Annotated in this window: 186 protein-coding genes, 4 tRNA genes and 1 pseudogene (2 of these 191 cut by a window edge); 122 read left to right on the top strand and 69 right to left on the bottom strand. The window is 34.6% G+C overall.

Going from position 1 to position 230,686, the window contains the following annotated elements; genetic code table 11:
- The 6 genes from E0H99_RS04235 to E0H99_RS04215 form a co-directional block, all read right to left on the bottom strand.
- Positions 1-1,180 carry the start of a sodium-translocating pyrophosphatase gene (locus tag E0H99_RS04235; RefSeq protein WP_131991469.1) on the bottom strand. Its footprint begins 1,280 nt before the window's first position, so only the first 1,180 of its 2,460 coding nucleotides appear in the window; it begins with the start codon at positions 1,178-1,180; its stop codon lies beyond the left edge, outside the window.
- Positions 1,181-1,292: 112 nt separating this feature from the next.
- Positions 1,293-1,823, bottom strand: coding sequence for an inorganic diphosphatase (locus E0H99_RS04230; RefSeq protein ID WP_131991467.1), 531 nt, complete (start codon positions 1,821-1,823; stop codon positions 1,293-1,295).
- 107 nt (positions 1,824-1,930) lie between these two features.
- Positions 1,931-2,254: a DNA-3-methyladenine glycosylase family protein gene (locus E0H99_RS17375; protein ID WP_240723436.1), complete on the bottom strand. Its 324-nt coding sequence runs from the start codon at positions 2,252-2,254 to the stop codon at positions 1,931-1,933.
- The gene (locus tag E0H99_RS17370; RefSeq protein WP_240723435.1) at positions 2,232-2,534 is read right to left on the bottom strand and encodes a hypothetical protein; all 303 of its coding nucleotides are present in this window, start codon (positions 2,532-2,534) and stop codon (positions 2,232-2,234) included. The genes E0H99_RS17375 and E0H99_RS17370 overlap by 23 nt, the downstream gene beginning before the upstream one ends.
- A 143-nt stretch (positions 2,535-2,677) precedes the next feature.
- Complete coding sequence (locus E0H99_RS04220) at positions 2,678-5,164, bottom strand: DUF5686 and carboxypeptidase-like regulatory domain-containing protein (RefSeq protein ID WP_131991465.1); 2,487 nt, start codon at positions 5,162-5,164, stop codon at positions 2,678-2,680.
- A 130-nt stretch (positions 5,165-5,294) separates the two neighbouring features.
- Positions 5,295-6,275, bottom strand: a complete 981-nt coding sequence (locus E0H99_RS04215; RefSeq protein ID WP_091204253.1) for a pyruvate dehydrogenase complex E1 component subunit beta — start codon at positions 6,273-6,275, stop codon at positions 5,295-5,297.
- 290 nt (positions 6,276-6,565) lie between these two features.
- Between E0H99_RS04215 and E0H99_RS04210 the strand changes: the two genes are divergently transcribed.
- The 5 genes from E0H99_RS04210 (at position 6,566) to E0H99_RS04190 (ending at position 11,400) form a co-directional block, all read left to right on the top strand.
- Positions 6,566-7,312, top strand: coding sequence for an electron transfer flavoprotein subunit beta/FixA family protein (locus tag E0H99_RS04210; RefSeq protein ID WP_131991463.1), 747 nt, complete (start codon positions 6,566-6,568; stop codon positions 7,310-7,312).
- 81 nt (positions 7,313-7,393) lie between these two features.
- Entirely contained in the window at positions 7,394-8,362 is a 969-nt protein-coding gene (locus E0H99_RS04205) for an electron transfer flavoprotein subunit alpha/FixB family protein (RefSeq protein ID WP_131991461.1), read from the top strand.
- Between the two features lie 147 nt (positions 8,363-8,509).
- Positions 8,510-9,133: a bifunctional nuclease family protein gene (locus E0H99_RS04200; protein ID WP_131991459.1), complete on the top strand. Its 624-nt coding sequence runs from the start codon at positions 8,510-8,512 to the stop codon at positions 9,131-9,133.
- Positions 9,134-9,260: 127 nt separating this feature from the next.
- Positions 9,261-10,544: a metal-dependent hydrolase family protein gene (locus tag E0H99_RS04195; RefSeq protein ID WP_131991457.1), complete on the top strand. Its 1,284-nt coding sequence runs from the start codon at positions 9,261-9,263 to the stop codon at positions 10,542-10,544.
- Between the two features lie 31 nt (positions 10,545-10,575).
- The gene (locus tag E0H99_RS04190; protein WP_131991455.1) at positions 10,576-11,400 is read left to right on the top strand and encodes a thymidylate synthase; all 825 of its coding nucleotides are present in this window, start codon (positions 10,576-10,578) and stop codon (positions 11,398-11,400) included.
- 23 nt (positions 11,401-11,423) lie between these two features.
- Here E0H99_RS04190 and E0H99_RS04185 read toward each other — a convergent pair whose 3' ends face one another.
- Positions 11,424-11,720: an isoamylase early set domain-containing protein gene (locus tag E0H99_RS04185; RefSeq protein ID WP_131991453.1), complete on the bottom strand. Its 297-nt coding sequence runs from the start codon at positions 11,718-11,720 to the stop codon at positions 11,424-11,426.
- A gap of 239 nt (positions 11,721-11,959) precedes the next feature.
- Between E0H99_RS04185 and E0H99_RS04180 the strand changes: the two genes are divergently transcribed.
- The 4 genes from E0H99_RS04180 to E0H99_RS04160 all read left to right on the top strand — a co-directional run bounded on the left by E0H99_RS04180 (position 11,960) and on the right by E0H99_RS04160 (position 14,809).
- Complete coding sequence (locus E0H99_RS04180; RefSeq protein ID WP_131915484.1) at positions 11,960-12,292, top strand: 2TM domain-containing protein; 333 nt, start codon at positions 11,960-11,962, stop codon at positions 12,290-12,292.
- 13 nt (positions 12,293-12,305) lie between these two features.
- Entirely contained in the window at positions 12,306-12,788 is a 483-nt protein-coding gene (locus tag E0H99_RS04175) for a dihydrofolate reductase (protein ID WP_131991451.1), read from the top strand.
- A gap of 583 nt (positions 12,789-13,371) precedes the next feature.
- On the top strand, positions 13,372-14,103 hold the full coding sequence (gene ubiE / locus E0H99_RS04165; RefSeq protein ID WP_131991449.1) for a bifunctional demethylmenaquinone methyltransferase/2-methoxy-6-polyprenyl-1,4-benzoquinol methylase UbiE: 732 nt from the start codon (positions 13,372-13,374) through the stop codon (positions 14,101-14,103).
- 1 nt (position 14,104) lies between these two features.
- The gene (locus tag E0H99_RS04160; RefSeq protein WP_131991447.1) at positions 14,105-14,809 is read left to right on the top strand and encodes a porin family protein; all 705 of its coding nucleotides are present in this window, start codon (positions 14,105-14,107) and stop codon (positions 14,807-14,809) included.
- A gap of 69 nt (positions 14,810-14,878) precedes the next feature.
- Here E0H99_RS04160 and E0H99_RS04155 read toward each other — a convergent pair whose 3' ends face one another.
- Complete coding sequence (locus E0H99_RS04155; protein ID WP_131991445.1) at positions 14,879-15,604, bottom strand: RNA methyltransferase; 726 nt, start codon at positions 15,602-15,604, stop codon at positions 14,879-14,881.
- A 37-nt stretch (positions 15,605-15,641) separates the two neighbouring features.
- On the opposite strand from E0H99_RS04155, the gene E0H99_RS04150 reads away from it, so the two are divergent.
- From E0H99_RS04150 to accD, 3 genes are all read left to right on the top strand, one after another.
- Positions 15,642-18,209 carry a BamA/TamA family outer membrane protein gene (locus tag E0H99_RS04150; RefSeq protein WP_131991443.1) on the top strand — a complete coding sequence of 856 codons (2,568 nt, stop codon included), beginning with the start codon at positions 15,642-15,644 and terminating at the stop codon, positions 18,207-18,209.
- A gap of 60 nt (positions 18,210-18,269) precedes the next feature.
- Complete coding sequence (gene fbaA / locus E0H99_RS04145; protein ID WP_131991441.1) at positions 18,270-19,337, top strand: class II fructose-bisphosphate aldolase; 1,068 nt, start codon at positions 18,270-18,272, stop codon at positions 19,335-19,337.
- A gap of 71 nt (positions 19,338-19,408) precedes the next feature.
- Positions 19,409-20,263 (top strand): acetyl-CoA carboxylase, carboxyltransferase subunit beta, encoded by an 855-nt coding sequence (gene accD / locus E0H99_RS04140; RefSeq protein WP_131991439.1) that lies wholly within the window; start codon positions 19,409-19,411, stop codon positions 20,261-20,263.
- 53 nt (positions 20,264-20,316) lie between these two features.
- Here accD and E0H99_RS04135 read toward each other — a convergent pair whose 3' ends face one another.
- Together E0H99_RS04135 and E0H99_RS04130 are read right to left on the bottom strand one after the other, a co-directional pair.
- On the bottom strand, positions 20,317-21,363 hold the full coding sequence (locus tag E0H99_RS04135) for an NAD(P)-dependent alcohol dehydrogenase (RefSeq protein ID WP_131991437.1): 1,047 nt from the start codon (positions 21,361-21,363) through the stop codon (positions 20,317-20,319).
- Between the two features lie 118 nt (positions 21,364-21,481).
- On the bottom strand, positions 21,482-22,738 hold the full coding sequence (locus tag E0H99_RS04130; RefSeq protein ID WP_131991435.1) for an ABC transporter permease: 1,257 nt from the start codon (positions 22,736-22,738) through the stop codon (positions 21,482-21,484).
- A 200-nt stretch (positions 22,739-22,938) separates the two neighbouring features.
- Here E0H99_RS04130 and purH point away from each other — a divergent pair, with 200 nt between their 5' ends.
- The 6 genes from purH to rodA all read left to right on the top strand — a co-directional run bounded on the left by purH (position 22,939) and on the right by rodA (position 30,161).
- The gene (gene purH, locus E0H99_RS04125; protein ID WP_131991433.1) at positions 22,939-24,465 is read left to right on the top strand and encodes a bifunctional phosphoribosylaminoimidazolecarboxamide formyltransferase/IMP cyclohydrolase; all 1,527 of its coding nucleotides are present in this window, start codon (positions 22,939-22,941) and stop codon (positions 24,463-24,465) included.
- A gap of 53 nt (positions 24,466-24,518) precedes the next feature.
- Complete coding sequence (locus tag E0H99_RS04120; protein WP_073205523.1) at positions 24,519-25,547, top strand: rod shape-determining protein; 1,029 nt, start codon at positions 24,519-24,521, stop codon at positions 25,545-25,547.
- A gap of 100 nt (positions 25,548-25,647) precedes the next feature.
- Positions 25,648-26,472: a rod shape-determining protein MreC gene (gene mreC / locus E0H99_RS04115; protein WP_131991431.1), complete on the top strand. Its 825-nt coding sequence runs from the start codon at positions 25,648-25,650 to the stop codon at positions 26,470-26,472.
- The gene (locus tag E0H99_RS17365; RefSeq protein ID WP_131991429.1) at positions 26,465-26,971 is read left to right on the top strand and encodes a rod shape-determining protein MreD; all 507 of its coding nucleotides are present in this window, start codon (positions 26,465-26,467) and stop codon (positions 26,969-26,971) included. The genes mreC and E0H99_RS17365 overlap by 8 nt, the downstream gene beginning before the upstream one ends.
- Positions 26,968-28,920, top strand: a complete 1,953-nt coding sequence (mrdA, locus tag E0H99_RS04105; protein ID WP_131991427.1) for a penicillin-binding protein 2 — start codon at positions 26,968-26,970, stop codon at positions 28,918-28,920. The genes E0H99_RS17365 and mrdA overlap by 4 nt, the downstream gene beginning before the upstream one ends.
- Positions 28,921-28,925: 5 nt before the next feature.
- Complete coding sequence (rodA, locus tag E0H99_RS04100) at positions 28,926-30,161, top strand: rod shape-determining protein RodA (protein WP_131991425.1); 1,236 nt, start codon at positions 28,926-28,928, stop codon at positions 30,159-30,161.
- A gap of 120 nt (positions 30,162-30,281) precedes the next feature.
- Here rodA and E0H99_RS04095 read toward each other — a convergent pair.
- Together E0H99_RS04095 and E0H99_RS04090 are read right to left on the bottom strand one after the other, a co-directional pair.
- A pseudogene (locus tag E0H99_RS04095) lies at positions 30,282-31,141 on the bottom strand (DNA/RNA non-specific endonuclease).
- Positions 31,142-31,380: 239 nt separating this feature from the next.
- A complete protein-coding gene (locus tag E0H99_RS04090; protein ID WP_131991423.1) occupies positions 31,381-33,558 on the bottom strand; it encodes a carboxy terminal-processing peptidase in 2,178 nt (725 codons plus the stop codon).
- Positions 33,559-33,769: 211 nt separating this feature from the next.
- Here E0H99_RS04090 and surE point away from each other — a divergent pair, with 211 nt between their 5' ends.
- The 5 genes from surE (at position 33,770) to E0H99_RS04065 (ending at position 38,714) form a co-directional block, all read left to right on the top strand.
- Complete coding sequence (gene surE / locus E0H99_RS04085) at positions 33,770-34,549, top strand: 5'/3'-nucleotidase SurE (protein ID WP_131991421.1); 780 nt, start codon at positions 33,770-33,772, stop codon at positions 34,547-34,549.
- The gene (locus E0H99_RS04080) at positions 34,542-34,814 is read left to right on the top strand and encodes a hypothetical protein (RefSeq protein ID WP_131991419.1); all 273 of its coding nucleotides are present in this window, start codon (positions 34,542-34,544) and stop codon (positions 34,812-34,814) included. The genes surE and E0H99_RS04080 overlap by 8 nt, the downstream gene beginning before the upstream one ends.
- 105 nt (positions 34,815-34,919) lie before the next feature.
- Entirely contained in the window at positions 34,920-36,032 is a 1,113-nt protein-coding gene (gene lpxB, locus E0H99_RS04075; RefSeq protein WP_131991417.1) for a lipid-A-disaccharide synthase, read from the top strand.
- Between the two features lie 47 nt (positions 36,033-36,079).
- A complete protein-coding gene (locus tag E0H99_RS04070; RefSeq protein ID WP_131991415.1) occupies positions 36,080-36,601 on the top strand; it encodes a C40 family peptidase in 522 nt (173 codons plus the stop codon).
- A 73-nt stretch (positions 36,602-36,674) separates the two neighbouring features.
- A complete protein-coding gene (locus E0H99_RS04065; protein WP_131991413.1) occupies positions 36,675-38,714 on the top strand; it encodes a ComEC/Rec2 family competence protein in 2,040 nt (679 codons plus the stop codon).
- Here the strand turns inward: E0H99_RS04065 and E0H99_RS04060 are convergent, their stop codons facing one another.
- From E0H99_RS04060 to E0H99_RS04045, 4 genes are read right to left on the bottom strand one after another with little or no spacing between them, the layout of a single operon-like run.
- Entirely contained in the window at positions 38,715-39,176 is a 462-nt protein-coding gene (locus E0H99_RS04060; RefSeq protein ID WP_131991411.1) for a thioredoxin family protein, read from the bottom strand.
- A 46-nt stretch (positions 39,177-39,222) separates the two neighbouring features.
- A complete protein-coding gene (locus E0H99_RS04055) occupies positions 39,223-41,028 on the bottom strand; it encodes a peptide MFS transporter (RefSeq protein ID WP_131991409.1) in 1,806 nt (601 codons plus the stop codon).
- A gap of 4 nt (positions 41,029-41,032) precedes the next feature.
- Complete coding sequence (locus E0H99_RS04050) at positions 41,033-42,577, bottom strand: peptide MFS transporter (RefSeq protein WP_131991407.1); 1,545 nt, start codon at positions 42,575-42,577, stop codon at positions 41,033-41,035.
- 9 nt (positions 42,578-42,586) lie between these two features.
- Positions 42,587-44,758: a S9 family peptidase gene (locus E0H99_RS04045; RefSeq protein ID WP_131991405.1), complete on the bottom strand. Its 2,172-nt coding sequence runs from the start codon at positions 44,756-44,758 to the stop codon at positions 42,587-42,589.
- A 179-nt stretch (positions 44,759-44,937) separates the two neighbouring features.
- On the opposite strand from E0H99_RS04045, the gene E0H99_RS04040 reads away from it, so the two are divergent.
- Together E0H99_RS04040 and E0H99_RS04035 are read left to right on the top strand one after the other, a co-directional pair.
- Positions 44,938-46,254, top strand: a complete 1,317-nt coding sequence (locus E0H99_RS04040) for a hydroxymethylglutaryl-CoA reductase, degradative (RefSeq protein WP_131991403.1) — start codon at positions 44,938-44,940, stop codon at positions 46,252-46,254.
- Positions 46,255-46,305: 51 nt separating this feature from the next.
- Positions 46,306-47,223 (top strand): GYDIA family GHMP kinase, encoded by a 918-nt coding sequence (locus E0H99_RS04035; protein WP_131991401.1) that lies wholly within the window; start codon positions 46,306-46,308, stop codon positions 47,221-47,223.
- 106 nt (positions 47,224-47,329) lie between these two features.
- Here the strand turns inward: E0H99_RS04035 and E0H99_RS04030 are convergent, their stop codons facing one another.
- The 6 genes from E0H99_RS04030 to E0H99_RS04005 all read right to left on the bottom strand — a co-directional run bounded on the left by E0H99_RS04030 (position 47,330) and on the right by E0H99_RS04005 (position 53,584).
- A complete protein-coding gene (locus tag E0H99_RS04030) occupies positions 47,330-49,426 on the bottom strand; it encodes a peptidylprolyl isomerase (protein WP_131991399.1) in 2,097 nt (698 codons plus the stop codon).
- A 108-nt stretch (positions 49,427-49,534) separates the two neighbouring features.
- Positions 49,535-50,794, bottom strand: coding sequence for a hemolysin family protein (locus tag E0H99_RS04025; protein WP_131991397.1), 1,260 nt, complete (start codon positions 50,792-50,794; stop codon positions 49,535-49,537).
- Positions 50,795-50,797: 3 nt separating this feature from the next.
- A complete protein-coding gene (locus tag E0H99_RS04020; protein WP_131991395.1) occupies positions 50,798-50,992 on the bottom strand; it encodes a hypothetical protein in 195 nt (64 codons plus the stop codon).
- Positions 50,993-51,004: 12 nt separating this feature from the next.
- Complete coding sequence (gene lptC / locus E0H99_RS04015) at positions 51,005-51,559, bottom strand: LPS export ABC transporter periplasmic protein LptC (RefSeq protein ID WP_131991393.1); 555 nt, start codon at positions 51,557-51,559, stop codon at positions 51,005-51,007.
- Positions 51,560-51,606: 47 nt separating this feature from the next.
- Positions 51,607-52,857: a hypothetical protein gene (locus E0H99_RS04010; RefSeq protein ID WP_131991391.1), complete on the bottom strand. Its 1,251-nt coding sequence runs from the start codon at positions 52,855-52,857 to the stop codon at positions 51,607-51,609.
- Complete coding sequence (locus tag E0H99_RS04005; protein WP_131991389.1) at positions 52,850-53,584, bottom strand: type III pantothenate kinase; 735 nt, start codon at positions 53,582-53,584, stop codon at positions 52,850-52,852. The genes E0H99_RS04010 and E0H99_RS04005 overlap by 8 nt, the downstream gene beginning before the upstream one ends.
- A gap of 98 nt (positions 53,585-53,682) precedes the next feature.
- Between E0H99_RS04005 and E0H99_RS04000 the strand changes: the two genes are divergently transcribed.
- The 11 genes from E0H99_RS04000 to acs all read left to right on the top strand — a co-directional run bounded on the left by E0H99_RS04000 (position 53,683) and on the right by acs (position 68,555).
- Positions 53,683-53,755: transfer RNA gene (locus E0H99_RS04000), tRNA-Phe, on the top strand.
- Positions 53,756-54,186: 431 nt separating this feature from the next.
- On the top strand, positions 54,187-56,349 hold the full coding sequence (locus E0H99_RS03995) for a S9 family peptidase (protein ID WP_131991387.1): 2,163 nt from the start codon (positions 54,187-54,189) through the stop codon (positions 56,347-56,349).
- A 267-nt stretch (positions 56,350-56,616) separates the two neighbouring features.
- The gene (locus E0H99_RS03990) at positions 56,617-57,204 is read left to right on the top strand and encodes a DUF4202 domain-containing protein (protein WP_131991385.1); all 588 of its coding nucleotides are present in this window, start codon (positions 56,617-56,619) and stop codon (positions 57,202-57,204) included.
- A 556-nt stretch (positions 57,205-57,760) separates the two neighbouring features.
- Positions 57,761-58,102, top strand: a complete 342-nt coding sequence (locus tag E0H99_RS03985) for a helix-turn-helix domain-containing protein (RefSeq protein ID WP_165930248.1) — start codon at positions 57,761-57,763, stop codon at positions 58,100-58,102.
- Positions 58,103-58,203: 101 nt separating this feature from the next.
- Complete coding sequence (locus tag E0H99_RS03980) at positions 58,204-59,583, top strand: porin (RefSeq protein WP_131991381.1); 1,380 nt, start codon at positions 58,204-58,206, stop codon at positions 59,581-59,583.
- Positions 59,584-59,606: 23 nt separating this feature from the next.
- Positions 59,607-61,142 (top strand): MFS transporter, encoded by a 1,536-nt coding sequence (locus tag E0H99_RS03975; protein WP_131991379.1) that lies wholly within the window; start codon positions 59,607-59,609, stop codon positions 61,140-61,142.
- A 10-nt stretch (positions 61,143-61,152) separates the two neighbouring features.
- Positions 61,153-61,380 (top strand): DUF6814 family protein, encoded by a 228-nt coding sequence (locus tag E0H99_RS03970; RefSeq protein ID WP_131991377.1) that lies wholly within the window; start codon positions 61,153-61,155, stop codon positions 61,378-61,380.
- A gap of 250 nt (positions 61,381-61,630) precedes the next feature.
- Complete coding sequence (locus E0H99_RS03960; protein WP_131991373.1) at positions 61,631-64,336, top strand: ATP-binding protein; 2,706 nt, start codon at positions 61,631-61,633, stop codon at positions 64,334-64,336.
- 3 nt (positions 64,337-64,339) lie between these two features.
- Positions 64,340-64,723, top strand: a complete 384-nt coding sequence (locus E0H99_RS03955; RefSeq protein ID WP_131991371.1) for a response regulator transcription factor — start codon at positions 64,340-64,342, stop codon at positions 64,721-64,723.
- Complete coding sequence (locus tag E0H99_RS03950; protein ID WP_131991369.1) at positions 64,720-66,627, top strand: AMP-binding protein; 1,908 nt, start codon at positions 64,720-64,722, stop codon at positions 66,625-66,627. The genes E0H99_RS03955 and E0H99_RS03950 overlap by 4 nt, the downstream gene beginning before the upstream one ends.
- Before the next feature lie 8 nt (positions 66,628-66,635).
- Positions 66,636-68,555 carry an acetate--CoA ligase gene (gene acs, locus E0H99_RS03945; protein ID WP_317126161.1) on the top strand — a complete coding sequence of 640 codons (1,920 nt, stop codon included), beginning with the start codon at positions 66,636-66,638 and terminating at the stop codon, positions 68,553-68,555.
- A 114-nt stretch (positions 68,556-68,669) separates the two neighbouring features.
- Here the strand turns inward: acs and E0H99_RS03940 are convergent, their stop codons facing one another.
- The 4 genes from E0H99_RS03940 to E0H99_RS03925 form a co-directional block, all read right to left on the bottom strand.
- Positions 68,670-71,558, bottom strand: coding sequence for an alpha-amylase family glycosyl hydrolase (locus E0H99_RS03940; RefSeq protein WP_131991365.1), 2,889 nt, complete (start codon positions 71,556-71,558; stop codon positions 68,670-68,672).
- A gap of 64 nt (positions 71,559-71,622) precedes the next feature.
- Positions 71,623-72,690, bottom strand: a complete 1,068-nt coding sequence (locus tag E0H99_RS03935) for a SusE domain-containing protein (RefSeq protein WP_131991363.1) — start codon at positions 72,688-72,690, stop codon at positions 71,623-71,625.
- Between the two features lie 23 nt (positions 72,691-72,713).
- Positions 72,714-74,306 (bottom strand): RagB/SusD family nutrient uptake outer membrane protein, encoded by a 1,593-nt coding sequence (locus E0H99_RS03930; protein ID WP_131991361.1) that lies wholly within the window; start codon positions 74,304-74,306, stop codon positions 72,714-72,716.
- Between the two features lie 17 nt (positions 74,307-74,323).
- Positions 74,324-77,275 carry a SusC/RagA family TonB-linked outer membrane protein gene (locus E0H99_RS03925; protein ID WP_131991359.1) on the bottom strand — a complete coding sequence of 984 codons (2,952 nt, stop codon included), beginning with the start codon at positions 77,273-77,275 and terminating at the stop codon, positions 74,324-74,326.
- Between the two features lie 234 nt (positions 77,276-77,509).
- Between E0H99_RS03925 and E0H99_RS03920 the strand changes: the two genes are divergently transcribed.
- The 8 genes from E0H99_RS03920 to E0H99_RS03885 all read left to right on the top strand — a co-directional run bounded on the left by E0H99_RS03920 (position 77,510) and on the right by E0H99_RS03885 (position 88,920).
- Positions 77,510-78,532 carry a LacI family DNA-binding transcriptional regulator gene (locus tag E0H99_RS03920; protein ID WP_131991357.1) on the top strand — a complete coding sequence of 341 codons (1,023 nt, stop codon included), beginning with the start codon at positions 77,510-77,512 and terminating at the stop codon, positions 78,530-78,532.
- 189 nt (positions 78,533-78,721) lie between these two features.
- On the top strand, positions 78,722-80,083 hold the full coding sequence (locus E0H99_RS03915) for an MFS transporter (RefSeq protein ID WP_131991355.1): 1,362 nt from the start codon (positions 78,722-78,724) through the stop codon (positions 80,081-80,083).
- A 3-nt stretch (positions 80,084-80,086) separates the two neighbouring features.
- A complete protein-coding gene (gene pgmB / locus E0H99_RS03910) occupies positions 80,087-80,743 on the top strand; it encodes a beta-phosphoglucomutase (RefSeq protein WP_131991353.1) in 657 nt (218 codons plus the stop codon).
- 100 nt (positions 80,744-80,843) lie between these two features.
- Positions 80,844-83,147, top strand: a complete 2,304-nt coding sequence (locus E0H99_RS03905; protein WP_131991351.1) for a glycoside hydrolase family 65 protein — start codon at positions 80,844-80,846, stop codon at positions 83,145-83,147.
- 211 nt (positions 83,148-83,358) lie between these two features.
- Entirely contained in the window at positions 83,359-85,248 is a 1,890-nt protein-coding gene (locus E0H99_RS03900; protein WP_410503706.1) for a glycoside hydrolase family 13 protein, read from the top strand.
- Between the two features lie 50 nt (positions 85,249-85,298).
- A complete protein-coding gene (locus tag E0H99_RS03895; RefSeq protein WP_131991348.1) occupies positions 85,299-86,957 on the top strand; it encodes an alpha-amylase family glycosyl hydrolase in 1,659 nt (552 codons plus the stop codon).
- Between the two features lie 80 nt (positions 86,958-87,037).
- Positions 87,038-87,715, top strand: a complete 678-nt coding sequence (locus E0H99_RS03890) for a glycerophosphodiester phosphodiesterase (RefSeq protein ID WP_131991346.1) — start codon at positions 87,038-87,040, stop codon at positions 87,713-87,715.
- Positions 87,712-88,920 carry an NAD(P)/FAD-dependent oxidoreductase gene (locus E0H99_RS03885; protein ID WP_131991344.1) on the top strand — a complete coding sequence of 403 codons (1,209 nt, stop codon included), beginning with the start codon at positions 87,712-87,714 and terminating at the stop codon, positions 88,918-88,920. Before E0H99_RS03890 ends, E0H99_RS03885 begins: the two co-directional genes overlap by 4 nt.
- Positions 88,921-88,951: 31 nt before the next feature.
- Here E0H99_RS03885 and E0H99_RS03880 read toward each other — a convergent pair whose 3' ends face one another.
- The gene (locus tag E0H99_RS03880) at positions 88,952-89,491 is read right to left on the bottom strand and encodes a hypothetical protein (RefSeq protein ID WP_131991342.1); all 540 of its coding nucleotides are present in this window, start codon (positions 89,489-89,491) and stop codon (positions 88,952-88,954) included.
- 454 nt (positions 89,492-89,945) lie between these two features.
- On the opposite strand from E0H99_RS03880, the gene E0H99_RS03875 reads away from it, so the two are divergent.
- Entirely contained in the window at positions 89,946-90,683 is a 738-nt protein-coding gene (locus E0H99_RS03875; RefSeq protein ID WP_131991340.1) for a hypothetical protein, read from the top strand.
- Between the two features lie 8 nt (positions 90,684-90,691).
- On the opposite strand, the gene E0H99_RS03870 is transcribed toward E0H99_RS03875, so the two are convergent.
- Positions 90,692-91,168 carry a TspO/MBR family protein gene (locus E0H99_RS03870; protein WP_131991338.1) on the bottom strand — a complete coding sequence of 159 codons (477 nt, stop codon included), beginning with the start codon at positions 91,166-91,168 and terminating at the stop codon, positions 90,692-90,694.
- A gap of 112 nt (positions 91,169-91,280) precedes the next feature.
- Here E0H99_RS03870 and E0H99_RS03865 point away from each other — a divergent pair, with 112 nt between their 5' ends.
- The 10 genes from E0H99_RS03865 (at position 91,281) to E0H99_RS03820 (ending at position 101,110) form a co-directional block, all read left to right on the top strand.
- The gene (locus tag E0H99_RS03865) at positions 91,281-92,363 is read left to right on the top strand and encodes a diphosphomevalonate/mevalonate 3,5-bisphosphate decarboxylase family protein (protein ID WP_131991336.1); all 1,083 of its coding nucleotides are present in this window, start codon (positions 91,281-91,283) and stop codon (positions 92,361-92,363) included.
- Positions 92,364-92,404: 41 nt separating this feature from the next.
- Positions 92,405-92,599: a hypothetical protein gene (locus E0H99_RS03860; RefSeq protein ID WP_131991334.1), complete on the top strand. Its 195-nt coding sequence runs from the start codon at positions 92,405-92,407 to the stop codon at positions 92,597-92,599.
- A 60-nt stretch (positions 92,600-92,659) separates the two neighbouring features.
- The gene (locus tag E0H99_RS03855) at positions 92,660-93,598 is read left to right on the top strand and encodes a mevalonate kinase (protein WP_131915547.1); all 939 of its coding nucleotides are present in this window, start codon (positions 92,660-92,662) and stop codon (positions 93,596-93,598) included.
- A gap of 375 nt (positions 93,599-93,973) precedes the next feature.
- Positions 93,974-95,407 carry a sensor histidine kinase gene (locus E0H99_RS03850; protein WP_131991332.1) on the top strand — a complete coding sequence of 478 codons (1,434 nt, stop codon included), beginning with the start codon at positions 93,974-93,976 and terminating at the stop codon, positions 95,405-95,407.
- Entirely contained in the window at positions 95,391-95,798 is a 408-nt protein-coding gene (locus E0H99_RS03845; protein WP_131991330.1) for a response regulator, read from the top strand. The genes E0H99_RS03850 and E0H99_RS03845 overlap by 17 nt, the downstream gene beginning before the upstream one ends.
- A 219-nt stretch (positions 95,799-96,017) precedes the next feature.
- A complete protein-coding gene (locus tag E0H99_RS03840; protein ID WP_131991328.1) occupies positions 96,018-96,974 on the top strand; it encodes a geranylgeranylglycerol-phosphate geranylgeranyltransferase in 957 nt (318 codons plus the stop codon).
- Between the two features lie 270 nt (positions 96,975-97,244).
- Entirely contained in the window at positions 97,245-98,153 is a 909-nt protein-coding gene (locus tag E0H99_RS03835) for a pseudouridine synthase (RefSeq protein WP_131991326.1), read from the top strand.
- Positions 98,154-98,236: 83 nt separating this feature from the next.
- Positions 98,237-98,599 carry a nuclear transport factor 2 family protein gene (locus E0H99_RS03830; protein ID WP_131991324.1) on the top strand — a complete coding sequence of 121 codons (363 nt, stop codon included), beginning with the start codon at positions 98,237-98,239 and terminating at the stop codon, positions 98,597-98,599.
- A gap of 59 nt (positions 98,600-98,658) precedes the next feature.
- Entirely contained in the window at positions 98,659-100,419 is a 1,761-nt protein-coding gene (locus E0H99_RS03825) for a DUF885 domain-containing protein (protein WP_131991322.1), read from the top strand.
- A 1-nt stretch (position 100,420) separates the two neighbouring features.
- Positions 100,421-101,110, top strand: a complete 690-nt coding sequence (locus E0H99_RS03820) for a hypothetical protein (RefSeq protein ID WP_131991320.1) — start codon at positions 100,421-100,423, stop codon at positions 101,108-101,110.
- Between the two features lie 41 nt (positions 101,111-101,151).
- On the opposite strand, the gene E0H99_RS03815 is transcribed toward E0H99_RS03820, so the two are convergent.
- Positions 101,152-101,233, bottom strand: a tRNA-Leu gene (locus E0H99_RS03815).
- A 108-nt stretch (positions 101,234-101,341) separates the two neighbouring features.
- Here E0H99_RS03815 and E0H99_RS03810 point away from each other — a divergent pair.
- From E0H99_RS03810 to E0H99_RS03795, 4 genes are all read left to right on the top strand, one after another.
- The gene (locus tag E0H99_RS03810; protein WP_131991318.1) at positions 101,342-102,730 is read left to right on the top strand and encodes a dipeptidase; all 1,389 of its coding nucleotides are present in this window, start codon (positions 101,342-101,344) and stop codon (positions 102,728-102,730) included.
- Between the two features lie 379 nt (positions 102,731-103,109).
- Complete coding sequence (locus tag E0H99_RS03805; protein WP_240723433.1) at positions 103,110-103,460, top strand: hypothetical protein; 351 nt, start codon at positions 103,110-103,112, stop codon at positions 103,458-103,460.
- Between the two features lie 2 nt (positions 103,461-103,462).
- The gene (locus tag E0H99_RS03800; protein ID WP_131991314.1) at positions 103,463-103,837 is read left to right on the top strand and encodes a BlaI/MecI/CopY family transcriptional regulator; all 375 of its coding nucleotides are present in this window, start codon (positions 103,463-103,465) and stop codon (positions 103,835-103,837) included.
- Positions 103,834-105,297 carry a M56 family metallopeptidase gene (locus tag E0H99_RS03795; RefSeq protein ID WP_131991312.1) on the top strand — a complete coding sequence of 488 codons (1,464 nt, stop codon included), beginning with the start codon at positions 103,834-103,836 and terminating at the stop codon, positions 105,295-105,297. The genes E0H99_RS03800 and E0H99_RS03795 overlap by 4 nt, the downstream gene beginning before the upstream one ends.
- A 65-nt stretch (positions 105,298-105,362) precedes the next feature.
- Here E0H99_RS03795 and E0H99_RS03790 read toward each other — a convergent pair whose 3' ends face one another.
- Positions 105,363-106,733, bottom strand: coding sequence for a saccharopine dehydrogenase family protein (locus E0H99_RS03790; RefSeq protein WP_131991310.1), 1,371 nt, complete (start codon positions 106,731-106,733; stop codon positions 105,363-105,365).
- Positions 106,734-106,914: 181 nt separating this feature from the next.
- Here E0H99_RS03790 and E0H99_RS03785 point away from each other — a divergent pair, with 181 nt between their 5' ends.
- From E0H99_RS03785 to E0H99_RS03775, 3 genes are all read left to right on the top strand, one after another.
- Positions 106,915-107,307 carry a DUF423 domain-containing protein gene (locus E0H99_RS03785; RefSeq protein WP_131991308.1) on the top strand — a complete coding sequence of 131 codons (393 nt, stop codon included), beginning with the start codon at positions 106,915-106,917 and terminating at the stop codon, positions 107,305-107,307.
- A gap of 75 nt (positions 107,308-107,382) precedes the next feature.
- Positions 107,383-108,984, top strand: a complete 1,602-nt coding sequence (gene pckA / locus E0H99_RS03780) for a phosphoenolpyruvate carboxykinase (ATP) (RefSeq protein ID WP_131991306.1) — start codon at positions 107,383-107,385, stop codon at positions 108,982-108,984.
- 183 nt (positions 108,985-109,167) lie between these two features.
- On the top strand, positions 109,168-110,268 hold the full coding sequence (locus E0H99_RS03775) for a DUF4407 domain-containing protein (RefSeq protein WP_131991304.1): 1,101 nt from the start codon (positions 109,168-109,170) through the stop codon (positions 110,266-110,268).
- A gap of 84 nt (positions 110,269-110,352) precedes the next feature.
- Here E0H99_RS03775 and E0H99_RS03770 read toward each other — a convergent pair whose 3' ends face one another.
- The 5 genes from E0H99_RS03770 to ruvC all read right to left on the bottom strand — a co-directional run bounded on the left by E0H99_RS03770 (position 110,353) and on the right by ruvC (position 114,190).
- Positions 110,353-111,063, bottom strand: coding sequence for a PH domain-containing protein (locus E0H99_RS03770; RefSeq protein WP_131991302.1), 711 nt, complete (start codon positions 111,061-111,063; stop codon positions 110,353-110,355).
- Positions 111,064-111,147: 84 nt separating this feature from the next.
- Positions 111,148-111,504, bottom strand: coding sequence for an MmcQ/YjbR family DNA-binding protein (locus tag E0H99_RS03765; protein ID WP_131991300.1), 357 nt, complete (start codon positions 111,502-111,504; stop codon positions 111,148-111,150).
- A gap of 42 nt (positions 111,505-111,546) precedes the next feature.
- A complete protein-coding gene (locus E0H99_RS03760; RefSeq protein ID WP_131991298.1) occupies positions 111,547-112,317 on the bottom strand; it encodes a cyclase family protein in 771 nt (256 codons plus the stop codon).
- 92 nt (positions 112,318-112,409) lie between these two features.
- Positions 112,410-113,570, bottom strand: a complete 1,161-nt coding sequence (hemW, locus tag E0H99_RS03755) for a radical SAM family heme chaperone HemW (RefSeq protein WP_131991296.1) — start codon at positions 113,568-113,570, stop codon at positions 112,410-112,412.
- 65 nt (positions 113,571-113,635) lie between these two features.
- The gene (ruvC, locus tag E0H99_RS03750) at positions 113,636-114,190 is read right to left on the bottom strand and encodes a crossover junction endodeoxyribonuclease RuvC (RefSeq protein ID WP_131991294.1); all 555 of its coding nucleotides are present in this window, start codon (positions 114,188-114,190) and stop codon (positions 113,636-113,638) included.
- 23 nt (positions 114,191-114,213) lie between these two features.
- On the opposite strand from ruvC, the gene E0H99_RS03745 reads away from it, so the two are divergent.
- Complete coding sequence (locus tag E0H99_RS03745) at positions 114,214-115,158, top strand: lysylphosphatidylglycerol synthase domain-containing protein (protein ID WP_131991292.1); 945 nt, start codon at positions 114,214-114,216, stop codon at positions 115,156-115,158.
- Positions 115,155-116,252 carry a glycosyltransferase family 2 protein gene (locus E0H99_RS03740; protein WP_131991290.1) on the top strand — a complete coding sequence of 366 codons (1,098 nt, stop codon included), beginning with the start codon at positions 115,155-115,157 and terminating at the stop codon, positions 116,250-116,252. The genes E0H99_RS03745 and E0H99_RS03740 overlap by 4 nt, the downstream gene beginning before the upstream one ends.
- 133 nt (positions 116,253-116,385) lie before the next feature.
- On the opposite strand, the gene E0H99_RS03735 is transcribed toward E0H99_RS03740, so the two are convergent.
- Both E0H99_RS03735 and E0H99_RS03730 read right to left on the bottom strand, forming a co-directional pair.
- Positions 116,386-116,733: a toxin-antitoxin system YwqK family antitoxin gene (locus E0H99_RS03735; protein WP_131991288.1), complete on the bottom strand. Its 348-nt coding sequence runs from the start codon at positions 116,731-116,733 to the stop codon at positions 116,386-116,388.
- 174 nt (positions 116,734-116,907) lie between these two features.
- Positions 116,908-117,906, bottom strand: a complete 999-nt coding sequence (locus E0H99_RS03730) for a TlpA family protein disulfide reductase (RefSeq protein ID WP_131991286.1) — start codon at positions 117,904-117,906, stop codon at positions 116,908-116,910.
- A gap of 150 nt (positions 117,907-118,056) precedes the next feature.
- Between E0H99_RS03730 and aspS the strand changes: the two genes are divergently transcribed.
- The 18 genes from aspS (at position 118,057) to E0H99_RS03640 (ending at position 135,863) form a co-directional block, all read left to right on the top strand.
- On the top strand, positions 118,057-119,808 hold the full coding sequence (aspS, locus tag E0H99_RS03725) for an aspartate--tRNA ligase (RefSeq protein WP_131991284.1): 1,752 nt from the start codon (positions 118,057-118,059) through the stop codon (positions 119,806-119,808).
- Between the two features lie 126 nt (positions 119,809-119,934).
- On the top strand, positions 119,935-120,129 hold the full coding sequence (locus E0H99_RS03720) for a cold-shock protein (protein WP_007137066.1): 195 nt from the start codon (positions 119,935-119,937) through the stop codon (positions 120,127-120,129).
- A 297-nt stretch (positions 120,130-120,426) separates the two neighbouring features.
- Positions 120,427-120,792, top strand: a complete 366-nt coding sequence (locus tag E0H99_RS03715; protein ID WP_131991282.1) for an NADH-quinone oxidoreductase subunit A — start codon at positions 120,427-120,429, stop codon at positions 120,790-120,792.
- 126 nt (positions 120,793-120,918) lie between these two features.
- Positions 120,919-121,467 (top strand): NADH-quinone oxidoreductase subunit B, encoded by a 549-nt coding sequence (locus E0H99_RS03710; protein WP_131991280.1) that lies wholly within the window; start codon positions 120,919-120,921, stop codon positions 121,465-121,467.
- Positions 121,468-121,470: 3 nt separating this feature from the next.
- The gene (locus E0H99_RS03705; protein WP_131991278.1) at positions 121,471-121,992 is read left to right on the top strand and encodes an NADH-quinone oxidoreductase subunit C; all 522 of its coding nucleotides are present in this window, start codon (positions 121,471-121,473) and stop codon (positions 121,990-121,992) included.
- Positions 121,993-122,027: 35 nt separating this feature from the next.
- Positions 122,028-123,266: an NADH-quinone oxidoreductase subunit D gene (locus E0H99_RS03700; protein ID WP_131991276.1), complete on the top strand. Its 1,239-nt coding sequence runs from the start codon at positions 122,028-122,030 to the stop codon at positions 123,264-123,266.
- Between the two features lie 52 nt (positions 123,267-123,318).
- Positions 123,319-123,849: a complex I 24 kDa subunit family protein gene (locus tag E0H99_RS03695; RefSeq protein ID WP_131991274.1), complete on the top strand. Its 531-nt coding sequence runs from the start codon at positions 123,319-123,321 to the stop codon at positions 123,847-123,849.
- A 1-nt stretch (position 123,850) separates the two neighbouring features.
- Positions 123,851-125,218, top strand: coding sequence for an NADH-quinone oxidoreductase subunit NuoF (nuoF, locus tag E0H99_RS03690; RefSeq protein WP_131991272.1), 1,368 nt, complete (start codon positions 123,851-123,853; stop codon positions 125,216-125,218).
- A gap of 67 nt (positions 125,219-125,285) precedes the next feature.
- A complete protein-coding gene (locus tag E0H99_RS03685; RefSeq protein WP_131991270.1) occupies positions 125,286-126,335 on the top strand; it encodes a 2Fe-2S iron-sulfur cluster-binding protein in 1,050 nt (349 codons plus the stop codon).
- Positions 126,328-127,380 (top strand): NADH-quinone oxidoreductase subunit NuoH, encoded by a 1,053-nt coding sequence (gene nuoH / locus E0H99_RS03680; RefSeq protein WP_131991268.1) that lies wholly within the window; start codon positions 126,328-126,330, stop codon positions 127,378-127,380. Before E0H99_RS03685 ends, nuoH begins: the two co-directional genes overlap by 8 nt.
- A gap of 115 nt (positions 127,381-127,495) precedes the next feature.
- Positions 127,496-128,041: a NuoI/complex I 23 kDa subunit family protein gene (locus E0H99_RS03675; RefSeq protein WP_131991266.1), complete on the top strand. Its 546-nt coding sequence runs from the start codon at positions 127,496-127,498 to the stop codon at positions 128,039-128,041.
- Positions 128,041-128,553, top strand: coding sequence for an NADH-quinone oxidoreductase subunit J (locus E0H99_RS03670; protein ID WP_131991264.1), 513 nt, complete (start codon positions 128,041-128,043; stop codon positions 128,551-128,553). Before E0H99_RS03675 ends, E0H99_RS03670 begins: the two co-directional genes overlap by 1 nt.
- A 1-nt stretch (position 128,554) precedes the next feature.
- Positions 128,555-128,875 carry an NADH-quinone oxidoreductase subunit NuoK gene (gene nuoK / locus E0H99_RS03665; protein ID WP_066079401.1) on the top strand — a complete coding sequence of 107 codons (321 nt, stop codon included), beginning with the start codon at positions 128,555-128,557 and terminating at the stop codon, positions 128,873-128,875.
- 6 nt (positions 128,876-128,881) lie between these two features.
- The gene (nuoL, locus tag E0H99_RS03660; protein WP_131991262.1) at positions 128,882-130,768 is read left to right on the top strand and encodes an NADH-quinone oxidoreductase subunit L; all 1,887 of its coding nucleotides are present in this window, start codon (positions 128,882-128,884) and stop codon (positions 130,766-130,768) included.
- Between the two features lie 9 nt (positions 130,769-130,777).
- The gene (locus E0H99_RS03655) at positions 130,778-132,220 is read left to right on the top strand and encodes a NuoM family protein (protein WP_131991260.1); all 1,443 of its coding nucleotides are present in this window, start codon (positions 130,778-130,780) and stop codon (positions 132,218-132,220) included.
- Between the two features lie 13 nt (positions 132,221-132,233).
- Positions 132,234-133,604 (top strand): NADH-quinone oxidoreductase subunit N, encoded by a 1,371-nt coding sequence (locus E0H99_RS03650; RefSeq protein ID WP_131991259.1) that lies wholly within the window; start codon positions 132,234-132,236, stop codon positions 133,602-133,604.
- 242 nt (positions 133,605-133,846) lie between these two features.
- Positions 133,847-134,839, top strand: a complete 993-nt coding sequence (locus E0H99_RS03645) for a Gfo/Idh/MocA family protein (protein ID WP_131991257.1) — start codon at positions 133,847-133,849, stop codon at positions 134,837-134,839.
- A gap of 307 nt (positions 134,840-135,146) precedes the next feature.
- A complete protein-coding gene (locus E0H99_RS03640) occupies positions 135,147-135,863 on the top strand; it encodes a DsbA family protein (protein ID WP_131991255.1) in 717 nt (238 codons plus the stop codon).
- 82 nt (positions 135,864-135,945) lie between these two features.
- Here the strand turns inward: E0H99_RS03640 and E0H99_RS03635 are convergent, their stop codons facing one another.
- On the bottom strand, positions 135,946-136,614 hold the full coding sequence (locus tag E0H99_RS03635) for a hypothetical protein (RefSeq protein ID WP_131991253.1): 669 nt from the start codon (positions 136,612-136,614) through the stop codon (positions 135,946-135,948).
- Between the two features lie 404 nt (positions 136,615-137,018).
- Here E0H99_RS03635 and E0H99_RS03630 point away from each other — a divergent pair, with 404 nt between their 5' ends.
- Both E0H99_RS03630 and E0H99_RS03625 read left to right on the top strand, forming a co-directional pair.
- On the top strand, positions 137,019-138,293 hold the full coding sequence (locus tag E0H99_RS03630) for a Y-family DNA polymerase (protein WP_131991251.1): 1,275 nt from the start codon (positions 137,019-137,021) through the stop codon (positions 138,291-138,293).
- On the top strand, positions 138,284-138,730 hold the full coding sequence (locus E0H99_RS03625; RefSeq protein WP_131991249.1) for a LexA family protein: 447 nt from the start codon (positions 138,284-138,286) through the stop codon (positions 138,728-138,730). Before E0H99_RS03630 ends, E0H99_RS03625 begins: the two co-directional genes overlap by 10 nt.
- Before the next feature lie 182 nt (positions 138,731-138,912).
- Here E0H99_RS03625 and E0H99_RS03620 read toward each other — a convergent pair whose 3' ends face one another.
- The 3 genes from E0H99_RS03620 to E0H99_RS03610 all read right to left on the bottom strand — a co-directional run bounded on the left by E0H99_RS03620 (position 138,913) and on the right by E0H99_RS03610 (position 145,567).
- Positions 138,913-140,103, bottom strand: coding sequence for an AGE family epimerase/isomerase (locus E0H99_RS03620; protein ID WP_131991247.1), 1,191 nt, complete (start codon positions 140,101-140,103; stop codon positions 138,913-138,915).
- Between the two features lie 544 nt (positions 140,104-140,647).
- The gene (locus tag E0H99_RS03615) at positions 140,648-142,099 is read right to left on the bottom strand and encodes a RagB/SusD family nutrient uptake outer membrane protein (RefSeq protein WP_131991245.1); all 1,452 of its coding nucleotides are present in this window, start codon (positions 142,097-142,099) and stop codon (positions 140,648-140,650) included.
- A gap of 18 nt (positions 142,100-142,117) precedes the next feature.
- Positions 142,118-145,567, bottom strand: coding sequence for a SusC/RagA family TonB-linked outer membrane protein (locus E0H99_RS03610; RefSeq protein WP_131991243.1), 3,450 nt, complete (start codon positions 145,565-145,567; stop codon positions 142,118-142,120).
- A gap of 903 nt (positions 145,568-146,470) precedes the next feature.
- Between E0H99_RS03610 and E0H99_RS03605 the strand changes: the two genes are divergently transcribed.
- The 6 genes from E0H99_RS03605 to E0H99_RS17625 all read left to right on the top strand — a co-directional run bounded on the left by E0H99_RS03605 (position 146,471) and on the right by E0H99_RS17625 (position 155,713).
- Positions 146,471-147,070 (top strand): RNA polymerase sigma factor, encoded by a 600-nt coding sequence (locus tag E0H99_RS03605; protein ID WP_131991241.1) that lies wholly within the window; start codon positions 146,471-146,473, stop codon positions 147,068-147,070.
- An 87-nt stretch (positions 147,071-147,157) separates the two neighbouring features.
- Positions 147,158-148,330, top strand: coding sequence for a FecR family protein (locus tag E0H99_RS03600; RefSeq protein WP_131991239.1), 1,173 nt, complete (start codon positions 147,158-147,160; stop codon positions 148,328-148,330).
- A gap of 181 nt (positions 148,331-148,511) precedes the next feature.
- A complete protein-coding gene (locus E0H99_RS03595) occupies positions 148,512-151,985 on the top strand; it encodes a TonB-dependent receptor (protein WP_205728667.1) in 3,474 nt (1,157 codons plus the stop codon).
- A gap of 108 nt (positions 151,986-152,093) precedes the next feature.
- Complete coding sequence (locus E0H99_RS03590; RefSeq protein WP_131991237.1) at positions 152,094-153,971, top strand: RagB/SusD family nutrient uptake outer membrane protein; 1,878 nt, start codon at positions 152,094-152,096, stop codon at positions 153,969-153,971.
- A gap of 344 nt (positions 153,972-154,315) precedes the next feature.
- Positions 154,316-155,404 carry a glycoside hydrolase family 16 protein gene (locus E0H99_RS03585; RefSeq protein WP_131991235.1) on the top strand — a complete coding sequence of 363 codons (1,089 nt, stop codon included), beginning with the start codon at positions 154,316-154,318 and terminating at the stop codon, positions 155,402-155,404.
- A gap of 153 nt (positions 155,405-155,557) precedes the next feature.
- Positions 155,558-155,713 carry a RagB/SusD family nutrient uptake outer membrane protein gene (locus tag E0H99_RS17625; protein WP_131991641.1) on the top strand — a complete coding sequence of 52 codons (156 nt, stop codon included), beginning with the start codon at positions 155,558-155,560 and terminating at the stop codon, positions 155,711-155,713.
- 447 nt (positions 155,714-156,160) lie between these two features.
- Here E0H99_RS17625 and E0H99_RS03575 read toward each other — a convergent pair whose 3' ends face one another.
- The 5 genes from E0H99_RS03575 to E0H99_RS03555 all read right to left on the bottom strand — a co-directional run bounded on the left by E0H99_RS03575 (position 156,161) and on the right by E0H99_RS03555 (position 163,099).
- Positions 156,161-159,337, bottom strand: coding sequence for an efflux RND transporter permease subunit (locus E0H99_RS03575; RefSeq protein ID WP_131991233.1), 3,177 nt, complete (start codon positions 159,335-159,337; stop codon positions 156,161-156,163).
- Between the two features lie 69 nt (positions 159,338-159,406).
- The gene (locus E0H99_RS03570) at positions 159,407-160,474 is read right to left on the bottom strand and encodes an efflux RND transporter periplasmic adaptor subunit (protein ID WP_131991231.1); all 1,068 of its coding nucleotides are present in this window, start codon (positions 160,472-160,474) and stop codon (positions 159,407-159,409) included.
- A gap of 5 nt (positions 160,475-160,479) precedes the next feature.
- Entirely contained in the window at positions 160,480-161,844 is a 1,365-nt protein-coding gene (locus E0H99_RS03565) for a TolC family protein (protein WP_131991229.1), read from the bottom strand.
- Positions 161,844-162,440: a TetR/AcrR family transcriptional regulator gene (locus E0H99_RS03560; RefSeq protein ID WP_131991227.1), complete on the bottom strand. Its 597-nt coding sequence runs from the start codon at positions 162,438-162,440 to the stop codon at positions 161,844-161,846. The genes E0H99_RS03565 and E0H99_RS03560 overlap by 1 nt, the downstream gene beginning before the upstream one ends.
- A gap of 137 nt (positions 162,441-162,577) precedes the next feature.
- A complete protein-coding gene (locus tag E0H99_RS03555) occupies positions 162,578-163,099 on the bottom strand; it encodes a YceI family protein (protein ID WP_131991225.1) in 522 nt (173 codons plus the stop codon).
- 196 nt (positions 163,100-163,295) lie between these two features.
- Here E0H99_RS03555 and E0H99_RS03550 point away from each other — a divergent pair, with 196 nt between their 5' ends.
- Together E0H99_RS03550 and E0H99_RS03545 are read left to right on the top strand one after the other, a co-directional pair.
- A complete protein-coding gene (locus E0H99_RS03550; RefSeq protein ID WP_131991223.1) occupies positions 163,296-164,270 on the top strand; it encodes a polyprenyl synthetase family protein in 975 nt (324 codons plus the stop codon).
- A gap of 173 nt (positions 164,271-164,443) precedes the next feature.
- Positions 164,444-164,794, top strand: a complete 351-nt coding sequence (locus tag E0H99_RS03545; RefSeq protein ID WP_113664520.1) for a hypothetical protein — start codon at positions 164,444-164,446, stop codon at positions 164,792-164,794.
- A gap of 33 nt (positions 164,795-164,827) precedes the next feature.
- Here E0H99_RS03545 and E0H99_RS03540 read toward each other — a convergent pair whose 3' ends face one another.
- Positions 164,828-165,370, bottom strand: a complete 543-nt coding sequence (locus E0H99_RS03540) for a hypothetical protein (protein WP_131991221.1) — start codon at positions 165,368-165,370, stop codon at positions 164,828-164,830.
- A gap of 119 nt (positions 165,371-165,489) precedes the next feature.
- On the opposite strand from E0H99_RS03540, the gene E0H99_RS03535 reads away from it, so the two are divergent.
- Both E0H99_RS03535 and odhB read left to right on the top strand, forming a co-directional pair.
- Entirely contained in the window at positions 165,490-168,261 is a 2,772-nt protein-coding gene (locus tag E0H99_RS03535; RefSeq protein ID WP_131991219.1) for a 2-oxoglutarate dehydrogenase E1 component, read from the top strand.
- A 173-nt stretch (positions 168,262-168,434) separates the two neighbouring features.
- Complete coding sequence (gene odhB / locus E0H99_RS03530) at positions 168,435-169,652, top strand: 2-oxoglutarate dehydrogenase complex dihydrolipoyllysine-residue succinyltransferase (RefSeq protein ID WP_131991217.1); 1,218 nt, start codon at positions 168,435-168,437, stop codon at positions 169,650-169,652.
- 55 nt (positions 169,653-169,707) lie between these two features.
- Here the strand turns inward: odhB and E0H99_RS03525 are convergent, their stop codons facing one another.
- From E0H99_RS03525 to E0H99_RS03510, 4 genes are all read right to left on the bottom strand, one after another.
- The gene (locus E0H99_RS03525; RefSeq protein ID WP_131991215.1) at positions 169,708-170,148 is read right to left on the bottom strand and encodes a retropepsin-like aspartic protease; all 441 of its coding nucleotides are present in this window, start codon (positions 170,146-170,148) and stop codon (positions 169,708-169,710) included.
- Positions 170,145-172,772 (bottom strand): CHAT domain-containing protein, encoded by a 2,628-nt coding sequence (locus tag E0H99_RS03520; RefSeq protein ID WP_131991213.1) that lies wholly within the window; start codon positions 172,770-172,772, stop codon positions 170,145-170,147. The genes E0H99_RS03525 and E0H99_RS03520 overlap by 4 nt, the downstream gene beginning before the upstream one ends.
- Positions 172,773-172,858: 86 nt before the next feature.
- Entirely contained in the window at positions 172,859-174,811 is a 1,953-nt protein-coding gene (locus E0H99_RS03515) for a PKD domain-containing protein (protein WP_131991211.1), read from the bottom strand.
- Between the two features lie 183 nt (positions 174,812-174,994).
- The gene (locus E0H99_RS03510) at positions 174,995-175,975 is read right to left on the bottom strand and encodes a hypothetical protein (RefSeq protein WP_131991209.1); all 981 of its coding nucleotides are present in this window, start codon (positions 175,973-175,975) and stop codon (positions 174,995-174,997) included.
- A gap of 283 nt (positions 175,976-176,258) precedes the next feature.
- Between E0H99_RS03510 and E0H99_RS03505 the strand changes: the two genes are divergently transcribed.
- The 11 genes from E0H99_RS03505 (at position 176,259) to E0H99_RS03455 (ending at position 188,344) form a co-directional block, all read left to right on the top strand.
- A complete protein-coding gene (locus tag E0H99_RS03505) occupies positions 176,259-176,843 on the top strand; it encodes an RNA polymerase sigma factor (RefSeq protein WP_131991207.1) in 585 nt (194 codons plus the stop codon).
- Positions 176,844-176,845: 2 nt separating this feature from the next.
- On the top strand, positions 176,846-177,571 hold the full coding sequence (locus tag E0H99_RS03500) for a tetratricopeptide repeat protein (protein WP_131991205.1): 726 nt from the start codon (positions 176,846-176,848) through the stop codon (positions 177,569-177,571).
- A 138-nt stretch (positions 177,572-177,709) separates the two neighbouring features.
- Positions 177,710-178,489 (top strand): TatD family hydrolase, encoded by a 780-nt coding sequence (locus tag E0H99_RS03495; protein WP_131991203.1) that lies wholly within the window; start codon positions 177,710-177,712, stop codon positions 178,487-178,489.
- A gap of 65 nt (positions 178,490-178,554) precedes the next feature.
- Positions 178,555-179,691, top strand: coding sequence for a 1-acyl-sn-glycerol-3-phosphate acyltransferase (locus E0H99_RS03490; RefSeq protein ID WP_131991201.1), 1,137 nt, complete (start codon positions 178,555-178,557; stop codon positions 179,689-179,691).
- On the top strand, positions 179,681-180,709 hold the full coding sequence (locus E0H99_RS03485) for an asparaginase (protein WP_131991638.1): 1,029 nt from the start codon (positions 179,681-179,683) through the stop codon (positions 180,707-180,709). Before E0H99_RS03490 ends, E0H99_RS03485 begins: the two co-directional genes overlap by 11 nt.
- A 62-nt stretch (positions 180,710-180,771) precedes the next feature.
- Positions 180,772-180,856, top strand: a tRNA-Ser gene (locus E0H99_RS03480).
- A 187-nt stretch (positions 180,857-181,043) separates the two neighbouring features.
- Complete coding sequence (locus tag E0H99_RS03475; protein ID WP_131991199.1) at positions 181,044-184,031, top strand: type I restriction endonuclease subunit R; 2,988 nt, start codon at positions 181,044-181,046, stop codon at positions 184,029-184,031.
- A complete protein-coding gene (locus E0H99_RS03470; RefSeq protein ID WP_131991197.1) occupies positions 184,024-185,268 on the top strand; it encodes a restriction endonuclease subunit S in 1,245 nt (414 codons plus the stop codon). The genes E0H99_RS03475 and E0H99_RS03470 overlap by 8 nt, the downstream gene beginning before the upstream one ends.
- A 3-nt stretch (positions 185,269-185,271) precedes the next feature.
- A complete protein-coding gene (locus E0H99_RS03465) occupies positions 185,272-186,345 on the top strand; it encodes an AAA family ATPase (protein WP_131991195.1) in 1,074 nt (357 codons plus the stop codon).
- Between the two features lie 8 nt (positions 186,346-186,353).
- Positions 186,354-187,964 (top strand): type I restriction-modification system subunit M, encoded by a 1,611-nt coding sequence (locus E0H99_RS03460; protein ID WP_131991193.1) that lies wholly within the window; start codon positions 186,354-186,356, stop codon positions 187,962-187,964.
- A 20-nt stretch (positions 187,965-187,984) separates the two neighbouring features.
- A complete protein-coding gene (locus E0H99_RS03455) occupies positions 187,985-188,344 on the top strand; it encodes a hypothetical protein (RefSeq protein WP_131991191.1) in 360 nt (119 codons plus the stop codon).
- Between the two features lie 128 nt (positions 188,345-188,472).
- Here the strand turns inward: E0H99_RS03455 and E0H99_RS03450 are convergent, their stop codons facing one another.
- From E0H99_RS03450 to E0H99_RS03420, 7 genes are all read right to left on the bottom strand, one after another.
- Entirely contained in the window at positions 188,473-188,973 is a 501-nt protein-coding gene (locus E0H99_RS03450) for a hypothetical protein (RefSeq protein WP_131991189.1), read from the bottom strand.
- A 4-nt stretch (positions 188,974-188,977) separates the two neighbouring features.
- The gene (locus E0H99_RS03445) at positions 188,978-189,865 is read right to left on the bottom strand and encodes a relaxase/mobilization nuclease domain-containing protein (RefSeq protein WP_131991187.1); all 888 of its coding nucleotides are present in this window, start codon (positions 189,863-189,865) and stop codon (positions 188,978-188,980) included.
- A 1-nt stretch (position 189,866) separates the two neighbouring features.
- On the bottom strand, positions 189,867-190,166 hold the full coding sequence (locus E0H99_RS03440) for a plasmid mobilization protein (RefSeq protein WP_131991185.1): 300 nt from the start codon (positions 190,164-190,166) through the stop codon (positions 189,867-189,869).
- A 523-nt stretch (positions 190,167-190,689) separates the two neighbouring features.
- A complete protein-coding gene (locus E0H99_RS03435) occupies positions 190,690-191,880 on the bottom strand; it encodes a VapE domain-containing protein (protein ID WP_131991183.1) in 1,191 nt (396 codons plus the stop codon).
- A gap of 131 nt (positions 191,881-192,011) precedes the next feature.
- Positions 192,012-192,314: a DUF3853 family protein gene (locus tag E0H99_RS03430; protein ID WP_131991181.1), complete on the bottom strand. Its 303-nt coding sequence runs from the start codon at positions 192,312-192,314 to the stop codon at positions 192,012-192,014.
- Between the two features lie 183 nt (positions 192,315-192,497).
- A complete protein-coding gene (locus E0H99_RS03425; RefSeq protein ID WP_131991179.1) occupies positions 192,498-193,517 on the bottom strand; it encodes a hypothetical protein in 1,020 nt (339 codons plus the stop codon).
- Positions 193,514-194,806: a site-specific integrase gene (locus tag E0H99_RS03420; protein WP_131991177.1), complete on the bottom strand. Its 1,293-nt coding sequence runs from the start codon at positions 194,804-194,806 to the stop codon at positions 193,514-193,516. The genes E0H99_RS03425 and E0H99_RS03420 overlap by 4 nt, the downstream gene beginning before the upstream one ends.
- A 1,053-nt stretch (positions 194,807-195,859) precedes the next feature.
- Here E0H99_RS03420 and E0H99_RS03415 point away from each other — a divergent pair.
- Positions 195,860-196,561, top strand: coding sequence for a porin family protein (locus E0H99_RS03415; protein ID WP_131991175.1), 702 nt, complete (start codon positions 195,860-195,862; stop codon positions 196,559-196,561).
- On the opposite strand, the gene E0H99_RS03410 is transcribed toward E0H99_RS03415, so the two are convergent.
- Positions 196,556-197,161 (bottom strand): hypothetical protein, encoded by a 606-nt coding sequence (locus E0H99_RS03410; protein WP_131991173.1) that lies wholly within the window; start codon positions 197,159-197,161, stop codon positions 196,556-196,558. The genes E0H99_RS03415 and E0H99_RS03410 overlap by 6 nt on opposite strands.
- A 223-nt stretch (positions 197,162-197,384) precedes the next feature.
- Here E0H99_RS03410 and E0H99_RS03405 point away from each other — a divergent pair, with 223 nt between their 5' ends.
- From E0H99_RS03405 to E0H99_RS03380, 6 genes are all read left to right on the top strand, one after another.
- Positions 197,385-199,832, top strand: a complete 2,448-nt coding sequence (locus tag E0H99_RS03405; protein WP_131991171.1) for a bifunctional UDP-N-acetylmuramoyl-tripeptide:D-alanyl-D-alanine ligase/alanine racemase — start codon at positions 197,385-197,387, stop codon at positions 199,830-199,832.
- Between the two features lie 89 nt (positions 199,833-199,921).
- Positions 199,922-200,338, top strand: coding sequence for a large conductance mechanosensitive channel protein MscL (mscL, locus tag E0H99_RS03400; protein WP_131991169.1), 417 nt, complete (start codon positions 199,922-199,924; stop codon positions 200,336-200,338).
- A gap of 264 nt (positions 200,339-200,602) precedes the next feature.
- Positions 200,603-201,592 (top strand): aspartate-semialdehyde dehydrogenase, encoded by a 990-nt coding sequence (locus E0H99_RS03395; RefSeq protein WP_131991167.1) that lies wholly within the window; start codon positions 200,603-200,605, stop codon positions 201,590-201,592.
- A gap of 99 nt (positions 201,593-201,691) precedes the next feature.
- Positions 201,692-202,045, top strand: coding sequence for a hypothetical protein (locus E0H99_RS03390; RefSeq protein WP_131991165.1), 354 nt, complete (start codon positions 201,692-201,694; stop codon positions 202,043-202,045).
- A gap of 147 nt (positions 202,046-202,192) precedes the next feature.
- Positions 202,193-204,412 (top strand): TonB-dependent receptor, encoded by a 2,220-nt coding sequence (locus E0H99_RS03385; RefSeq protein ID WP_131991163.1) that lies wholly within the window; start codon positions 202,193-202,195, stop codon positions 204,410-204,412.
- A 498-nt stretch (positions 204,413-204,910) separates the two neighbouring features.
- Positions 204,911-207,001, top strand: coding sequence for a prolyl oligopeptidase family serine peptidase (locus tag E0H99_RS03380; RefSeq protein ID WP_410503707.1), 2,091 nt, complete (start codon positions 204,911-204,913; stop codon positions 206,999-207,001).
- 104 nt (positions 207,002-207,105) lie between these two features.
- Here the strand turns inward: E0H99_RS03380 and E0H99_RS17140 are convergent, their stop codons facing one another.
- Positions 207,106-207,261, bottom strand: coding sequence for a hypothetical protein (locus E0H99_RS17140; protein ID WP_165930247.1), 156 nt, complete (start codon positions 207,259-207,261; stop codon positions 207,106-207,108).
- 207 nt (positions 207,262-207,468) lie between these two features.
- Here E0H99_RS17140 and E0H99_RS03375 point away from each other — a divergent pair, with 207 nt between their 5' ends.
- The 5 genes from E0H99_RS03375 to E0H99_RS03355 are packed head-to-tail and all read left to right on the top strand — an operon-like array spanning position 207,469 to position 213,189.
- The gene (locus E0H99_RS03375) at positions 207,469-208,689 is read left to right on the top strand and encodes a DNA cytosine methyltransferase (protein WP_131991159.1); all 1,221 of its coding nucleotides are present in this window, start codon (positions 207,469-207,471) and stop codon (positions 208,687-208,689) included.
- Entirely contained in the window at positions 208,689-211,067 is a 2,379-nt protein-coding gene (locus tag E0H99_RS03370) for a sensor histidine kinase (protein WP_131991157.1), read from the top strand. Before E0H99_RS03375 ends, E0H99_RS03370 begins: the two co-directional genes overlap by 1 nt.
- Positions 211,064-211,969, top strand: a complete 906-nt coding sequence (locus E0H99_RS03365; protein ID WP_131991155.1) for a hypothetical protein — start codon at positions 211,064-211,066, stop codon at positions 211,967-211,969. The genes E0H99_RS03370 and E0H99_RS03365 overlap by 4 nt, the downstream gene beginning before the upstream one ends.
- Positions 211,970-212,743, top strand: coding sequence for an HNH endonuclease (locus tag E0H99_RS03360; RefSeq protein WP_131991153.1), 774 nt, complete (start codon positions 211,970-211,972; stop codon positions 212,741-212,743). It abuts the gene before it with no gap.
- A gap of 11 nt (positions 212,744-212,754) precedes the next feature.
- The gene (locus E0H99_RS03355; RefSeq protein WP_131991151.1) at positions 212,755-213,189 is read left to right on the top strand and encodes a very short patch repair endonuclease; all 435 of its coding nucleotides are present in this window, start codon (positions 212,755-212,757) and stop codon (positions 213,187-213,189) included.
- Positions 213,190-213,224: 35 nt separating this feature from the next.
- Here E0H99_RS03355 and E0H99_RS03350 read toward each other — a convergent pair whose 3' ends face one another.
- Both E0H99_RS03350 and E0H99_RS03345 read right to left on the bottom strand, forming a co-directional pair.
- Positions 213,225-213,701 (bottom strand): hypothetical protein, encoded by a 477-nt coding sequence (locus E0H99_RS03350; RefSeq protein ID WP_131991635.1) that lies wholly within the window; start codon positions 213,699-213,701, stop codon positions 213,225-213,227.
- A gap of 42 nt (positions 213,702-213,743) precedes the next feature.
- Complete coding sequence (locus E0H99_RS03345) at positions 213,744-214,133, bottom strand: hypothetical protein (protein WP_131991149.1); 390 nt, start codon at positions 214,131-214,133, stop codon at positions 213,744-213,746.
- A gap of 50 nt (positions 214,134-214,183) precedes the next feature.
- Here E0H99_RS03345 and E0H99_RS03340 point away from each other — a divergent pair, with 50 nt between their 5' ends.
- Positions 214,184-214,684, top strand: a complete 501-nt coding sequence (locus E0H99_RS03340) for a DUF456 domain-containing protein (RefSeq protein WP_131991147.1) — start codon at positions 214,184-214,186, stop codon at positions 214,682-214,684.
- Between the two features lie 192 nt (positions 214,685-214,876).
- Here the strand turns inward: E0H99_RS03340 and E0H99_RS03335 are convergent.
- From E0H99_RS03335 to E0H99_RS03305, 7 genes are all read right to left on the bottom strand, one after another.
- A tRNA-Asp gene (locus E0H99_RS03335) sits at positions 214,877-214,950 on the bottom strand.
- A gap of 86 nt (positions 214,951-215,036) precedes the next feature.
- On the bottom strand, positions 215,037-215,963 hold the full coding sequence (locus E0H99_RS03330) for a DUF58 domain-containing protein (RefSeq protein WP_131991145.1): 927 nt from the start codon (positions 215,961-215,963) through the stop codon (positions 215,037-215,039).
- Positions 215,964-216,065: 102 nt separating this feature from the next.
- A complete protein-coding gene (locus E0H99_RS03325) occupies positions 216,066-218,627 on the bottom strand; it encodes a M1 family metallopeptidase (RefSeq protein WP_131991143.1) in 2,562 nt (853 codons plus the stop codon).
- A gap of 104 nt (positions 218,628-218,731) precedes the next feature.
- Positions 218,732-219,049 carry a thioredoxin gene (gene trxA / locus E0H99_RS03320; RefSeq protein WP_131991141.1) on the bottom strand — a complete coding sequence of 106 codons (318 nt, stop codon included), beginning with the start codon at positions 219,047-219,049 and terminating at the stop codon, positions 218,732-218,734.
- A 355-nt stretch (positions 219,050-219,404) separates the two neighbouring features.
- On the bottom strand, positions 219,405-220,316 hold the full coding sequence (locus E0H99_RS03315) for an outer membrane beta-barrel protein (protein ID WP_131991139.1): 912 nt from the start codon (positions 220,314-220,316) through the stop codon (positions 219,405-219,407).
- Positions 220,317-220,496: 180 nt separating this feature from the next.
- On the bottom strand, positions 220,497-225,032 hold the full coding sequence (gene dnaE / locus E0H99_RS03310; RefSeq protein ID WP_131991137.1) for a DNA polymerase III subunit alpha: 4,536 nt from the start codon (positions 225,030-225,032) through the stop codon (positions 220,497-220,499).
- A 175-nt stretch (positions 225,033-225,207) separates the two neighbouring features.
- Complete coding sequence (locus E0H99_RS03305; protein ID WP_131991135.1) at positions 225,208-225,627, bottom strand: DUF417 family protein; 420 nt, start codon at positions 225,625-225,627, stop codon at positions 225,208-225,210.
- Between the two features lie 586 nt (positions 225,628-226,213).
- On the opposite strand from E0H99_RS03305, the gene leuC reads away from it, so the two are divergent.
- The 4 genes from leuC to leuB form a co-directional block, all read left to right on the top strand.
- On the top strand, positions 226,214-227,608 hold the full coding sequence (gene leuC / locus E0H99_RS03300; RefSeq protein WP_131991133.1) for a 3-isopropylmalate dehydratase large subunit: 1,395 nt from the start codon (positions 226,214-226,216) through the stop codon (positions 227,606-227,608).
- 170 nt (positions 227,609-227,778) lie between these two features.
- Positions 227,779-228,375: a 3-isopropylmalate dehydratase small subunit gene (gene leuD / locus E0H99_RS03295; protein WP_131991131.1), complete on the top strand. Its 597-nt coding sequence runs from the start codon at positions 227,779-227,781 to the stop codon at positions 228,373-228,375.
- Between the two features lie 137 nt (positions 228,376-228,512).
- Entirely contained in the window at positions 228,513-230,099 is a 1,587-nt protein-coding gene (locus E0H99_RS03290) for an alpha-isopropylmalate synthase regulatory domain-containing protein (RefSeq protein ID WP_240723432.1), read from the top strand.
- A gap of 94 nt (positions 230,100-230,193) precedes the next feature.
- On the top strand, positions 230,194-230,686 hold the start of the coding sequence (leuB, locus tag E0H99_RS03285; RefSeq protein WP_131991129.1) for a 3-isopropylmalate dehydrogenase. 569 nt of this gene lie beyond the right edge of the window; 493 of the gene's 1,062 nt are visible here — the first part of the coding sequence; its start codon is at positions 230,194-230,196; the stop codon falls past the right edge of the window.

Raw genomic sequence — 230,686 nt, 5'->3', positions numbered from 1 at the left:
CGATTGCCATAACTGGTTTTGTTCCCAAACCAGTATAATATTCTGTAACAGATGAGATAACAGCTCCAACCACTAATCCTACGATTGTAGCATAGAAAACGCGCATTGACGAAATTTCTTTGGTTCCTTCTCCGAAGAAATCCATTTTCATGGTTTCTGGTAACATATATTGTACTAAAAAGAAACAAGCGATAGCTGTTAAAATAATAGAAACCCAGTTTCCTATATTCAATGCTTTTTGAACTTGCGCTTCTTTCGCATTATCATCTGTAATTCTTACTAACATCGTTCCTATAATAGAAAATAAAATACCAAAACCAGCGATTGCCATTGGTAATAAAATAGGTCCTATCCCGCCAAAAGCATCTTGAATATTTCCGCCCATGTCTTTGATCACATAATTTCCCAGAACCATCGCCGCCAAAACTGTGGCTACATAAGAACCAAATAAATCGGCACCCATTCCAGCAACATCGCCTACATTATCTCCTACGTTATCCGCAATTGTAGCAGGATTACGAGGGTCATCTTCTGGAATTCCAGCTTCTATTTTCCCAACTAAATCAGCGCCTACATCGGCAGCTTTTGTATAAATTCCGCCACCAACTCTCGCAAACAAAGCGATAGATTCTGCTCCAAGAGAAAATCCTGCTAATGTTTCTAACACAATGGTCATGTCTTCAGTTGAAGTCCAAACGCCGTTCATGAAGAAATGAAAAAAGAAAATAAAGAAGGTTGTCAAACCTAAAACGGCTAAACCCGCAACTCCTAATCCCATTACCGTTCCCCCGCCAAAAGAAACTTTTAGTGCTTGCGGCAAACTGGTACGTGCTGCCTGCGTGGTTCTGACATTTGTTTTTGTTGCGATTTTCATTCCCATATTTCCCGCTAAAGCCGAGAAAAAAGCACCGAAAATAAAAGCAACAACTATTAATATATGTGTGGTAGGAACGATAAATGAAATTCCGGCTAAAACAGCACTTGCTCCTATTACAAAGAAAGTTAACAACCTATATTCTGCTTTTAGGAAAGCCAAAGCCCCTTCGTAGATGTAATCTGAGATCTCTTTCATTTTGCCGTCACCCGGATCTTGTTTTAAAACCCATTTTCTCTTGGCAAACATAAATGCCAGTCCAATAAATGCCATGGCAATAGGCAAATAAATCATTATTGTATTCATAATTTTGGTTTGGTTTTTTGGTTAAAATTAATACTGTAACAAAACGAATTTAAACAAAAAAGCAACACTCTTAACAGAATGTTGCTTTTTTTATAAAAATTATGGAAGTTATTTATTTAATACTAAATAATCCTTCTGGTTTGTTTTCAATTTGATCAAAACGCTCCGTACACTCTTTAATAATGGCATACGCTTCATTTACATCTCCCCAACCTTCAACATCAACCTGTTTGTTTTCAAGATCTTTGTACACCTGAAAGAAATGTTCAATCTCTTTTAATAGGTGTGGATTAATATCTGACAGGTTTTCCAATGAATTCCAGATTGGATCTGAAACGGGTACACAGATTACTTTTTCATCAGGTCCTTTATCATCCGCCATGTGGAAAACACCGATAGGTTTTACTTCCATTACACATCCAGGAAAAGTTGGTTCAGTTACCAAGACCAAAACATCTAATGGATCTCCGTCTAAGGCTAATGTTTCCGGGATAAATCCGTAATCAGCCGGATACATCATCGATGAGAATAACATTCTGTCAAAACGCATTCTTTTTATTTCGAAATCATATTCGTATTTATTTCTACTTCCTCTTGGTATTTCGATTAAGACATCGAAAGTTGTTAATTTGTCTGCAGTCATTTTAGTTTTTTCTTATCTATAATTATGGGTGCAAAAATAAGGAAACTATACGGTTGCACAATAAAAAATTGATGTTATCTCTTGATTAAATTTTAACTGTGAGTACTTTAGTAAACCACCGTCCTATTTCGTTTGTTTAAATAATGGTGCCACAAAAGATAGGTTGCAAAAGAACGATACGGACTCCATTTTATAGCATGGACTTCCATGGCGTCTTTATCGTGAATATCCAGTAATTCTTTTATGGTATTTACTACCGCAATATCTCCTAACGGTAATAAATCTGGGGCTTGCAGACAAAACATCAAGTAGATATCGATAGTCCAGTTTCCTATTCCTTTGATCTTGATGAGTTCCTCCCGTACTTGCTGTGCCGTTTTGGTTGGCAAACTTTCTAAATCAAGGTCTTTATTTAAAATAGCTGTCGCCAAAGCTTTGATATAAGACTTTTTTTTGGCGGCTTACGCCAAGATTTCTAAATTCGGCATCGGATAACTGAAGAAGAATTTCGGGCGCTACCGTTTTTTGAGTCGCTTTTATTTTTAAAAAAGTGGCTTTAGCCGAATCTATAGACACTTGTTGTTCCAAAATCAACAATACCAAAGTCTCAAAACCTTGAGGTCTTTTGGGAATCGTTGGCATTCCATATTGTTCAATAATTGCTTTGAAAATGGTATCTTTTTCTAAAAGATAGTTGATGGCTTCTTGCATAGTCTCATGTTTTTTTAGCCCAGATGGAAACGGCATCCTTTTTATAAGGCGATTTTTCTTCGCCTTATAAAAAGATAAAGTGTACAGCTGGAAATAGCTCCTGATTCCTCCTAATGTCGGAATGACAATTTGTTGTTTCTTTCTTAGAAATGAAATCCAAACGATCCTTTTACGGAAAAGCGTTGTGTATCCGGTGTATTCAAATAACTACCGCGCCAAGCGAAATCGATACGGAATACTTTGAAGATATTCCCGATTCCTGCGCTGTATTCCCAATATCCTTTTTCGGGCGCACTATAAATTAAACCCGATGCATTAATCGCTCTATTTTCATCAGAAATGGTTCCATAAACCCCTTTTATGGATACAATTTCTCTCCAATTAAGCTTACGCATAAACGGGATTCTGGAAAAAATTTTGCCATTGAAATTGTGATTCCATTGCAAAGTAGCATATTGGTCTGACACAAATTCATAAAAATTAAGATTGCTGAAAGTGTTTTCTATCGTAAAATAGGTTTGGTTTCCAGGAATAACACTCAATAATCCCAAAGGAACTGTCCCAAAGGTTTTACCCACCTCCATAATAATATTGGTTCTTCCTAAAGCCCCGATAATAATAGGTTGTTTGTAATACAATTGCAATTTATCATATTTGAAATCACTGTTCAACAACCCCTTAAAACCGTGGCTGTAGTTGACAAAAAATCGACTGAAATGGCTATCCACAATGTCTCTTTCCACACCGACCCCAATAGTTCTCCTCTTTGGCGAATATTCAACCTGAAAATTAACTTCTGATTGTTTTACCTCACTTTCTATAACGGAATTTGCTATATCCGTATAATAATCCAAACTAAACGTAGTAGAAGCAGACTCCAGCGTACGATAGGAAAATCCAGTTTGAAAAATTAAATTTTTAATGGGTTCTATCTCTACCGCAACAGTACTCAAATTGATATTGGTCAGTTTCCCGTTGCTACCGGACGAAAACACTGAGGACGAAGCAAAACTTCTGCCCAAAATGTCGTTTGTGGTGGTTAAGCTGGCACCTATTTGTTCAATATCGCGCCTATTCCCTCCGGACAAAATGATTCGGTTTTTCTTGTCAACCATCCATTTCCCTGAAAGTCCATATTTGAATTTATCATCATCAAATCCATACGCCGTGTAGGCTTGAATACGCCATGGATCGTTAGGTCCAAAATACGTCCTTCCTCCTACTCGCAATCGTATTCCCTCCACTTCATTATACCCAAATGTGGAAAAAACGGGTCCATAATCGAAATTTTTAAATTCCACATAACCGCTCCCAAGTATCGAAACCAGATTATACAATCGTTTAAATTTATTAACCGTTTGCAAGGTATCCAGCATTTTATAAACACCCAATTCATCCTTGCTTAGGTTTTCGAAACGGTTTTCGTTCCAGTATTCATCGGATTTATTGTAGACTTCGTTATCCATATAATTGACCTCATCTTTATAAAAAGCTACTGGTTGCTCCTTATTAAATTGATGATTTCTATAAAATGTGGTTCGCTTTCCATAAACTCCTTTGGAATTTTCTTTTTTGTTTAAAGCAAAATCAGACATTAAATAATCCTTCGTCAGCAAGAAAACAGAATCATTGACTACCTCAAATTCTTGCTCTAAATAAATATCTTTTACCCAGTTAATATTGGCACTTTTGGTAACCGCCATATTTATTTTCTTGATGGCAAACGTCGAATCATTCACCCAGAAATCCCCTTTGAAAGTCAATTCGTTTTTACGTCTTGGATAAAACACAATATTATAACACCATTTTTTATCAATGTATGCACTGTCTTTCAACACATAATTGTAGACATCAATCCCTGTTTTAGATAACGGACTGGTAAAGCTTTTGTCAAAAAAAGTTAAGTAATTATTGTAGACATTATAATCGGAATACAAGTCTTTTACAAAAGACAAAATCTGTTGATTTCCATTAAACCCTGACGTTTTATTGGCTTTTATTTTTTCTTTTACTCTTTTTAATTTGTTATCTCCATAGACATCATGGAGTGATTCATTTATAAAAATAGGCAAATAGGTTTTCCCGGTTACTCTGGAAGTATCCATTTGATCAAATATAAACTCCATGCCTTTGAAAAGCTTGCTTTTCATAAAAGCACTATCGATAGAATTCATGTCAAATTCTATTTTTTCATACTTTTCCATCTGGTATTGGTCAAACAAATGCAATCCATTTTTACGTTTTCTCTCCCAAATTTTTCTAAGAATGTCTAGCGCAGGATTGTTCTTTTTCGACGTTTTACCGGCAAAAACAACTACTTCGTTTAAGCTCTCGGCTTCGTTCAGTTGAATTTTGAAATTGTAGTTTACAGGCTTGTCTAAAATAATTTCCTTCTCAGAGAAACCTACTGAAGATATAACTAAAGTAGTATATGTTTTTGGGGATTCGAGGTAAAACCGACCATCTTCATTGGTAACAATTCCTTCGCTGGAATCTTTGAAAACCACATTTGCAAAAGGAATTGGCTGATTTGATTTATCTACCACAATACCACTCACTTTTGTTTGCGCAAAAACTGCGTTTGTTGAAACAAACAAAAAAAACAGGAGAAACAAGAGATTCTTTTTCATAATCATTCAAAAAAAAACTTCATCAAATAAATAAATAATTGATGAAGTTATTAAACCTAGGCTTCTTAGATTATCAGACTTTTTAGATTAAAATCTTACAATTTAAGAAGTCTAATAATAGCTAAAAGATCTATTTTTTATACATTACTTTTTTAACTGCTTTTACAACATCACCTGCATTTGGCAACCATTCTTTCAACAATACTGGAGAGTACGGCGCTGGAGTATCCGCAGTTGTGATACGTTGAATAGGCGCATCCAAGAAATCAAAAGCGCGTTCTTGAACGATATACGTAATTTCAGAAGCTACACTTGCAAAAGGCCAAGCTTCCTCAAGAACCACCAATCTATTTGTTTTTTTAACCGATGTTAAAATCGTCTCATAATCCATAGGACGTACGGTTCTCAAATCGATAATTTCACAAGAAATTCCTTCTTTGGCCAATTCGTCAGCAGCAATATGAGCTTCTTTGATAATTTTTCCAAAAGAAACGATAGTTACATCAGTACCTTCCCGTTTGATATCAGCAACTCCAAGTGGAATGGTATATTCCCCATCTGGCACTTCTCCTTTATCACCATACATTTGTTCCGATTCCATGAAAATCACAGGATCATTATCACGAATAGCCGCTTTCAACAATCCTTTTGCATCATAAACCGTAGATGGAACTACCACTTTAAGACCCGGAGTGTTCGCAAACCAGTTTTCTAATGCTTGTGAGTGAGTCGCCCCTAATTGTCCTGCCGAAGCAGTTGGACCACGAAAAACGATAGGCACATTAAATTGTCCACCAGTCATCTGACGCATTTTGGCAGCGTTATTTATAATTTGGTCAATCCCTACTAAACAGAAATTGAACGTCATATATTCTACAATCGGTCTGCATCCGTTCATTGCCGATCCTACTGCAATACCAGTAAAACCAAGCTCAGCAATAGGAGTATCAATGACTCTTTTCTCGCCAAATTCAGCAAGCATTCCTTTAGATGCTTTATACGCACCATTATATTCTGCAACTTCTTCACCCATTAAGTAGATGGACTCATCGTGACGCATTTCCTCACTCATCGCTTCGCAAATGGCCTCTCTAAATTGTATCGTTCTCATATTATATGTTGTATGTGTCTAATTTTCGAAAAGCAAAAATAAATATTTTATATCACTTAAAAGCATAAATTACTTTAAATTAATCAGGTTTTATAATGATATTTTCCAGGAGCTATTTCCGGCTATACGCTGTATCTTCCTGTGGCTAAAGGAACCACAGGAAGGATGCCGCTGCTATCCGGGCTACGAAATCGAAATAGTATTGAAAAATATTATGCATGCATACTATATTATTCAAATTATTATTTTAAATTTGTCAAAGCTTTTTAGAAAAATCAAAATATATACTTATGAAAATATTAGTTTGCATCAGTCACGTTCCTGATACTACTTCAAAAATTAACTTCGTTAACGGTGATTCTGAATTTGACACCAATGGGGTACAATATGTAATCAATCCAAATGACGAATTTGGTTTGACACGTGCCATTTGGTTTCAAGAACAACAAGGCGCAACGGTTACTGTTGTGAATGTTGGAGGACCTGAAACCGAACCCACTTTAAGAAAAGCATTAGCAATAGGTGCTAACGAAGCTATTCGTGTAAACGCAAATCCTACTGACGGATTTTTCGTTGCCAAACAACTTGCCGAAGTAATCAAAAACGGAAGTTACGATGTAATTATCGCCGGAAAAGAATCTTTAGACTATAATGGCGGAATGGTTCCCGGAATGATTGCCGGAATTTTAGGATACAACTTCCTTAATTCTTGCACAAACCTTACTGTTGAAGGAACTAGCGTAAAAGCAGTTCGTGAGATTGATGGTGGAAAAGAAACCGTTGCTACTGCTTTACCGATAATCATTGGTGGACAAAAAGGATTGGTGGAAGAAAAAGACCTGCGTATTCCAAACATGAGAGGAATTATGACTGCAAGAACTAAAGCCTTGACAATTCTGGAGCCAGTTGATGCCACTGTAAATACAAAAGCAGTAAAATTTGAAAAACCAGCTCCTAAATCAGCAGTGAAATTAATCTCTCCTGACAATTTAGACGAATTAATCAATTTATTACACAACGAAGCGAAAGTAATATAATTAGGAATTAAAAATTACGAATTACGAATTTTTGAAATCTTTAAATTTTTCAATTATTTAATCTTTTAATCTAAAATCATTATGTCAATATTAATATATGCGGAATACGCAGAAGGAAAATTTAAAAAAGTAGCATTCGAATTGGCTTCTTACGCAAAAAAAGTAGCGGAATCTTTAGGAACTACCGTTACAGCAGTAACCGTAAATGCAGGAGATGTTTCGGAATTATCAAAATACGGAGTAGATAAAGTGTTAAAAGTAAACAACGATAAATTATCAGGATTTACTGCAAAAGCGTACGCTGATGTCATCAAACAAGCTGCTCAAAAAGAAAACGTGAAATTAGTTTTACTTTCATCAACTACGGATAGTATTTACCTTTCCTCACTTGTTGCAGTAGCACTAGAAGCAGGTTACGCTTCGAATGTTGTTGGATTACCCGTTTCAACTTCGCCTTTTCAAGTAAAAAGAAATGCTTTTTCAAACAAAGCTTTCAATATCACTGAAATTGCAACTGATGTAAAAGTTCTTGGTCTGGCTAAAAACTCTTATGGTGTTTTTGAAAATGCATCCACATTAACTCAAGAAGATTTTAATCCAACAATTGGAGACAATGATTTTGGCGTAAAAGTAGAATCAGTAGAAAAAGGTTCTGGAAAAGTTTCTATTGCTGATGCTGACATTGTAGTTTCGGCTGGTCGTGGATTAAAAGGTCCTGAAAACTGGGGAATGGTAGAAGAATTAGCCACAGTTCTTGGAGCTGCAACTGCTTGTTCAAAACCAGTTTCTGATTTAGGATGGAGACCTCACGGAGAACACGTAGGACAAACTGGAAAACCGGTTGCTACAAACCTTTATATTGCGATTGGAATTTCGGGAGCGATACAACATATTGCTGGAATCAACTCTTCTAAAGTTAAAGTTGTAATCAACAGCGATCCGGAAGCGCCATTTTTCAAAGTAGCTGACTACGGAGTTGTTGGAGATGCTTTTGAAATTGTACCAAAATTAATTGAGAAATTAAAAGCTTTCAAAGCACATAATTCCTAATCAACAGGAAATCATTAAATCGATTTAAATGCTACTTAAAAATAAGATATTTGTATCTTTGCTTTTAAGTAGCATTTTTTTTAACAAAAAATGAAACTTGGTTTTATCAAAAAAATAAGTACGCTGTACTTACCCATTTTAATAATTATGAGCTTAGTTAAATTATCCATAAAAGGAATTTCATACAGTCAAACTCAAAACGGAGCGTATGCTTTGATCTTGAATGAGGTTGATGGCGAAAGAAAATTACCCATTGTCATTGGTGCTTTTGAAGCCCAATCGATTGCTATTGCATTAGAAAAAGAAATAAAACCACCACGTCCTTTGACGCATGATTTATTTAAAAATTTTGCAGAGCGTTTTGATATTGTAGTGAAACAAGTCATTATTCACAAGCTAGTTGATGGTGTTTTTTATTCCAGTATTATTTGCGAAAGAGATAAAATAGAGGAAATTATTGATGCCAGAACCTCTGATGCAATTGCTTTAGCATTGCGTTTTAATGCCCCTATTTTTACCTACAAAAACATTCTGGACAAAGCTGGAATATACCTAAAAGCAAATCCGCTGGAAGCCAATAAAGATTCTCAGGAAATCGACGATGTGCTGTCTAATCCAGAAACTTTTGGTCGTGAAGAAGAAAGCAATCAATCCGGAGAAACCTATTCTAAGCATAGTTTACAAGAATTGAATGAATTGTTAGATCAAGCAGTTTCGCATGAAGATTACGAAAAAGCAGCAAAAATAAGAGACGAAATCTCGAAGAGATAACTTTAATTTTGATTTTCATTGATGTGTTATTTCATGAAAAAAACGACCAATTACATAAAAATTGTAGTTACATTTAGTGCCACACTTTGTTATAAATTTTTATTGACATTTGTTATAAAACTAATCTATGAAAACAAAATTTGTCCTAATTATCGCAACCATATTTATTTCTACAATTGCATTTTCTCAAGATTATTATTTACACTGCGGAAAAATTCTAAATACCCAATCTGGCAAAGAGTTATCCAACCAAACTATTATTGTTTCTAAAAACAAAATCACAAAAATACAAGATGGATTTATATCTAAATCCAAGCCCGAAGATATTGAAATCGACCTGAAAAACAAATATGTGTTACCTGGTCTCATCGATTTACACGTGCATATTGAAGGGGAACACGACACGAAAAGTTACATGTCAAAATATTTAGACAACGAGGCTGACATTGCATTTCAAGCGGTTCGTTGTGCAGAAACAACACTTTTAGCCGGATTCACTACCGTACGTGATTTAGGAGGAACCGGAGTTAATATCTCTATAAGAAATGCAATTAATAAAGGAATCGTAAAAGGCCCAAGAATATATACCGCAGGAAAATCGATTGCCACAACAGGCGGTCATGCTGATCCAACGAACGGAAGCAATCGTAAACTTGTAGGCGATCCGGGGCCACACGAAGGCGTAATCAATTCTCCTGAAGAAGCTGTAAAAGCAGTAAGAGAGCGCTACAAAGAAGGAGCCGATGTTATTAAAATCACAGCTACTGGCGGCGTTTTAAGCGTGGCAAAAAGCGGGAAAAATCCTCAGTTTACTTTAGACGAAATCAAAGCTATTACAACAACTGCCAAAGATTACAATATGCTTACCGCAGCTCATGCCCACGGAGACGAAGGAATGCAGCGAGCTATACTAGGCGGTATAAAAACTATTGAACACGGCACCTTTATGAGTGAAGAGACAATGGAATTAATGAAAAAATACGATGCTTATTTAGTTCCTACTCTAACCGCAGGAAAAGAAGTAGAAAAAAATGCAGAAATTAATGGTTTTTATCCTGAAATTGTAGTTCCAAAGGCCCGAGAAGTTGGTCCACAAATTAAAGCTACTTTTGCAAAAGCATACAAAAAAGGAGTCAAAATTGCTTTTGGAACCGATGCCGGAGTCTTTGCTCATGGTACAAATGCAAAAGAATTTGGCTATATGGTTGAAGCCGGAATGCCTGCATTAGCCGCTATACAATCAGCAACAACAACTAATGCCATGTTATTGGGTATCGGAAATGAAGTAGGACAAATCAAAGAAAACTTCTTTGCAGACATTATTGCAGTTGATGAAAATCCTTTGAATACTATCAAAACGCTGGAAAAAGTCGTATTTGTAATGAAAGACGGAAAAATATATAAAAACTAAGCTCGCTTACCGCAAATAGAATAAAGATACAATGAAGCAATATTTAGATTTAGTACAACATGTGATGGAAAACGGTTGTCAAAAAGGAGATCGTACGGGAACAGGAACAAAGAGTGTATTTGGTTACCAAATGCGTTTTGACTTGAATGAAGGTTTCCCGATGGTTACTACTAAAAAATTACACCTGAAATCTATTATCTACGAACTGCTTTGGTTTTTAAAAGGCGACACAAACATTAAATACCTTCAAGAAAACGGAGTTAAAATTTGGGATGCCTGGGCTGATGCCAATGGAGATTTAGGACCTGTTTATGGTCATCAATGGCGCAACTGGAATAGTGAAGAGATTGATCAAATAACTGAATTGATTAAAGAATTAAAAACCAATCCTAACAGTCGCAGGATGTTAGTTTCGGCATGGAATCCTTCGGTTCTTCCAGACACTACAAAATCATTTGACGAAAATGTAGCCAATAATAAAGCGGCTTTACCTCCTTGTCATGCTTTCTTTCAGTTTTATGTTTCTAACGGCAAATTATCGTGTCAATTGTACCAGCGAAGTGCTGATATTTTTTTAGGCGTTCCTTTTAATATCGCTTCCTACGCTTTACTCACCATGATGATTGCTCAGGTTTGCGACTTGGAGCCAGGGGAATTCATTCACACTTTTGGTGACGCACACATTTACAACAATCATTTTGAACAACTCGAATTACAATTGTCCCGTGAGCCAAAACCATTACCTAAAATGATTTTGAATCCCAATATAAAAGACATCTTCGCATTCGATTTTGAAGATTTCACGCTCGAAGGCTATGAACCACATGCCTTGATAAAAGGCAGTGTTGCGGTCTAATGCAATAAAAAACGGTGTTTTAGCTAAACTACTAAAACACCGTTTTCATTTCCTGCAAACTCATTCCACTTAAAAGAATCTGCTTCCGGCTCATTGACAAATGTGCCGTCAATTACGTATTTGAATTCGTAGGCAGCATCTTTGTTTACATCGAAAATGCCTTTGAAAGTGCCATTTTTTAATTTGCTCAAAGCACCTTCAGCTACATTCCAATTGTTGAAATCGCCAACAACAGAAGCTTGACTTGCTTCTTTTGCTTCTATTGAAAAGGTAACTTTACAAACTGGTTTTGTTTTAACGAATTGTTTCTTGATTGCCATAACTATTTCATTTATAGATTTATAAAACAAAGAAAACAAAAGAATTTGAACACACAATGAGCGTAACGAAGATTTAATACAATGTGGCAAACCATGTTAATTTATGAGCAATTTCTTAATTTTAAGTCTGTTAAATTTAACATTCCAGAAAGAGAAAAAGTTTTCTTGTTAAATTAATGTAGAAGCAAAACAGTGACTTTCCAAAATAAATTTTACCTTTATAAACAAAATTTTGATCAATGGAAAAAGAACTACACGAACAGTATGAATATGCAAGAAGAAGAATTAAACAAAAAAAAAGATTGTATTTTCATTTTGTCCTTTTCGTTTTAGGAAGTTTGCTTTTATTTATCGCTAATAAGTTTTTCGAAATTGCCGTAGATTCCCACTGGTCCATTTGGATTATCACCATATGGTTGTTCCTCTTTATTTTACATTTTATAAAAATTTTCATCACGGATCGTTTTATGAATAAAAATTGGGAAAGGGAACAAATAGACCGGCTTGTAGCTTTACAACAAAAAAAACTGGATCAATTACAAACACAGGTTAACAACGACGACCTTAAATAACAGTACATCAATTATGATAATAATGATTGCGGCCGTTGCCGAAAATAATACTTTAGGTAAAAACAACGAACTGGTTTGGCATTTACCAAATGATTTCAAAAGATTTAAATCCCTTACATCCGGACATCATATTATAATGGGAAGAAAGACATTTGAAAGTTTTCCAAAACCATTACCAAACAGAACCCACATCATAATTACAAGACAGAAAGAGTATCAAGCCGACGGTTGCATCATCGTAGATAGTATGGACAAAGCATTAGCCATTTGTTCCAAAAACGAAGACACATTTATAATTGGTGGTGGCGAAATTTATACCTTAGGACTCCCTTTTACTGACAAAATAGAAATAACACGTGTTCATCACAACTTTGAAGGCGATGCTCACTTCCCTGAAATTAATGACGATGAATGGGAAATAATAGTTTCAGAATTTAATACGAAGGATGAAAAACATCTCTACGATTATTCCTATCAGACATTCATTAAAAAATAAAACAAAAAAACATCCTTTTTACGGGATGTTTTTTTTTTAACCATTGATCAAAGAGACGACCTACTCTTGAAAGAGTATTTGATAACATAAAATAAAAATTACAAATAGTAGTAATACTCCAGAAATGAAGATTATAATATTTGATGTTTTTTGAGAATACATCTCAAAAAAGCCTTTAATACCAAATACCACGAAGGTACTAAAGACGAAAAAAATTAAAATTTCCAAAAACAAATTTAATCCTAAGAACGTATTTTGCGCTTTAACTACAATACTGCTTTGTAAAACAGTATTCTCAAAACAGCTAACAAGAACAAATGAGATAAAAAACGCTAAAATTACCCACTTGATTTGGTTGATCGATTCTCTTTTAATCATTTGGTATGGTTATTTACTGAATAACAAATTTGTACAATAAAATCATTAGTTACAATACCCACTTTTAGTGATATTTCAAATAAAATAAATTTTAGTTTTCAGCCTGTCTGAACGTATTTTAAAAACTAAAATAAAACTTGTTTCTAATTTTTGAAACTCATTTTAAGTTCATCAAGTTTGTATTATATTTGTACAAACTAAAAAAATGTCAGAAAAAATAACACCCTATAAAGATTCAGCGCTAGGTAAAAAAGAACAAGTTGCTAAAATGTTTGACACCATTTCTGGAAATTATGACAATCTGAATCGTGTCATTTCTTTTGGTATTGATATAAAATGGCGTAAAAAAGTACTGCAAATAGTTGCGAAATCAAATCCGAAGATCATTCTGGACATCGCAACCGGAACTGGTGATTTGGCCATTTTGATGGCACAAACAAATGCTAAAAAAATCATTGGGTTAGATATATCAGCAGGAATGCTGGAAGTAGGCGTAAAAAAAATTGCTTCAAAAAATCTTTCTAATACTATCGAAATGATTTTGGGTGACTCCGAAAACATGCCTTTTGAAGACAACTATTTTGATGCAATAACCGTTGCATTTGGAGTTCGTAATTTTGACGATTTAGAAAAAGGTTTGGCTGAAATTCTAAGAGTTTTAAAACCTAACGGTATATTTGTAATTTTAGAAACTTCGGTGCCGGACAAGACTCCTTACAAACAAGGATATAATTTTTACACAAAAAACATTCTCCCATTAATAGGCAAAGTTTTCTCTAAAGACGATGTTGCTTATGGTTATTTATCTGAATCGGCAGCTGCATTCCCTTACGGCGAAGTATTAAACAATATTTTGAGAAAAATTGGGTTTATAGATGTTGTAGCTTTACCACAAACTTTTGGTGTAGCTACCATTTACTCAGCTTCTAAAAAATAACATGAGAAAAATAATTGTCTTACTGTTTTTTGCTTTTATTCTAAACGGATACGCTCAAAAGTCTAAAAATATATTTAGCAGAGACCCTATTATTAATTTGGAAAATTTTCAAAAAAAGAGAATGTATTATGGGTTTTATTTAGGATTTAACTCGTATGATTTCAAAATAGACTATAAAACTGTAGGACCCGATATTCTTATAAAAAAAACCACTGGATTTAATGTGGGTATCGTTGCTGATTTGAAACTTCAGGAATACATTGACCTGCGATTTGAGCCGGGTCTTTATTATACAAGAAGAGATTTACACTATCCTAATTTCACAAATAGTGGAGATGCGCTGAGAGAAGTGAACAGCACCTATATTCATTTTCCATTATTAGTGAAATTTTCCTCCCTTAGAACAGGAAATATTCGCCCCTATTTAGTGGGAGGCGTATCAGCAACCTTAAATTTATCCAGTAATTCTAAATTAATTGATGACAACTTAGAACAACGTTTTAGAGTAAAAGCATGGACAACTAATTATGAATTGGGTTTTGGAATTGATCTTTTTTCGGAATATTTTATATTTTCTCCTTCCATAAGAGGCGTTTTTGGAATGAATGACGAATTAATCAGAGACAAAGACCCAAATAGTCCTTGGACAAGCAATATAGAATCTTTGAAAACCAGAGCGGTTTTTATCAATTTTACTTTCCATTAAAGAATAGTTCCCAGTGTGTTCAGTCGCAGTATTCGGTTCTCACCGTAAACTGCGACCGAACACTGAATACTAGCCCCGACAAAACTCGCTTAATACTATAGCGGTAGCTGTCGCAACATTGAGGCTTTCTGTTTTTTGAAGATCCCCAAAACGAGGAATTGCGAGTCTGTTTTTGGCTAAACTTTCAAGTGCTGGCGAAACTCCATTAGCCTCATTACCCATTATAATAATGCCTTCTTTAGGTAAAACTGATTTATAAATATTCTCTCCGTCCATAAAAGTGCCGAAAACGGGTAATTTTGTTTGTGCTATAAAAGCATTAAGATCTATATAATTCACGTTGACTCTGGCTATAGAACCCATAGTTGCCTGAACCACTTTTGGGTTATAAATATCAACTGTTTCCTTTGAACACAACAACTGCTTAACACCAAACCAATCACACAAACGCAATATGGTTCCTAAATTTCCCGGATCACGAATTGAATCAAGCGCTACAATCAAACCGGTCTCAATAATTGGTTTTTCCAATGGCATTTTGAAAATTCCCAAACAGGTATTTGGGGTTGCTAATGCGCTTATTTTTTTTAAATCATTTTCTTGAATAATCGTTTTTTTAGCTACAGGGACTTCCTCAAAATCATTTTGGGTAGTATACAAATGTTCCAGCTCAAAATTAGACTCCAGTAATTCATGAATCCCTTTTACGCCTTCGGCAAAAAATAATTTATTGGCAATTCTATATTTTTTTTGCTGCAAACTCGTTATAAGTTTTATTTGGTTTTTACTAACCATAAAATAATGTACTTTTGAATTAAATATTTTAGAACACTTGAAAAAAACTTCCACAAAAATAACTGCATTTATTCTAATTGCAATACTAATTTGCGCTTGTAACGCTGTAAAAAGAGTTCCGGACGGAAAACTACTGCTTACAAAAAACGAAATTACTGTAAATGACAAAACCATTAAGGATGAAAATGTTTTTAATCAACTGTATCAAAAACCAAACAGCACCTTACTTGGATACCGTTTAAGATTGAATCTTTACAATCTTGCCAATCTAAATCCAGATTCAACGTATCAAGCCAAGTTTACAAATAACCCGGGAAAATTTGAACGAAAATCCAAATGGCTGTCTGAAAAACAAGTTAATCGACTCGGAAAATCTTTCTGGTATCACGGAATCCATGATTTCTTGAAAAGAACCGGAGAACCACCCATAATTATTGACAAAGAAAGAGCAGATAAATCATTGTTGCGATTGAAATACTATTATTTCAACGATGGATTTTTTAATGTGAATGCTACATACAAAATAGACACTTTGAGCATTAAAAAAGCTAAAATAAAATACGCCATTACTCCGGGAAATGCTTACTTTTTGGATTCCTTAAGAACTACTATTTTAACTCCGGCTTTAGATTCTTTATATGAGACTAACAAGTCAAGCACATTTATCAAATCAGGAAATCAATATAAAACCGAAGATTTTGAGAATGAAAAAAACCGAATCACTACTCATTTTAGAAATAATGGAGTGTATTATTTCCAACCGAATTATGTAACTTTTGACATTGACACCATTAAAAAAGTCAATCAGGCAAATATAAACTTGATGATTAATAATTATTCTTATCAAGAACAAGATTCGAGCAGAACCGAGCCTTTTAAAATTTATAAAATAAGTGATGTAAACATTTATACTGATTATTCTCCAAGTACAAATACTATAAAAATTACGGATAGTACCACCTATAAAAACTTCAACTTATACAGTCAGGAAAAATTAAAATACAAGCCACGAGCCATTACTAATGCTATCTTTATTACAAAAGGAGGGTTATTTGCGGATTACAAAACTGTTTTGACAACACGGTATTTAAACAATCTTAAAATTTTCAATTATCCGTCAATACAATATGAAGTTGATCCTAGAGACTCAACCGCACAATCATTGATTGCAAAAGTATATTTAACCCCAAGGAAAAAATATAGTTTTGGAACTACATTAGATGTCACCCATTCTAATATACAAGATTTTGGTGTGGGTTTAAGTGTTTCTGAAACGATACGAAACGTTTTTAATGGAGCCGAAACACTGGAATTAGCTGCGCGTGGGAATATTGGATCTTCAAAGGATTTAGCAAACCCAAAGAATAATTTTTTCAATGTTTCAGAGTATGGTTTGGATTTAAAACTTAACATTCCAAGGATTTTCATGCCTTTCAGCACTGAAAAAATCATTCCAAAAAGCATGATTCCATCTACTTTGATCACAGTAGGTTTTGCAAAACAACAAAATATTGGTTTAGACAAAGAGAATTTCACAGGAGCATTATCATACAATTGGACTCCAAAAAGAAACTATACTGCCAGATTTGATTTGTTCAACACTCAGTTTGTACGCAATCTAAATCCGCAGAATTACTTTAATGTTTACGGATCTTCATACAATGCTTTGAACGAAATCAGTAAAGAATATAATACAAATTCTTCCTATTATAACAATGACATTGACAAAGATTTACTTATTGAAGAAGGAACCGTTGGCTTTACTAATGATGTTCTCACCGGTAACGCAAACTTTTTGAAACCATTAGAACCCGCAGATTTTCAGTCTGTAAAAAGTATTGAAGAGCGAAGACTAAGACTTACGGAGAATGACTTTATTTTGGCAACCAGCTTCACTTTTTCAAAAACAACCAAAAAGGATTTAACTGACAATACTTTTTATCTTTTTAAAACAAAAATAGAATCGGCAGGAACCGTTTTATCAGCTTTTGCAGCAACAACAAATCAGAATAAGAATTCAAATGGTAATTATAAAATATTCAATTTAGAATATTCAGAATACATAAAAACAGAATTTGATTATATTAAACATTGGGATTTATCCAAAGAAAAAATATTTGCATTTAGATCATTTTTTGGGATAGCCATTCCATTTGGAAACTCAGACTACATTCCCTTTTCAAGAAGTTATTTTTCAGGTGGATCAAATGATAACAGAGCATGGCAACCCTATGGTTTAGGCCCCGGTAGCAGTGGCGCATTAGATGATTTCAATGAGGCAAATATGAAAATTGCGATTAGTGGGGAGTATCGATTTAAGATATTAGGCAGTTTAAAAGGAGCTCTTTTTGCCGATGCCGGGAATATCTGGAACGTATTAGACAATGTAGAGGATGAGAAATCGACATTTACACAATTTAAGGACTTAAAAGATATCGCTTTAGGCACTGGATTTGGACTTAGATACGACCTAAGTTTTTTTGTAATTCGTTTTGATTTAGGATTTAAAACCTACAATCCAGCCAATGAAACCAACAAAAGATGGTTTAGAGAATACAACTTTGCTAACTCTGTTTTAAATTTTGGAATAAATTATCCGTTCTAATGCTAATTAATTCTTATTTTTGCAAACTAAAAACTAAAAAAAATAACTAAAAAAAGTACAATGGCACACAACATAAAACCAGGCGTAGCTACAGGAGATCAGGTTCAAGAAATTTTTAATTATGCTAAAGAAAAAGGATTTGCACTTCCAGCAGTAAACGTTACGGGATCAAATACTATCAATTGTGTACTTGAAACTGCAGCAAAACTAAATGCTCCGGTTATCATTCAATTTTCTAATGGAGGAGCGCAATTTAATGCAGGAAAAGGGCTTTCTAATACAGGTGAAAAAGCAGCTATCGCTGGTGGAATTGCTGGTGCATTACACATTCATACTTTGGCGGAAGCTTACGGAGCAACCGTAATTTTACATACTGACCACTGTGCAAAAAAATTATTGCCTTGGATTGACGGTCTATTAGATGCTTCAGAAAAACATTTTGCTGAAACAGGAAAACCATTATACTCTTCTCACATGATTGACTTATCTGAGGAGCCTATCGAAGAAAATATCGAAATTTGCAAAGGATATTTGGAAAGAATGAGCAAAATGGGAATGACACTTGAAATTGAACTTGGAATTACAGGTGGTGAAGAAGATGGTGTTGATAACTCTGATGTTGACAGTTCTAAATTATACACACAACCTGAAGAAGTTGCTTACGCATACGAAGAACTTTCTAAAGTAAGTCCAAGATTTACAATTGCAGCTGCTTTTGGAAACGTGCACGGAGTTTACAAACCAGGAAATGTAAAATTGACTCCAAAAATCTTAAAAAATTCTCAAGATTTTGTTCAAAATAAATTCAACACAGGACACAACCCAGTAGATTTCGTTTTCCACGGTGGTTCAGGTTCTACATTAGAAGAAATTAGAGAAGGTATTAGCTACGGCGTAATAAAAATGAATATCGATACTGATTTACAATTTGCTTTTACGGAAGGCATCCGTGATTACATGGTAAAAAACATCGACTATTTGAAAACTCAAATTGGAAACCCAGAAGGTTCTGATGCTCCAAACAAAAAATATTACGATCCCAGAAAATGGTTACGTGAAAGCGAAGTTACTTTCAACACAAGACTTGAGCAAGCATTTGCTGACTTGAACAATGTGAATACATTATAAATTCAAATTACGAATTATGAATTACGAGGGCAACTCATAATTCATAATTCATAATTCATAATTAAAGAAATATGGCTTGGTTTAAAAGAAAAGAAAAAGGGATTACTACTGCTACCGAAGACAAAATGGATATTCCAAAAGGGCTTTGGTACAAATCTCCAACTGGAAAAATTATTGATGCCGATGAACTAGCTCGTAACTTATTTGTAAGTCCCGAAGATGGTTTTCACGTTAGAATTGGAAGTACAGAATATTTTCAAATTTTATTTGACAACAATGAATTTGTTGAATTAGATAAGAACATGACTTCTAAAGATCCTTTGCATTTTGTTGACACAAAAAAATATGCAGATCGTTTGAAAGATGTTATGGAAAAAACCAAACTTAAGGATGCAGTGCGTACCGGAGTTGGTAAATCAAAAGGAAAAGATCTTGTTATCTGCTGTATGGATTTTGCCTTTATCGGTGGTTCTATGGGAGCAGTAGTAGGAGAAAAAATCGCAAGAGGAATCGATCACGCTATCAAAAACAAGCTACCCTTTGTAATGATTTCAAAATCAGGTGGAGCAAGGATGATGGAAGCCGCTTATTCTTTGATGCAGCTGGCTAAAACATCTGTTAAACTGGCTCAACTTGCCGAAGCAAAATTGCCATACATTTCGTTATGTACGGATCCAACAACTGGAGGAACAACTGCTTCTTATGCCATGCTGGGAGATATTAATATTTCTGAACCAGGCGCATTAATCGGATTTGCCGGGCCAAGAGTAGTTCGAGACACCACTGGTAAAGATTTGCCGGAAGGTTTCCAGACTGCTGAGTTCTTACTTGAACATGGTTTCTTAGACTTTATAACACCCCGAAAAGAATTGAAAGACAAGATTAACTTGTATATCGATTTGATTCAAAACAACGATATTAGATAAATGAAAAATCCCGAACAATCGGGATTTTTTTATGTTTAAAAAGTAATCTATTGCTATTTCAAACTCGCCATATCTATTACGAAACGATATTTAACATCGCTTTTATTCATGCGCTCATAAGCCTCATTAATATACCCCATATCAATCACTTCAACATCTGAAGTGATGTTATTAGCTGCACAATAATCTAACATTTCCTGAGTTTCTGCAATTCCGCCTATTAGACTTCCCATTATTTTTCTGCGCTTCATGATTAATGTAATGGCAGGGATTTCGGCTGGCGCAGTGGGAACTCCTACAATAATCATTGTTCCATTTGTATTTAACAAGTTCAAATACGCATTGTAATCATGCTTTGCAGAAACCGTATTTAAAATAAAATCAAACTTATTTGTCAAAGAATCCATCATTCCGGAATCAGACGTTAGCGCAAAATGATGCGCCCCTAATTTTTTCGCATCCGCTTCTTTCGAAGGAGAATGACTTAACATGGTGACTTCGGCACCAAAAGAAACGGCAAACTTCACTGCCATGTGACCTAATCCGCCCAAACCTAAAACACCCACTTTATGCCCTTTACCTACCTTCAAATAGCGCAATGGAGAATATGTTGTAATACCCGCACACAACAAAGGAGCCACACCCGAAAGTTCTAATTTGTCAGAAATATGCAAAGTATAGCTTTCATCAACGGTAATGCTGGTCGAGTAACCGCCATAAGTAGGCGTTTTTGTCCCTCTTTCGTAACTGTTGTAAGTCCCCGTCATGCCTTCTTCACAATATTGCTCTTCTCCAGATTTACAGCTAGGGCAAGTTCTACAAGAATCTACAAAACAGCCCACGCCCGCTAATTCTCCTACCTTAAATTTAGAAACTTCACTTCCTACAGCAGTAATTCTACCTACAATTTCATGGCCAGGCACCAACGGATAAATGGCAGGTCCCCAATCTCCTTTTGCTGTGTGAATATCAGAATGACAAACACCACTATAAAGTATCTCTATCTGAACTTGTTTTTTGCCAAGTTCTTTTCTATCAAACGAATACGGTTTTAATGGAGTTTCCGCATCATAAGCTGCATAAGCTTTAATTGCTGTCATATTACAAATTTTAGTTGAGTGTTAAAAGTACGAAAAAGAGAAACTGGAAATGTTAAGAATATAATAAATCCGATTGAAAAAATCATTCAAAAACACACAGACTCTTTAGGCTAAAAAACTACATTCCCGTTCTAATCGCCTCCACAGGATCTAACTTTGAGGCAGAAATCGCTGGGAGTATTCCGGAGATCAATCCAATTATGACTGCTAATCCAGTTCCTAGAGTAATATTTCCCGCACTTAAGACAAATTCAAAATCTAAAACATTTGTTAGAATAAGTGCAATAATCCAAACCATAAGCAATCCAATTATTCCACCAATTAGACACAAGATAATAGCTTCAAATAAAAACTGGAACAATATAAACCTGTTTTTGGCTCCTAATGACTTCTGAATTCCTATTAAATGGGTACGCTCTTTAACGGAAACAAACATGATATTAGCTATACCAAAACCACCCACAAGAAGTGAAAATCCTGCAATTATCCACCCAACCATATTCATAAAACCAATAGTTTCATCAATCATATCAGTTGCACCTTTAAGAAAATTGATAAAAAAATTATCTATATCCCCTGATTTAACCCCTCTAAAATTCCTGATTTTATATGAAATTTGAGCTTTAAGGTTTTCTACATCAATCCCTTTACTAGGCTTAATAATGACTATTGGAGTAAATGATTGATTGTTGTCTCCAAACAATCCTCGTATTCTATTTACCGTAGGATAAATGGTATGATCAGGATTAGAACCAAAACTCACCATTCTATCCCCTACTTTTTTTAGAGTCCCAACCACTTTAAAACGCTGTCCGTATAACCTAACTTCCTTACCTAATGGAGAAACCCCTTCAAAAAGCGACTCAACAATTTCATGACCTATTACAACATTATTACTTCCCGAGTTTGATTCTTGCTCACTAAAAAAACGTCCTTCTTTAAAATCTAATTTTTCAATATCAGAGAATTCATAAGTACAGGGAATTACGGCTATTGAACTTACTGTTTTTGATTCATACTTTATAGTTTCTCGTCCAGCATAAAGTTGAAAGCAAACACTTTCAACATCCGTTAAATTATTTTTTAAAAATTTATACTCCTCATAAGTTACATCCGGAAATTGTTCAACCTTCCAGTCTGGAACATCTGTGGGTCCAAAACAATATTTAAAAAAGAAAACAGTACTATTGTCTAAACTTCCAATATCTTTTTTTATTTTCCTGTCCAAAGAATCAACGGCCGCAAGTACAGCTATAATCGAAAAAATTCCAATAGTAACTCCTAACAAAGAAAGCAACGTTCTTAACTTGTTGTTTCGCAATGCATTCATTGCAAAGCCAAAACTCTCTTTTAATAATCGAAGGTATACCAGCATAAAAATTTTTTTGTATTAAAGTAAAATTCCATAAATATTATTCAAAAACCTAATGAAAAATGTATTCGTTGCTGCGAGAATCAATTATTTTATCTTTACCAATGAAAATTAGGAGTAAAAATTACACATTATCTCATTTTCAAATGGCTTAATTTTCACATTAAAAAACTATTTTTGCATTTTATAATTATAACTACACAATGAACACAACAAAAACAATTCAATCTGCATTAATCTCTGTCTTTTCAAAAGAAGGATTAGAACCTATAGTAAGACAACTAAACAGTCAAAATGTTACACTTTATTCTACTGGAGGGACTGAGGATTTTATAAAAAATTTAGGGATTCCTGTAATTCCTGTTGAAGATGTTACTTCCTACCCTTCTATTCTGGGTGGTAGAGTAAAAACATTACACCCAAAAGTTTTTGGAGGAATCTTAAATCGCCAAGACAACGAGAGCGATGTTCAGCAAATGATAGAGTTCAACATCCCGCAAATAGATTTAGTAATTGTTGATTTATATCCTTTTGAAAAAACAGTAGCTTCTGGAGCTAGTGAATCAGATATTATTGAAAAAATAGATATTGGTGGTATTTCTTTGATACGTGCCGCCGCAAAAAATTTCAAGGACACTGTAATTGTAGCCTCGGTTGACCAATATGGTTTGCTTTTGGATTTGATTACAGATCAAAACGGAGCTACAACATTGGAAGACAGAAAATTATTGGCTACAAAAGCATTTCATGTTTCATCACATTATGACACTGCAATTTTCAATTATTTCAACACTGACGAAACAATATACAAACAAAGTATTGCTAACGGTCAAGTTTTAAGATATGGGGAGAATCCACATCAAAAAGGTTTTTTCTTTGGTGATTTTGATGCTATGTTCAAAAAAGTTCACGGAAAAGAATTGTCTTACAATAATTTATTAGATGTAGATGCTGCAGTAAATTTGGTTAATGAATTCAAAAATGACGGCCCTACATTTGCTATACTAAAACACAATAATGCTTGTGGTTTAGCGACAAGAACTACAATTAGCGAAGCTTATCTTGCGGCTTTGGCTTGCGATCCAACATCTGCATTTGGTGGAGTTTTAATTTCGAATACAAAAATTGATGTTACTACGGCTTCAGAAATAAACAAATTATTTTGTGAAGTGGTGATTGCTCCTGAATACGATACTGAAGCCATTACTATTTTACAAGAAAAGAAAAATCGAATTATATTAGTTCAAAACGAAGTAGCTTTACCTCAAAAACAAGTACGTACTTGCTTAAACGGAATTTTAGTTCAGGAAAGAAACAACATAACCGACAATAAAGAAGACTTAAGAACCGTTACTATAACTGAGCCTACTGAACAAGAAGTTCAGGATTTAATTTTTGCTTCCAAAATTTGTAAAAACACAAAATCAAATACGATTGTTTTTGCAAAAAATGGTACACTTATTGCGTCAGGTACAGGACAGACATCAAGAGTTGATGCCTTGCTTCAAGCAATAGAAAAAGCGAATAATTTTCACTTTGATTTGCATGGAGCAGTGATGGCAAGCGATGCGTTTTTCCCTTTTCCAGATTGTGTAGAAATAGCTAAAGAAGCTGGAATAACTGCTGTAATTCAGCCCGGAGGATCAATAAAAGACGAATTGAGTATTAATTATTGTAATGAAAATAAAGTTGCAATGGTATTTACAGGAACTCGTCATTTTAAACATTAATTTGTTTAACTTTGTCCGTCACAAATTTATAACTTCTAACCCTTAAAAAACTTATGGGATTTTTTGATTTCATGACCGAGGATATTGCGATAGACCTTGGTACCGCCAACACTTTAATCATACATAATGATAAAGTTGTAATAGACAGCCCATCGATAGTTGCTCGTGATAGAGTATCGGGCAAAATCATTGCTGTAGGAAAAGAAGCAAGTATGATGCAGGGTAAAACACATGAAAACATTAAGACAATAAGGCCTTTGAAAGATGGCGTAATTGCTGATTTTGATGCTTCTGAAAAAATGATAAGCTTGTTTATAAAAAGCATCCCCGCATTGAAGAAAAGAATGTTTACTCCCGCTTTAAGAATGGTTGTATGTATTCCTTCTGGAATAACTGAAGTTGAAATGAGAGCCGTTAAAGAATCTTGCGAAAGAGTTAATGGTAAAGAGGTCTATTTGATACATGAACCTATGGCAGCAGCAATAGGTATTGGAATAGACATCATGCAACCAAAAGGAAACATGATTGTGGATATTGGTGGCGGGACAACTGAAATTGCAGTAATTGCATTGGGCGGAATTGTATGTGACAAATCAGTAAAAATCGCTGGTGATGTATTTACAAATGACATCGTTTATTATATGCGCACACAACACAACCTTTTTGTTGGAGAAACTACTGCCGAGAAAATAAAAATTCAAATTGGTGCCGCAATAGAAGACTTAGAAACTCCTCCAGAAGACATGTCTGTTCAAGGTAGAGATTTATTGACCGGTAAACCAAAACAAGTAGAAGTTTCTTATAGAGAAATTGCTAAAGCATTAGACAAATCAATACAAAGAATTGAAGATGCTGTAATGGAAACTTTATCACAAACACCTCCTGAATTAGCAGCCGACATTTACAACACAGGGATTTACCTTGCAGGTGGAGGATCTATGTTAAGAGGTCTTGATAAAAGGATTTCACAAAAAACAGATTTACCTGTTTACATTGCTGAAGACCCATTAAGAGCAGTTGTTAGAGGAACTGGTATGGCACTTAAAAACATTACAAAATTTAAAAGCATTTTGATTAAGTAATCGGTTTTTGTTACACTTGCCAGCCTTCAAGCTCAAATCAATTTACAGCAATTAGATTACAAAACAAGACATACAGTTATTTACATTATACCGTTAAGAAATGCAGCAAATATTTAATTTTATTTTTAAAAACAGTAATAGATTACTGTTTTTGCTGCTTTTGGGTGTCTCGTTATCACTCACCATTCAATCCCATTCTTTCCACAGGAGCAAAATAATCAGTTCTGCAAATTTTTTAAGCGGTGGAGTGTATGAAAAGGTGAATAACCTTAATGAATATTTGAATTTAAAAACTCAAAATGATGCGCTTGCTCTTGAAAATGCAAAGCTGAAAAGTCTTTTATTTAATCGTAAAGACACTACTGCAATAAAAAAACTGGACAGTATTAAAGGTGTAAAACCAAACGATATTGTCGTTTCAAAAGTGATACATAATTCCTATAATGTCCATGAAAATTACTTAACCTTAAATTCAGGAGAATTACAAGGTGTAAAACCAGATATGGGCGTAATTAACAGTTTAGGAATTGTTGGAATCATAGAAAACACATCTCCAAACTATTCGACTGTAATCAGTATTCTGAATAAAAAATCTCAAATCAATGCCAAAATTAAAAAGTCAAATCACTTTGGTTCTTTGATATGGGACGGAAAAAATACAGGCTTCGTTCAATTAATCGATGTTCCGAGATTAGCGGCGATAAGAAAAGGCGACACAATCGTAACTGGAGGTCAATCTGTAATTTTCCCAGAGAACATAGGAATAGGTACTATTGAAAATATATTTACAGAAGAAAAAAACAATTATTACACCATAAATATAAGATTATTCAACGACATGACTAACTTAGGTCATGTCTATATAATAAAAAGGAAAGACCGTGAAGAAATCACTAATTTAGAAAAAAGAGAAAAGGATGAATAGCGCATTGTTAGTCAATATTTTTCGATTTATTCTGTTATTGGCAGTTCAAATTATCATATTCAACAATATGACTTTTTTGGGTTACATTAGCCCTTTTACCTACATATTATTCATAATACTTTACCCTGTAAATGGAAACAAGTCTGGTCTTGTAGTTGCGAGTTTTTTACTTGGGCTTATTATGGATATGTTTAGTAATTCAGGCGGAATACATGCAACTGCATGTTTGGTTTTAGCCTATGTTAGACCATCTATTTTTAAATTTGCTTTTGGCCTAAGTTATGAATATCAAACTGTAAAATTAAATGACGTATTAACACCTGAGAGATTCTCGTTTATATTACTCTCTGTTGTAATACACCATTTTACGTTATTTTTACTGGAAGCATTCCAATTTAGCTTTATTTTTGATATACTAATACGAACTTTATTAAGTACTGTATTCACCATTATTATTTGCATTATCATAATATATCTTATTAAGCCAAACAAAAGATGAGAAAAGTCTTGTTGCCTTCCTTAATCATTCTAGCTACATCTTTGCTTGTAATTCGAATCTTTTATTTGCAGATTGTTGACGACACTTTAAAGTTAAAATCTGAAAATAATGCCATTAAAAAAAAGTACGAATTTCCAGAAAGAGGATACATGTATGATAGAAAAGGAAAGTTATTAGTTGCCAACCAAGCATCTTATGACATCATGGTTATTCCTAGAGAAGTAAAAAATACGGATACTTTAGAATTTTGTCAATTATTGAATATTACAAAAGAAGATTTCATAAAAAAAATCGAAAAAGCTAAAATATACAGTCCGCGTTTACCATCTGTCTTTTTATCTCAGTTGAACAAAAGTGAATTCGCCGCTTTTCAAGAAAAAATAAGAAAATATGAAGGTTTTTATTTTCAAAAACGTTCCCTTCGTGATTATGAAGTAGATTTTGGGGCCAATATTTTTGGGTCCATCACCCAAGTCAACGAAAAACTAGTCGCCAAAAATCCATATTACAATAGCGGTGATTTAATTGGACGACAAGGAGTTGAAGAAAGTTATGAAGATCTTTTGCGTGGAATAAAAGGTGTAAAATACATTCAAAAAGATAAATACAACAGGGAAATCGGTTCTTATAAAGAAGGAAAATACGATACTATTGCTATTCAAGGAGAAGACATAAATCTTACCATAGATGCTGAAATTCAAAAATATGGTGAAGAGTTAATGATTAATAAGCGAGGCGGAATTGTTGCTATTGAACCAAAGACTGGAGAGATTTTAGCACTTGTAACTGCTCCATCCTATGACCCTGGGATATTAGTAGGAAGACAACGATCTAAGAATTATACCGAATTGTATCGAGATTCTATTGCAAAACCACTTTATGACAGAGGTTTGCTGGCTGAGTATGCTCCAGGATCTCCATTCAAAATTTTAACTGGACTTATTGCGTTACAAGAAGGAGTTATTGATGCTAATACTACTGTTTTTTGCAATCGAGGTTTTAGTTATGCAAGAGGGCGTTTTATGGGATGCCACTGCCATGGAGGTGCTCTTCAATTGCATAGAGGTATATTTGAATCCTGCAACTCTTATTTTGCAACGGCTTACATGAAAACAATTAATAAATATTCAAAGCCAGCACAAGCAGTTGATATTTGGAATAATCACGCAAAAAGTTTTGGTCTTGGGCAATTCATGGGATATGATTTACCAACTGGCAAGAGAGGAAAAATACCCTCTTCAAAAACATACAAACGCATGTATCCTAATGGTGGCTGGAGAAGCACCGCTATCGTATCTAATTCTATTGGTCAAGGTGAAGTTGTAATGACTCCAATTCAACTGGCTAATATGATGGCAACAGTTGCGAATGAAGGGTATTATTACACGCCACATATCATTAAAAAAATTGAAGGCCATAAAATTGACGAAAAATTCACCACGAAACATGTAACCACAATTGATAAAAAACATTTCAAACCAATTATCAGCGGTTTATTTGATGTTTACAACTTAGGAACAGCCAGGTCTCTACGAGTGGAAGGAATTGATATTTGTGGTAAGACTGGAACAGCGGAAAATTTTACAAGAATTGGTGGTGTAAAAGTAAAATTAGAAGATCACTCTATATTTGTAGCTTTTGCACCAAAAGATAATCCAAAAATTGCAATTGCAGTTATGGTTGAAAACGGTGGATATGGAGCGACTATTGCAGGACCTATCGCCAGTTTGATGATAGAGAAATACCTCAGACAAAAAATTACCAGAATTGACCTGGAAAAAAGAATTCTAGCAACAAGTTTACAAAGTCGATATGCTAAATTAGGAGGACTCTCTGAAGCAGTTAAATTACAAATAAGAATTAGCGATTCTCTTCTAAAAAAGAAAACAATAATTCCAGCTGTAAAAGTAAAAACAGACACCACTAAATCGAATAAACAAGCTATTTAATTCAGATGAAAAACCAAAGCATAACAAATAACATCGACTGGATAAGCATAATAATCTATGTTTTATTAGTTATTTTGGGTTGGCTAAATATCTATTCGTCTTCTCTTTCATCAATGGAAGACACTTATGAAAAACAGCTTATATTCATTGTATTAACTATTCCTTTAATATTCATCATACTCTCTGTTGACGGTAAGTTTTATGAAAAATACGCAAGTATCATTTTTGGAATTTCACTACTCACATTAGCAGGATTATTTTTATTTGGAAAAACCATAGCAGGTCAACGTTGTTGGTATGCAATAGGGAGTTTTACAATTCAACCTTCTGAATTTGCAAAAGCGGCTACAGCTTTGGCGTTAGCAAAATATTTAAGTGATACCCAAATCAATTTAAAAGAAGTTAATAGGCAAATACAAGCTCTTGCAATAATACTTTTGCCTGTCATCCTAATACTTCCTCAACCTGACCCAGGAAGTGCTTTAATATACAGTATATTCATCATTGTTTTATACCGCGAAGGCTTACCGTCTTGGTATGTTTGGACAGGATTTATTACCATACTGTTATTTGTATTAACGCTGATATTAGAGCCCCAATATGTAATTCTTATAGGATTGGCTACCCTAGTGTTAGTTCATTTCAAATCAAGATTAGCCGATAGAAACATTATTTTAAGCAGTATTCTTTTTGTAATTATTTCTGGGTTTGTTTTATCTGTAAATTATGTTTTCGAAAATGTATTTAAGCAACATCACAGGGATCGCTTTAATATACTTTTGGGCAAAACAGTAGATCTAAAAGGAATCGGTTATAATACAAATCAATCCGAAATAGCCATTGGTTCTGGAGGTTGGATTGGAAAAGGGTTTCTCGAAGGGACACAAACCAAAGGAGGATTTGTTCCTGAGCAACATACTGACTATATATTTACAACAGTAGGTGAAGAATGGGGATTTGCAGGCTCATTAGTAGTTATCGCTCTTTTTGCAGGTTTATTTCTTAGAATAATATATCTGGCAGAAAGACAAAAAACAAAATTCAGCAGAGTTTATGGATATTGTGTAGCCGGAATTTTATTTACTCATTTCTTTGTAAATATCGCCATGGTTGTTGGTATATTCCCAACAATTGGTGTGCCACTTCCTTTCTTCTCCTATGGAGGGTCTGGTCTTTGGGGCTTCACTATATTATTGTTTATATTTATAAAAATGGACGCCAATAAAGTAAACGAGTGGTAATTAAATAGGTTTTAAGTGCAGAGAACTTATTCTTGTTTCTAATTTTTCGTCTCTTTAAATTTTAATTATTTCATCAAGTTACCGTTTTGATAAAATAACGTAACTTTAAAAAATCCTATTCTAATTAAAACTCCAATTTTTATAATCGATGTTTTTTTCTAATTGATTTTCAATGTTGTCATTCAATTTAGGAAAGAAGTCAATTCCAGTCAATTTTTCGATATGATCAACTGACACTATAAAACTATATAAGGGTTTATCACTTTCAGAATTGGGAACCAAAAAACCAATCATCTTCAAGTTCTCTGTGGAATCATCCAATAAAATTTTATAAAAAAACTTAGGAACAGAAACCTTCTCTTTCCCTATTGTCATTAATGAAGGCTCTAAAACTCCGCCTGTAATTACATAAATTCCATCGTGTTTCACGGCCCAATACCGTACATTTTGTTCTAATCTATTCCAAACTCCATTATTAAAATTACGCACTTGAGGAGAAACATTTGAAGTAAAAAAGTTTCGTTATACGCATCTAAAGCAAACTTCATATCACCTGCCGGACAAAGATGCCCTTTATCATACATGGTCTTTTTATAATTTCGCCAATCAGCCGAACCCGTTTTTACTTTAGTATCCTCAATAAAAAAAGGGCGCTTAAAATTATTATTTTTAATATACTTTTTCTTCAATTCATAAGCCACCCAATCAGACTGTTCGTGAACTTCATTATACGACAAAGTGTAATACTGGTGTTTCACAACTTGATTGGCTGTTGTAGATGGTAAAAAATCAAAAATTTTCGCTATCGTTGCTCCTTTCTTCTCGATGCTATCAATATGACTTTTACTCTCTTTTAAGTTATATCTATTTTTCCCAGTGTAAGCAGCTGAATTAATCACTTCCAGATCCTTCTTACAGGAAGAAAAAAGGATTCCATTAAAAAGAATAAAGATTAAAGCGAATAGTTTTCTATTTTTCATTTATAACTATCTATAAAGATTGTTACTATTCTTCTAGTTTTTAAAGTTAAAATTAAGCAGTTTATATTAATTAAAAGTTACAGCAACTGCTATTTTCAAAATTATCTGATTCTAAAATTTAAAAAAAATGCAATAAAGATATGTTACTCAAACTAAAAACGCTCCAAAAATTCTTCTTGAATTTCTGGAGCGTAATAGACATTAATGATTGTATGTTTTATGAATTAACAAATTCCTTATTAAGATTTCGCCAATTTATCTTTTTTTATTTTAACTGGAATATCTTTTTTTGAAATTGATTTAGGTTGTAAATCGTCCAAAACATTAATTGCCTCTTCCACATAAATATCTTTTGATAAAGCTTCATGCCACATCTCTCTTTTTTCTTTTAACGAAACATCCTTACTCATTGTTTCTGTTTCATAAGGTAAAGAAGTAAATGTCAATGTGTTTTTATAGTTTACGATTGGCTTATATTTTTTAGCTTTCTCTTCAATTTCAACTTGAGCAATTTTAAATTTATCAATGTTCAAACTATAAACGTTTTCTTCACTTCTACTATCAATCCATTTTGCATTCTCTTCAATTAATTGAAACTGTGGATTTTTACTAATTCTGTTTTTACTATTGGCAATTGCTAGATTAAAGTTGGCATTATTATTCCAAACACTATAATCAGCCTGATCAATTTTATCCCAAGGCATTGCATTATCAATATCGCGTTCGCCCATTTTTAAATAAGCATATCTATCTGGCATAACAATATCGCTACGAACACCTTCTAATTGGGTAGATCCACCGTTAATTCTATAAAATTTTTGTGTAGTAGTTTTAATCGCTCCTAAATCCCCAACAGAACTACTTCTAACGAACTGATTTAAATCAATTACATTTTGAACCGTTCCTTTACCGTAGGTTTGCTTACTTCCAATGATGATTCCTCTTTTATAATCCTGAATTGCAGCAGCAAGAATCTCTGAAGCCGAGGCTGAGAAACTATTTACCATAATTACTAAAGGACCATCCCATTCAATTTTTTTATCTCTGTCATAAAGAACCTCTTTTTTAATACCGGCTGATTTAATCTGAACGATTGGACCTTGTTCAATAAACAATCCTGCAATATCAACAACAGTCGACAAAGATCCACCTCCGTCATCACGAACATCAAGGATAATACCGTTTACACCTGCTTTTTTTAATCGGTCAACTTCTAAAGCAATATCTTTTCCAGCATCTCTACCGTCTTTATTTTCAAAATCAATGTAGAATTTTGGCAAATAAATCACTCCGTATTTCAATCCATTTTTATTTACAATACTGGACTTCGCATACGTTTCTTCTATTTCAACGATATCTCTGATAATAGAAATAATCTTAATTGTTCCATCCACTTTTTTAACAGTAAGACGAACTTCTGAACCTTTAGGTCCCTTAATTTTCTTCACAACATCATCCAAACGCATTCCAACAACATCTACCGCTTCTCCATTACCTTGAGCCACTTTCATTATCAAATCTCCAGCTTCTAGCTGTTTTCCTCTCCAAGCGGGACCACCAGAAATAAGTTCAGAAATTTCAGTAAGATCGTTTTTCTTTTGTAGACGAGCTCCAATTCCTTCTAACTTACCGCTGATACTTACATCAAAGCGTTCTTTTTCTTCCGCTGCAAAATAATTTGTATGCGGGTCAAAACGTGCTGTTATAGAATTTACATATACTGAAAACCAGTCGTTTCTGTCTAAATCCTTGATAAAACCAAAATATTCGTCTAATGATTTTATAGAACTTTCTCTAGTTTCTTTTTCTAAAGTCTCAAAAGATTTAATTTCATAAGTAGCATCATTTTTCTTTTTGTCTTCTTCTAATTTTTGTTTGTCTACAAGAGATGAAAGAGTAGATAATTTGATTTGCTTACGCCATTTATCACTAAGTTCAGACACATTTTTTGTATAAGGCGCTTTTTCATAATCAATATTGAAACTTTCATCAACTGAATAGTCAAAAGGGGTACTCAAAACATCTTTGTAAATCTTTTTGCTTTCTTCCATACGCTTAACTAAACGGTCATAGGTCAGATTGAAAAAAGTCAAATCCTTATTCAATAACTGATTGTCCAATTGCAATTCAAATTTTGAAAATTCATCAATATCAGATTGTAAAAAGAATCGCTTAGAGGGGTCTAAAGCCTCAATATAATCTTTATAAATTCCTTTAGAGAATGCATCATCAATTGTAGCTGGACTATAATGTCCTTTCTCTATAACAAACGTCAATAACTCTAAAAGCAATTTATCTTTTTCGGGATCGGTTGATTTTGTTGCATTCATTTTGAACGCAAACAATGTCACCGAAATGCATACAACTAGAAGTAGTATTTTATAGTTTCTTTTCATAAAGTTAATAATAGTATTCATGAATCTTTTAATCGAAGTTACGGTAAAAACTATGCCAACAGTGGCAGGGCCTCCATAAATTTTTGTTAAAGATATAAAAATGTTCTTTTCTTTTAAGTTAAATGAATCAACATAACATATTTTTATCTTTTGTTTACACATTCCATTCTGTGTTATTACATTTGTCCTGAAAATTCTCGATAATCAATCTCATTTTTGCAACTATAAAATAATGAAACAAACCAGACCTTTAATTTTAATAACAAATGACGACGGTATTTCGGCACCCGGACTTAGAGCATTAATTGCGGTTATGGCAGAAATAGGCGAGATCGTAGTGGTCGCTCCAGACAATCCTCAAAGTGCCATGGGCCATGCCATTACCATAAACAGCACCTTGTATTTGAATAAAATTTCTAAAGAAAATGATCCTTTTATAGAATACAGTTGTTCTGGAACACCGGTAGATTGTGTAAAACTTGCTGTAAATGAAATTCTGAAACGAAAACCGGATTTATGTGTTTCCGGTGTCAATCACGGATCAAATTCTTCCATAAATGTGATTTACTCCGGAACAATGAGTGCGGCTGTTGAAGCGGGGATAGAAGGAATTCCAGCCATTGGTTTCTCTTTATTGGATTATGATTGGAATGCCAATTTTGACAATATAAAATCTTTTATTCGAAAAATTTCGTTAGAAGTTTTAGAAAACGGACTGCCGGAAGGAGTTGTTTTGAATGTAAATTTCCCAAAATTAGAAGAAAAAGAGATTAAAGGAATTCGAATTTGCCGTCAAGCGAAAGCACTTTGGGTAGAGAAATTTGACAAAAGAAAAACGCCTCAAGGAAGGGATTATTACTGGCTTGCCGGAGAATTTGTAAACCAAGACAATGGCGAAGACACTGATGAATGGGCTTTACAAAATGGATACATATCCGTCGTTCCTGTTCAATTTGACTTGACGGCGCATCATGCTGTACAACAACTTAACACCTGGAAATGGAATGAATAAAACAGACTTGTTTGTCGGATTTTTAATTGGATTCGCCACTACCCTTCTTGGGAGTTATATTTTTATAACTTTTTTTACTGAATTTAATTTCATTGCTGGAATTCAAATTATGAAATCACAAGGGAATTTGGGCAAAATTATAACGTTGGGTTCTATTCTTACACTAATCGCATTTGGTTTTTTACTAAAAATGAACAAAGAAACAATGGCTCGCGGCGTGGTTTTAGCAGTAATAATAATTGCAATTATCACTCTGTTTATTTAAGAAACGGTAATAGTTTATCTTTGTAAATCGAAAAACAGATTATTAAAAATAAATATGATTTTATACGTTTGAAATCCAAATTTATAAACTCCTAATCTAGAAAGCATGAAATATTATATTATAGCGGGTGAAGCTTCAGGAGATTTGCATGGTTCAAATTTAATGAAAGAACTGTATAAAAAAGATCCAAATGCTGACATCCGTTTTTGGGGTGGAGATTTGATGAAAAATGTTGGCGGTACTTTAGTAAGACACTATCGGGAATTGGCATTTATGGGTTTCATCGAAGTGATTTTTAACTTAAAAACTATTTTGAATAACATCAAAATATGCAAAAAAGACATTCTTGAATTTCAACCCGATGTTCTTATTTTCATAGATTATCCCGGTTTTAATTTGCGCATAGCAAAATGGGGCAAAGCGTTAGGCATGAGAACACACTATTATATTTCCCCTCAAATCTGGGCTTGGAAAGAAAGCCGAATTACCGATATAAAACACGACATTGATAAAATGTATGTGATTTTACCTTTCGAAAAACAATTCTACGAGGACAAACATCATTTCCCTGTCGAGTTTGTGGGGCATCCGCTGATTGACGCTATTCACAACCAACCCGCAGTTGATCCAATCCTTTTTAGAAAAGAAAATCAATTAGACGAAAAACCAATTATCGCTATTTTACCGGGCAGCAGAAAACAGGAAATCACTAAAATGCTATCTGTAATGTTGAGCGTAGTAAATGATTTTCCTGACTATCAATTTGTAATCGCTGGTGCTCCAAGTCAGGAGTTCTCTTTTTATCAAGATTTTATTTCTCATGAAAATATAAAATTCATCTCCAATAAAACATACGATTTATTGCGAAATTCAACAGCCGCATTAGTCACTTCAGGAACCGCAACTCTGGAGACGGCACTTTTTAAAGTTCCGGAAGTGGTCTGTTACAAAGGCAGCTGGGCTTCCTACCAAATTGCGAAACGAATCATTACACTTAAATACATCTCATTGGTAAACTTGATAATGGATGAAGAAGTGGTCACTGAATTAATTCAAGAGAAATGTACTACAAAACGTATTCGGGAAGAACTGAAAAAAATCCTGGAATCCAATCATCGCAATACGCTTTTGGAAAAATATGCGTTATTAGAAGACAAATTAGGTGGCATTGGTGCTAGTGAAAAAACTGCTAAATTCATTGTTTCTGATTTACAATAGCTTACAGCTAATCTGTAGCTATTTACATTTATCAAAAATATATTCTTTTGAAACATTTCGCATTCCTATTATTGATTCTTATTTTTTTTACGGCTTGTAAATCGACTTCTCCCATAGTCACTTCTAAAAAAAACGACACAAAAAAAGAGAAACTAACGAAATCCGAAAAAAGAAAAACAAATCATCTGGCTGAAGAACTAATTGATGCGGCGGCTGAAAATCTTGGAGTAAAATATAAATACGGAGGCACAACAAAAGCAGGTTTTGACTGTTCCGGTTTAATGTTTACGATTTTTGATTCTAACAACATAACCCTTCCACGCAACTCTTATCAACAGTCAAAAATAGGTGTCGTTATAAATCCCGAACGTGAACAAGCACAAAAAGGGGACTTAATATTTTTTAAAACCAACAAAAACTCACAAATAAATCATGTTGGAATCGTCATTGAAGCCAATGATGATGAGATAAAATTCATCCATTCTTCTACTTCAAAAGGAGTAATTATTTCCTCTACAAAAGAACCGTACTATAAAAAAACCTTTGTACAATTGAATAGAGTGTTATAGACATCCGAAAAACGCTTTGTTTCTTTGCGAAAAAACAAAGTTGTTTCTTACTAAAAATGTGTACTTTAGAGTTATGAAAGTACTTCAATTTCCTTTAGCGAGAATAACAATTGGATTTATTTCAGGAATTCTTTTTACCAATTACTTTCATCTACCACTATCATTACTCTTTATTTTACTTTTCATATCCATCAGTATTTTTGGAGCATTGTATTTTTTATTCAAAAATAAAAGCAAGAATGTTTTCTATTTTGGCTTGACAACTTATCTCCTGTCTTTTCTTATTGGAATTTCGACCCAAGTAATTCACACTGATTATTTTCAAAAAAGCAATTACATTAACAACACGACTGTTTTTGAACAACCACATTCCATTTCCATAATCATTCGCGAAAAACTAAAAAGCTCACCATTTAGCGACCGTTACATTGCCATTATAAACCGTGTTAATGAGAAAAAACAAACGGGAAGAATCATCTTGAACATTCAAAAGGACAGCTTGCATCATGAATTCGAGATTGGGACACCTTTACTTATTGAGGGAGTTTTATCTAAAAACAGACCTCCTAATAATCCAAACCAATTTGATTACAGCAAATACCTCAAAAACAAACAAATCTATGCGCAACTGTATGCTGATGTTGATGAAATCAAAATTGGTTCTGAAATAGAGAAAAACATCTGGTATTATTCCTCTAAATTAAGAACAAGAATTATTCATAATTTAGAAAAAAATAACTTTAATAAAACCGAATTAAATGTCGCCATAGCTTTAATAATGGGGCAACAGCAGGATATTTCACCTGAAATTATTCGGGATTATCAATATGCTGGAGCAGTGCATATATTATCGGTATCAGGACTACATATTGGTTTCATTTTACTTTTTGTCACCTTCATCCTAAAACCAATTCCTAACACAAAACGTGGCTCATTCCTAAAATTACTTATCATTCTTACCTCTTTATTCACTTTTGGAATCATAGCCGGTTTAGCACCTTCGGTAGTGCGTTCCGTAACTATGTTTTCGTTTGTTGCCATTGGAAATCATTTACGAAGAAGTGTCAATATTTATCACACTTTATTGGTTTCTATTTTACTGATTCTGCTTTTTGAACCTTCCTTTTTATTTGATGTTGGTTTCCAACTAAGCTATTTAGCTTTATTTTTTATTATTTGGTTACAACCGCTTTTAGCCTCAATTTGGTTACCGAAAAACAAGGTTTCAAAATATATTTGGGACATTCTTACCGTTTCGTTTGCCGCACAAATGGGCACTTTACTCTTGAGCATTTATTATTTCCATCAGTTTCCGGGCTTATTTTTTGTAACCAATTTAATTATCATTCCATTTCTGAGCATCATTATGATTTTAGGAGTTTTCGTAATGCTTTTAGCCGCATTTAACAGCATCCCTGTCTTCCTTTCACAACTACTAGAGTGGAGCATCTATTACTTGAATAAAATCATTAATGCAATTGCGTCTTTGGAACAATTTATAATACAAGATATTCCATTGCATTTTTATCTGTTACTCAGTAGTTATTTGGTAGTTATAACTGCAATTATTTGGCTCAAGAAACCAAGTTTTAACAAATTAGTAATGACATTGGTTTCCATTATCATTGTACAAATTTCGTGTTTGGGTATTCAAAGGAACATTCAAAACGAACAAGAATGGATTGTTTTCAACATCAAAAAAAACACATTGCTTGCAGAGCGAAACGGGGAAAACATAACGGTCTATGCGAATGATAGTATTTTGAAAATTGCTCAAAAAAACAACGCTCTAAAGTCGTATCGAATTGGGAATCTAAGTAGTCTTAGAGAGAAAAAAGAGCTACAAAATATTTTTTATTTTAATGGAAAGAAGATTTTCATTTTAGACAGTTCCGGTGTTTTTCCAAGAAATATAAATCCGGATGTCATTATACTGACTCAATCTCCCAAAATAAATTTTGATCGCTTGTTACAGACACTAAAACCAAAGATGGTCGTAGCGGATGGGTCTAATTACAAAACGATTCAAAAACAATGGAAAGTGACTTGTATGAAACAAAAAATCCCTTTTCACGCTACGAGTGAAAAGGGATATTATAAATTGAGCTACTAATTATTTCTTATGCAAAAATCCATTTGCAACAGCTAACCATGCAGATGGCCCACCAGCAACGTAACCTGTACTTCCTAAACCTTCAAAATTTACTTTGCCATCTACACTTGTGACATTAGCAAAATGGATTGTCGGAAATCCTTGAATTGCAAAAACTTGCTGCAATTCGTCATTTTGTTTTTTAATCTCAGGAGTCTGAGGTGTTCTTCTAGGATAATCTAATTCCACTAAAACCACATTTTCTTTAGCCCAAGCAGCAAATTCAGCTGTTTTCAAAACCTCTTTTTGTAACCTGATACACCAACCGCACCAGTCGCTTCCCGTAAAAAACAACAACATTGGTTTTTTAGTTTTATTAGAAACTTCCATAGCCTTAATGACGTTGGTTTCCCAAACTAATTCTTGTGCTTCAGCGGCAAATGAACCCGCAAACAATACTAAAGCAACTATTAATTTCTTCATGTTTATAATTTTTAATTATTGAATAATCAAAAATGATGCCTGAAAATTATCGAACACCATGCATTAATTTCTTAATTACCGGCCCCATCAAAATAGAGAATAAAGCCACGGCAATAGATATTATTGCTAACATCCAGAAGAAATAACTTAATCCGTGTTCATTGGCAATTTTATCAATATTTTCTCCAAACATACCTGCTCCTTTCATTCCTATTGCAACTGCAAGATACCAAACTCCAAACATAAATGCAATCATTCTTGCAGGAACTAATTTACTCACATAAGACAATCCTACCGGAGAGATACACAATTCAGCCATAGTATGGAAAAGATAGACCAAAATAAGCCAAATCATACTTACTGAAGCTGTTTTTGCTCCAGCTTCGATTCCGCTTGCGCCAAAAGCAACACAAGCCATCCCAAGCGCTAATAATCCCATTCCGATTCCGTATTTTAAATTAGCCGAAGGATTGTATTTACTTTCCCACCATTTTGAAAATAATGGTGCTAATGAAATAATAAACAATGAATTTAAGGTAGAAAACCAAGTTGCAGGAACTTCCGTCAATGCAGTAGTCACTTTATCAATTTTTAACGCCTGCAAAGTAGCATCTGACAATGATAAATATCCTGCAGTGTAATAATCTTTAGCCAACATCCATATTGCTATTGTCCAAATAATCACAAAACTCACACTTAGAATAATATTTGCAAGAGCGTAAAATTTAAAAGTTTGTTTGAATAATAAAATCAATACCCAAGTAATAATCACTAATGGTAAAATAGTAATCAATGAATTCATCACTAAGAATACTACACTCCAATTACCTGTTAAAACTCGATCCGTATAATCATTCGCAAAAATGGTTAAACTGTTTGGTGACTGTTCGAAAATTGCCCAGAAGAAAATAGTCAGAAAAGCAAAAAATGTAACTGCTATTAATTTTTCTTTAGTAATTTTAGAATATTGAGTAAATCTATAAATCAACAATATAATAAATACAACCAGTGCTGAAACTATAGCAATAGAATTACCATTCGCTCCTAAGAAAGAAAAAACATTTACTTTACCTCCAGATATTTTGGAAGCAGGATCATTCAAAAGCCACAATAAAGCTAGTAATGATGAAAATGCAATAGCTGTTAATTGTATTGGTGAAAAAGGATTTCTTTTATCCGTATCCAAAGCTTCTGCTTTCGCTTTGCTTTCTTTGTTTGGTTTTAAACCGATGTCTCCAAAGATATTTTGAGACAACCAAAACTGTAACATTCCAAAGAACATAAAAATACCGGCTAAACCAAAACCATACGTCCACCCCACTTTTTCTCCTAAATAACCACAAAGTAAAATACCAAAGAAAGCCCCAGCATTTACACCCATGTAAAATAAAGTATAAGCACCATCTTTTTTCTCAGGACGGTCTTTGTACATTTCGGATACGATGGATGTCATATTTGGTTTGAAAAAACCATTCCCAAAAACCAACAATACTAATCCTAAATAAATAGAAAATTCTGTTTCAACAGCCATAGAAGCGTGTCCTAAAGTCATCAAACTTGCGCCAACAACAACAGCCCATCTAAAACCAATTACTTTATCGGCAAAATAACCACCTAACATTGTGGATAAATAAACCAATCCTACATAGGATCCAAATAATGCAGAAGCATTTTCACGAGTCCATTCCCAACCACCATCTGTAAAGGAAGCGGTTAAAAATAGTATCAGTAAAGAACGCATTCCGTAGAATGAAAATCGCTCCCACATCTCTGTGAAGAATAAAACGAATAATCCCGCTGGATGTCCTAGAACGGTACTTTTAAAAAATTGATCTGTAGTATTTTCACTCATATTATTAATTGTTTAATTCTTTGTCAACTCCGTGCATTAATTTTTTTATTATTGGCGAAAGTACCAATAGCAGTAATCCAAAACCAAGTCCTGTATAAAATAAATATTCAAAAAGTACTAAGTAACTCTGTTTTGCTAAATTTAAATCGGGTGCTGTACCATTTGAAGTATCTACAGAAGCGATATTAGCTAAAATGGAAGCAATAAATTCAGAACTGGCTGTTGCCAAAAACCAAACTCCCATCATGAACCCAACGATTTTTACCGGAGATAATTTAGTCACTGCAGAAAGTCCTACCGGTGACAAGCATAATTCCCCACAAGTATGTAAAAGGTACGTAAGAATCAACCAAATCATGGCTACTTTCCCCATCCCTGACAAACTAATTCCTAAAACCAAAGACCCAAAACCTAAACCTACCAACAACAATGCTATTGAAAATTTCACTGCAGTATTTGGATTGTATTTCCCTAGCTTTACCCACAACCAAGCAAAAACTGGGGCTAATAAAATAATAAACAAGGCATTAAAACTCAAAAATTGGCTAGCGGTTATGGTATATCCAAAAACTGTTCTGTCTAAAATGCGGTCTGCAAATAAATTTAATGAAGTATAAGCTTGTTCAAATAATGCCCAAAAGATAATCGTAAAAACAATTAAAATGGTTAAAGCCATTAATTGCTCTCTTGCTTTTTTATCCAGTTGAGTAACGGCATAATAGACAATATAAATAAACGAAACTGCACCAGCAACCATCAACGAATAGGAAACCACTTCATGTCGCTGCACCATTTGCCAAAAAATCAATGCAGATGACGCGCTTAACAAATAGATTAGCCATTCGTTCTTTATCCCGAAGGATTTTTTTTCCAGAATTTCAGGAACGGTAGTTTCCCCTTTCCCCATTAATAATTTCTTTCCGGAAATAAAAGTCATTAGTCCAAAAAACATTCCGATACCGGCTGCTGCAAAACCATAACTCCATCCATAAGTTTCTCCAAGCCAACCACAAATTAGTGTAGCCATAAAAGACCCCAAGTTGATTCCCATGTAAAACAAAGTGAATCCAGAATCTCTTCTTTTATCTCCTGTTTCATACAATTCCCCCACTAATGAAGATATATTGGCTTTTAGAAAACCGACCCCGACAATTATTAAGGAAAGTGAAAAATAAAATATTTGTAAGGATGTATTGTCCCGCGTAATTTCGCCGGTCATGGATTGTGTGGCGGCATTCCCTTCATAAGCCATTCCTATATGACCCAAAACCAACATAATCCCACCAAAAACAATGGCTTTTCTAAATCCCAGATATCTATCGGCTATAAAACCCCCTAAAACTGGCACTGCATACACTAAAGCAGCGTAGCTCCCAATCAGTAAATTCCCAGAAGTATCCGAAAACAAATGGTACTTTGTCAGGTAAAAAATCAACAGGGCTTTCATTCCATAAAAGGAGAAGCGTTCCCACATTTCGGTAAAAAACAATATAAAAAGCGCCTTTGGATGTCCAAAAAATTCTTCCTTATTCAATGAGTCGTTTGTCATAAAGCGCTGTTATAAATTTTCTTTGATAAAATTAGTCATTTTAGTATACAATTGAATTCTGGTTTTACCCCCTGAAATCCCGTGGGCTTTATCAGGATATATTTGTGAATCAAATTGTTTGTTGGCCTGAATCAACGCTTCCATCATTTGCATGGAGTTCTGAACATGAACATTATCATCTCCCGAACCATGAATCAAAAGAAATTTTCCTTTCAATTTACCCACATGATTTATAGGTGAATTATCATCGTATCCGCTTGCATTTTCCTGTGGTGTCTGCATGTAACGTTCCGTGTACACACTGTCATAAAAACGCCAGTTCGTAACCGGAGCTACAGCAATTGCCATTTTGAAAACATCATTTCCTTTCATGATACAATTAGACGCCATAAAACCACCATACGACCAGCCAAATATACCAATTCTAGATTTATCTACAAATGAGTAATTTCCTATTACTTTGGCAGCATCAATTTGATCTTCCACTTCGTATTTCCCTAACTGTTTTTGAGTCACCTTCTTAAAATCGGCACCTTTAAAACCTGTCCCACGACCGTCAACACAAGCTACAATATAACCTTGTTGCGTTAACATCATAAACCAGTATTCATTAGAACTTCCCCATCCGTTTACAACCTGCTGAGAACCAGGACCAGAATACTGGAACATAAAAACAGGATGTTTTTTAGTTGGATCAAAATCTTTCGGCTTCATAATCCAAGCATTTAGCTCATTTCCTTTTTCTGTTTTTAAAACAAAAAACTCTTTAGCCGGTAAATTATACCCTTTTAGTTTTTCAGCCAATGATTCATTGTTTTCAATAACCTGAACTTGTTTTCCAGCTTTAGCTTCGTTCAACGTATACGTCGTAGGTTGAGTCGCGCTAGAAAACGTGTTGATGTAGTATTGAAAATTCGGACTGAATGTCGCTGCATTCGTTCCTGTATTTTGTGACAATCGCACTTTATTTTTCCCGTCAAGACCTATTCTGTAAACATCTCTATTAATCGATCCATTTTCAACAGACTGATAGAAAACCGTATTTGTCTTTTGGTCTAAACCATAATAATTAGTCACTTCCCATTTTCCTTTGGTCACCTGATTTTTTAATTTTCCATTCTTGTCATATAAATAAATATGATTGAAACCATCTTTCTCGCTGGTCCAAATAAAACTGTTGTCTTTCAAGAAAGTCAAGTTATCTGTAACATCAATATATGCTTTGTCTTTTTCGTTCAAAACTACTTTTGCAGCTCCTGAGTTACCATCGATAAACAACAAATCCAAATTGTTTTGATGACGATTCAATACCTGAGCAGATAATATATTCGCATCATTCGTCCATTTCATTCTGGCAATATAAAAATCATTGTAATTCCCCAGATTTATATTTTTTACCCCATTCGAATTTACATCATATATATGCAAAGAAACTAAAGCATTCTTCTCTCCGGCTTTTGGATATTTAAACGTTTGCACCATTGGATACAACTCTTTTCCAAACATTGACATCGAAAATTCAGGAACCTGACTTTCGTCAAAACGAATATAGGCCACTTTTTTGCTGTCAGCGCTCCAATCAAAAGCTTTCACAAAAGCAAATTCTTCTTCGTAAACCCAATCCGTAATACCGTTAATAATACTGTTTTTTTGTCCGTCTGTAGTTATTGGAGTCGATTTATTAGAGGCTAAATCATACACATACAGATTATTTTCTTTGGCGTACGCTATCTTTTTTCCGTCCGGCGAAAAAGTGGGTTCCTGCACCTGAAAATCAAATAACTTTTTTAATTGTTTATTGGCTATATCGTACAAATAATAATCAGCAGTAAACGAGTGACGGAAAATCTTATTTGTATTACAAGCTAATAAAATCATTTTTTCTGAAGCATCGAACGTGTAACTGTCAATCCCATTTGATAAATCCTTGTGGGATTTTGTATCTATAAGTGTAGCTGTTTTTTTTAAAGTCGCAAAATCATACAAATCGATTTGCACACTTCTTGACTGGCTGTCTAAATTCAATACCGTATATTGATTTGTATTTTTCATGGACTGTAATTCATCCATTCCTTGCGCACGAAATGTGCCGTTGTAAATTTCATCAATTGTGATTTTTTGTTGGCCGACAACAGTAAAACACAAGAATAAAAATAATGCAATAATTTTTTTCGAATACATGATATTTATTTAAATATAAAAACCGTCAATTTTAGTGAAAAATTTACAATAATTTTACATTCTATGTGTTAAATGTTAAAAACAATATTTTTAATGCCTATTTATTGAGGATAATATGATTGTTAACAAAACGGCTAAAAGCGTATATTTGCACGCATACATACTATAATCAATTGAGAATGAATAAGGCCATTAGCGGATTTTCTAAATTATCCAAAGAAGAAAAAATTAAATGGATTGCCAATCAATATTTTTCAACACCTACAGAAGCCGTCGCCTTGCTGAAAAATTACTGGAATTCTGATGAAAAAATACAGAAATTACACGATGAATTCATCGAAAACACGATAACTAATTTCTACATTCCACTGGGAGTTGCTCCAAATTTTCTAATTAATGGAAAATACAGCACCATTCCCATGGCCATTGAAGAAAGTTCTGTTGTTGCCGCTGCCGCAAAAGCTGCTAAATTTTGGTCCACGCGTGGCGGGTTTAAAGCAACCGTAATCAACACCGAAAAAATTGGTCAGGTACATTTTATCTACAAAGGAGATGTTTCAAAACTGAATTTATTTTTTGCCCAAAACAAAAATAAATTTTTCTCAGAAACAGAATCGATTACAACAAATATGCAAAAACGCGGTGGCGGAATTTTAGACATTACTCTAAAAGACAAAACTGATTTATTACCCAATTATTTTCAGCTGCATGCCACTTTTGAAACCAAAGACAGCATGGGAGCGAATTTTATCAACTCTTGTCTGGAACAATTTGCCAAAACGTTAAAAGATGAAGCGCACAACTATGATTTATTCACGGAAACTGAAAAAAATATTGAAGTGGTGATGAGTATTCTCTCGAATTATGTTCCAAATTGCATCGTAAGAGCCGAAGTTTCTTGTCCGATAGAAGAATTATCTGAAAAACACATTCAGAATCCTCAAGAATTTGCCGAGAAATTCGTGCAAGCCGTTCAAATCGCCGAAGTCGAGCCTTATCGTGCCGTAACGCACAACAAAGGAATCATGAACGGAGTAGACGCCGTCGTTTTGGCAACAGGAAATGATTTCCGCGCCGTCGAAGCAGGAATTCATGCGTATGCCTCCCGAAACGGAAAATATTCTAGTCTTTCCCATGCCAAAATCGAAAATAGCGTTTTTACTTTTTGGTTGGAAATCCCTTTAGCATTAGGAACTGTTGGCGGTTTGACTTCCCTGCATCCGTTGGTAAAATTATCATTGGAAATGCTGGAAAACCCTTCTGCCAAGGAATTAATGCAGTTTGTAGCCGTAGCCGGTTTGGCCCAAAACTTTGCCGCTTTGCGCTCCTTGACTACAACAGGAATCCAGGAAGGACACATGAAAATGCATTTAAACAACATCATCAACCAGTTTGAAGCGAATGATGAAGAACGTATTTTAATCCAGAAACATTTCAAAAAAAATACCGTTTCGCATAGCGCTGTAGTCACCTATATTGAAAGTTTAAGAAAATAATTTTATCTTGAAGCAACAAAAAATAAGATTGCTTCGTTCTTCGCAAAGACAATGAAAAAAACATTCTACAGTAACGGAAAACTTTTAATTACAGGAGAATATCTAGTTCTTGATGGCGCAAAAGCCTTTGCATTACCTACAAAAATGGGACAAAACCTCATTATAGAAAAAGGAAGTAACAAGGAAATCATTTGGAAAAGCTATGATGCGGATAGAAGTATTTGGTTTGAAGACACCATTTTATTTTCTGATATCACGAAGGAAGCCACTACTGAAAACGAATCGGTTAAGGCTACACTTACGACCATTTTACACGAAGCTTTTAAATTAAATTCTGGTTTTATTTTAAATTCAGACGGATACCGCATTACCACTGAACTTGGATTCACTAAAAGCTGGGGTCTGGGGACGTCATCGACTTTGATAAATAATATTGCCCAATGGTTGCAAATCGATGCCTTTACACTGCTTAAAAACAGTTTTGGAGGAAGCGGCTACGATATAGCATGCGCACAAAATGACACTCCTATTGTATATCATTTGGAACAAGGTATTCCTATCGTTGAAAAAGTACCCTTTAATCCTGAATTCACACAACACATATACTTTGTATATCTCAACAAAAAACAAAGCAGTAAAGCCGCAATAGCGGCTTACAACATTAATAAAAAAAATAATCTGGCCAAAACCATTGCTTTAAATGATCAGATAACTTCAGAAGTTTTAAATTCCACTACGCTTCAATCTTTTGCTACAGCACTACAAAAACACGAAGTACAAATGAGCATTATTCTGGAAACACACACTATAAAAGAATCCTTGTTTCCTGATTTTAATGGTGTGATAAAAAGTCTAGGCGCCTGGGGAGGCGATTTTGTCATGGCGATTGCAACTGAAAATCCCAGCGACTATTTTATTTCAAAAGGATATAAAACTATCGTTCCTTATAATGAAATGATATTGTCTTAGTTTTTATAATTAATCAAAACTTTCAAAAAAACTATATTAAAATAAAAATCCCGATACATTCAGCATATATCGGGATTTTTATTTTGATTAATTACTTCTTAGAAAATTAGTAATTGAAATCTTTTCTGTTATCTTCAATTTTAGCGTTAGCTTTCAATGCAGGGACAACTCTATTTGCATCTGAAGCGCTTTGTGCTTTTAATTTAGTTACATAAGCAGCATGACTTTTTAGAACTGGCGCTTTTACTGTACTCATATTTTTTACCACATAAATTCCTGTATTTCCTTCAATTGGGGCAGACAATTTGTTCGCAGCTAATGCAAATGCATTTCCAACTACTTTTGGCTCTTGACCAACACCTGGTAACATTGTGTTTTCCATAGTAAGACCAGCTGCTTGTTGCACTGTTCCTCCTACTGCTTTTGCAATTGCTTCAAGAGAAGAACCTGACATTTTTGCTTTGATAAGTTCTGCTTTTTTCTTGTTTTTAAGAATTGGCTCCACATAAGGTCTAGCTACAGAAACAGCTACTAAACCAGAATCGTCAATACTTTTCAATTTTGCGATCACGTGACCTACATTAGCTACTTCAAATCTTTTTACAGTTCCTACTTTAACTCCATCCTCAAAAGCCCATCTTACGATTGTTCTTTGATTTCCTAGTGTTCCAAAGTTTTCATCCATTCCTTTTACAGAAACAGCCGGAGAAACCTTAAGGGCCATTTCTTTTGCTACTTTATTAAAATCTTTATCTGCAGCATCCATTTCTAATTTAGTTGCCTGAGTAAATATTTTGTCAGAAGTTGCTTCTGAAGCTTCAATTTTCTGAGCCACAGTAGCCAAACGAATTCCGTCTTGTTTGTCCGTAATTTTAATAATATGAAAACCAAATTCAGTTTCTACTAAACCAACTTTTCCGATACCGTTACTAAAAACAAAATCATTAAATGGTTTCACCATTTGGTTTGGGCCAAAATAACCTAAATCACCGCCTTGTTGTGCTGATGAATCATCAGAACTTGTGAAAGCCAACATCATGAAACTATCTGGATTAGCATTTACTTGTGCCAAAATACTTTCTGCCTTTGCTTTTGCTTGTTCTTTTGTTCTTTTTTCTTTTTGGTTTGGAACCTGTGTTCCTTCGTAACCAATTAAAATATGACTTGCTTTAGCATTAACTCCTGATTTCATTCCCATCGATTTTGAAATACAGTAGTATTTCCCAAACATGTATGGTCCATAAACTGCACCTGGAGCAAGGTTAAACAATTTATCAGCATCTACAGCCGGTAAATCTTTTTTAGCAATGTAGGTTGAATCATAAGGAACATCTGAATTTGAATTAACGAATTCTACTGTGTTCGTCGTTGTTCTAAATCCTGGCAAAGTATCGTTTTTACCAGTAGCCTGGTTGTACACCACACTTCCGGTTAACAATGCATTTATTTTTGATTTTACTTCCGTTTCATCCGCTGCAGAAGCTTTGTCTTCGATCAAAACATATTCTACTTCACGAGATTCGTCAGCTTTGTATTTTTTTTCATTTTTCTTCATGAAATCAACAATTTCAGCATCAGTAATTTTTACTTCACTGTCTTTAATTGTAGAATATAAACCTGCAACGTAAGCAAAGTTTACTTTGTTAGCTTCCATTTCATATTTCAACTTTCCTTCGCTTTCAGTTGTATAAACTGCTGCTTTAATCAAAGTGTTATACATTTGATATTTAGCGTTCAAATCAGCATCTTTCTCTCTCTCTTTCAAGAATTGAGCTTGCGCAGGATTAGCTTTGAAGTATTCTTTGAATTTTGCAACGTCAAAAACACCGGCAGCATTTAAAAACAATGGGTTTCCACCAATATTTTGATCTGCTTTCAAAACTTCCAATAAGTGTTTTTCACCTACTCTAAGTCCTAATTTATCAAATTCAGAAGTTAGTAAAGCTATAGAAACTTCTTGTTCCCAAACTCTGTTTGCAGCTGCTGTTGAAGTAATCCCTTGACCACTTTTTTCAACATTACTTACTTTAACTCTAAAATCTTCAAATGAAATATCTTTCCCATCGATGCTTCCTACATCTTTTGATGTACTACTGAAACCACCGCTGTTGAATATATCACCTATGATAAATGCTAATAAACAAAACCCAATAACGAGTATCAGAAGAAGTGAACGTTGTCTAATTTTTTGTAAAACTGCCATTTTATTGTTGTTAATTTTTATATTCAGTTTGCGAAAATACAATTATCTAATTAATAATTATACTAGTAGCGTTTTATTTTGCAAGAAATTTTATTTTGCTAAAAAAAATCACTCTTGTACGGTCATTTTTACTAATTCTATTTTCTTATTTGTGGCTTCTTCAATTATAAAATGATAGCTGCCTATGGTAATTGTCTCGCCTTTTTGAGGGATTTCTTTTGTAAAATCTACTATAAACCCTCCAAGTGTCCCGTAAGAATCACTTTCGGGAATTGCAAGCTTATAGGTATCGTTCAAATATTCAACATCAAAACGGGTTGAAAAAACAAAAACTCCTTCTCCCAATTTTTTTTCTATCAATTCTTCGTCTGAATCGTGCTCGTCTTCAATTTCACCAAAAAGTTCTTCTACAATATCTTCTATAGTAATAATTCCAGACGTCCCTCCGTATTCATCTAATACTACTGCGACGCTTTTACGCTTTTTAGTAAGCAAATTCATGGCATCTTTTATGAATATTGTTTCCGGAACAAACTCAACCGAAATCGCAATTTCCTTGATATTATTTGGTTTTTTAAACAAATCAAACGAATGAACGTAACCGATGATATCATCAAGAGAATTTTGATACACCACTATTTTAGAATACCCTGTTTCTATGAATAACTGCTTCAGTTCTTCGATTGAATCGAATACATCAACTGCAATAATTTCTGTTCGCGGACTCATCACATCTCTGGCTTTCACGCCAGAAAATTCTAAGGCATTTTGAAACATCTGTATTTCAGAATCTACCATTTCATTATCCTCAATTGTACTCATTTGCTCCGTAATGTAATTTCCAAGTTCTATTTTACTGAAATACAACTGAATAGTATCCCCTTCCGTTTTAAAGAATTTCCTTAAAATAAAATCAGAAATCCCAATAAAAAAGGTAGAAATAAAATAGAAAAATTTATAAAAAACATACGCTGGAACTGCAAAAACCTTAATTAATGAGTTCGCATAAATTTGAAAAAAAACTTTAGGAAGAAATTCGGCAGTAATCAACATCACCAGTGTCGAAACCAAAATTTGAAGCACTAAACTTAACCAATCTGAAAAATGATATCCTAAAGCAGCAAACCACCGTATCAATAATTCACCCATAAAAAAACCATAGACCACCATCGCTATAGTATTTCCAATAAGCATAGTTACTATAAAATTAGTAGGCTTTTCAGTAAGCTTTGTAAGTATTTTTGAAACGAAATTATCTTGTTTTTTTTCAATTTCAAGATAAATTTTATTGGAAGAGACAAAGGCTATCTCCATTCCTGAAAAAAAAGCACTTAGTATTAGACACAATATGATAATACTAATTTCCATTAATTAGGATTTTTTGTTTCGATCATCAAATTTTTTGGCAAATTTTCTTCTAAAGAAAAACATGAAAATAGCCAATCCTGCAATCATGAAACTCAACCAAGGCGTTCCTGCAGGATCTTTTAATTTAGTGACACCATCATAAATGAAATAGGCACCAAAAACAAGATAAACGTATTGTGTATATTTTAGGTAATTCATAATGTATTTGTATTAATCGGCGGATTCAATTTCGCCTGTTATTTTTTGAGAATTAATCACTTTGAAATCTTTGCTAAAATCGATTCCTTGTCCGTTTGAAGTTCCTTTTGGATCCGTAAATTTAAACTTTCTTTCCGTAAAGAACCATTCATTTTTTTGATCAAAATACAACTGCTCCGTTTCTAGCGTCTGACCGTCTTCCGTAAAAATTTTTACTTTTCCTTGTAAATCAATGATGCTGGTTCCTTTATACGAAATGGCATAATTGGATTTTATAAATGTTTTCTTCGCTTTTTTATCGAATAAAGTAACATCAATCCCTTTTGGAAATTCCGTGAAAGGAAAATCAACACTGGAATAATCCAACATTTTAGGACTTACCAGAATTGCAGTAATTCGTCCCGAATCAGTGTATTTCAAATTTACTATATCAGCGTCACTGGTAGGAATAAATTCCGAAAAATTAATCTTCTGAATTTCCTTAAAATTACTTTCGCAACCAAAAAACAGTGTCACAGCAAAAACTGTGACAACTGATTTAATATAATATTTTTTGACTAAAGTCATACGCTGAACTTGGCGAAGAAATTTGGCAATAGTACCAATTCTTGTTTTTAGTTGAATTTTCGTTTTTCAAACCACCTGTCATTAAGTGAAAAGCTCACACTTAAGTTTGCGTAGTTCTCCTGAACAAGATTTGCTTTTGTAGTTCCTTTTTTCCCTAACTCGAAACCAAAATTAACATTTGAGAAACTACCCGTTATCGGAAGTCCTAAACCAAAAGTTAACCCCATATCATTTATAGATTCTGAGTTGATAACCAATCCTGTTTTTTCATATTTAATACCGGCTCTGTAAACAATTCTTTTTGCATAACTAGAAAACGAATTGTAATTAGGAACGTAATATCCTCCTAAACTAACGCTGCCATATTTTCCATAACCTACATTCGCTTCGTCATTATAATCGTTTGCCTGACCTGAAGTTTTACCATAAGAAATCTTACCCCCAAGAAGCCATTTTTTAGCCTCTCCAATTCCCGCGCTTAACGATATTTTACTTGGCATTGTTATACTTTTTTCTGTTTTAACATCATCAAGAGCATCAACTACAGCCAAATCAAAATTTGAATTATAGATTACTGTCGAAATATTTCTTGTATTTTTAGATGTTAAAGTGCTTTCCAATGAATACGTTAAACTACTAAAAACAGATATTTTTTTGTAAATCTTGGTTTGATACATCATTCCAAGATTAAAATTCACTCCTGATAAATCTGCTGAATTCAATTCGCGCGTCCCAATAGGAACTCCATTAATAAATTCCAGACTATTTGTTTCAATTTTTCCAAAATTATAATTCACATCGGCACCAACGCTGAAATTTGGAGCAATTTTATATCCTAAACCCAAAAAAGCTTTATTCAAACCACCTGTCCCGTTAAACCGTTTGTTGTTTTCTGTTCCATTTTCTGAAATAGATTCAATTTTATACCCAACAGAAGAATACGGAATCAATCCAAAACCTAACCCAAACTTACCTAAAGGCAAACCAACTGCCAAATAATCCAAAGTAGTTCTTCTGGCATTTGCAGATTCAGTATTGTTTTTTAAAGTTGTAGTTCCATAAGTTCCTCCTAAAGTAAAAGTAGTTAATTTAAGACTTGCGTAACTGGCTGGATTTTGTAAGTTCATGTGTATACTATCCTGCTCAACAGCTACTCCTGCCATAGAGCGGTTTTCGAGCGTTCCTTTGAATCTTACATCCCCTATTCCGTAAAAAGAATATGGAGAAGATGTTCCTTCTTGAGCAAAAGACACTAATGATAAAAGCAAGCATGCGCTTATTATAATTTTTTTAATCATTTTTGATTTTATATTGAAATGTTTGGTTCAAACTTTCCAGAAGAAAATTTGAATTGGCAAATATGGTATTTTTTAATCGTTTAGCCAAAAAATCTGTGTCGCCACCCGTTAAAATTATTATAAAATTTGAATACCTTGCTTTATACTCCTCGATAAAACCGTCAATCTCATAGACGAAACCGTTAACCACACCAGAATGAATTGATTCAGAAGTAGATGTTCCAATTAAATCTTTTGGACTTTCTAATGATAACAAAGGAAGTTTAGCCGTAAAATTATGTAACGCTTCGTACCGCAATCGCAATCCTGGCGCAATAGCTCCGCCCAAATAATTATTTTGCTGATCAATAAAATCATACGTTACACAAGTCCCTGCATCAATAACTAATCGATTCTGATTTGGAAATTGAAGCGTTGCTCCTGCGGCAAGAACCATTCTGTCAATTCCCAAAGTTTTAGGAGTCGAATAGCAATTATGGAACGGAAAAGGATCTTCATGGGATAGAAAATGCACATTTAGCACTTTATCATAGGCTAAAAAAGACTGTTTTTCGACATCTCCAACAGATGAAACGACCAAATCAGTTATTTTTTCAAATTTTTTTAAAATATTTTCAATATTTTTTTCAAGTTCTATTTTAGAAAAAACAAAGACTTCAAAAAGTATAGCGCCCTCAAAAACAGCGCCTTTAATTCTGGTATTTCCAACATCGATAACTAAAATCATAATTTGTTTTTTGATGTTGCGAAGGTACGAATTGATTTTTTTTAAAAAATGTTTTGGATAAACTAAAAATCATTCTATATTTGCACCCGCAATAGCGAGGTACCTTAGCTCAGATGGTAGAGCAATGGACTGAAAATCCATGTGTCCCTGGTTCGATCCCTGGAGGTACCACAAAAAATTTCCCTAATCCTTTAATGAGGCTTTAGGGATTTTTTGTTTTTGGACCTATTCGACTACTGATAATTGCTTAGATCTTTTATTTGTCCTGTTTTACAACACAAACAATACTCTTTTACAGACCATCATTCAGTATTATTTTGTCTAGTAGGCTACCGTGTTTAAAATAACCCCCTTGAAATATCGAAAATATTTTCTACTCATTATAAAATTAACGTAATTCCTGCTTTAGAATTACCTTATGTATATTCCAAGAAATAAAAAACAATGAATAATACTACGCAGATTTCCCATACTTTTATATATTTACTAAAATCCAAGTCTCACCTTTATTCGATCAACACAATTAAAATTTGACACAGCACTACTTGTTGCAAATATTAGAAACGCGGCATCAAATAAAGTTTAGCTACAAAATTACAATTATGAGAAAACTTTCAATTTTACTGTTTTTTATCACTACTCTACAATCTGCCATTGCTCAAAATGAAAAAGAGGCTATTAACCTGACGGATCTGTTAAAAATTAAGACTGTTGGAAATGTAACGCTCACTAAAGACGGATCAAAAGCAGCCTTCACTGTTACCGCTATTGAAGCTGATGAAAACAACAAGTTAGATTACAAGTATCTGACCCAAATCTATAGTGCTTCTCCATCAAACACCTCACCTCCAATACAACTCACTACTTCCAAAGAAGGTGCTACAAAACCTGCATGGAGCCCTGATGGGAAACGACTGGCTTTTACACGAATGATAGACGACAACTCTCAGATTTTTATTCTGTCAATTGAAGGAGGAGAACCAATCCAATTGACAAGCCATAAATACGGGGCAAACAATCCGAAATGGTCCCCAGACGGAAAAAAATTAATGTTTTCTTCCAATATCTCATTTCAAGAACTACTCAAAGATTCTACGTTAAACAAATCTTTTTCAACACCAACTTGGACAATGGAAAAACCAGGTTTTGACAAAAATGAACATTTGTTGCCTAATAAAGCTCGACTAGACCCCGACGGAAGTTTATCTGAAATAAGGGCTTATTTGGATAAAAATGCTACGGATAAAAAAGCTATTGTACTAAATAAATTGAACTTTCAAAATGAGTCAGTTATTTCTTCTGAAATAAATTTCAATCACTTTTTTGACATTAATACCACTGCAAATGCCAAACCCCGTTTATTAACAAAAGGCTTTTATAGTTTCACTAATGCTGAATACACACCAGACGGCAAACAAATTGTGTTTTCGGGAAATATTGATAGTACAGAGAACCCAGACCGTTCATTAGAAAGCGAAATTTATATAGCGGATAGTGATGGTGGTAATTTTAAAATGATTTTAGGCGAAAAAGATAAAAAATACAGCAATGCATCTGTATCACATTCTGGCAAATGGTTGGCTTTCCTCTATAGCAACACCTCTTTTATATCAGTACCTACGTTAGCAATAATGCCACTTAATGGAACCGAAAAAGACATCAAAACCTTTCCTTTCGACCGCAATAAAACAAATCTTACCTGGAGTAAGGATGATAAATATCTATACTTCACAGGACAAAGTAATGGAGGAAACATCTTGAACAGGCTCAATATAAACACCAAAAATATAGAGCCATTATCCAGTAGCGAAGTTGGCATTACAAGTTTTGATATTTCAAATAACACTCTTGTTTATTCTAAGACACAGGTATCAAATCCTTCTGAGCTGTATTTTGCAAATACTAATTTCAAAAAAGAAAAGAAAGGAAGCAATCTTAATGACTGGCTACTAAATAAGAAATTATCCTTTCCGGAAAAGAAAACTTTTATCAATGACGCAGGCATGACCATTGAGTATTGGGTAATGAAGCCTACCCAGTATCAAGAAGGAGAAAAATATCCGCTATTGTTAGAAATTCACGGCGGCCCCTCAGCCATGTGGGGACCAGGAGAAGAAAGTATGTGGCACGAATACCAATATTTCTGTAGTAAAGGGTACGGCGTTGTTTACAGCAATCCAAGAGGTTCCGGCGGTTACGGTTTAGATTTTTTAAGAGGTAATGTCAATGACTGGGGCAAAGGTCCTTCCAGCGATGTACTTACGGCTCTAGACAAAACCATAGATCAGGGCTGGGCTGACCCATCGAAATTACTAATAACAGGAGGGTCGTATGCCGGCTATCTTACAGCATGGATTATCAGTCATGACAATCGCTTTAAAGCCGCCTGCGCACAACGTGGTGTTTATGATCTTCCCACTTTTTTTGGCGAAGGAAATGCATGGAGACTCGTTCCAAATTATTTTGGGGGTTATCCATGGGAACCAAAAGTTAAGGAAATTCTAATACGAGAATCCCCATTAACATACGTTGAAAATATCAAGACACCATTCATTATTTTCCATGGAGGCAACGATCGTCGAACGGGATTTGTTCAAGGAGAAATGATGTTTCGCAGTCTTAAAGTATTAGGCCGTCCTGTCGAGTATGTGGTACACCCTGGTGCAACACATGAAATTACCAGAAATGGAGACAACCGACAGCGAATGGACCAAATGTTACGAACATTTGAATTCTTCGAAAGATGGTTAAATAAAGACAAGTAAAGTACACCTATGAATTTTATGCCAAAAGGCATACCGATCAAAATGTATGCCTTCGCAAAATAGAAATAATTCTTTTAAAGGAATTCTACGTTCAATGGATACTATCGAAAAAAATAGGCTGTTCAATTAAACCCCTTTCTACTTATAAAGCGAAGTAAATTCAAATGGAACGAATTGAAAATCAATTCACCCTTTAAAACTAGCGGATAGCAAAGTATTCATTGGCTTTTTGGATTAATAATGTACCTTTGGTTTTAAACATTTCAAATGACAAAATCACAATTTCAAAATACCTCTGATTGGATTGACGCGAAAAATGCTCAAGATCCAAATATTGAAATTTATCAATCTAAACGTTATCCGAAGGAATTATTATATTCTAATCGAATGTACCAAAGACTAATGTCTTTTTATCCTGAAGCGTCTGAAGAAGTACAGATTGCTTCCAAAGCGCAACATATCTGTCGATGGGAAGTCGCACGAGAGTCCTTTCCAATGGATCGAGTGGGTTATTTAAAATGGCGTGAGGATCTAAAAAAATTCCATGCTAACACTACTGCTATAATTTTAAAAAAAGCAGGCTATTCCGAGGAATTCATTGCACGTGTTTCTTTCCTAATCGAAAAAAAATTACTCAAGAAAGACACTGAAACACAGCTGTTGGAAGACGTAATCTGCTTGGTATTTCTAGAATACTATTTAGACCCTTTTGTTCATAAGCACGACAGGGAGAAACTGAAAAATATAATTCTCAAAACTTGGAATAAAATGTCTGAAAAAGGACATCAGGAAGCTCTAAAAATCAACTTCAGCACTACAAACTTTCAATTGATAAAAGAGGCTCTGGGATTGTAATTCGATTTCTATATATAAGAAATGGCAACATCCATACACACCCTTTCCTTTAGAGAATGTTAAGAACTGTACTAATTTGTCGCATATAGACATAGCCTTGACACTATTAACACAGCTTGTATATAGAGAGGCGCATTTACAAAAATTAAAAGGCTTATTCCACGAGCATCAAAACATTGTTGTATTACAACAAGTGTCGATGCTATTCTTCAATTACACTTTTACCACACCATCATTTCACATAACCCTTTTGCAAAAATGCAATTTTAACTTCCGTAAAATATATTTTGTAAACAAAATGATTTCAAAACCAAACTAAGACCTTCAGGAAAGTCTTTATTTTAAAAGTCATAAAATTTATCAAACACACATAGTTTTCTCAATAAAAATGCACCTTTCATAAAATTAAACCAATTTTATTAGATAATTCTCTTTTATATAGTTGCTAAATTACTATATTTATGCAAAATTTATATATATGGAACTTTTAACGTGTCCGAAATGCCAAAACACCCACATCATAAAAAGCGGGATAATCAACAGTAAACAAAGGTACTTGTGCAAAAAATGCAATTATTTTTTTACGGTTAATAAAATTGGCAAAAAGATCGATGATTACTATGTTACCAAAGCATTACAACTATATCTCGAAGGATTGAGTTTTCGTGAAATAGAGCGAATTATAGGGGTTTCCCACGTCACAGTAAGCAACTGGGTAAAGACCTTCAATATAAAAAAACCGTCTCACGCCAACTACCATCCTACTTACAAGATTTTTAGTCACTTAGAGCTGGTAGAATATTTAAAAAACAAACAATTACTCTCTGGTGCAGGTATGATAATAACCGAACTTGGCGATAAGTTTATGCTCATAAAGTGGGAGCGCTTCAAAGATTAACTATATACATTTACACATAAATATACCTAACTTTTTTTTTAGAATAAAATAATAGAATTTGGCGCTTTATTAACCAACCATTTAACAACCAAATCTTATTTATGAAAAAAATATTTTTTATAGCGGCAATACTCTTATTGTCCCTAAAAGGTTTTTCACAAGGCTCCACCGATTATGGTAGCGGAATGAAATTCAATTTGAACGAAGATGGTTCAAAGTACATGCGCTTCATTGCTTGGAACCAAATATGGTTTCGTTCCAGCCAAATGAATCCAGGAACAATGATTGGAGGCGAATCGGCTTCAACTGGAACAGATATCGGAAACAGACGTTTGCGTTTTCTGGCGTATTCTCAAATATCTAAACGATATATGATTGTGACACACTTTGGTATCAACAACCAAACCTTTACAAATGGGGGTGCTGCTGGAACTACAGGAACCGGCGGGTACGGAGCCGGAAAAAAACCAGGAATATTTTTCCACGATGCATGGAACGAATACGCCTTAGTTTTACCTGAAAAAGACAAAAAATTCAGTTTGACTATGGGTGGCGGATTGCATTACTACATGGGATTATCCAGAGCAACAATGGCCTCTACATTAAACTTTCTAACAATTGATGCTCCAATTTTTAACTGGCCGTTAATTGAAAACTCCGATCAGTTTGCCCGACAAATGGGCTTATTTGCCAAAGGTAAATATGGTAAACTAGAATACCGTGTGAGCTACAACAAACCTTTTGCAACCAACTTAGTACCTACGAATGTAACTTCAGCTGATAATGCTGTAGCAGTAGACAATAGTGGAAATACAAAGTGGTCCAAAGCGGGTTATTTCGAATACCAGTTTTTAGATCAAGAAGCCAATGTACTGCCTTACAAAGTAGGAAGTTACCTTGGAACTAAAAAAGTATTCAATATTGGCGCTGGTTTTTACACTGCGCCTGACGCAACTAAATCTTCTGTTAACAATACTATCAGTAAACACAACATCAATCTTTTTGCAGCGGATGTTTTTCTTGATTTGCCTGTTGGAAAAAAAGAAAACAAAATGGCCGTAACAGCATACAGTGTTTATTACGACTATGATTTTGGTCCAAATTATTTACGCAACGTAGCTATCATGAACATTGGTTCTGCTGACCCTAGCTTCACTGGAAATAGAGCAATGGCCGGTCCTGGAAATGCACAAGCTACGATTGGATCAGGTAATATTTGGTACACACAAGCCGGAATTTTATTGCCCAACAAAGCAGTCAAACCTAAACTACGCGTACAACCATTTGGAGCTTTTACCTACAAAAATTTTGATGCTTTAGATAAATCAAGTACTCAATTTGATCTGGGGACGAACTTCTTCTTGGATGGACAACACGCCAAAATCACAGCACAATATTCAACCAGACCCGTTTACACTACTCCATCTAATATCTCAGGATCAAAAGGAGAATTCATTGTACAACTACAAATCTATCTATAAACTAATTTTAAAAGTATAATTATATGAGTACTAAATCAACAAAAGGAATTTGGAAAGTCATCTCGGCCTCCTCAATGGGCACAATGATCGAATGGTATGATTTCTACATCTTTGGAAGTTTGGCAGTTGTAATTTCAACCAAATTTTTTCCGTCAGACAATCCTACTGCAGCTTTCTTATCTACATTGGCAACATTCGCAGCTGGGTTTGTAGTGCGTCCGTTTGGAGCCCTTTTCTTCGGAAGATTAGGAGATTTAATTGGAAGGAAATACACCTTCATGGTCACTTTATTGTTAATGGGAGGAGCCACGTTCTTGATTGGTTGTATTCCGAGTTATGAAACCATTGGGTTTATGGCACCTTTATTAGTCTTAATTCTTCGTTTGCTTCAAGGTCTTGCGCTGGGTGGCGAATATGGCGGAGCCGCAACGTATGTGGCCGAGCACGCACCAGTGGGACAAAGAGGGTATTGGACTTCTTGGATACAAACTACTGCAACTGTTGGATTATTTATTTCTTTGATGGTTATTTTAGCCACAAGAAATATTCTTACTCCGGAACAGTTTGACGCATGGGGATGGAGAGTTCCGTTTTGGGTTTCTATTATCATGGTATTTGTTTCGTATTTGATTCGAAAAAACATGGATGAATCTCCTGTTTTCGCTAAAGCAAAAGCGGAAGGAAAAACAAGTACGAATCCATTGAAAGAAAGTTTTGGAAACCGCTACAATTTGAAATTTGTCTTGTTAGCTTTATTTGGAGCCACAATGGGTCAAGGAGTTGTTTGGTATACTGGTCAATTTTACGCTATGAATTTCATGAAAACGGTAATGTCTATTGACTCATCACAAGTCGATACTTTACTTGGAATTGCATTAATCCTTGGCACACCATTTTTTATCCTTTTTGGTTGGCTGAGTGATAAGGTAGGGAGAAAATACATTATGATGGGCGGAATGTTACTAGCTATCCTATTATACAGACCTATTTACAAAAGCATGTACGAAACCACATCAGTAGCAAATAAAACTGAAATGGTAGAAAAAACGACTCTAGTTGCTGAGTTGAAAGAAAACAAAAAGCAAACAATGGACTCTATCTACACAACAAACAAAGAGTTTGCAGATGGAACTACTTTACTGGAAGTGAAAACCGTATCTTTAGAGAACGGCAAAGCTATGGTTGTAGATGGCAAAGCAAAAGTTGAAACCAAAACAACAATTAAAATCAACACTGCCGATAAATGGGCTTTAATCTTTTTAGTATTCATACAAGTATTATTTGTAACTATGGTTTACGGGCCAATTGCAGCATTCTTAGTTGAAATGTTCCCAGTTAAAATTAGATATACTTCTATGTCATTGCCATATCACGTAGGAAATGGAATTTTTGGGGGATTACTTCCTGCTATTTCAACTTATTTTGTTATCAATGCAAAAGAAGCAGGGAATCCAGAATTTTATCTCGAAGGGCTATGGTATCCTATAGTTATTGCTTCAATCTGTTTTGTGATTGGAATGGTTTACATTAAAAATAAAGACAAAAACACTCACATTTAAAAAAACAACTATGAATCAAATAAAAAGAATTTTAGGATTAGTTTGGATAGCATTAGCAGTTGCTGCAGCCTATTTTTGCATCTTTACTTTTGGATTACCAAAATTTATGTCAGGCAAACAAGAGGATTTAGTATTTGGAATTATTATCCTGTTCATACTCACACCATTAATCGTTCTAGGATTAGGCACTTTTGGGTATTATGCCTTGATGGGAGATTACGATGAAAAAAACAATTAATTAAATCAATACCAAAAAAACAATCTCTACATTCATTTGTAGAGATTGTTTATTTTTTTTACAATGAAAAAAAGACATGAACAAAAGCTGGTTATTCTTTCAGTGCTAATTCTATTAGGATTGAACATTCCACTTTTGCTATTATTTGACAGTTCCAAACCTCTTTTTGGTTTCCCAATAATATACCTCTACATTTTTTCGGCATGGCTGTTTTCAATTGCTATTACCTACATAATCATAAAAAGGTATTATGAATAGTATATGGCTTTTATTGATTTTGGCACTCTATGTCTCGATTCTATTTTACATAGCGCATTGGTCCGAAAAAAGGAAACACTCTAAATGGACAAACAATCCTTATATCTATTCCTTCTCATTAGCTGTTTATTGTACTGCCTGGACCTACTATGGTAGCATAGGTGTAGCAGCAGAAACAGGATTGGGTTATTTGCCTATTTATTTAGGGCCCATAATTATTATACCCACCTGGATGATAATCCTGAAGAGAATTATCCGAATTTCGAGAGTAAATAAAATCTCAAGTATTGCAGATTTTATTTCTTTACGATACGGAAACAGCAGATTTCTAGGAGCATTAGTAACTATGGTTTGTGTTTTTGGAATAGTCCCTTATATTTCTTTACAACTAAAATCGATTTCAGACACTTTTCATATTGTTAGTAAAACCCAATCGAGCGAAAATATTTTTACAGATACTACCACTTACGTTTGTATTGCTTTAGCATTATTTGCTTCGTATTATGGGACACGTTATGTAGACGCTTCCGAAAAAAGGCGCGGAATCGTAACTGCTGTGGCAATGGAATCCATCTTAAAGCTAGTTTTCTTTGTAATGATTGGTATCTACGTAACTTTCTTTGTATTTGATGGATTTGACGATATCTATCAAAAAGCGGCCGTACTTGAAAATTTCGACAAAAAGAATACTATTGGCGGCATCACTAAAGGAATTAACTGGTTTTTTCTTTGTGTGCTGTCCATGTTTGCCATTTTTCTTTTGCCTAGACAGTTTCACACTGCCATTGTTGAAAATAATAAAGAAAGCCATATCCGAACAGCAATGTGGCTTTTTCCACTGTATTTATTGCTTTTTAACATTTTTGTTTTCCCAATTGCCTGGGGAGGAAATATTCTTTTTGAGGGACAAGGACTCAATTCAGACACGTATTCTTTATTGATCCCACAATATTTCAACAATAATACACTAACCGTTTTAGTGTTTCTAGGCGGGTTTTCGGCAGCCATATCCATGATTATCGTTTCCTCGATTGCACTGGCAACCATGCTGAGTAACAACTTATTAATTCCTTATGGATTCATTGGTTCGCTACAAAATTATTCACAAGAAAAAAACAACAAACGAATCTTGATTAGCAGAAAAATAGGAATTTTTTCACTCATTATTTTGGCATATGCCATATACCGGATTTTCATTCTCGACTATTCTTTGGTTTCCATAGGACTGGTTGCCTTTGTAGTTATAGCGCAATTAGCCCCTTCTTTTTTTGGCGCCATATTCTGGAAAAGAGGCTCAAAAAACGGTGCTGTAACTGGAATTATTCTTGGTTTTTTAACTTGTTTTTATACGCTTTTAATTCCCTACGCCGTTGGGATTACTGAATCAACAAGCCTGTTCATTCAAGAAGGACCTTGGGGAATTGAATTACTAAAACCTTTTCAACTTTTTGGATTGGATTATTTAGAACCCATACCACATGCTGTTTTTTGGAGTTTATTAATCAATTTGATGAGTTATTTGGCCGTTTCCGTAAGTTTCAAAGGAAATTACAGAGAACGCAATTATGCCGAAATGTTTGTAGATATTGACAAATACATTACCAATCACGAAAATGCTTTTGTATGGAAAGGAACGGCTTACATTTCCGATATTCAAAAAGTGTTGCAACGATTTCTAGGCGAAGAAAGAACAAAACGAGCGCTTACTATTTTCAATTTAAAATACAATATTGATAAAAATATCACTACCGCTGACGCCCGATTTATAAAATTTGCCGAAAATTTATTGACGGGACACATTGGTACGGCTTCCGCCAAAATATTAATCTCAAGCGTAGTCAAAGAAGATAAAATTAGTTTACCCGAAGTGTTGCGAATTTTGGAGGAATCCAAAGAAAATATCATTATCAACAAGAAGTTGACAGACACTTCGAATGAATTAAAAAAAATATCCGAACAGTTAAAAAATGCCAATCAGGAACTGGTCAACAAAGACATTCAAAAAGATGAATTTCTGGACACGGTTACCCATGAATTGAGAACGCCGATTACGGCTATTCGTGCCGCAAGTGAAATTCTTCACGATGATGATGACATTCCGGAAGAACTGAGAAAACAGTTTTTACAAAACATCATATCCGAGTCGGATCGTTTGAACCGTTTGATTGATAAAATTCTGGATTTAGAAAAATTTGAAACCGGAAAACAAAAAATTTATTTGTCTAAAAACAACATTACAAAAACCATTAAAAACACGTTAGATTCCTTGAATCAATTGATTAAAAACAAAAATATAAATGTTGAATTCGACACTTCGAACAAAGAAATAAGAGCTTTTTATGATGAAGAACGAATTATCCAAGTGATTCATAATTTATTGTCGAATGCAATAAAATTTTGTTCGGAAACTAATGGAAAAATAGTCCTTACAATCCTTGAAAATGAAACCAATATTGAAGTCAAAATTCACAACAACGGTAAAATAATTAAAAAAGAAGATGCCGAAGCGATTTTTGATAAATTCTATCAGTCCAGAAATCAAAATATTAAAAAACCAATAGGAAGTGGATTAGGTTTAGCTATTTGCAAACAAATAATTGAACATCATAAAGGTAAAATTTGGGCAGAAGAAAATATCGCGGAGGGAGCCACTTTTATCTTTAGGCTGCCCAACTATAATACAACCGTAAACAGTTAAAAAATGAAGAAAATTTTAATAGTAGATGACGAGCCAAACATTGTAATGTCACTGGAATATACTTTCAAAAAAAACAATTTTGAAGTTTTCATAGCACGAGATGGTCAAGAAGCATTAGATATTTTGAAAAACCAACTACCCGATGTGATTATTCTGGATGTGATGATGCCCATGGTTGACGGTTTTGCCACATTGGAACAGATAAAAAAAGACGAACGACTGCGGCATTGCAAAGTCATTTTCCTATCGGCAAAAAACAAAGAAAAAGACATTGAAAAAGGACTTTCATTAGGCGCCAATTTATATGTGGTCAAACCCTTTTCAATCAAAAAATTAGTAGAACAAGTACAGGATTTAATTCATCAAGGAACCCATTCAACACCATGAAATACGAAGAAATTTACACCCGAAGCATCGACCAACCGGAAACATTTTGGGCCGCGCAGGCCGATGAAATTGAGTGGTACAGTAAGCCGGAAACGATTTTGTCGAAAGATGAAAACGGCTATCCGCTGTGGTATAAAGATGGTGAATTAAACATTTGTTATCTTGCATTAGACAAACACATTCAAGACGGATATGGTGATCAGATTGCCATTATTTATGATTCTCCGGTAACACAAATCATCAAAAAATATACTTTTTCGGAAGTAAAAATCGAAGTTGCAAAATTGGCTGGAGGCATGCAATCGCTGGGATTGAAGAAAGGAGATACTGCAATTATTTATATGCCAATGATTCCTCAAACTGCATTTGCCATGCTGGCTTGTGCGAGAATTGGGGTGATTCATTCGGTTGTTTTTGGTGGTTTTGCACCGCATGAATTGGCCATTCGAATCGATGATTGCAAACCTCGAGCAATTATTACAGCTTCCTCAGGAATCGAAGTTGATCGATTAATTGCGTACAAACCTTTAGTCGACGAAGCCATTGCACTTGCTTCACACCGACCAAAAAAAGTAATTGTTTTCAATCGAAAATTAGGTGCTAGAATTCCGTTTAAAAAGTATGATGTAGATTATGACGCATTGGTTTACGGTTCCGAAGAAACGCCTTGTGTTCCTTTGCATTCAAATCATCCGCTGTATATTTTATACACATCAGGCACTACGGGTAAGCCAAAAGGAATTGTAAGAGATACCGGTGGTTATGCAGTGGCGTTAAAATTTTCCATGAAACATATATACAATGTAAAAGAAGACGAGACTTTTTGGGCTGCTTCAGATATGGGCTGGGCAGTTGGCCACAGCTACATTCTTTATGGACCTTTATTGAATCGAAATACCACTATAATTTTTGAAGGCAAGCCCATAAAAACACCTGATGCGAGTACGTTTTGGAGAATAATATCAGAGCATAAAGTAGGCACCATGTTTACGGCTCCAACCGCTATTCGAGCCATCAAGAAAGAAGATCCAGAAGGAACATTTATCAAACAATATGATTTAAGCCATCTTAAAAATCAATTCTTGGCGGGAGAACGTTGTGATAATGCCACGTTAGAATGGTACCAACAGCACATTCCTATCCCGGTAATTGACCACTGGTGGCAAACCGAATCTGGCTGGCCAATGATTGCCAATTCACTTGGTATTGAAAAAATGCCCGTCAAATCCGGTTCAGCAACAAAAGCAGTTTGTGGGTATGACATTCGGATTTTTAATGAAAATGGAGAGGAATTAAAAGCAAATGAAGAAGGTTTGGTCGTTGTAAAACTGCCATTACCTCCAGGGAATATGTTGGGGATTTGGGAAAATGAAGCCCGTTTCAAAGCCAGTTACTTCAGTAAATTTGATGGGTATTATCTTTCTGGCGACGGTGGTTATAAAGATGAAGACGGTTATATTTTCATCACCGGAAGAACTGACGATGTAATTAATGTTGCAGGACATCGCTTATCAACAGCAGAGATGGAAGAAGTAGTTGCTTCTCACCAATCCGTTGCTGAGTGTGCTGTTATTGGAATCCATGATGAGCTAAAAGGGCAAGTTCCTTTGGCATTGATAGTAATCAAATTAGGAGATGAAATCGAACATTATCAATTAGAACAAGAAATTATTAAACTAGTCCGACACCAAATTGGGGCTGTAGCTTCCTTAAGAAATGCAGTCATAGTACAGCGATTACCAAAAACGCGTTCCGGAAAAACGCTCCGAAAATTAATGCGTAGTATTGCCGATGGCACCGATTTTCAAATTCCTTCAACAATTGACGATGAGAACATTGTAGGCGAAATTGCCATGGTTTTAAAGAAATATGAAATCGGTATTTATAATAAAAAACAAGAATAACTAAATTTATCAATAACATTATGAGTCGCTATAAAATTAACACCTTAGAAGAATACTTTAAAGAATACAAAAAATCAGTACGTGAGCCTAGAAAATTTTGGGACAAAATTGCTTCCGAAAATTTTACTTGGTACCAACAATGGGATAAAGTAGTCGATTTTAATATGGGGGAAGCTGAAATAAAATGGTTTACTGAAGCTAAAGTTAATATTACAAAAAACTGTATCGACAGACATCTTGCCAAAAAAGGTGATAAAACGGCTATCATCTTTGAGCCGAATGACCCAAAGGAAGAAGCTTTACATATTTCTTACAATGAATTACACCAACGTGTTTGTAAAATGGCCAACGTATTACGTGACCAAGGCATAAAAAAAGGAGATCGTGTTTGTATTTATTTACCAATGATTCCTGAATTGGCCATTACAACTTTGGCTTGTGCCAGAATTGGAGCCATCCATTCGGTTGTTTTTGCAGGCTTCTCTGCTTCGGCAGTAACTGCAAGAATAAATGATAGCGAATGTAAAATGGTCATCACCTCTGATGGTGGATATCGCGGTAACAAAACAATCGATTTAAAAAGTATCGTTGATGATGCGCTGGTAAATTGTCCTTGTGTAGAGAACGTTTTAGTTGCCAAAAGAATCAACTCAGAGATCAATATGAAAGAAGGTCGTGACCAATGGCTACAACCTCTTTTGGACAAAGCATCAGACAATAATGTGGCAGAAATAATGGATGCGGAAGATCCATTATTCATCCTTTACACTTCCGGTTCAACCGGAAAACCAAAAGGAATGGTACATACCACAGCCGGTTATATGGTATATACCGCTTATACGTTTAAGAACGTTTTTAATTATGAAGACAATGATATTTTTTGGTGTACCGCTGATATCGGTTGGATTACCGGACATTCCTACATCCTTTATGGACCGTTATTGAATGGAGCTACAACTGTAATTTTTGAAGGCGTTCCCTCCTATCCTGATTTTAGTCGTTTTTGGCAAACGATCGAAAAGCATAAAGTCACCCAGTTTTACACCGCTCCAACAGCCATTAGAGCCTTGGCAAAAGAAAGCATCGAATACGTACAACGCTACCAATTAACTTCTTTAAAAGTGATTGGATCCGTGGGAGAACCTATCAATGAAGAAGCTTGGCATTGGTACAACAACCACGTAGGAGATAAAAAATGCCCTGTGGTAGATACCTGGTGGCAAACGGAAACCGGAGGAATTATGATTTCACCAATTGCTTTTGTAACCCCAACAAAACCAACATACGCTTCGTTACCGTTGCCGGGAATCCAACCCGTTTTGATGGATGAAAAGCGCAACGAAATTGAAGGCAATCAAGTTACCGGAAGTTTGTGTATAAAGTTTCCTTGGCCGGGAATTGCCAGAACCATTTGGGGCGATCACCAGCGTTATAAAGACACCTATTTTTCTACCTTCCCAGGCAAATATTTTACTGGTGATGGTGCTTTGCGTGATGAGGTAGGATATTATAGAATTACGGGCCGTGTAGACGATGTGGTTATCGTTTCAGGACACAATCTGGGCACTGCACCGATAGAAGATGCCATCAATGAGCATCCGGCAGTTGCCGAAAGTGCTATTGTAGGTTTCCCACATGACATCAAAGGGAATGCTCTGTATGGTTTTGTAATTCTAAAAGAAACAGGAGAATATCGTGACAGAGAAAATCTTAGTAAAGAGATTAACCAACACATATCCGATCACATAGGACCGATTGCTAAGCTCGACAAAATTCAGTTTGTTTCCGGTTTACCTAAAACACGTTCCGGAAAAATCATGCGTAGAATTTTGCGTAAGATTGCCGAAGGGGACTATTCTAATTTTGGTGATATCTCAACATTATTGAATCCTGAAATTGTGGAAGAAATCAAAGATGGTAAAATTTAGATTTTAGTTTTAATCATTATTGGAAACTGCTTCATTTATGGAGCAGTTTTTTTGTATAAAAAAAGCTGTAATTTTACAGACAGCCTTTTTTACACTTAAAACAAACAAACCGTATTATTCCTTAATGAACTTCAATACCTGAACCCCATTATTCTCATCATACGCTTTTACTATATAAAGCCCTTGATTCAACTCACTAATTATAAATTGATGTCCTTCGGATTGATTTGCATCAAAAGTTTTTACCAATTGTCCAGTTATAGAAAAAATTTGAACTTTAGAAGTCACAGTATTTAAAGTAAAATAAATGGAAGCCGGATTTGGATACAACAAAACAGTTGGCGTTTTTTCATAGTCAACTATTGCCAAAGCCGCCGTTTTGTTTCCATAGATTCGGTATTCACCTGCCGGAATTGTTATTGGATCATTTACATTAGTCACCGTAATTGTTGTATTATCCATCAAATTGTACCACTCTCCAGTGTAAGGAAATCCAGTCGCTACATTTTGTGCGGTTACATTAAAATTAGCCAAGATTAAAACATCTTTAAGTTGGCTTGGCGCCAAAGCACTATTGGTAATTTTGATATTTGGATACAAAGAACTTGTATTCGACATGGTTGCAGTTCCAGAAAAAACAGGCTCTACAGCTTTCATCGTAATCATTTTGGCCCAATCGTTGTAAATTTTACTTCTATTGCTATCTCCAAGCCAATTACTCACCCATTGTGGTTGCTGTTTGGTATCTAATTTACAATCCCCAGATGTTGCATCTGACGAAGTGTTTACCGTTCCATTATTACAAGCAAAAATAGAATTTTCCCAACCTAACTCCCCAAAATGCCAAATCATCTTTGGTCCAGGAACCAATAAAGAAACTGCTCCAATTGCTGACATTCTAGACAAAGCTACATTTAGTGTTTTTACATTATGGGCAGGATTTGTACTATTCCCAAATTGTAAATTTTTATACATCAAGCGTTCCTCATCATGACTTTCAGCATACCCCATCAGTCTATTTGCGGTAAAACCTCTGCTGGTACTGTTTATTCGAGAAATATTACCCGGATACCCCATAGACAATTCATTGTATTGACTGGTCATTATTCCCCACATCATAATTCCTTTACTTGGCGTTTCATTAATTCTATAATTGGCCCAAAGTTGTTCTTCATCATCATTCCCTAAGTGTTCAAAAATAGCATAATGAGTTGGATCTAAACCCCAAGAATAATCGGCATAAGCTTTCAAAACATCTACACGGTCTTGTTGTTTAACACCAGTACAGGCATCCTGACCACCAGCAACATTAGACGGACAATTCTGAGTAAATCCTTTGGTTAAATCCCAACGCAATCCGTCAATTTTATATTCTTCTACCCATTGTTTAACCACTCTTTTTACGTAATTCTGTGTTCTGGCCTGTTGATGATTAAAATCTTCCCCTACACTATAACTATGCATTGCCGTTGTATTGAAGTATGGATTTTCAGTTGAAGGAGAACCCCAACCATCACCATCAGCATCGTTCATCCACATACGAACCATTGGATTTCTTCCAAAAGCATGGTTCAACGCCACATCAAGAATAACGGCAATTCCGTTTTGATGGCATAAATCCACAAACTCCTTTAACTTATCCGAAGTCCCATAGAATTTATCCAAAGCCATATGGAAAGAGGTATTATAACCCCAACTTTCGTTGCCTTCAAATTCCATTACAGGCATTAATTCAATGGCGTTTATTTTCAAATTTTTAAAATAATCGATTTTGTCAATCAAATTTTGATAGCTTCTATTGGCATCAAAATCGCGAACCAACAATTCATAAACTACTAGTTTTTCTTTAGCGGGTTTAACAAAATTGGTGGTGGCACTACTCCATGCATAAGGTGCTTTCCCAGTTTGTAATACCGTCACTTCACGTTCCTGACCTGCTGGATAAACCGGGAGATTTGGATAGGTAGAAGCCGGAATATTAGGATCATCATAAGGAGATAAAACAAGTGTCGAATATGGATCGGCAGTTTTCACTAAAGATGGTGTCCCTGCAAGAGGTGTTGCATCAACAACCCAATACTGGTAGGTGTAATTTGTACCTGACACTAATCCGGTTAATTCCAACCAAAACTTACCAGAAACAGGATCTTTTTTCATTGCATAAGAAGCCGTAGGCTGCCAACTATTGAAACTTCCTGCTACATAAACAAAATCTTTGAATGGCGCATCCAGCACTAGAGTCGCTTTTGTCGCATCACCCGTATTGTAATTGATTCCGTCCAATAATCCCGCAGACATCGCTTCATTAATAGTACCCGGATTAACAATTGCACTGAACTTTTTAGTAATCAATGTGATTCCTTGAGTAACCTGCAGTTCGTAATTTTGATTCCCGACAATATTGGCATGAGTATACGAATAACTTGAAGCAGCAGCATTTGTATTCAAATTTGTACCGTTTGCTTTCAATACATAACTGGCATTTCCACCGGTATTAGCAGCTGAAATATTCAAACTCCCACCAGAAGTAACAATTGTTGAACTATTTTCAGCCGGAGTCGTCAAAGTAACTTGATAAGCGCCAACTTCAACAAAATTATCTTGCGATTTTTTATCTCCAGTTCCATCCTTTGCTTTAATAAGAAACCCTATTTTACCTATTCCAGTTCTATTATAAAAGGTATTTGGAGTAAATGTTTTAGCATAGGTGTCTGAGGCTGAATTGTAAGTAAATTTGTTTGCCTCGTTAGAAGCGGTCCATGAACCATTTGTTGGACAGTCAAGGCTGTTAGCATCATTGATATCTAAAGACCAAGTCCATAAATATAAAGAATGATCCGTAATTCCCCAACTTGCTTCATTTACACTACTTCCAGCAATAGTTAAAGTAATTGATGTTGTTTCCTCAAAGGGGTTAGGACTTATAGTGCTGGTTACTGTTTGCTGCTGAGCCGAAGAGACTAGTGACCAGAAAATTAATAATAAAAGTATAGTTTTTTTCATAGCTATTTGGTTTTATAAAAAAAGGGCTATCCATGAGATAGCCCTTTTTTTATTGAAAAAAATATTAATTTTTTGTAATCGTGTATTTGTAATTTCTAGGAGAACTTAAATCCAAAGTAATTGTATAAGTTCCAGCCGTTACAACAATATTATCTCCACCATACTCCAAGTGAGAACCATCTGGAGCAGTTTTAAGCTTCCCAAGATTAATATCCCAACCATTATTGGCTCTAAATTTAAATTCAGCTCCGGTTAATGTTGCAGTTACAGACCATAGTTTTGTAGTTTTATTATAAGTCATTGCTGTACTATTATCCCATCCACCAGCAGTTGCACTTCCAATGATCCCCCAAGCTGTTGCTGTCGCTTTGTATGTTAATTTTTCAGTATCAACTACAATTTGGTAATATCCTGCAGCAGGTATTTTAAGATTAGCTCCAGTAAGAGCTATTGTCCCAGCTGTAGCACCAGCCGCAAATTCTCCTTTCCATTCTGGAAAGCTTGTAAATTTATATTCTGCATTCGCATCATTAAAATTAACATACCCTTCAAAATCTACCTTACCAAATCCTGAAGCAGAAAGCTGTGGAGATGAAGCAGGATCCCAATCTTTAGCATATCCAGAAGCAACAGCATATCCACCAGGAACCCATAGTTTAGGATTTTCAGTAGTATAAGATGTAATAACAATTCCAATTACATTAGAATACATTGCAGCTAAAGTACCTGCGCTTGCTTTAACTCTTACTTCAAATTCTTTAGGAGAAAAAGGTGTTGCTTTTAATGCCAATGCAGCTCCATTCATTGATTCTACAGAAACAGAAACTTGATTTTCAGAAGGCAATGAACTCCCTATTACTTTAGGTGTTTTAAATTCATTTCCTTTAACATCCATTTCAACTACATAATTCACTTGAACATCTCCGCCGTAATTAGCTGATTTCCATGTAAAACGTTCTGCTTGAGCAGCTGCATTTTCTGGTTTTAACACATACCCCGCACCCGCGGTTGGAGCGGTCAACATTGGAGAATCTATTCCTTCGATAACAGGTCTGTCCTGAACATCTTCAACGCTGCAAGACAAAGCAACTACTGCAAATAAAGCAAGTATTGATTTAGTTATATTTTTCATTTTTATTGATTTTTTAAAATTATTTAATATCCTGGGTTTTGTTTTAATTTATTATTTGATGCTAAAGCTGTAGCAGGAATTGGGAATAAATCTCTGAATGATTGTGTTGGAGATCCGCTGGCAGATCCACCTTTCCATGGCCATAAGTAAGCACCTCCAGAAAATTTACCAAAACGAACTAAATCAGTTCTTCTTTGTCCTTCCCAGTGTAATTCTTTAGCTCTTTCATCAAGAATGAAATTTAGGCTTAAATCCCCTTGACTTACTGCATTTCCTTTTGCTCTTGTGCGTAACGCATTAACGTAAGTTGTAGCGGTAACTAAATTTGCTCCTGCACCTCTAACAGCACATTCAGCATACATTAAATAAGCATCTGCTAAACGGAAGATAGGGAAATCTGAATCCGAAAAATTACCGGCTTTATCTGAACCTTGAACTCCGTTTACACCTACGTTTCTAAACTTTTGAATAGCATATCCATCTGTAAAAGACCCGATGTTTTTAATTTCTTTACTTTGTCCATTAGTGTAGAATTGTCCACGTGTATCCGTTGTATTTGCTTCAAATTTATCAACAAACGCAGCAGTTGTTCTGATTCCAGCCCATCCACCATTGATTCCAAATTCACTTGCATTCATACTACCACCCACTGGTGCATGCGTTAAGAAAGTTGTCCCACCATATGTTTGAGTATGAAGACCATCGAAAGCGATAGCGAAAATAAATTCGTTTTGAGCTCCGTTCTTATCATTATCTGCAAAAAACAATTGATTGTAGTTTGTATGCAATTTATAGGTTGATCCTACAATTTTTGTAATTAATGGAACTGCAGCAGCATAATTATCAGTACCGATATATACTTTAGCATTCATATACAATTTAGCTTGTAACATCCAAGCAGCAGCCTGATCCACACGATACGCCTCATTTGATTTTGGCGTTTTCAATAATGGAGTAATTGCTGTTAATTCCTCATCAACAAATTTGTATAATTCTGCTCTTGTAGCATATTCCGGGTAGAAGAAAGTACTTGGAGACTCTTCAGTTACTAAAGAACCACCGCCAAACATATCAATTAAATGCCAATACGTCATTGCTCTCAAGAAACGAGCTTCTGCTCTGTAAGTAGCAATTTCTGCTTTCAAAGTGGCATCAATACCTCTGGTTGCCAATTTTTCATCCGTTGTTTGTCTTAAAAACTCATTACAGTTTACAATTTGAAAAGATAAACGGGCAAATGTAGCCGTAATAAAACGATCCAAAGATGTCCATGTTTGCGAATGTAAATCTTTTATTGTTCCGTCATTCCAGGCAATAACTGCTTCATCAGTTGTTAGTTCCTGCATTAACCAAAGCCCTCTAATATACTGACTTTCTCCTTCATCTATTCCTGAAATATCCGCAGAACCGGCAGGTCCGGATTGTCCAGATGTAGCAAATCCAGCATATAATTTGGCAAGATTTTGCTTGTACGATTCTGGCGTACTAAAAAATTGTTCCCCAGGAATGGCATTAGCACTTTCTGGAGCTTGGTTTAAATCATCTGTACACGATGGGAACAACATCACCAACAGTAACAAAGAAATACCCAATAATTTTATGTGTGTCTTTTTCATTTTTCTTGTTATTTGTATTAGAAATTAACGTTTAAACCTAACGTGAAAGTAATTGGTCTTGGGTACAAATTGTTATCAATACCTCCTGAAATTTCAGGATCTATACCGCTATAATCAGTAAACAATAAAACGTTTTGTGCTGATAAAGTCAATTTAACTAATGACGAAGCATTTTCTTTTTGGTTAAAAGTATACCCAACACTTACATTGTCTAATCGAATAAAAGAAGCATCTTGGATGTAATAATCAGACTCGTATCTTTTTGTATCCTGAGTGGTAAAACCTGTTTCCAAAATATTAGCAACACCGTTAGACAAATCAGTTTCTCTTAATAATATGTTTTGGTAAGAACCTTTACTAGAATCTACGTTGTTGTAATTATAATTACCCCAAGATCCTCTCCAGTTCATTGCCATATCAAAGTTCTTATACGTTACACTTGTATTGAAACCGTAAAAAACATCAGCAGCCGGTTTATGAAAACGGTATTTATCTTGCTCTGTAATAATACCATCTTTATTTCTGTCAATATACACACCGTCAATAGGTTTTGCATCCGCTCCATACGCTTGCTCGTATACGTAAAAAGAACTTGGTGAATACCCCACTTGGTGATTTTGAATCGTATTTCCAGTAGCTCCTTCATAACCACCTACATTAATACCAGGAGTATTATCTAACACAGTAGTTAATTTAGTGATTTTAGAATCTTGAAAAGTTACATTTCCTCCCAAAGTCCATTCAAAATCATCTGTTTTAACCGGTATTACTTCAGCGGCCAATTCGATACCTTTATTTTCTATGGTTCCAATGTTATAATTGTCATAGTTAGAGAATCCAAAGAAAGAAGGATTTTGTGTGTACAATAATAAATCTTCTGTATCTCTCTTGTATAAATCAACGCTACCATTGATTCTGTTATTTAAAAACCCATAATCAAGACCCACATTGACTGTTGTAGTTTCTTCCCATTTCAGATTACTGTTATACGGTTGTGGTCTAAATGTGTTATAAAACGTACTTCCAAATTGGTATTGTGCTGTACTATTAGACACTAAATACAATGGAATAGAAGGATAGCTTACTCCAATATCCTGTTGTCCAGTTATACCCCAACCTCCACGAAGTTTTAATGTAGAAATACTAGACACATCTTTTAAGAAATTTTCTTCATTCAATTTCCAAGCTAAAGCAACAGCAGGGAAATTTGCCCAACGGTTAGATTCAGTAAATCTTGAAGTACCGTCACGTCTATAAGATAAAGTTAATAAATATTTATCTGCTATAGAAATGTTAGTTCTTGCAAAAAATGACTGCAAGTTGACACGCGAAGGTACTGAGACCACATCAACAGTTGTTTTATTCTCAAAATTATAAGAAGATCCACCGTTAGAATCCCTAAAATCCTGATATGAATATCCTCCAGTAACATCAAAAACTGTGTTGATTGACTCTACTTTTTTGTTGTAGTTTAAATACAAATCCATTAATTTATTGAATCTTGAATTTGTATTTTCATACGTATTATTGAATCCAGAACCCGGAAGTCCATTTAGATAATTAGCGTCTGTATTACCATAAGATCTTCCGCTTAACTGATCGTAACCAAAGTTAGCAACCGCTTTCAATTCCGGTAAAAAATGCATTTTATATTCTGTTTGGATATTTCCAATACTTCTGTATGAAGTTCCGAAATTATTTTGTTGTTCAATTAATGATAGTGGATTTCTACCAGCCAATTGATTTAATCCTTCTTTTCCGTTCACTAAGGTATACCATTGGTAATAATTACCATCCGAAGCTCTTGTGATTCTTTGTGTTGGATCATAACTAATTGCAGCACCTATAGCTCCACGATTACTATAATTATTTCTTATTAAAGACGTATTATTGTTAGCTTCAATTTTTAAGTGGTTGTCCAAGAAATTTCCTGTAACGTTAACCCCTAAAGTTGATCTTTCCATGTTATCTCTTTTCAGGATACCATTTAAATTTGTATACCCTACAGAAGCTCTGTACACCACATTGTCCACTCCTCCGCTCAATGCGATATTATGATCTGTCCCAATAGCTGTTCTAAAGATTTCGTCTTGCCAATCTGTATCTGCAGTACCCATTAAAGCTTGTTGAGCAGGAGTACCATTAGCATTAACAAAAGCTCTAAATTGTGTGCTTGTTAAAGCATCAACTTTATCAACAATTTCTGAGACTTGGAAGTTACCATTGTAATTCACTTTCAATTCACCCGCTTTTCCTTTTTTAGTAGTAATGATAATTACCCCATTGGATGCACGTGAACCATAAATAGCAGTTGCAGAAGCATCTTTCAATACCGAAATAGATTCGATATTATTTTGATTGATCGTAGACAATGGATTTCTACCACCCGTAATTCCCCCTGCAGCAACAGGAATACCATCAATTACATATAAAGGATCATTGTTTGCAGACAAAGAAGATCCACTTCTAATTCTAATTGTAGCACCTTCACCCGGAGAACCTCCACCATTGATGATTTGCAAACCGGCAACTTTACCTTGAATCATTTGATCCGCAGAAGTTACAGGCCCTTTATTAAAATCTTTAGTTGTCAAAACGGTTACAGCACCTGTAGCGTCTTTCTTCTTAACTGTTCCGTATCCTACCTGAACCACTACTTCTTTTAATTGATTTGCATCTTCTTCTAAAGAAACGTTTAATGATTTTTGAGAATCGTAGTTAACAACCGTATTTTTGTATCCTATATAAGAAAATACGATATTATCGCCTTTCTTAACATTAGATAACTGATATTTACCATCAAAATCAGTAGAAACACCATTAGCGGCACCTTGCACATTCACATTTACCCCCGGAATTGGCTGTCCTGACACTTTATCAAGAACAGTTCCGCCTACAGAATTCTGAGCCAGAATACTAAAAGGGAGTAGCAGTAATAAAATTAACAACTTTTTATAAATTGTTTTCATACTTTTTGTTTAAATTAATTTATTTTTTCTTGAGTTTTTATGCTTAACTATTACTTCGAATGTTAAATTTATGTAAATTTTGTGATGCCCGACATGGCCTCATTTTATTTCAGTTACGAAAACGTAATAGTGTTGAAAACTTTCTGATTTACATAAAATTTTATCAGTTTAATTACCATTTATAAAATTTAATTTTATCTTTATTACGAAATAAATTATTACCACATCTTCATCATGAAAAGGAAAATAACGCTCAAACAAATTGCAAAAGAATTAGATGTATCAATCTCTACTGTTTCAAAGTCCCTGAGAAACAGTCTTGAAATAGGTGAAGAAACCAGATTAAAAGTGCAAGCCTTTGCTAAATTCTATAATTACAAACCCAATAATATAGCCCTTAGCCTAAAAAATCGAAAAACAAAAACTATTGGAATCATTATTCCCGAAATTGTTCACCATTTCTTTTCAACGGTTATTAACGGAATAGAACAAGTCGCCAATGAACATGGCTATAGCGTAATCATCTGCCTATCGGACGATTCATTTGATAAAGAAGTCTTAAATATGGAGATGCTTGCTAATGGCAGCATTGATGGTTTCATTATGTCACTTTCAAAAGAAACCCAATTCAGAGGTGATTTTCATCATATTACTGAGGTCATCAATCAAGGAATGCCTGTTGTGATGTTTGACAGAATTACTAATGATGTCCTTTGCGATAAAGTAATCATAGACGATAAATATGCAGCTTATGAAGCCGTTCAAAGCTTGATTGATAAAGGGCGAAAAAAAATCGCCTTGGTTACTACTGTTGACTATGTTAGCGTAGGAAAACTAAGGACTGACGGCTATATTAAAGCGCTTCTGGACAACGGAATCCCTTTTGATGAGAACCTAATTATCAAAATTGAAGATATTGATACCTGCGAAATCACTATTGGAAAACTGCTGGAAGACAAAGCCATTGATGCCGTTTTTGCAGTAAATGAGCTTTTTGCAGTAACCATAATTAAAACCGCAAACAAAATAGGATTAAACGTCCCTAAAGACTTAGCTGTTATTGCCTTTACCGATGGCATAATCTCAAAATATTCTACACCTACTATTACAACCGTAAGCCAGAGTGGAATAAAAATGGGAAATAAAGCGGCAAAAATGCTAATAGAAAGACTCGAATCTGAGGAAAATGAAGAAGATGAAAACTATAAAACCGAAGTAATTGAAACTCATTTGATAGAAAGAGAATCAACTAATTAATCTTTATTTGTTAATTTATTCATTACTACAACCTTGTAGTTAAATTTCTTTACTTTTATTTGTTTCTAAAAAATAAAAATCTGAAATATATTTTTATATTTACCTCCTCAAAGCTTTAACTTTTACTTCGAAAATAAGATAAGTTTTGATAAGCATAGCGCTTATCGTATTAATTTTTAAATTACGATAATGAAAAAGCGTAGATTAAGTTTCTGGGAAATTTGGAACATGAGTTTTGGATTTCTGGGAATACAGATGGGTTTTGCCCTTCAAAATGCTAATGCCAGTAGAATTCTTCAAATTTTTGGTGCTGATGTCCACGAACTTTCCTGGTTTTGGATCATTGCCCCTTTAATGGGACTTATTGTTCAACCTATAATTGGACACTACAGTGACAAAACTTGGGGAAAATTTGGAAGAAGAAAACCTTTCTTTTTAGTCGGTGCTATATTAGCCTCAATTGGTTTAATATTAATGCCCCAAGCCGAAATTTTTATTGCGTTTCTACCTGCCTTATGGGTTGGTGCAGGAATGCTGATGATTATGGATGCTTCCTTCAATATTGCTATGGAACCTTTCAGAGCATTAGTAGGGGACAATTTAAGAACAGACCAGAGAACTTTAGGATTTAGCGTGCAAACTGCCTTAATAGGTTTTGGCGCCGTTATTGGCTCTTTGTTACCCTATGTTTTGACGAATTGGTTTGGCGTTTCAAATAAAAATGAAGATAGTGGCGTTCCTATGCACTTAATTTTATCTTTTGTCATTGGAGCAATCATTCTTGTCGCTTCAATTCTTGTTTCCATTTTTACTACCAAAGAATATTCTCCGGAAGAATTAGCCCAATTTGAAGACGAAATGGCGCATCAAGAGACGAGAGTTTCTGATACCAAGGAAAAAGAATCGAGTTTATTAGACATTTTTGACGATTTTAAAAAAATGCCTACTACAATGAGACAATTGAGTTGGGTGCAGTTTTTCTCTTGGTTTGGTCTTTTCGGAATGTGGGTTTTTACTACCCCTGCAATCGCCCATCACATTTATGGCTTACCGATTACTGATAGTAAAAGTGAAGCGTATCAGAATGCCGGCGACTGGGTTGGTGTACTCTTTGGTATTTATAATTTAGTTTCCGCGTTCTATGCTTTTGCTTTACCCTATATCGCAAAAAAATTCGGAAGAAAACTAACCCATTCTATCTCGTTAATTATTGGTGGTATTGGATTGATTTCCATCTATTTTGTACCCAATGAAGACTGGCTAATCCTTTCTATGATAGGTGTTGGCATTGCATGGGCGAGTATTTTATCCATGCCGTATGCCATATTAGCCGGGTCAATATCTCCAATGAAAATGGGAGTTTACATGGGGATTTTTAACTTCTTTATCGTTATCCCTCAAATTATCAACGCCTTAATCGGCGGACCATTAGTAAAATATTTATATAATGACAATGCCATATTTGCATTAGTCACTAGTGGAGTCAGCTTCTTGATTGCTGCTGTTTTAGTAGTTAAAGTACAAGATGTTGATGACGTAATAAAACAATAATCAATGACTAAAAAAGCATTTATATTCGACTTGGACGGAGTGATTGTTGACACGGCTAAATACCATTATTTAGCGTGGCAAAAAATCGCAAATGAATTAAATATTGAATTTACACTGGAACATAATGAATTATTAAAAGGAGTAAGCCGCGTACGCTCTTTAGATATTATATTAGAATTAGGAAAAGTGGAAGCTTCACAAGAAGATAAAAACAGATGGTTAGTTCAAAAAAATGAAGATTATTTATCCTATTTAGTTGACATGAACGAGAACGAAATTCTTCCGGGAGTTTTCACCATTTTAAAATTTTTGAAAGAAAACAAACAACCAATAGCATTAGGTTCGGCCAGTAAAAACGCCAGACCCATTCTGGAAAAAACCGGAATACTATCCTATTTTGACGCTATTGTCGATGGAAATGATGTTTCAAATGCAAAACCGGATCCTGAAGTTTTCCTGATTGCGGCTAAATTATTAGGAACAAAACCAGAAGATGCCATTGTTTTTGAAGATTCAGTTGCAGGAGTTCAAGCGGCTAATATTGGAAAGATGACCAGCATAGGAATCGGTGAAGCAGCGATTTTACATGAAGCAAAATACATATTTGAAGATTTTACTAAAATTGACCCCAACTTTATTGAAAAATTAATAAACAACTGAGAATTAAAAAATTAAAAACTAGAATCAAAAATTATTTGAGATTAATATTAGCATTACAATCTTTAAATTTTAAAATTTTTGACTCTTTAAATTAGAAAAGATGAATCAAGATTATATAAAACCAGATAATTGGTCAATCATAGAAGAAGGATTTGATGTAGAGAACGTAAAATCATCTGAGAGCCTGTTCAGCATTGGTAACGGGGCTATGGGACAACGTGCTAATTTTGAAGAGAATTATACTGGAGAAACATTTCAGGGAAGTTACATCGCCGGAATATATTATCCGGATAAAACTAAAGTGGGCTGGTGGAAAAACGGTTATCCGGAATATTTTGCCAAAGTTTTAAATGCACCCAATTGGATTGGAATCGACATCGAAATCAACGGAGAAAAATTTGATTTAAATACCTGTTCAGAAGTCAAAAACTTTCGTCGTGAGCTGAATATGAAAGAAGGTTGGTACAATCGTTCTTTTGAAGCCACTTTAAAAAACGGAACTGAAATCGCCGTTACTATTCGTCGTTTCCTTTCTATCGTTTTAGATGAAGTTGGGATTATTAATTACGAAATCACACCTTTGAACAAAGATTCAAAAGTAGTGTACAAACCGTACATCGACGCTGGTGTAACCAATGAAGATGCCAACTGGGAAGAAAAATTCTGGGAACCGCTTGACGTAAAAAAGTCTGGAAATGAAGCTTTTGTAACGGCTCAAACGTTCAAAACACATTTCAAAGTAACTACTTTCATGCAAAATAGTATTTTGACTAATGGTGAAAAAACAGCTATTTCTCCTTCCAACATTGATGCGACATTCGATAAAATTCAATTTAGTTACGATGTAATTGTGGCTCAAGGCCAAAAATCATCCATTCAAAAAATTGGTGGTTATACCGTTTCATTGAATCATGAAAACACAATTACAGCTGCCGAAAAAGTAATCCAATCTGCAATAGCAAAAGGATACAATAAAATGTTGCAAGACCAAATTGATGCTTGGGCAAAAATTTGGGAAATGTCAGATATTACTATTGACGGCGATATAAAAGCACAGCAAGGGATTCGTTTCAATATTTTTCAGTTGAACCAAACTTATTTAGGAAAAGATTCCCGTTTGAATATTGGACCAAAAGGATTTACCGGCGAAAAATACGGAGGTTCTACCTATTGGGATACTGAAGCGTATTGTATTCCGTTTTATATGGCGACCAAAGATCAGGAAGTGGCTCGAAATTTATTGACGTACCGCTACAATCAATTAGACAAAGCCATTGAAAATGCTGCTAAATTAGGATTTACTAACGGCGCCGCTTTGTATCCAATGGTAACTATGAATGGTGAAGAATGTCATAACGAATGGGAAATTACTTTTGAAGAAATTCATAGAAATGGAGCCATCGCATTTGCTATTTACAACTTTTACAGATACACTGGCGACTATAGTTATATTCCTGAAAAAGGACTGGAAGTATTAATAGGAATTACACGTTTTTGGCATCAAAGAGCCAACTTTTCAACGAATTTAAACCAATACGTAATTCTTGGCGTTACGGGTCCAAACGAATATGAAAACAACATAAATAATAATTTTTACACCAATTATATTGCAAAATGGTGTCTGGAATATACCTACGAACAAATTCAAAAAGTGTCTCTGGAATATCCTTCTGATCACAAGAGAATTACCGAAAAAGTAAAAATATCGGATTCCGAATTACAATCTTGGAAAAAAGTTTCGGACAATATGTACTTCCCTTTTTCGGAAGAACATAACGTGTACTTACAACAAGACGGTTTCTTGGACAAAGATTTAGTTCGAGTAGCTGATTTGGATAAAAGCCAAAGACCAATCAACCAAAAATGGTCTTGGGACAGAATTCTTCGTTCTCCTTATATTAAACAAGCCGATGTTTTACAGTGTTTTTATTTCTTCGAAGATCATTTTTCGAAAGAAGAACTGAAAAATAATTTTGAATTTTACGAATCGTTTACGGTTCATGAAAGTTCACTTTCGCCTTGCGTACACTCGATTCAAGCTGCCTTATTAGACAAAATGGATATGGCGTACACGTTCTATTTGAGAACTTCGCGTCTGGATTTAGATGATTATAATAAAGAAGTGGAAGAAGGTTGTCATATTACATCAATGGCAGGAACTTGGATGAGTATCGTAGAAGGTTTTGGCGGAATGAGAATTAAAGAAGACATGCTTCATTTTTCTCCAAAAATCCCAAAAGAATGGGAAGGATATTCGTTTAAAATTAATTTCAGAAATCAAATTTTAAAAATAGCTATCAATCATAAGGAAACAACTTTTTCAATTGACGGCAACAAAGAATTGAAAATCATAGTAAATGGTCAGCCTGTAATCGTTAAGTCTCAGAATCTAGTTACTGTATAATAAACAATTGCTAGAACTTGTAGTTAATTCTATCATTTTGTCTCAAACCTCACTGGGTTTACTAACAATCCCAATAAACATTGGGATTGTTTAGTTGTTAATCCGTTCTTAAATCAAAACGGGCTGTAAACAATACACATTTAAACGTCACTGTTGTATAAAGCGCATTGCGTTTATTTTTACTATAATTAAAAAAATTATTAATCATAAAATGTATTTAATCATGAAAAAAACAAGTCCTTTACTATTCATAAACAGGAGCTTTCTAAAAAAAATAACCCTATTTCTTTTTTTTATGACTTTAACATTAAATGCCCAGATTGACAAAGTCGAACCGCCTTTTTGGTATGCAGGAATGCAAAATCCAGAATTGCAAATTCTTTTTTATGGTAAAAACATTGCTCAATACCAAGTCACTGTTTCTAATGGCATAAAAATAACCAACGTTAAAAGAACGGAAAACCTCAACTACATTTTTGTTACCATTGCCACCAAAAAAGTGGTGGCATCTGATTTCGTTTTTACTTTTAAAAACAACGGCAAAGAAACGTTTACACAAAAATACAGTTTGCAGCAAAGAAGAGAAAATTCTGCTCAACGCAAAAGCTTTGACTCTTCGGATATGATGTATTTGTTGATGCCAGATCGCTTTGCCAATGGAAACAGAAATAACGACAGTGAAAATACTACCCAAGAAAAATACAATAGAGAATTACCGGGCGGAAGACACGGAGGCGATATTGAAGGAATCATTAAAAACTTGGATTACATATCAGAATTAGGAGCAACTACCATATGGAGCACGCCACTTTGCGAAGATAACGATGCCAAACATTCCTATCACACCTATGGACAATCTGATGTTTATAAAATAGATCCACGTTATGGAACCAATGCCGATTATGTTCTATTGGCTGCTGAAATGCACAAAAGAGACATGAAACTGGTGATGGATTATGTGACGAATCACTGGGGAATTGAACATTGGATGATGAAGGATTTACCTACGAAAGGATGGATAAATCAATTTGAAAATTACACGCAAACCAATCATAAAAGAACGGTTATCCATGACACTAATGCTTCCGAAATTGATAAAAAAATCACGATAGACGGTTGGTTTGTTCCATCGATGCCCGATTTAAATTTGACAAATCCTTTAACATTAAAATACCTGATTCAAAATGCGATTTGGTGGATTGAATACGCCGATTTGGATGGTTTTAGAGTTGATACGTACAATTATTCGGATCCAAAAGGAATCGCAAAATGGACAAAATCCATAACCGATGAATATCCAAATTTTAATATTGTAGGGGAAGTTTGGATGCAAAGTCAAGCTCAAATGGCGTACTGGCAAAAAGACAGTAAAATAGGTCAAATTCAAAATTACAACTCGTATTTACCAAGTGTAATGGATTTTACATTATATGAGGCAACCAGCAAAGCTTTCAGTGAAGATGACGGTTCTTGGGACAAAGGAATGATAAAATTGTATGACAATTTTACGAATGATTTTCTGTATCCAAATACCAATAACATGCTGGTTTTTGTCGAAAATCACGACACCAATCGTTTCAATCAAACCTATGGAAACGACATCAGAAAATACAAAATGGCAATGACTTTAATGGCTACCATTCGTGGAATCCCTCAATTGTATTATGGAAGCGAAATAGGCATGGCCGGTGATAAAAACAAAGGCGATGCGGATATTCGTCAAGACTTTCCGGGCGGTTGGGAAAGCGATCAAAATAATGCTTTCACCAAAGAAGGAAGAACTCCGGGACAAAATGATTATTTTGATTTTACTTCAAAATTATTCAATTGGAGAAAAACAAAAGCGGCAATTCACTTTGGAAAAATGACACATTATATTCCTGAAAACAATGTATATGCTTATTTTAGATACAACACGGATGAAACGATTATGGTTTTAATGAACAACAGCAATGAAACCAAAACTGTAAACACACATCGTTTCAAAGAAAATATCAAAGACTTTAAAACAGGAAAAGATGTCATTTCTGAACTTACATTTGACGTTACAAACGAAATTATTATTGAACCTAAATCGGTTTTGATTTTAGAATTGAAGTAATGTAAACCACATAAAACAGCTAAGAAAATAATCATTTAATGCTAAAAAAAATGAAAAAATATTCTATCCCACTTTTACTATTAACCATGACAATTCTAAGTAGTTGCTCCAGTACAAAAACCGTTTCCGATAATACTAAAACACCTTTCGTTTGGGAAGGAGCGAATGTTTATTTTCTAATGACAGACCGTTTTAATAATGGTGACACTTCAAATGATATAAACTTCAATAGAACCAAAACAACAGGAAAACTTCGTGGTTTTGAAGGTGGTGATATCAAAGGGATTTCTAAAAAAATTGAAGAAGGTTATTTTGATAAATTAGGAATCAATGCCATTTGGTTTACACCAATAGTGGAACAAATCCACGATGGCGTTGACGAAGGAACCGGTTTGAGTTATGGATTTCATGGCTATTGGACCAGAGATTGGACGAACTTAGATCCTAATTTTGGAACCAAAGAAGACTTAGCAGCATTAGTTCAAAAAGCACACGCACATGGAATCAGAATCATCCTTGATGGTGTAATCAATCATACCGGACCCGTAACTGCAGAAGATACGGTTTGGCCAAATGACTGGGTGAGAACAGGACCAAATTGCGATTATAAATCGTTTGAAAACACAACCGCTTGTACACTGGTTTCTAATCTTCCAGATATAAAAACAGAGAGCAATCAAAATGTAGCGTTGCCATCTTTTTTAATCGAAAAATGGAAAAAGGAAGGACGTTATGAACAAGAAATAAAAGAACTGGATGCATTTTTTGTTCGTACCGGATATCCCAGAGCGCCAAAATATTACATCATTAAATGGTTGACCGATTATATTGTGGATTACGGAATTGACGGTTACAGAGGTGACACCGTAAAACATACCGATGAAACGGTTTGGGCTGATTTTAAAATCCAGTGTGATTATGCTTTTGAAACTTGGAAGAAAAACAATCCGACAAAAGTTTTAGACAATAATGCTTTTTACACGATTGCCGAAGTATACAATTATGGCATCAGCGGTGGACAAGATTTTGATTTTGGAGACAAAAAAGTAAACTATTTTAAAAATGGTTTCAACAACATGATCAATTTTGAATTCAAATGGGATGCGCAAAAAGACTATGAATTTATATTTTCCAAATATTCAAACAAGTTGAACAATGACTTGAAAGGATATAGTGTTTTAAACTATTTATCTTCCCATGATGATGGTGGGCCATTTGATGGGAATCGTACCAAAAGCAAAGAATCAGGAACAAAATTATTATTGAGTCCGGGACTTTCTCAAGTGTATTATGGTGATGAAAGTGCACGTTCCTTAGTTATCGAAGGAACAAAAGGTGATGCTACATTGCGTTCTTTTATGAATTGGGACGCTATTAAATCAAATCCTGAAACACAAAAAACACTGTTGCATTGGCAAAAACTGGGTCAATTTAGAAAAAACCATCCCTCTGTTGGAGCAGGAATTCACAAACAAATTTCGGCTCAACCGTATACATTTTCCAGAACTTTTACAAAAGGGGATTTTAAAGATAAAGTAGTTGTTGGATTAGATTTAGCCACTGGTACAAAAGAACTTTCTGTAGGTTCTATTTTCGCAGATGGCACATCATTAAAAGATGCGTATTCTGGAAAAGAAGTACTTGTTGCGAATGGAAAAGTGACAATCGATTCAGAATTTGATATTGTTTTATTAGGATTGAAAAAATAATTTCAAAATAATTTCATCAAAACGCCTTTAGAAATGAAGGCGTTTTTTTTATGTTTACCTTTACCAAAAAATAAAAGGCAATGCTCAAAATTGGACATCGTGGCGCAAAAGGATATGAACCAGAGAACACCTTTGTTTCGTTCCAGAAAGCATTAGACATGCAAGTGGATGGCATTGAGCTCGACGTGCATTTGAGTGCTGATGGCGAAATAATCGTTATTCATGACGAATCCATTGACAGAACAACCAATGGAAAAGGATTTGTAAATACATTATCTTTGCGCGAATTGAATGCTTTTCGAATAAATAGAGAACACAAAATTCCAACGCTCAAGGAAGTTTTTGATTTGATAAACCAAGATTGTTTTATCAACATTGAACTCAAAAGCTATAAAGCGACAGAGAAAGTAGTTTCACTGATTGAAAAATATGTCACTAAAAAAGGATGGAAATACGATCGTTTTTTAGTTTCCAGTTTTGATTGGAACGCGCTGCAACAAGTGGCCTTTTTAAATGATAAAATTCCAATTGGCGTTTTAACAGAAACCGATTTAGACTTGGCTTTGGCTTTCGCCAAATTCATTCAGGCAAAATCTATTCATCCTCATTTTCATTTATTGTCAAAAGAAAACACGGCGCAAATGCAAGAAAAAGGATTGCAGGTTTTTCCTTGGACCATCAATGAATTAGAAGATATTCAAAAAATAAAAACATTCAACGTAAACGGAATCATCACTGATTTCCCAAATAGAATATGAACCAGAATTTCGATATAATAATAGTAGGCGGTGGTGCTGCAGGATTTTTTACAGCAATCAACATTGTAGAAAAAAATCCAAAACTAAAAGTTGCCATTTTGGAACGTGGCGCAGAAGTGCTTAATAAAGTTCGTATTTCTGGTGGTGGAAGATGCAACGTGACGCACGCTTGTTTTGAACCTAATGAACTTGTGAAATTTTATCCTCGAGGCGAAAAAGAATTGCGAGGTCCTTTCCATCAGTTTTGCTCCGGCGACACGATTGAATGGTTCGAAAAACATGGAGTAGAACTAAAAATTGAAGCAGACGGGCGTATGTTTCCTGTTTCGAATTCCTCACAAACGATTATCGATTGTTTCCTAAAAGCCACGCAAAAACTAGGAATTGCAGTACTTACAGGACAAAGTGTGCAGTCTATTTTTAAGAAAGAAAACACATGGAAAATAGAAACGCAAAGTGAAAACTATCTAGCTGAAAAATTAATTCTAGCCACTGGAAGCAATCCTAAAGTATGGGAAATGTTGCAGACTTTTGGGCATGCTGTTGTTAGTCCGGTTCCTTCTCTATTCACTTTTAACATCAAAGATTCCAGAATAAAAGAATTGCCCGGAGTTGCTGCCCAAGTTACCGTAAAAGTAAAAGACACCAAACTCACCTCTACAGGACCTTTATTAATTACCCATTGGGGAATGAGCGGTCCGGCGATTTTGAAACTCTCCGCTTGGGGCGCCCGAATCTTACATGACAAAAATTACCAGTTTACCATTTTTGTAAATTGGTTAAATGATGAAGACACCGCGGATGTCGAGAAAAAGCTAAAAGAATTAAAACAAGAACACGCGAAAAAATCGGTTTCTAAAAAATCACCTATCGAATTAACCAATAGGTTATGGGAAAGTTTAGTACTCGCCTCAGGAATTGAATCAGAAACTAAATGGGCGGATTTATCTAAAATTCAATTGCAAAATTTAGCCAATCAATTGACAAATGGCACCTTTCAGGTGAATGGAAAAAGTACCTTTAAAGAAGAATTTGTCACTGCAGGCGGAATTGATTTAAAAGAAATCAACTTCAAAACCATGGAAAGCAAACTACACGAAAATCTTTATTTTGCTGGAGAAATCGTGAATATCGATGCGATTACGGGAGGATTCAATTTTCAGAATGCGTGGACAAGCGGGTTTATTCTTGCAAACAACATATAAAAAAAGCTCTCCAACGAGAGCTTTTTAAATTTTATTTTTTTCCACCAATATGTGCATTTTGCCAATCTTTCAGCTTTTTCCATTTTCCTTCAAAGGCTAATTTTGACTGATGCGGCCAAGTTTTCGGGTCATGAACAACAAACTGTTCTCCAGCCATATCCAAAATTTCCTGACATCGATTAACGGAAGTTTCTGAAAGCACTTCCCATGTTAAAATTCCATTAGCATTGAACAGCTCTTCGATTTTTGGACCAATTCCTTCAATGACTTTTAAGTCATTTTCTTTTACTTTTTTTCCAAAATCAGAGGATGCTAAATCCGCATCAAAAGGAACATAAGCCCCTATAAGTCCAGAATTAACTGCTTGTGGTGCTACAAAGCTGCTGCTTTTAGCTTTTAAAGTTGCTAACTCAGCCTCTAGCTTAGATGATTTGGCTCTGCAATTGTCTAATTCTAGTTGCAAGGCGCTTAAATTGTCTTTGCCGGAGGAAAGTATTTTTCCAAGTAAATAGCCTAATACTGCGCAAACTAAGCCTACTCCAACCGGGATTAATATACAAGGTGAATTCATAATTATAATTTATTAAGTTAATTTATTAGTCTATTATAACAACAAAGTCTGTTTTTAGCTCTACCCCTGGTGCTCAAAGTCTCTGCCTTTGAGGATGTGTTAACCAGTCTTAGACTGACACAAAGATCGAAGATTGAAAAACAAACCAAAAACAAGGTCGATAAAAACCGAAAGTCACTACCTTAAAGTCAGAGACTTTGTGGTGCGGCCGGTTCGATAAATTTAACAATTAACTCAAAGTTACTAAAAATCAATTAGTTATATTAAAAAAAACTAAGAAATCAGTAAAAATAAATTTAAACTATTTTTATCTATTCAACCACCAAATACTCGCTTTCAAAACGGCTGCAAAACTTTAATTAAGAGAACTTTAGTTTTTGATTAACAAGAATTTATTATTCTGTTTTTATTTTCATAGAATGATTTGAATATGTTTGTAATCAAAATATTACGAATGATTAAAAACTACTTTTTTGTTTCCTTACTGGTTTTTGTATTTCAATCTAGTTTTTCACAATCAGAAAAATCAATTAAGGGTATTGTTTTGTATGAAAAATTTCCTGTCGGTAAAGTCGAAGTTGCTAATTTTAATTCTAAAAAAACTACCATTACAAACGCAGCTGGGGAATTTTTTATAATAGTAAAAACGGGAGATGCACTCGTTTTTGTCTCAAAAAACCATGATATCAAAAAGATTGTAGTGGATAAAAACACCTTTGACAAAAATAATCTTATTATTTCATTAACACTTAAGCCCGAAGAGTTAAAGGAAGTCGTAATTACAAAAATTCCTTCTATTCAACTAAGTACAGATAAAGCGTATGAACAAGGAAAGCTGGATAAATTAGCTTTAGAGAAAGCCGCAAAAAGGCTAAAAACGGGTGTTTACGATGGAACTATTGAAAATGGGATGGATTTGATGCGAATTGGCGGAATGATTTTTGGTTTATTCAAAAAAGAAAAAGAGCCCGTTAAAAAAGCTGTTCCAAAAATTCAATTCAAAGAATTAGCAAAAAGCACCTGTGATCAAAAATTTTATCTTCAAACTTTAAAATTAAAACCAGACCAAATAAACCTGTTTCTCGAATTTTGCGATGCCGATCCAAAATCAAAAACAGTAGCCGAAAGCAACAATGTTCTGAGTGTAATGGATTTTTTACTTTCGAAAAATATTGAATTTAAAAAACTATAAACGGAATACTATCGATTCAACCACCAAATACTTCCATTTAAAACGGCGGCAAAACTTACCCAAGCCAAATACGGAAGCAATAAATATCCTGCAATTTTATTGATTTTGGCAAATTGAATGTATGTTTCATATATCATCAACCACAATACTATAATTTCTAAACCGGCTAACATTGGGTTGTGCAATCCAAAAAATAAATAGGACCATAACGCATTTAGTGCAAGCTGAATGGCAAAGAAAACCAACGCTTTTTTTACGATTTCTTTTTCTGCTTCTATTTGGTCCCAGACTAATCCGGCCGCAACACCCATCATCACATACAACATGCTCCAAACTGGTGCAAAAACCCAATTAGGTGGATTAAAACTTGGTTTTACTAAGGTCGGATACCACGTTGTAATTGAGGAACGAGTAACAATTCCGGAGAAATAACCAATCGCAAGACAAGTGACAACAACAGCTAATATTCGGGTAATTTTATTCATTTTATGTTTTTCTAATGTGCGCCAAATTTACTCAAAAGTTTAGTACAATTCGATAATTAAACAAATCTGCTTGTAAACCAAAAAAAGTATCTTTGCGTAAATTTTTAAATTCATGATTTCAGCAAACGATTTTATTCCATCAAAATATACGCATTCGGTTGAAGAAGGAAATTTTCAATGGAGTGCACCCAGTAACATTGCACTTGTAAAATATTGGGGCAAAAAGGACAATCAGATTCCAGCCAATCCTTCGGTGAGTTTTACCTTGAATAATTGCAAAACCATCACTAAGTTGGCTTTTGCCAAAAAACAAAATGATGGTACATTTTCCTTTGATTTACTTTTTGAAGGACAACCAAAAGAAGATTTCAAACCAAAAATCCAAAAATTCCTGGAGCGAATTGAAATCTATTTACCGTTCTTGAAAGACTACCATTTTACGATTGACACAGAGAATACCTTTCCGCACAGTTCCGGAATTGCTTCATCAGCATCAGGAATGGCGGCTTTGGCAATGAACCTGATGAGTATTGAGAAAGCGTTATACCCTGAAATGACCGAGGAGTATTTCTATCAAAAAGCGTCTTTATTAGCGCGTTTGGGTTCCGGAAGCGCTTGTAGAAGTGTAAAAGGAAGCGTAGTAGTTTGGGGAAATCATACAAATATCTCCGGAAGTTCTGATTTATTTGGAGTGGAATTTCCAAATGCCATTCATGCTAATTTCAAGAATTTTCAAGATACCATTTTACTGGTTGACAAAGGTGAAAAAAAAGTTTCAAGTACTGTTGGACATGATTTGATGCACAACCATCCTTTTGCCGAAAGGCGATTTGCACAAGCGCATGAAAATTTAGACCAACTGATTACCATTTTTGAAAGTGGGGATTTAGAGGAATTTATCAAAATTGTAGAAAGTGAAGCCTTGACTTTGCATGCCATGATGATGACTTCAATGCCTTATTTTATATTAATGAAACCGAATACTTTGGAGATTATAAATGCGATTTGGAAATTTAGAAATGAGACTAAAATTCCGGTTTGTTTCACGCTGGATGCCGGTGCAAATGTGCATGTTTTATATCCTGAAAATGTTGCTGAAACAGTTTTACAATTTATTAAGAACGAATTAGTTGGCTATTGTCAAAATGGTCAGTACATTTGTGACGAAATTGGAAATGGAGCTATGTTGATTTAATTTGTTTTTTTCCTATCTTTAATTTTTAAAGAGCTGAAAATATGGACATTCAATCCGAAAAATTAGAATTGATCAAAATGTTGTTAGAAACTGACGACAAGACTATAATCGAGGCTATAAAAAACATTTTCAAAGCACAAAAAAAAGATGTTTGGAAAGAATTATCTCCCGAGCAACAGGAAGAAATTGATCTTGAAATTCAAGAGGCAAATCGTGGAGACCAAGTTGATTTATAAAAAAAATTATTTGTTGCAATATATAATTACCAACCCCAAATTGTTAATTTACAATCTAATATGAAAGGACCTTTATTTTACTCAAAAATATTACTCTTTGGAGAATACGGAATCATTCGTGACTCAAAAGGGTTGTCTATTCCTTATAATTTTTACAACGGTGCGCTTAAAAGAGATGAAAACCCGTCTGAAGAAGCCATCAAATCAAATGGAAATTTGAGACGTTTTGTTATCTATTTGGAAACGTTACAAAACGAACAGCCTGATTTAGTCACTTTCGATTTAGATACGTTAAAAAATGATGTTGAAACCGGAATGTATTTTGATTCCAGCATTCCTCAAGGCTATGGTGTAGGCAGCAGTGGCGCACTTGTAGCAGCTATTTATGATAAATATGCACAAAATAAAATCACGGTTTTAGAGAATTTGACTCGTGAAAAATTATTGCAATTAAAAAACATATTTTCTCAAATGGAGAGTTTTTTCCACGGAAAAAGTTCTGGTTTAGATCCTTTAAACAGTTATTTGAGCATTCCAATACTTATCAATTCTAAAGACAATATTCAAGCAACAGGAATTCCGAATCAAAGTTTTGACGGGAAAGGCGCTGTATTTTTGTTGGATTCCGGTATTGTGGGCGAAACCGCTCCGATGGTCAACATTTTCATGGAAAACCTGAAAGACAAAGGTTTCCGTACTATGTTGAAAAATCAATTCGTAAAATATACTGATGCTTGTGTGGAAAATTTCCTTGGCGGTGACATGAAATCATTATTCATGAATACCAAAAAATTATCAAAAGTGGTTTTGAATAACTTCAAACCAATGATCCCGGAACAATTTCACGGAATTTGGCAACAAGGAATTGACAGCAATGATTACTATTTAAAATTATGTGGCTCTGGTGGTGGCGGTTACATCTTAGGTTTTACCGAAGACTTAGAAAAAGCCAAAGCTTCCCTGAAGGATTATAAACTAGAAGTAGTGTATCAGTTTTAAAAACTTCTAGCTTTAAACTCCTACAACTTTAAGCTGACAGCACAATTCTATATATTGAATGCTGTCCGTTTTTTATCCTTATTATTAGCATATATTCCTTTTGCTTTTTTGGGTAAAACTCTATTTCTCATTCGAAAATCATGAATTTACTGGACTAAAATTGTCTTATAACATTCGTATTTCTTGATGGTTCTGTGGTAATACCGTATATTGATCCGCCTGTTTTTTTTCAACAAAAAAACTTTGAAATAAAAATCAAATTATTCCACATAAAAAAATTGAAATAAATTTAAACAAAATCTTACATTTCGATAAAAAAACAGCTTATCTTTAAGCATCTGATTTTTTTTGCTCTTTTACTTACTAAAAACCTATATGTTTAAACGCAAGATTCTTGAAAAATATAAGCCACGCAATGTTTTCACTCCGCTGATTATAGTAATTCTATCTTGCTCTTCGCTGATTATTATCAACTACCTGACGATTAAAATCTTGTCCGCATCCAGAGCGTATGTAAATGGAGAATCCCATTATTCAAAAGGGCAAAAAGATGCAGCCCGCCACCTTATCACCTACCTTTATACTAAAGATCCCATTCAATGGAAATTGTTCAACGAAGAATTAAGTGTTCCGAAAGGAGATGGTATTGCGCGAATTGGTTTGACCAATAATGATGACATTAACACCATTGAAAATGGATTAAGGGCTGGCAGAAATCACGAGAAAGATTTGGATGATATGGTTTGGCTATTTAGACATTTCCACGCTGTTCCTTTCTTGGCAAAAGCTATTAATGAATGGAAAAAAGCGGACCATCTAATTGACCAACTTGCTTCGATTGGAAATGAAGCTAATAAAAAAATAAGCGGTAATACTTCAAAATCAGACGACAGGCAAAGAATTCTCCAAAGGATAAACATCATTACTGATAAATTAACAATAAATCAGCGTAATTTCTCTGATGCACTTGGAGAAGGCACTCGCTTAATTAAAACCTACCTTCTTTTTACCAATATCTTTTTTACTCTGATGATCATTGGAAGTGTAAGCCTTTACTATTCTGTAATGGTTAACAGACTAAGACGCTCGAAGCAGGAAACAGATGACAAGAACAGGAATTTAATAATTGCCAATAAGGAGCTTGACAAGTTTGTTTACAGTGCTTCGCATGATCTAAGGTCTCCTATCTCTTCTTTAAAAGGATTAATAGAAATTGTGAAATTAGAAGATGATTTGGATCAAATTAGGGATTATTTAGATCTAATGCATCAAAGCCTTGATAAGCAAGACCAATTTATAAGAGAGATAATTGATTATTCGAGAAATAAGAGAAAAAAAATAACCGTTGCTTCCGTTAGTTTAAATAAAGTTATAGATGAGATTATTGCTCAACATCTTTATATTAAAGGAACGAATGAAATTGCTATCAAAAAAGAATTGTCAGTTGATGAGGTTTATAGTGACGGTTTGAGACTGAAAATTATTTTAAATAATTTATTGTCAAATGCCATCAAGTATACTGACGAAAGCAAAGAAAAAAAGTACATTTCAATTAAAACGTATACCAAAGGAGAATTTTACAAAATAGAAATTGAAGACAATGGCATCGGAATTAATAATGAATACCATGTCAAAATCTTTGAAATGTTTTTTGTAACTAACAACAACAAGAAAGGCTCCGGTTTAGGTCTTTACTTAGTAAAAGAAGCTGTTGAAAATCTTAATGGAAGCATAAGCGTAAATTCGAAAATGAATATTGGAAGCAAATTTATAGTAACTATCCCGAAACAATATGAAGCCCAATTATAAAATTTTGATAATTGACGACAATACAATTGATCAAATTGTCACCAAACAATTGCTAAAAAAAACACTTGGCATAACTGATATAAGTACTACTAATAATGGTAAAGAAGGAATTCAATGGCTTAATAATCACAAAAAGAGTTTTGAAGAATCTCTAATTATTCTGTTAGACATTAAAATGCCGGAAATGGATGGATTCGAATTCCTTTCGGAATATGAAACGCTACCCGAAGAATTGAAAAAGGAAACTCAAATTTTCATGCTTTCCTCAACATTAGATCCTAATGATATTAGGCGGGCAAAAAATAATAAATATGTAAAAACGCTTTTAAGCAAACCTTTACCAATTAAAGAATTTGGAGAAATGATTTATCCTGATTCTTCTCCAAAATAGTACAATCCGTTTTTGAATCAAATGAAATCAGAATTATTACCAATGAATATGCCCGAAATAATCGTAGCATTTAGCAATTTCTCTTAAAAAAATTCTCGTGTGTGTGTGTTTTTGTAAAAAAATCAAGTTGATTTTAGAAACAAAATCCTAAATTTGAAGATAAATAGGCAAGTTTGCTATACCATTGTAAAAACTTGACAAAAAAACTACTACTAAAAAATGTTAAGCAGGCAACATAAGCTTTTAGTGATGAAGATTATTAGTTTATTCTCTGTTGTTAGAGGATATAACATTCCAATAATAATTTTGGCGCAATACCTTTCGGCGATATTTATTCTGGCTCCCGAAAAAAGAGCGCTGGATATTCTACTCGATTTCAATTTATTCATACTGGTTTTCGCTTCTTCACTTACTATTGCTTCGGGTTATATCATCAATAATTTTTATGACAGCCGAAAAGATTTAATCAATCGTCCTAACAAGTCGATGCTGGATCGATTAGTGAGTCAAAAAACGAAACTGAGCGTCTATTTTACACTCAATTTTATTGTGGCTTTAATGGCTTTGTTTGTTTCTTGGCGTGTATTTTTATTTTTTTCAGGATATATATTTTTCATCTGGTTTTATTCCCATAAAATAAAAAAATACCCAATAATAGGAAACCTGACAGCCGCTTTACTGGCAGTTTTACCCTTTTTTGCGATACTGTTGTATTTTTATACTCGGATTCCATATGAAGAGATTGAAAATTACAAAAGACAACTTGGAGTGATTTTCTCTCATGCTTCCTTTCTGTTTTTACTACTGTTGATTCGAGAAATGATTAAGGATTTAGAAAACCTAAAAGGCGACTTAGCCAATGACTATAAAACGATTCCGATTGTTTATGGTGAAGAAATATCAAAAAAAATCATTACTGCTTTGACAATTCTGACTGTTTTTCCAGTTTATGTTTTAATCGAAATTTACGATGTAGGTTACATGGATGTTTATTTTTATTCCTGTCTCATCAGTCTGATTTTTTTCTTGACTTACTTGTGGAAATCAAACACAAAAGCACAATTTTTATTACTTCATAATGTCCTAAAATTCCTTATTGTCGCTGGTGTTTTTTGTATTGTATTGATTAATCCGAGTGTTTTGTGGCACGGAAAAAGATTATTGATGACGGTTTAGAGGATTTCTGCTTTGGGATTATAAAAGGTTGAAAACAATTTTCTCAACAACTCTTAAATTCTTCCATTTGGTTAGCCCCGATTGAAATGGAATCCTTTTTCTTTTTTCTTTAAAAAGAAAAAGATAGAGTGGAAAGCGGGAAATAGCTCCAAAAAACGAAACTAAAACGTATTAATTAGCTTATTAACTAGATAGTTAGCGTTTTTATAATTGGCTGTTATTGATTGTCAACTATATAAATAGTATCTTTGCACAAATTATTGGAATATTATGAATAACAAGGAAGGCAATAATAAGAAAAGTGGTCCTAGAGCAGCTAGCTCAAGATCAAGTTCGAATAAGCCAAAACCTGCCATGCAGAAGCGCGCTCAAGGGCCGAAAAAAGTTAAAGTAAATACTAAAGTTGCCGATATCGCTACTGATAAAGTAGAGAAAAAACCAAATCAAGCACCAAAGAGACCGAAAGTAAAAGACGAAATTCGTTTGAATAAATACATTGCTAATTCTGGTGCGTGCTCGCGTCGTGATGCTGATATTTATATTCAATCCGGGACGGTGAAAGTAAATGGAATTCCTGTTACCGAAATGGGATACATGGTAAAACCAGGAGATGTTGTAAATTTTGACGGTGCCACTTTGACACCGGAGAAAAAAGTGTACATCTTACTGAACAAACCAAAAAACTTTACTACTGCCATGGACGAAGGTCAGGAATATCGTAATGTATTGGAATTAGTTAAAGGTTCTACGACTGCAAAAATTGGCGCAGTGGGAAGAATGGACAAGAATACAACTGGATTGTTATTGTTCACAAACGATACGGATATGATCCGTAAGTTTACGTTACCAAGCCAAAAATCATCTAAAATTTACCAAGTTTCACTAGATAAAAACTTGAAATTTGAGGATTTAGAAAAAATAAACAAAGGTTTGACTCTTGACGGACACCGCGTTTTTGTGGAAGATGTAAGTTACATTGATGGTGAAGCAAAAAGTGAAATTGGGTTGCAATTAAGATCGGCTAACGTGAAAGTGGTTCGTTCCATTTTCGAACATTTCAGTTATGATGTGTTGCGAATTGACAGGGTTGCTTTTGCTGGTTTGACCAAAAAGAATTTACCAAGAGGAAACTGGAGATTACTTACTGAACAAGAAATTATCAATTTGAAGAACGTATAATATTTCTTTGAAATTATAGCAATAAAATCCCTTTCGCATAAAGCGAAAAGGGATTTTTTAATTAAAAACAAATCCTAATTACCATGACACCAGAAAAACTACAATCAATTGCTTTTAAATGGTTTGAAACTTTTAACAATAAAGAATTAGAAAAATTATTGTCTTTATATGATGAGGATGCAGTTCATTTCAGTCCGAAACTAAAAATCCACAAACCAGAGACTAACGGTTTTGTTACTGGTAAAGAAGCACTGCGAGAATGGTGGCAGGATGCTTTTGAGCGTTTACCCAGTTTAAATTATAAAGTAAAATCATTGACCGCAAATGGCGACCGCGTTTTTATGGAATATATTCGAACGGTTGTTGGTGAAGAAGACTTACTGGTGGCGGAAGTTTTGGACATCAAAGAAAATAAAATAATTGCTTCCCGAGTATATCACGGATAAATTTTAAATTTAATTTAAAAAAATAAATTAGCTTTACGGTTGTTATAAATTCAAAAACTATGAAAAAGACATTATTATTAACTTTTTTACTATCATTGCTGATGATAAACTGCAAAAAAGAGGAAAAGACACAAGATTTTTCTGCGTTAACCAAAAGCTATTTTGACGATAGAAATGCGATGAGTCCTTTGGATGCAACGCAAAATGGTCAAAATGAGTATAACGACCAGTTGCAATTTGAAATGACGGACAGTTACAGAAAGTCGCAAGAAGCTTTTTTTGATAAATATCAAACTGCTCTAAAAACTATTGATAAAGAAAGTTTATCCGAAGAAGAAAAAAACAGCTACGAAATAATCAAATGGGAAGTTGAGATTGGTAAAGATTTATTGAATCAACCTACAAACCTCATGCCTGTACATCAATTTTGGGGAACACACCTAACTATGGGACAATTTGCGGGAGGAACCAGCGCACAACCTTTTAAAACAGAAAAAGACTATACTAATTTCCTAAAAAGAATGGACAAATATTCTGTTTGGATTGATTCTGCAATGGTATATATGAAAAAAGGAATAGCAAAAGGAATTGTACTGCCAAAATCATTAACAACCAAATTGATTCCACAATTTGCCGAAATGGCCACACCAAAAATTGAAGATAATTTATTTTACTCGTCGATAAAACTGATGCCAGCATCCTTTTCTGATGCTGTAAAAAAAGACTTAACCACAAAATACACGGCCACCATCAATGACAAATTGATTCCTCAATACATGAAAATGGCTGATTTCCTCACCAACGAATACCTTCCTGCCTCAAGAACAACCAGCGGAATAGGAAACTTCCCTTTTGGAAAGGATTTGTATGCCACGTATGTAAAACAATGGACTACAACCGAAATGACTCCAGAGGAAATTCATGAATTGGGATTAAAAGAAGTAGCTCGATTAAATGCCGAAATGGAAAAGGTAAAAACTCAAGTAGGTTTCAAAGGAACTTTAGTACAATTTTTCGAAGAAGTTAGAAACAAAAAAGAGCTAAAACCTTTCAAAAAACCAGAAGAAGTTATTGCTAATTTTCAAAGTATTTATACCCGAATCAAACCGAATGTAGACAAATTATTCGCACTGCAACCCAAAACAAAATTTGAAATCAGAAGAACGGAAGCCTTTAGAGAAAAAACGGCAAGTGCCGAATACATGCAAGGAACGGCAGACGGTTCGCGTCCCGGTATTTTTTATGTTCCAATCCCTGATGTAGCCAATTATAATCTTTATGGAGATGAAGATTTATTTTTACACGAAGCCATTCCAGGACATCACTTCCAAATTTCATTGCAACAAGAAAATGCCAGTCTTCCAGATTTTAGAAAATTCAATTGGTTTGGTGCTTATGGTGAAGGCTGGGCTTTATATACCGAAAGTTTAGGCAAAGAGCTTGGATTGTATCAAGATCCGTATCAATATTTTGGAATGCTAGGCAATGAAATGCACAGAGCGGTTCGATTAGTAGTTGACACAGGACTACATTCAAAAGGTTGGACTAGAGAGCAGGCTATCAAATATTCATTAGCAAACGAAGCCGAAAGTGAAGCCAGCATTATTCCGGAAATAGAGCGTTATATGGCAATTCCAGGACAAGCTTTGTCTTATAAAATAGGCCAGTTAAAAATTATAGAACTTCGTAAAAAAGCGGAATCCAAAATGGGTACAAAATTTGATATTAAAAAATTCCATGAAAAAGTATTAGAATCTGGGGTAATGCCTTTAGCATTATTAGAGATGAAAATTAATGAGTGGATAACTAAATCGAACTAAAATGAAAAAAATACCATTTAATATCCTATTCCTGTTCTTTATCGTTTTCAATATTAATGCACAAGGATATCTTGATAAAATTGACCCATACTCTACTGGTGTCTTATATAGAAATTCCGTTTTGATCAGTCGTGATTTAGCAAAAATAGAAGGTTCAAAGTATTTCAATGAAGACTTTCAATTAGCAGAAATTTCTAGTGTTCCACAAAAATTAATGGTGCGATACAATGCTGTTACAGACACTTTAGAGATTCAAAGTACAGGTTTAGATTTTTTTTCACTTACTAAAAAAAACCCTTACAATACTATCACTATAATTTCTAATGGAAATAAATTTAACCTTTTAAATTACAGAAATAAAGAAACCACCGTTTATGGATACCTACTGCAATTATACACTAAAGATAATGTTACGTTGTACAGAAGAGATAAAATTATTCTCCAAAAAGCGATAGAAGCCAGAACTACTTATCAGCAAGCAACACCTGCAAAATTTGTCAAGACAAATTCAGAATATTATTTAAGTTTAAAAAATGAAACGGCTATAGCCTTACCGAAAAATAAAAAAGAATTTCAAGAATTTTTTCCAATGAGAAAAGAAGAAATTGCAGCTTATCTAAAAAACAATAACTTTTCTTTAAAAGATGAAAAGAGTATTATTGAAATGGCAAAATTCATAGCTAATTTCTAATACATACAAAAAAAGCTTCTCAATTGAGAAGCTTTTTTTTGTGCGGATAATAGGACTCGAACCTACACGCCTTGCGGCACCAGATCCTAAGTCTGGCATGTCTACCAATTTCACCATATCCGCGCAATTGTGGGTGCAAAGATAAACATAACTTCCAATTTTCAAAGTAATTTACATAAAAAATATTCATACTCTTTTTTGTACTTTTGAAATATAAACAAAATTCAAATAATGGAAAATATTAAAGCATACGTTCAAGAACACAAAGATCGCTTTATCAACGAGTTAATCGAATTATTGAAAATTCCGTCCGTGAGTGCTGACACCGCTTATTCGCATGATGTTTTTGAAACAGCTGATGCCGTAAAGGCCAGTTTAGAAAAAGCAGGCTGCGATTTTGTTGAAATTTGTGACACTCCGGGTTATCCAATCGTTTATGGTGAAAAAATCATAGACCCATCATTACCAACCGTTTTGGTTTATGGTCATTATGATGTACAACCGCCAGATCCAATGGAACTATGGACTTCCCCTCCCTTTGAGCCAGTAATCAAGAAAACAGAAATTCATCCCGAAGGCGCTATTTTTGCCCGTGGATCTTGTGATGACAAAGGCCAAATGTACATGCACGTAAAAGCATTAGAATATATGGTTCAATCGAATACTTTGCCTTGTAATGTAAAATTCATGATCGAAGGCGAAGAAGAAATTGGCTCTAAAAGTTTGAGTTGGTTTGTGGAACGCAATCAGGAAAAACTAAAGAATGACGTGATTTTAATTTCGGACACCGGAATGATTTCTAATCAGCAACCGTCAATTACAACAGGATTACGTGGATTAAGCTATGTAGAAGTGGAAGTTACGGGGCCTAACCGTGACTTGCATTCTGGATTATATGGCGGTGCTGTTGCCAACCCGATAAACGTTTTAGCTAAAATGATTGCTTCACTTCATGATGAAAACAATCACATTACAATTCCCGGTTTCTACGATAATGTAGCAGAATTATCACTGGAAGAAAGAGCTGAAATGGCCAAAGCACCTTTCAATTTAGACAATTACAAAAAAGCATTAGACTTAAATGACATTTATGGCGAAAGCGGCTATGTAACTAACGAAAGAAATTCCATTCGTCCTACTCTAGATGTAAACGGAATTTGGGGTGGTTACACCGGAGAAGGTGCCAAGACAGTGATTGCAAGTAAAGCTTTCGCTAAAATATCGATGCGTTTGGTTCCAAATCAAGATTGGGAAGAAATTACCGAATTGTTCACCAAACATTTCACAAGCCTTGCTCCTGCCGGCGTTACCGTAAAAGTAAAACCGCATCATGGCGGACAAGGTTATGTAACCCCAACAGACAGCATTGGTTACAAAGCCGCAAACATGGCATATACAGAAACCTTTGGAGTTCCCGCAATTCCCGTGCGTTCCGGAGGAAGTATTCCTATCGTTGCGTTATTCGAAAAAGAACTGAAAAGCAAAACCATTTTGATGGGATTTGGCTTGGACAGCGATGCGATTCACTCGCCAAACGAACACTTCGGAATCTTTAATTACCTGAAAGGAATTGAAACTATTCCGTTGTTTTATAAATATTTTGTGGAGTTATCTAAATAATATTTTTAGATATCGTCAGTTCGAGTTTTTTTGTAAAGAGAAACGGAACAAAAAAGTATCGAGAACCTTTTTATAACAATTAATCCGTTCCCCAATGAACGGATTTTTTTCGGGCGTTCCCCGCCGAAAAAAGCGGGTCAGGCTTTCTGTTCTCAATCTTTTCATTTTTTAAAGAAAAAAAATAAAAAGGATTTCCACTGTAATCCTTAATGCAAACCGCTGACTACCAAAATATTTTTCTCTAAAAACTTGTTTATCTGATTTTATATTCTACATTTGTAGAGTAAACTCTATTTCCGTAGAACAAAATCATTTTATGCGACAAACTGTAATTGGAATAGGCTTGGTATTTTTATTATTTGGTTGCAAAACCAATCAAATGAAAAATAAACTTAGAGAAGGACTTTGGATTGAACAATACACACAAGACAGTTCCCATTATAAATCGGTTGGGAAATATCGAAAAGGTGATCCCATAAAAAAATGGAGTTATTACTTAAATGGTAAAATCATTAAAAGAGAAAAATACAAAGACAACATCTGCAACACTACTTTTTATCATAAAAATGGAAAAATACAGTCCAAAGGAAAAACAAAAATGGAAACGAGCGATAAGTACGCGCATTGGTTTTATTTTGGTGACTGGAACTTCTTTAATGAAGATGGAAAACTAATAACGATAAAGAAATACAATAACGGGGAATCACTTTCCGAAATAGAAATTAAATAAACATGCAACAACTAACAAACGCAGAAGAACAAGTAATGGAGCACCTTTGGAAACTCGAGAAAGCCTTTATGAAAGACTTGCTTGAAGCCTATCCAAAACCAAAACCCGCTACCACAACCATTGCTACTTTATTAAAAAGAATGATCGACAAGCAATTTGTAGCCTATAGAGAGTTTGGGAACTCACGGGAATATTATCCATTGGTCAAAAAGACCGATTATTTCTCGAAACACGTCAACGGATTGATTAGTAATTTTTTCAACAATTCCGCATCACAATTTGCTTCTTTCTTTACCACCGAAACGAATTTGTCTCAAACAGAATTGGAAGAACTTAAGAAAATAATAGACAGTGAAATTCTAAAAAAGAAAAAATGAGCGACTTTCTAATCAAATCGACAATTACTTTATTCGTGCTATTGGCGGTGTATTATTTGTTTTTAGAAAAAGAAAAAATACACGTATTCAATAGGTTTTACTTGTTGTTCAGCCTTACTTTTTCGATGATACTTCCATTTATAACCATCGAAGTTATTCAGGAAATAGCACAACCTACAGTCAATCCAGCAAACATTCAAATACTGCAAGGAAACACGGTAATAATCGAAGAAACAAACTATCTGGCAATAGGATTGTGGAGTTTGTATGGTTTAGTAACACTTATTTTGGCGATACGTTTTATCAGCAATATCAATAAGATTTCGTCTAAAATGAAGTCGAATACACCTATTGACTATAAGAATGCCAAATTGATTTTGGTTCCCGAAAAAACGTTGCCACACACTTTCCTGAATACGATTTTCATCAACGAAACGGAATACAACAACCGTCAAATTGAAGCTGAATTGTACACACACGAACTTACGCATGTAGCCCAAAAACACACTTTGGATATTTTATTCATTGAACTATTGAAAACCGTTTTTTGGTTCAACCCCATTTTTATTTTTTACAAAAAAGCCATTCAACTAAATCACGAATTTCTTGCTGATGAGAAAGTAGTGACTTCCTATAACAACGTTCCGTTCTACCAATCTTTATTACTATCGAAAGCGAACGAGAACCAAACTTTTTACTTGGCCAGTAATTTGAATTATTTAATAACTAAAAAACGATTACTTATGATGACAAAAACCACATCAAAAACAGAAGCTTTATTAAAAAAAGCAATGCTAATTCCTGTAGTAACTGCCTTATTGTTTTTATTGTGTACGAAAGTCGTTGCACAAGAAACCAATGTAAAAAAAGAAACTACTCCTAAAAAATCTGAAAATTTAATTAAAACGTATTACGACAAAACCACTTTTAAAATCAAAGATGAAAAAGGAAAGGTTGCCAGCGAAAAAAAATACAATGAACTAACTCCTATAGAAAAAAGAGCTATACCTTCTATCCTATCCAAGCAAAAAGAATTGCCTACAAACGAGGAACTTCTAGGGATTTTAAGTAAAGGAGCTCCTGAAGTAATTGAAATTGATGCGTACGATTCTGAAAATCAGTTTGTCCAAAAAGGGGAAAATGAAGTCTATAATACTGCTGGAATAACCGAAAAACCAGATTTTCCAGGAGGAATTATGGAATTTTACAAATTTGTGGGCAATAATTTTAAAACTCCAGAACAACCTAATTTAAAAGGAAAAGTATACATCACCTTTATCATAGAAAAAGACGGCAGTTTAAGCGACATAAAAAACATACGAGATATTGGTTTTGGAACCGGTGAAGAAGCCATACGTGTTTTGAAAATATGCCCGAAATGGATTCCCGGTAAAATGAACGGAGTTCCTGTTAGAGTAATGTATAGCTTACCAATAACTATTCAATCTGGAAAGGCGTAATTGCAAAAAAAGAAATCCGCTTCAAAAGAAGCGGATTTATCAAACTAAAAATCTAAAAAAAACTACTAACTAAACTCTTTATCAGGATTATATCCTAAATACGACATGGATTGTTCTTTGAAAACAACACCATATTCTTCTAATTCTTTCAAAATAGGCACATAGACTTCTTTACGAATAGGCAATTGAACTCCCGGAGTCGTAATTTTACCATTCAATATTAATAAAGTTGCCATTGCAACGGGTAAACCCACGGTTTTTGCCATAGCAGTATAGGTTTGATCATCACCAATACAAACCATTTTTGAATCTATTTGTTCTTTTTTGCCATGTATTTCGTATCCAAATTTGTGATACATGACAATCATATCTTTATCTTTAGGTTGAAGTGTCCAACTATCACTGAGTATTTTTTCCAAAATTTGAGCCGGAGTAGCATTCTTCAATCCTACTTTTTTATCACGATTGAACAAATCTAATTCTAACAATTTATCCCACATGATGTCATCTTGGTCAATTTTTAGAATCAAACGCGTTTTAATTTCTACTGAATCCGTTGGGTGATACGGTAAAAAAGAATTCACAAATTCTCTATAACTCATGTTTTCAGAATCTTCCATGATGTAACTGTCATCCGTCATTCCTAATTGCACAAACATATTCCACGCTTTAGAAAAACCCACACGACGAATCGTTCCTCTATATAAAGTAAGCACATTATCTAAACCATACACACTTCTGTATTTTAGGGAATCCCTATTCGAATAGGCTTCAAATCGCCCGTATCCTTCTACATCCAGAAACTCTGTTCTACGGAATAAATTACAATACGGAATGTATTTATACGTACCTTCCTGAATAAACTTGGCAGCGCCACCCTGACCGGCAAGAACGACATTACGAGGCGCCCAGGTAAATTTATAATTCCAAAGATTCGTATCTGATTCCGGAGCTACAAGACCGCCACAAAAAGATTCAAAAAGAAGCATTTCTCCGCCTTTTTCCTTAATCTCATCAATCACTTTCATCGCACTCATGTGGTCAATCCCAGGATCAAGTCCAATTTCATTCATGAAAATCAAATTATTCTCTTTGGCTGCAATATCTAATTCCTGCATGGCATCACTCACGTATGAAGCGGTAACCAAATGCTTTTTGTAAACAATACAATCCTTAGCTACCTCAATATGCAAATGAGCCGGCAACATTGAAATAACAATATTGGCTTTCTGAATCGCTTCTTTTCTTTGATTTTCATCAAAAATATCTAAGGCAATCGCCGTTGCATTGGGATGATTATTTGTCTTTTTTTCAGCTAATGCCAATGACAAATCACCAATAATAAGATGCAAGTTCTCTTTTTCTGATTTACTTAAAAGATAATGTATCAAAGATGAAGCTGATCTTCCTGCCCCGATGATTAAAATTGTTTTCATTTTTTATAATTATAACACAAACATACAAAATTGTTGTATTTATAACAAATAGCGTTGTTAAAATTTTTCATAAATGGCAAAAAATTCAACACCTGCTAAATCAATCCCTATTAAAAGTATCTCATAAAACACTTTTAATTTAAATACAGATGAGATACTTTTGTATTAAAACAAAATCAACATGGACAAAAAGATAATTTCAACAGGAGCTATTTTGGGAATGATTGCAATAATTCTTGGTGCTTTTGGCGCACATGCCCTAAAAAAAGTACTGTCTATGGAGCAATTAGCTACTTTTGAAACTGGTGTACGCTACCAAATGTACCATGCGCTGTTTTTATTATTTATTGGACTAATGAAAGAAGTACCTCAAAAAACAAAAAAAGCAATCTATTTTTTGGTTCTTTTTGGTATACTATTATTCTCTGGATCGATTTATTTATTGGCAACGAATGATCTCACTTCTTTTGATTTTAAAATTATAGGATTCGTGACTCCTATTGGCGGACTCCTATTAATACTGGCCTGGGGCCTTTTATTAATGAATATTATGAATAAAAAATCACAAAATTAGTAGAATCAAACTGTATCTGAAATATAATTTCTACTTTTGCAGTCTATAAAAAAGAAACTACACAACAATAAATTTATGGACAATAACACGCTTTTCTCGCAATCGATTTCGTTAAAAGAATTAGGAATTGAAAATGCAAAAATTCATTACCAGTTATCCCCTGAAGAATTACACGACATAACAATAAAATCAGGTCAAGGAATTGAAAGTTCTACTGGAGCATTAGCCGTAAATACAGGAGAATACACAGGCCGTTCACCGCAAGACAGATATATAGTTAAAGACAGCATAAGTGAAAATCAAGTTTGGTGGGGAAAAGTAAATATTCCTTTTGAGCCAGCTGCTTTTGAAGCGCTATACAATAAGGTCACCACTTATTTATCCAACAAAGAAGTTTTTGTCAGAGACTCTTACGTATGCTCTGATCCAAATTATAGATTGAATGTTCGCGTAATTACAGAAACACCTTGGGCAAATTTATTTTGTTACAATATGTTTTTAAGACCTGAACAGGAAGAATTAGCAAAATTTAGCCCAGAATGGACTTTACTTTGCGTGCCTAGTTTTATGGCAGATCCTGCAGTTGACGGAACTCGTCAAAGCAATTTTGCGATTCTTGATTTTACAAGAAAAGTAGTTTTGATAGGCGGAACCGGGTATACAGGAGAAATGAAAAAAGGAATATTTTCTGCTTTGAATTTCATTTTACCAGTTTTCAAAAACACCTTACCAATGCACTGTAGTGCCAATGTTGGGAAAGACGGTGATACTGCCATTTTCTTTGGATTATCAGGAACCGGAAAAACAACTTTATCAGCAGATCCAAACAGAAAATTAATTGGCGATGACGAACATGGTTGGACCAATGAAAATACTGTTTTTAATTTTGAAGGAGGTTGCTATGCAAAAGTGATAAACCTTACTGAAGAAAACGAACCAGACATTTTTAGAGCTATAAAAAAAGGTGCAATCCTTGAAAATGTTGTTCTTAAAAAAGACACCAATGAAGTTGATTTTGAAGACATTTCCATCACTCAAAACACTCGAGTAAGTTATCCTATTTACCATATTGACAACATTCAACCTGGTTCTATTGGGAAAAATCCTAGAAACATCTTTTTTTTAACTGCCGATTCATTCGGAATATTACCTCCAATTTCTAAACTGACTCCTGGGCAGGCTGCGTATCATTTTATTTCTGGTTATACGGCAAAAGTTGCGGGTACAGAAGCTGGAATTACAGAACCTCAGCCTAATTTTTCTGCTTGTTTTGGCGCACCTTTTATGCCATTGCACCCAACAAAATATGCTGAAATGTTGAGTAAAAAAATGAAGGATGCCAATGTAAAAGTTTGGTTAATCAATACCGGTTGGACTGGCGGTCCTTACGGAACAGGAAGTCGAATGAAATTAAAATACACGCGTGCCATGATTACCGCTGCATTAAACAGAGAATTAGATGATGTAGCTTATGAAAACCACAAAGTATTTGGAATTGCAAAACCGCAAACGTGTCCAAATGTTCCTAATGAAATATTGAATCCGAGAAACACATGGGAAGATCCTGAATTATACGATAAAAAAGCGGTAGAATTAGCTCAAAAATTCAAAGCTAACTTCGCCAAATTTGAAGAATTTGCCAATGCCGAAATTATGGCAGGAGCACCATTAGCCTAAGTTAATATTAATTCAAAAACCAATTGAGCCGTTCGTAAAGAGCGGCTCTTTTTTTATACGCAAAAACCTAATTAAAAACATACCAACTATTTATACCAATATTCATTTTTTGTCGTTAAATTTGTGATCATCAATCACCCGAGCTAGAATAGCGAACTGGCGAAGCAATCAAAAAAATCAATCATGTTAAAACAATTTTTTATTCTTTGTTCCGGAGCTGACAAAGATCTTCTTGAAGGCTGTTCCGAAGGCGAACAAACCAAATATGTTGGTATTGGCGCCACCGTTTTCTTCACCGCCATCATGGCTTTTCTTGCCAGTTCTTATGCGTTGTTTACCGTTTTTGACAGTATATATCCCGCAATCGCGTTTGGTATAGTTTGGAGTTTACTTATCTTTAATTTAGATCGTTTTATTGTTTCCACGATTCGAAAAAGAGACCAGTTTGGAAGTGAATTTCTGCAGGCAACCCCCCGAATTATTTTAGCGGTAATTATTGCGATAGTGATTTCAAAACCATTGGAAATTAAAATCTTCGAAAAAGAAATTAATACCGTTTTATTGAAAGAAAAAAATGCCATGGCTTTGAATAACAAAAAAGAAGTGGCCAATTATTTCAAATCGGATTTGGACAAGAACAAAACTGAAATAGCAAGTTTGAAATCGGAAATTACCAAGAAGGAAAAAGAAGTTAATACACTCTATGAAACGTACATCACAGAGGCAGAAGGAACTGCCGGAACTAAAAAATTAGGTAAAGGCCCTGTTTTTAAAGAAAAAATTGCCAAACATGATTTGGTGAAAAAAGAGCTGGACACTTTACAAAAAACCAACTTGGCTAAAATTGCTGAAATGGAGAAAAACACCAAAGCCCTTCAAACTGACTTAAACAAGAAAGTTACCGAAACCCAACCTATTATTGATGGATTTGACGGTTTAATGGCACGAATCAACGCCTTGGATAAATTACCTTGGCTGCCTTCATTTTTTATTATGCTCTTATTTTTAGCCGTAGAAACCTCTCCTATTATCGCCAAACTTCTATCCCCAAAAGGCGAATACGATTATAAATTAGAAGATTTAGAAACGGCGCTAAAAGCAACAATCGAACAAGACAAATACCAACGCACTTTGTTGGTAAAAACAAGTGCTGTTATGCACGATAAAGTCTATGGTGACATCGCTGACGATAAAAAACTGTATGATTTGCAACGGAAAAATACTACTGATTTACTAGAATTACAATCCAATAATTTTGTAGAAAAGCAAAAGAGAACTCTTTAGTCTAAATGTTAAAAAGGCGAAAGTCATATAGTCAAAAGATATCGTATTCCCTTTTGACTTTATGACTTTCGACTTTAAGATTAATTACATATAACTCAAAATTTCTTTTTTGAAAGCATCATATTCGCCTTGTAAAATCAATCCGTTGTCAAGCAATTTTTTATAATTCTGCAATTTTTCAAAAAGTTCATCTTGTGATAAATCGCTCAAAGATTTGTCTTTTGATGTTACTGCAATCTCCTCGAATTCTTGATTTTCAGCAGTGAAATTTGGTTGTGAAACCGGCATTATTTCAGCAAAACTAGTCACTTCTTCCGTTTCCATTTCTTCGATTATTTCCACTTCTTCTATTGGAACAATCGGAACCTCATCCATCATGGTTGCATTTAATACAGACCCAACTTTCAATATATCCAATTGTTCTTTGGCATACGTAAAAATCTTTCGCGCTTGGATTTTAGGAATGTAATCAATGGAAACTTCCATATTTGTTCTGGTTGTGAATGAAAACTCTGAACCAAGAATATTTTCTTTTACAAAAGTACCTTCAATCTCATCCCAAGTGTAATCAATAAAATTCATTGAAAGTCCCAGATTTTTGGGTTGACAAATGATAATTCTTTTATTTGTCATCACAATACTATCTGGCAAAACGGTAATCGCTGGTTTTTTTTGAACAGCAATATATCCAATTTCTTCATTCTTCATCAATAAATCACTCAATTTTGAAGCGATTTTTTCAATAGCTTTTGGGTCTTGTTCTTCGTTTAAAAACTTCTTAAATTGTTCTTTCATATGATATGCTGAATTTATTTCAGTATGTGTTTATAATTTCTATTCTGAATTTATTCGCAAAAGTAATGCCTAATTTTCTAATTCTTAAATTTCACTCTGCAATTTCTTTGTTAAACTTTTGAAAACCAATTCATAGGAATGGTCAATCAACTCTTTGACAAGCGCATCCGAAACTGATGTATTTACTGCAATTGTATTCCAGTGTGTTTTACTCATGTGAAAACCCGGCTGAATAGCATCGTACTCCGCGCGTAATTCCTGAGCGCGTTCCGGATCACATTTTAAATTGACTGATGGTTGGCCTTTCTCCCATTGACTTAAAGACGACAACGCAAACATTTTTCCGCCCACTTTAAAAACAAGAGTATCTTCATCAAAAGGAAAATGTTCCGTTACTCCTTTTTTGGAAAGACAATATTCATAATACGTTTCTAGATTCATAAAATAATTTTTTATTTTTTATTTTTTAAAAATCTGCAATCGTTACTCTGCATTCAAAAATCTTAAATCATAAAGAATGGGTTTACTGGGACTGGCATCATTCTCGAAAGAAGCAATTTGTAAATTCAACAAATAGCTCCCGTCTTTAACATCATCAGCCACAAAAATCATTTCCGTTATGGTGCAATCCAATCGTGCATCAACGTTCAAATTATTGACATCTTTTACATTCCAAAATGCTTTGTGCGCCAATAATTCCCCATCATCTTTTTCTTTATCGACACTGGGCAAGTCAATCAGTAAATGCTGAATCCCGCTTTCGCGAATGAAACGCGCAGCATCTTGATCCAGATAAGGCGGATTCGTATTGGAATATTTTAATGATTTTTTTATTTTAAAATTAGGAAGAGTTCTAATAATTATGGCATCAGGAGTTTTTCCACCCAACCCCTTTTCAATCTGATCTTTAGTTATCACCAAATCTTCTTCTTGTATTTCCGGCACAACCGAAATCAATTCAGCCAAAAAGAAAAACTGTTTCAACGACTGATTAATACTGTAAAATTCTCGTGTAATATGTCCCAGACATTCAGTGTGAGTTCCGTGTCCGTGTGGATTGAAGAAAATGTTATTAAAATTTGTGGAGGATTTCCCTTCCGAAACTTTCCCTATCCAATCCCCAAAAACCACGGGCTCAATTACTGGTTTGTCGATATACCAAGCAATTGGATTCTCATCAGTATTCGTTAACGGAATCGAAATATCAATGGGTTTTGATAAATCGACTTTGAAGTTATCAATAGTTGCAATCATAATTATTTAACCACAAAGGGCACTAAGATTAACACCAAGATTACAAAGTATAGTGGCCTTTACGCCATCTTTGTGTTCTTAGTGGTTATATGTTATTCCAAATTTAAGTAAAATAAGTCTGATGCAATTCCATCCGTCAAAAACTTTCCTTTCGGTGTTGGTTTCAAGATATTTTTTTCGATGAAAACTAAATCATCATCAAGGAACTTCTGCACTTGTTTATCCAAATATTCTAAATAAACAATCCCAAATTCGGTTTCGATTCTATCCAAAGAAACGCCCCAAATCGTTCGCAAACCAGTCATAATATATTCGTTGTATCGATCTGTAATCGAAAGGATTTCTATTTCATTGGGCAGTTTATTTTCTTTTATTGATTTTAAATAAAGGGAATTATTCGAAACATTCCAACTTCTGGAAACGCCATTATAACTGTGCGCCGAAGGACCAATTCCGATGTATTTTTTCCCTAACCAATATGCCGAATTATTCTTCGAAAAATAATTGACCTTCCCAAAATTCGATAATTCATAATGAACAAAATCATTCGCTTCGAGCGTTTCTACCAAAATAGCAAAATGTTCTTGTGCAACATCGTCTTTAGGAGCTGCAATTTTTCCGGCTTGAATCAGTTTATTCAAAGCCGTTTTAGGCTCCACCGTCAACGCATAACTCGAAATATGCGGTATCCCAAAAGACAATGCTGTTTCAATATTTTGTTTCCATTTCTCATTGCTCATTCCCGGGATTCCGTAAATCAAATCAAGAGAAATATTGTCAAAATACTTGGTGGCTTCTTCCAAACATTTTTTGGCTTCAGCCGAATTATGAGCACGGTTCATCAGTTGTAAATCTTCTTCAAAAAAAGACTGAATCCCGATGCTCAACCTATTGATTTTACTTTTAGACAATTCAATTATTCGTTCGCTTGACAAATCATCAGGATTGGCTTCAAGCGTGATTTCAGGATTTTCAGAAACAGAATAGTGTTTATACACTTCCGCTATCAGGAAATTAATTTCTTCGGAAGTTAAAACACTTGGGGTCCCACCACCGAAATAAATGGTTTCCACTGTTTGCTTCGCCTGTTCGCTTTCGCTCGGGTCGTTTTTAAACTCACTTTTGCGCATTTGAATTTCTTTGGCAATAGCCAAAACCATTTCTTCTTTCTTCTTCATCGAAGTCGAAAAATGGAAGTCGCAGTAATGACACGCCTGCTTGCAAAAAGGGATATGTATATAGATTCCGCTCATTTATTAGTATTCAGTGGTCAGTTTTTAGTGTTCAGTTCTGCAAACTGAATACTGAACACTGACCACTATTTTTTAATTCTTTCTTCGTTTTGTTTTACAAAAGCATCCCAACCGGTATAACTTTTAGCGCCAACCACTTTTCCTGAATTGAAAAAATGACAAACCGCTGCTGCCAATCCGTCCGTGCTATCGAGATTTTTAGGCAATTCTTTCAAGCCTAATAACTGTTGCAGCATTTTGGCAACTTGCTCTTTGCTGGCGTTTCCGTTTCCGGTAATCGCCATTTTTATTTTCTTGGGTTCGTATTCGGTTATAGGAATATCTCTCGAAAGTCCTGCTGCCATGGCCACGCCTTGTGCGCGTCCTAACTTCAGCATCGATTGCACATTTTTACCAAAAAAAGGTGCTTCAATTGCAATTTCATCTGGATTGTGTGTATCGATTAATTCAATGGTGCGTTCAAAAATGATTTTTAGCTTTTGATAATGATTGTCATATTTGGACAATTGCAACTCATTCAATTGCAAAAATTCCATTTTTTTATTGACAATTTTTATCAATCCAAAACCCATAATCGTCGTTCCTGGGTCAATTCCTAATATGATGCGTTCGTTTGCCAATTTTAATTTGTTATTTTGCAGTAATGATTACAATTCCACACAAAACTAAGCAATTCCTCGTACTTCTAATCAAACTTTTGATTGTGGGCGGTGCGTTTTATTTTATTTACAATCAATTGGCCAATAACGACAAACTGGATTGGCAGAAATTCATCATTTTATTCCAGAAAAACCAATCCATTGGCGGAATCGCCTTTATTTTGTTATTGAGTGTTTTGAATCGGTTTTTTGAAATCTTGAAATGGCAGAATTTAGTCGAATTTATCCATAAAATATCGTTGGGAGCAGCAACCAAACAAGTACTTGGGGCTTTGACTGCTGGGCTTTTCACACCAAACGGCGTGGGCGAATATGCAGGAAAAGCATTGTTTTTTGAGAAAAAGGAAACTAAAAAAATCATTTTTTTGAATCTGATTTGCAACGGAATCCAAATGATATTGACCGTTATTTTTGGAATTTTCGGTTTGTTATATTTCAACGCAGAATATAATGTGATTACTACAAAAACCGTCGCACTCCTTTTTGGAATTCTAATACTCCTTTTCATTGTTTTATTTTCGGTCAAAAAAATTACCATCAAAGGCTATTCTATCGAAAAACTAATTCATAAAATTAATGAAATTCCAAAACCCATTCATCAAAAAAACATCTTTTTAGGCATTTGCCGTTATCTGGTTTTTTCGCACCAATATTATTTTTTGTTTTTAGCTTTTGATGTTGATTTACCTTATTTAACATTGATTGCCACGATTACTTCTGTCTATTTTCTAGCTTCCTCCCTCCCTACTTTTCAATTTTTGGACTTTGCCGTAAAAGGAAGTGTTGCGGTTTATTTTTTTGGGATTCTTGGTGTAAACGAATGGATTGTCATTTTTATCTCAACTTTAATGTGGTTTTTGAATGTGGTTTTACCCGTAATAATTGGCAGTTATTATGTATTGAATTTTAAAACTAAAAATCCAATATGATTTTTGCTTTGCACTTCGTTATCATCCTGTATTGCATGGCGATTTGCTTTCTGATTTATGGTTTCGCCAAAGTAAATACTATTGATTATATTGGTTTAAAGCCAAAAACAAAATTCTCAATTATAGTCCCTTTTCGGAATGAAACTCAAAATCTGCCTTTTTTATTAGACAGTTTATCCCAATTGAATTACCCGATGGAAATGTTCGAAGTCATTTTGGTTGATGATGAATCAGAAGAAGCCTTTAAAGTTCAAAGTTTAACGTTTAAAGTTTCGGTCATAAAGAATGTTCGGGTTTCAAATTCACCCAAGAAAGATGCGATTGTAACCGCAATGCAAATAGTAAATACGGACTGGATCATCACCACCGATGCAGATTGCACAGTCAATAAAAACTGGTTATTGACATTGGATAATTACATTCAGCTTCATAATGTTGCCATGATTGCCGGAGCAGTAACGTATGATTGTGGCAATTCATTTCTGCATCATTTCCAGCAATTGGATTTAGCCAGTTTACAGGGCGCTACAATTGGAAGTTTTGGAATTAACAAAGGTTTTATGTGTAATGGCGCCAACTTTGCTTATACCAAATCGTTTTTTCAGGAACTAAATGGTTTCGAAGGAAATGATGGAATCGCAAGTGGCGATGATGTTTTCCTATTGCAAAAAGCAATTGTCCATTATCCTAAAAAAGTCCATTATCTAAAATCTCAAAATACGATTGTCTTTACAAAACCATTGGATGATTGGAAATCGTTATTCTATCAAAGAGTACGCTGGGCCTCAAAAACAGGTTCGTATCAAAGTACTTTCGGAAAAGGGTTGGGACTGTTGGTCTTTGCGGGAAATTTGTGTTTGGTTTTGGGTTTTGGGTTTTGGATTTTGGGCTTAATTGCTTTTCAGAACGTCTTTTTATTATTTGCTTTAAAGTTCACTGTTGATACAATTTTGATTTACAAAGCCAATCATTTTTTGAATAAAAGTAAAATACGTTATTTAATTTTGAGCAGTTTGTTCTATCCGATTTTTAGTACGAGCGTGGCTTTGTATTCTTTGTTTGGGGAATACGAATGGAAAGGAAGACGGTTTTAGATGGAATCAAGATTGATTTCTTAACTTTCTGTAAAGACAAAGTTAGCATGTTCAATTGCTTGTTTAGCCAATAGTAGATACAAAAAAAGCTTCCGAAATTAACGAAAGCTTTTTTAAGTATTTTATGATGCTTTTAGTCTCTGTTGACTAATGCTTCTTGTTTCCATGTTTTTACTGAAGCAATTCTGCTGTTAGAGTAATCTACTTCGCTTAAGTTATTGCCATTCCAGAATAACCATTTTCCAGTTTTTTCACCTTTTTCATAATTAGCAATAGATAACTTGTTGCCGTTCGTGTCATATGAAGTCCAAACTCCTTCCAGTTTGCCATTTTTAAAGAAGCCTTCCTGTTGTACTTTTCCATTTTCAAAGTAGTAAGTTGTTTTTACTAACTCACCTACAGCTTCTAATTTTGGATTGTTTTCTTGTGCAAATAAAATGCCTGAGAATAATAGTGCGGTTAAGATTATATATTTTTTCATGTCGTTTGGATTTTTAAATTCATATTAACTAAACAAATATATAAAACATTTTACAATAAAAAAACTATTACTTAACAATTTAGTAACATTGGAGTAAAACTTAACATTGGGAATATCCAGAAATAAAAAAACCAATGCTTTCACATTGGTTCGTTTATGTTATTTTTATGAGACCTATTTTAAAAGAACATCTAACTCTTCTTGTAGTTTTGGTGATGAAGGTCTGGCCGCATCTGCTTTTACAACTTTTCCATTCGGATCTATCAAAATGAACCTAGGGATTCCGGTGATATTAAAGTCTTTGACAAATTGAGAATTCCAATCATTATCCGCAAAAACCTGAACACCGCCCAATTCTTTTTCTTTTATCATGGTTTTCCATTTTTCGAGATCCTTTAATTTATCAATAGAAATGCTCACAAAAGCAATGTTTTTATCATGGTATTTTTCTTCAACTTTTTTCAAGAAAGGAATTTCGGCACGACAAGGTCCGCACCAAGTTGCCCAAACGTCTATATATACATATTTTCCTTTAAAGTCTTCCAACTTAGTTTTTCCACCCTTGTAATTAGCATAATCAAACGAAGGAGAAGCGGAATTGTTTAATTTATTGTTCGCTTGACCTTGTTTGTAATATTTAGTCAAACCGTCTAAATTATTCTCAATATCTTTCTTTTGAAGAGCAACAAAATTAGGATCCATTTTGTTAGTTTCTAATTTTGCTAAATCGGCTTTGTTTTTCTCGGCAATTAATTTATTGAAAGCTTCTTCATTAGTCGATAACATTTCATCGTAATTAAATTTGCTTTCTGATATGGTGTTTTGAGCCAAAAAATTGTTCTCCACAGCTCCTTTTCCTGAATACACAATGGACTCGTCAAATTGTTTCGCATCCATTTTTAACTTTAAATCATATCCGTTTTTAAGATACAATTTGGTATATTCAACCCCGTCAAACATTAGATATAAGCCGTCTTTTATGTTTAAGGTATCTTTAAAAACGCCTTCTTTATTGATTTGGATTTTTCGAATCACTTTTTTGTTATCTCTGATATAAATAGAATCTCCATTTCTGTTGGCTATTTCGGCATTAAAAGAAACGTAATTTGGACCTTGCCCGTAACTATAAAACGTAGCGGCAAATAGAATGGCAATAAGTACTAATTTTTTCATAAATGATGAGGTTAGATTGTGTTAGTCAAACTTAATTATTTAATATATGATTTTCAAAAGATTAACAATAATTTAATTTTCGTTGAAGTTTCATGGTTTTAGGGTTTAATACAATATTTGTTTTTACTTTTGCAGTCTAAAATTTTGATCATGTATAGAAGTCATAACTGTGGCGAATTGAACGCCTCACATATTAATACCGAAGTTACACTTGCAGGTTGGGTTCAAAAATCACGTGATAAGGGATTTATGAACTGGGTTGATTTACGCGACCGTTATGGAATTACGCAATTGATTTTCGACGAAGGTCGTTCAGAAAAATCAGTTTTTGAACTGGCAAAAACACTTGGTCGTGAATTTGTAATTCAGGTAAAAGGGACTGTTATTGAGCGTGAAGCCAAAAATAAAAATATCGTAACAGGCGAAATAGAGATTTTAGTTACAGAATTGAATATTCTTAACGCTTCGCTTACGCCTCCTTTCACTATTGAAGACGAAACGGACGGTGGGGAAGACATCAGAATGAAATACCGTTACTTGGATATTCGTAGAAATCCGGTAAAAAACAGTTTGATGTTTCGTCATAAAGTAGCGATGGAAGTACGTAAATACCTTTCGGATTTGGATTTTTGTGAAGTGGAAACGCCTTATTTAATAAAATCTACTCCAGAAGGTGCCAGAGATTTTGTTGTTCCTTCTCGAATGAATGAAGGGCAATTTTATGCGTTACCACAATCCCCACAAACTTTCAAGCAATTATTGATGGTAGGTGGAATGGATAAATACTTCCAAATCGTGAAATGTTTCCGTGATGAAGATTTACGTGCAGACAGACAGCCGGAATTTACACAAATCGATTGTGAAATGGCTTTTGTGGAACAAGAAGATATTTTGAATGTTTTCGAAGGATTGACAAGACATTTACTAAAAGAAATAAAAGGGATTGAAGTAGATAAATTTCCAAGAATTACCTATGAATATGCCATGAAAACCTATGGAAATGACAAACCGGACATTCGTTTCGGAATGGAGTTTGGGGAGTTGAACCAATTTGCACAACACAAAGATTTTCCGGTTTTCAATGCTGCGGAGTTGGTGGTGGGAATTGCGGTTCCGGGAGTTGGAAACTATACTCGTAAGGAAATAGATGGATTAATTGACTGGGTAAAGCGTCCTCAAGTGGGTGCGTCAGTAATGGTGTATGTGAAATGCAATGAAGACGGGACTTATAAATCATCAGTAGATAAATTCTACGATCAAGATGATTTAAGTGCTTGGGCAAAAACTACAGGTGCTCAGCCGGGCGATATGATTTTTGTGCTTTCTGGTCCAGCTGACAAAACGCGTACGCAGTTAAGTGCGTTGCGTATGGAATTAGCAACACGATTAGGGTTGAGAAATCCTGCTGAATTTGCGCCGCTTTGGGTGGTTGATTTTCCTTTGTTGGAATTCGATGAAGAAAGTGGTCGTTACCATGCTATGCATCATCCGTTTACATCTCCTAAACCAGAAGATATGCACTTATTGGAAACGAATCCAGGAAAAGTTCGTGCTAATGCGTATGATATGGTTTTGAATGGAAATGAAATTGGTGGAGGTTCAATTCGTATTCACGATAAAGCGACTCAGCAATTAATGTTTAAATATTTAGGGTTCACGGAAGAAGAGGCGAAAGCGCAATTCGGATTCTTGATGGATGCATTCCAGTTTGGTGCGCCACCACATGGAGGATTGGCTTTTGGATTGGATCGATTAGTAGCAATTCTTGGTGGTCAGGAAACGATTCGGGACTTCATTGCTTTTCCAAAAAATAATTCAGGAAGAGATGTTATGATTGATGCTCCGTCAACAATTGACGAGTCACAATTGAAAGAGTTGCATATAAAATTAGTTTTATCATAATTTGCGGTATAAATTAGTTAGAAAACGTTGAATATCAATATTTTTACAAAATAAAAAGAGAAGAATGTCTTTCGTATTATATTAAATATTACATTTGCCTCATTATAAATTATTATTACTATTACAATGCGTACAGGTACAGTTAAATTTTTCAATGAATCTAAAGGTTACGGATTCATTACAGACGAAGAAACAGGAAAAGACATTTTTGTTCATGCATCAGGAATCAACGCGGAAGAATTACGCGAAGGTGACAGAGTTAGCTATGAAGAAGAAGAAGGAAGAAAAGGAAAAGTTGCTGCGAAAGTAGCAGTTATCTAAGCATAAAAAATTATTTTTTTTTGCCTACGAATGTTTAAAAACGTTCCGATTTATTTCGGAACGTTTTTTTTTATTCAAAATTTTTATCACTTTCGAAAAAAATCAACCTTCTTTTTAAGATTGTTAAATTTTATAAACGTTAAACACATCTTAAGATAAAAATGTTTCCTTATTTATAATTAATAAAAATTGTAAATTTACAACGTTATAGTTGCGATGTATTTTTGAGTTTTTATTGTTATTTAATAATTTGAAAGTTATCTTTGTGGCTTATTTTTATTCAAAAAAATCGATAATATGCAATCCGATCAATTAAATTATATCCCAATTTTAATGCAGTTTATTCTAGCTGTAGGATTTGTTGTGGGTACTATATTCGTTTCAGGAAAATTAGGCCCTAAACGTTCCTCTGAAATCAAAGATAAAAACTTCGAATGTGGTATTGAATCTGTTGGAAATGCGAGAATTCCATTTTCAGTTAAATATTTTCTTGTTGCTATCTTATTTGTCTTATTTGATGTTGAGGTAATTTTCTTGTATCCATGGGCAGTCAATTTCAAAGAGTTAGGAATGGAAGGAATGGTTAAAATGGTGATTTTTATGATGTTGCTTTTGGTTGGTTTCTTTTATATTATCAAAAAGAAAGCATTGGAGTGGGAATAAAGATTAATTACGAATTAGAAATTACGGATTGTAAAAATTTCAATTTCTAAAGTATTTAAAAGAATGTTTTTAAATTTTAAATTACGAACTCATAATTCATAATTCATAATTCATAATTTTACAAAAATGAGTGATTCAAATATAAATATGGTTGCCCCTCCAGAAGGTGTTGTTGGTGAAGGTTTCTTCGCTACAAAACTGAATGATGTTGTGGGATTGGCTCGTGCAAATTCATTGTGGCCTTTGCCTTTTGCAACTTCATGTTGTGGGATTGAATTTATGGCAACGATGGCTTCGCATTATGATTTAGCACGTTTTGGTTCTGAGAGAGTGAGTTTTTCTCCTCGTCAAGCGGATATGCTAATGGTAATGGGAACAATTTCAAAAAAAATGGCACCAATCTTACGTCAGGTATACGAACAGATGTCAGAGCCTCGTTGGGTAATCGCTGTTGGCGCTTGCGCTTGTTCCGGTGGTATTTTTGACACCTATTCTGTTTTACAAGGGATTGACAAAGTAATTCCGGTTGACGTTTATGTTCCGGGTTGTCCACCAAGACCTGAACAAATTGTTGACGGGGTTATGAAATTGCAAGAATTGGTTAAAACGGAATCGGTAAGAAGAAGAAGTTCTCCAGAATACCAAGAATTATTAGCTTCTTATAATATCAAATAAATAATGGCGCTAGAAACGATACAAATCCAAGAAAAATTAGTTGAAACATTTGATTCGGCTGTTTTTGAATTCAATCAGGAAAAAGATATATTTTCATTTGAAGTGGCTGCTGATAAAATTACTGCAGTGATTCTTTTTTTGAAAAATGATCCTGAATTGCGTTTTCATTTTTTAACGGACTTATGTGGGATTCACTATCCGGATAATGATGTTGATCATCAATTTGCGGTAGTATATCATTTGCACAATTGGTACGAAAACAAAAGGATTAAAATCAAGGCTTTTATCAATGGTGAAAACCCTGAAATAAAAACGATATCAAACATTTTCTTAAGTTCTAACTGGATGGAAAGAGAAACGTTTGATTTTTATGGGATAAATTTTATTGGTCATCCACAATTGAAACGTATTTTGAATATGGATGAAATGATTTCTTTTCCAATGCGAAAAGAATTTCCAATGGAAGACAGCGGAAGAACGGATAAAGATGACCGTTTCTTTGGAAGAACAACCGACAATTATTAAAAACACACACTATTATAATTTTTCACATTAAATAAATGTCAGAACTATTATTACCCCCAGAGCATCGCTATACTAAAAGAATTGCAGCCCAACTAAACGAAGATGGAAGCGAGCTTTCGATTCTAAATTTAGGGCCTACTCACCCAGCTACACACGGTATTTTTCAAAATATCTTGTTGATGGATGGGGAAAGAATTCTGGAAGCGGAACCAACAATTGGTTACATTCACAGAGCTTTCGAAAAAATCGCTGAAAATCGTCCTTTTTACCAAATCACGCCTCTTACTGATAGAATGAACTATTGTTCATCACCTATAAACAATATGGGTTGGTGGATGACATTAGAAAAATTGTTAGATATTGAAGTTCCTAAAAGAGCGCAATATTTAAGAGTTATTGTCATGGAATTGGCTAGAATCACGGATCATATTATCTGTAATTCAATCCTTGGTGTGGATACCGGAGCGTATACCGGATTTTTATATGTATTCCAATTTAGAGAAAAAGTCTATGAAATCTACGAAGAAATTTGTGGAGCGCGTTTGACTACTAATATGGGAAGAATTGGTGGTTTCGAAAGAGATTGGTCGCCAGAAGCTTTTAGAAAATTAGATGTGTTTTTAGAGGAATTTCCAGCAGCTTGGAAAGAATTTGAAAATTTATTCGAAAGAAATAGAATCTTTATTGACAGAACTGTAAATGTTGGAGCAATAACAGCTGAACAAGCGATGGCTTACGGATTTACAGGTCCAAATTTACGTGCTGCAGGTGTTGATTACGATGTTAGGGTGTCGCAACCGTATTCTTCTTACGAAGATTTCGATTTTATTATTCCTGTTGGAAAATCAGGCGATACTTACGATCGTTTTTGTGTCCGTAATGCCGAAGTTTGGGAGAGTTTGAGCATTATTCGTCAAGCTTTAGCAAAAATGCCTGAAGGAAATGACTTTCATGCGGATGTTCCTGATTATTACCTTCCACCAAAAGAAGATGTTTACACCAGTATGGAATCATTGATTTACCATTTCAAAATTGTTATGGGAGAAGTTCCTGTTCCAGTTGCCGAAATCTACCATCCTGTTGAAGGCGGAAATGGAGAACTAGGTTTTTATTTGGTTACTGACGGAAGTCGGACTCCTTATAGATTGCATTTCCGCAGACCTTGTTTTATTTACTATCAAGCGTATCCAGAAATGATTAAAGGTTCATTACTATCGGATGCAATTGTTATTTTGTCAAGTTTAAATGTTATTGCCGGAGAATTAGACGCATAAAGATTTCAGATTGTTGATTTAACGATTTTAGATTTCAGATTTAAAAGAAAAAATGGAAAGAACATATCACAAACAAGAAATAAATATGACTGAAGCATTGATGAACCGCATCAATGAATTGATCAGTCATTATCCTGAAGACAAAAGAAAATCAGCTTTATTGCCTGTTTTACATGAAGTTCAAGATGCTCACGAGAATTGGTTGAGTATTGAATTAATGAATAAAGTGGCCGAAATCCTTTTGATTAAACCAATTGAAGTTTACGAAGTAGTATCGTTTTATACGATGTACAACCAAAGGCCAATAGGAAAATACATGTTCGAATTTTGCCAAACTTCTCCTTGTTGTTTGAATGGGGTCGAAGATTTAATGGATTATACCTGTGAGAAATTGGGTGTAAAAGTGGGTGAACCTACTCCAGACGGTCTGTTTGAAGTTAGAGGCGTTGAATGTTTAGGTGCTTGTGGTTACGCTCCAATGATGCAATTAGGTGATTTTTATAAAGAACATTTGACAGCGGAAAAAATCGACCAGTTAATTGAAGATTGCAAAAACGATACAATACTATTACACGATAAATAATATGTCACAAAAAATATTATTAGATAAAATAAATATTCCAGGAATTAAAACCTACGAAGTATACCGTCAAAACGGGGGTTATGCTTCAGTAGAAAAAGCCATAAAAACATTAACACCAGACGAAGTGGTCGAAGAAGTGAAAACTTCAGGATTGCGTGGTCGTGGTGGCGCAGGATTCCCAGCAGGAATGAAATGGAGTTTCATCGATAAAAAATCAGGAAAACCAAGACATTTAGTTTGTAATGCAGATGAATCAGAGCCGGGTACTTTCAAAGATCGTTATTTGATGGAATTTATTCCTCATTTATTGATTGAAGGAATGATTACTTCCAGTTATGCTTTGGGCGCAAACCTTTCGTATATCTACATTCGTGGAGAATACATGTGGGTTTATAAAATATTAGAAAGAGCCATTAATGAAGCAAAAGCTGCTGGATTTTTGGGTAAAAACATTTTAGGTTCAGGGTATGATTTAGAACTTTATGTTCATTGTGGTGCCGGAGCTTACATTTGTGGTGAAGAAACTGCATTGATTGAATCCTTGGAAGGGAAAAGAGGAAATCCTCGTATCAAACCACCATTTCCTGCTATTTCAGGACTTTGGGCAAATCCAACGGTTGTAAATAACGTAGAAACTATTGCCGCTGTGCCTTGGATTATCAATAATACAGGTGCAGAATATGCTAAAATCGGTATCGGACGTTCTACAGGAACCAAATTAATTTCGGCTTCTGGGCATATCAAAAATCCGGGTGTTTACGAAATTGAATTGGGTTTAAGTGTGTACGAATTCATGAATTCTGATGAATATTTAGGCGGAATGAGTTCTGACAGACCTTTAAAAGCTTTTGTTCCGGGAGGAAGTTCTGTTCCCGTTTTACCAGCCCATTTAATTTATAAAACCGCAAACGGTGAAGATCGTTTGATGTCATATGAATCGTTAAGTGACGGTGGATTTGCAACTGGTTCTATGTTAGGATCAGGTGGATTTATTGTTTATAATGATACGTCATGTATTGTTCGTAATACTTGGAATTTCTCTCGTTTTTACCACCATGAAAGCTGTGGACAATGTTCCCCTTGTCGTGAAGGAACAGGATGGATGGAAAAAGTATTGCACCGAATCGAAAATGGTCACGGTCGTGAAGAAGATATCGATTTGCTATTGAGTATTCAAAGTAAAATTGAAGGAAATACAATTTGCCCGTTAGGTGACGCGGCAGCTTGGCCAGTGGCAGCAGCAATTCGTCACTTTAGAGAGGAGTTTGAATACCATATTCGTTTCCCGGAAAAAATAAAAAATAGAGATCATTTTGTTGCTGAGCCTTTTGAAAAAGTAAAGCATTTAGTTTCTAAAGAAATGATTTAAGATTGAGGATTAACGATTTTTGATTTCAGAATTAAGATACTCCGTAGGAGTTAAATATTGGTAGATAATGAAAGTAACCATAGACGGTCAAAGCATAGAAGTAGAACCAGGAACAACAATCCTGCAGGCAGCACGTATGATAGGTGGAGAAGTAGTTCCGCCAGCAATGTGCTATTATTCTAAACTAAAAGGTAGCGGTGGAAAATGCCGTTGTTGTTTAGTGGAAGTTGCAAAAGGTAGTGAAGCTGATCCAAGACCAATGCCTAAATTAATGGCATCTTGTGTAACGGGTTGTATGGACGGAATGGAAGTGAACAGTAAATCTTCGCCAAGAGTAACCGAAGCCAGAAAATCAGTAACAGAGTTTTTATTAATCAATCACCCATTAGATTGCCCGGTTTGTGATCAGGCAGGAGAATGTGATTTGCAAAATTTAAGCTTTGAGCACGGGAAATCAGAAACTCGTTTTATCGAAGAAAAAAGAACATTTGAGCCAGAAAACATTGGTCCAAATATTCAATTACACATGAACCGTTGTATTCTTTGTTACCGTTGTGTAATGGTTGCAGATCAATTGACTGACGATCGGGTGCACGGAGTAATGGATAGAGGAGACCATTCTAATATATCGACTTGTATCTCAAAAGCGGTTGATAATGAGTTCTCCGGAAATATGATTGATGTTTGTCCGGTAGGCGCTTTGACTGATAAAACGTTTAGATTCAAATCTAGAGTTTGGTTCAGTAAGCCTTATAATGCACACAGAAATTGTCCTACTTGTTCTGGAAAAACTACCGTTTGGATGTTTGGTGACGAAATCCAACGTGTTACCGGAAGAAAAGATGAGTACCATGAAGTAGATGAATTTATTTGTAATGGATGTCGTTTTGACCATAAAGAAATTGCAGATTGGACTATTGAAGGACCGAGAGCATTTGAAAAAGATTCGGTTATCAACCAAAATAAATACAACAGAAAATTACAAAAAGTGGAAATCGCTACCGAAGATCATATCCTTTTAGGTAGAGAAGAAGACCGCAAAAAAATAAGCATGGTCGAAATTCCATTGACTGAGGAAGACATTATTAATCAAAAAAGCTTGGGTAATAATGGATAGTACTATTATCATAGAAAAAAGTGTCATTATTGTTGCAGTTTTTGCTTTGACAATGTTGATGGCAATGTATTCCACTTGGGCGGAACGAAAAGTTGCCGCTTGGCTTCAAGATCGTGTTGGACCAAACAGAGCGGGTCCTTTTGGATTATTTCAACCGCTTGCCGATGGTTTAAAATTATTTTCGAAAGAAGAATTTGAACCAAATACACCAAACAGATTTTTGTTTTTTGTTGGTCCAGCAATTGCTATGAGTACCGCTTTAATGACTAGTGCCGTAATTCCTTGGGGAGACAGGCTGCATTTGTTTGGAAGAGATATTTTATTGCAGGCTACTGATTTAAACATTGGATTGTTATACTTTATTGGAGTTGTTTCAGTGGGTGTTTACGGAATTATGATTGGTGGTTGGGCATCTAATAATAAGTTCTCTTTGATAGGCGCCGTTCGTGCTGCTTCGCAAATGGTCTCTTATGAAGTAGCTATGGGACTTTCCTTGATTGCTTTGTTGATGATGACCGGAACGTTGAGTTTAAGAGAGATTTCGGCACAACAAGCAGGAATGAATTGGAATGTGTTTTACCAACCGTTATCTTTTATTATATTTTTAATTTGTGCTTTTGCAGAAACCAATAGAACTCCTTTTGATTTAGCGGAATGCGAAACGGAATTAATTGGAGGTTATCATACGGAATATTCATCGATGAAAATGGGATTCTATCTATTTGCTGAATATGCGAATATGTTTATTTCTTCTACGATTTTAGCGGTTTTATTCTTCGGAGGATATAATTATCCCGGAATGAGTTGGGCGGTAGAAAATTGGGGTGTGAATATTGCTAATATTATAGGATTTGGTGCTTTGTTTATCAAATTATGTGGATTCATCTTTTTCTATATGTGGGTTCGTTGGACTATTCCAAGATTCAGATACGATCAATTGATGCATTTGGGTTGGAGGATTTTAATTCCATTATCCATTATCAATATTATGATTACCGGAATTGTAATTTTGAGAAGTGAAATTGCAACTTATTTAGGATTTTAATTAGTACCGAAAAAGCCCTAGCCCTGATAGCAGTGGAAATCCTTTATTGTTTTTTCTTTAAAAACAATAAAGATTGAAACGAAAAGCAGGATTAAGCTTCAAATAAATAAAAAAAATGTCAATAGAAAGTATATCCTTATCGGGAAGAAAAAAGCTGGTCTCTAACAAGGAGATGACTTTTTGGGAAAGAATGTATCTTGTTGCGATTGTCAAAGGTTTGATAATTACGATTCAGCATTTGTTTAAAAGAAAAGTAACGATTCAATATCCGGAACAAGTACGTGAAAGAAGTTCAGTTTATCGCGGTCAGCACATGTTGAAGCGTGATGAGGAGGGTCGTGAGAATTGTACGGCTTGTGGTTTATGCGCTTTGTCTTGTCCTGCAGAAGCGATCACGATGAAAGCAGAAGAACGCAGAGGGGATGAAAAACATTTGTACAGAGAAGAAAAATATGCATCGATATATGAGATCAATATGTTGCGTTGCATTTTCTGTGGATTGTGTGAAGAAGCTTGCCCAAAAGACGCTATTTATCTGACTACATCCAAAGTATTGGTTCCTTCCAGCTATGAAAGAGAAGATTTTATTTTTGGAAAAGATAAATTAGTCATGCCTTTAGATATCGCAATGAAAAATGCTCAACTTAAAAACGCTAATTAATGTCTACGATACTTATAATTTTTTGTGTATTGGCTGCTATCACATTAGCAACCGCATTTTTGACAATTTTTAGCAAAAATCCGATTCACAGTGCTATTTATTTAGTGATTTGTTTCTTTTCGATTGCGGGTCATTATCTATTATTGAATGCTCAATTTTTAGCGATAGTCCACATTATTGTGTATTCTGGAGCGATTATGATTTTGTTTTTATTCACCATCATGTTGATGAATTTAAATGAAGAGCATGAGGTACATAAACCAAGGATTACACGTTTAGGGGCTATTGTTTCTTTTTGTTTGATATGTATTGTCCTGATTCTGATTTTCATCAACTCAAAACCTATTGTTGGAGAATACGTAACTACCGGTGAAGATTATCAGTCTATAAAAGTATTGGGTAAAATACTCCTGAATGAATATATGGTTCCGTTTGAATTTGCCTCTATATTACTTTTGGTCGCTATGATTGGTACTGTGTTATTGTCTAAAAAAGAAAAATTGCAAAAATAAGATGAACAATATTTTAAACCACATTGGTATTGAAAATTATATATTCCTAAGCGTAATACTTTTTTGTATTGGAGTTTTCGGAGTATTGTACAGACGAAATGCCATTATCGTATTTATGTCAATTGAAATTATGCTGAATGCAGTAAACTTATTGTTTGTAGCATTTTCGACCTATCATCAAGATGCGCAAGGACAAGTTTTTGTGTTCTTCTCGATGGCTGTTGCTGCGGCAGAAGTTGCGGTAGGATTGGCAATTCTAGTTTCTATTTTTAGAAATTTAGGTTCAATTACTATCGATAATTTAAAAAACTTAAAAGGATAAATGGAAATGAATACCAATATAGCTTTAGTTTTAGTTCTTGCTCCTTTTTTAGGATTTTTAATGAATGTTTTCTTTGGCAAAAGTCTGGGAAAATCGCTATCAGGAATATTAGGAACCTTGTCAGTTGTGGTTTCTTTTATTGCGACTGTTTATTTCTTCAGTGGAATAGCTGCGCAACCGGAAGGAATTCGAATTGTTCTTTTTGACTGGATTCAAATCAGCAATTTCAAAGTTGATTTTGGATTTCAATTGGATCAATTGTCAATTTTATGGTTGCTGTTCGTAACCGGAATTGGATCATTGATTCATTTGTACTCTATCAGCTACATGCATGAAGATGAAAATATGCACAAGTTCTTTGCGTATTTGAATCTGTTTATATTCTTCATGATTCTTTTAGTAATTGGAAGTAACTTATTAGTGATGTTCATCGGTTGGGAAGGCGTAGGTCTTTGTTCGTATCTGTTAATTGGATTTTGGCATAAAAACCAAGAATTTAATGACGCTGCTAAGAAAGCATTCATTATGAACAGAATTGGTGATTTAGGATTATTGATTGGGATTTTCATTCTTGGATCATTATTTTCAACCGTAGATTTTGCAACTTTAAAAACAGCCATAGCTACTGCGCCAGATTATAATGACTTTTGGTTTTCGGTTGCTGCCTTAGCTTTGTTTATTGGAGCTTGTGGTAAATCGGCACAAATTCCATTGTACACTTGGCTACCGGATGCAATGGCTGGTCCAACTCCTGTTTCTGCCTTGATTCACGCAGCTACGATGGTAACCGCTGGTATTTTTATGATAACAAGATTAAATTTCTTGTTTGATTTGGTTCCAAGCGTTCAATCTATAATCGCGATAGTTGGAGCTGTTACTGCTTTGGTAGCCGCAACAATTGGACTGGTTCAAAATGATATCAAGAAAGTACTGGCTTATTCTACCGTTTCTCAATTGGGATTAATGTTCCTGGCTTTGGGATTGGGTGCTTATGAAGTGGCTGTTTTCCATGTAATCACACACGCCTTCTTCAAAGCTTGTTTGTTCTTAGGTTCAGGTTCTGTTATTCACGCTTTACACGGAGAACAAGACATGCGTAAAATGGGCGGTTTGAAAAAAGCGATGCCAATTACGTTTGCAACAATGTTAATTGCTTCTTTAGCAATTTCTGGAGTTCCATTGTTTTCAGGTTTTTTCTCGAAAGACGAAATTTTATTAGTGGCTTTTCATCATAACATTCCGTTATGGGCTGTGGCTTCGGTTGCTTCTATAATGACTGCTTTTTATATGTTCCGTTTAATGTTTTTAACGTTTTTCCAAGAATTCAGAGGAACAGCAGAACAAAAACACCATTTGCACGAAAGTCCTTCTTTGATAACCATTCCTTTGATTATTTTAGCAATTTTGGCTACTATCGGTGGTTTGATCAGTTTGCCTGGAAACAGTTGGTTGAATGGCTATTTGACTCCTATTTTACCAAAATTAGCAACTGCAGAACACCATTTAGGAACTACTGAATATATCTTGATGGCTATTGCTGTTGTGGGTGGATTGGTAGGAATTGGTATTGCTTACGCCAAATACATCAAACAAAATACAGTTCCGACTGAAGATACTGCCATTACAGGATTTTCTAAAGTGCTTTACAATAAATATTATGTTGATGAATTTTATGACGCTCTTTTTGTTAAACCGATTAATCTTTTGTCTCGTTTTTTCAGAGATACTCTAGAAACAGGTTTGTCAGCTTTAGTTTTTGGATTCGGAAAAGTTACCAACGAAATAAGTTGCCAAGGAAAGAAAATACAAAATGGAAGCATTGGTCTTTATCTTTTTGTTTTCGTATTAGGGCTTTGTGCCATTGTTTCTTATTTATTTTTAGCTCAACAATAATCATATATCATGAATGTATCTCTAATATTAATTATACTTTTGGTTGGTGCGTTTGCAACTTTTCTTGCAGGCGATAAACTGGCTTCAAAAGTGGCTTTGTTCTTTGGGTTAGCTGCTGCCGCCGCTTCAATTGTATTATTAAATCACTATAATTTAGGTAAAAACATCAGTTTCATCAACCAGTGGATCACGCAACCTAATATTTCTTTTGCTCTAAAAGCAGATGGATTATCGATGGCGATGCTTTTATTGACCACAGTTTTGACTCCAATAATTATTTTTTCTTCTTTTGGAAATGACTATAAAAATTCAAAATCATTTTATGCGTTAATCTTGTTTATGTCGTTTGCAATGGCAGGAACATTTTTGGCATCAGACGGTTTGTTGTATTACATTTTTTGGGAATTGTCATTGATTCCAATTTACTTCATTGCATTAATGTGGGGTAACGGGGACACAGAAGAACGTAAAAAAGCAGTAGTTAAATTTTTTATCTACACGCTTGCAGGTTCCTTATTTATGCTCGTGGCTTTTGTTTATATGTATCAAAAAGCAGGTAGTCTTTTATTAGAAGATTTATATAAATTGAACTTAACAGCAACCGAACAATTGTGGATATTCCTGGCTTTCTTCTTGGCGTATGCAATTAAGATTCCATTAATTCCTTTCCACACTTGGCAAGCAAATGTGTACCAAAAAGCACCAACTGTTGGTACGATGCTTTTATCTGGTATCATGCTAAAAATGGGATTGTACAGTGTTATCCGTTGGCAATTGCCATTGGCGCCATTGGCAGCCAAAGAATACATGTACATTTTCATTGGTCTTGGAATTGCGGGTGTAATTTATGGATCTATCGTTGCATTAAGACAAAAAGATTTAAAGAAATTATTAGCGTATTCTTCTTTGGCTCACGTTGGTTTAATTGCAGCCGGAACGTACACTTTGACATTAGACGGATTACGTGGCGCGGTTTTACAAATGATTGCACACGGGTTTGTAGTTGTTGGATTGTTTTATGTTGCTGAAATTATTTTTAGAAGATACGAAACCAGAGCCATTGCTGAAATGGGAGGTATTCGTACCCAATCACCAAAATTCACCTCGATGTTTTTAATTTTGGTATTGGCATCTGTTGCCTTGCCTACTACTTTTAACTTTGTTGGAGAATTCACTGTTTTATACAGTCTTTCACAAATTAATATTTGGTTTGCCATTTTAGGAGGAACCACAATAATTTTAGGAGCGTATTATATGTTGAAAATGTTTCAACATGCGATGTTGGGTGAAACCAATTCAAAAGTTTTTGCTGATATAACTGTCAATGAAGGAATAACTTTGGTACTAATAATTGGTGTTTTATTCTTTTTTGGGATGTATCCAAAGCCAATTACCGATTTGATTACCCCAAGTCTTGAAGAAATTTTAACTCAAATAAACCGAATTAACTAAGTCAAATAAAAAAATGAATACATTAATAGCTATAATAGGATTAGGTGTTTTATGCCTTTTATTTGAAATTTTTAATTTAAGGAAAGCCATTGTTCCAATAACAATCATTGGATTATTGGGAGTGCTGGGTTTAACCATATCTGAATTTAATTCAACGGAAAGTTACTATAACAACATGATTGTTGTGAGTAAATTTTCAAGTACTTTTTCGTCTTTGTTTATTGTGCTTACCATTTTCTTGGTGGCTTTAGGGCATAATTTTTACGAAAATCATCAATCTAAAATCTCAGATTATATTGCCATAAAAATATTTTTATTGGCAGGAGCAGTGGCGATGGTTTCTTTCGGAAACTTAGCGATGTTCTTTTTAGGAATCGAAGTATTGTCAATTGCACTTTATATTCTTGCGGCAAGTGATCGTATGAATTTAAAAAGTAACGAAGCAGGAATGAAGTATTTCTTAATGGGATCTTTTGCTTCGGGAATCATTCTGTTTGGTATCTGTTTAATTTACGGAGCCATGGGGAGTTTTGATGTTACTGAAATCAGTGAATTATCACAATCAGCTGAATTGCCAATTTGGTTTCCAATAGGAATTGTATTGGTAACAATAGGAATGTTGTTTAAAGTGGCTGCGGTTCCGTTTCATTTCTGGGCTCCGGATGTTTACGAAGGTTCTCCAGCGTTGACAACGGCATTGATGAGCACTTTGGCGAAAGTAGTTGCCATGGCAACTTTGTACAAATTATTATCCGTTATGAATGCGGATATTTCTGAGTCATTCAAAATCATTGTTGTAGTAATTTCTATGGCTTCGATGACTGTTGGTAATATTATGGCCTTGAGACAAACGAATGTAAAACGTATGTTGGCTTTTTCAGGAGTTTCTCATGCCGGTTTTATGTTGATGACTTTATTGAGTCTATCTACTTCTGCAGGAAGTTTGTTGTATTATGCCTCAGCGTATTCTTTATCTGGAATTGCGGCTTTTAGTGTGATTTTGTACGTTTGTAAAAATAGGGATAACGAAGATATTGTGAATTTTCATGGTTTAGGAAAGACCAACCCATTGTTGGCAGCCATTCTTACGGCAGCACTACTTTCTATGGCCGGTATTCCAATTTTTGCCGGATTCTTTGCTAAGTTGGTTTTGTTCAATCAAACGATTCAAGCGGGTTATTTGGCTTTAGTAATCGTAGCAGTGGTGAATTCTATTATAAGCGTTGGATACTACTTCAAATTGATTTTGGCGATGTATACCAAAGAACCAAATGAAGAACGAAAAGGAACTCCGGTTATCATTTATGCAGTTGCCGTTATTTCGATTGTTTTGAATATCGTATTAGGTTTGTTCCCTTCTTTAGTTTTGGATTTATTGGCATAAACCAAAGTTTTAAAAATATACAAAAAATCATCATGAGCAATTTTGATGGTTTTTTTATTTGAAGCAAATTGTAAAACATCAGGTCAACAATTTTATATTATATTTACTTTGACGTAAGTATATAAAGAATCGGGAAGAGTTGAATAATCGATATTAAAACACAGCTCAAAGTCGGAGACATTTGTGCAGCGTAACCGACGAACACTTCGTAGAGCAGGGTACAGATCTAAAATCAAGTAAAAATGATTAATAAAAATATAGAACCAGAAATTATTCGTTGGGGTATTGTGGGATGTGGAAATGTTACAGAGATAAAAAGTGGTCCTGCCTATCAGAAAACAGAAGGGTTTCAGCTCACAGCGGTAATGAGAAGAGATGGTGACAAAGCTGCCGATTATGCCAGAAGACATGGAATTACTAAATATTATACGGATGCAGATGCGCTAATCAACGATCCCGAAATTGATGCGGTTTATATTGCGACTCCTCCGGATACCCATAAATACTACGGACTTAAAGTAGCGTTAGCGGGAAAACCCTGTTGTATCGAAAAACCGTTAGCGTCAAATTATCAAGACAGTCTGGCGATTCATCAAGCCTTTACAGCTAAAAATATTCCTTTGTTTGTTGCTTATTACAGGCGTTCACTCCCTCGTTTCAAACAGATAAAAACATGGATTGATGCCAATGAAATTGGTGAAGTCCGACATATAAGGTGGCATTTGAGTAAACCTGCAACACCTCAAGATTTGTCAGGAAACTATAACTGGAGAACTGACGCTAAAATAGCTACTGGTGGTTATTTTGATGATTTAGCCAGTCATGGGTTGGATTTGTTCATCTATCTTTTAGGAGATATAACAGCGGTTTCCGGTATTAGTCTTAACCAGCAGGGATTGTATTCCGCCAAAGATGCGGCTACTGCCTCTTGGCTACATGAGTCGGGAATTACGGGTACAGGCAGCTGGAATTTTGGATGTTATGAACGGGAAGATACGGTAGAAATTTTTGGAAGTAAAGGTAAAATAGCATTCTCTATATTTGATGATGAACCAATAGTGCTTTCGAACAAACAAGGAAAAACAGAACTTTTTATTGCGCATCCGGAAAACATACAACTGTATCATGTACAGCAAATTCGGGAACATCTTTTGGGGAACAGCAAGCATCCTTCCAATGGTTTGACAGGCGCTCATACCAGTTGGGTTATGGACAAGATTATCGGTAATATTTAGGGTGTAATAAAAAACGGTTTGAATTTTTACGATAAATTTCCAAAAGGGAAGAATTACCAATAAAAACCTAAAGGTAAAACAGCTCAAACTGAATTGATTATTTTTGCATCATAGAACCAGCTACGTAACGAAGTGTATTTGTAATAAATAAAAATTGAACTGAGAATTTATTCGATTCAATAGCACTCTTTTTAAACAAATATCAATCTGCCAATTCCTAATAAAAGCATAATATGGAATTAGTTTCAAACTTCTTTTATTACATTTGTATATACAAATGACTTAATCGTTTATTAAATAAATGAAAATGGAAAATAAATTAAAAGTGCAAATCTGGTCGGATATCATGTGTCCGTATTGTTATATAGGAAAAAGAAGAATAGAAGGCGCTTTGGAGCTTTTTGAACACAAAAACGCAGTCGAAATTGAATGGAAAAGTTTTCAGTTAGACCCAAGCTTTATTGCTTCGCCTGAAGACAATATGGCGGATCATTTAGCCGAAAAATACAGAAAAGATAGGGATTGGGCACAAGACATGCTCGATAACATGACTCAAAATGCAAAAAATTCAGGATTGGATTTTCATTTTGAAAAAGCAGTTATGGCTAATTCATTGAATGCGCATCGCTTGTTACATTTGGCTAAAAAGTATAATTTGGCGAATGCCTTAGAAGAATTATTATTCAAAGCCTATTTAACCGATGGCAAGAATGTTAATGATTTGGACACATTGAAAGCGTTGGGACTGGAAGTAGGACTGAATGCCGAAACTATTGACGAAGTATTGTATTCTGATGCCTACGCAAATGAAGTACAGCAGGACATTGCAGCAGCGCAATCTATCGGTGTTCAAGGTGTTCCTTTTTTTGTTTTCGATAGTAAATATGCAGTTTCTGGGGCGCAACATGTTGAAACGTTTGTAAAAACACTCGAAAAAGTATGGGAAGAAGGTAAATTTGAAATAAAGCCTACTTTATTAAATACTACCGATGGAGACAGCTGCGGAATTGACGGATGTGACTAAAACAAAAATAACTTCAAACAAAATTCCCGTTGGCACAAATACCAACGGGAATTCTTAAACAAACCACTTATAACTAACTAAACTATCTTCTGTCTATTCTAATGGCTACACTACCGGATTCTCTAGTGTCCTCGATTTTGGCTTTTGTACCATTTGTTCTGTAATAGTAATAGTCATCATCATTCGAGTTTTGGTTGTTGCCATAATCGTTGTACCCATTGTTGTTTTGGTTGTATTCATAAACTCTTCCTCCTTTTACAGTTCCAACGACATCAACAATTTGACCACGACGGTTGTAGATAATTTCCAGCCCCCCTACTCGTTCCAAAGCATAACGGTTATATGTCATGTAAACTGAACCTACGCGTTTGATTCTATCATTTGAATCATAGTTGATAAACACATTTCCAACTTGCCTTACTCTACCCATGTTGTCGTGCTCTACTTTTACACCGTAATTTCCATTTCGAACATTTGCTGGCGCACCATACGTTTTATTTTTTCCATTTTTTTTGCCAACTTTATAATACATACCACCAGTTGAACCGGTTGAAGGGCGTGTATTAAAATCAAATTGTCCGTCAGGGAATATGAAGAACTCAATTCCTCTTTCTGTAAACACAATTGGGTCGGCATTTCTAAAATCTACTGGAGATCTTCTTTCAACAGAAAAATTGATTTTTTCTGCTGCATTCACTACACTACCTCCAAATACGAAGATACTAGCTACTAAAAGGGTAATTTTTTTCATGATACATATATTTTGAATTTTGCCTACTCTTGAGCTTTTCGGCTTACGCTTTTTTACTTATTTGATTAGGTATATTCAAGTAGCATGCCAAAGATTTGAACCACGGTTTTGTGTTTTTAGATTTTGAATAAATTCTATACGAGTAATTTATTTAAAATCAACACGTTAGTATTTCAAAAAAAAATAAAAAATAATTTTATTTAGAAGCGAACATTAAGATTTTTTTAATACAATTCTTGTTGACTCGATGAGTTTTTTTGTGGTTTTGACGAAGAAATAATCCGAAGAAAAGAGAAATAATCTAATTTTTAGAAACCTTTTTACTTAAAATTACTTATCAACATTGCTTTAAAATTAACTTTAGTTACAAACTCGCATCAATTGATATTGAGTAATTTTGCAACATGTATGCTTTAGTCGATTGTAACAATTTCTATGCTTCCTGCGAGCGTGTTTTTCAACCGAAATTCGTTGGAAAACCGGTTGCAATATTGTCAAATAACGACGGCTGTGTGATTTCCAGAAGCAATGAGGCAAAGGATGTAGGAGTTCCTATGGGTGCGCCAATATTCAAGATTAAGGAATTGGTAAAAGAGAAAAATGTAGAAATATTTTCTTCGAATTATCCGCTTTATGGTGATTTGAGTAATCGAGTGATGTCAATTTTAGGTCAATTTACACCAAATGTAGAAATTTACAGCATCGATGAAGCCTTTCTGAATTTTGATGGTTTGACTATTTCCGATTATCAGAATTATGGAATCCAAATGAAAACCCGCATACAAAAATGGGTAGGAATTCCTGTTTGCATTGGTTTTGCACCAACGAAAGCATTATCAAAAGTAGCCAATAAAATTGCCAAGAAATTCCAAGACAGAACGCAAGGTGTTTATGTTATTGATACCGAGGAAAAACGCATCAAAGCCTTGAAATGGACTAAGATTGAAGATGTTTGGGGCATTGGTTATCGCATGAATAAAAAGATGAAAACGAGAAATATTGTGACTGCTTTAGATTTTATTGCACCACAACACGAAGCTTGGATCAAAAAAGAAATGGGTGTGATAGGTATGCGTTTGAAATATGAACTGGAAGGAAAATCAGTTTTGGATTTAGAACCCATTGTTGACCAAAAAAAAAGTATCGCTACGACCCGAAGTTTTCCAAAACAGATTTCCGATTTTGATTTGCTGCGCGAACGTGTGGCTACTTTTGCATCGGTTTGCGCAGAAAAATTGCGAAAACAAAATTCCTGCTGTCATACCATTATTGTGATGCTGGTGGTTGATAAACATACGGTGCAAACTTCCAAATATTATTTTAACATGGCGATTACATTGCCGTATGCGTCAAATTCTACGTTGACAATTTCCAATGTAGCCATCGATATGTTGAAAAAACTGCACCAAGGAAATGAGCATTTGAAATTCAAGAAAGCGGGTGTTATCGTAACCGAATTGATTGATCAGGACAAGAAACAGCTGCAGTTGTTTGACGAGGAAAACCCGAAACATTTGGTGCTGATGAAAGTGATGGATGGTCTCAATAACAAAATTGGAGATAAAAAAGTAAAGTTGGCTACCCAAAATTTAAGTTTGACCTGGAATATGAATCAGAATCATTTATCACCAAAATACACCACTAATTTTAAAGATATTCTCGAAATAAAATGCCAATAAATAAAGATAAAGATCAAAAACTAACGTTCTTTCTACCTGATTTTGAAAGTGACTTAAAAATTCCTTTCATAAACGAAGGTGTTTCGGCGGGATTCCCCTCGCCTGCCGCGGATTTTATGGAGACGAATATTGATTTAAACAAAGAACTTAGTGAAAATCCGTTAGCAACTTTTTACATCAAAGTCAAAGGGAATTCCATGATTGATGCCGGTATAAATGACAAAGATGTTCTTGTCGTGGACCGAAGCTTGGAACCGCAGAACAACAAAATTGCAATTTGCTTTATCGATGGTGAATTTACCGTAAAACGCATGCAACTGGAAAAAGACTGTTTGTATCTGATGCCAGAAAATTCCAATTATTCTCCGATAAAAGTCACCGAAGAAAACCAATTAATCATTTGGGGAATTGTGACCTATGTGATTAAGAAGGTATAGCGTCGTTTTTAGTTAAAAACTACTGTAAAGAGAACCGGGATATGAATATGCAAATAAAAAATGTACAAAAAGAAAGTACGAATTTCTAATAATTGGTTAAAATTGATTTTTATAGTTTAAAAAATTTAGGACTCAATTTCAATAAAAAAAATCAAATTATTATAAGCCGTTTCTAGTAATAACTATAAATTGCTATTCAAATACTCATTAAGTATTTGCAAACAGTACCATTCCTGTCTTGGTAAATGAAAAGGGCCTTTGAACATATTTCCTTTGGCGGTTTGGGCAATAGTCCCATCCTTATGTAAATAGCCAAACCATTCTCCATTGGCTGCATCATGAAATTTATCGTACGCATAATCATGGACCATTTTATGCCATTTTGCATATTTTTCATCACCAGTCATGGTATAGGCTAAGAGTGTCGCGATGATTACCTCATTATGAGGCCACCAAAATTTCATGTCCTGCCAGTATTCCTGTACCGGTTTATCATACACATCACGGAAATATAAAATACCGCCATCTTCCTTATCCCATCCGCGTTCCCACATATAATCAAGTATTTTACAGCCCAACGCAATTAAATGGGGGTCGTTATTTCTGTGTTTTGCTTCATGCAAAATGAACCAAGCTCCTTCAATGGCATGTCCGGGATTCAAGGTGCGTCCATCAATATGATCGATTATAGAACCATCTGGTGCTACTTGTTCCATGACGCATTTAATATCGTCTTTTACAAAATCGCGCTCAATTTCGGTAATCCATTTGCTGATCCATTCGTCACAACGCGGATCTCCTATGTTTTCTCTTAATTGTTGCGCCGTGTTCATCATAATCATCGGCACTCCAATTCCTTTAGAAGGACGGGTTGAAGTAAATTTAGGTTCTAATAAACCCGGAGTACTGGAGTATTCAATACATTTTCCGAATAAAAAACGGGCTTTTTCAGCAACAGCCTCATCTCCGCTTGCTTTTGCATAAGCTGACATCGCAATAACGGCAAAGGTTTCCGAAAAATAATAGCGACGTTTACGTATCGGTTGTCCATCACGGGTTACATGAAAAAACATCTGCCCATCGGTATCAAAACAATGATTATTTAAAAAATCGATACCAGATTTAGAACCTTCCAGCCATTCTTGTTTTGGTTCAACGGTATTGTAAAGTGTTGCCAATAACCAAGCGGCACGGCCTTGTATCCAAACGGCTTTGTCATCGTCAATCAAACTTCCGTCCTGATCCCGCATTAATAAATAACCTCCAAACTCGGTATCAATAGAACGTGGAAACCAAAATGGAACGGTGTCATTTAATAATTGATTCTGATAAAACTCTTTTAGGTTTTGGAGATCTGTTTTTGAATAGCTCATTTTAATATATTTTTAGAAACCAATATTTTTTCATTCACACTGGTTGTTAACTTTTAGGTCGTTTGGTTAATGTTATTGACTATTTGTTTTAAAATTTATAGCTGTTAACAGGCTGGACAATGCGTGTTACTATATCAGATAAGGCGAAATCTGGAAATTTCGCCTCAACGGATAAAAAACCAACCAAACCAAACAAATTTATGAGAACATAGTAGCGCTATGTTTGTGAATAGTAGGCATAGACAAAGTCATTTCCCTTTGGGTACAGGAAACTGATTTGAACAAGTAAAGTGATTAAAACAATAACGGTCTTTAAAGCAAATCCTGACGTGGAGTCTGCCTTTGATATTTTTTCGTACCCATTTATTATGAAACACCGCTAAAATAACTCTCAATAGTTATGAGAGATTATTATGGGTGCTAAATGAGTTGAAACAAGTCCCTTGTTACTGTTGGATTTCCATAAGATCTCTTTAATTAAACCGGAAACAGTTAACTGTTTCCGGTTTAATCTTTAGAGTGTAGTTCTAAAATCCAGATTTTATTATGGATTTTGAGTGATTTTTGGATTGAAGTTAATGGTGTTTTGAGATATTGGAAACAATATCTTTTTACCTACCATTGATGGAACAAGATTTGTTTTATTGAAACGAACTAAATCCCACCACGCTTTACCTTCAAAAGCTAATTCTTTTAGACGTTCATTTAAAATAACATCATTATTAGCTGCCTGAGAACCATTTGTAAATGAGGCAGAAGCATCGGCTCTTTGCATTACTAGGTTCATTTCGGCAGTTGGATCCTGACCTAAAGCATTTTTAATTTCTGCTTTCATCAACAAGATGTCAGCCCAACGGTAAATAATGATATCGCTGACAAATCTTCGGGTAGCGCCGTCAACAGTTCCATTATATTTTACCAAACCTGTTACTACCGGAGTAGATCCATTATATAAAGTTAAATAAGTAGCTGTTTTTCTGGTATCGTTGGCCGCAAAGTTAAAACGCGTAATATCCGGTTGAACTCTGGAAATACCTGCATTACCAGCACCAACTCCCAAAGTTCCAAAAGTTGCAGTTGCAGTTGCAGCTGTTAATGGAGCAAAGTCACTTGGTCCAACAAACATAAAAGAATTCCAATTATCAGATAAAGAGGAAGGCACATCTGCTAATGAATAGCGCACTGCAAAAAGCACTTCAGCATTTCCTTTATTGGTAAAACCAAATACATCTTTGAAATTAGGTAATAATGTGGGTGCTGAAGGAATAGCATTAATTGCAGTCAAAGCCGTATTTAAATCAGCATTTCCGCCACCTAATTGTTTTGCAGTCCATAAATTTACATCTGCTTTTAAAGCATAAGTTGATGATACGGATAATTGGGTTTTATTGTTTGTTGCATCCGGATAATTGGTAATCGCCAATTCAATATCAGACTTAATAAATGCAAAAGTTTCTTCAATTGTATTACGCGGAACAATATATTCGGATTGATTTGTATTCTCAGTTGGCGTAGTTACTATTGGTACACCACCCCAAGAACGAGCCATTATGAAATAAGCCAAAGCGCGCATAGAATACGCTTGCGCGATGTATCTCTTTTGCTCATTCACGGTTGTTGGACTAAATTGAATCGTCGGAACATATTTCAAAACTAAATTCGCTTGGTGAATTACCTTGTATAAACCAGCCCAGTCCACATCTATATTTTGTGCCGTTAGGTTATTATTGTAATAATTTGCCAAACTCAGAGGTGATTGTACACCACTAGTTATTTCAGCACTTCTTGCTCCTCCCAAAAGGTAATAATTTTGTTGGGTTTGGGTTCTAAAGTTGAAGTACATGCCGTTTACACCAGCTTTCGCATCATCTTCTGTTTTCCAAAAACTGGCAGAAGTAATTACGCTTTCAGATTGTAAGTTTAAATCGTCTTCACACGAACTGAATAGTGAAAGTCCTGTAAAAAGTATAGAATATAAAAGAATTTTCTTTTTCATGATATTTATTATTAAAAATTACAAACCAATATTTAAACCAAGGATGAAGTTTTTTGGAACAGGATAAGTCCCTTTTGCTCCGGCATCATTTAATGCAAGACTCGAACCACCGTCAACACCTTGTACTTCCGGGCTTAAACCACTGTATTTAGTAAAATAGTGTAAATTGCTTCCTGTTACATAAACACGTACATTAGATAATCTTGCTTTCTCAACCATTGATTTTGGGAGCGTATAGCTGAATGTAATTTCTCTGATACATAGATAATCCCCACTTTCGTAGTAGCGGCTATTTCCTTGGAACATATTAGTATTATAAGCGGCACCACTTGCTTCAGAACGGAATAAGTTGTTTTGGTTGGTTTGATCCGCCCAACGGTAACGAGGTACATCTGTAATGTCCCCTTCTTTTTGCCAAGATTGTAAGCTTTCGGCCAATAATCCGTAATTTCCTTGAAATTGACCTACAAAACGCGCTCTGGCCTCATTGTAAATAGTAGCTCCTAAAGAGTAATCAGTTCTTACGGTTAATGAAAATCCTTTGTAATTGGCATCAAAATTAAACCCTCCTACAAATTTAGGGAACATATTACCCATGTAAGTTCTGTCACGGCTGTCAATTGTACCATTGGCATCAGCATCTAAAAAGACTGCGTCTCCAGCAAATTTCTTACCTGTTGGGTTACCGCCGCCTGCTGCAGTTTTAGTTACATAATTATCCTTTGTAGTTAAGTTGTAAGCATCGGCTTCTGCTTGTGTAGAAAGAATACGCAATTGTTTGTGGGCATAAAAGTCACCAATTTTTTGACCCTCTTGTAAACCACCCACAAATTTATAAGAACCGCTAGCTGCGTCCCAAATTTCAGTTCCACCAATTCTATTGTTTAAATTCCCGTTGAAAGGTAATTTTTCAATTACGTTTGTATTGTGCGAAACATTGGCCCCAACATTAATTTTCAATTCATTTTTGTTGTAAACATTAGCGTTTAATTCTAATTCAAAACCTTTACTTCTTAATCCGCCTAAATTTGTTAGTACTGTAGAGAAACCACTATTAGAAGGAAGAGTCAAATTAGTCAATAAATCAGAAGTTAATTTATTATAAAAGTCTCCGATTATTCTAATTCTGTTGTCGTGAATACCCAAATCAAAACCGGCGTTTAAAGTTTGTGATTGCTCCCATTTCAAACCTGGATTTGCAATTTGAGAATTTATAATTGCAGATTGACCATTGTAACTGTTGGCAAATCCGTTAGCAGAACCGGAATATAATCCACCTGCTTGAAAATCACCCAATGTGCCTAAGTTTCCGTTTACTCCATAACTTCCACGAAGTTTGAAAGAAGAAACAGCTTCGGGCATCACTTTCCAAAAATTCTCTTCATGTGCATTCCAACCTACAGATAATCCTGGAAAAAAACCATATTTTTGATCCGGACCTAAACTTGAAGCACCATCATAACGGAAAGACGCTGTTGCAAAATACCTGCTTTTGTAATCGTAATTTACACGACCAAAAACACTATTCAATACTAACTTTGTATTGTTACTAAATACAGAAACCGGTATAGGTGACGAATCCAAAGTTTGAGCAAGATCCGAAGGGCTTCCTTTTCCAGAAGCATTAAATGTTTTTATGGTTCTTTCAAATTTAGAGACCCCTAATTTTGCATCAAAAGCACCTAGGTTATCCAATGGCTTAATATAATTGAATACTCCTTCGTATTGATATTGAGTCAATTGGTTGCTTGTTCTAGTGGCGGTACGCGTATTGTCAACTAGACCATTGTTCCCACTTAAAAAAGCTTGTTGGAAAGTATTGTTATTGTCACTTTCGCTGTAAAGCGATAATGAAGGAGTGAAGCTAAAATCTTTAGTGATTTTCAAATCACCATCAACACCCATCTGTAATTTATTATTTTCATTGATCCCTTTCACTTTACCCATTTGGTATAATGGATTTCCGTTGATGTTGTTTTGGCCTGGAGCCAAAGTACCATCTTCCAAGTATAATTTTGTTGTAGGGGAGTTTCCTAAATACCTGTTGAAAACAACGCTATTGGCAACGACTTGATTATTGCTTGATTTAGAGTATAATACTCTACCGTTTACAGTAAAGTTATCGGCTACTTTCAATGAAGCATTCAATTTACTGGTGAAACGTTGGTACCCGGTAAAAATAGTGATACCATCCCCTTTTAAATACCCTAAACTTAAATCAAATACACCGGTATCTCCACCACCACTAATACCTAAAGTGTGATTTTGTGTAATTGCATTTTGAAATAAAACATCATTCCAATCCGTGCTTTTATACATAATAGTATTGGCAGCATTAAGAGGATCTGCTATTTCTTGCCAACCTTTAGCTTGTAAACCTTGAATAGTAGTTGCAGATAAATTTGATTTTAACAAAGTAGCAAATGGCGTATTTGATAATAAATTATTTCCTGTTCCGGCAGGAGTAGCTCCCGTTAATTGTCCTAATCTCGCAACACCTGTGGTAGTCGAAAGTCCGGCAATTTCGGCAGCATTATACAAACCTAAACGTTGCAATCTAATATAGTCTCCACCATCTAAAAAGTCATATTTTTTACCTACTTGACTATTTTGCGTAGAAACATTATAAGTGATTTTAGTTTTACCGGCTTTACCAGTCGAGGTTGTAATAATAATTACACCATTAGAAGCACGTGCTCCATAGATTGATGTTGCTGCAGCATCCTTTAACACTTGTAAAGAGGCAATATCCAGAGAGTTGATATCGTCAATCTGAGTACGAATAACTCCGTCAACAATATACATAGGAGTTGCGCCTGCCGGATTGTCAATAGAAGTACCTCCACGAACTAAAATGTCAGATGCTTTACCTGGTTGCCCAGATGCTGTACGTACCACTAAACCCGTTACATTTCCCTGTAATGCTTGTGTTACATTTGAATAAGGAACATTTTCTAAAACTTTTTTGTCTAATTTAGAAACTGAGGTGCTTAAGGTTCGTCTGTTTTGCGAACCATAACCTACAACAATAACCTCATTCATTTGCTGTCCTACTTCTTTTAGAACTATAGCAAGAGGCATATTTCCAATAGTTACTTCTTGTTCCTGAAGTCCAATGTAAGAAACAACTAATGTTGTAACATTGTCAGGAACTTCAAATGCAAAATTTCCGTCAAAATCGGTTTGTGTTGAAATAGTAGTGCCTTTGGCAATAATATTTACTCCAGGTAAAGTTTCTCCTTTTTCATTAGTTACCTTTCCAGTAATTTTCTTTTGGATTGTTTCTAATTTGGTTGTTTCTTTTGTAGCGGTACTGTTTTTTTCAAAAAAAACAGTCGTTCTTAAAGATCCTGAAGCTGATGCTTGAACGGTAAAAGCGACTAGAAATAAGGATGTTAATTTCATAGCTTTCCCAAAGTTAGGGGTAAGCCAATAATTTTTAGGCTTGCTTTTTGGTAATAAATACATACTTTTGTAATGGTTTTGGTTAATAATTCTTCCTTCTTGGTTTATTTATTTGTTTTCAGAACCTAGTCCTTTTTTATCAGGACCCAACCAGCGATGTTAGTAGCATTTGCTGGTTTTTTTATGGATTAAAAAATAAATAAATATTTTGTAAAAAAGGGTTGCCCCGCTCTAGTCTAACTATTATGCAATCACTTTTAAAAAAAATCTCAGTTTTAAAATAAAATTATACTTTAGTTCTCAAAGGCACCTCTTTCTCATTTACAACCTCTACGTCACATTAGAGAATTATCTGTGCAAAATTATTTTGAGATTTCCAATATTAAAAAAAGGGAATTCTCTTTTTGTGCTACTAATTCCTTTCTGTGTTTTATTCTCTTAAACTAGGCTATATTTCTTGATACAGCTTCAAGGTGAGAAGATGAAAAACAGATATTAGGAACAACAATAAAATAGAATATTTATTTCTCTGTGTTATTGGCTTAATTATCACGATGGTAAATATATAAAATAATTTAATAATTATACTACAATTAATAAAATATTTTAATAATAAAAATTAGAATACTAATTTAAATGTTAATTAACGAGAATATTTTTTATCAAAGGCTGAAAATAGCGGTAATTCCGACATGGAGTCATTTTAGTTATAATCATGGGAAAATAGTACTTATTATATAATTATCAGTAAATTCTTACTTAATGATTATTGCAAAATTTCAGGAATACAACCCGTTAGGTGCAATTATTTGAAGAAAAATAAATACGCCCAACAGATTTTAAATAAGATTTTACTGATGAAAAAGTTATAAAATTCTGTTTTCTAGATTTTTTAACGTGTCTTTATTTATTTTGGCTATGTTTGTTCCAATCTTATTGTATTAAAACTTACAGCCAACCCATAATATGAATTCCCAATTGATATCTTCAAATGAATCTGCTCTTTTACTAAGGGTGGCAGCGGGAAATGAATTGGCTTATACACAACTTGTCGAAAGACACTGGAAAAAGGTACTTCAGCATGCCCTCAGCTTTGTAAAATCATATCCAGTTGCCGAGGAATTAACGCAAGATGTTTTTATTCAGGTTTGGGAAAAACGAAAAAAACTATCTGAAGTAAATAGTTTTGACAACTACCTCTTTATCGTGAGCCGCAATTTGATTATTAGCCATATTCGGAAAAAACTTATAGAAACAGATTCGCTAAAAGGAGAAAAACTACATGAGCTATTTTTCAAACCAGACGAACAATATGAGTTTAAAGAATTGGTTGAAATTATAAATGAAGGAGCTGCACTTTTATCAGAACCTAGGCGTTCCGTTTTCCTGTTAAGCCGCATGGAAGGTAGAGATGCTGACTATATCAGTAAAGAATTAGGTATCGCTACAAGAACCGTTCGTTGGCACTTAGTACAGGCATTAAATTTTCTTAGAAATTACCTGCACAAGCATTATAATGTCAATTTATTAACACTAATTTCATTAGGTTTAATTTTTTTTTCCTAATTTTTTCATTTTTCATTGCCACTTTAGCAACCAATCCTCGTCTTTATAATTGGAGGACAGTTCAGGTCGGCCCAAAATCTTGTATTTATGTATCAAAACAAAGTGTTTAGAGAACTTATGGATCAGTTTATTTCTGGAGAAATTTCTCCTGAAGGTAAAGCAAAGCTACTTGGAATGTTGGATAATCCCAAATATTCAGAGGAATTGAATGTCATTCTTCGAGAAAATTATGACTCAGTAGAAATTCCTTCTATTGGTTCTGAAGCAACCGAAAAATTCATCAAAGAACTCAGGGTGAAAATAAATACTTCTTCAAAAATAAAAGAATCGTCCGTTTTTGGGTTATTCAACTGGAGAAAAATAGCGGTAGCTGCAAGTATTTTAGTAACCGTTGGTATTGGAACTCTTGTTCTCTTTCAAAAAAATGGTCAATCCTCTATTGAGGTAGCGTCAAAGGATAGCGATGATAAAGAACCAGGTAAAACAGGCGCAATACTTACTCTTTCCAATGGTTCAAAAATCGTTTTGGATAGTGTAGGAAATGGATTATTGACCAATCAAAACAATACGGCTGTTTCAAAAAAGAATGGCGGAGTTGTATATACAGCAGGTAGCGATGCACAAATAGTATACAATACAATGACCACTCCAAGAGCGCGTCAGTATAATCTAGAATTGTCAGATGGCACCAAAGTATGGCTCAACGCTTCTTCATCAATTACTTTTCCAACTGCTTTCGCGGCAAACGAAAGAAAAGTAATTCTAACTGGAGAAGCTTATTTTGAAGTAGCCAAAGATAAAACAAGACCTTTTAGAGTTGCAGTCAATGATATGCAGGTAAATGTATTAGGAACACATTTTAACGTAAATGCCTATAATGATGAAGATGTCGTAAACACCACCCTTTTAGAAGGAAGTGTATTGCTTACCGAGAAAGGGAAAAAAGTACTATTGAAACCTGGGCAGCAAGCCGAAAAGCAAAAATCAGGTGCGATCGTTGTAAAAGATAATGTAAATTTAGAGGAAGTGATGGGCTGGAAAAACGGTGTATTCTACTTTGAAAATGCTAGCATTCAAACGGTTTTGCGACAAGTAAGTCGCTGGTATGATGTAGATGTAGTATTTGAAAAAGGAGTACCCACAAGAACATTTGAGGGTGAAATACAAAGAAATTTACAGTTATCACAAGTGTTGAAAATTTTAGAAAAAAATAAGGTGCGCTTTAAAATCGAAGGAAAGATTTTAAGAGTGATGCCTTAACAATATATACGACAAAACGGGGAAACCTTTTTTTATAAAATATGTATTTGTATCCATAAAAAAAGCCAGTAATGCTTGTAACATATACTGGCTTGTTCCTAAAAAAGGAACAGTTATGAGAAATAGATAGATAAACCTAGCAAGGAGAATTTATTATTAACCAATAACCATTACCAAAAGTATGAAATTATTACCAAAAACCAAGCCAAAAAACCATTGGCTAACTTCAAAAACCTGGAAAGTTATGAAATTAACGTCCATTCTAGTTATTGCCCTAACTTTACAAGTTTCTGCGGCAGCATCTTCACAAACGATTACTTTTTCCGGAAAGAGCGTAGCGTTTAAAAAAGTATTATCGGTCATAAAAAATCAAACTAATTATGTTTTTTTCTATGATGTGGCTATTTTAAAAAATGTTAAGCCAATTTCTATAAATGTAGTAAATGCCCCAGTTGAGAAAGTACTGGAACAAGCTTTCTTAGATGCCCCAATTACATGGATTATTGAAGGTAAAACAATTTCGTTTGTTCCTAAATTCGAGATAGCAAAAAAATCAATCAATTTGGCGCCAGTTATAATGCAAATAAAGGGTAAGGTCACCGATGAAAAAGGAGAACCGCTAGCTGGAGCCACTATACTCATAAAAGGTACTAAAAAGGCCGTGGTGACAGATTTTGATGGTAAGTTTACAATTGATGTCCCTGATTCCAAAAGTGTTCTTGTTGTTTCCTATACAGGATTTATCGCTAAGGAAGTGGCTGTGGGTGCCGGTGGAAATTCCATGGAAATTCAATTAGTAGAAGATAATACTGCTTTAGATGATGTTGTTGTTGTAGGTTATGGTAAGCAAAAGAAAGGACAAATTGTTGGAGCTGTTAGCACTGTAAAGGGCGAACAAATGCGATTTCCTACCAGAAACTTAACCAATAATATGGCGGGTCAGGTTGCTGGTCTTATTGCGATACAAAGATCCGGAGAGCCGGGTTATGACAACTCTGAATTCTTCATTAGAGGGATAAGCACTTTTTCAGGAGCAGGAGCTAAGCCTTTAATTTTGGTGGATGGTGTTCCTCGTGCAATAAATGATATTGAACCGGATGAGATAGATACCTTTACGGTGCTTAAAGATGCTGCCTCAACGGCAGTTTATGGTGCGGAAGGAGCTAATGGTGTAATAATCATTACGTCAAAAAGAGGAAGGGCTCAAAAACCAGTCATCAGTTTTAGGACAGAACATAGTTTATCGCAACCTACAAGGCTTCCTAAATTTGTAGATTCTGCTGATTATCTTGAATTGTATAATGAAGCCTTAAGAAATGACGGGCAAACACCAATTTATAGTGATGCTCTTATTTCAAAATACAGAAATAATGTAGATCCGGATCTTTATCCGAATACAGACTGGCTGGGTACTATGTTAAAAAAACTTACGGATGCCCATAGATATACCCTAAATGTGCGTGGAGGGACTGAGCAGTCACGCTATTTCGTTTCTGGAGCCTATTATGGTGAGAGCGGAATTTTTCAAGACAATCCTAATCCGCGTTATGAAACTAATATTGGAGTTAAACGTTTCAACTTGAGAAGTAACATTGATATGGATATTTCAAAAACAACGTTGTTGAGCGTGGATCTCAGCGGACAATATTTGGTAAATCGGTATCCAGGAACGTTTGCTGTGGGAACGCTTTCTCCATCTGCAACTATTTTTCGACAAATGATGATTACGCCTCCTCATCTTTTTCCTCCAGTCTATAGTGATGGTACGCTTTCAACATTCAATTCTGAAGCTGAAGCAAATAAAAGAAACCCGTATAATCTGTTGCATAATGCCGGTTATTCAAAAGAATGGCGTTCCAGTATCCAATCGGCAGTGCGATTAGAACAAAAATTAGATGTTGTTACTCCAGGCTTGTATTATCGCGGTTTGGTGAGTTATGATTATAACGGGAATTTTTCTGCCGGCAGAATTGATAACCCAAGCAAGTTTCTTGCTACAGGCAGGGATGCGAATGGCAATCTCATTTTTTCAACAAGCGTTTCAGGCACACCGGATTTGCCTGAACCTGTAGAAACAAGCAATGCAACCAAGAATGTTTATATGGAATCCTCTCTAAACTACAAAAGAGTATTTGACAGGCATACTGTAGAAGGGATGGCATTGTATATGCAAAAAGAGAGTCAACTTAATACAGAGGCTCTTGCTTTTAGAAAACAAGGAATAGTGGGTAGGGCAACGTATTCGTTTGACAATCGCTATTTTATAGAGGGAAATTTTGGTTATACCGGAAGTGAAAAATTCGCAGACGGGTACCGATATGGTTTTTTCCCGGCTGTAGGTATTGGCTATCAAATATCGAACGAAAAATTCTATCCGGAAGGCTTAAAGGATTATTTGACCACTTTACGATTTAGAGCCTCTATGGGACGCACTGGAAATGACGAGACACTTGTGAGTGGGGCTGATCGATTCCTTTATCGTCCTACCTTTGGTATGGCCGCAGGAGGGTTTAATCAGGGAATTACCTCTGGCGGTGGCTCAAATGGTCTTGGAGCAGGGATAATAGAAGGTCGCGCTGAAGCCCCATATTTAGGATGGGAAATTGAAGAAAAACAAAATTATGGCGTTAATATAGGATTGTTTAATGGTCGTGTTGAAATTATTGCAGACTATTTCAAATCGGAAAGAACATCTATTTTATTGCAACGAAGAACGATTCCTGGTGTCGCAGGTTTCAGGCAAGCCCCTTATGAAAATTTTGGGAAAGTTAAAAATTGGGGGATAGATGGAAGTCTTAACGCTAATCAAACCATAGGTGATTTAAAAATTGGTTTTAGAAGTACCTTTACCTTTGCAAGAAATGAAATCACCGAATATGATGAATTACCGCAGCCCTATCCATGGATGGCCACTACAGGGTCAAGGATAGGTGATAACGTATTGTATATAGCAGAACGTTTGTACACTGATGATGATTTTGTTATAACTCAAAACACTAATGGAACCAATTCTTATGCATTGAAAAGCGGAATACCTGTTCCTACTTTAAATGGAAGAATAGGACCTGGAGATATAAAATACGAGGATTTGAATGGTGACGGTTTGATTAATCAATTTGACAGAAAAGTAGGTGTGGGTAATCCCACAAACCCTGAAATTAACTATGGAGCTGGGTTAAATCTTGAATACAAAGGGTTTTATGTGAGTGCATTTTTTCAAGGAACAGCCAATACCTCGGTAATTTTTGGAGGTAATACCCCTGAAGCATGGAATCCTTTTGCTTTTGGAGTAGATCAATCTAATTACAGGACATTTGCTTTAGACCGTTGGACAGAAGCAAACCCAAGTCAAAATGTGCTAATGCCACGTTTGCATAGTATTGCTAATAATGGAGCTAATAACAATGTACAAAGCACATGGTGGCTTAAAGACGGTAGTTTTCTTCGTTTGAAAAATGTTGAAATTGGGTATAATCTTCCTAAGTTCATCACGCAGCAGGCACATATAAATACGGCGAGAATATACATGATGGGGTATAACTTAACGGTTTGGGATAAAATAAAACATTGGGATCCTGAGACAGGAAACGGAAACGCAGGCTTGAATTATCCATTGCCTCGCACGATTACGTTTGGACTTGAATTGACACTTTAAAAATTTAATTATTTCGATATGAAATGAGCATAACCGTAAATTGGTCGCAAACACCAATGAAGATATGCGAATTACATATGACCGATAAAAAACAATAAATATCTACATATGAAAAACAGTATAAAAATTTTTCTATTTACACTTGTATTGGGGTTTTCCTCTTGCAGTAAAGATTATCTCGACGTCTCTGATGAGCTTTCGGGCGGTTTAAACAATGTTGATCAGGTTTTTGATAATGCGGCCTATACCAGAAGATGGTACGCCAATGTTTTCACAGGAATACCAGATTATACTGATATGGTTCATGCCAATTGGGATGCTGGAGGACAAACTGGTTTACAGAACCCATGGACAGGAATGACAGATGAAATAAACACAGGCTATGGTGATAATGCTAATTATCAAATTGCATTCCGCAACTCTTCAAACATGGGGTTTCATAGATGGAACACACTTTATGCATTGATAAGACAGGCTAATATTTTCCTGGAAAAGGCCAAAGTTATTCCGGATTCGGGGGTTAATGCTGACAAACTTGAATCAATAGAACTTGATAAGATGATAGTCAATGTGAAGTTTATGCGTGCGTATTATCATTATCTTTTGCTGGAGCAATATGGTCCGGTGCCTATCATGGATAGGTCTTATAATCCTGGTGAAGATCTTGACATACCCCGTTCCTCTGTTGATGAGGTAGTTAATTTTATTGATGCCGAGTTGGTTAAGGTTATCCCGTTGTTACCGCAAACACCGGCTACCAATGATGATGTAAAAGCTTTGCCTACTAAAGGCGCGGCCTTGGCAGTGAGAGGAAAATTATGGATTCATGCCGCAAGCCCTTTATTAAACGGAGGATTTACTGAAGCACTTGCATTGGCTGATACCGACGGTAAAAAATTGTTTCCGGCTGCGGATCCTGCAAAATGGAACAAAGCAGTACAGGCTCTTAAAGACCTTATTGATTATGCAAATGGAAATCACCAGTTGTATAAAAATACCGGTGTATTCGACCCGGCTAAATCGGTTTACGAACTGTTTCAGGTATATAACAGTGAAATTATTTGGGCTACATCCGTAAATGGAAACGTTGGGCTCAATGGAGATCGTTGGGAAAGAAGAGCAACGCCTCGTAGCGAAACCAATGGATTGGGAAGTACAGCTGTATTGCAGGAACTAGTTGATGATTTTTATATGAAAGATGGAAAGCCAATTAAAGCCACCAGTTTTTTACCGGCATCCACAGCGTATTCAGAAACAGGAACTAGTTCATACACTGAGGCAGTAACAGCCACAGCGCCATTCGCATCAGCCACACCAACCCCGGTTAACAATATGTATATCAATCGAGAACCCCGTTTTTATAATACGGTATTCTTTGCAGGAAGAAGATGGCATGTATCCAACAAAGTGACTCATTTTTACGTGGGAACACCAAATGATAGAAGTGTTCCTCCAGCTCAATATACAGCTAGCGGTTATTTGCTCTATAAAAGATACAATAGAACGGTAAGTTTGCCGAGCCCGGGTCTTGCGACTAGGTTCAGACCATCAATCATTTTCAGGCTGGCAGAGTTTTATCTGTTATATGCAGAAGCACTTAATGAAGTGAGTCCGGGCAGCCCTGATGTGTTGAAGTATGTGAATCTGGTAAGAGAGCGTGCCGGCTTACCTAATCTTGAAGTGTTAAATGCGGGTATTGCAGGGAATAAAGCCTTGCAAAGGGAAGCTATCAGACGTGAGAGCCGTATCGAATTGGCAACAGAGGGTCAACGTTATTTTGATGTAAGAAGATGGATGATCGCTGAAGCTCCTGAAGGCAGACAAGCGGGTGACTTCTCTGGAATGAATATGGCCGGAAATGCGACTACATTCTTTCAAAGAACAAATTTTCAAACTCGCATTTTTGAACGTAAACAATATTTATATCCAATACCATTTAGTGAAATGCAGAAGAGTAAAAACTTAGTGCAGAATTGGGGATGGTAATATATTGAGTTGTCAAAAAACGGTTTTTCTAAATTTATTGGACAAAACTGGCCTTGAACGAACGAAATACCATACTGTAAATTCTCAGTATAAAACCTAGCGAAAAACATTGGTTTGTTTTGGTTAAAAAGGCATCATCAGATTTATTTATGATGGTGTCTTTTTTTTTGTATGCAGATCTGTAATTATTAAGTTAGTCAACCAACCAGAGCATTGCCTTTTCGAGTACTGCTTTAAAGAGCCGAGTTTTAGGATCGGCTTAAAACAGATTTTCAATACGGTTAAATAAATAACAGATTTTTTGAATCGGTATTTCCCCACTAAAAAAAATAAAAAAAATATTTATGAAGAACAGGATAAGTTTAAAAAAAATACAGAATGGAATTTTATTTTTATCAGTAATGTCCTTGTCACTATCGGCTTGTTCCAAAGAAGATACACCAGTGCCGCCTGAAAATAAGGCCCCTACAGCAAATGCAGGAGCCGATCAAACCATAACTGTAAATACAGTAACATTAAATGGTAGCGGAACCGATGTTGACGGAACGATTAAATCTTACGAGTGGTTAAGAATTGATGGACCCACACAATATAGTATTGCCGCACCTACACAGGCACAAACAGCTGTCAACAATTTAACGCAAGGAACTTATCAATTTGTACTAATTGTAACCGATAACCTGGGAGCAAAAGTGCGAGATACGGTAACAGTAATAGTAAATCCCAAAGTCTGGACACTTGTATTTGAGGATAATTTTAATGCTACCGGAAACTTTGATACTAGCAAATGGTCTTATTGTTCCAGGAATAATGCGTCATGGGCAAAATATCTGACTTCCACATCAGATTATGCATCATTGGATGGTAGTAATTTACTTTTAAAAATGGATAATAAAACAATTTCCAACGATGCGGTTCCTTACCATTCGGGTGGTATTGAAACCAATGGAAAAGTTGCGTTCACGTATGGAAAAGTTGAGGTAAGGGCAAAATTTACCCAGGGTCAGGGCTCATGGCCTGCAATCTGGATGATGCCTGCAACTCCCAATGCTTATGGTAGCTGGCCCAATAGTGGTGAAATTGATATCATGGAGCATGTTAATAATGAAAATGTAATTCATCAGACTGTTCATAATGGCGCAGTTACCAATTCTAGCGGAGTAAGTTCAGTAACTAAATCTTCTAGTTATATTGCTAGTGATTATAATACCTATGGTATTATTTGGCAAGAGAATAAAATAGAATTTTATTTGAATGGAGTGCTTACAAGTACTTACAATAAACCAGCCAACGCAACGAGTGCCCAGTGGCCATTTGATAAACCATTTTATTTAATACTGAATCAATCTGGGGGCGCAGGATGGCCAGGGCCTATTACCGATAGCAATCTGCCTTTTCAGATGCAGGTAGATTGGGTACGTATTTCACAATAACCAAACTAAAATAGTGCTTCTATCTTGCTTAGATAACATATTTCTTTTGAGATTCCTTATAAGTAGGCTAGCCTTTTTTATCTTTCTATAACTTTTAATTTAAAAGCCATGTTAAAATCTTTTTGAGTTTGATTTAAATTACTCTTACAATCAATATTTTTCATATTAGTTAACTTTTGTGCCAACTTATTCCAGAAGATAAATATTGACAATGCCCCTAGAAAATTTGATAGAGCCATGTATTTATATCCAATTCAATTCTCTGAGATATCAAACAGTAGAAAACTGGTACAAAATCCAGGTTGGTAATTTCCGAATTAAAGAATTAGTAATTTACTATTTTATAAAGGAGTTGATTGAAAATATTTTTTGACAACTCCTTTTATTTAAACGGTCAGTATTATTGTGCAGACAATAAAGTGGCGGGTCAGAAGTATCTATTTTTGATGCACCGAGACAGATATCAAGTAGTTATCTGTTGTAATCAGTGTAACATTGAAAGATGTAATTTAAAACAGTCCAAACGGTAAAAAGTATTTAAATAGTTGCAATAGTATTGATTGCGACACATCAATAAGATTTTTAAATTTTGGTTTGCTTGTGGTTAGTTTGGTTAAAAAGGTGTTGTCAGCTTTAATTCTGATGACGCCTTTTTTTAAATGTTATTTAATGTTATAACCTAGGTAATGTCATGGTACCATGCAAAAAGGCTTCCAATAGTATTGGAAGCCTTTCTTTATAGCTAAAAAATGAAATTTACACGGTATGTTTTGGATTAAATCCGTCTTCGCTTAATTCGGTGTGCACGTAATCAGCAACCATTTCAGCTTCATAATCAACTTTTTCTCCTTTTGAAAGTTTGTTGATGGCTTTTTCCATAATTTGGTAAATTACCGGAACTACCACCAAAGTTAGGAATAATGAGGAAATTAATCCCCCAATAATTACCCAGGCCAAACCGTTTTTCCATTCAGCTCCAGCTCCAGATGCTAGTGCAATCGGGAACATACCAAATACCATCGCGATAGTTGTCATCAAAATTGGACGAAGACGCGCATGATTCGCTTGGATTAATGCTGTTCTTACAGTTTCGCCAGCTTTACGCCTTTGATTGGTATAATCAACAAGCATAATCGCATTTTTACAAACTAGACCAATAAGCATGATGATACCTAAAATAGTAAATATATTCAGTGTATTATTGGTTAAAGCCAAAGCCAACATTGCTCCAATAAATGAAAGCGGAATCGCAAACAATACCACAAATGGATGTACAAAACTATCGTATAACGAAACCATTACAAGGTAAACCAAGATAATCGCAGCTAATAAAGCAATTCCTAATGTTCCAAAACCTTCACTTTGGTTTTCTTGATCGCCACCCCAAATGTAATTTACACCAGTTGGTTTTTTTAATTTATCAATTTTTTCTTGCCATTGCGTTACAATTGTTCCAGAAGGAACTCCTACATTTTGACCTTTTACAGTTACCGATGCCGATTTGTCTCTTCGTTCTAATTCACTTGGTCCAGAACCTTCTGTTACGGTTGCAAATTGATTCAGTTTTATTTGCTGACCAGCTTCATTTATAAAAATTAAATTGCTTACATCGGCAATACTTTTTCTGTCGAAAGCATTGTATTTAATGTTGATGTCGTATTCGTATTCACCAGCTCTAAATCTACCATCAGTATTTCCGCTAAAAGCAGTTTGCATGGTCATACCAACTGTTTGCAAACTCAATCCCAAAGCTGCCATTTTATCTCTATCCACTTTTACATTCACTTCTGGATTTCCATCTTCTACTGATAATTCGATTTCTGTTGCTCCTGGAATGGTACGTAATTCTTTTTCGGCTGCTTTTGCAAATTGCATGGCGCTTTCTACATTTGGACCAGTTACAATTAATCCTAAAGTGGCATCTTCTGCAGTTCCTAAAATACCAACCGGAACCGTTTTCACTTTTGCGCCAACTAATATTTTTTCTAATTTACGTTTTGTTTTTGCAGCATACACATTTGCTGGTTCATCACGTTTATCTAATCCAACCATTTTAACGTTTATCTCAGACTTGTAAGCAGTTGCTTGCGAAGCACCAAGACCTTCACTGGTTTGACCAATCGTTGTAATTTGACTAAAAACATACTCTTCTTTCTTCAAAAATGCTTCTGCTTTTTGCGTCATGAAATTGGTTTGCTCTAATGAAGCATCTTTTGGCATTTCTATTTGAACTAAAAACTCACCACTATCAGACGCTGCAAAGAATTCTCCACCAATAAATCCACCACCAAATAAACTAATCATAGAACCAAAAAAGAGTACTAAAACTATAGCCAGTGTTTTAAAATAATGATCCAAACACCATTCTAATAATCTTGAAACCCAGTTTGTAAAACGCGTTAAATAGCTTTCAAATCCAAGTATAATCCTTCCAAAAAGATTTTTACCTTCAATATGTTCTAGTTTTCCATATCTTGAAGACAACCACGGAATGATTGTAAATGAAGCTACTAAAGACAACAAGGTCGAAATAATTACCGTTACACAGAATTGCGTAATAATGTTAGAGACCAATCCGGTACTCATTGCAATTGGTAAAAATACCACCACAATTACTAAAGTAATCGACACAACAGTTCCACCAATTTCCGCAGTTCCATCATAGGCTGCACGAACCTTGTTTTTACCCATTTCCATGTGCCTGTAAATATTCTCCAGAACAACAATAGCATCATCCACAAGAATACCTACAACAAGAGACAGACCTAATAAACTCATTAAGTTTAAGGTATAACCCATCAAATAAATTCCGATGAAAGTAGCAATTAATGAAGCAGGAATAGAAACCATTACAATCAACGAGTTTCTAATACTGTGCAAGAAAAACAACATTACAAGAGCAACTAAAAGTACCGCAATAAGTAAATCATGCACAACAGCATCAGCAGCTTCAAGTGTAAAAATGGTACTGTCTTTAGCAATTTCTAATTTTAAACCATTCGCTTTATAATCGGTTTCCAGTTTAGCAATTGTTTTAACTAATTCTTCACTTACCGCAACCGCATTGGCATCAGATTGCTTTATAATTTGTAAAATAATGGCGCTTTTTTGATTGACACGCGCTACTTTTTCAGTGATTTTTTGAGTATCCTGAACATCAGCAATATCGCGTAAACGAACTTGAATTCCGTTTTTAGATGATACAACCAAGTTTCTTAATTCGTCAACATTTTTATATTTTCCGGCCAAACGAATTAATATTTTCTGCTCACGAGTTTGAATATTTCCTGTTGGAAAATCTAAATTAGAAGATAAAATATTTTGTTGCACTTGCGGAATAGAAAGTCCATAAGCTTGCATTTTTACTGCATCAAGATTGACTTGAATTTCTCTTTCTTGTCCACCAATAATATTTACTTGTGCTACACCTTCTACTCGAGAAATAACTGGCGCTAATTTTTTATCAATTAAGTCGTAAAAAGCAACTTCATCCATTTTTCCGTTGGCACCAATAGTCATAATTGGTAAATCGCTTAAGGAAAATTTACTCAACGAAGGCGTTTCAACATCATCTGGTAAATCACTAAGAATAGCATTTATTTTACGTTGAGCATCGTTCATAGAGATATTAACATCAGCCGAAGAGGTCAATGTAATAGACACTGTTGACAAACTTTCGTAGGACTTCGAGTCTATTTTTTTAATATTTTCTAAGGATGCAATCGCATCTTCAATTTTTTTAGTCACCGTATTTTCTACCTCGCTTGGAGACGCTCCTGGATAAATAGTGGCAACAGTAATTACATTGGTTTCGAATTTTGGAATCAATTCGTAGCCCAATTGGCTGTAACTAAACAGTCCTCCTAGCGTTAGAATCGTAAATAATACGATAACTAATGAGGGACGTTTTATGGATATTTCTGCTAATTTCATTTTTTTCTTTGCTTTAGGCTTTAAGCTTTAGGCTTTAAGCGGTTTCTTTATGACTTTCGACTTTAAGACTTATTTTATAACGTCCACTTTAGATCCGTCTTGAAGGTTGATTTGTCCTGTAATAATTACAGTTTCGCCATCAGATAATCCGTTAAGAATTTCAACTTTATCACCAAGAATTCTTCCAGCAGTTACTGTTTTCAATTTAGCAGTTCCATTTTCGATTACAAATATTTCGTTGCTGCTTACACTTCCTACAAAGGCATTTCTAGGAACGATCATCAACGATTGTTTTTGTTGGTTTGAAGCAAACTCAGCAGTTCCATACATACCAGCTTTTAAGTCTTTAGAAGCATTGTTTGTAATTTCAATTTCTACCGGAAAGTTCAAACTTTCGTCAGCTTTAGAAGCAATAAAAGTAATTTTTCCAGAAAAAGTTTTGTCCGGATAAACACTAGCGGTAACTTTAATTGGAGTTCCAACTTTTAAGCTTGCTACTTGACTTTCATTAACGGCAACTTTTAATTTTAATTTAGAAACGTTCACTATGTCAAATAGTTCAGTCGCTGGCATTCCTGTTAAAATAGAACCTGGTTCGATGTATTTTTTATTGATAAATCCGCTAATTGGTGCTTTTATTCTTGTATCACCAACATTGATGTTTGCTTGAGTTAATTGCGCTTTTGCATTTACCATTGCTAGTTTTGCTTGGTCTAATTGTTGCTTGGTAACACCGCCAGTTTTAAAAGCATTTTCATATCTATTGTAATCTGCCACAGCATTTTGGTATGATGAATTTGCAGTTTGTGCATTTACATTTATAACATCACTTCTAACAATTGCAAGTGTTTGACCAACGGTTACATAATCACCTTCTTTAGCCAAGACTTTTACCACTTTTCCTGATTTTTCTGCAGAAAATTTTAATTCTTGAATTGGTTCAAAATTTCCGTTTGATGTGAAATCTAATGAAACTTCTTCTGTCTTTACCGTTTCAATTCTTACAGAAACCGTAGCATTTTTCTCAGCAACAATGGCCGTTTTAGCTTCGTTTTCTTTTTTGTTATTGGTTAACACATAAGTAATTAGCCCTAATACTGCTACAATTACTACTGTTGTTATTATAATTTTTTTCATCTTGATTATTTGTTTGTTAGTGTTTTAAGTTCGCCTTTTGATTTGATTAATTGTATTTCTGCCAGTTTATAATCTAATAATGCTGTTGTGTAGTTGTTTTGTGCAGCTACTAATTCGTTTTCTGCATCTAATAAATCAGTTAAAGAAGCCAAACCTTGAATGTAATTGTTGTTGGTATTCGTTAAAACTTCCTGAGCCAATTGCGCATTTTGTTTTTGATTGTTGATAGATATGATGCTGTTGTCAATTTGAGTTTTAGCATTTTCATATTCTAAATCCAATGACAATTTGGTTTCTTCTAAATCTACTTTTATCGATTCTAATTTGTTCTCAGCTTGACGTACTTTGGCGCGAGTTCCAAATCCGGTGAAGATTGGAATGTTTAGATTTAAACCAATTGCCGCATAATCTGACCAATAAACACCATCGGATGGTTTTTTAAACCAAGGCATTTCTGGACCTTGACCAATGTAATTGTAACTTCCAGTTAAAGAAAGTGTTGGATAATAAGCTGCTTGAACTGATTTTTTCTGAAATTGTAAAAGTTGTTCGTTCTTTTTTAACAACAAATATTCTGTTCTAGTTGTTATGTCAGGCGTTTGAGAAAGCGCATTTGCAGTAACTTCAAATTCGGTTTGCGGAATAGAAATTTTAGTTTCAATTGGCATTCCTATCAAAAATTTTAAAGAATTTTCTTGAATTTGAACCGCGTTTATTGTTTGTTGACGTTGCGTATTGATATTCGAAATCCTTACCAGAATTCTGTCTAAATCAATTTTTTTAGCCAGTCCATTGTCAAATTGACCTTTAATGATGTCTTTAACTTTATTGGTGTTTTTCAAATTATTATCAAAAACATTTAAGTTTTGACGTGTCACATATACTTGATAATAGGCATTTGCAACTTTTTCAATAACTTGTTCTTCGGTTAATTGTGCATTTATCTGATAAAATTCTCTGGTAGATTTTGCAGCTTTCAGTCCAATAAAAACCGATTGATCGTATAAAGCTTGGTTTAGCGTAATTCCTGCGCCAGAACTCCATTTTTGCCCAAAAGCTGCTTGAATTGTAGTTCCGGGTGCACCAAATCCTGCTCCATCAATAACTGTAGTTTGTATTATTGGGTTGTGATTTAAACTTCCGCTAGCAGAAATTTGTGGTAATGCTCTTGAACGTATTTCTTGAATTTCGTATTCGCCATTTTCTACTTGTAGTTTTGCTTTTTTAGCATCGGCTTTATTCTCTAAAGCGTAGTTTATGGCTTCTTTCAGTGTTAGCTTTTTAATTGGACTTGCAGCAGTATTGCTCAAGTTTTGTGATTGCGCCGAAAACGCAAAAGTCAAAATCGTTATTAAAATTATATTCTTCATTATATGGTGTAGTTTAGTAATTGTTTTTCAAGCTCGATAATTCCTACTGGCGTAGCCATAGCTCTGGTGTGGTATTCTAGAATTTCAATTTCTATTTTTTGAGATTCTTTTTCTGAACTTATATTTTCTTTATTGCTAAAAAGTAAGTGATAGTAAAATCGTACATAATACTCAATATTTAGGTCAGATCGATATAAACCTTCTTCAATTCCTTTTCTTATATTTCGTTCAAAAGTAGCATTACACTCATTTATTTCTCGAGACATTACCTTATCATATATTTCAGGATAATGTTTCTTTAATTGATAAATAGGAGAAGTATCTGAAGCTTTAAACATTTCTTTAAACATTTTTCTGATTTCAAAATTCTCTTCAATGGCATTGTAATTTTTAATAACAATGTTGTCAATAATTTGATGAACTTCTTTGTGAATAGTAGCCGTACTCTCTTCAATAAGCATTTCTTTATTACAAAAATATTTGTAAATCGTTTTTTTTGAAATGCACATTTCCCCGGCAATATCATCCATTGTTATGCTCTTAAAACCTAGTTTTAAGAACATATCACTCGCTTTTGATATAATTTTCTCTTTCATTTTCTTTATTCTTAATCAGTTGTGATGTATTAAAACTGTTAAATTTCGATGCAAATGTAATTTGGAAACTTTGAAAACCAAAATAGTTTCCTTAAATTTTGTGTTTATTTAACATTAAACTTAGTTTGTCTTTCTTGTTAAACTGTTAATTCTAAGTTTGCCATAAACTTAATATCTTGTCCTAAAGCTAAACCGCCAGTTTGGTTAAATGAAGTAAAGTTCAAACCAAAATCTTTGCGATTGATTTGACCCGTTATCTCAAAAGCAGCTTTTTGATCGCCATCATAAGTATTGATTCCAATGAATTCAGCATCAAGCTCCACCACTTTTGTAATGTTTTTTATGGTTAGATTTCCTTTTAAAAAATTAATGTTTTTATTGACTTTTTCGAATGAGGTCGACTTGAAACTAATAATTGGAAACTCCTTAATGTCGAATAGGTCATTCAATCCCAAGTGAGTATCTATTTGTTCCAGTTTTGCATCTTTATTATTGACATCCAAAGAGAATTCGATTGATGCATCTTCTATTTGATTATCCTCAATATCAATATGCCCATTGAATTTATTTATGGAACCTGCCAGATACGCAATTATTGAGTGTCTCATTTTTATCAGAACATCTGATTGGCTCGAGTCAACTGTCCATTTTGTTTTCATAATTCTTTGCGTTGTATTTAGAATTTATTTCAGAATCGGAATAAATTCTAAATGTTAAATTTTCGTTTGCAAATGTAAGAAGGAAACTTTGAATACTAAAATAGTTTCCGGTGTATTTTGATTTATTTAACATTTGATGACAAAAGGGAGTTTGTAATGCAAATTGAATACTGTAAATTAGCCAAAAAATTATTTTATGCATTCTATTTACCAGTATCAAGAGTTTCTTTCGGATTATTTGCAATCACAATATGAAACCAAAGAACCGAAAAATCTATACGAACCGATACATTATATTTTGGATCTTGGAGGTAAAAGAATGCGTCCGGTACTTACATTAATGAGTGCGGAGGTTTTTGATGCAGATTATAAAAAAGCGTTGCCGGCGGCTTTGGCTGTTGAAGTTTTTCATAATTTTTCGTTGGTTCATGATGATATTATGGATGATGCGCCATTGCGAAGAGGACAAGAGACAGTTCATGAGAAATGGAATTTAAACACCGGAATTTTATCTGGTGATGCGATGCTGATTTTAGCGTACCAATATTTTGAACAATATGAACCCGTTATTTTTCGGGATTTAGCCAAGTTATTTAGCAAAACCGCTCTTGAAGTTTGTGAAGGTCAGCAATGGGACGTCGATTTTGAAGTACGGAATGATGTTACGATTCCGGAATACCTGAAAATGATTCAGTATAAAACGGCCGTTTTGGTTGCCGCAGCCATGAAAATGGGAGCCATTATCGCTGAAACTTCGGAAGAAAATGCAAATCTGATTTATGATTTTGGACTGAATTTAGGTTTGGCTTTTCAATTACAGGATGATTTCCTAGATGCTTTTGGTGATCCTGAAACCTTTGGAAAACAAGTTGGCGGCGATATTATAGAAAACAAAAAAACGTATTTGTATCTAAAAGCAGTTGCTTTTTCAAAAGAAGAGGAAGCGCAGGAATTGAGACGATTGTTCTCCATTCAGCCAGAAGACAATACTGAAAAAATCAAAACGGTAAAAGAGCTTTTTAACAGCTCAGGCGCTTCAAAAGCAACTCAAGATGCAATACAAGATTTTACGTTTAAGGCTTTTCAAACGTTGGATAAAATGAATATTGACTCCGATAAAAAAGCATTACTAAAAACTTTTGGCGAGAATTTAATGGGAAGAAAAGTTTAGGTTTTTGATTGATGATTAACGATTTTTGACCCAAACGACAGCGAACTCGCGAAGCATTGCAGAAGTTTTACTTCGGATAAATAATTGTTCTATCACAAAAATCCATACCATCCAAAAATAAAAATCAGTACTGTTAACAAATCTGAATTCGTTAATAAAAAATCTAAAATCAAATGTTTATAGTTCCAAAAAATACCGATTTACTACTTACTGAAGCGGAAGGCGAAAACTTATATTTGAAATTAATTGAACAAATGAATAAGGATTTCAATCTCGCTAACGAAGCAATTGATTTTCCTTTGAGTATCTCCCCTAATGAATTGAAGTTGCAGCTTCATGAAAAAATCTACCGCCTAATTCAATATAAATTTGCTGAATACCTCAACTTACTTTACATAATTGATGTTTCTGAGGAGGAAATAAAAAAACTAGACGGATCTGATTTAGTAATTCTGGCAGAACAAGTCGCCTTCTTAATTCTAAAAAGAGAATGGCAAAAAGTCTGGTTCAGGAATAAGTATTAATTATTAATGTCAGAAGCAAAGTAAGTTTTTACATTAAAAATAAACCCTGACAAACGGCATGAATGCGCTGCCATAAATGTTATTGTCGTCATTTAATACATTGTAACGGGCGCCAATTGTAGCGTTTCCGGATCTATAACCTGCTCCCAGAAACAATCCTGTGTTCCAGTAATCTTGTGAATTGCTATTGGATCCCTCCAAATCTACATTGACTCTTAATTGTTCCAGTTCAGCCGAAAGTTGGATTTCAGATATTGGATTAAAAAGACCTATAACACTGCCACCATACAAATGGGAAGCGTAATACTCTTTTTGTTTTAAATATTTATATTGTACGCCAACCCCCAAAGCTACATACTCATTGAAATTATAAATAGCACTTGGAGCCAATGAAATGTCCGTATAGCCAGAGCCAAAGCCTAAACCAATTCCGCCTCCAAATTGCACATTCCTCCAAAACTGATTTTGGGTTTTAGGAGAGGATGAATTTTGTTGTGCAAACAGACAACTTGAAAAAAATAAGGTGATTATCACCAATAATGATTTGGAATCCTCTAAAAAGCTATTCTTTGTCATAAGTTTTTGATTTTTTAACATTTTTCAATGTAAAAGTATCTTAAAATAAATTATAAATTTATTCTATTATTGTACTTTTGCCAAACTATTTTAACAAAAAAGTATATTCACTAAATATTATGGATAGGTTTTCATTTTTAAACGCAGCACACACCGAATTTTTCGCACAATTATACGATCAATATTTAGAGAATCCAGATAGCGTTGAGCCAAGTTGGAGAGGTTTTTTTCAAGGTTTCGATTTTGGGATGGCTACTTACAATGAGGAGAACAAGGTGGAACAAATCGCTAATTTTGCAGCTAATAACTCAGATATTAATTTGGTGTCTGATAAGCTTCAAAAGGAATTTAATGTATTGAAATTAATAGATGGATACCGTTCTCGAGGTCATTTGTTTACCAAAACAAATCCGGTTCGTGAAAGAAGAACTTCATCACCTACACTTGAAATTTCAAATTTCGGACTTTCAGCAGCCGATTTAAATACTGTTTTTGACGCGGCAAAGGTTATTAACATACAACCGTGTACGCTTCAGGAAATCATAACTCACCTTGACACTATATATTGTCAACATATTGGGGTGGAGTACATGTACATTCGTAATCCAGAAGTGGTGGAATGGATTCAGCAAAAATTAGGGGTTAATGATAATCAACCTAAATTTTCACCGGATGAAAAAAAATCGATTCTGAATAAATTAAACCAAGCCGTTTCTTTTGAAAACTTTTTGCATACTAAATATGTAGGTCAAAAACGTTTTTCTCTTGAAGGTGGAGAATCTATAATCCCAGCTTTGGATGCTTTAATTGAAAAAGCAGCCGAGCAAGGAGTTGAACAATTTGTAATGGGAATGGCACACCGTGGCCGTTTGAATGTTTTGGCAAATATTTTTGGCAAATCAACCCAAGACATTTTTGGGGAATTTGATGGTAAAGATTACGACCAGGAATATTTTGACGGAGATGTTAAGTACCATTTAGGACTTACCGCTGACAAAGTTACCAGTACTGGAAAAAATATAAATATCAATTTGGCTCCAAATCCTTCGCACCTGGAAACAGTAGGTGCGGTTATCGAAGGGATTACAAGAGCTAAACAAGACAAATATTTCCCTAACGATTTCTCTAAAGTATTGCCAATCGCCGTTCACGGTGATGCCGCAATTGCAGGTCAGGGAATTCTTTATGAGATTGTACAAATGGCACAACTTGACGGTTATAAAACCGGAGGAACAATTCATATTGTAATCAATAATCAAGTAGGTTTTACCACTAATTATCTTGATGCGCGTTCCTCTACATATTGTACGGATGTTGCCAAAGTAACACTTTCGCCAGTATTACACGTAAATGCGGATGATGCCGAAGCTGTAGTTCATGCGATGTCATTTGCTTTGGATTTCAGAATGCAATTTGGTCGTGATGTATTTATCGATTTATTAGGATATAGAAAATACGGACATAACGAAGGTGATGAGCCTCGTTTTACTCAACCGGTTTTGTACAAAATTATTGCAAAGCACAAAAATCCCCGTGATATTTATGCCGATAAATTGTTAGCAGAAGGTGTCATAGGAGCGGATTATGTAAAACAATTAGAAGCAGTTTATAAAGAGGACTTGGATAACAATCTTCAGGCTTCACGCAAAAAAGACTTAACCATCATTACTCCATTCATGAAAAATGAGTGGGAAGGTTTTACACAGGTTTCGGATGTGGTAATGCTTGAAAAAGTGGATACAAAAGTTGCTAAAGATACCTTAGACTCTATTATAAAAACCGTTTCGAGCTTGCCGTCTGATAAGAAATTTATAAATAAAATTTCTAAAATTGTTACCGATCGCAGAACAATGTACGATAACAATACTATCGACTGGGGAACAGCAGAAACATTGGCTTATGGGTCGCTTTTGACCGAAGGTTATGATGTTCGTATTTCTGGGCAAGACGTAGAACGTGGTACTTTTTCGCACCGACATGCGGTAGTAAAAGTCGAAGATTCTGAGGAGGAAGTAATTTTATTAAACAGCATAGACAACAAAAAGGGGAGTTTTAATATTTTTAACTCTCATTTATCTGAATACGGAGTTTTAGGTTTTGATTATGGATACGCATTAGCCAATCCTAAAGCATTAACTATCTGGGAAGCACAGTTTGGGGATTTCAGTAATGGAGCCCAAATTATGATTGACCAATACATCTCTTGTGGAGAAGACAAGTGGAACAACCAGAACGGAATTGTTTTACTATTGCCACATGGATATGAAGGTCAAGGTGCAGAACACTCTTCGGCTAGAATGGAGCGTTATTTACAACTTTGCGCCAGACATAATATGTATGTTGCCGATTGTACAACGCCGGCCAACTTCTTTCACTTGTTGAGAAGACAAATGAAAACAACGTTCCGTAAACCACTTATTGTGTTTACACCAAAAAGTTTATTGCGTGATCCAAGATGTGTTTCTACTGTTGAAGAATTTGCAACAGGTAGTTTCCAGGAAACATTCGATGATGAAACAGTGAATAAAGCCGATGTGAAAACATTAGTTTTCTGTACCGGTAAATTCTATTATGACATTACTGCCGAAAGAGAAATCAACGGTCGTAGCGATGTAGCAGTAGTTAGAATCGAACAATTATTCCCTTTACCAGTAGAGCAATTAAAAACGATTATAGCAAAATATCCAAACGCGGATGATTATGTTTGGGCACAAGAAGAACCAAAAAACATGGGTGCTTACAGCTACATGTTGATGAACTTCGATTTAGTAAAATGGAGATTGGCTTCGTTAAGAGCATACGCAGCTCCGGCTTCAGGAAGTTATACGCGTGCAAAACGCCGTCATGCGGATGCAATAAAAATGGTTTTTGATAAAGATTTATTTAGATAATAAGGAGCTATTTCCTGCTGTACGCTATATCTTTTTCTTTTCACAGGAAAAAAGAAAAAGGTAATTGCGAGAGCAATTCGACCATCAGGACTAAAAAACAGTTCACACAATAAACACATAAGTTGTTCCAGAACAATTTAAAACATAAAATTCATAATTTAAAATAATACGAGATGATTTTAGAAATGAAAGTCCCATCACCAGGGGAATCTATAAAAGAAGTTGAAATTGCAACTTGGTTGGTAAAAGACGGAGATTATGTAGAGAAAGACCAAGCAATTGCTGAGGTTGATTCTGACAAAGCAACATTAGAATTGCCAGCAGAAGCAAGCGGAATCATTACTTTAAAAGCAGAAGAAGGCGATGCAGTAGCGGTAGGAGCGGTAGTTTGTTTAATCGATACAAGTGCAGCAAAACCAGCAGGTGATGCACCCGTTGAAGCACCAAAAGCTGAAGTTAAAGCAGAAGCGCCAAAAGCAGCTCCGGTAGCAGCAGTTCCAGCAGCAACGTATGCTTCAGGAGCACCTTCTCCAGCAGCAAGAAAAATATTAGACGAAAAAAATATAGCGCCAGCTTCAATAACAGGAACTGGAAAAGACGGAAGAATCACTAAAGATGACGCAGTAAATGCAGTGCCTTCAATGGGAACCCCTACAGGTGGATCTCGTGGAACGGAGCGTACTAAATTATCTATGTTGCGTAGAAAAGTGGCTGAAAGATTAGTTGCCGCTAAAAACGAAACGGCAATGTTGACTACTTTCAACGAAGTAAACATGACGCCAATCAACTTGATTCGTAATGAATACAAAGATGCATTCAAAGCAAAACATGGTGGAATTGGTTTAGGATATATGTCTTTCTTTACTAAAGCAGTGACGAGAGCGTTAAAATTATTCCCGGATGTAAACTCAATGATGGATGGTGATCATAAGATCGCTTTCGATTTTTGCGATATTTCAATTGCGGTTTCTGGACCAAAAGGTTTAATGGTTCCTGTAGTTCGTAATGCTGAAAACTTGACTTTCCGTGGTGTAGAAGCTGATATTAAAAGATTGGCTCTTAAAGCACGTGACGGACAAATCACAGTTGATGATATGACTGGCGGAACGTTCACGATTACTAACGGTGGTGTTTTTGGAAGCATGTTGAGTACACCAATTATCAATCCTCCACAATCCGGAATTCTTGGAATGCACAACATTATCGAGCGTCCTATTGCTGTAAACGGAAAAGTGGAAATTCACCCTATGATGTATGTGGCACTTTCTTATGACCACAGAATCATTGATGGTCGTGAGTCTGTTGGATTCTTGGTAGCTGTAAAAGAAGCGCTAGAAAATCCATTAGAGTTATTGTTGGATAACAATCCTAAAAAAGCTTTAGAACTATAGTTTTAAAATTTTAGAATATAAAAAAATCCTGTTTAGAAAAACTAAACAGGATTTTTTATTTCAGCAAATACAAACAATGATTGTAATAATCCACAATCGCTTTTCCTTTCATCAAAACATCCGCGCCAATGATTCCATGAACGGGTTTTGATTTATGTTGCAGCAAAGCCTCATTGACGTGTGATAAATCGAAAATTACAATATCAAAAGCGATGTCTTTCCAAGAACCCAGTTGCAGTTGGTTTTTTGTGGCAATTTGCGTAAACATTCCGGTGGCACCTGCTCCTGAAGCTTTTGTTTTGGATTTCTTGGCTTCCAATAAAAACAAATCGACACTCTCAAATCCGATACAACTATTTGAAGCACCCGTATCGAGAATGAAACTGCCAATTACCCCATTAATTTTAGCCTTTATCAAAAGGTGTTGGGTTTTGGTAATCTTAAATTTTACTTTTTTGTAGTTTTCTTTTTTGAGAATAGTGTGGAGGTTTTTCATTTTTTATATCTAATAAGAGCTAAAAATAATCCAATTAAAATCAAAAAAGCAATACTGTAAAAAATATAATTTGTAGAATTACTTTTTGTTTCAATTCCGCCATAATATACGAATGCACTCCAGTAATAAGGCGATTTTTTGGCATTTGGAATACTTTTGTTATTTAAAAAGCTACGTTTTGCATTTGCATTGGCTTCAAAGTAAGAGGAATCATTTTTTATATTTTTATAAAAATAATCCATAAAAACAGAAGTTGTATAATCGTTTACTTTCCACAAGGAAAACAATAAATTTTGGGCTCCGGCAAACTGAAAACCTCTGGCAATACTCATTGCGCCTTCGGATTTGTAGAGTTTGCCAATTCCGGTTTCGCAGGCACTTAGGACCACTAATTCCGAATTAATTTTCAAGTGATATAATTCCGAATATAAAATTTCCTGATCGTAAAATTTGATGCTGGCCGGGGTTTCAAGATCACCTGCAGAAGCATGTGTTGACAAATGCAGAATCGAATGATGGGGAGCATTGATTCTGAAATTTTGGAATGTTGCCGTCGCATTTTCAAAAAACTGTCCTTTAAAATTCTTTTTTATGGATTGCATTTCGGCTTTAGAAAAAGCTAATTCGTAATTCGTATTTTCAAAAACAGGAAACATTCCTAAAACGGTTTGCTGCTCTGTCGAAAGTGGTTTTGCATTCAAATAAAAACCAGCCGAATTGTTGTAGACAATCTTGAAATCATTCAATAGATAATGCATTTTGGCAAAATTACTCGTTGCTGTTTCTTTTGTGATCAAAGCTTCAAATGGAAGAAAATGGAGTAGTCCATCAGGAACAATCAATAGGTTTTTATGGATTGTGTTTTTGGGTAATTTGAGTAAATCAAAAGCAATTTTCCCATATTGATTGTAGCCTTTTACGTCATTTGAAATGGTATTGGCATTACTGAAATAGTCCAAGAATTGCCAAATTTTAACAATCGAATGGGCTGTGTTACTAAAGGAGTTTAGTTTTATTTCTTGGTTTTCCAAAGTAAAAGAATACATCTTTTCAAACCCCGAGAAATAGTAAACCATAACTGCCTTGTCTTTTTCTAGTTTTGAATACAAGGATTTCAGATCGATGTTTTCGGCTGAATTGACTTGATTTTTCGACCTGATTTTCTTTAGCGAAAGCATCAATTCGTTTTGCTTTTTCATGGCTTCGTTTATTTTTGAAACGTCTGCCAAAACTCCTTTTTGCTGTTCTTTTGCGATTTCATTAGTCCAAATTTGAAGTTGTTCCAAATGCAATTTTTCTTCTCTGGAAGCTGTTTTTTTGTTCGAAAGATAGTTTTTCAAAACCCCCGATTTTGTTCGTTCCGAAAGTTGAAAAGCACGTTCTATATATGAGCTTTTATTTTCTTTTTTATAGAGAAAATCATAAATGGAAATACATTTTTCGGTTCGATTTCTAATTCGGATTTGGTTGATGATTTTGGAGTTTTCATATACTAAAAGATTGGCAAACAAATCTTCGATTTGAAACGAAAGAGCATAAGCTTCCAACGCTTTTTTGGGTTGGTTTTGTTCCTCGAAAATATCGGCTTGCAAGTCCAGGGCGTCAAGCAACACCGTTTCGGCATAAAGGGAATTGGGATAGGGTAGAATATTCTTTTGATTGGAATAATTTGGAATTAAAATCTTGAAAACCGATGCTATAATTGTGCTTGCTTCAGCGTATTTTTTTTGTTGAAATAACAAGTCAGCTTCTTCATAATTGAATTTGGCTAGTTTTCGAGGCGAAATATTGGGGGTTGAAAAGAAATATTTCTTGGCTTTTTCAAAATAGGAATTAGCCAATTCAATGTTTTGCCATTGTAAATTTAATGCAGACAAGTTGCGGTAACAATTTGCCAGTGTCTCGGTTTGGGACTTGTCAGATTGCAATAATCGTATGGCGGCAAAATAAGAGCTTTCCAGTTTTGTAAAAATATTTGGAATCGGTTTGGAAAGTACTGGATTTTTATAGCTTAGCGCATAATTGTTTCCCAAGTTGTTCCATAAATTCCCTTTTTGAACGGCCGATAATTTCTCGATTTTTATGGTTTTTTCGAGCAAGTCAATCGCTTCTTCAACTCTGCTCGTGTTTTGATACACATTCGACAAATTGAGAATGGCGGCTATTTTTTGGGATTGGTTTTTCTCGGCATTGGCGATAAAATAATATTGTTTTATGACGTTTTCGGCATTGTCATAATCCCCTAAAATTGTGTATAAATTCCCTAACGGTTTCAGACAATATTCGATAATGTCATAATCCTGAAGTTTGTTTTTCTGATAGATTTGCCAGGCCTTTTCATAGCTTGAAATGGCTTGATTGGTTTTTCCAAATAGGTTCTGGTAGAAAGCGATATTGCAATTTAATACTACAAGTGCCAGTAGTTCGTTTTTGGATTTGGGCTTTGAATTTTTGTAAAATTGTTTTTCGTTTTCGGTGAGGTTTTGTAAGTTTTCAGCAGATGGATTTGCTACAAAAACATCAATTGTATGGTAAATTTTATCTTCTTGGGAAATAGTATTCTGTCCAAAAATATTTAGATTTAAAACCAAAAAAATTAAAACATATAAGGGATTTAAGTTCATATAACTTTTACATTGTGTAAGTAAAAAAGGATGATTTTTCAGTTATAAAGGTATGATTAGCTACTTAAATTCCTTATATTTTTACACTAAAACTTCCATAATCCATAAAACTGAAAGTAATTAAAATTCTCTTTGAAATTCATCACGTATCGGGCTCCTAAACTAGGGCCAATTCTAGCTCCACCAATCGTTAAATCAAAAAGCAAACCTGTTTTGAGCGAAGTAAAAGAGTCGGAAACCGAATTGGATTCTTTAGTTGTGCTAATCAAAAATTTATCTGTTGTTCCTTCATAAGTTTCTACTTTTTGGTTTTGATTCTGTTTTTCAGAAACGTTTATATTGGCTTGTAATCCGGCGCCAATACCAATATAATTATTGATGTTATAACGAAGTAATACCGGTATTTCCCAATTTACATTTTGGTTGTTTGAAGCTGTTGTGGTGCGTTGCAGTTGTCGAACACCATTAGTGGTGGTTACGATTTTCTCTTCAACAGCAATTGAATTGTCAAAGGAATGCAGGCTGTTCAAGAATTCAGCTTGCCAATAATAGCGGTACGATTTATAAGGGGAAAGGGTTGCGCCAGCAAAATAACTTTTGGAGTTCTGTAAATTTGGAAACAAATTATAACCTGCTTTGGCGCCAATAGAAATTCCCGGTAAGAATCGGGTAGTAGCATAATTGGTAATAATGGGGTCGTTTTTGTCGAAAATTATGGCGGTTCTGGTTTTGGTTTTTATTTTGTGAAAGTCTTTATTGAATTTCATGGAATATTTCACAAAGCCTTTGGTGCTGTCGATTTCTTTTACATTTTTCTGATTGCTCCCGGGCAGATAAATATTTTTGAAAGTAAAGAAAATCTGTTTTTGTTTGATAATCGTATCCAGACAGCTTGTTGTTGGCACTTCGTCTTTAGGGCAAATCGGACATTTTGGATACATATCTTCAATTTGAAATGTTTTCTTGTCGAACATATCCGGAATGTCCGTTTCCAAACGAATCATTCTTGCTGGGCCTTCGCCATTATTTTGGAAACGGGTTTTAAAGTTGACTCTCTTGAAACGGACCAATCTGTAATTCATGAAACTTCCGTTAGAACCCATTTTGTTTGGGTCATGAGAAGTGACGATTTCCATTTCCAAATTTTTTATCTTGTGGTTTTTAAAACTTCGGTTGGGAACAAATATTCCGCGCATGGTTACGGTTGCGCTGGTGTCTTTGATCATTTCGGGAGTGGTTTTGAATGTGTAAAAAACAGTGCGGGTTTCCGTAGGATTGCTGTCGTCAAATTCCAGAATGGAAACATTTTTGTAGGTTTTATTTGCTTCTAAAAGTGTGGCATCCAAATCTTCTTCGGAAGTTGTGGATTTGTATTTTTTGGCTGGAGCCAAAGTCTCGCTGGAGGCCAAATACGAATTAGAATTGTCCAGGTCATTTACGGATGCAAGGGTGTTTTCTTTGATTTCGCGTTCTCCGGCATGCGTTCTAAAGTCAACCAATTCGAAGTTGTTGTTTTTGAATTGTTTTTCGTTGTAAAAAAGATATAATTTACCGTTGCTTACGTAGTTTTCCAGATTTTGATAACTTAAAATTACCACCATTTCCTGTTCTGGAATAGGGTCACAATTTTTTTGTATAGTGAAGCCGTTTTGGTCTTCAATGGAAGCAATGTCTTTGTAGAGATCATCAGAAGTTTCGGTTATCGCCACTTTTTTTGGTCGTGTGGCTGGTGGTTTTCCGTTGTCATAATTATTGGTTACGGCTAGACGTGCGGTATAGGTACCTTTGGTTTTGTAGACATGTTTGGGTTCGGCTTCTCTGCTGTAATGGCCGTCACCTAGTTCCCATAGGTAAGAATAACTGGGTTTTGGTGCGCCGGCGATTGGGATCAGTGGCGGTGTTTCTGGTTTGAAAGAAACGAGCTTCCCTTTTTGATTGTAACCAATGTTTGCTCTTCGGGTAATGGTGTCTTTTACTTTTGTTTGGGAGTAAAAGGGAAATGAGGATAGTAATAAGAGGAAAAATAAAGTTGGTTTCATAATCGGGGTTTTTTTAGCCCTGATGGGAACGGCATCCTTTTTCTGGCTCCTTTAGCCAGGAAAAGATACAGTGTACAGCAGGATTAGCTCCTGAGAAGCATCAGGATGCATTCGAAAATATTTTTAAATGTAAAAAAAAGTGGTGAGCAAATCACCACTTTTTCTAAAAACTTCTATTAGATGTTATTGTATTGCATTGATTGCGGCTACTAATTGAGCTTCAGTTCCTAGCGTAGTTTCGGATAAAGTGAAAGTGTACACATCGTTTGCTTGAACGGTTACGGCTTTGATTGCGTATCTCCAGTTGCCATTATCTTCGGTTGCAAAAATTATGTGCATTTGTAATCCTATTGGAATTTGACCGTAATGCTCACTAAATTGTAGTGTGGTTGGATTATAAGTATCTAACTTGGCTAGCGCATTTTGGCCCTCACCATCATAGGACAAGTAAATAGCACTATTTGTATTGTTATATCCTGTTGGAACGCTTGCTAAAATGGTGGTTCTTGGTCTTGGGTCACTGTAGAATTTATCTACATTTGTCCAACCAAAGTTTCCAAAAGTCACCGTATAGCCGTTTTGATTAAAACCAACCGCTCCATCTTTTCCTCCTCCAGCTGCGCCTCCAGGTCTTACCCAAGCAAGGTTGTCATCGTCTTTTGTGTCGCCTGCCCAAAAAGTCATTCCAGTATCAATAGCAGTCCCTGTTAAATTTGAGGGCACTAGAAGTTGAATTGTGCCTGTTGTAACTAAATCTACACCTCCCTGAGAGGCTTTGATGAAAAATTCACCACCGGATTTCAGTAGACTTTTTTTACCGTCAGGCATAACTCCCATCGTAGGTTTGTTAGCTATTAGCATGTTTCCTTTGTCGAAAAGTTCAATAAATGTAATATCAATTGCTCCGGTTACAGGATTTCCGTTTTTAGTAAGTGCATTTCCGTCTAATTTTATAGTCACTCCTTTTGCAGAAGTTAGCGTGATAACTCCGGTTCCAGCAGTTGCTGTAAAATTTTGTGTGTTCTTTTTTACCCCTTGTTCCCTTATTGCAATAAATGCTGCTTTTGTTGGAGGTGTTGGAGTTGTGTTTTCATTGGTAGTACAGCTTGCAAAGGCTAGTGTTGCTAAAGCTAAAAGGGCGATGTTTTTAAAATTTGATTTCATGATTTCTAATTTTTTAAAATGGTTTTTTAATAGATACTTTTTGTTTTGTAATTGTTACCCCAATTGGCAAACTATTTTTTGTCGTTTATTAGGGCTTCATTCTTATATCAACTTTCTTATTGTTTTGTTACCCCTTATAATCTGAATCTTTTCTGAGTATCGATAATTTCAAGTTGTTTAAGGGACGTTTACAGGGTTATATCAAATTGGTTTTATAATTGTTACCCTTTTAATTTGAATTTATTTCAGATTCTTTTTTACATTAGCCAATAAAAAGTTTTTTATGGCTAACAATGCGATTCATCCGGATCAAATTTATATAGACGGACTTGCCAATAATAATTCGGCAATGATCCAATCTATCTACAAAAAGTTTGTTCCCAAAGTGGTTACCTATATAAGGAATAATTCAGGTGATGAAGATCAGGCCCAAGATGTGGTTCAGGAAATCCTGATTTTGCTTTTTAATCAGGCAAAAGTTAACAAATTGCAACTCACTTGCCCGTTTGACGCCTATTTTTTTTTGTTATGTAAAAGGAAATGGCTGAATGAATTGAAAAAAGCATCGAATAAAGGGGTAACAATCAGGGAGGATTTTGCATCTAATAATGAACCCTCAGATGAGATGGTTACACAAACCGAAGCATTCGAGGAGAAACAACAGCTTTTTGATGCGATGTTTCAAAAACTGGGTGACAAATGCCAAGAGTTATTAAAATTGAGTTTTACCCTCAAATCTATGGAAGAGGTGGCGGAGAAACTCCAGGTGACTTACGGGTATGTCCGCAAGAAAAAATCGTTGTGTACCGGTCAATTAACCCAGTGGATTCAGGAAACAAACCGATTTAAATCTTTAAAAATCACTTAGCCATGAACGAGGACCGTTATATAGTATTCGACCACTATCTTCAAGACGAATTGTCTGTCGAAGATAAAGTAAAGTTCGAGAATCAATTGGCTGAAGACCCGGAATTGGCTTCGGCATTTGAAATTTTCAAGGAATTGAATCTTCATCTGGAAAATAAATTTGGCAATGCCGATGAGTTTAATGCTTTCAAAGAAAATTCAAAATCGATTTCGAATGATCATTTTAAAGCTTCTAAGCCGAAAACAAAAGTGATTGGATTTAAGCCTTGGATTTATTTGGTTGCAGCATCAGTTGTTGTTTTGTTGGGGTTGTTTCTTTTTAATCCAAAACCAAATTTCGAAGATTTCAACCAACATGAGAACGCTTATTTCACCGAAAGAGGGGCGGTTGATGAAAAACTGAAACAAGCAGAGGACGCTTTCAATGCAAAAAATTATAAAGCAGCCATCTCATTTTTTAAAGCCGTTTTAAAAGAGAAAGACACGCCGGAAATACACTATTTCTATGGGATTTCCTTATTGGAAACTAATGAAATTCAAGAAGCTGAAGTTGTTTTTAACGAACTAAAAGCGGGGACTTCAATTTATAAAAATAAAGCAATTTGGAATTTGGCTTTAGCCAAATTAAAACAGAAAGATTATAAATCCTGTAAGGAAATTCTATTTACTATTTCCTCAGATTACGAGGATTATGAACAAGTTCAGGAATTATTGAAGGAATTGGATTAAATTTTTAAAACAAAAGCAGCACTTTTATAAGTATAACGAAAAGATACAAAAGAATTTTCTGGAGTATCTTTTTTTCTTTTTGACTTTTGTTATAAAATTTTAAAAAACTTCGCAACTTTGTAACCTTAAACTATAGACTTGGAAACAAAAGCAATAATCACCGATACCCATACACATTTATATTCTGAGGAATTTGATCAAGACCGAAATGAAATGATACAGCGCGCCATTGATGCCGGGGTTTCACGATTTTTTATTCCTGCAATCGACTCCACATGTACGGAGTCTATGTATGAATTGGAGAAAAATCACCCTACCACTGTTTTCTTGATGATGGGTTTGCATCCTACGTATGTAAAAGACAATTATCTCGAAGAATTGCAACACGTAGAAAACGAATTGGCGAAAAGAAAATTTTATGCCATTGGTGAAATTGGAATCGATTTGTATTGGGATAAAACGCATTTGAAGGAGCAGCAAATCGCCTTTAGAAGACAAATCCAGTTAGCCAAACAATACAAATTACCTATTGTGATTCATTGTCGGGAAGCTTTTGAGGCCATATTTGAAATTCTGGAAGAAGAAAAATCAGCTGATTTATTTGGAATTTTTCATTGTTTCTCCGGAACGCATCAACAAGCATTACAGGCGATTTCGTATAATATGAAGCTGGGAATAGGTGGAGTAGTGACTTTTAAAAACGGGAAAATAGATCAATTTTTGAATCAAATCGATTTGAAACATATTGTTTTAGAAACGGATTCCCCTTATCTGGCACCAATACCCTTTCGAGGCAAACGCAACGAGAGTGGGTATATCGTTAATGTCGTAGATAAGTTAGCGCAAATTTATAGTCTTTCGGCAAATGAAGTTGCAGCAATAACCACGGAAAATTCCAAAGCTATTTTTGGGATTTAAAGAAGAATTTACCTTATTTTGATATTTTTTTTGTTCATTTGCCAACACAAAAATTGAGAACCAAAATGCAGAAATTTGACGCTATTCGGCCATTTTATGATTCCGAAATAAACGAAGCACTTCAGAATGTTGTAAATCATCCCATGATGAAAGCATTGATGAATTTTACTTTTCCGGATGTTGCTGATGAAGTTTGGAAAGAACAATTGCGAAAAACGCATTCTATTCGTGATTTTCAGTGCAATTTTATTTATCAGTCTGTTCAAAGAGTTTTGGAAAAAAGCTCTGAAGGTTTGACTACTTCAGGTTTTGAAAACTTAAAGCCTAATACCTCCTATCTATTTATCTCGAATCATCGCGATATTCTATTGGATACCACTTTGTTGAATACCGCTTTATTTGAACATGGGTTAGCGATGACGGCTTCTGCGATTGGAGATAATTTAGTCAAGAAATCGTTTCTGAATACGTTAGCCAAACTAAATCGAAATTTTTTAGTGCAGCGTGGCTTAACGCCAAGGGAAATGCTACAAAGTTCAAAGTTGTTATCAGAATATATTGGCAATTTATTACTCCATGAAAACCGTTCCGTTTGGATTGCGCAACGTGAAGGAAGAACCAAAGACGGAAATGACGAAACTAATCCGGGTGTTTTGAAAATGCTTGGAATGGGTTCTGACGAAAAGAATTTGATGGATTATTTCAAAAAGATAAAAATTGTACCGGTTTCTATTTCGTATGAATACGACCCAACGGATGCTTTGAAAATGCCTCAATTGATGGCTGAAGCCAATAATGAAGTGTACATTAAAGAAAAAAATGAAGACTTCATGACAATTCTTAGCGGTGCTTTGGGACAAAAGAAAAGAATTCACATTCATGTTGGTAAAGTGTTAGATACTGAAATTGATACAGTCATTGCTGAGAATGATAGTACCAATAAGCAAATAGTAGCTTTGGCAAAAGTAATTGATGATGCAATATTGAGCAATTATAAGTTGTGGCCAACGAATTTTATTGCCTATGATATTGTAAACAAGACAGATCACTATTCCCATTTGTACACCGAAAATGAAAAATCGTTATTCGGTCGCAGACTTGAAATGCGTATTGATCATGACAATCCAGTAGCTTTAGATGGTTTTTTGGCGATGTATGCGAATCCGGTTGTGAATAAATTAAAATACCATGATGTTGTATAAATCCAAAATACTTTTGATTTATACTGGTGGAACCATCGGTATGAGGAAAGATTTTGAAACGGGTGCACTTAAGGCTTTCAATTTTAGCAAATTATTACAACGAATCCCAGAATTGAAACAATTGGACTGTGAAATAGAAACAATTTCATTTGAGAATCCCATTGACTCTTCTAATATGAATCCTGAAGAATGGGCAAAAATTGCTACAATTGTTGCTGATAATTACGTTTCTTTTGATGGATTTGTTGTGCTTCATGGATCAGATACGATGTCGTATTCCGCATCAGCTTTGAGTTTTATGCTCGAGAATTTGTCAAAACCAGTTATTTTTACGGGTTCCCAATTGCCTATTGGAGATTTACGTACTGATGCCAAAGAGAATCTGATTACTGCGATTCAAATTGCTTCTTTGCGCCATAATGACGCGCCAGTTATCAGTGAAGTGTGTCTTTACTTTGAATACAAATTATACCGAGGCAATCGAACCACCAAGATTAATGCCGAACATTTCAAAGCGTTTACCTCCCCTAATTATCCTGAATTGGTGGAATCCGGAGTACACTTAAAATTGAATCCCGAATTGTTTTTACCCAAAAACGAAAATAAGGAATTCAAAGTTCATAAAAATTTGGATAATAATGTGGCTATCATAAAAATGTTTCCAGGTATCAGTGAAGCAGTTTTATCGGCTATTTTAGATATTCCGAATCTTAAAGGTGTTGTTTTAGAAACCTACGGAGCGGGGAATGCACCTACGGAAGAATGGTTTTTAAATTTATTAAAAAAAGCAATTTCCAGAGGTTTACATATAGTGAATGTTACCCAATGTTCCGGGGGAAGTGTGAGAATGGGACAATATGAAACCAGTACAGGCTTGAAAGAAATTGGAGTGATTTCCGGAAAAGACATTACCACTGAAGGCGCAATAACAAAATTGATGTATTTACTGGGTCAAAAAACAGCTCAAAAAGACTTTAAGGCTATCTTTGAAAGGGCTTTACGAGGCGAAATGGTATAATATTCAGTTTTTACTTTTCTAAGTCAGTTTTTTTTGTGTTCTTTGCAACCTTAAATGAAAATAGAGAGGTGGCCGAGTGGCTGAAGGCGCACGCTTGGAAAGCGTGTATATGGCAACATATCGAGGGTTCGAATCCCTTCCTCTCTGCAATAAACCTTGATTATCAATGGTTTGCGAATATTACACCCAAATTTACACCCAGAAATGTAAATTTGGGTGTTTTTTTTAAATACAATTAATTGCTTCAATCCTTTGTTTATCTTTATCGGTACAAAATTATTTAACTACTTTTGAGCAATAATGAATGTTTATAAATGTATCATTTTTTTATTAAATGACAAAAGAAACTCATATCGAACAAAGCTTTACTACCAAGCTAACTGATTTAAAATACATTTATCGTGATGATATTCGCGATAGGTATTCTCTTGAAAAAAACTTTAGAGAAAAATTTGAGGCACTTAATCGAGTACGTTTAAGTAATGCTGAATTTGCAAGATTGCGTGATGAAATTATCACTCAAGACGTTTTTGCTGCTTCAAAAATACTTCGTGAGAAAAATTATTTTCAACGTGAAGATGGAACTCCTTTACATTACACGTTAGTAAACATAAAGGATTGGTGTAAAAATGATTTTGAAGTTATCAATCAATTACGTATCAATACTGAAAATAGTAATCATCGTTATGATGTTGTCATTTTAATTAATGGTTTGCCAATTGTTCAAATTGAATTAAAAGGCGTTGGCATTTCTCCACGACAAGCGATGCAACAAATTGTTGATTACAAAAATGACGCAGGGAATGGTTATACCAATTCGCTCATGTGTTTTATGCAGTTGTTTATTGTGAGCAATCAATACAATACATACTATTTTGCAAATAACAAAAATCAACATTTCCAATTTAATGCCGATGAGCAGTTTTTACCTGTTTATCAATTGGCTGACGAAAGCAATAAAAAAATCACCAATTTAGATTTATTTTCAGATAAGTTTTTGTCTAAATGTACTTTGGGCGAAATGATTAGTAAATACATGGTGCTTGTTGAAAGCGAACAAAAGCTTTTGGTGATGCGACCTTATCAAATCTATGCCGTTAAAGCTATTGTGGATTGCATTAGTCAAAATCGTGGTAACGGTTACATTTGGCACACAACAGGAAGCGGTAAAACCTTAACATCTTTCAAAGCATCAACCTTATTAAAAGAAAATCCTGAAATCGAAAAATGTTTGTTTGTGGTAGATAGAAAAGATCTAGACCGACAAACTCGTGAAGAATTCAATAAATTTCAAGAAGGAAGTGTTGAAGAAAATACAAATACCGAAAGTTTGGTAAGACGTTTGTTGTCTTCTGATTATTCGGATAAAGTAATTGTAACTACCATTCAAAAATTAGGTTTGGCTCTTGATGATACCAAAAACTACAAAGAGCGTTTAAAATACTTGAGCGATAGTCGTATTGCATTTATTTTTGACGAATGCCATCGTTCGCAATTTGGTGATAATCATAAAGCAATTAAAGAGTTTTTCCCAAAAGCACAGTTGTTTGGCTTTACTGGTACACCTATTTTTTCTGAAAATTCTAATTTCATTGTTAGAGAAAATGAAGAAGCTACCTTTAAAACTACTGAATCCATTTTTGAAAAACAATTGCATTCTTACACTATAACACATGCTATTGAAGACAAAAACGTGTTACGTTTTCATATCGATTATTTCAAAGGGAAAGGCGAAGTAAATCCAAAACCTGGTGAAGCCATTGCGCAACAAGCCGTTGTAGATGCCATTTTAGAAAAACACGATGCCGCTACCAACCACAGAAAATTCAATGCGGTTTTAGCCACAGCTTCTATCAATAATGCCATTGAGTATTATCGTTTATTTAAACTCGCTCAACAGAAAAAGAAAGATGTTGATGAAGATTATGTAATGCTTAATATTGCTTGCGTTTTTTCGCCTCCTGCTCAATTAATTGCCAAAGAGGGTGACCAGAAAAATGCGGAGGACATTAAGCAATTACAAGAAGATTTGCTTCAAGAAAAAGAAGACAATAAAGTAAATCCAGAAGAAAAGAAAAAGGCATTGATTGAAATTATTGATGATTACAACAATCAATTTAAAACCAATCACAACATCAACGAGTTTGATGGTTACTATCAAGATGTTCAATCAAGAATAAAGAACCAAAAATACAGTAACAGGGATTATGCTCACAAAAATAAAATAGATATTACTATTGTGGTAGATATGTTGCTCACCGGGTTTGATTCTAAATTTTTGAATACGTTGTATGTAGATAAAAACTTGAAATACCACGGATTAATTCAAGCGTTTTCACGTACCAATCGTGTTTTAAATGACACCAAACCGTATGGTAATATTTTAGATTTTCGTTCTCAACAAGAACAGGTAAACCAAGCGATCGCTTTGTTTTCTGGAGAAAGTAAAGACAAGGCTATTAAGATATGGATGGTTGAACCAGCTCCCGTAGTTATTGAGGAATACAAAAAAGCCGTGGAAGCTTTGGGTATTTTTATGGAAGAAAATAATTTAGCAAATGAACCTCAAGATGTATACAACCTTAGAGGTGACAGTGCCAAAATTGCTTTTGTAAAAAATTTTAAAGAAGTACAACGACTAAAAACACAACTAGACCAATATACAGATTTAGACGAAACTCAAAAAGAAGTTATTGAAAACATTTTACCAACCGACCGTTTACAATCGTTTAGAAGTTCGTATTTAGAAACGGCTAAGCAGTTTAAAGCGATACAAGACAAAGAAGGCAACGATGCTCCTGAAGATGTACAACAATTGGATTTTGAATTTGTATTGTTTGCCTCTGCGGTGATTGATTATGATTACATCATGAATTTGGTAGCAGACAACCTCCAAATGAAACCGTCTAAACAAAAAATGACGAAACATGAAATCATAAGTTTGTTAAGTGCTACAGCCAATTTGATGGAAGAACAAGAAGATTTAACCGATTATATCAATAGTTTAGATTGGAACACAGGGCAAGATGTAGATAAATTACGCAAAGGGTATCAAACCTTTAAAGATGAAAAGAATGATAAGGTATTAGCTGATATTGCTCATTTTCACGGGTTACAAACAGCCGGTTTAAAAGTATTTGTAACCAACATTATGGGCCGATTAATTTTTGATGGTGAAAAACTAACCGATTTGTTAGAGCCATTAGAATTGAATTGGAAAGAACGCAGTGTAAAAGAACAAGCACTGATGACAGACTTAATACCTTTATTAAAAAAACAAGCTCAAGGGCGAGAAATATCTGGATTGACGGCTTATGAATAATGAAAGAAATAAATTGATTCCTGAACTGCGTTTTCCAGACTTTATGAATGAAGGTAATTGGGAAGAAAAAAAATTAGGGGATTTTGGGAGATTTTTTCGAGGTCTTACATATAGTGCAGATGATACATCAAGTAAAGGTTTGTTAGTTTTAAGGTCAGGAAATATTCAGAACGACACCCTTGTTTTAGACAAAGATTTAGTTTATGTTGACAAAGAATGTGCGGATGAACTAAAATTGTTAAATGGAGACATTGTAATATGTATGTCTAATGGTAGCAAGGCTTTAGTGGGCAAGAATGCAGAATATAAAGATGAATACGATGGTAAAATAACAGTTGGTGCATTCTGTTCTATAATGAGACCAATAAATAAATTCACCAAATATCTTTTGCAATCAGACGCTTACCAAAGTTTTATTGCTTTGTCAATTGGTGGAGGTAATATAAATAATTTAAAAAATTCTGATTTAGAGGAATTCAAGTGTTATACTTCTTCAAGCCCTAAAGAGCAACAAAAAATCGCAGATTGTCTTTCTTTTTTAGATGAATTGATAACTGCTCATACAGATAAATTAGAAACTTTAAAAACCTATAAAAAAGGCTTGATGCAAAACCTTTTTCCTCAAGTTGGTGAAAAAGTGCCAAAATTAAGGTTTAAGGAGTTTGAAAAAGAAGGAGATTGGGAATATTTAAATGGAAATGAACTCTTTGATACAATATCAAATAAAAATCACAATTCTGATTTACAAATTCTTGCAATTACTCAAGAACAAGGAGCAATTCCTCGAAATTTGATTAATTATAATGTAATTGTAACCGAAAAAAGTTTAGAAAGTTATAAAGTTGTAGAAAAAGGTGATTTTATTATTAGTTTGAGGTCATTTCAAGGAGGAATTGAATACTCAAATTTTAAGGGAATATGTAGCCCAGCCTATATTATACTAAGAAAGAAAAATGAAAATTCTGAAAATGAATTTTATAAGCATTATTTTAAAACAGATTTCTATATTAGAAATCTTAATAGAAATTTAGAAGGACTTAGAGACGGAAAGATGGTGAGTTATAGCCAATTTTCTGAAATACTATTGCCAAACCCAAACCCAAAAGAACAACAAAAAATAGCTAATTTTCTTTCCTCATTAGATAGCTTAATTACGGAACAAGCAGATAAAATAGAGCAATTAAAATTGCATAAAAAAGGTTTAATGCAAGGGCTGTTTCCTAAAGTAAAAGCGTAAAAGATGAGTAGTCTAACTGAAATAGCACAAGAATTAAAAGACACAAAAGAAAAAATTATTCTTGTTTATGCATTTAATGCAACAGGAAAAACACGTTTGTCAGTTGAGTATAAAAATATAACTAAAAAACCTGAAGACGGAAGTCATACAGGAGTTTATTATAATGCATTTAGTGAGGACTTATTTGTTTGGGATAATGATGAAAGTCATGATAATGAAAATATAAAATTAGATGTTATTTCAAGTTCACTAAATCAATTTCATTCGTTATTATTAGATACAGAGATTTTACAAGAAACATTATCGTTATATCATCCTAGATATAAATTCAAATTAAATCTGTATAAGGATGAGGACAGAGAAAAAGGTATTCACTCAATCACTTTCTACTTAGATGATGAAAATACAAGTCCTATAAAAATTTCGAGAGGTGAAGAAAGAATTTTTATTTGGTGTTTTTTTGTAGCTCTATTTGAAACCGATTCATGGACAGGTATTCAAGATGCTCATTTTTTCATTGATGATCCTGTTTCAAGTATGGATGAACACAATATTTTTTTAACCGCTGAGTCCATTACAAAACTGATTGATGATACGTTTCCAAAAAAACAAGTAATTATAACAACTCATCATATAGGTTTATTTTCTATATTATATGATAGATTAAGCAAAGGAGAAAAAAGTGATAAATACAAAAATAATTCAAAATTCTTTATGCTTAAAAAGCAAAAAAATGAATTAGAATTAAAACCATTTAGCAAAGAAGTATTTCTTTTTCACTTACATCTTTTACAAGTATTATCAGAAGCAAAAAAATCAGATGAGTTATCTACTTATCATTTTGTTCTTCTGAGACAATTATTAGAAAATATTGCTTCCTTTATTGGCACTAGTCAACTAAAGATGTTACTACAAGAAATAGAAGTAGAAAAACCTGAAGATACAATAATGATGATTAATTCATTATCTCACAAAAGAGTTTTTGTGCCTCAAATAAGTGAGATGAATGAAGAAGAAACAAGAGCGTTTAATGAAGTATTTGACAAGCTTATTGCTAAATACAATTTCAAATTTTAATTAAAGAAATGACAAAAAAAGAACAAGATCAATTAGGTAAAACCCTTTGGGATATAGCAGACAACTTACGTGGTGCGATGAATGCCGATGATTTTCGAGATTATATGCTATCGTTTCTTTTTCTTAGATATTTATCTTCTAACTATGAAGAATCTGCAAAAAAAGAACTAGGAAGAGATTATCCAAAATTAGAAGCCGATGACAAACGAAATGCATTGAGTGTTTGGTATGATGTTAATGAAATAGATGTTCCTGAGTTTGAAAAACAAATGCGAAGAAAAGTGCATTATGTGGTCAAACCACAATTCATGTGGAGCAGTATTTCCGAGTTAGCTCGTACACAAAACAAAGAATTATTAGAAACATTAGAAAAAGGATTCAAATACATCGAAAATGATTCCTTTGAAAATGCATTTCAAGGGTTATTCTCTGAAATTAATCTGAATTCTGAAAAGTTAGGTAAAACACATAAAGATAGAAATGATAAACTTTGTGTAATCATCCAAAAAATTGCTGAAGGAATATCAGATTTCACAACTGATACAGATACTTTAGGTAATGCTTATGAATATTTAATTGGACAATTTGCAGCTGGTTCAGGTAAAAAAGCTGGCGAATTTTATACACCGCAACAAATATCCTCTATCCTATCTGAAATAGTAACCCTAGACAGTCAAGATCCAACCACTGGATCCAAAAACAAACTAGAAAAAGTATTAGATTTTGCCTGTGGGTCGGGTTCGCTTTTACTTAATATTAGAAAACGTATCAAAGACAACAAAGGTAGTGTTGGCAAAATTTACGGTCAAGAAAAAAACATTACAACCTATAACTTAGCTCGTATGAACATGCTTTTACACGGCATGAAAGATACCGAGTTTGAAATATTTCATGGTGATACGTTACTAAACCAATGGGACGAATTAAATGAAATGAATCCTGCTAAGAAAATTGAGTTCGATGCTATTGTGGCAAATCCACCCTTTAGTTTACGTTGGGAACCTAATGAAGCTATGGGAGAAGATTTCCGTTTCAAAAGTTATGGATTAGCTCCTAAATCCGCAGCCGATTTTGCGTTTTTATTACACGGTTTTCATTTTTTAGGAAAAGAAGGAACAATGGCAATTATTTTACCACACGGTGTTTTATTCCGTGGTGGAGCAGAAGAAAGAATAAGAACCAAATTATTAAAAGATAATAACATTGATACGGTAATAGGTTTACCATCAAATCTGTTTTATTCTACAGGAATTCCTGTTTGTATTTTAGTTCTTAAAAAATGTAAAAAGCAAGAAGATGTTTTGTTTATCAATGCAAGTGAGCATTTTGAAAAAGGTAAAAGACAAAATACTTTAAGCGAAGAACATTTTGAAAAAATAATTGACACTTACAAATACAGGAATGAAATACCAAGATATTCAAAAAGAGTGTCAATAGAAGAAATTGAAAATCAAGGTTATAATTTGAATATTTCTCGCTATGTCAATACTTCTATTGATGAAGTAAAAATTGATTTGCGTGAAGTGAATTTAAAGCTTTTTAATATTAATAAAAAGATAGTGGATGCTACAAATAAGCATAATGAATTTTTAAGAGAATTAGGATTACCTTTGGTCTAGTATTAATAAAGAAAGAAAACATGCTAGAGGAAATTAACCCAAAGATTGAATTTAATTCAAACTACGATTTAGGATTAATGACGACCCCTAAAGCACACGTTTTAATACACCATCTTAAGGAAATCTATCCTAGAGTATATAAAAAGTTGAACGAAGAGGGATCTGTTGAGCCATATCTAGAGCCTAAACTAATGAAACAACTTCACTTGGAATGTGATTATAGATTACAAGGCTATCCGCTTACAGGGGTGGTAGAAATTGCTTTAAGGGATGTAATGCAACTTATAAAATGTGAACTACAGCCCTATGAAGAACAGGAACTTTTAAATCAATTTGATTTGGATATTAATTCAATCATTTATACAGAACTGATAAAATGAGCCTAAAAATAAACTAAAACTATATTATGTTGGTATTGAGGATGTTTAATCTCTAAGATTAATTCCATAAGATAAAGAGGGAGAGAAATTACTCTTTTTATCTTATGGAATGCCATTCTTCTTTTGTACTAGTGATTTTCTTTATTCTGCTGATACCATTTTTTATATCTACTTAAACTCTTTGGATTCTGCTTGAAATAGCTAGTTATATTCAAAATTTTACTTTCTAGCTCATCATTTTCTTTTTGGAGTTCTAAAAATTCATGTTTATTAATACTTTTTTTGATAGCTACATAAATTGAGATTCCGCTAGTCAGAAAGAAAAACAGGTTTAGAATCAATAAGTAATTGAAATTTTTGGTATTAAATTTTTGTAATACTTTCTCAAAGTGGTTAGAGCTTTCATTTATTTGCTGTATGTGATTTTGAGATTGTAAATTTATTTTTTCATAATATTCCTGCTGATTTATTTTAACATCCATTAAATCAGGTTTAATATTGATGTTACTTAAGTTTTTTTCAATTTTTGTTTGTTCTTGAATGTTCTTCTTAATTGTAGTTTCAAGCGCTACGGTAGATTGAATAAATATTTCTACTAAATCTTCTAATGTAGGTTGTGTTTTTGCCATAATTTCATCTTTTAAAACCTTTTTTCTTTTTGCGTTTTTTTAAATTTTCATCTTGATCATTAGTTACTGGAATAGTTGAAACAGACGGATTAAATAATGGTGAATTATTCTCCGTATTTCTTGAAACAGCTGGGGTGTTGTCAATATTAAATTTGTGTTCATTTTTATTTAAGAACAGGTCATTTAATTTAAGATTACGATCTACTTCGCTTGCCTTCAAATTTGTTCCAGTGCCAAAATCTAAAAATCGATATCCTTGAATTTGTCCTTGTTTGTTAACTGTTGGAATTAATTCTATTGATTTTAAAAGCAAAAGCCTTTTGTAAGCATTTAAACTTCTGGGATTTTGCTTTAATACATCTAAATGAGCTGTCTTAATATGTTGTTTTATGTCTTTATTTAATGCAGCTCTTTTGGATTCATTTTCGTATTTTAATTCTCGTGCCGATGTCATTCCATATTTAATTGCAACTCGATGAGCAGCATGTTGAGCTCTTTTTCCAATAAAATTATCTTGGATTAGTTTGCCATTTTCCTGAACTCGATTTAATAATACATGAATGTGTTTGTGGTCTTTTTCAGTATGAATAAAAGCGAGATATTGCTGTTTCTTAGGGTCAAGGTCTAACTCGGTTAAAAAGGCTTCGGTAATTGCTTTTAATTCTGTGTCAGATAGTTTTTCGCCATCATCTACAGTTGGAGAAATTACAATTGAAATAGTATTGTTGTTACATCTTGAATTTTGCTTTTGAATGATATTCATATCATCGTATAGCTCTTTTGGAGTTGTACCGCTCAAGCCATTTCGAGTTAATTCATATCCTTTTTTATCGCTTATTACGTAATTAAATAATGCTGTCCCTCCTGGACAAGCGGAAGCTTTTCCGATCATACTATTTGAGTTTGTTTAAATGGGTTCGTATTAATTTTGTGGTTTCAACACATGCTTCTTTTAGACCTGTCGTATCGCCTAGTTTAAATAGATTACCAATTCTTCTAAAGTTATCGGCATATTGGTTCAATTGTTTGTAAACTACAATTTCATCTTCTGTGAGTTTATAGGATAGTGGGTACCCCATAGCTGTGTTTCGTAAAAACTCAGAAATGCTAGTCCCACTTTTTAATGCTTTGTTTTGAATTATGAGGTGCTCAGTATAAGTTGTTCTGAATTCTATTTTCTTTGATCTTTTCATCGTTCTGTTTTTTCTTTTGCGACCTTCGGGAGTAAAAGCGAGGAGTTGTTGTGATGTCAAATTTCAATTTGTCAGGACAATGACACATCTCGATCAAATTTTACTTCATTTGATTGAGTCTTGTTTTAGTGAATCATTAAATGTTTTAGGCTTAATATGGTTTTAGATCAGCCAGATTACAAAGTCAATAGAATCTAATTTTTATCCCCTTTTGTTATTTTAAATAATAAACAAAAGGGGATAAAAGATCCTATCAAGATTTTTATAAAATCAATATTGCTATTTAGTATTCATTTGTTACCACAAAATTTATAATTTTTTCATTTTGTGCCTACCTACTTACCTAATCAGGATTTACGGGTTCTACGTTGTTTTTATTTCTTACCTGACCCTTACCTCGCTTACCTAAAAAAATCAACATCTAGGTAAGATAGGTAAGAGCTTTAAATACAACTTACCTAATATTAACCTCATTTTTACTAGATTTAGGTAAGCAGGTAAGATAGGTAGGTAGTATGTTGAATTATTGATGATTAAATTCAAATGGATTCGAATTAAATTTTGGTTTTGCTAAATAGCCATAAACTTGTTTTTTCGGATGTTTTATTCGCTTAAATCTATAGCCCGATAGCGCTTTCCCGATTTTTTCTCTACTCAATTTAAGTCCTAACGGAAAAAGTTTTGTCAGTATATCCGTGGGAGTGTTGAAATAATCTATTTCGTCTGATTTGTCAAAATACTTTAATACCATTTCTTGTTCTATGGTTAGAGCGGTATAACGTTCATTCCTAAGTTCGTTATCTAAAATATCTTGCGGTGTAAGTTCAGGTTCAAAATTTTTATCTAAGTAAGCTAAATAATAAGCTTGAGACCATACTTTGTCTATATCAACCGTCTTGGAATAGTTGAAATTTATTCTCCCAATGACATCAAAAATAATCCATCGAACAGAACCAGTTTCATCAGTTAAAAAATCAACCATGTTTGTAGAACCTATGAAAGAACAAATTCGAGGAAGGTTTTCGGCTCGACGTTCATACGGAAGTCTTTCATTTATAAAAACCTTACTAATCAGTGATTTCAAAAAATTTACTTCTGTTTTACCAATCACAGATAATTCCTCAAGATTGATTATTAAATTTTTGCACATCTTGATTCGTGAATCCTTGTCCATTCCAATATCCTCGGCTATGTAGCTAGAAAGTTTTTTGGGTATCAAATTTTGAATAAAAGTTGATTTCCCTGAATGTTGATCTCCATTTGCAAGAACTAAACAGTGTTTGTTTATTTTTTCCTTTTCAATAGCACAAATAACACCTCTAGCAAGCCATTTTTTAAAATGATATTCAAAAGCAGCATTGTCATTAGTAGTTACATAAGATGCCAATTCTTTTATATAATCCTTTCTTTGATCCCATTGCGGCAACTCTAAAAAATATTCTTTTATAGGATTATAACGTTCAATTAAATTGCTTTTAATGAGTATCTCTAATTTGTTGTAGTTAACTTCTATGCCGTTTTTATTTAATTCAATCAGTAAAGAGTATAGATTTAAAGATTCCCACAAGGATTGACCTATAAGATTGATCTCATAGTCAAGAGAGATTAAGTTAAATCGAATCCTGTATTTTTGATCTATATACTTGATAATCTTATCGAATATAGTATTGGAAACTGTATTTGAATAATAAAGTTCCGGAATGTTTTCTTCCATTAAATTTTAAGTATTGTTGAAAACACCCTATTTTTGCAGAGTGTTTCCAGTTGTGGAAAATTTTAAAGAATGATTTAAGCGTATGTGATTTGGTCGTCGATACGCTTTTATTTTATAATACTTCCAAGAATTCACTTTTTATCTATGACTTTTCTTCCAGCTAATTCAAGTGCAAGTTCTGCATCAACAATTATTTTACGACCAATTTGGGTAATAGCCTTGTCAATCTTTTTACTTTTTTTTATCCGATTAGCTGTAGGTAGGCTGCAATCAAAAAGTTGAGCTATACCTAATATCCCATAAACGTATTTTTTAGCTAGTTCTACAGGCTCATACGATTTTACGTTATGTTGCTGTGAATTGTTTTGGAGGAATAAAAACTCTTCTCCAGTCATTTGCCAAAGTGGCTTTTGTTTTAATTCTTTTATTTCCATTTTCTAAATTGTTATGTTAAACAATGGCCTTGTACTTCGGCTTATGATGTTCGAACATTACAAATTTAGGGATGGGTGAAAGGGGGTTTTAGGGGAATTGCAAAAAAAGAAAAAAACCTAAACGACTGTAAAAAAGGTATTTAGATTTTTATTTTAATTTTTTTTCGATATCTTTTAGGGGATTTAGAGGGAATTGATATCGTATTTATCTATAATTTCTCTTATATCTTTACTAAATTCATTTTGTTTTAGGTTTCCAGCCTCTGCATCTTTTTTGACTATACTAGGTCTCCTATTATATGAGTCTTCTATGTCTAAGTGTTTGCAAATTTCAGATTTCCAGTATGACTTTCCTTCATGTTCCATGTGCTTAAAAAGTTCCGCAATTATGTAGCATACTCTAACTCTTTGCCCTTTTTTTATACTGAGGGCTATTGGTTTTGTTAAAAGATTTATACTATTATAGAATTCTGTGTCTGATATTTTTATAAATTGTTTGTCATTTGTTGTTTTCCATAGTTGATAAGTAAAACCAGTATTAAAGAATTTTTCATTCTTTTTTAAAGTTACACTGAGATTGTTACTTCCAATTGTATATTTCTTTAAAATGGCAAGAAGTGAGTTGTTTAACTCAAATACTCTTTCAAATTTATTTTCAGCGTATTTGAATGCTTCTTGTTCTAATTGGGCTTGCCTCTCAAATAAGTCTTTCAATTTTTCTACTTCAGGTTCGTAAAGTGATTTTTGATATTTATGTTTTTCACAAAGATTATGCAATTCTTGTCCCGTATGTTCCCTAAATCCAATACTTTCCAAATTGTCATTTGACAACTTATACTCACTTCTATACTTCCTAACAATTTCATTTTGCTTTTCAATGTTATAATTATGTTTTTTAGCAAAAAATTGACAGATTTGTTCAGTATTAGTATTTTTCCAAAAGGACTTGTTTTTGCTGTAAAGTAAGATGTTGTTCTCTATTTCTGTTTGTAGACTTTTTAGTAGTACTGAGTATTTTTCAAGTTCAAATTCATCAATAATATTGATAATCATCGTTTCAAATGCTTGTGTGTCACAAAGACGAGTGTAAAAATTAGAAATAAAGTATTGCTCTTCATATGCTATCTTATTTCTCTTAAATACAGTATGGTATATCTTGTTTAACTCACCATATTGAGGTAGTATATTTGTTATTTCTATCATAGTTGATTAAATTTACTCATGGCATTTGCTTTAATATTATCAGCAACATCGATATATGGTTTCATTGCCTTGTAGTCGCTGTGTCCTGTCCATTTCATAATTACTTGTGCGGGTATTCCCAATGAAAGAGCGTTACATATAAATGTTCTGCGTCCTGCATGGGTTCCTAGTAAAGCATATTTAGGGGTCACATTATCAATACGTTCATTACCTCTATAGTATGTCTCTCGAACAGGCTCGTTAATTTTCGCAAGTTCTGCCAATTCTTTCAGGTAGTCATTCATCTTTTGGTTACTGATAACTGGAAGTGCTTTTTGGTGTTCAAACGGAATGTCTTTATATTTGTCAAGGATTGCTTTACTATGGTCGTTAAGTTCAATAACCAAACTGTCAGTAGTTTTAATCGTGGTAATTTCGATATGTTCGGCTTTTATATCACTTCTTCTTAGGTTAAACACATCACTATAGCGAAGCCCACTGTAGCAAGTGAATAAAAACACATCTCTAATTCGATCTAAATATTGTTTTGTTTCAGGTATTTTATATTCACGAAGTTTGGTTAATTCCTCCCAAGTAAGAAATATTACTTTTTTAGGAGTGTTTTTTAATTTTGGCTTAAAAAATTCATACGCCTTTGTTTTATTATACCCCTTTTTGTCTGCCCAACGGAGAAACCACTTTAGAAAACCTAATTGTTTGCCGATAGTACTATTTCGCATTTTTTTAGTTTCGCGTAGAAATATTATATAATCATTTAAACCAAATTCATCAAAGTAATCAAAAGTAATTGTTGGATTAAAAACTTTTAAATGACTTTTGGTGGTATCAAATTTTTCATAGGTTGCTTCAGTCCAAGTGTTTTGTCTGCCACATTCTTTGACAAATTCATCGAAAACGTGCATGAAATCTACAATTACAGTATGAACTTGATCATTTTCATCTGTAATTGATTTTTTGTTGGAGTTAAATTCTTTCTTTATTTGTTCGGTTGTAGGAAAGATGTTTTGCGTTTCAAATATTTTAAAAATATTTTGAATTATGGTATAGTACTTCAGTAAATCCGTGTTGATATCAGATGCGCTTTGTTTGAGTTTATTTGTGCAACCATTTTTTACACGCTGTTTGTCATTGTCCCATTTGGCAACATCAATGCGATAACCCGTTGAAAAATCTATACGATTATTTGCAAAAACTACTCGCATGCGGATTGGAACATTTTCTACAATAGGAATGTTGTCTTTTTTTCTGTTCTCTAAAGCAAAAATGATATTTCTTTTAATGGTATTCATTGCTGGGTGTGATTTAAATCTACACCCAAATCTACACCCAGTTTTTGAGATACGCAATAATATTTCGTGATATTTTGATTTACTTATCTTTTAAACTCTTTGTTTAATATCAGTTAGTTGACTATACATGATATTTTATTTTTATGTAGGTGATAGAGCCTTCCTCTCTGCAAAGAAATTAATGCTTCCTGAAAGGGGAGCATTTTTTGTTTTATAGTGTGACAAACTTTTTTGTTTGTCTAAGCGTATAAAAACAAAAAAGGATCAGGCATGAAATGCCAAGCATTAATTTCTTTGTGAGATTCTATTCCGGAATGAATGAAATTAATCCTGTTTTTACTGTAAATACCTTTAAACTCAAATCACTTATGAGCAAAGTATTCTGGGTTTTAACATCCTATAATCTTCGCAATTTTATTTATTGACAATAAGAAGTCATTTAAAATTGATATTTTTTTGTTGATTATTTAATATTGATCATAACCATTTAATGAAACTTGTTTGTTCTATTTTAAAATATAATAAATAATTTAAATTAAGTAAGAAAATAAATACCAAACATGTTTATTTGCGTATTTAATCGATTATATTTGTAATAGAAACATCCGGTATTTAATTTCAACTAAAGATTAAAGCTTCTAATATTCTTAAAAATTTTCTGAAACCTAAATTATTAATTGAAGAACCCAGATATAAAAACTATTTGATACATCATTAAAAGATAAAAGATAAAAATTTTACAAATTTAAAAAACGGAACTGATGGAAACAGAAAACAGAAAAAAAGAAGTGTTTTTGTACATAGGTGTTTTTTTTTCTTACTGTCGGGAGTTTATCGATAGTTGCTTTAATATTGATGTTCTTGTATGTATCTTTTTGATTTGGATTCTAAATTATCCAAGATAAGGAAATATTAAAATCTACCACTGTGTTTTTTGAAAGAAATACGTTTCTGGAATCTATCAAAATCCTATATTTGTAAGCGATAAACAATGATGAAGTCAAAGAATGTATTTAAACTAACATGGAGCAATCATTAAACAAAAATAACTACATGCGACTATTCTTAAGTTGCTTTCTTTTTCTATCCATTTTTAATGTTTTTTCCCAAGAAAATACTGTAACTCAAGATACCGTCATTGTGAAAGTTGATTCCTTGTATCGAGAAGATCAGTTTTATTTTGCAATAACATATAATACACTGATGAATAAGCCTTCAGGTTTGTCACAAAGCAAATTTTCTTCTGGGTTATCGGCAGGTTTTCTGAGAGATATGCCCATTAATAAAAAAAGAACGGTTGCTATAGCTTCCGGTATTGGTTTTTCATATAATAATTATAATCAAAATCTTGCTATTTCTTCACCTGCAGGAACTCCGGTGTATACTATTATTGATTCGGATATTCCATACGATAAAAACAAGTTCTCATTGCTTTCAGTTGATGTGCCTCTTGAGTTCAGATGGAGAACTTCTACTTACGAAAGTCATAAATTTTGGAGAATTTACGGAGGACTAAAATTGAGTTATGTACTCTATGACAGATCTATTTTTAATAGCGCTGATGGCAAAGTAGTGGTGACAGGAAATAAAGATTTCAATAAAGTTCAATATGGAGCTTATATTTCATCAGGCTATAACACGATTAATTTATATGCCTATTACGGTTTGAATTCACTGTTTAAATCCGCAAAAGTCAATGACGAATCGGTTAATATGAAATCATTGAATATTGGAATTATATTCTACATTTTATAACCACAGCACTAACAAAAGCAACTGAGACACTGCTCCTAGCATAAAACCTATAATCAATTCTTTATTCGTGTGTGCTTTCATTTCTAATCGTGAGGAAGCCACAAAACCATTAAAAAGAATCAGCAGTGCAATTGTAAATGTATTCTGAATTTGAAGGTGCAAGCTCAATCCAATTATAAAAACCGTCAAGGAACTGATGGCAATCATGTGAAGGCTGGCTTTTATATTGGCAAACACTAGAATTAGCGCTAATATAGTACTCAAAAGCGCACCCAGCAGAAAAAAGTGCAACTCAGGATATCGGTCTATTGTAATGCTTTTTCGCACCAACAGAATAAGTAAAAAGCAGTGAAGGATTAATGGAATTTTGCGTTGGGATACTTCGGCAAGCATAATGGAATCTATGTTTCCTGCGGTACGTAATAATAAAAACACCAAAGCAGGTAAAATCACCGTTACAACTAAAACTTGAAAAAAAACAAATAATTTTTCTTGATTCACAAAGTCAGCGCCGTTAAACGAAAGATAAAATAACGTGGCCATTGCCGGTATGAATATCGGATGGAAAACATAGGAAAACAATGGGAGGATTTTTTTCAAAACTTCTGATTTTTCTAAAAACAAATATAAGTAATCTACCAAAATTAGTAAAGCTAATGCTCTTCTTTCTTTTTCTTAAATATACGGAATTGCTTATAATTATAGTATATCTAAGTCATCGTTTTGAAAAGAAGTGTTATTTTTGAGGAAGTTTTACAAATAGACGAACTATTAAAAGTGTAATTTCTATACAAGAAATCTACTTCAATCTCTTTCTAATTCCATGAGCCAGAAAATCCTTAAAAGTATTCAAAATATCCCTGCTGAATTTATTGGTAACAGCACTAATTTGGCAATAGATACTATTGCTATAGACAGCCGTTCTTTGCAAAACGGGCCGCAGACTTTGTTTTTTGCATTGGTTGGAGCCAATACTGATGCGCATCGGTATATTCAGGATTTAATCGCAATTGGCGTTCAGAATTTTGTGGTTACCCATATTCCGGAAGAATGCGAAGGCAAAGCTAATTTCTTTGTTGTTGAAAACACACTGACCGCTTTACAACAATTTGCGGCAAACTATCGCAGTCTTTTTGATTTTCCTGTTATCGGATTGACTGGAAGTAATGGCAAAACGATAGTTAAGGAATGGCTTAATTTTTTATTGAGCCCTGATTATAATATTATTCGAAGTCCAAAGAGTTACAACTCACAAATTGGTGTACCATTGTCTGTAATTGCAATCAGTGAGCAACACAATCTGGGGATTTTTGAAGCCGGAATTTCTACCCATTCTGAAATGGAAAAACTGGAGAAAATAATCAAGCCAACGATTGGGATTCTTACCAATATTGGTTCTGCACATGATGAAGGTTTTGTAAATTTAGAAAATAAAATAAGAGAGAAAATCACCCTTTTTGAAAATTCAGAAGTGATTATTTACCAAAAAAGCGAAATGGTTGATGCCATTATCCTTTCAAAAGCAAAAACGTTCACCTGGAGTTTTGACTCAAAAGAAGCTGACGTTTTTGTCTTCAATACAGCAATTAAAAACGACACAACCACTATTCAATACCGATATAAAGGAGATTCATTCGGATTGGCAATTCCTTTTCAGGATAAGGCATCGGTTGAAAATGCAATCTCGTGTTTGATGGTTTTATTGTATTTTAAATACGATGAAAAAACCATTCAAAATCGAATGGAGTTATTGTATCCGGTAGAAATGCGGTTGAAAGTCAAGAACGGAATCAACAACTGCAGTATTATTGATGACAGTTACAGTTCTGATTTTCAGTCGTTGAAAATAGCGTTGGATTTTCTCGAAAGTCAAAAGCAATACAAGAAGAAAACGGTGATTCTTTCGGATATTTTCCAAAGCGGTTTGTCTAATGACGAATTGTATGCTAAAGTTTCCCAGTTGATTGTTTCGAATAAAATTGACCGCGTTATAGGCATTGGAGAAACCATTTCGGCATTCGAAAAGAAGTTTGCCAATTGCATAACCTATAAAAATACAGCCGAGTTTATATCAAAATTTGATGATTTGAATTTTGCCAATGAAACTATTTTAATCAAAGGGGCGAGAACATTTCAATTTGAAGAAATTGTTTCCTTATTGGAAGAAAAAACACATGAAACCGTTTTGGAAATCAACCTGAATGCGATTAGTTACAACCTGAATTTTTTTAAATCAAAATTGAAGTCGAATGTCAAGATTATGGTGATGGTAAAGGCTTTTGGTTACGGAAATGGCGGTTTTGAAATCGCTAAATTATTGGAACATCACAAAGTGGATTATCTGGGAGTGGCTTTCGCCGATGAAGGAATTTCGCTGAAAAGTGCAGGAATTCATTTGCCTATTATGGTTTTAAATCCTGAAACGACCAGTTTTCCTGCGATTATTCAACATCAGTTAGAACCTGAAATTTATAGTTTGAAAGGACTTTATGCGTTCCTTAAAATTGCCAAACAAAAAAATTTAAACCAATTTCCGATACATATCAAACTTGATACAGGAATGCATCGTCTAGGTTTTGAAGACAATACGATTGATGATTTGATTGCAACTTTAAAAGGAAATCAAACCGTTAAAGTAAAAAGTGTTTTGTCACACATGGCCACAAGTGATGATTTAGAATACAAGGATTTTGCACATTCACAAATTGATTTATTCGAAAAATTATCCTCTAAATTGATGTCTGAATTACAAATAAAACCGCTGCGACATATTTTGAATACTTCCGGGATTAGTAATTATCCGGATTCACAATACGATATGGCGCGTTTGGGCATTGGTCTTTACGGTGTTTCAAATGATGCCGAAGAACAAAAAAAGTTGAAAAATGTTGGAACACTTAAGTCGGTGATTTCACAAATCAGGGGTATTGCTGCCGGCGAAAGCGTTGGGTATGGCAGGCGATTCATTGCAGATAAACCTACAAAAATTGCTACCATTCCTATTGGGTATGCCGATGGTATTTCCAGAAGTTGGGGAAATGGTTTAGGTTTTGTAACGATCAAAAAGTCGAAAGCATCCATTGTTGGTAGTATCTGCATGGACATGCTGATGGTTGATGTTACTGAAATTGAATGCACAGAAGGAGATCAGGTAATTATTTTTGGCGAAAGCCCAACGGTAACCTATATGGCACAAAAATTAAACACAATACCCTATGAGATCCTCACCAGTATTTCCCAACGAGTGAAACGAGTTTTTTATAGAGAGTAATTAAATGTTGTGTAAAAGACTGTTAATTGCGTTAAAAAATTTATTACATTCGTTAGGCAAGATATATTTTTAACCTAAAAAAATAAATTATGGGATTTTTTAGTGATTTTAAGGCTTCTTTAATGAGGGGAGACGTTTTAAGCTTGGCAACTGCTGTTGTTATTGGTGCTGCATTTGGAAAAATTGTTGGATCTGCCGTTGATGATGTTATAATGCCAATTGTTGGTTTGTTAACAGGTGGAATTGATTTTACCCAGAAATTCATCACTTTGGATGGGAGCAGTTATCCTGATTTACCTGCAGCAAAAGAAGCAGGAGCTGCGGTGATTACGTATGGTAATTTAGTTCAGGCGATCATTAACTTTATTATTATTGCTTTTTTTGTTTTTGTGATTTTAAGAGCCGCTGAAAAAGCGAAGAAAAAAGAAGTTGTTGTTATAGTTGCTCCTGCTGGACCAACTCAAGAAGAATTATTGACTCAGATTAGAGATTTATTGAAAAAATAATTTCCGCTACATTATATATTCTAATTTATCCTGAATTAATTTCAGGACTAAACCGCTTCGTAATTGAGGCGGTTTTTCTTTGCGCTTTTATTTAACAAAAGCATACCGCGGATTCACAAAGGAATTTAAACGCAGCAAATTTGCAGTCAATAACTATTTGTTGTAAATATAACATTTTGTTATTTTTTGTTAACACACTTGTTTTGATTTCAATATTACTTACTTTTGTACTTCAAATTTAATATTCAATAATAAAAATATAAGATGAGAATAGCAGTTGTAGGCGCTACCGGAATGGTTGGCGAAGTAATGTTGAAAGTTTTGGCAGAAAGAAATTTCCCTGTAACAGAATTAATCCCTGTTGCTTCTGAGCGATCAGTGGGTAAAGAAATTGAATACAAGGGTAAAAAATATAAAGTAGTTGGCATGCAAACAGCAGTAGATATGAAAGCGGATATTGCTTTGTTCTCTGCAGGTGGCGATACTTCATTGGAGTGGGCTCCAAAATTTGCAGCAGCTGGAACAACCGTTATCGATAATTCATCGGCTTGGAGAATGGATCCTACCAAAAAATTAATCGTTCCCGAAATCAATGCAACTGAATTGACTGCAGCAGATAAAATCATTGCGAATCCAAACTGTTCTACCATTCAAATGGTATTGGTTTTGGCTCCTTTGCATAAAAAATACAACATCAAACGTGTGATTGTTTCTACGTATCAATCCATCACTGGAACAGGTGTAAAAGCAGTGCAACAATTGGAAAATGAATACGCAGGTGTTCAAGGTGACATGGCTTATAAATATCCAATTCACAGAAATGCAATTCCACAATGTGATTCTTTCGAAGAAAATGGATACACTAAAGAAGAGATGAAACTGGTTCGTGAAACCAAAAAAATCTTAAGTGACAATACGATTGCCGTTACGGCTACTGCGGTTCGTGTGCCAATTGTAGGTGGTCACAGCGAAGCGGTAAACGTAGAATTCTTGAATGATTTTGATGTAAACGAAGTGAGAAATATTTTGCATCATACCGATGGCGTAGTGGTTCAAGACAATAATGATACCTATACGTACCCAATGCCTATGTATGCACAAGGAAAAGATGATGTTTTTGTAGGTAGAATTCGTCGTGACGAAAGCCAGGAAAACACCCTGAATATGTGGATTGTTGCGGACAACTTGAGAAAAGGAGCAGCGACAAACACGATACAAATTGCTGAATATTTGATTGCAGCCAAATTGGTGTAAATCAATTTTTATTTTAAAATGAAACCATTTGTTTCGCAAAAATATATTTTGTGAGACAAATGGTTTTATTTTTTCTTGTTTTTGTTACCTTTGGCTCGAATGAAAAAGAATAAACTCATAGTAAGTCTTTCTCTGGTTGTTACAGTATTGTTCTCAATGCTGTTTCAGTCATTTCATACCTATGAGCATTTGGAAAAACAGCTTTCCCAAAAGCAGTGCCATCATAAATACAATGTTACCGGTACCGAGATAACGCACCAACATCACAAATTAGACCATTGTTATGTTTGTGAATTCGCTTTTGGCAGTTACATTACTCCGAAAGATTTCTCCTATCAATTGTACTCCAGTATTGAAGAAATCCCTTATTTCTTTTCTGCAGCGGAAACGGTTATTTCGTTTTCCGGCAGTCTGTATTCCCTTCGAGGTCCTCCCGTAAATAGTTTAAGCTGAATTCATTTCAACTTCTGTTGAATTTATTTTCCATGCAACTTCATTAATTTGATTTTGTTGGATGCATTTTTATTTACTAAATAATTCCATTCTCGGCAACAACTCTTTTGGAGAAAGCCGACAGCAGGAATACTACAATCATTTTCAATGAAAAAATTTATCATAACCCTATTCTTGGGATTTTCGGCGTTGCTTCAAGCACAAAACACCCTTTCGGGAACCGTAACCGATTTAAATAATCAACCCATAAAAGGCGTTTCAGTATATGCATCAGAATTGCATAAAGGGACAACTACAGATGAAAATGGAAAATACACAATTTCCAATCTGCCAAATAGAAACCTAAAAATCAGCTTTACGTTCGTAGGATTTGCAACCCAAAATAAAACCATAAGCAGTCTTCAAATAGAAAACACACTTGATATTATCCTCGAGGAAGCAATTTTCGAAATGGATGAAGTTATTGTTTCAACTGCTTTTAATAAAATTCAATCGCAAAATGTGATGAAAGTGGAGCACGAAAGCATCAAAAATTTGCAACGAAAAGGAACGGCCACTCTAATCGAAGGATTGGCGACTATTCCCGGAGTTTCTCAAGTTTCTACCGGAACTTCTATCGGGAAACCGGTGATTCGTGGTTTGAGCGGCAATCGTGTTTTGGTGTATTCTCAAGGTGTTCGAATAGAAAATCAACAGTTTGGTGACGAACACGGTTTGGGATTGAACGATTCCGGAATAGAAAGCGTTGAGGTGATTAAAGGACCGGCTTCTTTGTTGTACGGTTCCGATGCTTTGGGAGGTGTTTTGTATTTTAACCCAGAAAAATTTGCCGATGCAAATACCTTTAAAGCAAACTTCAGCCAAAAATACTTCTCGAATACAGCAGGTAGCAGTTCTTCTTTGGGTTTGAAAACATCTACAGACAACTGGAAATTTATGGCTCGTGGAAGTTACAACACCCATTCTGATTATAAAATTACTGATGGCGACAGAGTGACGAATACCCGTTACAATGAAACCGATTTCAAAACAGGAATTGGCTACAGCAATGCCAAATTCTCAAGTGTATTGCGTTACAATTACAATGAATTGGATTTAGGAATTCCGGAAGATGGCATAGCAGACCAAACGACGAGCAAGAAAACCGGATTTCCAAAACAAGGTGTTTTCAATCATTTATTGAGTTTAAACAATGTTTTCTTTTTCGAAAAATCAAAATTGGATCTTGATTTAGGATATGTTGCCAATGATCGAAGTGAGTTTGAAGACAGCAATGTGGCCATTTTACACATGAAACTGAAGACTTTTAATTACAACGTAAAATACCATTTGCCAAAAATGGGAAAAATAGAAACCATTGTTGGAATTCAGGGAATGCACCAAACCAATACAAATTCAGGAGAAGAATATTTAATTCCGGATGCTGTTACGAATGATTTTGGTGTTTTTGGAACGGCTAATTATGAGTGGAATTCCAATGTGTTGCAAGCCGGATTGCGTTTCGACAATAGAAATATTACTACCGATGCGCAAGGAATTGCAGGGGAAGAAGGTTCCTTTGAAGCCATCGATAAATCATACGACAGTTTTAATGCATCGTTGGGCTATAAAACCAATCTGGCCGATGATTTAACGTTGCGTTTGAACGTGGCTTCAGGATTTAGAGCGCCAAACCTTGCCGAATTAACTTCTAATGGAGTTCATGAAGGAACGAATCGCTATGAAGTAGGAAACAGTAATTTAGAAACCGAACAAAACGTGCAAACGGATTTGAATTTAGAATACAAAACGGATCATTTTGAGTTTTTTGTAAACGGATTTTACAATCACATCAACAATTATATCTACACTTCGCCAACAGGAGAAGTGATTGACCAGAATGCTGTTTTTGATTATATTCAGAATAATGCCAAATTATACGGAGGCGAAATCGGACTGCATTTTCATCCGCATCCATTGGATTGGTTGCATTTTGAAACCAGTTTTGAAACCGTAACAGGCGAGAAACAATCCCGAAGCGTCGGGAGAGATTATTTACCGTTAATCCCGGCTAACAATTGGAACAACACCATTAGAACCGAATTTAAAATCAAAAACTGGTTGGAAGATGGTTTTGCAACTTTGAATGTTTCCAGTACGTTCAATCAAAAAAACGTAAGTGGATTTGAGACAGAATCGAATGGGTATAACTTAGTGAATTTAGGTTTTGGCGGAACTGTAAAACTGGGTAAAACCGCTTTTGATGTCAATATCAACGGGAATAATTTATTTGATAAAAGATACATTGCGCATCTTTCTCGTCTAAAAACCGATGGTATTCCAAACATTGGAAGAAACATCGTTTTGGGAGTGAACTTTAATTTGTAAACTCGACCCGTTACATTTAATTAATTTTTTTTACCACATTGAAACATAGATTTTTTAGTTTTTAAAAGAAAATATAGCTATTTCACTTTTCACAAGCCAAGCTATGAGAAGAATAGAACTGTTTTCTATATTTTATTTAACTGTTAGTCAGAAATCTATGTTTCGCTGTGGTTGCTTTTTTTATTTTAAATATTAATTACGCACAAAATGTTCATTCAATATTTTGTCTTTGCTGACGATGTTACATTTTAAGCTTTTATATCTCCTTATTTAAGTAAATTGACAAAAAACTTAAATTAAGGAATGAATAATTTAAGTAGATGAAGGAGAATCTTAATTAGTGTTTTTGAACTTAAAAAAATATTTTATAAAATCACCACTTTTCCAAACACCATTTTTTTGGTTTTATTTAAGACTTTCCCACATTTACAACACTAACTATTTCCCTATTTTTGTAACAACCTAAAACAGAATCTAATGAAAAAAACTTTTTTAATAATGGCTGTATCTTCTGCAATGGCGACTTTTGGCCAAAACCAAAAACCGGTAACCTATCCCACTACGAGTAAAGGGGAAACCGTTGATGTGTATTTCGACACTAAACTTCCGGATCCGTACCGCTGGCTCGAAGACGACAAATCTGCTGAAACCGGTGCTTGGGTAAAAGCCCAAAACGAAGTGACATATGGTTATTTAGCCCAAATTCCGTTTCGCGATGCGTTAAAAGCAAGAATGGAAAAACTGTGGAATTATGAAAAAATAGGAGCCCCTTTCAAAGAAGGGAATTTCACGTATTACTATAAAAATAACGGTTTGCAAAATCAGTCGGTGTTGTACAGAAAAGACGCCAAAGGAACTGAAAAGGTGTTCTTGGATCCAAATACGTTTTCTAAAGACGGAACCACTTCGCTTGGCGGATTGGATTTCTCCAAAGATGGTTCTAAAGTGGCCTATGCCATTTCAGAAGGCGGAAGCGACTGGAGAAAAGTCATTATCATGGATGCCATTACCCAAAAAATAATTGAAGACACCATTGTCGATGTGAAATTCAGCGGCGTGTCTTGGAAAGGAAACGAAGGATTCTACTATTCCAGTTATGACAAACCAAAAGGAAGCGAATTATCGGCAAAAACCGACCAACATAAACTGTATTTCCACAAGTTAGGGACGGCACAAAAACAAGACCAAGTGATTTTTGGTGCCGACCAAAAACGCCGTTATGTAGGCGGTGGTGTTACGGAAGATGACCGTTATTTAGTGATCACAGCATCCAATTCTACGTACGGAAACGAATTGTACATCAAAGATTTGACAAAACCGAACAGTCCTATTGTGACTATTGTGGATAATTTCAAGAGCGACAACAACATTATTGAAAACGAAGGCGGAAAATTATTCATAGAAACCGACTTGAATGCGCCCAACAAACGCATCGTTACCGTGGATGTCAACAACCCGAAACCGGAAAACTGGAAAGATTTTATTGCAGAGACAGAGAATGTGTTGTCTCCATCAACAGGTGGCGGTTATTTCTTTGCTAATTATATGAAAGATGCCGTTTCGGTGGTGAAACAATACGATTATTCAGGGAAACTGGTACGTGAAATTAAATTGCCTGGCGTGGGAACTGCCGGAGGTTTTGGCGGAAAGAAAAAAGAGAAAACATTGTATTATTCCTTTACAAATTACATCACTCCGGGTTCTACCTTTTCATTCGAACCACAAACCGGAATTTCTGCGGTGTATCAAAAACCAAAAGTAGATTTCAACAGTGAGCAATATGAGTCCAAACAAGTGTTTTATACGTCCAAAGACGGAACCAAAATCCCAATGATTATCACCCACAAAAAAGGATTGAAACTCGACGGGACAAATCCAACCATGCTCTATGGTTACGGAGGATTTAACGTAAGTTTGACACCAAGTTTCAGTATTGCCAATGCCGTTTGGATGGAAAACGGAGGCGTTTATGCCGTGCCTAATCTACGTGGTGGTGGCGAATACGGGAAAAAATGGCATGATGCAGGAACCAAAATGCAAAAACAAAATGTATTTGATGATTTCATCGCAGCCGCAGAATATTTGATTGCCCAGAAATATACGTCTTCACAATATCTTGCCATTCGTGGTGGGTCAAACGGAGGATTGCTTGTGGGCGCTACCATGACGCAACGTCCGGAGTTGATGAAAGTCGCTTTGCCGGCTGTGGGCGTGATGGACATGTTGCGCTACCATACTTTTACTGCAGGAGCGGGTTGGGCGTATGATTACGGAACGGCGCAGGACAGCAAGGAAATGTTCAGCTACATCAAAGGGTATTCTCCCGTGCACAACATAAAAAAAGGGATTCAATACCCGGCAACCATGGTCACTACGGGCGATCACGATGACAGAGTGGTGCCGGCGCACAGTTTCAAGTTTGCTGCCGAATTACAGGAAAAACAAGCCGGAACAAACCCAACTTTAATTAGAATTGACATCAATGCAGGACACGGCGCCGGAAAATCCGTGGCGGCAACCATTCAGGAAAATGTCGATATTCAGGCCTTTACGTTGTACAATATGGGCATAACGGAATTGAAAAAGTAGCGATAATTAGGGCTTGTCCTGTCCCGAGGCTTCGGGATATTTTCAGGATTCATCCTGAATTTATTTCAGGATTTATTCTGAATTTTTTTAGAAGCTATTTCCTGCTATCCGTTACAATCTTTTTCAACGCTGTCAGGGTTCAAAACCCTGACAGCGTTTAGAAAAAGGATTTTCACTGCTATCAGGGCTATGGCATTCGATTCCCTCAGACGATTGTCATTCAAATAATTCGTTTGTAATACCGAGACTCTCTTTGTCACTTCGTTCCAGTTTATCATTGCGAGGAACGAGCAATCACATCACGGATATAAACCAACAAGAAGTTAAACAAACGCTATTCGAAAGAGTAGCGTTTTTTTGTGGTTATGAGATTTTCATATAAAATTTTACTTACATAAGAAGATTTTAAAATTAAATCCAGGTTAATATTTTTTTTATTGATAAATTTGAATGCTTTACAAATTTTCATGAAAAATAAATTTACCTACATAGATCTTTTTGCGGGTTGTGGTGGATTATCACTAGGGTTGCATCAAGCAGGATGGCAAGGCGTTTTTGCTGTAGAGAAAAGTCCTGATGCATTTAAAACCTTAGAACACAACTTAATTAATAATAAAAATCATTTCGATTGGCCAAAATGGTTACCTAAACAAGCTCTCGAAATTAATTCAGTACTTGATAATTACAATTCTCAATTAGAAAAACTAAAAGGGAAAGTGACAATGATAGCGGGAGGGCCTCCTTGTCAGGGTTTTTCAATGGCAGGAAAGCGCAATGAATTTGACTTAAGAAACGACCTTATAAACTCCTATATCAATTTTGTTAAAATTGTTGAGCCTAAAATTATTTTCTTTGAAAATGTGAAAGGCTTTACAATGGAATTCAAGAAAAATAAGGAAAAAGGAATTGCTTATTCCTCACAAGTCACCAAAAAACTTGACGATGCAGGATATTATGTGAAAGGTCAATTGGTGAATTTTGGTGATTATGGAGTTCCTCAAAAGAGAACTCGTTTTATTCTTGTGGGAATAAAAAAGACCTTAAAAAATGCTTCACAAGAAAAAGCAGAAAGCTTTTTTGATTCTTTAAAACAAAATCGTTTTGAATTTTTGAAAGAAAAAGGGTTAAATGCTGAAACAAACCTACAAGATGCTATTTCTGATTTGTTTAAAGGAAATGGATTAAAAGAAACTCCTGATTTTCCAAGTTTTCAATCTGGCATTTACGGTAAAGAAAAAGGGAATTATCAAAAACTAATGCGTGAAGGTGTTGAGAATAAAATAGCCGATAGTCACCGTTTTCCAAAACATTCTTTAATAATTATCGAAAGATTCAAAAACATACTGGAAGAAACCAAAGACAGAAGAAATTTAAATATTAGTAAATTAATTCAAGAGAAATATAGCATTAAAAAACGCACGGTTATTCCTCTGAATAGTATAGACAAAACCCCTACAATTACAACTCTTCCAGATGATTATATACATTATTCTGAGCCAAGAATATTGACTGTTCGTGAATATGCACGGATTCAATCATTTCCGGACTGGTATAAATTTCAAGGAAAATATACAACTGGCGGAAAATTAAGAACACAAGAAGTCCCGCGATACACACAAATAGGTAATGCAATTCCTCCTCTTTTTAGTGAACAAAGTGGATTGATTCTAAAACAACTTATAGGCTAATGCAAAATCCACTATCATTCAAAGTTAGTTCTGCTTTAAAGAATATCATAGGAAGTGATCTAATCAACGACGATTTTATTGCAGTTTTTGAATTAGTGAAAAATGCTTATGATGCTCACGCAACAAAAGTTGAAATTATATTTGAAAACATTTATTCTAGTAGAGCAAAAATAATTATCAAGGATAATGGTAAGGGAATGAACTATGACGATCTTATAAATAAATGGTTGTTTGTAGCATATTCTGCAAAAATTGAAGGAACAGAGGAAGATAATTATGACTATCGAGACAAAATTAAAGTAAAAAGAGCTTACGCAGGAGCTAAAGGTATTGGTCGCTTCTCTTGTGATAGACTTGGAAGTAATCTTTATTTAGAAACCATAAAAGAAGAATTAAATCCAAAAGTAGAAGTTTTAATAACTGACTGGAATAAATTTGAAGGAGATATTAAAGATGAATTTGTTAATATAACAGTATTACAGGAAACAATTGAAGAAAGTCATTATGATATTGAACACGGTACTGTTCTTGAGATTACGAATCTAAAAAGTAAATGGAACAGAGATAAATTTCTTCAGTTAAAAGATGCTCTTTCAAGATTAATAAATCCTAATACAATTAATGAAAATGATTCATTTAATATAGTATTAAAAGTTAAAGAAGAACTTGAAAATGATAAAGAACAGATTCTAAAAAACAAGAAACAAGTAAATCATCCTAAAAGCCCAATTGATCCAAATTTAGTAAAATATATAAAGGTTGTAAACGGAGAAATTCAAAATCTTATTTTTGATGCTTTAGGTATAAAAACTACCTACATTGAATCTAAAGTTTTCGACTCTGAAATAATTACAACATTATTTGAAGCAGGCAAAGTGGTGTATTCTGTGACCGAAGAAAATCCTTTTGAAAATTTTAAAGATTTGAATTTCTCAATTTATTATTTAAATCTATCAGCAAAATTAACTTTTAGCAGAAGAATGGGCTTACAGCCTGTTGAATATGGGCATATTTTTGTTTACAAAAATGGGTTACGAGTTTTTCCTTATGGTGAAAGAGGAAATGATCCACTAAAAATGGATAATAGGAAAGCCCAAGGGCATAGTCGATATTTAGGAACACGTGAGGTAATAGGTTATATATCAATAGAGGGAACAAATAATAATCTTCGTGAAACATCCAGTAGAGGTGATGGATTAATAAAAACACAAACCTATTTAGATTTAGAAAATTGGTTTTATGAAACTTTAAAAAAACTCGAAAAATATACTATTGAGATTACTGATTGGGGAAATTCACTTTCTCCAGAAGAATTTATCAATTTTGATAATGTTTTTGTTAAAAACAAAGGTCAAGAAAATGAGAAAATTAATGATATTAATGATAACTTAAGGAAGTTATTAAACGGATTAACAAATTCTAAAAATGTTATACGATTCGAGGTTTCGGATGAGATTTTAAGTATTTTAAATAAAAAATCAGAAAACTCTATAAATACAGTATTAAGCAACCTTACTGAACAAATAAAAACTGATTCTTTTAATAAAGATGATGTTATTAGTACAATTAAGAAGGCAGAGAAAAAAATTGAAGATCTTCGTAAAGTAAAAGACGAAGCAGAAGCGGAAGCTTTTGAAAAGCTTATAGAAAATGAAAAACTTTCAAAAGAATTAAATGAAGAAATTTCAAAAAAACTATTTGACAATTCAATAAACAATAGGGGTAAAGATGATTTGTTAACATTACAGCATCAAATAGTTCACACTGCTGGTAATATAACATTTAGTCTTGATGAGTTAGTAAAATCAATAAATAGCAATCTATCCAAAGACAAGTTAATTGAAGAAGTTCTTAACATTAACCTAGAAGTTAAAAAAATCTTAAGTGCTTCAAGATTTGTCACAAATGCTGGATTTAGCATGGAAAGTGAAAGGATAACAGAAGATATAGTTCAATTTTCATATGATTATGTAGTAAATAATTATATTCCGATCAATTCATTTATTCATCAAAAAAGACCAATTAATATAGTATTTGAGCCATTAGAAAACATAGGATATAAAACCAAATTTAGACCATTAGAAATAACCGTTTTGTTTGATAATTTATTTAGTAATTCAAAAAAAGCGAATTCAAAAAATATATTTATTAAATGGATTAAAACTAAATCTGACCTTATACTTTATTTTAAAGATGATGGTGATGGAATTCCTGAAGAGATTAAAGATAAAATATTTGACTTTGGTTTTACTAAAACTAATGGTTCAGGAATCGGGCTTTATCAAACCAAGGAAACATTAAAAAAACTAGGTGCATCGATAAGAATAAATAATGATTTTGAAAAAGGTGTTGAATTTATAATAACATTTCCAATATGAAATTAGATTACAATATTTTATGGGTTGATGATAGAATTAAAGAACGTCCTTTTCAAAAAATTCTAGGAGAAACAAAAGGATTTCTTTTAGATCAATATTTTAATTGCAACATTATTGAAGCTGAAGATTTCATTGAGTTTGTAGAAATATTTTCAAAGAAAAAAGAGTTTGATATTATTATAACTGATTATTCTTTAAATGAAGGAACTTTTGGTAGTCAAGTAATCGATTTTATTAGAGATAGTCAACATAATTTCACAGAAATATTTTTTTATTCAGCAAACGATAATGTAAAAGACGTAAAGCTTTTTAGTAATAACCGTATAACTTTTTTTCAATTAACTGGAGGAGACTATAAAGAATTAGAAGATGAGATTTTAGCGGTAATTAATCAAACTATAAAGAAATTTCAGAACATTGTGGCAATGCGAGGAATGATTATGAATGAAGTAAGCAATCTTGATGCTCAGATGTTAGAAATTGTACAAATATATACAAGTAAAACAGAACATCAAAACATCGTTGATAGAGTGCTTGATGAGCTGATAAGTTTTTATAAAGAGAAGCTAGAAAAATCAGAGAAATATAAAAAGAACAATAACTTCGGTAAAGTATTATCTGAACCAATACTTTTTTCTTCGTCACAACGAGCGAGTGCAATTGAAGAAATAGCAGATTCAATTGGAATAACAAATTTTATTAATGAATTTAGAATAAATATCATCAAAGTTAGGAACGAATTTGCTCATGCCGTATTTGTTAAAGACGATAAAACTGGCAGAGAATACTTTATAGATAAAAAAGATGGAGTTGATTTTAATGAAGATAAATGTAAAGATATCAGAAGAAATATAAATATTCATAAAAGAAATTTAGACAATCTTCAATCTAAAATTGGTTAGATGGCAACTCGAAACCTTTGGACACGTGAAGAACTAATATTAGCTTTTAACTTGTATTTAAAATTGCCTTTTGGCAAGATGCACAAACGTACTCCAGAAATTATTGAACTCGCTAACCTTTTAGGGAGAACACCAAGTTCAATTGGTATGAGATTAGGCAATTTTGCCAGTGTTGATCCATATCATCAAGAAAGAGGAGTTGGCGGTTTAAAAGGAGGAATGAATCAAGTAAAACCTATTTGGGACGAATTCTTCCATAACCAAGAAGAATTGGTTTTTCTAAGTGAACAAATTCTCGCCAAAAAAGAAAATACTTCCATAGAAAACAAATACCAAGATATTCTTTTCGACTTAAAAGGATTAAAAGGAGAAACGGTCATTCGGGAAGTGAAAACTAGAGTCAATCAATCGGTTTTCAGGCAAATGGTTTTAACTAATTATACTGCTAAATGTGCCATAACGGGAATTGATATCCCTGAATTGTTATTGGCAAGCCATATCGTTCCTTGGTCAAAAAATGAAAATGAAAGATTAAATCCAGAGAATGGTATTTGTCTTTCGGCACTTTATGACAAAGCTTTCGATAAAGGATTAATAGGAATCAATCAAAATTACCAAGTGATATTATCTGCTAATTTGAAAAAGAAAAAAGAAACTTCCTTTTACCAAAGCCATTTTGCTTCTATTGAAAATCTAAAAATCACGGATCCCATAAAATATTTGCCTAGAAAAGAATTTCTGGAATACCATTTAGATACTATCTTTGATAGATAATAATCTCAGCAATGGAAAAGATTTCCAAGGAACAGAGAAGTAATATCATGCGAGCCATTCGCAGCACCAACACCAAAGACGAAATCCGCTTGGCAAAAGCGCTATGGCATCTTGGCTATCGTTACCGTAAAAACAACAGAACGATTTTTGGTACACCGGATTTAACCTTCAAAAAATTGAAGATTGCCATTTTTGTAGACAGCGAATTTTTCCACGGCAAAGATTGGGAAACCCAAAAAAATCGTGTCAAAACCAATACAGAGTTTTGGCAAAAGAAAATTGAACGCAATAGGCAAAGAGATATTGAAGTCAATGCATATCTGGAATCACAAAACTGGAAAGTCCTTCGTTTCTGGAGTGCGGAAATAGAAAAAAATCTGGAGGATTGCGTTATTAAAATTCAATCCGAAATTATTTCGAGACAAAATCAAAGAGTTTTATTTTGAAATCTAAACCCTTAGCCCAGATAGCTCCTAGAAAACTACTCTACTTTTAAAATAACGGGGAGAATAAATTGTGTTTTTACAGGAATTCCGCGTTTTATGGCTGGATTAATTTTGGGAAAATTAACCAAACGGGCTTTTAGAATGCTATCGATTTTGATTTTGTCGTAGGTTACGGAATCTTTGGGGAATTGTGGTTCAAATTGCATCGTGGCATTAGGAAAAACAGTAACCTTTACTTCTATTGTATCCAGTTCAGGATAGAGGACCGAAAGGGTATCGATGCTCAATTTTTCCTGAATCAGCTGTGTTAAAACTTCAAAAAAACATTGCTGGCGCTGCGTTTTATCCTCAATTTTTTCACAGTCTACAACCGATGGAAATTCATCGACTTCTTTCCAATTGATGGATTTCAGTTCCTTTTGCAACAATTCCTTTTCCGAAGGCACTTGCTTTTCGAAATATTGGCAGGAATTAAAAAGTATAATTACTAAAAAAAGGTAATAGTGCTTCAAGGTCTTGTTTTTCAATTGAACTAATATTTTATAAAAATACAATTATTTTTTTTGAGTAGCTTTAGAAAGTAAATAATCTTCATAGGCTTCAGCAAACCATTTCTTTTTGCTTTCGGCAGCAATTTCTTTTTGGTCTGGATACAAAGCCGCCAATCGATCGGAAAAAATAGCAATCTGAATTGTATATTTATAAAATTCTTCCTTTGTCAACACTACATTTGGATTTGATTTTTTATCGGAAAATTCAAAAAAAAGTGCATCAAACTCTTTCAAGGAAAAATTTAATACTTTTACTCTATTCTCGTTGTAAATTGCCTCCTTTAAAAGCACATCATTGCTCATTATAATTTTTTCCTGGGCACTTACGGTCCAAAAAGAAAAAGTAAAAAAGAGCATCATCGAAAACGAGGCCATTAATTTAATATCTTTCATAAGCGAGCTACTGTTGCTTTTGTGTTTTCAAAATTACTAAAAATAAATATATGGATGTACTACTTTTAGTTCTTGGTTTTATGTGTGTGATTTTAGGCGTTTTTGGCAGCTTTTTACCTGTTTTACCCGGTCCAAGCATCAGTTGGGTTGGATTAGCCCTACTCTATTTCACAAATGTCGTTCCGGCTAATTATTGGATTTTAGGAATTGCTTTATTGATTACTGTAATCCTATCGATTTTGGATTATGTGATTCCGGCTAAAGGGACCCAGAAATTTGGCGGAAGCTCGTATGGCATTTGGGGGACAAACATTGGATTGATTGTTGGGATCTTTGCTCCTATTCCTTTTGGCTTTCTAATAGGTCCTTTTGTTGGTGCGCTGATAGGAGAACTTATTTATGATTTTAAAGACCATAATCGGGCTTTAAAAGCAGCCGCAGGTTCCTTTGTAGGTTTTCTGGCTTCGAGCTTTATAAAATTTGTGGTTTGCGTGATGTATTTGGGATTATTTGTCTGGATTGTATGGCAACATAAATCCGAGTTGTTTTAATTTATAAAACACATTAAAATCAAAAAAGCCATCCGTAGATTCTGAATAAATCCAGAAGCATTGGAAAGCTTTTCATTGGTCTAACTACTAAACCCGGTCAGCTTACAAGGCCGACCAAACAACACAACTAGCTTTAGATACTTTATAGGGGCAAAAAAGCCTTTCTGTTACGAAAGGCTTTCCCCAATATTGCGGTCTGGACGGGACTCGAACCCGCGACCCCATGCGTGACAGGCATGTATTCTAACCAACTGAACTACCAAACCTCTGCGTTATTGCGGTGGCAAAGATACAATAGATTTCCGTTTACGCAAGCGTTTTTTGAAAAAATATTTGATAAAATTTCACTGTATTATCCAAAGTTTTGTTTTTCAACCAAGTATGTCATTAAAATTTTTTCAAAACTTTCCCCAACGCTTACCGGAATGTACTTTATTCGGTTTTGTGAGCACGTCAAAGCGAGTTTCTTAAAGTACGTTTCTGCCTGTTTTTCGTATTCTTCTTTGACATTATCGGCAAAAACAGCTACTTCTTCTCCCGTTTCCACATCAATAAACTTTCTTGGAGCGTTATCAAAGTCAAAATTCAGCTCCGTTTTGTTATCGACAACATGAAATAAAACTACTTTATGCTTATTGTGTTTCAAATGTTGCAAAGCATCAAACAGCGCTTCTTCATTCCCGGACTGAAACATGTCCGTAAACAAGATAATCATCGAACGGCGGTGAATCTTCTCCGCTATTTGATGCAAAAAGGTAATGGTGTCGGTACTTTTTTTAGTTGTAGATTGCTCTAAAAGTCCTTCAAGTGTATTTAAGATCATTCGATGGTGGCGATCACTGCCTTTTTCAGGCGCGTAGTACTCGTATGTATCCGAAAACACACTTATTCCCACAGCATCGCGTTGCTTCTTTAAAAGGTTCATTAAAACCGCCGAAGCCAAAACCGAAAAGCCAATCTTATTCTCAAAAAAATGCTGACTGTCATTTAGTTTTGGATAATGCATCGATGAGGAATTGTCAATGATAATATGACACCGCAAATTAGTCTCTTCTTCAAATCGCTTCGTGTACAAACGATCCGTTTTGGCAAATAACTTCCAATCAATATGTTTCGTACTTTCTCCTACGTTATAGACTTTATGTTCCGCAAATTCAGCCGAAAAGCCATGAAACGGGCTTTTGTGCATTCCTGAAATAAAACCTTCCACAACTTGGTTCGCCAACAATTCCAAATGCTGGAAACTCGAAATTTTCTCTATTTGCGATTCGATCTTCATATTCCAAATATATTAATAATTTAATTCTGATTGAAATACTATTTCCCAACAGCTGAAAATCTATTTGAAAAATGTAGTTAAATAATTTGGCTTGACTATTTATTATTTTATTATTTTTTGGGCTCGGTACAATCCATCGGTTGCTTGCAATAGCTTTCTTTTCAAAATTGGACTAAAATCGGGATTATCTTTTAAAAACTGTTGCACAACATCAAACGCATAAACCGACGAATATCTTCCAATACTGCCACTAAGCCAGCCTTTTGGAAAGAAAATATCTCCCGTTCTTTTAATTTCTTCGATTAAATACAGACCGTCTTTCAAATGTTTTTTCCCACTTTCCTGACGCAACGGATGATGAATATTTCCTAAGGCAGTAAGTACCCATGCTTCTTTTTCTCGATTTTTTTCGTCTTTTAGGGATTCCATAAAAGCATCCCGTACAGCCTCCTCTTTGGATAACGAAGGGAGCAAAAATTCAAATCGTTTTTGCTTGTCAGGATTGCTGATTGTTGCTTTGGTCTGATTGAGAATTTCTTCTGCCTTTTCGTGTTGAAAAATAGCCAAATCCATTGCCATATTCGTAAAGTCATCTTCATTTAACTTCAAATCGGGAATCGTGGTTTCTTTATTCCATATTTGGTATAACTTTTCTTTCCCCGATTCCGAATAAGCTATGGAACTGAACAAGCCAAATATTGTTTTTTTGAGATTTGCCGGCAACTTGGTCTGCAAACGTTGATAAACTAAATTCTCTAGTTCTTTTTGACCTTCAATCTGTTGTTTCGGGCTAAGAAATTTCCAAAATATAGACGTCAATTGATTCGACAACAACTTAGCGACCAATTCATTTGACTCAGTAGCAATCCCTTTAAGACAACTATTAAATGCCTCCAAAGGTGCAATTTTTCCAGTTAAGGTATTTTCATAAAGATTGATATAACTATAGGCTCGTGCCACTTCATTCTGGACAGACGGAAAATAATCTAAACGATCTACATCTATTGGGAAAACCCCATAGCCATAACCATTATAATTATAAATAATAGTTATGGGCTTAGCCAGCCCGATTGCAGCATTGAGTTTGGTCATTTTATTTTTTATCGAAACAGTAATCACTCTTGTACTATCAGGATACACCAACCCAATCTCGAAAATCTGTGGCCAAAGATTTTTAGACTGATCCTCAGCCTGCTGGTAAATTTCGAAACTTTTGATCCGATTAGCGGCATCGTAAACAATACGTTCCGTGAGAAGCGGCCTTCCCGATTGATTGACCCAAACACTACTCCATTGTTTCATATCCAAAGGGGTCTTGGTATCCAGAATTTCAACCAAATTATTCCAATCGGCATTATCATTAGCATATTTTTTAATATATACTTGTATTCCTTTTCGAAATGCTTCTTCCCCCATAGACGTTTCTAATTGGCGCATCATAATAGGGGCTTTGTTATAAATAATACTCCCATAAAGTGACCCAGCATCCTTAAGATTCGCTAAATTCTGCTTGATAGGATGTGTCCCGGCGCTACGGTCTTCCCCATACGCATTAGGATAATGGGTTGTTAAAAATTGCAAATCATGGTTGACCTCCGGAAACACTGGATTCATGATTTTACCGGCCATGAAATTAGCAAATACCTCTTTCATCCAGACATCATCAAACCATTTCATGGTGACCAAATCACCAAACCACATGTGAGCCGTTTCGTGTGCAATTAATTTGCCTCGTTCTAACTTATCGCTATCGGTGGCGCTATTATCCAAAAATAAAGCAGACTCTTTATATTGTATCGCTCCAACATGCTCCATACCTCCGTATTGAAATACTGGAATGGCTGCAAAATCCATTTTTTGGAAAGGGAAAGGATGTTGCGTGTATTTTTCTAAGAAATCAATCGCCTGCTGGTGCGTCTTAAAAATCACATCGGTACTCGCTTGGATTTTTTTGACATCATTTTCCCGAAACAACATCTTCATTTCAAAAGCCCCGGGATTTTTGGAAATACTTTTAAATTTTCCTGCCACAAAAGAAAACAAATACGTACTCATCTTGTCCGTTTCCCCAAACTCATATTGTACAAAATCACCTTGGTCGATTTGCTTGACCAATGGCGCTCCACACAACACGCTCCAATCTTTTGGTGCTGTAATAGTAAGGGTATATCTCGCTTTAATATCTGGCTGGTCAAAACAAGGAAACAAAGTACTTGCTCTATCCGGAACCAATAAAGTGTACAAAAAATCAGCATTTCTATTCAATGACAAATCTCCGGCTATAAAAGAAATAGCAATCAAGTTACTGCCCAGTTTTAGATTTTCTCTCGGAATAACCAGGTGTTCTTTCTCCTGTTGGACAGCAATTGCCACTCCATTCACAGTAACCGATTTCAAGTTTTGGGTCTTTTCATTAAAGTCCAAATACAAGGGCTCTTTCAGGCTCAACACGTTCAGGTTTAACACTAGTTCTGAAGGTATCGGGCTATCTTTCTTTTCTGGAATAGCAAATGACAACTTATAGGCCACATCCGAAACTTGTTGTTTACGGAAACTGGCCAATTCTTTTGAAACACCATTTTGCAATACAATATTGGTTTCTTTTAAAGTTTGGCAAGAGCTGATTACTAAAAACAAACACAAAAAGCAATGTGGAATTTTCATTTCAATTGAGAATTAATTATTTGATAAAAATAACAAAAGGCTTGACTTTCGCCAAACCTTTTATTTGAATCTTTTCAGATTCTATATAAATCATAATCTACTGATTACAACAAAGCGTCTAAACTATCAGCGTAAGTTTGTTTCGGAGCAACTCCTACTTGTTTTCCTACTACTTCTCCATTATGAAAAACCAACACCGTTGGAATATTCCTCACTCCGTATTTTGCAGCAAATTCTTGGTTTGCATCAACATCAACTTTTCCTACTACTACTTTCCCTTCGTACTCGTTGCTTAGTTCGTCAATGATTGGTCCTACCATTCTACAAGGTCCACACCATGCTGCCCAAAAATCCACCATTACTGGTTTTGTTGATTTCAAAACTACTTCTTCAAAAGTAGCGTCTGTTATTGCTAATGCCATAATTTTTTTATTTAAAGTTTATCGTTCGGATATTTAAAGTCTCAAACTCGGTTACAAATTTAGAAATTAAAAACAAACCAAACGCTATTCATAAATTAGTTTTGACTATTAATACATCGTCAATTCTTATTCCCTCGTTTCAATTCATTCAAAATTATAACAATTAGGAGCTATTTACTCCGTCAGTTCGCTTCGCTCGTGTCCTGCTGTGCGCTGTATCTTTTCCTCTTTAAAGAAAAAAGAAAAAGGATGCCGCTTCCATCAGGGCTATGACATTTGGGGATTTCTAAACGTTTAGACCACAAAAAAAGACCCTCTTTTCAGAAGGTCTTCATTCTATTTCAATTGTACTTGATTATAGACTGTATTTCAAACCAAGAGTTAATCCCAACCCACTGATTCCAACATAAGAACTCAATTCATCCATTGGTTTCGTTGAATCTAACCCATTTGGATTTGTTGCAGCATTATTTGAATTAACATCCAAACGATCTACATAATTCGTATGAATTTGAGCCTGACTTCTACCTGCTAATGCATCTTGACCATTCGTTGTAAATTCAGTAGTTTCTTTAGTTTTTCCATGAACCGTAAAATTACGGTATTCTAATTCCGCAAAAGCAGAAATTCTCTTTCCTAATTTATACGACGTCCCTAAAGCAGACATAAATCCTACTGTTGGATTTGGCTTTACCTTATCTACACTATGCACAGCTACTGTTGCTGGACTAGCCACACCTGTTGGAGCCACTGCATCTGTAGTAATTTCTAAATCACCGTGTATAGGCAACAAAACACCCACTTTAGTATAAGGCTCAAAGCCTTTATGTTCCCCTAAAAACAACACTAACGCTGGCGCTAAATCAAAAGCCGTAATCTGGCCTACAGATCTGAAATTATAAACAGGCCTCCCATTAGATATAAATATTTGATCTGTAGTCGTTTGCGCCATTGTTTTATCATTACTAGAATAATAGTTAACACCTATCTCAACACCTAAACGAGTATTGAATCTGTAACCCGCAGTTATTCCAGTTCGAAAACCTTCTCCAAAAGAACCTGTAATACTTTCTTCCGAAGTTAATTTTCCACCAACATAAACTTTATCTAAAGCTGCGTTCCCTCCAACTGTTGGGAATTCTGTAGCGGCAGTTTGCATAAAATAAGATCCGCCTAATTTAAAATACCAACTTTCTTTTTTTTCAGTTTGCGCTACCATAGCCATGGTACAAACCATGAATCCTAATAAAAACAGGTTCTTTTTCATAATTTTACTCTTAATTAATTTATACAAACATAAATAATTATAAGACAATTTTTACAGATGCTTTAGCATCACAAAAGAACAATCATTACAATATTCGAAATTAAAGCTAAAAGTATGCATGCATGTTGAATCTTTAACTAAAAGGTAAAATTTACAATCAATATTTAACTGTTAAAAAAATCAATTCAACTTAAAATTAATCTGCATCTTCTCCAACTCCACCAACAATTCATTCGAAATTTTGATTTTTAATTTTCTACTGGGCATGGTTAGTTTCGTCACCACTTTTATCTCTTCGACTTCTGTAGTACTATTTATTTCAGGAACTTCAAGCATCGATGCATCAGAATCGTCGCTTTCATCAACAAAAGCTGCCTCTTCATTTTCTATTTCAACAGGAGCAACAGTAACGAGTCGTTTGGTTTTTTCCAATTCCATGATTTCAAAAGACACTGTATTATCCCCTTTATTCTCTTGAAAAAGATGACTTAATTTATGGATAAAATCAGTTTCTAAATCCTTTATATTTAATAGCACGACTAATTTTCTAGCGAAGGTTTCTAAAACATCTTGCAATTGCTTTACCTCCACAAATTGTAATCTTGGTTCGGTTTTTTTACCAGTCTCTCTATTTACCCAACCATCTTTGATGTTGACTTTAATAAAAACAAACTCATTTTGTCTAAAGAAATGGCGAAACTTTAAATACTCTTCCCCAAAAATTCGGAATTCATAACTTTCGTCATAACCCTCCAGAGTAAACATACCCCAGCCTTTTCCGTTCTTAGCTTCTCGATGCTGGATATTATTTACAATACCACCAAATGTTAGATTTTTACCTATATGTAATTCCATGTTTCTAAGCGCTTCCAATTTGGCATTACAAAAATGTTTCATTTCAAATTTGTAATCATCCAGCGGATGTCCCGAGATGTAAATCCCTACGACTTCTTTTTCTCTAGAAAGCTTTTCCATCATACTCCAATCTTCACATGGCGGTACAACAGGCTCTGCAATTTGTACTTCGCTGGTATCCCCAAACAAACTTACTTGAGAGGAATTCTCATTTTCCTGAAATTTTGACCCATATCGAATCGCTTTTTCATAAAAGGTAATTCCATCTCCATCATCATGAAAATATTGCGCTCTCGTTGTTCCTAAAAACGAATCAAACCCTCCAGCCAAAACCAAATTCTCCAATGCTTTTTTATTCGCAGCACGTAAATCGATACGTTTGGTCAAATCAAAAATCGATTTGTATCGTCCGTCTTTTCTATTCTCCACAATTGTTGCCACAGCTCCAGACCCCACACCTTTTACGGCACCCATTCCAAAACGCACCGCATAATCATCATTTACGGTAAATTTATAAAACGACTCATTGACATCGGGTCCTAAAACTTGTAATCCCATACGCTTGCATTCTTCCATAAAGAACGAAACCTGCTTGATATCACTCATATTATTAGACAAAACCGCAGCCATATATTCCGCTGGATAATTGGCCTTCAAAAATGCCGTTTGATAGGCAATCCAAGCATAACAAGTCGAGTGCGATTTATTAAAGGCATATTCCGCAAAAGCCTCCCAGTCTTTCCAAATTTTCTCCAACTTATCTTCGGCATGGCCTTTGGCGGCAGCCTGACTGATAAATTTAGGTTTCATTTTATCCAGAACGTCCTTTTGTTTTTTTCCCATTGCTTTACGCAAAACGTCGGCATCCCCTTTGGAGAAATCCGCCAGTTTTTGGGACAAAAGCATTACTTGTTCTTGGTAAACGGTAATTCCGTACGTATCTTTTAGTAATTCTTCACAGGCATCAAGGTCATAAATAATTTCCTCTTCGCCATTTTTTCTTTTTACAAAACTCGGAATATAAGCAATTGGTCCCGGACGATACAACGCATTCATGGCAATTAAATCCGGAAAAACCGTTGGCTTCAATTCCTTCATGTATTTCTGCATTCCCGGACTCTCATACTGGAAAATCCCTACCGTTTCTCCTCGTTGAAAAAGCTCATACGTCTTCAAATCATCAATAGGAAATTCATCCGGATTAAGATCAATTCCGCTTCTATATTTCACCAACTTAACCGTGTCTTTTATCAGAGTTAGGGTTTTCAAACCCAAGAAGTCCATCTTCAATAAACCCGCACTTTCCACCACCGAGTTGTCAAATTGGGTCACATACAAATCAGAATCTTTGGCGGTAGCCACAGGAACAAAATTGGTAATGTCGCTCGGCGTAATAATCACTCCGCAGGCGTGAATCCCAGTATTTCTTAAATTTCCTTCTAAAACTTTGGCTTGCTGAATGGTTTCTCCACCCAAATCACTTTCATTGGCAAGCCCTATTAATTCTTTTATTTTATCGTATTCTTCCGGACGAACCGCTTTCTTAATTACATCTTCTTTTTCATTTAAAAAACGCGCCAAATTCCATTTAGACGGCATCATTCCCGGAATCAATTTTGCTATTTTATCGGCTTCAAATAATGGTAAATCCAGCACACGAGCGGTATCACGAATCGCTGATTTCGTTGCCATTTTACCATAGGTGATAATTTGTGCCACTTGTTTCGAGCCGTATTTTCGGATTACATAATCCATTACACTGCTTCGTCCTTCATCATCAAAATCGATATCAATATCGGGTAGTGACACACGATCCGGATTCAGGAAACGCTCAAAAAGCAGGTTGTACATCAATGGGTCAATATTGGTAATTTTCAAACAATACGCCACCACCGATCCCGCCGCTGAACCACGACCAGGACCTACAGACACCCCCATACTTCTGGCCTCGGCAATTAAATCCTGTACAATCAGGAAATATCCTGGATAACCGGAATTGGAGATCGTCAACAATTCAAAATCCAGTCGTTCTTGAATTTCTTCAGTTATTACAGGATATCTTCGATTGGCGCCTTCAAAAGTAAGATGTCTTAAATACGCATTTTCTCCTCGTACACCGCCATCTTTTTCATCTTCCAGATTATTAAATGCTGTTGGAATTTCAAATTTAGGAAGCAAAACTTCTCTCGCTAAATCGAAAATTTCAATTTTATCCACAATCTCCGAAATATTCGAAATCGCTTCGGGCAAATTTGCAAAAAGCTGTTTCATTTCGTCTCCCGACTTAAAATAATACTCCTGATTGGGCAATCCGTACCGATAGCCGCGACCGCGACCAATAGGCGTAGTTTGTTTTTCACCGTCACGCACACAAAGTAAAATATCATGTGCATTCGAATTTTCTTTGTCTATATAAAAGGTATTATTCGTTGCAACAATCTTAACATCATGTTTTCTTGCCAATGAAATCAAAGACGCATTCACCCGATTTTCATCTTCTTGATTGTGACGCATCACTTCAATATAAAAATCTTCTTTGAACTCGTTTTTCCACCAAAGCAAGGCTTCTTCGGCTTGGTTTTCACCAATGTTTAAAATCTTATTTGGGATTTCACCATAAAGATTTCCAGACAAAACAATAATATCTTCTTTGAATTCCTGAATGACTTTCCTGTCGATTCTTGGCACATAATAAAACCCTTGCGTATACGCTATGGAAGACATTTTGGCCAAATTGTGGTAGCCTTTTTTAGTCTTCGCTAAAAGCACTATTTGGTATCCATTGTCTTTAACAGACTTGTTTTTATGGTCTTCACAAACAAAAAATTCGCAACCTACAATCGGTTTCATCGGGACTTCAGTAGGTTTTTCCCCATTCTCAATCGCTACTTTATTCTTGGCTTCAACCGCTTTATTATGGTATAAAATATCACGGACAAAATGGAAAGCACCCATCAAATTTGCATGATCCGTCATGGCAACCGCAGGCATTTTTTGTTGTGCCGCCGCTTTTACCAATGCCGCAATACTAATGGTAGATTGCAATACCGAAAACTGTGTATGATTATGCAAATGCACGAAAGGTGTGTCAATTAAGACTTTCTTATTCTCCGAAAGCACTGCTCTGGAAACAGCTGGCGCTTGTTTTTCACCAAACTGCTGCCGAATTTTATCCGACGCTTCTTTGAGATTAATATGTTTTAATCCAATGAGTTTAATCTCGCTTGGATTCTTACTTTGAAAGTCTTTAAAATAGCCAATTTCTACATCTAGTTCTTCTTTTGTGAAAACATCACGACGAATTAGCTCCAAGAAACAACGCGTAGTTGCCTCGACATCGGCAGTGGCATTGTGCGCTTCCCCAAAAGGTTTATTAAAAAGATAAGAATGTAATTCCGTTAACGTAGGTAATTTAAATTTTCCCCCTCGACCACCCGGTAACCGCAATAAGGAAGCGGTAACTTCGGTACAGGTATCCAGAATAGGCATCGAACTCATTTGGCTTTCAACACCCATTCTATAAAACTCACAACCCATGATATTGATGTCAAAACCTAAATTCTGACCTACAATAAATTTGGCTTTGCCTAAAGCTATATTGAATTTTTCTAAAACTTCTGCCAACGAAATCCCATCGGTTTCCGCCAATTCCGTAGAAATACCGTGAATTCGTTCCGCGTCATACGGAATATTAAAACCTTCGGGCTTCACTAAATAATCCTGATGCTCGAGAAGTTTTCCCATATCGTCGTGCAACTGCCAAGCAATCTGAATACAACGCGGCCAGTTATCCGTATCTGAAATGGGAGCGCCCCAACGCTTTGGTAATCCTGTAGTTTCGGTATCGAATATTAAGTACATAAATCCCTCCCCAGCCCTCCCCGAAGGGAAGGGTGCCTAAATCGATAGATTTAAACCGTGTATTTAACTGGTTTTAAACACTTTAAAATTAGTAAAAAATGCAAAAAATGAATTTCAAATTTAGTCTTTTTTTGGAGAAAGAATGCAGTATTTTATCAACACCTATCAATAATTTTTATTCTTTACTTTTTGCATAAACCATTAAAGAAATTGCCAAATACGGAATGTCTTTTAGGATAAAAAAATCAGTTACAGGAAAACCTTCTACCATTTTAAAAACACCCGGAGTGGTTGCCAAAAAACTTAAAGTTGTAACAAATATAATAGCCGAAGCCAGACCAGCATACATTCCGATTTTTTTATTAAAAAAAGAAAGTATTAATCCAATTCCAGTTACAACCTCAAAAATCCCAATTACATTAGAAACTGTTTGTACAGACATTAGTTTATACATCCAACCCATGGCAAAATGGTTTTGGACCAAACCTTTTATGGCTTCCGCTTCGACAGCCGTAAACTTAAAAAGTCCCACCCAAATTAAAATGATTACTGTTCCCAAAACTCCAAGTCTGTAAGCGATTTGATTTAAATTCATGATATTATTTTTAATTTTTTATAATATTCAAAATTAGCGATCTTCATTTAAAGCAATTGTCAGGTACTTGTCATAAATGAACCATTTATAAAAAATGAATGCCTTTAATTCCATTTAATCCTATTCTAAAAAACAAAAAAATACATTTTTTGGATGTCGTAGTATTTCATCAAAAAAAAATACTGAAATACAGGTAAAAAATATGCCATTTACAAAGAAAATCACAAAGAAAAACAACTTCGACAAAAGTCAAATAGTGAGTTTGAAATTAAAAAAAAGTCGTTTTTAATTCCATTTTATTAAATATCCATAAATATAACAGCTTTTTAGGAGCGTATTTTAACTATTCGATAAATAACAAAAACTTCAACAAATAGATTTTTTATTTTATCTAAATAAAAAACTGCACGAATAAAAAAGAAGCCTAAAAGATAAAAATCAGCAAAGAAATACCCTAATACGATTTTGGGTATCGTATATAATGAAATATTAAAAAATAAAGACTTGATTCTTTTTTTAGTTTTGCTTTCATCGTTATCATCTTAGCCAACTTGGCTATAAAAAAATACATTAAAAACATATTAAAATGAGTACTACATTATTTGACAAAGTATGGGATTCGCACGTGGTGCGTAAAATTGAAGATGGACCAGACGTGTTTTTTATTGACCGTCATTTCATCCATGAAGTTACTAGTCCTGTAGCTTTTTTAGGTTTAAAAGAAAGAGGTATTTCTGTTTTATATCCAGAGCGCACTTTTGCTACTGCGGATCACAACACGCCAACTATAAATCAACATTTACCGGTTCAAGATGTCTTGTCTGCCAATCAACTTAAGGCATTAGAAGACAATGCAGCAGAATATGGAATTTCTCACTGGGGATTAGGTCATCAAAAAAACGGAATCGTACACGTAGTAGGTCCTGAAAACGGAATTACTTTGCCAGGCGCCACTATTGTTTGTGGAGATTCTCACACTTCTACGCATGGTGCTTTTGGCGCTATTGCTTTTGGAATTGGAACTTCTGAGGTAGAAATGGTGATGGCGACACAATGTATCATGCAACCGAAACCAAAGAAAATGCGCATCAACGTAAATGGTAAATTGAGCAAAGGTGTTGGTCCAAAAGACGTTGCACTTTATATTATTTCTCAATTAACTACTTCTGGAGGTACAGGATATTTTGCAGAATATGCTGGAGATGTTTTTGAAAACATGTCTATGGAAGGTCGTATGACGGTTTGTAACTTGAGTATCGAAATGGGTGCTCGTGGTGGTATGATTGCTCCGGATCAAAAAACATTCGATTTCTTAGAAGGAAGATTATACGCTCCAAAAGGCGAAGCTTGGACAAAAGCAGTTAAATATTGGAAAACTTTGAAAACAGATGCTGATGCTGTTTTTGATGCAGAATTGAACATCAACGCTTCAGACATTGAACCAATGATTACGTATGGTACAAATCCTGGAATGGGAATTGGTATCTCAAAAAATATTCCAAATGCCAACCAAGTTGAAGGTGGCGCCGAAACGTATAAAAAATCTTTAGGTTACATGGGCTTTGAAGAAAATGACGTAATGATTGGCAAGCCAATTGATTTTGTTTTCTTAGGAAGTTGTACCAATGGTAGAATTGAAGATTTTAGAGCTTTTACAGAAATTGTAAAAGGGCGACAAAAAGCAGATAATGTTACAGCATGGTTGGTTCCAGGTTCTCACGTAGTAGAAGCTCAAATTAAAGAGGAAGGACTGTTGGACATTCTTACTGAAGCTGGTTTTGTATTGCGTCAACCAGGTTGCTCGGCTTGTTTGGCGATGAATGATGATAAAGTACCTGCAGGAAAATATGCAGTAAGCACTTCAAACAGAAACTTCGAAGGTCGTCAAGGTCCCGGTTCAAGAACATTATTGGCAAGTCCAATCATGGCCGCTGCTGCTGCAGTAACTGGAAAACTAACAGATCCTAGAGATTTGTTTTAAAAGATTTCAGAATGTAGAGTAACGATTTTTGATTTCAGATTTCGTTAAAATCGACACAGCATTCAGTTTAAATTATAGAATATAAAATAATATTAGTTAGCGTTTACGATTCCATTTTCCTTAAGGTAAATCTAAAATCAGAAATCGTTAATCAAAAATCAAAAATCACAATGGCATACGATAAATTTAATATCCTTACGAGTAGTGCAGTACCACTACCAATAGAAAATGTGGACACCGATCAAATCATCCCAGCACGTTTCTTGAAAGCTACTAAACGTGAAGCTTTTGGAGACAACCTTTTCAGAGACTGGAGATACAACGGAGATGATACACCAAAAGCTGATTTCGTTTTGAATGACGCAACTTACAGTGGAAAAATACTAGTAGGCGGGAAAAACTTTGGTTCGGGTTCTTCAAGAGAGCACGCGGCTTGGGCCGTTTACGATTACGGATTTCGTGCAGTTGTGTCTAGTTTTTTTGCAGATATTTTTAAAGGGAATTGCTTAAACATTGGTGTTTTGCCGGTACAAGTAAGTCCAGAATTTGCTGAAACTATTTTCAAGGCTATTGAAGCTGATCCAAAAACAGAATTAGAAATAAATCTTCCGGAACAAACCATTACATTAAAAGCAACCGGTCAAAAAGAATCTTTTGATATTTCCGGATACAAAAAAGATAATATGGTTAACGGTTTTGATGATATTGATTATTTGCAAAACATCAAAGAAGAAATTGTTGGTTTTGCCAATCAACTTCCTTACTAGAAACAAACAATAAAAATGCAGTTATCGTATGCTCAATAGTATCGTCAAGCCAGATAACTGGTTTTACCATTTTATAAAATACAACAACAAGATTTCAAATCACTGAAGTCGAAACCACTTTTAGCATCAAATTTATAATGAAAAAAAGAAAAATTGAAATAATGGATACGACGCTCCGTGATGGTGAACAAACATCGGGAGTATCATTTTCTGCTGCAGAAAAACTAACCATTGCGCAATTATTGCTGGAAGAATTAAATATTGATAGAATCGAAATTGCTTCGGCACGGGTAAGCGAAGGAGAATTTCAAGGTGTAAAAGGGATAATGAGTTGGGCTAATGAGAAAGGTTATTCCAACCGAATCGAAGTTTTAACTTTTGTTGACGGCGGGCTTTCGATAGACTGGATGAAAAAGACTGGAGCCAAAGTCCAAAATTTACTGACCAAAGGATCTCTCAACCATTTAACGCATCAACTAAAGAAAACGCCTGAACAACATTTTACCGAGATTGCTCAAACCATTGCATTGGCTCAAGAAAATAATATTGAAACCAATGTATATTTGGAAGATTGGAGTAACGGAATGCGCAATTCCCCTGAATATGTGTTTCAATATTTAGATTTTTTGACAAAACAACCAATAAAAAGAGTGTTATTGCCGGACACTTTAGGTGTTTTAATTCCTTCAGAAACTTTTGAATTCATTTCGAAAATTATAGCAAGATATCCAAATACTCATTTTGATTTTCACGCCCATAACGACTACGATTTAAGCATCGCAAATGTAATGGAAGCTGTAAAAGCTGGTATTCAAGGGCTTCACGTCACGGTAAACGGAATGGGAGAACGTGCTGGAAATGCACCACTTGAAAGCACCGTTGCCGTAATCAATGACTTTTTACCACAAATAGAAATCGGTGTAAAAGAATCATCATTGTATTCTGTGAGTAAATTGGTAGAAACTTTTACCGGCTATAGAATTCCTGCTAACAAACCTATTGTTGGCGACAATGTATTTACGCAGACTGCAGGTATCCATGCCGATGGCGACAATAAAAATAATTTATATTTTAATGATTTGCTTCCGGAACGTTTTGGAAGAAAACGAAAATATGCCTTAGGAAAAACATCTGGCAAGGCCAATATCGAAAAAAACCTTCAGGAATTAGGGTTGAAATTAAATCCTGAAGACTTAAAATTAGTTACACAACGTATCATTGAACTAGGCGACAAAAAAGAGACTGTCACTAAAGAAGACTTGCCCTATATTATTTCTGATGTTTTGGATAGCCAAACCTATCAAGAAAAAGTTGTTGTTGAGTCCTATATATTATCTCATGCAAAAGGCATGCGCCCATCGACCACTTTATCTTTAAAAATAGACGGGGAAGTGATTGAAGAGCATGCACAAGGTGACGGGCAATTTGATGCTTTTATGAATGCATTGGCAAAAATATATAAAAGCAAAAACTTAGAATTACCAAAATTGATTGATTATGCTGTACGAATTCCTCCTGGAAGCAGTTCTGATGCATTGTGCGAAACCATAATTACCTGGACGAATAATGAAAAAGAATTTAAAACCAGGGGACTAGATTCAGACCAAACAGTTGCCGCAATCATAGCGACCCAAAAAATGTTGAATGTAATCCCCTCCTCAGCCCTCCCCGAAGGGGAGGGAGCCACGACGAAATTGGACCGTCAAATTTTAAATAAAATTTAAGAGATTTAACACAAACAATAAACCCAATCCTATTCCACCTAGTCTCCCCTTCCTTCGGAGGGGGGGGGCTTGGGGGAAGGAAAACACAATTAATATGAAATTTAACATAGCCCTTTTAGCCGGAGACGGAATTGGACCTGAAGTAATCAATGAAGCTGTAAAAGTTTCGGATGCTATTGCAAAAAAATTCAACCATGAAATCACTTGGACGCCTGCTCTTACAGGAGCTTGTGCCATTGACGCCGTTGGAGTTCCTTATCCTGATGAAACACATGAAATTTGCATGAAAGCAGATGCCGTTTTGTTTGGAGCCATTGGACATCCAAAATACGATAATGACCCAAGTGCCCCCATTCGTCCAGAACAAGGTTTATTACTGATGAGAAAAAAATTAGGCTTGTTCGCCAATGTGCGTCCAACCTTCACATTTCCATCTTTGATTGACAATTCTCCTTTAAAAAGAGAACGCATCGAAGGGACTGATTTGGTTTTTTTGAGAGAACTTACCGGAGGGATCTATTTTGGAGAAAAAGGAAGAAAAGACGATGGCGAGACTGCATTTGACACATGTACTTACACTAGAGCAG

Source organism: Flavobacterium sp. GT3P67 (genome assembly GCF_004349155.1).
Lineage (GTDB): Bacteria > Bacteroidota > Bacteroidia > Flavobacteriales > Flavobacteriaceae > Flavobacterium > Flavobacterium ranwuense.
This window is presented reverse-complemented; position numbering and strand designations above follow the sequence as displayed.

What these genes read in the sequence shown, in the direction of transcription:
- E0H99_RS03655 (WP_131991260.1), top strand. Translation starts at nt 130,778, where the DNA reads ATGAATGTATCTCTAATATTAATTATACTTTTGGTTGGTGCGTTTGCA.
- E0H99_RS04195 (WP_131991457.1), top strand. Translation starts at nt 9,261, where the DNA reads ATGAAAACAAAATTTGTCCTAATTATCGCAACCATATTTATTTCTACA.
- E0H99_RS03795 (WP_131991312.1), top strand. Translation starts at nt 103,834, where the DNA reads ATGAGCGACTTTCTAATCAAATCGACAATTACTTTATTCGTGCTATTG.
- E0H99_RS04220 (WP_131991465.1), bottom strand. Translation starts at nt 5,164, where the DNA reads ATGAAAAAGAATCTCTTGTTTCTCCTGTTTTTTTTGTTTGTTTCAACA.
- E0H99_RS03675 (WP_131991266.1), top strand. Translation starts at nt 127,496, where the DNA reads ATGTCAATAGAAAGTATATCCTTATCGGGAAGAAAAAAGCTGGTCTCT.
- E0H99_RS04025 (WP_131991397.1), bottom strand. Translation starts at nt 50,794, where the DNA reads ATGGAAATTAGTATTATCATATTGTGTCTAATACTAAGTGCTTTTTTT.
- E0H99_RS03885 (WP_131991344.1), top strand. Translation starts at nt 87,712, where the DNA reads ATGAACCAGAATTTCGATATAATAATAGTAGGCGGTGGTGCTGCAGGA.
- E0H99_RS03485 (WP_131991638.1), top strand. Translation starts at nt 179,681, where the DNA reads ATGTTGTATAAATCCAAAATACTTTTGATTTATACTGGTGGAACCATC.
- E0H99_RS03605 (WP_131991241.1), top strand. Translation starts at nt 146,471, where the DNA reads ATGAATTCCCAATTGATATCTTCAAATGAATCTGCTCTTTTACTAAGG.
- E0H99_RS03465 (WP_131991195.1), top strand. Translation starts at nt 185,272, where the DNA reads ATGAGTAGTCTAACTGAAATAGCACAAGAATTAAAAGACACAAAAGAA.
- E0H99_RS03630 (WP_131991251.1), top strand. Translation starts at nt 137,019, where the DNA reads ATGTATGCTTTAGTCGATTGTAACAATTTCTATGCTTCCTGCGAGCGT.
- E0H99_RS04020 (WP_131991395.1), bottom strand. Translation starts at nt 50,992, where the DNA reads ATGAATTACCTAAAATATACACAATACGTTTATCTTGTTTTTGGTGCC.
- E0H99_RS03760 (WP_131991298.1), bottom strand. Translation starts at nt 112,317, where the DNA reads ATGATTGCAACTATTGATAACTTCAAAGTCGATTTATCAAAACCCATT.
- E0H99_RS03705 (WP_131991278.1), top strand. Translation starts at nt 121,471, where the DNA reads ATGGCGCTAGAAACGATACAAATCCAAGAAAAATTAGTTGAAACATTT.
- E0H99_RS03535 (WP_131991219.1), top strand. Translation starts at nt 165,490, where the DNA reads ATGGATAGGTTTTCATTTTTAAACGCAGCACACACCGAATTTTTCGCA.
- E0H99_RS04005 (WP_131991389.1), bottom strand. Translation starts at nt 53,584, where the DNA reads ATGATTTTAGTTATCGATGTTGGAAATACCAGAATTAAAGGCGCTGTT.
- E0H99_RS03905 (WP_131991351.1), top strand. Translation starts at nt 80,844, where the DNA reads ATGAATCAAGATTATATAAAACCAGATAATTGGTCAATCATAGAAGAA.
- E0H99_RS03830 (WP_131991324.1), top strand. Translation starts at nt 98,237, where the DNA reads ATGACACCAGAAAAACTACAATCAATTGCTTTTAAATGGTTTGAAACT.
- E0H99_RS03800 (WP_131991314.1), top strand. Translation starts at nt 103,463, where the DNA reads ATGCAACAACTAACAAACGCAGAAGAACAAGTAATGGAGCACCTTTGG.
- E0H99_RS04030 (WP_131991399.1), bottom strand. Translation starts at nt 49,426, where the DNA reads ATGGCAGTTTTACAAAAAATTAGACAACGTTCACTTCTTCTGATACTC.
- E0H99_RS03555 (WP_131991225.1), bottom strand. Translation starts at nt 163,099, where the DNA reads ATGAAAACAAAATGGACAGTTGACTCGAGCCAATCAGATGTTCTGATA.
- E0H99_RS03765 (WP_131991300.1), bottom strand. Translation starts at nt 111,504, where the DNA reads ATGAATCTAGAAACGTATTATGAATATTGTCTTTCCAAAAAAGGAGTA.
- E0H99_RS03575 (WP_131991233.1), bottom strand. Translation starts at nt 159,337, where the DNA reads ATGAAATTAGCAGAAATATCCATAAAACGTCCCTCATTAGTTATCGTA.
- lpxB (WP_131991417.1), top strand. Translation starts at nt 34,920, where the DNA reads ATGAAATATTATATTATAGCGGGTGAAGCTTCAGGAGATTTGCATGGT.
- E0H99_RS03515 (WP_131991211.1), bottom strand. Translation starts at nt 174,811, where the DNA reads ATGAAACCAACTTTATTTTTCCTCTTATTACTATCCTCATTTCCCTTT.
- E0H99_RS03890 (WP_131991346.1), top strand. Translation starts at nt 87,038, where the DNA reads ATGCTCAAAATTGGACATCGTGGCGCAAAAGGATATGAACCAGAGAAC.
- E0H99_RS03870 (WP_131991338.1), bottom strand. Translation starts at nt 91,168, where the DNA reads ATGAATAAAATTACCCGAATATTAGCTGTTGTTGTCACTTGTCTTGCG.
- trxA (WP_131991141.1), bottom strand. Translation starts at nt 219,049, where the DNA reads ATGGCATTAGCAATAACAGACGCTACTTTTGAAGAAGTAGTTTTGAAA.
- E0H99_RS03305 (WP_131991135.1), bottom strand. Translation starts at nt 225,627, where the DNA reads ATGAATTTAAATCAAATCGCTTACAGACTTGGAGTTTTGGGAACAGTA.
- E0H99_RS04050 (WP_131991407.1), bottom strand. Translation starts at nt 42,577, where the DNA reads ATGACAAACGACTCATTGAATAAGGAAGAATTTTTTGGACATCCAAAG.
- E0H99_RS03340 (WP_131991147.1), top strand. Translation starts at nt 214,184, where the DNA reads ATGGATGTACTACTTTTAGTTCTTGGTTTTATGTGTGTGATTTTAGGC.
- leuC (WP_131991133.1), top strand. Translation starts at nt 226,214, where the DNA reads ATGAGTACTACATTATTTGACAAAGTATGGGATTCGCACGTGGTGCGT.
- E0H99_RS04080 (WP_131991419.1), top strand. Translation starts at nt 34,542, where the DNA reads ATGAATAAAACAGACTTGTTTGTCGGATTTTTAATTGGATTCGCCACT.
- E0H99_RS03950 (WP_131991369.1), top strand. Translation starts at nt 64,720, where the DNA reads ATGAAATACGAAGAAATTTACACCCGAAGCATCGACCAACCGGAAACA.
- E0H99_RS03915 (WP_131991355.1), top strand. Translation starts at nt 78,722, where the DNA reads ATGAAAAAGCGTAGATTAAGTTTCTGGGAAATTTGGAACATGAGTTTT.
- E0H99_RS04055 (WP_131991409.1), bottom strand. Translation starts at nt 41,028, where the DNA reads ATGAGTGAAAATACTACAGATCAATTTTTTAAAAGTACCGTTCTAGGA.
- E0H99_RS03420 (WP_131991177.1), bottom strand. Translation starts at nt 194,806, where the DNA reads ATGAATACCATTAAAAGAAATATCATTTTTGCTTTAGAGAACAGAAAA.
- E0H99_RS03810 (WP_131991318.1), top strand. Translation starts at nt 101,342, where the DNA reads ATGGAAAATATTAAAGCATACGTTCAAGAACACAAAGATCGCTTTATC.
- E0H99_RS03315 (WP_131991139.1), bottom strand. Translation starts at nt 220,316, where the DNA reads ATGAAAAAGAACCTGTTTTTATTAGGATTCATGGTTTGTACCATGGCT.
- E0H99_RS03940 (WP_131991365.1), bottom strand. Translation starts at nt 71,558, where the DNA reads ATGAAAAAAACTATACTTTTATTATTAATTTTCTGGTCACTAGTCTCT.
- E0H99_RS03290 (WP_240723432.1), top strand. Translation starts at nt 228,513, where the DNA reads ATGAAAAAAAGAAAAATTGAAATAATGGATACGACGCTCCGTGATGGT.
- E0H99_RS03610 (WP_131991243.1), bottom strand. Translation starts at nt 145,567, where the DNA reads ATGTATTTATTACCAAAAAGCAAGCCTAAAAATTATTGGCTTACCCCT.
- E0H99_RS04065 (WP_131991413.1), top strand. Translation starts at nt 36,675, where the DNA reads ATGAAAGTACTTCAATTTCCTTTAGCGAGAATAACAATTGGATTTATT.
- E0H99_RS03370 (WP_131991157.1), top strand. Translation starts at nt 208,689, where the DNA reads ATGCAAAATCCACTATCATTCAAAGTTAGTTCTGCTTTAAAGAATATC.
- E0H99_RS03740 (WP_131991290.1), top strand. Translation starts at nt 115,155, where the DNA reads ATGATTTTTGCTTTGCACTTCGTTATCATCCTGTATTGCATGGCGATT.
- E0H99_RS03700 (WP_131991276.1), top strand. Translation starts at nt 122,028, where the DNA reads ATGTCAGAACTATTATTACCCCCAGAGCATCGCTATACTAAAAGAATT.
- E0H99_RS04130 (WP_131991435.1), bottom strand. Translation starts at nt 22,738, where the DNA reads ATGCTGGTATACCTTCGATTATTAAAAGAGAGTTTTGGCTTTGCAATG.
- E0H99_RS03325 (WP_131991143.1), bottom strand. Translation starts at nt 218,627, where the DNA reads ATGAAAATTCCACATTGCTTTTTGTGTTTGTTTTTAGTAATCAGCTCT.
- surE (WP_131991421.1), top strand. Translation starts at nt 33,770, where the DNA reads ATGAAACAAACCAGACCTTTAATTTTAATAACAAATGACGACGGTATT.
- E0H99_RS03520 (WP_131991213.1), bottom strand. Translation starts at nt 172,772, where the DNA reads ATGAACTTAAATCCCTTATATGTTTTAATTTTTTTGGTTTTAAATCTA.
- pckA (WP_131991306.1), top strand. Translation starts at nt 107,383, where the DNA reads ATGGACAATAACACGCTTTTCTCGCAATCGATTTCGTTAAAAGAATTA.
- E0H99_RS03840 (WP_131991328.1), top strand. Translation starts at nt 96,018, where the DNA reads ATGTTAAGCAGGCAACATAAGCTTTTAGTGATGAAGATTATTAGTTTA.
- E0H99_RS04205 (WP_131991461.1), top strand. Translation starts at nt 7,394, where the DNA reads ATGTCAATATTAATATATGCGGAATACGCAGAAGGAAAATTTAAAAAA.
- E0H99_RS03355 (WP_131991151.1), top strand. Translation starts at nt 212,755, where the DNA reads ATGGAAAAGATTTCCAAGGAACAGAGAAGTAATATCATGCGAGCCATT.
- mscL (WP_131991169.1), top strand. Translation starts at nt 199,922, where the DNA reads ATGGGATTTTTTAGTGATTTTAAGGCTTCTTTAATGAGGGGAGACGTT.
- E0H99_RS04185 (WP_131991453.1), bottom strand. Translation starts at nt 11,720, where the DNA reads ATGGCAATCAAGAAACAATTCGTTAAAACAAAACCAGTTTGTAAAGTT.
- E0H99_RS03875 (WP_131991340.1), top strand. Translation starts at nt 89,946, where the DNA reads ATGATTAAAAACTACTTTTTTGTTTCCTTACTGGTTTTTGTATTTCAA.
- nuoF (WP_131991272.1), top strand. Translation starts at nt 123,851, where the DNA reads ATGTCACAAAAAATATTATTAGATAAAATAAATATTCCAGGAATTAAA.
- E0H99_RS17370 (WP_240723435.1), bottom strand. Translation starts at nt 2,534, where the DNA reads ATGCAAGAAGCCATCAACTATCTTTTAGAAAAAGATACCATTTTCAAA.
- E0H99_RS03625 (WP_131991249.1), top strand. Translation starts at nt 138,284, where the DNA reads ATGCCAATAAATAAAGATAAAGATCAAAAACTAACGTTCTTTCTACCT.
- E0H99_RS04210 (WP_131991463.1), top strand. Translation starts at nt 6,566, where the DNA reads ATGAAAATATTAGTTTGCATCAGTCACGTTCCTGATACTACTTCAAAA.
- E0H99_RS03445 (WP_131991187.1), bottom strand. Translation starts at nt 189,865, where the DNA reads ATGATCGGAAAAGCTTCCGCTTGTCCAGGAGGGACAGCATTATTTAAT.
- E0H99_RS03375 (WP_131991159.1), top strand. Translation starts at nt 207,469, where the DNA reads ATGAAAAATAAATTTACCTACATAGATCTTTTTGCGGGTTGTGGTGGA.
- E0H99_RS03865 (WP_131991336.1), top strand. Translation starts at nt 91,281, where the DNA reads ATGATTTCAGCAAACGATTTTATTCCATCAAAATATACGCATTCGGTT.
- E0H99_RS03920 (WP_131991357.1), top strand. Translation starts at nt 77,510, where the DNA reads ATGAAAAGGAAAATAACGCTCAAACAAATTGCAAAAGAATTAGATGTA.
- E0H99_RS03975 (WP_131991379.1), top strand. Translation starts at nt 59,607, where the DNA reads ATGAGTACTAAATCAACAAAAGGAATTTGGAAAGTCATCTCGGCCTCC.
- purH (WP_131991433.1), top strand. Translation starts at nt 22,939, where the DNA reads ATGAACACAACAAAAACAATTCAATCTGCATTAATCTCTGTCTTTTCA.
- E0H99_RS03590 (WP_131991237.1), top strand. Translation starts at nt 152,094, where the DNA reads ATGAAAAACAGTATAAAAATTTTTCTATTTACACTTGTATTGGGGTTT.
- E0H99_RS03470 (WP_131991197.1), top strand. Translation starts at nt 184,024, where the DNA reads ATGAATAATGAAAGAAATAAATTGATTCCTGAACTGCGTTTTCCAGAC.
- E0H99_RS03345 (WP_131991149.1), bottom strand. Translation starts at nt 214,133, where the DNA reads ATGAAAGATATTAAATTAATGGCCTCGTTTTCGATGATGCTCTTTTTT.
- nuoH (WP_131991268.1), top strand. Translation starts at nt 126,328, where the DNA reads ATGGATAGTACTATTATCATAGAAAAAAGTGTCATTATTGTTGCAGTT.
- E0H99_RS03685 (WP_131991270.1), top strand. Translation starts at nt 125,286, where the DNA reads ATGAAAGTAACCATAGACGGTCAAAGCATAGAAGTAGAACCAGGAACA.
- E0H99_RS03790 (WP_131991310.1), bottom strand. Translation starts at nt 106,733, where the DNA reads ATGAAAACAATTTTAATCATCGGGGCAGGAAGATCAGCTTCATCTTTG.
- E0H99_RS03735 (WP_131991288.1), bottom strand. Translation starts at nt 116,733, where the DNA reads ATGAAAAAATATATAATCTTAACCGCACTATTATTCTCAGGCATTTTA.
- E0H99_RS03500 (WP_131991205.1), top strand. Translation starts at nt 176,846, where the DNA reads ATGAACGAGGACCGTTATATAGTATTCGACCACTATCTTCAAGACGAA.
- E0H99_RS03855 (WP_131915547.1), top strand. Translation starts at nt 92,660, where the DNA reads ATGAAAGGACCTTTATTTTACTCAAAAATATTACTCTTTGGAGAATAC.
- E0H99_RS03490 (WP_131991201.1), top strand. Translation starts at nt 178,555, where the DNA reads ATGCAGAAATTTGACGCTATTCGGCCATTTTATGATTCCGAAATAAAC.
- E0H99_RS04040 (WP_131991403.1), top strand. Translation starts at nt 44,938, where the DNA reads ATGAATAAGGCCATTAGCGGATTTTCTAAATTATCCAAAGAAGAAAAA.
- E0H99_RS03390 (WP_131991165.1), top strand. Translation starts at nt 201,692, where the DNA reads ATGAAAAAGAATAAACTCATAGTAAGTCTTTCTCTGGTTGTTACAGTA.
- rodA (WP_131991425.1), top strand. Translation starts at nt 28,926, where the DNA reads ATGAAAAACCAAAGCATAACAAATAACATCGACTGGATAAGCATAATA.
- E0H99_RS03505 (WP_131991207.1), top strand. Translation starts at nt 176,259, where the DNA reads ATGGCTAACAATGCGATTCATCCGGATCAAATTTATATAGACGGACTT.
- E0H99_RS03645 (WP_131991257.1), top strand. Translation starts at nt 133,847, where the DNA reads ATGATTAATAAAAATATAGAACCAGAAATTATTCGTTGGGGTATTGTG.
- accD (WP_131991439.1), top strand. Translation starts at nt 19,409, where the DNA reads ATGGCTTGGTTTAAAAGAAAAGAAAAAGGGATTACTACTGCTACCGAA.
- E0H99_RS03845 (WP_131991330.1), top strand. Translation starts at nt 95,391, where the DNA reads ATGAAGCCCAATTATAAAATTTTGATAATTGACGACAATACAATTGAT.
- E0H99_RS04175 (WP_131991451.1), top strand. Translation starts at nt 12,306, where the DNA reads ATGATAATAATGATTGCGGCCGTTGCCGAAAATAATACTTTAGGTAAA.
- E0H99_RS03710 (WP_131991280.1), top strand. Translation starts at nt 120,919, where the DNA reads ATGAGTGATTCAAATATAAATATGGTTGCCCCTCCAGAAGGTGTTGTT.
- E0H99_RS03615 (WP_131991245.1), bottom strand. Translation starts at nt 142,099, where the DNA reads ATGAAAAAGAAAATTCTTTTATATTCTATACTTTTTACAGGACTTTCA.
- E0H99_RS04180 (WP_131915484.1), top strand. Translation starts at nt 11,960, where the DNA reads ATGGAAAAAGAACTACACGAACAGTATGAATATGCAAGAAGAAGAATT.
- E0H99_RS03385 (WP_131991163.1), top strand. Translation starts at nt 202,193, where the DNA reads ATGAAAAAATTTATCATAACCCTATTCTTGGGATTTTCGGCGTTGCTT.
- E0H99_RS04010 (WP_131991391.1), bottom strand. Translation starts at nt 52,857, where the DNA reads ATGATTAAAAAAATTATAATAAGCGCATGCTTGCTTTTATCATTAGTG.
- E0H99_RS03600 (WP_131991239.1), top strand. Translation starts at nt 147,158, where the DNA reads ATGTATCAAAACAAAGTGTTTAGAGAACTTATGGATCAGTTTATTTCT.
- mreC (WP_131991431.1), top strand. Translation starts at nt 25,648, where the DNA reads ATGCAGCAAATATTTAATTTTATTTTTAAAAACAGTAATAGATTACTG.
- E0H99_RS03805 (WP_240723433.1), top strand. Translation starts at nt 103,110, where the DNA reads ATGAAAAATAAACTTAGAGAAGGACTTTGGATTGAACAATACACACAA.
- nuoK (WP_066079401.1), top strand. Translation starts at nt 128,555, where the DNA reads ATGAACAATATTTTAAACCACATTGGTATTGAAAATTATATATTCCTA.
- E0H99_RS03405 (WP_131991171.1), top strand. Translation starts at nt 197,385, where the DNA reads ATGAGCCAGAAAATCCTTAAAAGTATTCAAAATATCCCTGCTGAATTT.
- E0H99_RS03330 (WP_131991145.1), bottom strand. Translation starts at nt 215,963, where the DNA reads ATGAAGATCGAATCGCAAATAGAGAAAATTTCGAGTTTCCAGCATTTG.
- mrdA (WP_131991427.1), top strand. Translation starts at nt 26,968, where the DNA reads ATGAGAAAAGTCTTGTTGCCTTCCTTAATCATTCTAGCTACATCTTTG.
- E0H99_RS03935 (WP_131991363.1), bottom strand. Translation starts at nt 72,690, where the DNA reads ATGAAAAATATAACTAAATCAATACTTGCTTTATTTGCAGTAGTTGCT.
- E0H99_RS03835 (WP_131991326.1), top strand. Translation starts at nt 97,245, where the DNA reads ATGAATAACAAGGAAGGCAATAATAAGAAAAGTGGTCCTAGAGCAGCT.
- E0H99_RS04045 (WP_131991405.1), bottom strand. Translation starts at nt 44,758, where the DNA reads ATGTATTCGAAAAAAATTATTGCATTATTTTTATTCTTGTGTTTTACT.
- E0H99_RS03695 (WP_131991274.1), top strand. Translation starts at nt 123,319, where the DNA reads ATGGAAAGAACATATCACAAACAAGAAATAAATATGACTGAAGCATTG.
- E0H99_RS03860 (WP_131991334.1), top strand. Translation starts at nt 92,405, where the DNA reads ATGGACATTCAATCCGAAAAATTAGAATTGATCAAAATGTTGTTAGAA.
- pgmB (WP_131991353.1), top strand. Translation starts at nt 80,087, where the DNA reads ATGACTAAAAAAGCATTTATATTCGACTTGGACGGAGTGATTGTTGAC.
- E0H99_RS03560 (WP_131991227.1), bottom strand. Translation starts at nt 162,440, where the DNA reads ATGAAAGAGAAAATTATATCAAAAGCGAGTGATATGTTCTTAAAACTA.
- E0H99_RS03825 (WP_131991322.1), top strand. Translation starts at nt 98,659, where the DNA reads ATGAAAAAGACATTATTATTAACTTTTTTACTATCATTGCTGATGATA.
- E0H99_RS03650 (WP_131991259.1), top strand. Translation starts at nt 132,234, where the DNA reads ATGAATACATTAATAGCTATAATAGGATTAGGTGTTTTATGCCTTTTA.
- nuoL (WP_131991262.1), top strand. Translation starts at nt 128,882, where the DNA reads ATGAATACCAATATAGCTTTAGTTTTAGTTCTTGCTCCTTTTTTAGGA.
- E0H99_RS04160 (WP_131991447.1), top strand. Translation starts at nt 14,105, where the DNA reads ATGAGAAAAATAATTGTCTTACTGTTTTTTGCTTTTATTCTAAACGGA.
- E0H99_RS03525 (WP_131991215.1), bottom strand. Translation starts at nt 170,148, where the DNA reads ATGAAAAACCTCCACACTATTCTCAAAAAAGAAAACTACAAAAAAGTA.
- odhB (WP_131991217.1), top strand. Translation starts at nt 168,435, where the DNA reads ATGATTTTAGAAATGAAAGTCCCATCACCAGGGGAATCTATAAAAGAA.
- E0H99_RS04230 (WP_131991467.1), bottom strand. Translation starts at nt 1,823, where the DNA reads ATGACTGCAGACAAATTAACAACTTTCGATGTCTTAATCGAAATACCA.
- E0H99_RS03635 (WP_131991253.1), bottom strand. Translation starts at nt 136,614, where the DNA reads ATGAAAAAAATTACCCTTTTAGTAGCTAGTATCTTCGTATTTGGAGGT.
- dnaE (WP_131991137.1), bottom strand. Translation starts at nt 225,032, where the DNA reads ATGTACTTAATATTCGATACCGAAACTACAGGATTACCAAAGCGTTGG.
- E0H99_RS03360 (WP_131991153.1), top strand. Translation starts at nt 211,970, where the DNA reads ATGGCAACTCGAAACCTTTGGACACGTGAAGAACTAATATTAGCTTTT.
- fbaA (WP_131991441.1), top strand. Translation starts at nt 18,270, where the DNA reads ATGGCACACAACATAAAACCAGGCGTAGCTACAGGAGATCAGGTTCAA.
- E0H99_RS03785 (WP_131991308.1), top strand. Translation starts at nt 106,915, where the DNA reads ATGGACAAAAAGATAATTTCAACAGGAGCTATTTTGGGAATGATTGCA.
- E0H99_RS03570 (WP_131991231.1), bottom strand. Translation starts at nt 160,474, where the DNA reads ATGAAAAAAATTATAATAACAACAGTAGTAATTGTAGCAGTATTAGGG.
- E0H99_RS03980 (WP_131991381.1), top strand. Translation starts at nt 58,204, where the DNA reads ATGAAAAAAATATTTTTTATAGCGGCAATACTCTTATTGTCCCTAAAA.
- aspS (WP_131991284.1), top strand. Translation starts at nt 118,057, where the DNA reads ATGTATAGAAGTCATAACTGTGGCGAATTGAACGCCTCACATATTAAT.
- E0H99_RS03990 (WP_131991385.1), top strand. Translation starts at nt 56,617, where the DNA reads ATGACAAAATCACAATTTCAAAATACCTCTGATTGGATTGACGCGAAA.
- E0H99_RS04190 (WP_131991455.1), top strand. Translation starts at nt 10,576, where the DNA reads ATGAAGCAATATTTAGATTTAGTACAACATGTGATGGAAAACGGTTGT.
- E0H99_RS03995 (WP_131991387.1), top strand. Translation starts at nt 54,187, where the DNA reads ATGAGAAAACTTTCAATTTTACTGTTTTTTATCACTACTCTACAATCT.
- E0H99_RS03775 (WP_131991304.1), top strand. Translation starts at nt 109,168, where the DNA reads ATGTTAAAACAATTTTTTATTCTTTGTTCCGGAGCTGACAAAGATCTT.
- E0H99_RS03820 (WP_131991320.1), top strand. Translation starts at nt 100,421, where the DNA reads ATGAAAAAAATACCATTTAATATCCTATTCCTGTTCTTTATCGTTTTC.
- E0H99_RS04215 (WP_091204253.1), bottom strand. Translation starts at nt 6,275, where the DNA reads ATGAGAACGATACAATTTAGAGAGGCCATTTGCGAAGCGATGAGTGAG.
- E0H99_RS04120 (WP_073205523.1), top strand. Translation starts at nt 24,519, where the DNA reads ATGGGATTTTTTGATTTCATGACCGAGGATATTGCGATAGACCTTGGT.
- E0H99_RS03460 (WP_131991193.1), top strand. Translation starts at nt 186,354, where the DNA reads ATGACAAAAAAAGAACAAGATCAATTAGGTAAAACCCTTTGGGATATA.
- E0H99_RS03895 (WP_131991348.1), top strand. Translation starts at nt 85,299, where the DNA reads ATGAAAAAATATTCTATCCCACTTTTACTATTAACCATGACAATTCTA.
- E0H99_RS03900 (WP_410503706.1), top strand. Translation starts at nt 83,359, where the DNA reads ATGTATTTAATCATGAAAAAAACAAGTCCTTTACTATTCATAAACAGG.
- E0H99_RS03770 (WP_131991302.1), bottom strand. Translation starts at nt 111,063, where the DNA reads ATGAAAGAACAATTTAAGAAGTTTTTAAACGAAGAACAAGACCCAAAA.
- lptC (WP_131991393.1), bottom strand. Translation starts at nt 51,559, where the DNA reads ATGACTTTAGTCAAAAAATATTATATTAAATCAGTTGTCACAGTTTTT.
- E0H99_RS04035 (WP_131991401.1), top strand. Translation starts at nt 46,306, where the DNA reads ATGAAAAAAACATTCTACAGTAACGGAAAACTTTTAATTACAGGAGAA.
- E0H99_RS03425 (WP_131991179.1), bottom strand. Translation starts at nt 193,517, where the DNA reads ATGATAGAAATAACAAATATACTACCTCAATATGGTGAGTTAAACAAG.
- ubiE (WP_131991449.1), top strand. Translation starts at nt 13,372, where the DNA reads ATGTCAGAAAAAATAACACCCTATAAAGATTCAGCGCTAGGTAAAAAA.
- E0H99_RS03670 (WP_131991264.1), top strand. Translation starts at nt 128,041, where the DNA reads ATGTCTACGATACTTATAATTTTTTGTGTATTGGCTGCTATCACATTA.
- E0H99_RS03550 (WP_131991223.1), top strand. Translation starts at nt 163,296, where the DNA reads ATGCATTCTATTTACCAGTATCAAGAGTTTCTTTCGGATTATTTGCAA.
- E0H99_RS03745 (WP_131991292.1), top strand. Translation starts at nt 114,214, where the DNA reads ATGATTACAATTCCACACAAAACTAAGCAATTCCTCGTACTTCTAATC.
- E0H99_RS03925 (WP_131991359.1), bottom strand. Translation starts at nt 77,275, where the DNA reads ATGAAAACAATTTATAAAAAGTTGTTAATTTTATTACTGCTACTCCCT.
- E0H99_RS03730 (WP_131991286.1), bottom strand. Translation starts at nt 117,906, where the DNA reads ATGAAAAAATTAGTACTTATTGCCATTCTATTTGCCGCTACGTTTTAT.
- E0H99_RS03365 (WP_131991155.1), top strand. Translation starts at nt 211,064, where the DNA reads ATGAAATTAGATTACAATATTTTATGGGTTGATGATAGAATTAAAGAA.
- E0H99_RS03510 (WP_131991209.1), bottom strand. Translation starts at nt 175,975, where the DNA reads ATGAAATCAAATTTTAAAAACATCGCCCTTTTAGCTTTAGCAACACTA.
- E0H99_RS03450 (WP_131991189.1), bottom strand. Translation starts at nt 188,973, where the DNA reads ATGGCAAAAACACAACCTACATTAGAAGATTTAGTAGAAATATTTATT.
- E0H99_RS03880 (WP_131991342.1), bottom strand. Translation starts at nt 89,491, where the DNA reads ATGAATTCACCTTGTATATTAATCCCGGTTGGAGTAGGCTTAGTTTGC.
- E0H99_RS03850 (WP_131991332.1), top strand. Translation starts at nt 93,974, where the DNA reads ATGTTTAAACGCAAGATTCTTGAAAAATATAAGCCACGCAATGTTTTC.
- E0H99_RS03930 (WP_131991361.1), bottom strand. Translation starts at nt 74,306, where the DNA reads ATGAAAAAGACACACATAAAATTATTGGGTATTTCTTTGTTACTGTTG.
- E0H99_RS03970 (WP_131991377.1), top strand. Translation starts at nt 61,153, where the DNA reads ATGAATCAAATAAAAAGAATTTTAGGATTAGTTTGGATAGCATTAGCA.
- E0H99_RS04155 (WP_131991445.1), bottom strand. Translation starts at nt 15,604, where the DNA reads ATGGTTAGTAAAAACCAAATAAAACTTATAACGAGTTTGCAGCAAAAA.
- E0H99_RS04135 (WP_131991437.1), bottom strand. Translation starts at nt 21,363, where the DNA reads ATGACAGCAATTAAAGCTTATGCAGCTTATGATGCGGAAACTCCATTA.
- E0H99_RS03455 (WP_131991191.1), top strand. Translation starts at nt 187,985, where the DNA reads ATGCTAGAGGAAATTAACCCAAAGATTGAATTTAATTCAAACTACGAT.
- E0H99_RS03595 (WP_205728667.1), top strand. Translation starts at nt 148,512, where the DNA reads ATGAAATTATTACCAAAAACCAAGCCAAAAAACCATTGGCTAACTTCA.
- leuD (WP_131991131.1), top strand. Translation starts at nt 227,779, where the DNA reads ATGGCATACGATAAATTTAATATCCTTACGAGTAGTGCAGTACCACTA.
- E0H99_RS03440 (WP_131991185.1), bottom strand. Translation starts at nt 190,166, where the DNA reads ATGAAAAGATCAAAGAAAATAGAATTCAGAACAACTTATACTGAGCAC.
- E0H99_RS03640 (WP_131991255.1), top strand. Translation starts at nt 135,147, where the DNA reads ATGGAAAATAAATTAAAAGTGCAAATCTGGTCGGATATCATGTGTCCG.
- E0H99_RS03380 (WP_410503707.1), top strand. Translation starts at nt 204,911, where the DNA reads ATGGCTGTATCTTCTGCAATGGCGACTTTTGGCCAAAACCAAAAACCG.
- E0H99_RS03955 (WP_131991371.1), top strand. Translation starts at nt 64,340, where the DNA reads ATGAAGAAAATTTTAATAGTAGATGACGAGCCAAACATTGTAATGTCA.
- E0H99_RS04200 (WP_131991459.1), top strand. Translation starts at nt 8,510, where the DNA reads ATGAGCTTAGTTAAATTATCCATAAAAGGAATTTCATACAGTCAAACT.
- E0H99_RS03960 (WP_131991373.1), top strand. Translation starts at nt 61,631, where the DNA reads ATGAATAGTATATGGCTTTTATTGATTTTGGCACTCTATGTCTCGATT.
- E0H99_RS03430 (WP_131991181.1), bottom strand. Translation starts at nt 192,314, where the DNA reads ATGGAAATAAAAGAATTAAAACAAAAGCCACTTTGGCAAATGACTGGA.
- E0H99_RS03475 (WP_131991199.1), top strand. Translation starts at nt 181,044, where the DNA reads ATGACAAAAGAAACTCATATCGAACAAAGCTTTACTACCAAGCTAACT.
- E0H99_RS03545 (WP_113664520.1), top strand. Translation starts at nt 164,444, where the DNA reads ATGTTTATAGTTCCAAAAAATACCGATTTACTACTTACTGAAGCGGAA.
- E0H99_RS04060 (WP_131991411.1), bottom strand. Translation starts at nt 39,176, where the DNA reads ATGAAGAAATTAATAGTTGCTTTAGTATTGTTTGCGGGTTCATTTGCC.
- E0H99_RS03435 (WP_131991183.1), bottom strand. Translation starts at nt 191,880, where the DNA reads ATGGAAGAAAACATTCCGGAACTTTATTATTCAAATACAGTTTCCAAT.
- E0H99_RS03565 (WP_131991229.1), bottom strand. Translation starts at nt 161,844, where the DNA reads ATGAAGAATATAATTTTAATAACGATTTTGACTTTTGCGTTTTCGGCG.
- E0H99_RS03720 (WP_007137066.1), top strand. Translation starts at nt 119,935, where the DNA reads ATGCGTACAGGTACAGTTAAATTTTTCAATGAATCTAAAGGTTACGGA.
- E0H99_RS03395 (WP_131991167.1), top strand. Translation starts at nt 200,603, where the DNA reads ATGAGAATAGCAGTTGTAGGCGCTACCGGAATGGTTGGCGAAGTAATG.
- E0H99_RS03620 (WP_131991247.1), bottom strand. Translation starts at nt 140,103, where the DNA reads ATGAGCTATTCAAAAACAGATCTCCAAAACCTAAAAGAGTTTTATCAG.
- E0H99_RS03715 (WP_131991282.1), top strand. Translation starts at nt 120,427, where the DNA reads ATGCAATCCGATCAATTAAATTATATCCCAATTTTAATGCAGTTTATT.
- E0H99_RS04090 (WP_131991423.1), bottom strand. Translation starts at nt 33,558, where the DNA reads ATGAATACTATTATTAACTTTATGAAAAGAAACTATAAAATACTACTT.
- E0H99_RS03585 (WP_131991235.1), top strand. Translation starts at nt 154,316, where the DNA reads ATGAAGAACAGGATAAGTTTAAAAAAAATACAGAATGGAATTTTATTT.
- E0H99_RS03540 (WP_131991221.1), bottom strand. Translation starts at nt 165,370, where the DNA reads ATGACAAAGAATAGCTTTTTAGAGGATTCCAAATCATTATTGGTGATA.
- hemW (WP_131991296.1), bottom strand. Translation starts at nt 113,570, where the DNA reads ATGAGCGGAATCTATATACATATCCCTTTTTGCAAGCAGGCGTGTCAT.
- E0H99_RS03415 (WP_131991175.1), top strand. Translation starts at nt 195,860, where the DNA reads ATGCGACTATTCTTAAGTTGCTTTCTTTTTCTATCCATTTTTAATGTT.
- E0H99_RS17365 (WP_131991429.1), top strand. Translation starts at nt 26,465, where the DNA reads ATGAATAGCGCATTGTTAGTCAATATTTTTCGATTTATTCTGTTATTG.